At 32.9% G+C, this 230686-nt stretch carries 223 protein-coding genes, 4 pseudogenes, 3 riboswitches and 1 other annotated feature (1 of these 231 running past the window's edge); of the genes and pseudogenes, 168 read left to right on the forward strand and 59 right to left on the reverse strand.

Annotation, left to right across the window (positions count from 1 at the left end; genetic code table 11):
* Positions 1 to 158: 158 nt before the first annotated feature.
* Positions 159 to 1238 (reverse strand): site-2 protease family protein, encoded by a 1080-nt coding sequence (locus AB1282_RS17125; RefSeq protein WP_056477237.1) that lies wholly within the window; start codon positions 1236 to 1238, stop codon positions 159 to 161.
* Positions 1239 to 1484: 246 nt separating this feature from the next.
* Here AB1282_RS17125 and AB1282_RS17130 point away from each other — a divergent pair, with 246 nt between their 5' ends.
* From AB1282_RS17130 to AB1282_RS17165, 8 genes are all read left to right on the forward strand, one after another.
* Positions 1485 to 2954 (forward strand): long-chain-fatty-acid--CoA ligase, encoded by a 1470-nt coding sequence (locus tag AB1282_RS17130; protein WP_429899625.1) that lies wholly within the window; start codon positions 1485 to 1487, stop codon positions 2952 to 2954.
* Between the two features lie 477 nt (positions 2955 to 3431).
* A complete protein-coding gene (locus AB1282_RS17135; protein ID WP_056477243.1) occupies positions 3432 to 4016 on the forward strand; it encodes a reprolysin-like metallopeptidase in 585 nt (194 codons plus the stop codon).
* A gap of 16 nt (positions 4017 to 4032) precedes the next feature.
* Positions 4033 to 4554 carry a hypothetical protein gene (locus AB1282_RS17140; RefSeq protein ID WP_429899626.1) on the forward strand — a complete coding sequence of 174 codons (522 nt, stop codon included), beginning with the start codon at positions 4033 to 4035 and terminating at the stop codon, positions 4552 to 4554.
* Positions 4532 to 4828: a hypothetical protein gene (locus tag AB1282_RS17145; protein WP_056477249.1), complete on the forward strand. Its 297-nt coding sequence runs from the start codon at positions 4532 to 4534 to the stop codon at positions 4826 to 4828. Before AB1282_RS17140 ends, AB1282_RS17145 begins: the two co-directional genes overlap by 23 nt.
* Positions 4829 to 4909: 81 nt before the next feature.
* On the forward strand, positions 4910 to 5662 hold the full coding sequence (locus tag AB1282_RS17150) for a hypothetical protein (RefSeq protein WP_429899627.1): 753 nt from the start codon (positions 4910 to 4912) through the stop codon (positions 5660 to 5662).
* A 450-nt stretch (positions 5663 to 6112) separates the two neighbouring features.
* Positions 6113 to 6412 (forward strand): dockerin type I domain-containing protein, encoded by a 300-nt coding sequence (locus AB1282_RS17155; RefSeq protein WP_429899628.1) that lies wholly within the window; start codon positions 6113 to 6115, stop codon positions 6410 to 6412.
* Positions 6413 to 6705: 293 nt separating this feature from the next.
* Complete coding sequence (locus tag AB1282_RS17160; RefSeq protein ID WP_429899629.1) at positions 6706 to 8172, forward strand: sensor histidine kinase; 1467 nt, start codon at positions 6706 to 6708, stop codon at positions 8170 to 8172.
* On the forward strand, positions 8150 to 8836 hold the full coding sequence (locus AB1282_RS17165) for a response regulator transcription factor (protein WP_056477256.1): 687 nt from the start codon (positions 8150 to 8152) through the stop codon (positions 8834 to 8836). Before AB1282_RS17160 ends, AB1282_RS17165 begins: the two co-directional genes overlap by 23 nt.
* Before the next feature lie 230 nt (positions 8837 to 9066).
* Here AB1282_RS17165 and AB1282_RS17170 read toward each other — a convergent pair whose 3' ends face one another.
* Positions 9067 to 9483, reverse strand: a complete 417-nt coding sequence (locus AB1282_RS17170) for an SRPBCC family protein (protein WP_056477260.1) — start codon at positions 9481 to 9483, stop codon at positions 9067 to 9069.
* A 491-nt stretch (positions 9484 to 9974) separates the two neighbouring features.
* On the opposite strand from AB1282_RS17170, the gene AB1282_RS17175 reads away from it, so the two are divergent.
* From AB1282_RS17175 to AB1282_RS17205, 7 genes are all read left to right on the forward strand, one after another.
* Positions 9975 to 10649: an ankyrin repeat domain-containing protein gene (locus AB1282_RS17175; RefSeq protein ID WP_082459663.1), complete on the forward strand. Its 675-nt coding sequence runs from the start codon at positions 9975 to 9977 to the stop codon at positions 10647 to 10649.
* A 77-nt stretch (positions 10650 to 10726) separates the two neighbouring features.
* Positions 10727 to 11698 (forward strand): DUF4822 domain-containing protein, encoded by a 972-nt coding sequence (locus tag AB1282_RS17180; protein ID WP_429899630.1) that lies wholly within the window; start codon positions 10727 to 10729, stop codon positions 11696 to 11698.
* A gap of 352 nt (positions 11699 to 12050) precedes the next feature.
* Positions 12051 to 12218 carry a hypothetical protein gene (locus AB1282_RS17185; protein ID WP_429899631.1) on the forward strand — a complete coding sequence of 56 codons (168 nt, stop codon included), beginning with the start codon at positions 12051 to 12053 and terminating at the stop codon, positions 12216 to 12218.
* Between the two features lie 218 nt (positions 12219 to 12436).
* A complete protein-coding gene (locus AB1282_RS17190; RefSeq protein ID WP_056477267.1) occupies positions 12437 to 13129 on the forward strand; it encodes an SIMPL domain-containing protein in 693 nt (230 codons plus the stop codon).
* Between the two features lie 592 nt (positions 13130 to 13721).
* On the forward strand, positions 13722 to 15641 hold the full coding sequence (gene abc-f, locus AB1282_RS17195; protein ID WP_429899632.1) for a ribosomal protection-like ABC-F family protein: 1920 nt from the start codon (positions 13722 to 13724) through the stop codon (positions 15639 to 15641).
* A gap of 393 nt (positions 15642 to 16034) precedes the next feature.
* A complete protein-coding gene (locus AB1282_RS17200) occupies positions 16035 to 16379 on the forward strand; it encodes a DUF2294 domain-containing protein (protein WP_056477273.1) in 345 nt (114 codons plus the stop codon).
* Between the two features lie 86 nt (positions 16380 to 16465).
* Positions 16466 to 16873, forward strand: coding sequence for a phosphate-starvation-inducible protein PsiE (locus tag AB1282_RS17205; RefSeq protein ID WP_429899633.1), 408 nt, complete (start codon positions 16466 to 16468; stop codon positions 16871 to 16873).
* 106 nt (positions 16874 to 16979) lie between these two features.
* Here AB1282_RS17205 and AB1282_RS17210 read toward each other — a convergent pair whose 3' ends face one another.
* Positions 16980 to 17930 (reverse strand): hypothetical protein, encoded by a 951-nt coding sequence (locus tag AB1282_RS17210; RefSeq protein ID WP_429899634.1) that lies wholly within the window; start codon positions 17928 to 17930, stop codon positions 16980 to 16982.
* 315 nt (positions 17931 to 18245) lie between these two features.
* Here AB1282_RS17210 and AB1282_RS17215 point away from each other — a divergent pair, with 315 nt between their 5' ends.
* The 13 genes from AB1282_RS17215 to AB1282_RS17275 all read left to right on the forward strand — a co-directional run bounded on the left by AB1282_RS17215 (position 18246) and on the right by AB1282_RS17275 (position 30101).
* Positions 18246 to 18680 (forward strand): VOC family protein, encoded by a 435-nt coding sequence (locus AB1282_RS17215; RefSeq protein WP_056477281.1) that lies wholly within the window; start codon positions 18246 to 18248, stop codon positions 18678 to 18680.
* Between the two features lie 235 nt (positions 18681 to 18915).
* Positions 18916 to 19347, forward strand: a complete 432-nt coding sequence (hutP, locus tag AB1282_RS17220; RefSeq protein ID WP_025671549.1) for a hut operon transcriptional regulator HutP — start codon at positions 18916 to 18918, stop codon at positions 19345 to 19347.
* A 107-nt stretch (positions 19348 to 19454) separates the two neighbouring features.
* On the forward strand, positions 19455 to 20963 hold the full coding sequence (gene hutH / locus AB1282_RS17225; protein ID WP_056477284.1) for a histidine ammonia-lyase: 1509 nt from the start codon (positions 19455 to 19457) through the stop codon (positions 20961 to 20963).
* A gap of 17 nt (positions 20964 to 20980) precedes the next feature.
* The gene (hutU, locus tag AB1282_RS17230; RefSeq protein ID WP_056477287.1) at positions 20981 to 22639 is read left to right on the forward strand and encodes a urocanate hydratase; all 1659 of its coding nucleotides are present in this window, start codon (positions 20981 to 20983) and stop codon (positions 22637 to 22639) included.
* Between the two features lie 54 nt (positions 22640 to 22693).
* Positions 22694 to 23917: an imidazolonepropionase gene (gene hutI / locus AB1282_RS17235; RefSeq protein WP_429901166.1), complete on the forward strand. Its 1224-nt coding sequence runs from the start codon at positions 22694 to 22696 to the stop codon at positions 23915 to 23917.
* Complete coding sequence (gene hutG, locus AB1282_RS17240; protein ID WP_056477290.1) at positions 23898 to 24857, forward strand: formimidoylglutamase; 960 nt, start codon at positions 23898 to 23900, stop codon at positions 24855 to 24857. Before hutI ends, hutG begins: the two co-directional genes overlap by 20 nt.
* Positions 24858 to 25051: 194 nt before the next feature.
* Positions 25052 to 25372 (forward strand): hypothetical protein, encoded by a 321-nt coding sequence (locus AB1282_RS17245; RefSeq protein ID WP_429899635.1) that lies wholly within the window; start codon positions 25052 to 25054, stop codon positions 25370 to 25372.
* A gap of 102 nt (positions 25373 to 25474) precedes the next feature.
* A complete protein-coding gene (locus AB1282_RS17250) occupies positions 25475 to 26044 on the forward strand; it encodes a dihydrofolate reductase family protein (protein ID WP_429899636.1) in 570 nt (189 codons plus the stop codon).
* Positions 26045 to 26121: 77 nt separating this feature from the next.
* Complete coding sequence (locus tag AB1282_RS17255) at positions 26122 to 26565, forward strand: hypothetical protein (protein WP_429899637.1); 444 nt, start codon at positions 26122 to 26124, stop codon at positions 26563 to 26565.
* 69 nt (positions 26566 to 26634) lie between these two features.
* Positions 26635 to 27222, forward strand: coding sequence for an SMI1/KNR4 family protein (locus AB1282_RS17260; RefSeq protein WP_429899638.1), 588 nt, complete (start codon positions 26635 to 26637; stop codon positions 27220 to 27222).
* 350 nt (positions 27223 to 27572) lie between these two features.
* Positions 27573 to 28277, forward strand: a complete 705-nt coding sequence (locus tag AB1282_RS17265; RefSeq protein WP_429899639.1) for an HAD family hydrolase — start codon at positions 27573 to 27575, stop codon at positions 28275 to 28277.
* A 260-nt stretch (positions 28278 to 28537) separates the two neighbouring features.
* Positions 28538 to 29440 carry a LysR family transcriptional regulator gene (locus AB1282_RS17270; protein WP_429899640.1) on the forward strand — a complete coding sequence of 301 codons (903 nt, stop codon included), beginning with the start codon at positions 28538 to 28540 and terminating at the stop codon, positions 29438 to 29440.
* 316 nt (positions 29441 to 29756) lie between these two features.
* Positions 29757 to 30101: a DUF3892 domain-containing protein gene (locus AB1282_RS17275; RefSeq protein WP_429899641.1), complete on the forward strand. Its 345-nt coding sequence runs from the start codon at positions 29757 to 29759 to the stop codon at positions 30099 to 30101.
* A gap of 243 nt (positions 30102 to 30344) precedes the next feature.
* On the opposite strand, the gene AB1282_RS17280 is transcribed toward AB1282_RS17275, so the two are convergent.
* Positions 30345 to 30797, reverse strand: a complete 453-nt coding sequence (locus tag AB1282_RS17280) for a hypothetical protein (RefSeq protein ID WP_286131790.1) — start codon at positions 30795 to 30797, stop codon at positions 30345 to 30347.
* Positions 30798 to 31051: 254 nt separating this feature from the next.
* Between AB1282_RS17280 and AB1282_RS17285 the strand changes: the two genes are divergently transcribed.
* The 9 genes from AB1282_RS17285 to AB1282_RS17325 all read left to right on the forward strand — a co-directional run bounded on the left by AB1282_RS17285 (position 31052) and on the right by AB1282_RS17325 (position 44575).
* Positions 31052 to 31339 carry a hypothetical protein gene (locus tag AB1282_RS17285; RefSeq protein ID WP_056477310.1) on the forward strand — a complete coding sequence of 96 codons (288 nt, stop codon included), beginning with the start codon at positions 31052 to 31054 and terminating at the stop codon, positions 31337 to 31339.
* Between the two features lie 24 nt (positions 31340 to 31363).
* Positions 31364 to 33229 carry a terpene cyclase/mutase family protein gene (locus tag AB1282_RS17290; protein ID WP_429899642.1) on the forward strand — a complete coding sequence of 622 codons (1866 nt, stop codon included), beginning with the start codon at positions 31364 to 31366 and terminating at the stop codon, positions 33227 to 33229.
* Between the two features lie 112 nt (positions 33230 to 33341).
* Positions 33342 to 33445: riboswitch (SAM riboswitch) on the forward strand.
* Between the two features lie 81 nt (positions 33446 to 33526).
* Positions 33527 to 35353: a bifunctional homocysteine S-methyltransferase/methylenetetrahydrofolate reductase gene (locus AB1282_RS17295; protein WP_056477316.1), complete on the forward strand. Its 1827-nt coding sequence runs from the start codon at positions 33527 to 33529 to the stop codon at positions 35351 to 35353.
* The gene (gene metH / locus AB1282_RS17300) at positions 35350 to 38727 is read left to right on the forward strand and encodes a methionine synthase (RefSeq protein WP_429899643.1); all 3378 of its coding nucleotides are present in this window, start codon (positions 35350 to 35352) and stop codon (positions 38725 to 38727) included. The genes AB1282_RS17295 and metH overlap by 4 nt, the downstream gene beginning before the upstream one ends.
* A 128-nt stretch (positions 38728 to 38855) precedes the next feature.
* On the forward strand, positions 38856 to 39761 hold the full coding sequence (gene metA, locus AB1282_RS17305) for a homoserine O-acetyltransferase MetA (protein ID WP_335415050.1): 906 nt from the start codon (positions 38856 to 38858) through the stop codon (positions 39759 to 39761).
* 132 nt (positions 39762 to 39893) lie between these two features.
* Complete coding sequence (locus tag AB1282_RS17310; RefSeq protein WP_429899644.1) at positions 39894 to 41198, forward strand: homoserine dehydrogenase; 1305 nt, start codon at positions 39894 to 39896, stop codon at positions 41196 to 41198.
* Positions 41191 to 42249, forward strand: a complete 1059-nt coding sequence (gene thrC / locus AB1282_RS17315; protein ID WP_429899645.1) for a threonine synthase — start codon at positions 41191 to 41193, stop codon at positions 42247 to 42249. The genes AB1282_RS17310 and thrC overlap by 8 nt, the downstream gene beginning before the upstream one ends.
* On the forward strand, positions 42246 to 43154 hold the full coding sequence (thrB, locus tag AB1282_RS17320; protein WP_429899646.1) for a homoserine kinase: 909 nt from the start codon (positions 42246 to 42248) through the stop codon (positions 43152 to 43154). The genes thrC and thrB overlap by 4 nt, the downstream gene beginning before the upstream one ends.
* Positions 43155 to 43223: 69 nt before the next feature.
* A protein-coding gene (locus tag AB1282_RS17325) for an IS3 family transposase (RefSeq protein ID WP_429898279.1) occupies positions 43224 to 44575 on the forward strand; the annotation gives its coding sequence in 2 pieces (ribosomal slippage) (positions 43224 to 43671 and positions 43671 to 44575; 1353 coding nt in all).
* A 317-nt stretch (positions 44576 to 44892) separates the two neighbouring features.
* On the opposite strand, the gene AB1282_RS17330 is transcribed toward AB1282_RS17325, so the two are convergent.
* Complete coding sequence (locus AB1282_RS17330; RefSeq protein WP_056473244.1) at positions 44893 to 45027, reverse strand: hypothetical protein; 135 nt, start codon at positions 45025 to 45027, stop codon at positions 44893 to 44895.
* 152 nt (positions 45028 to 45179) lie between these two features.
* Between AB1282_RS17330 and AB1282_RS17335 the strand changes: the two genes are divergently transcribed.
* A complete protein-coding gene (locus tag AB1282_RS17335) occupies positions 45180 to 45554 on the forward strand; it encodes a hypothetical protein (protein ID WP_056473243.1) in 375 nt (124 codons plus the stop codon).
* Between the two features lie 11 nt (positions 45555 to 45565).
* Here AB1282_RS17335 and AB1282_RS17340 read toward each other — a convergent pair whose 3' ends face one another.
* Complete coding sequence (locus tag AB1282_RS17340; RefSeq protein WP_056473241.1) at positions 45566 to 46120, reverse strand: 3D domain-containing protein; 555 nt, start codon at positions 46118 to 46120, stop codon at positions 45566 to 45568.
* A 627-nt stretch (positions 46121 to 46747) separates the two neighbouring features.
* On the opposite strand from AB1282_RS17340, the gene AB1282_RS17345 reads away from it, so the two are divergent.
* From AB1282_RS17345 to AB1282_RS17365, 5 genes are all read left to right on the forward strand, one after another.
* The gene (locus AB1282_RS17345; RefSeq protein ID WP_429899647.1) at positions 46748 to 48529 is read left to right on the forward strand and encodes a M3 family oligoendopeptidase; all 1782 of its coding nucleotides are present in this window, start codon (positions 46748 to 46750) and stop codon (positions 48527 to 48529) included.
* 148 nt (positions 48530 to 48677) lie between these two features.
* On the forward strand, positions 48678 to 50417 hold the full coding sequence (locus AB1282_RS17350) for an ABC transporter ATP-binding protein (RefSeq protein ID WP_056473236.1): 1740 nt from the start codon (positions 48678 to 48680) through the stop codon (positions 50415 to 50417).
* Complete coding sequence (locus AB1282_RS17355; protein ID WP_429899648.1) at positions 50398 to 52233, forward strand: ABC transporter ATP-binding protein; 1836 nt, start codon at positions 50398 to 50400, stop codon at positions 52231 to 52233. Before AB1282_RS17350 ends, AB1282_RS17355 begins: the two co-directional genes overlap by 20 nt.
* A gap of 11 nt (positions 52234 to 52244) precedes the next feature.
* Positions 52245 to 52892, forward strand: coding sequence for a nitroreductase family protein (locus AB1282_RS17360; protein ID WP_056473231.1), 648 nt, complete (start codon positions 52245 to 52247; stop codon positions 52890 to 52892).
* A gap of 266 nt (positions 52893 to 53158) precedes the next feature.
* Entirely contained in the window at positions 53159 to 54547 is a 1389-nt protein-coding gene (locus AB1282_RS17365; RefSeq protein ID WP_056473228.1) for an APC family permease, read from the forward strand.
* Between the two features lie 53 nt (positions 54548 to 54600).
* On the opposite strand, the gene pepF is transcribed toward AB1282_RS17365, so the two are convergent.
* Complete coding sequence (gene pepF / locus AB1282_RS17370) at positions 54601 to 56412, reverse strand: oligoendopeptidase F (RefSeq protein ID WP_429899649.1); 1812 nt, start codon at positions 56410 to 56412, stop codon at positions 54601 to 54603.
* 219 nt (positions 56413 to 56631) lie between these two features.
* Between pepF and AB1282_RS17375 the strand changes: the two genes are divergently transcribed.
* The 4 genes from AB1282_RS17375 (at position 56632) to AB1282_RS17390 (ending at position 59884) form a co-directional block, all read left to right on the forward strand.
* A complete protein-coding gene (locus AB1282_RS17375) occupies positions 56632 to 57153 on the forward strand; it encodes a hypothetical protein (protein WP_056473223.1) in 522 nt (173 codons plus the stop codon).
* A gap of 34 nt (positions 57154 to 57187) precedes the next feature.
* Positions 57188 to 58066 (forward strand): ABC transporter permease subunit, encoded by an 879-nt coding sequence (locus tag AB1282_RS17380; RefSeq protein ID WP_056473220.1) that lies wholly within the window; start codon positions 57188 to 57190, stop codon positions 58064 to 58066.
* A complete protein-coding gene (locus AB1282_RS17385) occupies positions 58063 to 59118 on the forward strand; it encodes a hypothetical protein (protein WP_056473217.1) in 1056 nt (351 codons plus the stop codon). Before AB1282_RS17380 ends, AB1282_RS17385 begins: the two co-directional genes overlap by 4 nt.
* A 247-nt stretch (positions 59119 to 59365) precedes the next feature.
* Positions 59366 to 59884: a hypothetical protein gene (locus tag AB1282_RS17390; protein WP_056473216.1), complete on the forward strand. Its 519-nt coding sequence runs from the start codon at positions 59366 to 59368 to the stop codon at positions 59882 to 59884.
* A 175-nt stretch (positions 59885 to 60059) separates the two neighbouring features.
* Here AB1282_RS17390 and AB1282_RS17395 read toward each other — a convergent pair whose 3' ends face one another.
* Entirely contained in the window at positions 60060 to 60524 is a 465-nt protein-coding gene (locus AB1282_RS17395; RefSeq protein WP_429899650.1) for an NUDIX hydrolase, read from the reverse strand.
* 226 nt (positions 60525 to 60750) lie between these two features.
* Here AB1282_RS17395 and AB1282_RS17400 point away from each other — a divergent pair, with 226 nt between their 5' ends.
* Both AB1282_RS17400 and AB1282_RS17405 read left to right on the forward strand, forming a co-directional pair.
* Complete coding sequence (locus tag AB1282_RS17400; protein WP_056473210.1) at positions 60751 to 61191, forward strand: NUDIX hydrolase; 441 nt, start codon at positions 60751 to 60753, stop codon at positions 61189 to 61191.
* Positions 61192 to 61394: 203 nt separating this feature from the next.
* Positions 61395 to 61898, forward strand: coding sequence for a CcdC protein domain-containing protein (locus AB1282_RS17405; RefSeq protein ID WP_429899651.1), 504 nt, complete (start codon positions 61395 to 61397; stop codon positions 61896 to 61898).
* A 65-nt stretch (positions 61899 to 61963) separates the two neighbouring features.
* Here AB1282_RS17405 and AB1282_RS17410 read toward each other — a convergent pair whose 3' ends face one another.
* Positions 61964 to 62731: a HipA family kinase gene (locus AB1282_RS17410; protein ID WP_056473204.1), complete on the reverse strand. Its 768-nt coding sequence runs from the start codon at positions 62729 to 62731 to the stop codon at positions 61964 to 61966.
* A gap of 220 nt (positions 62732 to 62951) precedes the next feature.
* Between AB1282_RS17410 and AB1282_RS17415 the strand changes: the two genes are divergently transcribed.
* The 9 genes from AB1282_RS17415 to AB1282_RS17455 all read left to right on the forward strand — a co-directional run bounded on the left by AB1282_RS17415 (position 62952) and on the right by AB1282_RS17455 (position 70923).
* Positions 62952 to 63437 carry an AraC family transcriptional regulator gene (locus AB1282_RS17415; protein WP_056473202.1) on the forward strand — a complete coding sequence of 162 codons (486 nt, stop codon included), beginning with the start codon at positions 62952 to 62954 and terminating at the stop codon, positions 63435 to 63437.
* A 424-nt stretch (positions 63438 to 63861) separates the two neighbouring features.
* Positions 63862 to 64545, forward strand: coding sequence for a hypothetical protein (locus AB1282_RS17420; RefSeq protein ID WP_056473200.1), 684 nt, complete (start codon positions 63862 to 63864; stop codon positions 64543 to 64545).
* Positions 64546 to 64775: 230 nt separating this feature from the next.
* A complete protein-coding gene (locus AB1282_RS17425; RefSeq protein WP_056473198.1) occupies positions 64776 to 65150 on the forward strand; it encodes a DnaJ family domain-containing protein in 375 nt (124 codons plus the stop codon).
* 170 nt (positions 65151 to 65320) lie between these two features.
* Positions 65321 to 66172, forward strand: a complete 852-nt coding sequence (locus AB1282_RS17430; protein WP_056473196.1) for an AraC family transcriptional regulator — start codon at positions 65321 to 65323, stop codon at positions 66170 to 66172.
* A gap of 86 nt (positions 66173 to 66258) precedes the next feature.
* Complete coding sequence (locus AB1282_RS17435) at positions 66259 to 67335, forward strand: Gfo/Idh/MocA family protein (protein WP_429899652.1); 1077 nt, start codon at positions 66259 to 66261, stop codon at positions 67333 to 67335.
* 21 nt (positions 67336 to 67356) lie between these two features.
* The gene (locus AB1282_RS17440; protein WP_056473192.1) at positions 67357 to 68103 is read left to right on the forward strand and encodes a sugar phosphate isomerase/epimerase family protein; all 747 of its coding nucleotides are present in this window, start codon (positions 67357 to 67359) and stop codon (positions 68101 to 68103) included.
* A 42-nt stretch (positions 68104 to 68145) separates the two neighbouring features.
* A complete protein-coding gene (locus AB1282_RS17445) occupies positions 68146 to 68862 on the forward strand; it encodes a ThuA domain-containing protein (protein ID WP_056473191.1) in 717 nt (238 codons plus the stop codon).
* A 24-nt stretch (positions 68863 to 68886) separates the two neighbouring features.
* Complete coding sequence (locus AB1282_RS17450) at positions 68887 to 69855, forward strand: sugar phosphate isomerase/epimerase family protein (protein ID WP_056473246.1); 969 nt, start codon at positions 68887 to 68889, stop codon at positions 69853 to 69855.
* Positions 69856 to 69894: 39 nt separating this feature from the next.
* Positions 69895 to 70923, forward strand: coding sequence for a Gfo/Idh/MocA family protein (locus AB1282_RS17455; protein WP_056473188.1), 1029 nt, complete (start codon positions 69895 to 69897; stop codon positions 70921 to 70923).
* Positions 70924 to 71420: 497 nt separating this feature from the next.
* Here AB1282_RS17455 and AB1282_RS17460 read toward each other — a convergent pair whose 3' ends face one another.
* Positions 71421 to 72266: an MBL fold metallo-hydrolase gene (locus AB1282_RS17460; protein ID WP_056473185.1), complete on the reverse strand. Its 846-nt coding sequence runs from the start codon at positions 72264 to 72266 to the stop codon at positions 71421 to 71423.
* Positions 72267 to 72735: 469 nt separating this feature from the next.
* On the opposite strand from AB1282_RS17460, the gene AB1282_RS17465 reads away from it, so the two are divergent.
* The 11 genes from AB1282_RS17465 to recQ all read left to right on the forward strand — a co-directional run bounded on the left by AB1282_RS17465 (position 72736) and on the right by recQ (position 86456).
* Complete coding sequence (locus tag AB1282_RS17465; RefSeq protein WP_056473182.1) at positions 72736 to 73569, forward strand: protein-glutamine gamma-glutamyltransferase; 834 nt, start codon at positions 72736 to 72738, stop codon at positions 73567 to 73569.
* Between the two features lie 205 nt (positions 73570 to 73774).
* Complete coding sequence (locus AB1282_RS17470) at positions 73775 to 74626, forward strand: hypothetical protein (RefSeq protein WP_429899653.1); 852 nt, start codon at positions 73775 to 73777, stop codon at positions 74624 to 74626.
* Positions 74627 to 75634: 1008 nt separating this feature from the next.
* Positions 75635 to 79006, forward strand: coding sequence for a carbohydrate-binding protein (locus AB1282_RS17475; protein ID WP_056473178.1), 3372 nt, complete (start codon positions 75635 to 75637; stop codon positions 79004 to 79006).
* Positions 79007 to 79531: 525 nt separating this feature from the next.
* Positions 79532 to 80143, forward strand: coding sequence for a pyroglutamyl-peptidase I (locus AB1282_RS17480; RefSeq protein WP_056473175.1), 612 nt, complete (start codon positions 79532 to 79534; stop codon positions 80141 to 80143).
* Positions 80136 to 80879, forward strand: coding sequence for a 5-oxoprolinase subunit PxpB (gene pxpB, locus AB1282_RS17485; protein WP_056473172.1), 744 nt, complete (start codon positions 80136 to 80138; stop codon positions 80877 to 80879). Before AB1282_RS17480 ends, pxpB begins: the two co-directional genes overlap by 8 nt.
* Positions 80866 to 81624 (forward strand): 5-oxoprolinase subunit PxpA, encoded by a 759-nt coding sequence (locus AB1282_RS17490; protein WP_056473169.1) that lies wholly within the window; start codon positions 80866 to 80868, stop codon positions 81622 to 81624. The genes pxpB and AB1282_RS17490 overlap by 14 nt, the downstream gene beginning before the upstream one ends.
* Before the next feature lie 4 nt (positions 81625 to 81628).
* A complete protein-coding gene (locus AB1282_RS17495; RefSeq protein ID WP_056473168.1) occupies positions 81629 to 82573 on the forward strand; it encodes a biotin-dependent carboxyltransferase family protein in 945 nt (314 codons plus the stop codon).
* A gap of 2 nt (positions 82574 to 82575) precedes the next feature.
* A complete protein-coding gene (locus AB1282_RS17500; protein ID WP_056473165.1) occupies positions 82576 to 83079 on the forward strand; it encodes an ankyrin repeat domain-containing protein in 504 nt (167 codons plus the stop codon).
* Between the two features lie 83 nt (positions 83080 to 83162).
* Entirely contained in the window at positions 83163 to 83879 is a 717-nt protein-coding gene (locus AB1282_RS17505) for a pseudouridine synthase (RefSeq protein WP_056473162.1), read from the forward strand.
* A complete protein-coding gene (locus AB1282_RS17510) occupies positions 83863 to 84303 on the forward strand; it encodes a YaiI/YqxD family protein (RefSeq protein ID WP_056473159.1) in 441 nt (146 codons plus the stop codon). Before AB1282_RS17505 ends, AB1282_RS17510 begins: the two co-directional genes overlap by 17 nt.
* Positions 84304 to 84344: 41 nt before the next feature.
* Positions 84345 to 86456: a DNA helicase RecQ gene (recQ, locus tag AB1282_RS17515; RefSeq protein ID WP_056473157.1), complete on the forward strand. Its 2112-nt coding sequence runs from the start codon at positions 84345 to 84347 to the stop codon at positions 86454 to 86456.
* A gap of 52 nt (positions 86457 to 86508) precedes the next feature.
* Here the strand turns inward: recQ and AB1282_RS17520 are convergent, their stop codons facing one another.
* Complete coding sequence (locus tag AB1282_RS17520; protein WP_429899654.1) at positions 86509 to 88110, reverse strand: glycoside hydrolase family 10 protein; 1602 nt, start codon at positions 88108 to 88110, stop codon at positions 86509 to 86511.
* Between the two features lie 317 nt (positions 88111 to 88427).
* Between AB1282_RS17520 and AB1282_RS17525 the strand changes: the two genes are divergently transcribed.
* Both AB1282_RS17525 and AB1282_RS17530 read left to right on the forward strand, forming a co-directional pair.
* Positions 88428 to 91598 (forward strand): ATP-binding cassette domain-containing protein, encoded by a 3171-nt coding sequence (locus AB1282_RS17525; RefSeq protein ID WP_429899655.1) that lies wholly within the window; start codon positions 88428 to 88430, stop codon positions 91596 to 91598.
* A 723-nt stretch (positions 91599 to 92321) separates the two neighbouring features.
* Entirely contained in the window at positions 92322 to 92903 is a 582-nt protein-coding gene (locus AB1282_RS17530; protein WP_429901168.1) for a MerR family transcriptional regulator, read from the forward strand.
* Between the two features lie 700 nt (positions 92904 to 93603).
* On the opposite strand, the gene AB1282_RS17535 is transcribed toward AB1282_RS17530, so the two are convergent.
* Entirely contained in the window at positions 93604 to 94518 is a 915-nt protein-coding gene (locus AB1282_RS17535; protein WP_429899656.1) for a DMT family transporter, read from the reverse strand.
* Between the two features lie 385 nt (positions 94519 to 94903).
* Here AB1282_RS17535 and AB1282_RS17540 point away from each other — a divergent pair, with 385 nt between their 5' ends.
* Positions 94904 to 95455, forward strand: coding sequence for an NADPH-dependent FMN reductase (locus AB1282_RS17540; protein ID WP_429899657.1), 552 nt, complete (start codon positions 94904 to 94906; stop codon positions 95453 to 95455).
* A 64-nt stretch (positions 95456 to 95519) separates the two neighbouring features.
* Here AB1282_RS17540 and AB1282_RS17545 read toward each other — a convergent pair whose 3' ends face one another.
* The gene (locus AB1282_RS17545) at positions 95520 to 96146 is read right to left on the reverse strand and encodes a trimeric intracellular cation channel family protein (RefSeq protein WP_056473142.1); all 627 of its coding nucleotides are present in this window, start codon (positions 96144 to 96146) and stop codon (positions 95520 to 95522) included.
* Between the two features lie 172 nt (positions 96147 to 96318).
* Between AB1282_RS17545 and AB1282_RS17550 the strand changes: the two genes are divergently transcribed.
* The 7 genes from AB1282_RS17550 to AB1282_RS17580 all read left to right on the forward strand — a co-directional run bounded on the left by AB1282_RS17550 (position 96319) and on the right by AB1282_RS17580 (position 102884).
* Entirely contained in the window at positions 96319 to 97530 is a 1212-nt protein-coding gene (locus AB1282_RS17550) for a serine hydrolase domain-containing protein (RefSeq protein ID WP_429899658.1), read from the forward strand.
* Between the two features lie 213 nt (positions 97531 to 97743).
* The gene (locus AB1282_RS17555; RefSeq protein ID WP_429899659.1) at positions 97744 to 98328 is read left to right on the forward strand and encodes a phosphatase PAP2 family protein; all 585 of its coding nucleotides are present in this window, start codon (positions 97744 to 97746) and stop codon (positions 98326 to 98328) included.
* A 27-nt stretch (positions 98329 to 98355) separates the two neighbouring features.
* The gene (locus tag AB1282_RS17560) at positions 98356 to 99030 is read left to right on the forward strand and encodes a response regulator transcription factor (RefSeq protein ID WP_429899660.1); all 675 of its coding nucleotides are present in this window, start codon (positions 98356 to 98358) and stop codon (positions 99028 to 99030) included.
* Entirely contained in the window at positions 99005 to 100360 is a 1356-nt protein-coding gene (locus AB1282_RS17565) for a sensor histidine kinase (RefSeq protein ID WP_156339574.1), read from the forward strand. The genes AB1282_RS17560 and AB1282_RS17565 overlap by 26 nt, the downstream gene beginning before the upstream one ends.
* Positions 100361 to 100386: 26 nt before the next feature.
* Positions 100387 to 101034, forward strand: coding sequence for a VTT domain-containing protein (locus tag AB1282_RS17570; RefSeq protein WP_056465391.1), 648 nt, complete (start codon positions 100387 to 100389; stop codon positions 101032 to 101034).
* 141 nt (positions 101035 to 101175) lie between these two features.
* Positions 101176 to 101748: a hypothetical protein gene (locus tag AB1282_RS17575; RefSeq protein WP_390312931.1), complete on the forward strand. Its 573-nt coding sequence runs from the start codon at positions 101176 to 101178 to the stop codon at positions 101746 to 101748.
* A gap of 32 nt (positions 101749 to 101780) precedes the next feature.
* A complete protein-coding gene (locus tag AB1282_RS17580) occupies positions 101781 to 102884 on the forward strand; it encodes an MGDG synthase family glycosyltransferase (protein WP_390312930.1) in 1104 nt (367 codons plus the stop codon).
* An 89-nt stretch (positions 102885 to 102973) separates the two neighbouring features.
* Here the strand turns inward: AB1282_RS17580 and AB1282_RS17585 are convergent, their stop codons facing one another.
* A complete protein-coding gene (locus AB1282_RS17585; RefSeq protein WP_429899661.1) occupies positions 102974 to 103675 on the reverse strand; it encodes a polysaccharide deacetylase family protein in 702 nt (233 codons plus the stop codon).
* Positions 103676 to 103812: 137 nt separating this feature from the next.
* On the opposite strand from AB1282_RS17585, the pseudogene AB1282_RS17590 reads away from it, so the two are divergent.
* From AB1282_RS17590 to AB1282_RS17600, 3 genes and pseudogenes are all read left to right on the forward strand, one after another.
* Positions 103813 to 104004 (forward strand): annotated as a pseudogene (locus AB1282_RS17590) (ATP-binding protein); the annotation flags it as partial.
* Positions 104005 to 104249: 245 nt separating this feature from the next.
* On the forward strand, positions 104250 to 104570 hold the full coding sequence (locus AB1282_RS17595; RefSeq protein WP_088011817.1) for a YbjQ family protein: 321 nt from the start codon (positions 104250 to 104252) through the stop codon (positions 104568 to 104570).
* 463 nt (positions 104571 to 105033) lie between these two features.
* Positions 105034 to 105327, forward strand: coding sequence for a hypothetical protein (locus AB1282_RS17600; RefSeq protein ID WP_429899662.1), 294 nt, complete (start codon positions 105034 to 105036; stop codon positions 105325 to 105327).
* Positions 105328 to 105660: 333 nt separating this feature from the next.
* On the opposite strand, the gene AB1282_RS17605 is transcribed toward AB1282_RS17600, so the two are convergent.
* Positions 105661 to 105798: a hypothetical protein gene (locus tag AB1282_RS17605; protein WP_390312926.1), complete on the reverse strand. Its 138-nt coding sequence runs from the start codon at positions 105796 to 105798 to the stop codon at positions 105661 to 105663.
* Between the two features lie 932 nt (positions 105799 to 106730).
* On the opposite strand from AB1282_RS17605, the gene AB1282_RS17610 reads away from it, so the two are divergent.
* The 27 genes from AB1282_RS17610 (at position 106731) to AB1282_RS17740 (ending at position 133399) form a co-directional block, all read left to right on the forward strand.
* Positions 106731 to 107381 (forward strand): hypothetical protein, encoded by a 651-nt coding sequence (locus AB1282_RS17610; protein ID WP_429899663.1) that lies wholly within the window; start codon positions 106731 to 106733, stop codon positions 107379 to 107381.
* 752 nt (positions 107382 to 108133) lie between these two features.
* Positions 108134 to 108457: a sugar-binding domain-containing protein gene (locus AB1282_RS17615; RefSeq protein WP_429901170.1), complete on the forward strand. Its 324-nt coding sequence runs from the start codon at positions 108134 to 108136 to the stop codon at positions 108455 to 108457.
* 4 nt (positions 108458 to 108461) lie between these two features.
* A complete protein-coding gene (gene lsrK / locus AB1282_RS17620) occupies positions 108462 to 110024 on the forward strand; it encodes an autoinducer-2 kinase (protein ID WP_390312924.1) in 1563 nt (520 codons plus the stop codon).
* Between the two features lie 19 nt (positions 110025 to 110043).
* Positions 110044 to 110412, forward strand: coding sequence for a cupin domain-containing protein (locus tag AB1282_RS17625; RefSeq protein ID WP_056465448.1), 369 nt, complete (start codon positions 110044 to 110046; stop codon positions 110410 to 110412).
* Positions 110413 to 110415: 3 nt separating this feature from the next.
* Positions 110416 to 111207, forward strand: coding sequence for a 3-hydroxy-5-phosphonooxypentane-2,4-dione thiolase (lsrF, locus tag AB1282_RS17630; protein ID WP_429899664.1), 792 nt, complete (start codon positions 110416 to 110418; stop codon positions 111205 to 111207).
* Positions 111208 to 112034: 827 nt separating this feature from the next.
* Positions 112035 to 112229, forward strand: a complete 195-nt coding sequence (locus AB1282_RS17635; RefSeq protein ID WP_429899665.1) for a DUF2187 family protein — start codon at positions 112035 to 112037, stop codon at positions 112227 to 112229.
* Positions 112230 to 112816: 587 nt separating this feature from the next.
* Positions 112817 to 113003, forward strand: a riboswitch (cobalamin riboswitch).
* Between the two features lie 167 nt (positions 113004 to 113170).
* Positions 113171 to 113352: riboswitch (cobalamin riboswitch) on the forward strand.
* Positions 113353 to 113477: 125 nt separating this feature from the next.
* Complete coding sequence (locus AB1282_RS17640) at positions 113478 to 113861, forward strand: (2Fe-2S) ferredoxin domain-containing protein (protein ID WP_056466994.1); 384 nt, start codon at positions 113478 to 113480, stop codon at positions 113859 to 113861.
* A gap of 53 nt (positions 113862 to 113914) precedes the next feature.
* Positions 113915 to 115540, forward strand: a complete 1626-nt coding sequence (gene cobJ, locus AB1282_RS17645) for a precorrin-3B C(17)-methyltransferase (RefSeq protein ID WP_429899666.1) — start codon at positions 113915 to 113917, stop codon at positions 115538 to 115540.
* Between the two features lie 63 nt (positions 115541 to 115603).
* Positions 115604 to 116527, forward strand: coding sequence for a sirohydrochlorin chelatase (locus tag AB1282_RS17650; RefSeq protein ID WP_429899667.1), 924 nt, complete (start codon positions 115604 to 115606; stop codon positions 116525 to 116527).
* A complete protein-coding gene (gene cobK / locus AB1282_RS17655) occupies positions 116524 to 117336 on the forward strand; it encodes a precorrin-6A reductase (protein WP_429899668.1) in 813 nt (270 codons plus the stop codon). The genes AB1282_RS17650 and cobK overlap by 4 nt, the downstream gene beginning before the upstream one ends.
* Positions 117337 to 117984 (forward strand): precorrin-8X methylmutase, encoded by a 648-nt coding sequence (locus AB1282_RS17660; RefSeq protein WP_429899669.1) that lies wholly within the window; start codon positions 117337 to 117339, stop codon positions 117982 to 117984. It abuts the gene before it with no gap.
* A 3-nt stretch (positions 117985 to 117987) separates the two neighbouring features.
* The gene (locus AB1282_RS17665; RefSeq protein ID WP_056465459.1) at positions 117988 to 119091 is read left to right on the forward strand and encodes a cobalt-precorrin-5B (C(1))-methyltransferase; all 1104 of its coding nucleotides are present in this window, start codon (positions 117988 to 117990) and stop codon (positions 119089 to 119091) included.
* Position 119092: 1 nt separating this feature from the next.
* Positions 119093 to 120283: a precorrin-6y C5,15-methyltransferase (decarboxylating) subunit CbiE gene (gene cbiE, locus AB1282_RS17670; protein WP_429901172.1), complete on the forward strand. Its 1191-nt coding sequence runs from the start codon at positions 119093 to 119095 to the stop codon at positions 120281 to 120283.
* Between the two features lie 2 nt (positions 120284 to 120285).
* The gene (gene cobI / locus AB1282_RS17675; RefSeq protein WP_056465461.1) at positions 120286 to 120987 is read left to right on the forward strand and encodes a precorrin-2 C(20)-methyltransferase; all 702 of its coding nucleotides are present in this window, start codon (positions 120286 to 120288) and stop codon (positions 120985 to 120987) included.
* The gene (cobM, locus tag AB1282_RS17680) at positions 120984 to 121757 is read left to right on the forward strand and encodes a precorrin-4 C(11)-methyltransferase (RefSeq protein WP_056465463.1); all 774 of its coding nucleotides are present in this window, start codon (positions 120984 to 120986) and stop codon (positions 121755 to 121757) included. Before cobI ends, cobM begins: the two co-directional genes overlap by 4 nt.
* Positions 121757 to 122878: a cobalt-precorrin 5A hydrolase gene (locus tag AB1282_RS17685; RefSeq protein WP_056465465.1), complete on the forward strand. Its 1122-nt coding sequence runs from the start codon at positions 121757 to 121759 to the stop codon at positions 122876 to 122878. Before cobM ends, AB1282_RS17685 begins: the two co-directional genes overlap by 1 nt.
* Before the next feature lie 17 nt (positions 122879 to 122895).
* Entirely contained in the window at positions 122896 to 124266 is a 1371-nt protein-coding gene (locus AB1282_RS17690; RefSeq protein WP_056465468.1) for a cobyrinate a,c-diamide synthase, read from the forward strand.
* Positions 124259 to 125779 carry a cobyric acid synthase gene (locus tag AB1282_RS17695; RefSeq protein ID WP_429899670.1) on the forward strand — a complete coding sequence of 507 codons (1521 nt, stop codon included), beginning with the start codon at positions 124259 to 124261 and terminating at the stop codon, positions 125777 to 125779. The genes AB1282_RS17690 and AB1282_RS17695 overlap by 8 nt, the downstream gene beginning before the upstream one ends.
* Positions 125772 to 126812, forward strand: coding sequence for a nicotinate-nucleotide--dimethylbenzimidazole phosphoribosyltransferase (gene cobT / locus AB1282_RS17700; RefSeq protein WP_429899671.1), 1041 nt, complete (start codon positions 125772 to 125774; stop codon positions 126810 to 126812). Before AB1282_RS17695 ends, cobT begins: the two co-directional genes overlap by 8 nt.
* 19 nt (positions 126813 to 126831) lie before the next feature.
* Positions 126832 to 127617, forward strand: coding sequence for a uroporphyrinogen-III C-methyltransferase (cobA, locus tag AB1282_RS17705; protein WP_056465472.1), 786 nt, complete (start codon positions 126832 to 126834; stop codon positions 127615 to 127617).
* Between the two features lies 1 nt (position 127618).
* Positions 127619 to 128188 carry a nitroreductase family protein gene (locus AB1282_RS17710; RefSeq protein WP_056465474.1) on the forward strand — a complete coding sequence of 190 codons (570 nt, stop codon included), beginning with the start codon at positions 127619 to 127621 and terminating at the stop codon, positions 128186 to 128188.
* A gap of 15 nt (positions 128189 to 128203) precedes the next feature.
* Positions 128204 to 128761 (forward strand): cob(I)yrinic acid a,c-diamide adenosyltransferase, encoded by a 558-nt coding sequence (gene cobO / locus AB1282_RS17715; protein ID WP_056465476.1) that lies wholly within the window; start codon positions 128204 to 128206, stop codon positions 128759 to 128761.
* Positions 128761 to 129864 carry a threonine-phosphate decarboxylase CobD gene (cobD, locus tag AB1282_RS17720; protein ID WP_056465478.1) on the forward strand — a complete coding sequence of 368 codons (1104 nt, stop codon included), beginning with the start codon at positions 128761 to 128763 and terminating at the stop codon, positions 129862 to 129864. Before cobO ends, cobD begins: the two co-directional genes overlap by 1 nt.
* On the forward strand, positions 129861 to 130397 hold the full coding sequence (gene cobU / locus AB1282_RS17725) for a bifunctional adenosylcobinamide kinase/adenosylcobinamide-phosphate guanylyltransferase (RefSeq protein ID WP_429899672.1): 537 nt from the start codon (positions 129861 to 129863) through the stop codon (positions 130395 to 130397). The genes cobD and cobU overlap by 4 nt, the downstream gene beginning before the upstream one ends.
* 141 nt (positions 130398 to 130538) lie before the next feature.
* Positions 130539 to 131507, forward strand: a complete 969-nt coding sequence (gene cbiB / locus AB1282_RS17730; RefSeq protein ID WP_429899673.1) for an adenosylcobinamide-phosphate synthase CbiB — start codon at positions 130539 to 130541, stop codon at positions 131505 to 131507.
* A 19-nt stretch (positions 131508 to 131526) separates the two neighbouring features.
* Entirely contained in the window at positions 131527 to 132390 is an 864-nt protein-coding gene (locus AB1282_RS17735) for a kinase (protein WP_429899674.1), read from the forward strand.
* 208 nt (positions 132391 to 132598) lie between these two features.
* Positions 132599 to 133399, forward strand: coding sequence for a sodium:proton antiporter (locus AB1282_RS17740; protein WP_056465486.1), 801 nt, complete (start codon positions 132599 to 132601; stop codon positions 133397 to 133399).
* A gap of 583 nt (positions 133400 to 133982) precedes the next feature.
* Here the strand turns inward: AB1282_RS17740 and cyoE are convergent.
* Positions 133983 to 134870, reverse strand: coding sequence for a heme o synthase (cyoE, locus tag AB1282_RS17745; protein WP_056465488.1), 888 nt, complete (start codon positions 134868 to 134870; stop codon positions 133983 to 133985).
* A 749-nt stretch (positions 134871 to 135619) separates the two neighbouring features.
* On the opposite strand from cyoE, the gene AB1282_RS17750 reads away from it, so the two are divergent.
* The gene (locus tag AB1282_RS17750; protein WP_056465490.1) at positions 135620 to 135850 is read left to right on the forward strand and encodes a hypothetical protein; all 231 of its coding nucleotides are present in this window, start codon (positions 135620 to 135622) and stop codon (positions 135848 to 135850) included.
* 226 nt (positions 135851 to 136076) lie between these two features.
* On the opposite strand, the gene AB1282_RS17755 is transcribed toward AB1282_RS17750, so the two are convergent.
* A complete protein-coding gene (locus AB1282_RS17755) occupies positions 136077 to 137144 on the reverse strand; it encodes a pyruvate kinase (RefSeq protein ID WP_429899675.1) in 1068 nt (355 codons plus the stop codon).
* A 359-nt stretch (positions 137145 to 137503) separates the two neighbouring features.
* Between AB1282_RS17755 and AB1282_RS17760 the strand changes: the two genes are divergently transcribed.
* The gene (locus AB1282_RS17760) at positions 137504 to 138064 is read left to right on the forward strand and encodes a class I SAM-dependent methyltransferase (protein WP_056467007.1); all 561 of its coding nucleotides are present in this window, start codon (positions 137504 to 137506) and stop codon (positions 138062 to 138064) included.
* A gap of 70 nt (positions 138065 to 138134) precedes the next feature.
* Here AB1282_RS17760 and AB1282_RS17765 read toward each other — a convergent pair whose 3' ends face one another.
* Entirely contained in the window at positions 138135 to 138551 is a 417-nt protein-coding gene (locus AB1282_RS17765) for a hypothetical protein (protein ID WP_056465494.1), read from the reverse strand.
* A 190-nt stretch (positions 138552 to 138741) separates the two neighbouring features.
* Here AB1282_RS17765 and AB1282_RS17770 point away from each other — a divergent pair, with 190 nt between their 5' ends.
* Together AB1282_RS17770 and AB1282_RS17775 are read left to right on the forward strand one after the other, a co-directional pair.
* Positions 138742 to 139287 carry an N-acetyltransferase family protein gene (locus tag AB1282_RS17770; RefSeq protein WP_429899676.1) on the forward strand — a complete coding sequence of 182 codons (546 nt, stop codon included), beginning with the start codon at positions 138742 to 138744 and terminating at the stop codon, positions 139285 to 139287.
* Positions 139288 to 139670: 383 nt separating this feature from the next.
* Positions 139671 to 140096 (forward strand): annotated as a pseudogene (locus AB1282_RS17775) (VOC family protein).
* A 200-nt stretch (positions 140097 to 140296) separates the two neighbouring features.
* Here AB1282_RS17775 and AB1282_RS17780 read toward each other — a convergent pair.
* Both AB1282_RS17780 and AB1282_RS17785 read right to left on the reverse strand, forming a co-directional pair.
* Positions 140297 to 140473: a hypothetical protein gene (locus tag AB1282_RS17780; RefSeq protein ID WP_156339578.1), complete on the reverse strand. Its 177-nt coding sequence runs from the start codon at positions 140471 to 140473 to the stop codon at positions 140297 to 140299.
* Positions 140474 to 140577: 104 nt separating this feature from the next.
* A complete protein-coding gene (locus tag AB1282_RS17785; RefSeq protein ID WP_429899677.1) occupies positions 140578 to 141204 on the reverse strand; it encodes a hypothetical protein in 627 nt (208 codons plus the stop codon).
* A 279-nt stretch (positions 141205 to 141483) separates the two neighbouring features.
* On the opposite strand from AB1282_RS17785, the gene AB1282_RS17790 reads away from it, so the two are divergent.
* Positions 141484 to 142929: a DEAD/DEAH box helicase gene (locus AB1282_RS17790; RefSeq protein WP_056465500.1), complete on the forward strand. Its 1446-nt coding sequence runs from the start codon at positions 141484 to 141486 to the stop codon at positions 142927 to 142929.
* A gap of 154 nt (positions 142930 to 143083) precedes the next feature.
* Here the strand turns inward: AB1282_RS17790 and deoD are convergent, their stop codons facing one another.
* Positions 143084 to 143797 (reverse strand): purine-nucleoside phosphorylase, encoded by a 714-nt coding sequence (gene deoD, locus AB1282_RS17795; RefSeq protein ID WP_056465502.1) that lies wholly within the window; start codon positions 143795 to 143797, stop codon positions 143084 to 143086.
* 386 nt (positions 143798 to 144183) lie between these two features.
* On the opposite strand from deoD, the gene AB1282_RS17800 reads away from it, so the two are divergent.
* The gene (locus AB1282_RS17800) at positions 144184 to 144918 is read left to right on the forward strand and encodes a GntR family transcriptional regulator (RefSeq protein ID WP_056465503.1); all 735 of its coding nucleotides are present in this window, start codon (positions 144184 to 144186) and stop codon (positions 144916 to 144918) included.
* Positions 144919 to 145088: 170 nt separating this feature from the next.
* Positions 145089 to 145880, forward strand: a complete 792-nt coding sequence (gene gpmA / locus AB1282_RS17805; protein ID WP_056465505.1) for a 2,3-diphosphoglycerate-dependent phosphoglycerate mutase — start codon at positions 145089 to 145091, stop codon at positions 145878 to 145880.
* A 46-nt stretch (positions 145881 to 145926) separates the two neighbouring features.
* Here the strand turns inward: gpmA and AB1282_RS17810 are convergent, their stop codons facing one another.
* Positions 145927 to 147276, reverse strand: a complete 1350-nt coding sequence (locus AB1282_RS17810; RefSeq protein WP_429899678.1) for an MATE family efflux transporter — start codon at positions 147274 to 147276, stop codon at positions 145927 to 145929.
* Positions 147277 to 147383: 107 nt separating this feature from the next.
* Between AB1282_RS17810 and AB1282_RS17815 the strand changes: the two genes are divergently transcribed.
* From AB1282_RS17815 to AB1282_RS17845, 7 genes are all read left to right on the forward strand, one after another.
* The gene (locus AB1282_RS17815; RefSeq protein ID WP_056465509.1) at positions 147384 to 148076 is read left to right on the forward strand and encodes an SDR family oxidoreductase; all 693 of its coding nucleotides are present in this window, start codon (positions 147384 to 147386) and stop codon (positions 148074 to 148076) included.
* Positions 148077 to 148143: 67 nt separating this feature from the next.
* Positions 148144 to 148305 (forward strand): hypothetical protein, encoded by a 162-nt coding sequence (locus AB1282_RS17820; RefSeq protein WP_156339579.1) that lies wholly within the window; start codon positions 148144 to 148146, stop codon positions 148303 to 148305.
* 248 nt (positions 148306 to 148553) lie between these two features.
* The gene (locus AB1282_RS17825) at positions 148554 to 149486 is read left to right on the forward strand and encodes a manganese-dependent inorganic pyrophosphatase (RefSeq protein ID WP_429899679.1); all 933 of its coding nucleotides are present in this window, start codon (positions 148554 to 148556) and stop codon (positions 149484 to 149486) included.
* 75 nt (positions 149487 to 149561) lie between these two features.
* Positions 149562 to 150077: a YfiT family bacillithiol transferase gene (locus tag AB1282_RS17830; RefSeq protein ID WP_056465513.1), complete on the forward strand. Its 516-nt coding sequence runs from the start codon at positions 149562 to 149564 to the stop codon at positions 150075 to 150077.
* 19 nt (positions 150078 to 150096) lie between these two features.
* Positions 150097 to 150414, forward strand: a complete 318-nt coding sequence (locus tag AB1282_RS17835) for a low molecular weight protein tyrosine phosphatase family protein (RefSeq protein ID WP_056465515.1) — start codon at positions 150097 to 150099, stop codon at positions 150412 to 150414.
* Between the two features lie 220 nt (positions 150415 to 150634).
* Positions 150635 to 151330 (forward strand): helix-turn-helix transcriptional regulator, encoded by a 696-nt coding sequence (locus AB1282_RS17840; protein ID WP_056465517.1) that lies wholly within the window; start codon positions 150635 to 150637, stop codon positions 151328 to 151330.
* 272 nt (positions 151331 to 151602) lie between these two features.
* Positions 151603 to 151797 (forward strand): hypothetical protein, encoded by a 195-nt coding sequence (locus tag AB1282_RS17845; protein ID WP_025569137.1) that lies wholly within the window; start codon positions 151603 to 151605, stop codon positions 151795 to 151797.
* Between the two features lie 170 nt (positions 151798 to 151967).
* Here AB1282_RS17845 and AB1282_RS17850 read toward each other — a convergent pair whose 3' ends face one another.
* From AB1282_RS17850 to AB1282_RS17860, 3 genes are all read right to left on the reverse strand, one after another.
* Positions 151968 to 152492 (reverse strand): GNAT family N-acetyltransferase, encoded by a 525-nt coding sequence (locus tag AB1282_RS17850; RefSeq protein WP_429899680.1) that lies wholly within the window; start codon positions 152490 to 152492, stop codon positions 151968 to 151970.
* A 268-nt stretch (positions 152493 to 152760) separates the two neighbouring features.
* Entirely contained in the window at positions 152761 to 153270 is a 510-nt protein-coding gene (locus AB1282_RS17855; protein ID WP_429899681.1) for a GNAT family N-acetyltransferase, read from the reverse strand.
* Between the two features lie 22 nt (positions 153271 to 153292).
* The gene (locus AB1282_RS17860) at positions 153293 to 154276 is read right to left on the reverse strand and encodes a glutathione S-transferase family protein (RefSeq protein WP_429899682.1); all 984 of its coding nucleotides are present in this window, start codon (positions 154274 to 154276) and stop codon (positions 153293 to 153295) included.
* A gap of 293 nt (positions 154277 to 154569) precedes the next feature.
* Between AB1282_RS17860 and AB1282_RS17865 the strand changes: the two genes are divergently transcribed.
* From AB1282_RS17865 to AB1282_RS17900, 8 genes are all read left to right on the forward strand, one after another.
* Positions 154570 to 155619, forward strand: a complete 1050-nt coding sequence (locus AB1282_RS17865) for an LLM class flavin-dependent oxidoreductase (protein ID WP_429899683.1) — start codon at positions 154570 to 154572, stop codon at positions 155617 to 155619.
* A gap of 114 nt (positions 155620 to 155733) precedes the next feature.
* Entirely contained in the window at positions 155734 to 156126 is a 393-nt protein-coding gene (locus AB1282_RS17870; RefSeq protein WP_056465526.1) for a cupredoxin domain-containing protein, read from the forward strand.
* 136 nt (positions 156127 to 156262) lie between these two features.
* The gene (locus AB1282_RS17875; RefSeq protein WP_429899684.1) at positions 156263 to 156559 is read left to right on the forward strand and encodes a hypothetical protein; all 297 of its coding nucleotides are present in this window, start codon (positions 156263 to 156265) and stop codon (positions 156557 to 156559) included.
* 236 nt (positions 156560 to 156795) lie between these two features.
* Complete coding sequence (locus AB1282_RS17880) at positions 156796 to 157959, forward strand: MFS transporter (RefSeq protein ID WP_056467011.1); 1164 nt, start codon at positions 156796 to 156798, stop codon at positions 157957 to 157959.
* Positions 157960 to 158037: 78 nt separating this feature from the next.
* The gene (locus AB1282_RS17885) at positions 158038 to 158895 is read left to right on the forward strand and encodes a MerR family transcriptional regulator (protein ID WP_056465532.1); all 858 of its coding nucleotides are present in this window, start codon (positions 158038 to 158040) and stop codon (positions 158893 to 158895) included.
* A gap of 312 nt (positions 158896 to 159207) precedes the next feature.
* Positions 159208 to 159579, forward strand: coding sequence for a DUF2089 domain-containing protein (locus AB1282_RS17890; protein WP_390312062.1), 372 nt, complete (start codon positions 159208 to 159210; stop codon positions 159577 to 159579).
* The gene (locus tag AB1282_RS17895) at positions 159579 to 159965 is read left to right on the forward strand and encodes a hypothetical protein (protein ID WP_056465536.1); all 387 of its coding nucleotides are present in this window, start codon (positions 159579 to 159581) and stop codon (positions 159963 to 159965) included. Before AB1282_RS17890 ends, AB1282_RS17895 begins: the two co-directional genes overlap by 1 nt.
* Before the next feature lie 18 nt (positions 159966 to 159983).
* Positions 159984 to 160238: a hypothetical protein gene (locus tag AB1282_RS17900; protein ID WP_429899685.1), complete on the forward strand. Its 255-nt coding sequence runs from the start codon at positions 159984 to 159986 to the stop codon at positions 160236 to 160238.
* 122 nt (positions 160239 to 160360) lie between these two features.
* Here AB1282_RS17900 and AB1282_RS17905 read toward each other — a convergent pair whose 3' ends face one another.
* Positions 160361 to 161515 (reverse strand): tyrosine-type recombinase/integrase, encoded by a 1155-nt coding sequence (locus AB1282_RS17905; protein WP_429899686.1) that lies wholly within the window; start codon positions 161513 to 161515, stop codon positions 160361 to 160363.
* A 285-nt stretch (positions 161516 to 161800) separates the two neighbouring features.
* Here AB1282_RS17905 and AB1282_RS17910 point away from each other — a divergent pair, with 285 nt between their 5' ends.
* The 6 genes from AB1282_RS17910 (at position 161801) to AB1282_RS17935 (ending at position 166159) form a co-directional block, all read left to right on the forward strand.
* Positions 161801 to 162808, forward strand: a complete 1008-nt coding sequence (locus AB1282_RS17910) for a helix-turn-helix domain-containing protein (RefSeq protein ID WP_429899687.1) — start codon at positions 161801 to 161803, stop codon at positions 162806 to 162808.
* Positions 162809 to 162924: 116 nt separating this feature from the next.
* Entirely contained in the window at positions 162925 to 163947 is a 1023-nt protein-coding gene (ltaE, locus tag AB1282_RS17915; protein ID WP_429899688.1) for a low-specificity L-threonine aldolase, read from the forward strand.
* A 111-nt stretch (positions 163948 to 164058) separates the two neighbouring features.
* Positions 164059 to 164595 carry a DUF3916 domain-containing protein gene (locus AB1282_RS17920; protein ID WP_429899689.1) on the forward strand — a complete coding sequence of 179 codons (537 nt, stop codon included), beginning with the start codon at positions 164059 to 164061 and terminating at the stop codon, positions 164593 to 164595.
* Positions 164596 to 164670: 75 nt separating this feature from the next.
* Positions 164671 to 164895 (forward strand): hypothetical protein, encoded by a 225-nt coding sequence (locus tag AB1282_RS17925; RefSeq protein ID WP_429899690.1) that lies wholly within the window; start codon positions 164671 to 164673, stop codon positions 164893 to 164895.
* 131 nt (positions 164896 to 165026) lie between these two features.
* Positions 165027 to 165404 (forward strand): DMP19 family protein, encoded by a 378-nt coding sequence (locus AB1282_RS17930; RefSeq protein ID WP_429899691.1) that lies wholly within the window; start codon positions 165027 to 165029, stop codon positions 165402 to 165404.
* A gap of 275 nt (positions 165405 to 165679) precedes the next feature.
* On the forward strand, positions 165680 to 166159 hold the full coding sequence (locus AB1282_RS17935; protein ID WP_056465551.1) for a PaaI family thioesterase: 480 nt from the start codon (positions 165680 to 165682) through the stop codon (positions 166157 to 166159).
* A gap of 319 nt (positions 166160 to 166478) precedes the next feature.
* Here the strand turns inward: AB1282_RS17935 and AB1282_RS17940 are convergent, their stop codons facing one another.
* Positions 166479 to 167558: an AbrB family transcriptional regulator gene (locus tag AB1282_RS17940; RefSeq protein WP_429899692.1), complete on the reverse strand. Its 1080-nt coding sequence runs from the start codon at positions 167556 to 167558 to the stop codon at positions 166479 to 166481.
* Between the two features lie 315 nt (positions 167559 to 167873).
* On the opposite strand from AB1282_RS17940, the gene AB1282_RS17945 reads away from it, so the two are divergent.
* Together AB1282_RS17945 and dltC are read left to right on the forward strand one after the other, a co-directional pair.
* Positions 167874 to 168089, forward strand: a complete 216-nt coding sequence (locus AB1282_RS17945) for a hypothetical protein (RefSeq protein ID WP_429899693.1) — start codon at positions 167874 to 167876, stop codon at positions 168087 to 168089.
* Between the two features lie 47 nt (positions 168090 to 168136).
* Entirely contained in the window at positions 168137 to 168379 is a 243-nt protein-coding gene (gene dltC, locus AB1282_RS17950; RefSeq protein ID WP_390312054.1) for a D-alanine--poly(phosphoribitol) ligase subunit 2, read from the forward strand.
* Positions 168380 to 168484: 105 nt separating this feature from the next.
* On the opposite strand, the gene dltD is transcribed toward dltC, so the two are convergent.
* From dltD to dltX, 3 genes are read right to left on the reverse strand one after another with little or no spacing between them, the layout of a single operon-like run.
* Entirely contained in the window at positions 168485 to 169702 is a 1218-nt protein-coding gene (gene dltD / locus AB1282_RS17955) for a D-alanyl-lipoteichoic acid biosynthesis protein DltD (RefSeq protein ID WP_429899694.1), read from the reverse strand.
* Between the two features lie 34 nt (positions 169703 to 169736).
* The gene (dltB, locus tag AB1282_RS17960; protein ID WP_429899695.1) at positions 169737 to 170885 is read right to left on the reverse strand and encodes a D-alanyl-lipoteichoic acid biosynthesis protein DltB; all 1149 of its coding nucleotides are present in this window, start codon (positions 170883 to 170885) and stop codon (positions 169737 to 169739) included.
* A 32-nt stretch (positions 170886 to 170917) separates the two neighbouring features.
* Entirely contained in the window at positions 170918 to 171073 is a 156-nt protein-coding gene (dltX, locus tag AB1282_RS17965; RefSeq protein WP_082459304.1) for a teichoic acid D-Ala incorporation-associated protein DltX, read from the reverse strand.
* Between the two features lie 384 nt (positions 171074 to 171457).
* Here dltX and AB1282_RS17970 point away from each other — a divergent pair.
* A protein-coding gene (locus AB1282_RS17970) for an IS3 family transposase (protein WP_429898917.1) occupies positions 171458 to 172620 on the forward strand; the annotation gives its coding sequence in 2 pieces (ribosomal slippage) (positions 171458 to 171716 and positions 171716 to 172620; 1164 coding nt in all).
* Between the two features lie 139 nt (positions 172621 to 172759).
* Here the strand turns inward: AB1282_RS17970 and AB1282_RS17975 are convergent.
* Together AB1282_RS17975 and AB1282_RS17980 are read right to left on the reverse strand one after the other, a co-directional pair.
* Entirely contained in the window at positions 172760 to 173416 is a 657-nt protein-coding gene (locus tag AB1282_RS17975) for a phosphatase PAP2 family protein (RefSeq protein ID WP_056465560.1), read from the reverse strand.
* A 144-nt stretch (positions 173417 to 173560) separates the two neighbouring features.
* The gene (locus tag AB1282_RS17980) at positions 173561 to 174775 is read right to left on the reverse strand and encodes a VTT domain-containing protein (RefSeq protein ID WP_429899696.1); all 1215 of its coding nucleotides are present in this window, start codon (positions 174773 to 174775) and stop codon (positions 173561 to 173563) included.
* A 614-nt stretch (positions 174776 to 175389) separates the two neighbouring features.
* Between AB1282_RS17980 and AB1282_RS17985 the strand changes: the two genes are divergently transcribed.
* The 3 genes from AB1282_RS17985 (at position 175390) to AB1282_RS17995 (ending at position 178232) form a co-directional block, all read left to right on the forward strand.
* Positions 175390 to 176412 (forward strand): ROK family protein, encoded by a 1023-nt coding sequence (locus tag AB1282_RS17985; protein ID WP_429899697.1) that lies wholly within the window; start codon positions 175390 to 175392, stop codon positions 176410 to 176412.
* 83 nt (positions 176413 to 176495) lie between these two features.
* The gene (locus tag AB1282_RS17990) at positions 176496 to 176876 is read left to right on the forward strand and encodes a VOC family protein (protein ID WP_056465564.1); all 381 of its coding nucleotides are present in this window, start codon (positions 176496 to 176498) and stop codon (positions 176874 to 176876) included.
* Between the two features lie 114 nt (positions 176877 to 176990).
* On the forward strand, positions 176991 to 178232 hold the full coding sequence (locus tag AB1282_RS17995) for an MFS transporter (RefSeq protein ID WP_429899698.1): 1242 nt from the start codon (positions 176991 to 176993) through the stop codon (positions 178230 to 178232).
* Positions 178233 to 178377: 145 nt separating this feature from the next.
* Here AB1282_RS17995 and AB1282_RS18000 read toward each other — a convergent pair whose 3' ends face one another.
* Positions 178378 to 179208, reverse strand: a complete 831-nt coding sequence (locus AB1282_RS18000; protein ID WP_429899699.1) for an SDR family oxidoreductase — start codon at positions 179206 to 179208, stop codon at positions 178378 to 178380.
* A gap of 101 nt (positions 179209 to 179309) precedes the next feature.
* On the opposite strand from AB1282_RS18000, the gene AB1282_RS18005 reads away from it, so the two are divergent.
* The gene (locus AB1282_RS18005) at positions 179310 to 179531 is read left to right on the forward strand and encodes a MerR family transcriptional regulator (protein ID WP_429899700.1); all 222 of its coding nucleotides are present in this window, start codon (positions 179310 to 179312) and stop codon (positions 179529 to 179531) included.
* Positions 179532 to 179884: 353 nt separating this feature from the next.
* On the opposite strand, the gene AB1282_RS18010 is transcribed toward AB1282_RS18005, so the two are convergent.
* On the reverse strand, positions 179885 to 180085 hold the full coding sequence (locus AB1282_RS18010) for a cold-shock protein (RefSeq protein WP_056465570.1): 201 nt from the start codon (positions 180083 to 180085) through the stop codon (positions 179885 to 179887).
* Positions 180086 to 180365: 280 nt separating this feature from the next.
* Between AB1282_RS18010 and AB1282_RS18015 the strand changes: the two genes are divergently transcribed.
* Entirely contained in the window at positions 180366 to 180833 is a 468-nt protein-coding gene (locus tag AB1282_RS18015) for a CarD family transcriptional regulator (RefSeq protein ID WP_056465572.1), read from the forward strand.
* A gap of 239 nt (positions 180834 to 181072) precedes the next feature.
* Here AB1282_RS18015 and AB1282_RS18020 read toward each other — a convergent pair whose 3' ends face one another.
* Together AB1282_RS18020 and AB1282_RS18025 are read right to left on the reverse strand one after the other, a co-directional pair.
* Positions 181073 to 181285, reverse strand: a complete 213-nt coding sequence (locus AB1282_RS18020) for a hypothetical protein (protein WP_056465573.1) — start codon at positions 181283 to 181285, stop codon at positions 181073 to 181075.
* Positions 181286 to 181621: 336 nt separating this feature from the next.
* On the reverse strand, positions 181622 to 181822 hold the full coding sequence (locus AB1282_RS18025) for a cold-shock protein (protein ID WP_025568372.1): 201 nt from the start codon (positions 181820 to 181822) through the stop codon (positions 181622 to 181624).
* Between the two features lie 301 nt (positions 181823 to 182123).
* Here AB1282_RS18025 and AB1282_RS18030 point away from each other — a divergent pair, with 301 nt between their 5' ends.
* The 5 genes from AB1282_RS18030 (at position 182124) to AB1282_RS18050 (ending at position 188621) form a co-directional block, all read left to right on the forward strand.
* Entirely contained in the window at positions 182124 to 182474 is a 351-nt protein-coding gene (locus AB1282_RS18030) for a DUF1259 domain-containing protein (RefSeq protein ID WP_429899701.1), read from the forward strand.
* A gap of 259 nt (positions 182475 to 182733) precedes the next feature.
* Positions 182734 to 183210 (forward strand): MarR family transcriptional regulator, encoded by a 477-nt coding sequence (locus AB1282_RS18035; RefSeq protein ID WP_082459305.1) that lies wholly within the window; start codon positions 182734 to 182736, stop codon positions 183208 to 183210.
* Between the two features lie 15 nt (positions 183211 to 183225).
* The gene (locus AB1282_RS18040; RefSeq protein WP_286131533.1) at positions 183226 to 185064 is read left to right on the forward strand and encodes an ABC transporter ATP-binding protein; all 1839 of its coding nucleotides are present in this window, start codon (positions 183226 to 183228) and stop codon (positions 185062 to 185064) included.
* Between the two features lie 186 nt (positions 185065 to 185250).
* Complete coding sequence (ppsA, locus tag AB1282_RS18045; RefSeq protein ID WP_429899702.1) at positions 185251 to 187863, forward strand: phosphoenolpyruvate synthase; 2613 nt, start codon at positions 185251 to 185253, stop codon at positions 187861 to 187863.
* Positions 187864 to 188003: 140 nt separating this feature from the next.
* Positions 188004 to 188621, forward strand: coding sequence for a LysE family translocator (locus AB1282_RS18050; protein ID WP_056465581.1), 618 nt, complete (start codon positions 188004 to 188006; stop codon positions 188619 to 188621).
* A 243-nt stretch (positions 188622 to 188864) separates the two neighbouring features.
* On the opposite strand, the gene AB1282_RS18055 is transcribed toward AB1282_RS18050, so the two are convergent.
* The 4 genes from AB1282_RS18055 to AB1282_RS18070 are packed head-to-tail and all read right to left on the reverse strand — an operon-like array spanning position 188865 to position 192406.
* Positions 188865 to 189173: a CHY zinc finger protein gene (locus AB1282_RS18055; protein WP_429899703.1), complete on the reverse strand. Its 309-nt coding sequence runs from the start codon at positions 189171 to 189173 to the stop codon at positions 188865 to 188867.
* Positions 189174 to 189214: 41 nt separating this feature from the next.
* Complete coding sequence (locus AB1282_RS18060) at positions 189215 to 190321, reverse strand: acetyl-CoA C-acyltransferase (protein WP_429901175.1); 1107 nt, start codon at positions 190319 to 190321, stop codon at positions 189215 to 189217.
* Positions 190317 to 191777: an AMP-binding protein gene (locus AB1282_RS18065; RefSeq protein WP_429899704.1), complete on the reverse strand. Its 1461-nt coding sequence runs from the start codon at positions 191775 to 191777 to the stop codon at positions 190317 to 190319. Before AB1282_RS18065 ends, AB1282_RS18060 begins: the two co-directional genes overlap by 5 nt.
* Positions 191778 to 191827: 50 nt before the next feature.
* The gene (locus AB1282_RS18070; protein ID WP_056465588.1) at positions 191828 to 192406 is read right to left on the reverse strand and encodes a biotin transporter BioY; all 579 of its coding nucleotides are present in this window, start codon (positions 192404 to 192406) and stop codon (positions 191828 to 191830) included.
* Between the two features lie 643 nt (positions 192407 to 193049).
* On the opposite strand from AB1282_RS18070, the gene AB1282_RS18075 reads away from it, so the two are divergent.
* Positions 193050 to 193625 carry a VanZ family protein gene (locus AB1282_RS18075; protein WP_286131535.1) on the forward strand — a complete coding sequence of 192 codons (576 nt, stop codon included), beginning with the start codon at positions 193050 to 193052 and terminating at the stop codon, positions 193623 to 193625.
* 180 nt (positions 193626 to 193805) lie between these two features.
* Here AB1282_RS18075 and AB1282_RS18080 read toward each other — a convergent pair whose 3' ends face one another.
* On the reverse strand, positions 193806 to 194882 hold the full coding sequence (locus AB1282_RS18080; RefSeq protein ID WP_056465590.1) for a DUF3900 domain-containing protein: 1077 nt from the start codon (positions 194880 to 194882) through the stop codon (positions 193806 to 193808).
* Between the two features lie 352 nt (positions 194883 to 195234).
* Between AB1282_RS18080 and AB1282_RS18085 the strand changes: the two genes are divergently transcribed.
* The 7 genes and pseudogenes from AB1282_RS18085 to AB1282_RS18115 form a co-directional block, all read left to right on the forward strand.
* On the forward strand, positions 195235 to 196155 hold the full coding sequence (locus AB1282_RS18085) for a DMT family transporter (RefSeq protein WP_056465592.1): 921 nt from the start codon (positions 195235 to 195237) through the stop codon (positions 196153 to 196155).
* Positions 196156 to 196239: 84 nt separating this feature from the next.
* Positions 196240 to 196451, forward strand: a binding site (T-box leader).
* 143 nt (positions 196452 to 196594) lie between these two features.
* Positions 196595 to 198028, forward strand: a complete 1434-nt coding sequence (gene proS / locus AB1282_RS18090) for a proline--tRNA ligase (RefSeq protein ID WP_056465594.1) — start codon at positions 196595 to 196597, stop codon at positions 198026 to 198028.
* Between the two features lie 41 nt (positions 198029 to 198069).
* Positions 198070 to 198426, forward strand: a complete 357-nt coding sequence (locus AB1282_RS18095) for a DUF4440 domain-containing protein (protein ID WP_056465596.1) — start codon at positions 198070 to 198072, stop codon at positions 198424 to 198426.
* 156 nt (positions 198427 to 198582) lie between these two features.
* Entirely contained in the window at positions 198583 to 198813 is a 231-nt protein-coding gene (locus tag AB1282_RS18100) for an excisionase family DNA-binding protein (RefSeq protein ID WP_056465597.1), read from the forward strand.
* Positions 198814 to 199041: 228 nt separating this feature from the next.
* Entirely contained in the window at positions 199042 to 199191 is a 150-nt protein-coding gene (locus tag AB1282_RS18105; protein WP_156339580.1) for a hypothetical protein, read from the forward strand.
* 456 nt (positions 199192 to 199647) lie between these two features.
* Positions 199648 to 199953, forward strand: coding sequence for a hypothetical protein (locus tag AB1282_RS18110; protein ID WP_429899705.1), 306 nt, complete (start codon positions 199648 to 199650; stop codon positions 199951 to 199953).
* Between the two features lie 348 nt (positions 199954 to 200301).
* Positions 200302 to 200544: pseudogene (locus AB1282_RS18115) on the forward strand (IS3 family transposase); the annotation flags it as partial.
* An 87-nt stretch (positions 200545 to 200631) separates the two neighbouring features.
* Here AB1282_RS18115 and AB1282_RS18120 read toward each other — a convergent pair.
* Positions 200632 to 200883: an alpha/beta-type small acid-soluble spore protein gene (locus tag AB1282_RS18120; RefSeq protein ID WP_056465603.1), complete on the reverse strand. Its 252-nt coding sequence runs from the start codon at positions 200881 to 200883 to the stop codon at positions 200632 to 200634.
* Between the two features lie 131 nt (positions 200884 to 201014).
* Here AB1282_RS18120 and AB1282_RS18125 point away from each other — a divergent pair, with 131 nt between their 5' ends.
* From AB1282_RS18125 to AB1282_RS18145, 5 genes are all read left to right on the forward strand, one after another.
* The gene (locus AB1282_RS18125; protein ID WP_069033110.1) at positions 201015 to 201422 is read left to right on the forward strand and encodes a cytosolic protein; all 408 of its coding nucleotides are present in this window, start codon (positions 201015 to 201017) and stop codon (positions 201420 to 201422) included.
* A gap of 280 nt (positions 201423 to 201702) precedes the next feature.
* Complete coding sequence (locus tag AB1282_RS18130; protein ID WP_429899706.1) at positions 201703 to 202608, forward strand: hypothetical protein; 906 nt, start codon at positions 201703 to 201705, stop codon at positions 202606 to 202608.
* 89 nt (positions 202609 to 202697) lie between these two features.
* Positions 202698 to 203477, forward strand: a complete 780-nt coding sequence (locus tag AB1282_RS18135) for an undecaprenyl-diphosphate phosphatase (protein WP_056465609.1) — start codon at positions 202698 to 202700, stop codon at positions 203475 to 203477.
* Between the two features lie 165 nt (positions 203478 to 203642).
* A complete protein-coding gene (locus AB1282_RS18140; protein WP_429899707.1) occupies positions 203643 to 204062 on the forward strand; it encodes a hypothetical protein in 420 nt (139 codons plus the stop codon).
* A gap of 13 nt (positions 204063 to 204075) precedes the next feature.
* On the forward strand, positions 204076 to 208998 hold the full coding sequence (locus AB1282_RS18145; protein ID WP_429899708.1) for a DUF4132 domain-containing protein: 4923 nt from the start codon (positions 204076 to 204078) through the stop codon (positions 208996 to 208998).
* Between the two features lie 59 nt (positions 208999 to 209057).
* Here the strand turns inward: AB1282_RS18145 and ypeB are convergent, their stop codons facing one another.
* On the reverse strand, positions 209058 to 210383 hold the full coding sequence (ypeB, locus tag AB1282_RS18150) for a germination protein YpeB (protein WP_056465615.1): 1326 nt from the start codon (positions 210381 to 210383) through the stop codon (positions 209058 to 209060).
* A gap of 15 nt (positions 210384 to 210398) precedes the next feature.
* Positions 210399 to 211202: a spore cortex-lytic enzyme gene (sleB, locus tag AB1282_RS18155; RefSeq protein ID WP_056465617.1), complete on the reverse strand. Its 804-nt coding sequence runs from the start codon at positions 211200 to 211202 to the stop codon at positions 210399 to 210401.
* A 163-nt stretch (positions 211203 to 211365) separates the two neighbouring features.
* Between sleB and AB1282_RS18160 the strand changes: the two genes are divergently transcribed.
* Positions 211366 to 211704, forward strand: coding sequence for a DUF3889 domain-containing protein (locus AB1282_RS18160; protein WP_429899709.1), 339 nt, complete (start codon positions 211366 to 211368; stop codon positions 211702 to 211704).
* 827 nt (positions 211705 to 212531) lie between these two features.
* Here AB1282_RS18160 and AB1282_RS18165 read toward each other — a convergent pair.
* The 5 genes from AB1282_RS18165 to AB1282_RS18185 form a co-directional block, all read right to left on the reverse strand.
* Positions 212532 to 213392 carry a PIG-L deacetylase family protein gene (locus AB1282_RS18165; RefSeq protein ID WP_172795380.1) on the reverse strand — a complete coding sequence of 287 codons (861 nt, stop codon included), beginning with the start codon at positions 213390 to 213392 and terminating at the stop codon, positions 212532 to 212534.
* Between the two features lie 126 nt (positions 213393 to 213518).
* On the reverse strand, positions 213519 to 214598 hold the full coding sequence (locus AB1282_RS18170; RefSeq protein ID WP_056465623.1) for a bifunctional glycosyltransferase family 2/GtrA family protein: 1080 nt from the start codon (positions 214596 to 214598) through the stop codon (positions 213519 to 213521).
* A gap of 560 nt (positions 214599 to 215158) precedes the next feature.
* Complete coding sequence (locus AB1282_RS18175) at positions 215159 to 216319, reverse strand: murein hydrolase activator EnvC family protein (RefSeq protein WP_429899710.1); 1161 nt, start codon at positions 216317 to 216319, stop codon at positions 215159 to 215161.
* Positions 216320 to 216543: 224 nt separating this feature from the next.
* Positions 216544 to 217503, reverse strand: coding sequence for an LLM class oxidoreductase (locus AB1282_RS18180; protein WP_429899711.1), 960 nt, complete (start codon positions 217501 to 217503; stop codon positions 216544 to 216546).
* A 33-nt stretch (positions 217504 to 217536) separates the two neighbouring features.
* Positions 217537 to 217665, reverse strand: a complete 129-nt coding sequence (locus AB1282_RS18185) for a BA3454 family stress response protein (protein ID WP_429899712.1) — start codon at positions 217663 to 217665, stop codon at positions 217537 to 217539.
* A gap of 553 nt (positions 217666 to 218218) precedes the next feature.
* Here AB1282_RS18185 and AB1282_RS18190 point away from each other — a divergent pair.
* Complete coding sequence (locus AB1282_RS18190) at positions 218219 to 219847, forward strand: peptide ABC transporter substrate-binding protein (RefSeq protein WP_429899713.1); 1629 nt, start codon at positions 218219 to 218221, stop codon at positions 219845 to 219847.
* Positions 219848 to 220461: 614 nt separating this feature from the next.
* Positions 220462 to 221868 carry a catalase gene (locus AB1282_RS18195; protein WP_429899714.1) on the forward strand — a complete coding sequence of 469 codons (1407 nt, stop codon included), beginning with the start codon at positions 220462 to 220464 and terminating at the stop codon, positions 221866 to 221868.
* 140 nt (positions 221869 to 222008) lie between these two features.
* Here AB1282_RS18195 and AB1282_RS18200 read toward each other — a convergent pair whose 3' ends face one another.
* From AB1282_RS18200 to AB1282_RS18235, 8 genes and pseudogenes are all read right to left on the reverse strand, one after another.
* Positions 222009 to 223097: a DUF871 domain-containing protein gene (locus AB1282_RS18200; RefSeq protein WP_429899715.1), complete on the reverse strand. Its 1089-nt coding sequence runs from the start codon at positions 223095 to 223097 to the stop codon at positions 222009 to 222011.
* The gene (locus tag AB1282_RS18205; RefSeq protein ID WP_390312008.1) at positions 223097 to 223558 is read right to left on the reverse strand and encodes a DUF3284 domain-containing protein; all 462 of its coding nucleotides are present in this window, start codon (positions 223556 to 223558) and stop codon (positions 223097 to 223099) included. The genes AB1282_RS18200 and AB1282_RS18205 overlap by 1 nt, the downstream gene beginning before the upstream one ends.
* Complete coding sequence (locus AB1282_RS18210; protein WP_056465636.1) at positions 223558 to 223884, reverse strand: PTS lactose/cellobiose transporter subunit IIA; 327 nt, start codon at positions 223882 to 223884, stop codon at positions 223558 to 223560. Before AB1282_RS18210 ends, AB1282_RS18205 begins: the two co-directional genes overlap by 1 nt.
* A gap of 81 nt (positions 223885 to 223965) precedes the next feature.
* Complete coding sequence (locus AB1282_RS18215) at positions 223966 to 225294, reverse strand: PTS sugar transporter subunit IIC (RefSeq protein WP_429899716.1); 1329 nt, start codon at positions 225292 to 225294, stop codon at positions 223966 to 223968.
* 45 nt (positions 225295 to 225339) lie between these two features.
* Entirely contained in the window at positions 225340 to 225642 is a 303-nt protein-coding gene (locus AB1282_RS18220) for a PTS sugar transporter subunit IIB (protein ID WP_390312005.1), read from the reverse strand.
* 583 nt (positions 225643 to 226225) lie between these two features.
* A complete protein-coding gene (locus AB1282_RS18225; protein WP_429899717.1) occupies positions 226226 to 227038 on the reverse strand; it encodes a VOC family protein in 813 nt (270 codons plus the stop codon).
* Between the two features lie 134 nt (positions 227039 to 227172).
* The gene (locus AB1282_RS18230) at positions 227173 to 228378 is read right to left on the reverse strand and encodes a PLP-dependent aminotransferase family protein (protein ID WP_429901177.1); all 1206 of its coding nucleotides are present in this window, start codon (positions 228376 to 228378) and stop codon (positions 227173 to 227175) included.
* Between the two features lie 125 nt (positions 228379 to 228503).
* Positions 228504 to 228635 (reverse strand): annotated as a pseudogene (locus AB1282_RS18235) (hypothetical protein); the annotation flags it as partial.
* A 254-nt stretch (positions 228636 to 228889) separates the two neighbouring features.
* Between AB1282_RS18235 and AB1282_RS18240 the strand changes: the two are divergent.
* On the forward strand, positions 228890 to 229447 hold the full coding sequence (locus AB1282_RS18240) for an NUDIX hydrolase (protein ID WP_429899718.1): 558 nt from the start codon (positions 228890 to 228892) through the stop codon (positions 229445 to 229447).
* Between the two features lie 108 nt (positions 229448 to 229555).
* On the opposite strand, the gene AB1282_RS18245 is transcribed toward AB1282_RS18240, so the two are convergent.
* On the reverse strand, positions 229556 to 229990 hold the full coding sequence (locus AB1282_RS18245) for a hypothetical protein (protein WP_429899719.1): 435 nt from the start codon (positions 229988 to 229990) through the stop codon (positions 229556 to 229558).
* Positions 229991 to 230306: 316 nt separating this feature from the next.
* On the opposite strand from AB1282_RS18245, the gene AB1282_RS18250 reads away from it, so the two are divergent.
* Positions 230307 to 230480 carry a hypothetical protein gene (locus tag AB1282_RS18250; RefSeq protein ID WP_172795381.1) on the forward strand — a complete coding sequence of 58 codons (174 nt, stop codon included), beginning with the start codon at positions 230307 to 230309 and terminating at the stop codon, positions 230478 to 230480.
* A 102-nt stretch (positions 230481 to 230582) separates the two neighbouring features.
* Here the strand turns inward: AB1282_RS18250 and nagZ are convergent, their stop codons facing one another.
* A protein-coding gene (nagZ, locus tag AB1282_RS18255) for a beta-N-acetylhexosaminidase (RefSeq protein WP_082459309.1) crosses the window boundary here: on the reverse strand, positions 230583 to 230686 show its final stretch. It continues 1540 nt past the right edge of the window; only the last 104 of its 1644 coding nucleotides appear in the window; the start codon falls outside the window, past its right edge — the gene reads right to left on this strand; it ends in the stop codon at positions 230583 to 230585.

The following is a 230686-nucleotide window of genomic DNA, read 5'->3' on the forward strand; positions in this document are numbered from 1 at the left end:
TTAATGGTTTCCTTAGCCCTATACTTTTCTTCAACACCCCCGTAGTAAATAAAAACAGTAAGAATATCAAGGGGCATACATAAAAGGGACATAATATTAAACGATTAAAAGAAAAGAACCTATTTTGAATAGTATTTTCAAAATAGGTTCTTTTTCACTTATCTACCTAAAACATGTTCAATTAAACCAAAACTCCAAAATCCAAGTAAAGCTAAACTACTCGCTAAAATGATATAAGCAATAAAAATTTGCCATTTTTTACGATTACTAGAAACATAGTAAGTTTCTAATGTTTCCTGTTGTTTCAGTAAAGGTGCCACCTTTTTATGCTTAATTTCTTGAATCTTTTCATCAATATAAGTTCGCCAATCTAATTCTGGTTCATGGAGGCGTGCTCGAACAGTTCGAATTAGATAGTTTATTTCAAGACGTTCCTTATGAATTTCGAATTCTAGTTTCTTATTATCTTCAAAAAATGGGATAAAGAAACGTTTTACAATCGTACGATCAGAATAGTCATTAAAAATCCCAAATTGAAATTGTTTAATTGTATGTTCATATAGTTTTATTTTTTCTTTAATTACCTTTAACTGGTAAGCTTCTCGAATTCGTTTAATGAATGTAGTAATACCTAAAATAATAATATAAAATGCGATAAAGTTAGGTTGATAAAATAAATATACTAGCATCATCATAATACCGATAAACCAAAAAATTGGAGGTAAAACACTTAAAATTCTCCCTCCATCTAAAGGAGAAATCGGAATTAAGTTAAACAAATTAAGGATACAGCCTAAAGCAATTACTAATCCGAAAAATTCATTATGCGTGTAATGATAGAGAGGAATTGCTGGTAAAACTGAAATTAAGCCTAAAAACGGACCACCAAACGCTACATAAGATTCCGTTACAGCATCTTTTGGCATTTCTTTAAGTGAAATAACTGCCCCGACAAAAGGAATAAAAAATGCTGGTGAAGTTGGTAGACCCTTTTGTTTCGCAGCAATTAAATGCCCGCCTTCATGACAAATTAATAAGTAAACGAGTGCGAAAGCAAAATACCATCCAAATGTAAATCCGTATACAAATAAATACAAGATCATGCTTAAGAAAGATAAAAATTTTGCAGCTTTTAATAACGGTAATATTAGCTTTAATTTAGTACCTATTATTGCGATTACTACACCAATTCTTGTTAACGATTTTTTTGTTTTACTGTTGATTATTGGTTGTGCCATTCATTTCACCTGCTCGCTAATTATGATATGATTATGTAGTATTAAAATTATACCATTATAGACTAATAGAAAATAAGGACTAAAGTCGGTACTTTTATTGAATTTGAAATAAAAATTAAGATTAAAGTGTGAATATAGAATAGTCAAATTGATTGTTAGAAAGGTCTCTTTCTAACTTTTGTGTTTTCAAGAATAATTAATTGTATGAAATACTAACAACGAAATTAACTAAGGATTGATAAAGTAATGAACATATATGGAATCATCAAAGAAGTAGCGGAAAATAAAAGGAAAAACATAGCATATAAATACAATGGAAATAAAACAAATTATGAAGAACTCATTTCATCTTGTGAATACCTGGCTCAAATTTTAGTCGAAAATAAGATTGAAAAAGGAGATAAAATTGCGATTTTATTAGGAAATTCTCCTGAGTTTATTCAAACTTATTTAGCAATATTAAGACTTGGTGCAATTGTAATTCCTTTAAATCCGGCTTTTACGGAGAGTGAACTTAGCTATATTTTAAATGACTCTTCTACAAAACTTGTTATTTCAACTAGTGAACAGGAAAAAAAACTTAAAAGTGTTAAAAAACAGTGTCCTACATTATTAAATATTATTTTAATAGATGAAATACAACCGATAGTGAAAATAAAAAATCAATTAGAAGAAATTGAAACCCGACAGGATGATACGGCTGTCATTCTGTATACATCGGGAACAACTGGTAATCCTAAAGGTGCAATGTTGTCCCATTTTAATTTAATTGAAAATGCAAATGATTTTTCTAAGTTAATCGAATTAAGCGAAAATGATCAAATGATTGCCGTCCTTCCTATGTTTCATTCATTTTGCTTAACATTATGTGTAAATATGATTTTGTTAAATGGAGCATCAACGATCATCATTCCTAAATTTAATCCAGCTGAATTAGTTGACGTAATAAAAAAAGAAAAAGCTACTTTAATTGCAGCAGTCCCGACGATTTATAATTATTTATATCAATTAAAAAGCGCGACAGCAAACGATTTTAGTAGTTTGAGAGCATGTATTTCTGGTGGGGCATCTATACCAATCGAATTATTACAGTCGATTCAAGAAAAATACAGTGTGTCAATTGTGGAAGGCTATGGATTATCTGAAACAACTCCAGTACTTACTTTTAATCCATATCGTGGTATTTGTAAACCGGGATCGGTTGGTCTAGATCTACCTAGTGTTGAGACAAAAATAGTAAATGAATATGGTGAAGAAGTTCCAGTTGGTGAAGTAGGAGAAGTTGTTGCGATTGGTCCAAATGTAATGAGTGGTTATTTAAATAATATAGAAGAAACTGAAAAAGCATTTTTAAACGGTTGGTTTAAAACAGGTGATCTCGGTAAAAAGGATGAAGATGGGTATTTATTTTTATTAGATCGAAAAAAAGATGTTATTATAACGAACGGATATAATGTTTACCCTAGAGAAATAGAAGAGCGCCTTTATCAGCATCCTAATATTATTGAAGCAGCAGTTGTCGGAAAATCGAATCAATTAATAGGTGAGAGTGTATGTGCTTATTTAGTCGTTTCAAATGACTCACTTTTAGAAAGTGAAATCATTGATTTTTGCAAAAAAGCACTTGTTTATTATAAAGTTCCAAAGGAAATTTATTTTGTAAAAGAACTACCTAAAAATAGTACTGGGAAAATTTTAAAAAGAAATCTTAAATAATTTTAGAGACCAATCATTTGAATGGTCTTTTTTTTTTGCTATTTTGTAGATTTTTATTATAAAACAATGCTAATAAATCTTTTACTAACCTTTGTTTAAATTTTTGTTCGATAGTAAAAATAGATAAATTCTCCTTTTCTTATTATAGGTATTAATTCTTAAATCACACTAAAGTATCTCTATGAAAAATTATTCCTTTAGTAAACTGGTTTTCGAAGTTGTTGAATCCGTTAAATTTAGATTGTTTTTATAGGTATATTCTAATTGAGTGGAATAATTATCACATAATTAATCTGGTAAATAGTCCTGCTAAATTAAGAGGTTGGTATAGTCTGAAATTCTTATTATAGACACATTACTACAAACAAATAAATGCTAAATTTTGGTAAGATTTAATAGAATTCATTTTGTTGTTTACCATCTCAATTGATCTCAACAGCAAAAATGAGTTTAAAAAAATTATTTGTGGAGGGTTTTATGAAAAGATTTATAAAAAAAGCCTTATTGTTAGGAATAATGTTTGTTTTTATGATTCCAATTAACGCAAAAACTTATACCACTTATAAAGGCCATAAGATGTCTTCTGGAATTGGAAACTACGGAAAAAGTACAAAATTTTATTGGGTAGACTCATCGGCAAGTACGTTTTCTACTAAAATAGCAAATGCATTTGACCGGTGGACTTATTCAACAAAATACACTGGTATTACGACACCAATTTCATATAGAAAAACAACAAATAAAAGTGCTAGTACAGTTGATATTTACAAGGTCCAATCAATTGGAATAGGTATTGTAGGACAAACTATGTTTTTTGTAAATCAAACAAAAGTGGATCCGTCTGTACAAAATTGGTATTGGTCAAAAATTGAATTATCCGAAAGTTTATTGTCAAAATTTCCTCAATATCAACAAGTAACTATTAGTCATGAAATTGGACATGCATTTGGGCTAAATCATACTGCAAAGGAGTTAATGGATCCTGGAGCAGACATAGCTTATTCTATTGGAATCCAATTTCCTAGAAAAGATGAATTCAATGGGATAAATTATCTTTATTAATAAAGGTGGATTAAAAATGTATAAGAAGATGAGATCACTATTTTTTATTATATTATCGCTTTCCTTTTTAACTGCATGTAATGATCAAACTCAAAGTGATAAAGAAGAAGCTACTACTTCAATAGCAAAAGTCATTAAGACTGATAATTCTACTAAAAAAGAACTTATTAATGAGAACGGTCAAAACTTTACAGAAAATGCAAAAGTTGTAAATAAAGAACTTGCTTTTGCAGTTACGTACAATGATGTTAACCAACTAATGAAAGACTCTCAATTAGCTGTTGAGGGAGTAGTATTGTCTACTGAGAATTATGTAAACATGGATAAAGCAACTGGTATTGGTAATCCATTAACGAAATTATCCTTTAAAGTTAATAATGTATTAAAAGGAGATTCATCTTTAGAAGGAAAGATTATAACAATATTAGAGCAAGGTGGATATATTTCTGCAAAACAAATCGGAATGAAAGATAAATTTCCAAATTTAACAAAAAAAGGAGTTAGACGAAACATATTTGATCATACCAGACGGTCATAGACCATCTGTAAAAGGTGATGAATTTGTTGCCTTTTTATCTAGCGATTCTTATTTTAATACAGGATTTGATTTTTACGAATTTATAGCCGTTTATCAATCAAAATTTAAATATAATAAAATTAATAAAAAATTTATTAGACCCTCTGATAATTTTACTGAAATGTTAAAAGAAGCAGATACTCTTGATGAAAAAAAGATAATTAAAGAAGAGATAAAAATTGAAAAAGAAATTAATGATCATGTAACCGATTTGGTGGAAGAAACGGTGAGGTAAAAAAGATTATAATAATTATGCTTTCCAACTCTTTGTAATTATGTGACTATTAAGTTAGTCATTAAACAAAGGGGATCGAAAATGAGAATGAAAATGTTTATTGTGTGTGCAAGTTTAATGTTAGTATTAATGTCGAGTTGTACAATGAAATCATCTAATGGTAACTCGTTTGAATTGGATGATTATGATAAAATAACTTCGTTTAGTGCACATAAAGGGGACGTGTACTATCTTGATTATTCATTTGTTGTCAATAAAGGTTATGTAGATTTAATGATCTATAATAAAAAAACGAGAGATATTGTTTTCACAACATCGATTAAAAAGAAGGCAAAATATCAAGGTTCTTTTAATATACAAAGAGGTGGTATTTATGTTGTCGAAATGGATGGTTATAAAGCATCTGGTGAATATAAATTCAAACTTAATAATGAATCGGTTGCAAAAAAAGAATCAACTATTGAACACATGGATGAAATGTTGTTAACGAATACAAAAAATCACGATTTTGAAATAGAGAGATGGAAAGATAAAAAAAATACTTATTACAATGTTACTTTCAAAACAGATTATACTGGAGTTGAGCTGTGTACGTTTGACGGTATAAATAATGAAAACAGTGGAATAATAGCAGGAAATTACGATCGGCAGGATGATCTTGTTGCATTACCAACAACAATTGATGTGTGGAAAAGTGCAAAAACGATGATTCATTTTGATATTCCAAATGAAAAAACAATAGGTGGTATGGTAATTTGCTATATTCCTATTGAAAAAGATGGGGAAACACTTAGTAAGGAAATCAAATATGATCGAATTCTTTTTCATAAATAAATGATCATGCAATGCATCTCTTTAATAGAGGTGTATTTTTTTATTGGAAGCTCTACTTCAAAACGGAGTATAGCTTTTTTCTTTAGTAAAAACAATATTTCAACTATATAATTCTTGTAATTTAAAAATGAATTCCTACAAATCCCACAATTTTTAATGAAAAATATCTTACAAAAAACAACAAAAATCATCTTTTTTGATTATTTTTTAGTGTTTATTTCCATAAAAAATGTCAATTAGAATATAATTTAAGCATAGACAAGTATTAAGAACATGCTTAATAAATTAGTAAAAATAGTCAGTCATCGGTGGCAAAGATGGAAAACGTTATGATGCAACCATTAACAGTGCTGCTAGATTCTCAGTACCTAATCTCCCATACTAGATCAATCTTATGAAATCGTTATCAAAATAACTGGTCATTTCGAAAGACATGTAAAGGTTGATGAAATGGTAGATTCATGCGATAAAATGGTTGCTGGAAAATTAAAATATTTTTACTATGCTACAATGAAAGCTGGAGATGTTAACAATGATAACGTTGTAGATATACTTGATGCAATCTACATCACTAGCAAACTAAATACAAATGTTCGAAATGCAGATATCAATTTCGACGGAAAAGTTGAAGATCTTGATTATGTTAAGAGAAACTATCTAATGCAAAACCCTGACGTATCTGGAAAAATCAAACCAGTTACAAAATATAAAGGGAAAACGCTTGACGATTATATTAAACCATTGGGTTAAGTTAATTATGGCGACCAGCGCAATGCTGGTGGTATTTTTTTAGGATTTTTAGCGGATGAGAAATTTGTTAGATTTTTAGGAGATTATTAGTAAGTAAGAAGGCATGAAGAATATTGTTGTTTAGACTTATTTCACACAAATTTTATACTTTTTTAAGATTTATATGATATAGTTCACTTAATTTCAATAGAAAATGGTCATTTATTTTTGAATGTGTAGTTTACGAAAGGAGATTACATGCTAACAATAAAAAATGATTTGATTAAAATCTAAAAACTGAGTGAGTGAAAGAAATGTCAATTAAAATGAGGTTTCTGTTGTCATATATTGGGGTGATTCTTTTTTCAATCACATTACTATTGGCAGCGGGTTTTTTAATTATTTTTGCTATAACAGGAGATGTAAAGTCAGTTGAAAATCTTTACAAAAAAACTTATGTTCAAAAACCTTTGACTACCGTCGAAGAAAGTGTGTTTCTTGATCTGAAGCTACTTGCTAAACATAATCCAAATCTATTACTAAATAAGCAGGAGATTAAAAGGATTGAGCAAAAAAATATCGGTATTGTAGTTAGAAAAGGAAAAAATGTTGAGTACGCTTCACCGTCGCTTAATAAAAAAGCATTGATACATACTCTTCCTGGGTTTGAGGCGACGAATATTAATACTCGAGATACGATTAAAATAAATGATTTGTTTTTTACGTATGTGAAATTTGATTTTTATTTTCCAGATCAAAGCCAAGGTAGTATTTTTGTCTTAAAGAAAGCAAGCTCATATACTGAGGTTATTCGTAATCTGTTTCCAATCTTGCTGGGATTATTGCTTTTTTTATTTATCGTGATTATTGGTATGCTAAATTATTTAGTTTCACGTAGCATCAGTAAGCCAATTTCTAAACTTAAAAAAGGTGCGGAAAAAATAAAAATTGGTGATTTGAATTTCGAGATTGATACGAATTCAAAGGATGAAATTGGTGAATTAAATAAGGCATTTGAGGAAATGAGAATAAAATTAAAAGAATCGGTAAATCTCCAGATTCAATATGAAGAAAATCGTAAAGAGCTTTTGTCTAATATTTCACATGATCTAAAAACACCGATTACTTCAATCATTGGATATGTGGAAGGGATAAAAGATGGTGTAGCAAATACACCTGAAAAAATGGAAAAATATTTATCGACCGTTTATTCTAAAGCAAAGGACATGGATTTATTAATTGATGAACTCTTCTTATTCTCCAAGCTTGATTTAAAAAAAGAACCATTTCATTTTGAAACAGTCGATATTAATAAGTATATTGAGTCTTACGTCGAAGAAATTTATTTGGATTTACTTCAACAAGGCATAAATATAGAGGTAAATCTATTGAATCAATCAATCAATGTGAATGCTGATCGAGAAAAATTAAAAAGAGTTTTGTCAAACTTAGTCAGCAATTGTGTGAAATATATGAACAAAGAAGAAAAGAAAATTTCGTTTTCATTACATGAGCGATTAAATGAATTAATTGTACAAGTAACAGATAATGGGCAAGGTATCGATCCTGAAGCACTCCCTTTCATTTTTGAACGTTTTTACCGTGCAGAACAATCTAGAAATTCTCAAACTGGCGGTAGCGGGTTAGGACTTTCAATCGCAAAGCAAATTATTGAAGAACACGGTGGGAAAATCTGGGCATCTAGTGAGATTGGTAAAGGGACAAGTATATTCTTTTCCTTAAAGAAAGGTGAAAAAATTGAAAGAAATATTACTGATTGAAGATGATATAAGCATAGCAGAATTACAAAGAGATTATTTAGAAATAAATGATTTTCGTGTTGATATTCAACATAATGGCGATGAAGGACTTCAACATGCACTAAAAGGCAATTATGATTTAATCATTTTGGATATCATGCTGCCAGGAAAAAATGGTTTTGAAATTTGTAAAGAACTACGTGCAGTCAAAAACATTCCTATTTTATTTGTATCTGCTAAAAAAGAGGATATTGATAAAATTAGAGGCCTTGGTTTAGGTGCGGACGATTACATTACAAAACCATTTAGTCCAAGTGAACTAGTTGCAAGAGTAAAGGCACATTTATCTCGATATGAAAGACTAGCAGGGAACAATACCGTTTCAAAAATAATCTTCGTACATGGAATATCAATCGATCGTTCAGCTCGTAAAGTATTTATTAACGACAAAGAAGTACCATTTACCACAAAAGAATTTGATTTGATAGTGTTTTTTGTTATGAATCCAAACCAAGTATTAAGTAAAGAACAGATCTATGAAAAGGTTTGGGGTCTCGAATCAGCTGCAGACGTTTCAACTGTAACTGTCCATATTAGTAGATTACGTGAAAAAATAGAAAGAGACCCTACAAATCCTAAGTTCTTGGAAACAGTTTGGGGAGCGGGATATCGATTTAATGTATAAATAGCGTTTAAAACCGTCCAATTGTGACGGTTTTTTTGAATTATTGCATAGTTTAGCAACGAAAAAAAGAAAAGAGTTATAGTTTTCACACATAAACAAAACCTAAAAATTTAAAGCTGATATTCCTAAACATAAGGAAAATCAGCTTTTTTAAAAGATAAATATAAAATTTTATTCTACCAAAGTCCACTCACGCGAAAAAACAATTCAATGAATTAGGTTCGGTTGTGCTAATTCTCCTCAGCATATCGAGCTAAGTTTGATACTGTTTCGAATAGTTCCACTTGATTAAACGCCATCTCTTGAGCGAGTCGATCAGAATCTGGACCTTCGATTTCGATGGTGTGTGTGATCTGGGTGCCATTTGGAAGTGGGATTAACTCATGGCGACCGATAATTGCATGATTTGGTCCAATAGGTGTTCGATCAACAAAGCTATGTCCCTCCTTGACTAGAATGAGCATAAAAGGGAGTTCTGGCCCTCCCACAGGTTGCAATTTTCCGGAAGTGCCTGTAACGAAAGGGCCATCCGGCTGGTACTGAACGAGTCCATAATCCCAACGAGGCCAATTGGCGAAATCGCAATAGATTGACCAAACACTTGAGGCAGTGGCACTTGTGCGTGCAGATGCAGAAATAGTCCACATAAAAGTATGTTCCTCCTTTTAAAAACTAACTTCTCTCAAAAACTAACTTCTCTCAAAAACATTTCCACTAAGTTATGAAATTTTTTTACAGTCCTTATAGTCAAGGTAAGAAACTTCAATTAAAGAAACATTTAATGTTAGGTTCAGCTAGACTAAATATATGAATCATTTATGGTAAAATATTCCATTTTTGAACTCATTGATATATGAAAAAACAAACGATTATTTTGCTAATTTTTACGATTGTGACTGTCTTTTTGGCAGTCATTTTTTAGTTTAAAAATACTTTATAGGACGAATCTATAAAGAAATATTATTAAAAATTTTATACTTTTTTAATAATTTGTTTAGAAGGAGTTTTCATTTAAGGATTAACATAGATTTCAGACGAACTAGGGTCTAACTAATGAAAAAGATTGGAGGAAAATTTCCCAGGAATAAAATGATATTTTCATGTTGATTTGAAATGGAAAAGGAGGACGTTTTACTTTATGTGGAAGTTACTTGCAGTAATAATCAGCTGCATACTTTTGCTAAATGGATGTTCCTCATTTGCTAAGGGGGAAGAAAAAGTGAACGAACAGTTATTTCAAGCAGTTAAACAAGGAGACACTACTCTCGTAAAGAAGTTAATTGAGAATGGTGCGAATATTAATGCACAGAATTCTAATGGACAAACTGCCACGATGATTGCAACTTATCATAACGATGTCAAAACTGCAAAAGTACTGATTGAAGCTGGTGCGGATGTCAATATTCGAGATCATATGAAAAACAATCCCTTTTTATATGCTGGTGCTGAGGGCTTTATTGATATTCTAAAACTTACAATAAAAGCTGGTGCTGATCCAACAATTACGAACAGGTATGGAGGAACAGCATTGATTCCCGCTTCAGAACATGGATATGTAGATGTTGTGAATGAACTTCTTACTAATACAAAGATTGATGTTAATCATATTAATAATTTAGGATGGACGGCCCTTTTAGAAGCAATATTTTTAAACGATGGAAATGAAAAACAACAACAAACAGTCCAATTGCTTATTGATAATGGAGCAGATGTTAATTTGTCTGATCGTGAAAATGTTAGCCCTTTACAGCATGCACGTGAGCGAGGTTTTAAAGAGATTGAAGCGATTTTGCTAAAAGCAGGTGCTAGATAATTAAAGTTCATGACCAATTGTATGAATAATTGGAGATTATATAAATAACGAATAAAAAATTTGAGGAGACATTTAAAATGATTAAAAAAACAAAAACAATTTCATCAATTTTACTCGGAGTATCTCTAGTCGTAACAGGTTATAATACTGTTGCTAACGCACAAGTAGAGCATGGTAAACAAAAGCAAGAAAGAGTATACAAAGCTCCAAAAAAAGTTAAGAACAAGTTAACAAAAGGGCAGGAAATGGCTAAAATTTTAAGTAGTACTAATTGGCAAGGTACAAGAGTGTATGATAAAAATCATCATGACTTAACAAAAGAAAATGCTAATTTTATTGGTCTTGCTAAATATGATGAAAAATCGGGTAGATACGAATTTTTTGATGCAAAAACAGGTCAAAGTCGTGGGGATAAAGGAACATTTTTCATTACAAATGATGGTAAAAAACGAATTTTAATTTCTGAATCAATGAATTATCAAGCTGTAGTCGATATGACAAAAATAAATAAAAACGTATTTACTTATAAAAGAATGGGAAAAGATGCAAAAGGTAACGATGTAGAAGTGTTTGTAGAACATGTTCCTTATAAAGCAAAAGAGCTTTCTTTTACAGAACCTGATAAAAAATTAGATTCTAAAACAGGCGAAATTGTAAAAAACGTTGATGGTGATAAAATTTTAGGTAAAACACTTTGGAATGGTACAAAAGTACTGGATGAACAAGGGAATGACGTAACGAAATATAACACGAATTTTATTAGTCTTGCAAAATTTGATGGAATCACTAATAAATATGAGTTTTTCAATCTTCAAACAGGTCAAAGTCGTGGTGACTATGGATATTTCGATATTGCCCACGAAAATAAAATTAGAGCACATGTATCAATCGGAACAAATAAGTATGGTGCTGTCCTTGAACTGACTGAGCTTAATAATAATAAATTTACTTATAAAAGAACAGGTAAAGACAAAGATGGTAAGGATATAACTGTATTTGTTGAGCATGAACCTTATAAAGGTGATTTTAAACCAGTTTTTAGTTTCTAATAACGAATATTCAAAAGAAGAATGGAGGAATCCATTCTTTTTTTAAAGGGCATTATGAATAATCTTAGTAATATTTTAAAATGTTACTAAGATTAATTGTTATTTTAATAACACTTTTTTGTGTTTTTTATAAAATTCCCCCAATAAAGTTTTATTGAATTTATTGGACTTCCCACCTAAAATCAACCAAAATTTGGTTGTTTTAGAATTCTTTTCAAGATAAAAATAGTTAAATTCCCCCAATAGTAATTAAAGGTATTATCTTGTTTAATTAAAATGTGGATAGATTTAAGCAGAATACATAATTAAGTCTTACTAACTTCTAATCTATTATTTGAAAAGGGGAATTAACATGGAAAATAATTCTACATATTACGATGGTAGTGTACCGGTATATGAAGTACCATTAGAAACAGGAAAACCAAAAAATCAAACTAGTGATGATCTGGATGAAGAAAAACATAAAATAACTGATGTAATGAGAAAAAACATCAGTGGTAATCCATATATTTTCGACTGAAAAATAAATTGTTAAAGCTTGTAGACGAAAGGGAGTTTCCCTAAGTATACAGGCTTTTTTGTCCCATCGAAAAGAGTACATAAACTGAATATTTTCTTGATTCATTATTCACAGAAATAGGTCTTAAAACATACAATAAATGGGCACAAATACAATATTTTTGGTCTTAAAAGGATGTGAGGAAGATTTATCCATTAAATAATTATAACTTAACAAGTATGCGATATGATTATTCAAGCCCTCAATATCATAGTGCTTTCCAATCACGCAATGTGAATAGTAATTATACGATCAAAGCCACAGGAAAAGGAGAAGTATTTGTGAAGCCCGACCAGTCGTTTGTATTATTAGGATCAGTAGTAGAAGATATGAAAGTTCAAACAGCTCAGACAGAGAATGCAATCATTTCGAATAAAATTATTGAAGCATTAAAAGCTATAGGAATTAAACAAGACGAAATTGAAACGAATTCATATACAATCGATCGAATTGTTGATTACCAAGATTCACAGCAAATTTTTAAGGGATATCGTGTGAGTCATATTTTTAAAGTAATCGTAAAGGATCTTGCAAATGTAGGGAAAGTGATTGATGTTGCAGTTGAAAATGGGGCAAATGAAGTACGGAATCTTACTTTTGAAGTATCAAATCCCGATCCGTATTACGGAGAAGCACTACAAAAGGCTACTTTAAATGCAAAATTGAATGCAGAAAACATCGCAAAATCACTAGGTTTATCGATTAATAACATACCAATCTGGTTGGCTGAAGAAAGTATCCAAATTGTTCGTCCAATGTCTTCGTTAACAATGACTGCAGCAGCATTCAGCGGTCCAACAACACCAATTCAAGATGGACAAATAAAAATAACTGCTTCAGTACAGGCATTGTTTAATTATGTAAGCTATTAGATGTATAAAATATGGTTTGGAAGTAAAATTATAAATAGATGACAAGATTAAATAAATGTGTTGGATAAATAAAAATAAAGATTAATAAATTTAATGTAACCATTTACAAAAAATCGGAAAAATGGGATAATATAGAAAATTTCGAAGGAGGAAAGTAAGTTTATGATGCCAACTAATTGCTGATATTAATTTAATTTAAATTAATATGTTTTCCAAATGAGTTGAAAATTGCCTAATGTATAGGCCTATTTGTTATGCTCTTATGGAATTAAGGCAAATTAGAAGGTAACTTACTTTACTGATAACGAGATGATTATTTATTGAGTACGAGATATTTTTTTAGTATTCCATCAGATCTTTGTTTTAGCTGATGGGGCTTTGATTATATAGCTCTAGATAAATGATAAATCACCAAGTTTATTAGACTGTGAGAAGATACTTTCTTCTTATGGTCTTTTTTATTTGGTTCCATAAATCTTAACAAACTTAAAAATAATGAGTCTTAACTAAATAATTAAATCGTATCAAAGTTCACTTCTTTACCTTGTCCATATATGCATAACGAAATTTATGGATGAAAGAAGGAAATTTTATGTTCGAATTAAAAATAAATGGTCTTAAAAAATATATGGATGCAACTTTAGTGCTTAAAAATATAACATTTGAAGCTTATGAGGGGGATAAAATCGGTATTATTGGAATCAATGGGAGTGGTAAAAGTACCATTCTTAAAATAATAGCAGGAATTGTGCCGATGAATTATTACCCAGGTTATCCTCAAACCTCAAGTTATGGTTATGATGAAGGATTAATTAATTTCGTACCTAAAGGTCTCACTACTGCATATTTGGAACAAACGCCAGTTTATCCTAAAGGCTTAAAAGTAATTGATGTTTTAAATATGGCTTTTGATGAAATTGTTCAAATAGAAAATCAAATGCGTGAGTTAGAAGATCAAATGAAAGATATAGAAAATAATGCCCTAGAAAGAGCTATGAAAAGGTATAGTGATTTAGTCCAATTATTTGAAGTAAATGGCGGATATCAACGGGAAGAAAAGTTAGGTAAGGTATGTACCGGATTTAAATTTGAAGAAAGTTTTTTAAACAGAGATTTTGATTTATTAAGTGGTGGTGAAAAAACGACTGTATTACTTGGTAAACTTTTAATCAATAGCCCCGATATTCTATTGCTTGATGAACCTACAAATCATTTAGATATGGATTCAGTAGAATGGTTAGAAGAATTTCTTGAAAATTATAAAGGAATTGTATTGATTGTTTCGCATGATCGATACTTTTTAGATAATGTCGTAACAAAAATTGTAGAAGTTGAAGAATTAGAATCAATTACGTATAAGGGCAACTATTCATTTTTTGTTGAGCAAAAAGAAAAAAACATACAGATCCAATTTGAGCATTTTAAAGAACAACAAAAAAAGATAAAAGCGATGGAAAATACCGTAACCAATTTAAGAGACTGGGCGATGCGTGCTGATAATAACAAATTTTTTAAAAGGGCTGCAAGTATACAGAAAAAACTTGATAAATTGAATAGAATTGAAAAACCAGTTTTTGAAAAAGAAAATATGAAATTAGATTTAAAAGGATCCAAACGATCAGGAAATGACACAATTAAAGCAATTGAGCTTTCGAAATCTTATGAAGAAAAAGTACTATTCAAAGATACGAGTTTATTGATTAATTACGGGGAAAGAGTTGGGCTTGTCGGTCCTAATGGAAGCGGAAAAACTACTTTCTTAAAGATGCTTTTAGGTGAAGAAAAATCAGATAATGGCGTGGTACAACTAGGAGCAAATGTGCTGACCGCATATTTACCTCAGAAAATAAGTTTTAATAACGAAGAAATAACAGTGCTTGAATGTTTTAGAGAGGATATCTCAATACCTGAAGGGAAAGCAAGGGAATATCTTTCAAAATTTATGTTTTATAAACAAAGTGTCTTTAAAAAAGTTAAATTTTTGTCAGGTGGAGAGAGAATAAGGCTGAAATTAGCTATGTTATTATTCAAAGATATCAATTTGTTAATCCTTGATGAACCTACAAATCATCTTGATATAGATTCAATCGAAACGCTTGAAGAAGCACTTGATGAATTTAAAGGGACAATTTTCTTTATTTCACATGACAGATATTTTATTAATAAAATGAGTCAACGAGTGATCGCAATTGAGGATTATGAATTAAAAAGCTATCTTGGCAATTATGATGATTATAAAAGCATAAAAGAAAAGATTAGTTTTAAAGAAACGAAAGATCCGGTTGAAAAAAAAGGCATTCGAAAAAAAGTTAATAAAAAAGATGATAATAACCAAGAAAAAATGAAAGCTGAAGCCCTAGTAAAAATTGAACGATTTGAAAAAGAAATAAATGAGATTGATCTTGCGATGAATAGTGAGGAAGATTATCATAAGCTCAATGATTTATATTGTAGGAAAATTGAATTAAGTAAAGACTTAGAATCGGTAATGGAATTGTGGTTAGCGTTGTAAGATCTAAGGAAAATCATCAATATGTAGAAATAGATAAAATTAACTTTTTGATTGTTTATTTAAACATATAGGGATATAATAAATCCGGATGATATGGAAGCATGATAATGTATTTGTTGTGGATCTATTACATTCATTTAACTTAAATTGGATTGGTATTTTAGTAAATTTTTTGCTAATTAACTATTCCACCAAGATGACAGAAAGCCTCTGAATGGGCTAATTGTCTTCCTGGTGGAATTTTTTTTTTCTAAAAGGTAGGAAGTGAAGTGAATTTGTGGGAAATGTGATCGAAACTTAGACAATATTTCTCAGTCTGTGTAAATAGGTTAAAGGGTACAGTGCAAAGATATGTAATAACATTTAAAAAATTGAAATTGAGGCGAATAAGTAATGTCAAAAAAAATACATGAATTTAATGATATGATGAGAAAACTTCGGAAAGATTTGTTTGGAAAGGGTCCGGAGCGGATTCATACAGTGTTTGTTGAAAACATGGCCGTTTCAACATTATATGGTAATTTGACACCAACTGAAAAATTTATTTCCGGAACAATGAATGGGGCAGAAATGGTTCATACTGCACGAACAAAAATGATTCAAGAATTGTACTTAAATAACCCTCCAGAAGGTTTAGAAGAACTTGTTGGCGCAAAATTAGTCCATCTATTTTCAGATATGAAAGTTGAAGAAAATATAGGCATTTCAGTTTTTGTATTCGATCGAAACATTGTATAGAGAAGCGAAAATGCTTAATGTTAAACTTTTATGTCAACAAAATCAAATAAAGAATCTTTTTATAGGGGAAAAAATGGAGGAGACAAATGTTTGGAACGAGTTGGTTTAAAAACCGAAAAATGCTGATCAAGCTTTATCAAACTTTATTAAATATATCTTTATTTTTACTGAGTTTGATTCTTGCGTATTTCCTTTTTAGAGAACTTTATAATATTTTTAACGATATTTTATTAGGAAATAAAAATGTTCATCAGATTTTTAGCAAAGTTTTAATATTTTTCTTATATTTTGGATTTATATCAATTATTGTTCAATATTTCAAAGAAAATTATCATTTTCCAATACGCTATCTTCTATATATCGGGATTACAGCGACTATTCGTTTTATTATTGTAAATGGAGAATCGGCCCATAATCTTTGGTTAGCAATTATTATTTTAGTACTAACAATTAGTTATATTATTTTACCTTTTGGGGAATCGAGAAATGGTTAAATTGTCCCTATAAAGTAGCAGAAAAATTTTTACTAAAAATAAAGCAGTTTAACCCAACCTTAAGGTTGAGTTAATTTAATTATACTTTGACGACAATATCCATAGATTAACTTGAACAACCAGAACTTGAACAACTCGAACTAGAACACGAAGAGTGAGAACCACTAGAACATGAAGAATGTGATGAACTAGAGCATGAAGAGTGCAAGTTATGATGATGACTATCATTCTTGCTTGAACAATCATTTGAACTTTCATTTAATGCAAAAAAAGAATTCGTAGCTAAAAATGTTGAGTTAATATGGCCATCATCTGATTTTTTGCTAGAAGATGGACGTTTAGATAAATTTGGGTAAGATTTTTGTGATTGGTCTTTTGTTCTTGCTTCTTCATTTTCTTTTTCTACTAAATTTTTTTGAATTCTAGCAAACTCGTTTAAAAAATTATTTTTAGTATGTGAGTTTAAATGTGAAACGAAACTTTTTGTTTGAATTGTTTTGCTCGATAAATATTCTTGAACTTTAGTATTTTTATAATTAACAACTAAACTTCCTAAGACATTGGTATTTACAGATGTCGTTTCAAACAAAGTATTATATAACAAATTGTAAACAGCCCTAGCATCGCTTCGATCGGTTATAGTTACATCATCTTTATGAATATTTGGTTCATGGTGTATCATTTCACCACAAAAAGCCTTGCAGAAGTTATGATAACTTTTCGTAAATAAAATCATTTCGTGCCAGATTTTATCAACTTCTTGACTATACATTGGTACGTTTTCAAAGATTGCAGCCATTAAGAAAAAGCGCTTTAATTCACTTTCAATAAAGGAATATTTTTCTTTGCTCCAACCTTCTTTTTCAATAATTCTTTCTTTAACATTAGCTAGGAAATCCATTTTCCATGCGTTTTCTAGTCTAGAAACGAACGATAAATTAACGAAGTTAGAATTTACTTTTAAGTCGTTTGTATTAAACTGATTGTAAAGATTGTTATAAAATGCATTATCATTTTTTATTTTCTTTTTTAAAAATCTTCCGAAAAATTTTTTCATATAAACCTCCTTTTATTTATTGTATTACAATTATATAATTAAAAAATAAACAAAAGAAGAAAATTGTTAAGATAAGGAAATACTTAGAGATCGAATAGGCAATTGGATAAACCAATAATAATATGCACATCCACATTATTTACTTCGTATTTATTCAATTAACTGCGAAGTTTTTTGCTGTGTAAAAATATGGTACAATCTATCTGATATTTACATTTTTAAAGGGGAAATATCAAGTAGAATTAATGAACTAGAATTGGTTTGTTTTTTAAGTTCTAAAACGAGGTAATTACAATTTGTTGGAGGGTTTCAAAGATGACACAAGAACAAGTAATACCGGTTGTATCAGGGCAAAGGATTACTCCATTTCTTACGTTTAGTGGGAATGCGGAGGAAGCAATGAATTATTATGTTCGTACTTTTCCGAATTCAAAACTCGTTTCTCTTCGAAGATATACGAAAGATGACCGAGGTGTTGAAGGGAAAATTCTAAATGGCATTATTGAAATTTTAGGACAGTCTTTTATGGTATTGGATATGGAAAAAGAACATTGTCCTGAATTTACTTGGGCTGTTTCATTTTACTTAGAATGCAATGACGATGCGGAGTTTGATTTAATTTTTGGCGGATTAAAGGTTGATGGGAAAGTACTTATGGGGCCAGTAGAAATGAATGATTTTAGTAAGGTTACATGGGTTACTGATTGTTTTGGCGTTACTTGGCAGCTAGTGTTAAGAAAAAGATCTTAACAATCGGCGAATTATTCCTTTTTCTGTTATTCAACAAGTTATTAAAAGATGACAAATGGACAAGTTTTCTTAAATAATAATTTATTGATAAATATTTTGAATATTCCTACAAGTTTTAATAAAAAAATATTTTTTAAAAATAATAATCTGAAAATATTGAAGTTTACTAATTGTTGGCATATAATGTAATCAGATACTAGTTTATTAGAGAAAGTAAGTAAGAGGTATTAGCGATATGGCAGAGCAAAGTCAACGAATAGGTCGAACAGCTATGATGCTTGCTTTGACTGATCAAGAAGAAGAATTAATGAAAAATGAAAACGTTGTATGGTGTGTAGGTAAGGTCGGCACAATGGATGCTCAAAAGGTCGTTGCTGCGATTGAAACCGCTGCCAAACAAAATGGTGTAATCAATGGAGCTCTATATAGAGAAGTTCATTCATTATATCATGCAACACTTGAAGCGATTCAAGGCGTAACAAGAGGTCATGTTCAATTAGGTGATGTTCTTAGAACAGTAGGACTTAGATTTGCTGTTGTTAGAGGTAAACCTTATAAAAACGTAAACGAGGGTGACTGGATTGCAGTTGCACTATACGGAACGATTGGTGCTCCAATTAAAGGATCGGAGCATGAATCAGCAGGACTCGGCATTAATCACATATAATCGCCCATAGTTTATTAGATGATAGGGGGCTATGATTCGTAAGTTACTATTTACGTCTCATAGCCTCTTTCTGTGTTTTTTTTGACAAAATTCGGAGGTGTTTTTTAATGGTAACTTTAACTGGTAATAGCTTAACAATGGAACAAATGAAAAGTATTTTATTCGAAATGGCGTATGTAAAAGCGAGTGAAGATAGCTTAGTAGCGGTAAAAGCATGTAGAGAAAAGGTTGAAGAAATCGTAAATAATGGCAAAGTCGTTTATGGTATCACAACAGGTTTCGGAAAATTTAGTGATGTATTAATTGAAAAAGAAAATGTTTCAACACTTCAATATAACTTAATAGCTTCTCATGCATGTGGAGTTGGTGAACCGTTCCCTGAATTAGTTTCAAGAGCGATGTTAGTACTTCGTGCAAATACAATGTTAAAAGGTCACTCTGGTGTACGTTTAGTAGTAGTTGAAAAATTACTTTCATTAATTAATGCTCAAATTCACCCAGTTATCCCATCTCAAGGATCATTAGGTGCAAGCGGAGATTTAGCTCCTTTATCTCACTTAGCTTTAGTTTTACTTGGTGAAGGTGAAGTTTTCTATAAAGGAAAACGTATGGAAACAGCAGAAGCTTTAGCTAAAGAAGGAATTTTACCAATTACTCTAGAAGCTAAAGAAGGTTTAGCTTTAATTAATGGTACACAAGCAATGACAGCAATGGGTATTCTTACTTATCTTGAAGGTGAAGAATTAGCTTATCAAAGTGAATTAATTTCTTCTATTACATTTGAAGCATTAAATGGTATTACAGATGTTTTTGATGAAAGAATTCATATTGCTCGTGGATATAAAGAACAAATTGAAGTAGCAGAACGTTACCGCAATATTTTAGCAACAAGCCAATTAACGACTAGACAAGGTGAAATCCGAGTTCAAGATGCTTATACATTAAGATGTATTCCTCAAGTTCATGGAGCAAGCTGGCAAGTACTGAACTATGCAAAAGAGAAGTTAGAAATCGAAATGAATGCAGCTACTGATAATCCATTATTATTCGGAGATGATGTATTCTCTGGTGGAAATTTCCATGGTCAACCAATCGCATTTGCAATGGACTTCTTTAAATTAGGCGTTGCTGAGTTAGCAAATATTTCTGAAAGACGTATTGAACGTTTAGTTAACCCACAATTAAATGATTTACCACCATTTTTAAGTCCAGAACCAGGATTACAATCTGGTGCAATGATTATGCAATACGTTGCGGCTGCTTTAGTTTCTGAAAATAAAACATTAGCACATCCAGCAAGTGTTGACTCAATTCCTTCTTCAGCTAACCAAGAAGATCATGTAAGTATGGGGACAATCGGTGCACGTCATGCTTACCAAATTTTACAAAACGCTAGAAGAGTTTTAGCAATCGAATGTATTTGTGCAATGCAAGGTGTTGAATATAAAGGGATTGAAAAAATGTCTGAGACAACTAGAAAGTTTATGGAAGATGCTCGTAAAACAGTTCCATCAATTACTAGAGATCGCGTATTCTCAAAAGACATTGAAAAATTAACAACTTATTTAAAAGAAAATTTCATAGCAAAAAACTATACAAAACAAACACAAATATAAGAAGAGGTGGAATTAAAATGGAAATCACAAAAGGATCTTTAAAAGCGCCAAGAGGTACTGAATTAAACACTAAAGGTTGGGTTCAAGAAGCAGCACTTCGTATGCTATTAAACAACTTAGACGAAGAAGTAGCAGAAAGACCAGAAGATTTAGTTGTATACGGTGGAATCGGTAAAGCTGCAAGAAACTGGGAGAGTTTTGATGCAATTATTGAATCATTAAAGAAATTAGAGAGCGATGAAACATTATTAGTTCAATCAGGTAAACCAGTTGCAGTATTCAAATCTCATGAAGATGCACCACGAGTTTTACTAGCTAACTCAAACTTAGTTCCAAAATGGGCAACTTGGGAACACTTCCGTGAATTAGATGAAAAAGGATTAATGATGTATGGTCAAATGACTGCTGGTAGCTGGATTTACATCGGTACTCAAGGTATTTTACAAGGTACTTATGAAACATTTGGAGAAGCTGCTAAACAACATTTCGGTGGTAGCTTAAAAGGTACAATTACAATTACAGCAGGACTTGGCGGTATGGGTGGAGCTCAACCTCTAGCTGTAACAATGAATGGTGGAGTTGTAATCGGTATTGATGTTGACGAAACTAGAATTCAACGTCGTATTGACACTAGATATTGTGACGTGTTAACACACGATTTAGAGGAAGCATTACAACTTGCTACTGAAGCTAAAAACGAAGGAAGAGCTTTAGCAATCGGATTAGTAGGTAATGCTGCTGAAATTTTACCTCAATTAGTTGAACGTAATTTTGTACCAGATTTAATTACTGACCAAACTTCTGCACATGATCCATTAAATGGTTATTTACCGATCGGAATGTCTATGGAAGAAGGAAAGAAACTTCGTGCCCAAAATCCAGATGAAGTAATTAAACGTGCAAAACATAGTATGGCAGTTCATGTTGAAGCAATTTTAGCGATGCAACAACGTGGCGCTCTTGCATTTGATTACGGTAACAACATTCGTCAAGTTGCTTTAGATGAAGGCGTTAAAAATGCATTTGATTTCCCTGGTTTCGTACCTGCATTTATTCGTCCATTATTCTGTGAAGGTAAAGGTCCTTTCCGTTGGGTAGCACTTTCTGGTGATCCAGAAGATATTTACAAAACAGACGAAGTTATTTTACGTGAATTTGCTGATAACGAGCATTTATGTAACTGGATCCGTATGGCTCGTGAAAAGGTTGCATTCCAAGGTTTACCATCACGTATTTGTTGGTTAGGCTACGGTGAGCGTGCTAAATTCGGTAAAATCATTAACGAAATGGTTAAAAATGGCGAATTAAAAGCGCCAATCGTAATCGGTCGTGACCATTTAGATTGTGGTTCAGTAGCATCTCCAAATCGTGAAACAGAAAGCATGAAAGATGGTAGTGACGCAGTAGCTGACTGGCCAATCCTAAATGCACTTATTAATGGTGTAAATGGCGCAAGCTGGGTAAGTGTACACCACGGTGGTGGAGTAGGTATGGGTTATTCTTTACATGCTGGTATGGTAATCGTTGCTGACGGTACGGATGCAGCTGCAAAACGTATCGAAAGAGTATTAACTTCAGATCCAGGAATGGGTGTAGTTCGTCACGTTGATGCAGGTTATGATTTAGCTGTTGAAACTGCAAAAGCAAAAGGCGTAAACATCCCAATGATGAAGTAGGTGTTAGAATTGAAAGCAGATATTCTATTAACAAATATTGGTCAATTATTAACGATGGATCATGGTAATGGTCCAATTCATGGAAAAGACATGAGTAACCTACCTGTACTAGAAAATGCAGAAATTGCATGGAAAGATGGGGAAATTATTTATATCGGTCAAATGAACGAACAGAAAATTGATGCAAAAGAAGTAATTGATTGCCAGGGAAAACTAGTCACTCCAGGATTAGTTGACCCTCATACTCACGTGGTCTTTGGAGGATCACGTGAGCATGAAGTTAGTTTGAAATTACAAGGTGCTTCTTATTTAGAAATATTAGAAATGGGTGGCGGGATCCATTCTACTGTAGGTCAAACTAAATTAGCTTCACATGAGGATTTAAAAAAGAAAACAATTCATCACCTAAACAGAATGCTTTCATTCGGTGTAACAACAGTTGAAGCAAAAAGTGGTTATGGACTTGATGAAGAAACTGAATTAAAACAACTTCGAGTTGCTAAAGAATTACAAACTGAGCATGATATTGATTTAGTTTCAACTTTCTTAGGTGCGCATGCAATACCTAAGGAGTATAAGGGAAATGAAGAAGCTTTCTTAGAAAAAATGCTATCTTTATTAGATGTTATTAAAGAGGAAGAACTTGCTGAATTTGTAGATGTATTCGCTGAAACTGGTGTATTTTCAGTAGAACAATCAAGAGGATTTTTACTAAAAGCAAAAGAACAAGGCTTTAATGTTAAAATTCATGCCGATGAAATCGATCCTCTAGGTGGTACTGAAATGGCAGCTGAAATTGGCGCTATTTCCGCTGATCATCTATGTGGAGCATCTGAAAAAGGTGTTGAAATGCTTGGTAAGAGCAATACAATCGGTGTCATTTTACCGGGAACTACTTTCTATTTGAATAAACCAGAATTTGCACCTGCAAGAGCGATGATTGAAAATAACGTAGCAGTTTCATTAGCAACTGATTTCAACCCAGGAAGCTGCCCGACTGAAAATTTACAATTAATCATGACAATTGCAATGCTTAAACTAAAAATGACGCCTGAAGAAATTTGGAATGCAGTTACGATTAACTCATCACACGCGATTAATCGTGGAGACCAAGCTGGTAAGCTAAAAATTGGACGTAAGGCAGATGTCGTTATTTGGAATGTACCAAACTATACTTATGTACCTTACCATTTTGGTGTAAATCATGTAGAATCAGTATTTAAGAATGGTAAATTAGTAGTAAGTAGGGGTGAACACGATGTCGCTATCACATCTTAAAAAAGCAGGAGATGCAAATTTCATTGATTCAAAAGTAACAAAAGCAAATGAAATCATCTCTGCATGGAATGGAACAGAAGCATCCAATTTCTCAATTATAGGTGTACCATTGTCTAAAACATCAATTAGTCATTCAGGCGCAAGCTTTGCACCTGCTTCAATTCGAAAAATGCTAAGTAGCTACAGTACTTATCATATCGAAGACCAAATTGATTTAAAGGATTTCAATGTAACTGATTTTGGTGATATTACGATGCATGTGACTGATTTTGAAGAGTCAAGAAATCGTATTAGATCTACAATCTCTGAATTGCTAGGTCAATATAAAGAAACGATGCCAATCATTTTAGGTGGGGATCACGGAATTAGTTTTCCAAGCATTTCAGCTTTTGCAAAAGAACGAGGAACAGTAGGAGTTATCCAATTTGATGCTCATCATGACTTAAGAAATACTGAAGATGGTGGACGTTCAAACGGTACACCTTTCCGTAGCTTGATTGACGAAGGCATTCTAAAAGGTGAACATTTAGTTCAAATTGGAATCCGAAATTTTTCAAATAGTGCTCCATACACTGAATTCGGTGTAAATAATGGTGTAACAATCTACTCAATGCGTGATGTTCGCGAATTAGGTATCTCAAAAATTATTAAAGAGAGCATCAACCATTTAGTAGACAAAGTAGATGCAATTTACATTAGCCTAGATATGGACGTACTAGACCAAGCATTTGCTCCTGGTTGCCCAGCAATTGGACCTGGAGGAATGGACAGTCAAACTCTATTAGATGGTATCTGTTATCTAGCATCACATCCAAAAGTTACTGGAATGGATATTGTTGAGCTTGACCCAACAATCGATTTCCGTGACATGACAAGCAGAATCGCAGCACATGTTATCTTAAACTTTCTTGTTGAGAAGGTTAAACTGTTAAATAAGTAAAATGAGAAACTCGTAAACTTCTTTGTTTACGGGTTTTTTTTTGTTTTGTTTTGGGTGGGGGTGTTAAAAAAATTTGTAGAAGTGCAAATAAGAGATGTGAGACTGCAATTAAATTTGGTAATAGTGCAAATAAGAGCTACTGAGGTGCAAATAGGGGTCGAGGTGCAAATAAGAGATGTGAAGCTGCAATTAATATGTATAACAGTGCAAATAAGAGATGTGAGACTGCAATTAAAATTTGTTACAGTGCAAACAAGAGCTTGCGAGCTGCAAATAAAGGTCGAAGTGCAAATAAAAATATAGAAACGGCAATTAAAATTGGCAAAAGTGCAATTAAAATTGGCAAAAGTGCAATTAAAAATAATAAAACTACAATTAAAATTAGGATAAGTGCAAATAAAAATTTCAAAACTGCAAATAAAATTAACAATAGTGCAAATAATCATGGATTACATGTTCTAAAAAAGCAAATCATGTGGTTTTTAGTACTTTTAAACCGAAATAGCGATATTTGATAGCACCAAGCATGCTTGTTATAATCAAAATAAGAACAAATATTCGTTATTAGTGAGAAGTACCAGTTTGAAAAATGTCTAAACGAATTAGGAGGAAGAGTTTTGGAAAATAGCATAAAACAAAGAAAAATAATTTTAGATCTAGCGGTAACATTAGATGGTTTTATAGAAGGGAAAAACGGAGAAGTTGATTGGTGCATATTGGATCCTGAAATGGAATTCACAAATTTCCTCAATCAAATAGATACTATTTTATATGGTCGAAAAAGTTATGATTTGTGGGGGAATTATATTCCATGTATAGATGACTCTGAATCTGATATAGAAATGTGGAATTTAGTTCATAGCAAGGAAAAATATGTGTTTTCCAGAACTCAAACAAAAGATGAAAATAATGCAACATTTATAAATGAAAATATAATTGAAGAAGTAAATAAATTAAAGGAAAGGCCCGGCAAAGACATCTGGTTGTATGGCGGATCAAGCCTTATTACATCATTTATAAATTTAGGGCTAGTAGATGAATTTAGACTATCAATTCATCCTGTTATATTGGGTGAAGGAAAACCTTTGTTTGTTGACATAAAACAGAGAAAGAATTTAATTATGATGAATACAAGAACGTTTTCATCTGGAGTTGTGCAGGTAACTTATCATTTGAAAGAAGAATAAGTTTTTTAAGAGCATTAAATTTGGGGATATAAAGTAATTATTTTAATTATATCCAGTGGAAAATTATGGTGGTAACTATGAAACTTCTTAATGGTATAACTGGCTTCTATGAAAAACAAAATGTACCTCCCAAAACTGATGGTAAGCAGTTTGAAAAATTGTGTTTCAGTATTATAAACCAATATAAAGGAACAATTTTGAACTTTCAAGAACCACAAGTTGCAACAAATTTTTTTGCAATGGAAGTGAATGTTTCCAATAAACATTCTTACATTCTTTTGAATGCTCATTATCCATTTTCAGCTTTTGCTTCAGCAGTTAATTTTGGTGAAATAAATTTTATAGATGTTCCTCAAATAAAAGAAGAGTTAAGCCCATATTATAAAGTTTTGTGTACAAAGGAACTGAATGAACCACTCTTATTTAACAGTTCGAATGAATTAAATAGGGCAGAATTAAATCAAATAGCTTACTGGAAACCAGAAAGAATAGGTGAAGTATTATTTAATCATTGGGATTAATCTTGATGATAATGAAAAGGGAGTAGTATTTTATAATTTATTAGATTTGTGAAGGCGGTTGGTAATTAAATGTTACAAGAGCAAATAGAAGTATTAGAAAAATTACTTGAAGAAAAAATTGTTGAAGATAAAAAAGAAGATATGGAAAATTTTAAGTTGATTAAAGGTGTATCTAATGAAGAATTAGACAAATTTGAAGCGAAATACGGGATAACCTTACCAAAAGATTTTAGGGAATTCTATCAATACAAAAACGGAAGTGGTTACCATTTTCATATTTTATATCCTAAGTGTGAAAATGATAATATTGAACCTTTTTACTTGTTTTCATTAGATGAAATTATAGATGAAAAAGAAGCTTACTTTAGTGAAAATGAATTAATGAGTGACTATTACGAAGAAGATGAAATTAATAATTTAGATAAGAGAATTAAACCTTATTTAAAGAATAAAAAATGGATACCTTTCGCAACCTTAGCTGGCGGAGATTTATATTTAATTCTTGACTTTAACCCTACAAACAATGGAACTGAAGGGCAAATAATCTCGTATATACATGACCCTGATTTTGTTTATTTTGTTGCAGACAATTTTACGAATTTACTTAAAAAATCAAATGAAAATTTGAAAAATATTTGGGGAGAAATTGATTATTAAAATTAACTCATTATAAAACGACAGTACTATACTGGCGTTTTTATTTTTTAGTATTTTAATTAGCAATGGAGATAACCAGATCATAATTTTTATTTGGTTCACTGAAGCAGGATGAGATTTACACTGTTATTTACTGCTCTTTTACTTAGAAAACCGTATTATAACAATAAAAATACAGAGGGAATTTTAGAACGAATTGCTCTGCTATTATAATTGTTTTTAATTTTAAGAGTAAAATAGGGACACTTTGCAAAATAGCATATATAATTAGAAAAGCCGAATCAAAAGGCATACAATTGATGTGAAAATTAATTACAATACGGTTCAGTTGGAAAGTGAGATAAATTATTATGAAATATGATTTAATTTTTGATTTAGATGATACATTAATTCAAACCCAAGCCGCATTTCGGCATAATGTAGATTTATGTGCAAATTTAGTGCAGCAAGCGCTAGATGAAAAAGTATTTATAAATGACATTAAAGAGGTTTTCAATAAAATCGATCTGGAACTAATAAAAGATATGGGTTTCAGTAAAGAGCGATATCCTTATGCATGGGATTCAACTTTAGATTTATTGGCAACACGAAATAATTTAGAGATATCAAGTATTGTTATTGATCAATTACAATCTTTAGCAAAAACGATATTTAAAGTAAATATTCCACTGCAAAATGACACATTTATAATAGAAGAATTATCAAATCATAAAGATGTAGCAAGTATGACTATATTGACTTTAGGTGAAAAAGACGTACAATCAAAGCGCGTGATAGATACTGGCTTAGTGCAACATTTTGATAACGTATTTATTACTAGTAAAAAAGATATAAATACCTATCTTGAGTTAAATGAAAAATTAAGTAATCCAGTAATGATCGGGAACTCTCTTAGAAGTGACATTGTACCTGCTTTAGAAGCAGGGATGAAAGCAATTCATATTATTAGAGATTCATGGTTTTATGACGAAATTGAGCATAAACATACAATAGAAAGTATTAAGTCATTAGTCGAAATAAAATTACTTTTATTTGGTAATTTGGTAAATCTTTAAGGGCTGTTTTTTATTCTACTTTATTTATCGATAGTTCAATTACACCTCTTTGGTATACTCAATCATGTTGTTGGACTACGCAAGTATTAGTTCAACAACAAATGGAGGATGATCATTAATAGATCATCCTTTATTTTACTTATAGGTGATAACTAAACTAGGGAGAAATTAAATCTATTTTAAATAGTATTAAAATAGCGAGAATAAAGAAGGAGTTTTTTTGAGCTTTTTTTTAAAAAAATTAATTGCGGAGGATAAATATGAATTTTGAACAAATGGAACATATTGTCACTGTCGAAATTGAAAAGTCGATTACAAAAGCAGCAGAAAAACTATTTATATCTACTCCAGGTTTGAGTCAATCTATTACCCAACTTGAAAACGAGCTTGGAATAAAAATTTTTAATCGATCCAAAAAAAGTATTACGCCAACTTTTGAAGGTGAAATAGTGATTTCAACAGCAAATTCAGTTCTAAAAACTATAAATGAAATGAATAAAAAACTGAGCGTATATAAGAATAATTATCAAAGGCATTTAAAAGTAAAAATTGCACCTGCTTTTTTTTATATACTTCAAGAATTTTTGGTAAAGCTTAATCTAGAAAATGAAAATTTAACCTTTGAATTAATCGAACAAAATCCTACAAAGATTATTGAGAATTTTAATCAGGAAGATTATGATTTTGCGCTTATTTCTGCATCCGTTGATGAGTTGAAAAAAGCTAAAAATATTTCTTATAAGCACATATACAAAGGACATATATGTATAGCAGTTGGAAGAAACTCGCCCTTTTATACATTTGACTTTGTAACTCCAAATGATCTAAAAAATACTAAATTAGTAACTTATGAAACTTCTGATTATAACCAGATTTTAAAATTTACGAAAATAAATCCAGAGCAAGTAATAATAAATTCAAATAGGACTAGCATGCTTTTTAAGCTAGTAAAAGAAAGTAATGCAATTATATATCTTCACGATTTTACACTAAAGAATTCTCCAATGGTAGTAAATGGAGAATTGAAAATAATCCCACTGAAGGATAAACAGATGCAATTATTTGAACTTGATTTTTGGCTAATCTATTTAGAAACAAGAGGTTTATCGAATTTGTATAATGAGTTTCTTGAAGATTTTATAGAACATTTTAAAGAAGTATAAATAATAAAAGAAAGTAATCGCCGGTTGCACTTCAAGAACGGCTCATTAAAGCTAGTAACCCATTAAATGTATATGCGCCTGCTGTTGATTATTTTTTAACTAATGGGAATTTCTACGTAAAGGATATGAAAAGTTCTTTTTTTACTTTTCGTTGGTTTATCAAAGCATTCAAAAAATTGGTAATCAGGTAATTTCATACATATAGAAGGTTATACAATACTGAATTATAAAAATAACAATAACAATATGAAACAGTACATAGATACAACTAAATATATTACTTTTGAAGGACTAATTTGTTATACATCCTCCATCAATGGCAAAACTAATAATAAAAGGAGGAGATATAAAAGTGACCCAAGATCGATTTGAAGAAGCATATGAAATGTATAGAAATCAAAGTGATGAAGAACAAATGATAGAGGAATCAGTAAATCAAGACAAGGAACATATTGTTGCTGTTCGTAAAAATGAAGATGGTGATTTAATTGGTTTCAGAACGAGTTTAAATCGTGAACTAGATTATCTTCAAGCTTTACAAGAAGCAAAAAGTGGAAATTTAGCTCATGTGGATGTAATCCATAAGTATGGTCGTGACATCCTTAGAAGTGAACCGGATGGTATTGCAGAAAATAATTTAAGTAATTTACCGGAATTTTAAGACAGAAAAGCTTATAAAAATGAAGTAAACCCACTAGGAATATTCCTCGTGGGTTATTTATTAGATATACACATTTGTCTTCAATTGATGTCAAATGTAAGAGAGTGAACATAAATTGCATCAGATTTCAATCTCAACATTCACAATCAAGATGTGACATGTTCTATTTAAATTTTAGAAGAGCTTGTCCATGCTTTAAGATTTGAAAATAATGTGATGAGTCATCTAGCAACCGGAATTCGGTTATTCAGTTGTTCTGTTAAGTCTATTTAAACTTGGTAATTGGAATTGTTCAACGTCTTGGTCTTCAGTTACTGCTCCTTCGTTGTGAGAGGAATCTGTTCTGATTTTGCTTCTTTTGATTTTGCTGTCTCTGATTTTAATTCCTTGCTGTCCGCCTAATTCATCATTATCTCTTCCAGCAATACCACTTCTACCATTTCCATCTGCAAATTGTGAACGATCATTTGCTGTTTGGCTATTGTCTCTAGCATTTTGTCCGCCTTGATTTGCGTTCATACCAACATTTCGATTAATTTGTCCTCCGCCTTCAGCTCTTTGTTCGACTTGGATGCGATTTTCTTTAATTTCAATGTTAATAAAATTAAAATTGATTGCACCATCTGCATTAGCTGCTGCAAGTACCTCTTGAATTTCTTCTTTTATATCTTTGAATTCTTCAAACTCTGCTGCCATAGTAAAAAACACTCCTTTTCTATTATCCTTTCACTATATTCATTTTTAATAGATTCTGATTAGACAATTAATAGATTATTTAACTTTTTAAATAATTTAAAGAAAAAAGTACTCTATTTTTAAAAAGTAAATTTTTTATTTTCTTGAAATGCCCACCATAAATTGTTGTTTTTTCCAAGTATCTGGTACTAATTGCTCGGAATAATTCATTATTTCACATTTAAATCATAGATTAATAATGGAGTGTGATCTAATTGAATCCTTTATTAATAAAAATAGTAAAATCATTTTGCGGTGTAATTGTGATCGACCTGCTATTACTTACTTTTTGCTTGTTACTAGGTAGCTATTTTCATATTTTACATTCGTTTACTTGGTTCGGATTTAAAATAATGGTTTTACCTTTTAGCCTTTTAGCATTTATTATTTCAATTGTTTATTTTAGTAAAAAAATAGAAATCGAAGTATCAGAGGAAATTGATGATCTTGAAGAAATTGAAATTGAGCATTCAACAAGAATGGAAAAATACCATCAGCCTTAAAAAAAATTGAACTGAGGTGGTAAAATGGACCTCGAAAATATTGTTTTACGAAATATTGAAGAGCGGATTAAACGTCTAAGGACGAAACAAGATGAAGAAGGTTCTTGGGAATATTGTTTTGAAGGTTCATTAATAACGGATAGTTTTATGATTTTATTAATGAATGATCTTGAATACAAAAATCAAAAAATATTTGATGGGATTATTGATCGTATCATCAATCTTCAACATCCGAATGGAGCTTGGAAATTATACGAGGATGAGAAAGAGGGAAACTTAAATGCAACAGTACAAGCTTACATAGCTTTATTAATCTCAAAAAAGTATACAAAAGAACATTCAAGTATGAAAAAAGCTGAAAAATTTATTCGTGAAAACGGTGGGATTAAAAAAACACATTTTATGTTAAAGATGATTCTAGCTACTCATGGTTTAATTGATTATCCTAAATTATTTTACTTTCCTATGAGCTATTTTTTACTACCAGATAAAATGCCGTTAAGTTTATTTGATTTAAGTAATTATGCTAGAGTTCATTTAGTTCCTATGATTCTTTGTATTAATAAGCGATTTAAAGTGAAATTGGATGATGATTTAACGATTGATTATCTTTTTGAAACTAGTGAGGTAGAATGGTTTTACGAAGAGCGAGGGAGTTTTTATCAATTTTTACTTGAAGAAGGTAAAAAGCTAGCTTCATATCCTCTCTATTTTCACCAGAAAGGATATGAAAAGGCTGAAAGATTTATATTAGATCGTATTGAAACAAATGGAACCTTTTATAGTTATGGCAGTTCTACATTTTATATGATTTATGCTTTAATGGCTTTAGGTTATGAAGCTACTTCATCCGTCATTCAAAATGCGCTACAAGGACTTCTTTCATATGCAGCCGATACAGAAGCGGGCCTTCATATTCAAAATTCGCCATCAAAAGTTTGGGATACTGCATTATTGTCATATGCAATTCAAGAAGTTGGTTATCAAGTAAATGAACCGATTGTTTCGAAATCGATTAACTACTTAATCAAAAAACAACAAAATATGAATGGTGACTGGAAGGTTCATGCTAAAAATTTAAGTCCTGGCGGTTGGGGCTTTTCTGACGTTAATTCTTTTATTCCAGATAATGATGATACTGGAGCAGTCTTAAGGGCGCTTGCAAGAAGTTCTTTGGAACAACCAACTATAAGTGAAAGTTGGTTGAGGGGAGTTCATTTTTTACTTGGACTTCAAAATGACGATGGTGGTTGGGGAGCATTCGAAAAAAATGTTTCGAATAAATGGTTAACATTTTTACCAATTGAAAATGCAAAAGATGCTATCATCGATCCTTCTACTGCAGATTTAACTGGACGTATATTGGAATTTATTGGACATTATACGACGATTTCAAACGATGATCCAATTGTGAAAAAGGCAGTTGATTGGCTTTTAAAGAACCAAAAATCAAATGGTAGTTGGTATGGTAGATGGGGAATTTGTTATATTTATGGAACTTGGGCAGCGATTACTGGCTTAAGAGCCGTGGGAATTCCTAAAAATCATGAGGCAATTAAAAAAGCTGAGAAATGGTTAGTTAGTATTCAAAATAAAGACGGAGGTTGGGGAGAATCAGGTCTTTCGCCTGTTAAATATAAATATGTTCCTTTAAAATATAGTACGCCTAGTCAAACAGCGTGGGCAGTCGATACTTTGCTTTCGATTCGGAATAAAGAGGATGAAGTAATTAGAAAAGGGATTAAATTTTTAACTACTCAAAGTGAATTGCCTAATAAAGCATTAACTTATCCAACAGGATTAGGATTACCTGGTCAGTTTTACATTCATTACCATAGCTATAATGAAATTTATCCGCTATTAGCACTAGCACACTATAAAAATAGTTAAATAATACTATTATGTAAACAAAATAAATTTATTTTTGGAAATCTTTCCATAAATGTCTTTTCTTTATCATATAAATATAGTAAACTGTTTTATATTGAATATAACTAAATAATCCTTATCGAGAGTGGTGGAGGGACTGGCCCTTTGAAACCCGGCAACTTTAGCGAAAGCTAAAAAGTGCTAAATCCAGCATGTTTAAAACATGAGAGATAAGGCGTGATCTGTACTTAAACGTCATTCTCTCATTTTTTTGAGGGAATGGCGTTTTTTTATTTTATATAAATGGGAAGTGATTGTATGGGCTTATTGGAAAAGTTAAAAGATGGAATTGTTTTAGGTGACGGTGCAATGGGAACGCTTTTGTATTCTGGCGGACTTCACAGCTGTTTTGAAGAACTTAATATTACTGAGCGTGATCGAATCATTCATATACATGAACAATATATAGATGCTGGCGCAGAAGTGATCCAAACAAATTCGTACGGTGCCAATGCTGGAAAACTGAGACAATATGGTTTGGAAAAGCTGGTTAAGCAAATTAATCAAATGGCTGTTAGAAATGCTAGAGAGGCTTCAAAAGGAAGAGCTTTAGTAATTGGTGGTATAGGTGGAATGAAATATGTAGGTTCTACTTTTACTACAGCTTTGGAACGAGAGATGATGCTACTTGAGCAGGCTTCGGCGTTACTAGAAGAAGGCGTAGATGGAATCATGCTTGAAACATTTTATGATGAAAATGAATTATATGATGCTGTAAATCTATTAAGAGGAAGAACGGATTTACCGATCATTGCACAAGTGACACTACAAGAAATTGGCGTCATGCAAAGTGGTCAATATATTGAAAAGATTCTTCCTAATTTAATTGATTTAGGTGCAGATGTAGTCGGAATCAATTGTCATCTTGGACCACTTCATATGCTGGAATCATTAAATACTGTTTCATTACCAACGAATGGTTATTTATCGGCATTTCCAAATTCAGGATTACCTTTATACAATGAGGGAAAATACGTATACAAATCGAATCCAGAATATTTTGAAGATATGGCAAAACCATTTATTGAGCAAGGTGTAAGACTAATCGGTGGATGCTGTGGTACAACACCAGCACATATCGCTGCTTTACGAAGTAAGATTGATACTTTACAACCTGTTACAAAAAAAGAAGTGAAAAACAGAACAATTAAAATTACAATCCCTAAACAAGAAGAGCAAAAGAATGAAACTTTAGCAGAAAAGGCAAAAAAGAGAACGACGATCATTGCAGAGCTAGATCCGCCAAAAACTTTACAAACGAGAAAGTTTTTTGAAGGAGCGAAAGCATTACATAGCGCAGGGGCTGATGCAATTACGTTAGCAGATAATCCATTAGCTTCACCTAGAATTTCGAATGTGGCGATGGCATCACTGCTTCAGAGATTGGATGTACCAGTCTTGACGCATTTAACTTGTAGAGATCGTAATATGATCGGACTTCAATCGCATTTAATGGGGCTATCAACATTAGGATTAAATGAAGTTCTTGCTATAACTGGTGATCCAGCAAGGGTAGGAGATTTTCCAGGTGCAACTTCAGTTTACGATGTAGCATCACTTGAACTTATTCGAATGATTAAGGAAATGAACGATGGTAGGCTTTATTCCGGTAAAAGCTTAGGAAATGGAACGAGGTTTTCTGTTGCTGCTGCTTTTAACCCGAATGTTCGAAAGTTTGATGCCGCAATTAAAAGGCTTGAGAAAAAGGTTGAGGCGGGAGCAGATTATTTTTTAACGCAGCCAATATATGATTTTGAAACGATTGATAAGTTATATGAGTCAACACGTCATATTAAACAGCCAATTTTTATTGGAATTATGCCGCTAGTTAGTAAGAAAAATGCTGATTTTATCCATTATGAAGTTCCAGGAATTACTTTATCTGAAGAGGTAAGAAATAGAATTTCATCAGTTGAACCCGAGAGAGCAGTTGATGAAGGTAAAAAAATTGCAAAAGAGCTTATTGATTATGTTAAGGATAAATTTAACGGGATTTATTTTATCACTCCATTTTTGAAGTATGAAATTACAGAGGACTTAATTCAATTTACTAAAAGCAGCAATAAAGAGGAGATTCAACTATGAAAACTTTAGACGTAGCATTAAAAGAAAAAATATTACTTCTTGATGGAGCAATGGGAACGATGATCCAGCAAAGAGATTTAACAGTAGAAGACTTTGGTGGAGAAGAATATGAAGGTTGTAATGAATATTTAGTTGTTACAAGACCAGATGTTATTCAAGAAATTCATGAGGAGTATATAGATGCAGGGTCTGACATTATCGAAACGAACACATTTGGAGCTACAAATATTGTTTTATCCGATTACAATTTACAGCATTTAGATATTGAACTAAATGAAATTGCAGCAAGGATTGCAAAGCAAGCAGTTGTGGCATCGGGTAAAGAGGTATATGTAGCGGGTGCAATGGGGCCAACAACAAAAGCAATCAGTGTTACAGGTGGTGTGACTTTTGATGAATTAATTACTGCATATAATCGACAAGCAACTGGATTAATAAATGGTGGAGTAGATGTTTTATTAGTTGAAACTTGTCAAGATATGAGAAATGTTAAAGCTGCCTGTATTGGGATTAGTAATGCATTTAATGAGCTAAATATAAAATTACCAGTTATGATTTCTGGAACGATTGAACCAATGGGGACAACATTAGCAGGTCAAACAATTGATGCTTTTTATTTAGCCATTGAACATATTTCGCCTATATCAGTTGGATTAAACTGTGCAACTGGACCTGAGTTTATGAGAGATCATGTTCGTTCATTGTCAGAGCTATCTGAGACATATGTATCTTGTTATCCAAATGCTGGCTTACCTGATGAAGATGGCCATTATCATGAATCACCAGAATCATTAGCGCACAAAGTACGTGATTTTGCTGAACAAGGTTGGATTAATATTATAGGTGGTTGTTGCGGAACAACGCCTGAACATATTCGAGCAATGAAAGAAGCGATAAATGGAATTACACCTCGTCAACCTAAAAAAAGGGAGGATCATGCTGTTAGTGGTTTAGAATCACTTCGCTATGATGATAGTATGAGACCACTTTTCGTCGGTGAAAGAACAAACGTTATTGGATCTCGTAAATTTAAAAATTTAATAGCTGACGGAAAATTTGAAGAAGCTTCAGAGATTGCTAGAGCTCAAGTGAAAAAAGGTGCCCATGTCATCGACGTATGTATGGCAGATCCAGATCGTGATGAAGTTGAAGATATGGAAAATTTCATAAAGCAATTAGTTAATAAAGTAAAAGTTCCAATCATGATTGATTCAACTGATGAAAATGTAATTGAATTAGCACTTACTTATATTCAAGGTAAAGCGATTATTAATTCGATTAATCTTGAAGATGGGGAAGAGCGATTTGAGAAGATTTTACCTTTCATTCATAAATATGGTGCTGCAGTAGTTGTTGGTACGATTGATGAAGATGGTATGGCTGTATCAGCAGAAAGAAAATTGGAAATTGCAAAAAGAAGTTATCAACTATTAACTGAAAAATATAAAATTCGTGCGACAGATATCATCTTTGATCCACTTGTTTTCCCTGTTGGAACAGGTGATACGCAATATATCGGTTCTGCAAAAGCGACAATTGATGGAATTAAATTAATTAAAGATGAATTTCCAGAGTGTTTAACAATTTTAGGTTTAAGTAATATTTCATTCGGATTACCAAATGCTGGTCGTGAAGTGTTAAATGCGGTTTTCTTATATCATTCTACAAAAGCTGGTCTTGATTATGCGATTGTAAATACTGAGAAACTAGAACGATTCGCTTCAATTCCTGCAGAAGAACGTGAGCTTGCTGAGAATTTATTATTCCATACGTCCCAAGAAACATTAGATAAATTTGTTGAGCATTTTAGAAATTCAGTAAAGAAAGAAGAAAAACCAAAAGAACAGCTTCCTATTGAAGAAAGATTAGCGGCGTGTGTCATTGAAGGATCAAAGCAAGGATTAATAGAAGATCTGCAAGCCTGTCTTGACCGTGGTGACATACCGTTAAATATTATTAATGGTCCACTAATGACTGGTATGGATGAAGTAGGAAGACTTTTCAATAATAATGAATTAATCGTAGCTGAAGTATTACAAAGTGCCGAAGTAATGAAGGCATCTGTAAACTTTTTAGAGCAATTTATGGAGAAAACTGAAAGCTCTAGAAAAGGGAAAGTTATTTTAGCGACAGTTAAAGGTGATGTTCATGATATCGGAAAGAACCTAGTTGATATTATTTTGACGAATAACGGATTTGATGTTGTCAATTTAGGCATTAATATTCGTCCAGATGATTTAATTACAAAGATTCGTGAAAACAAACCAGACATTATTGGATTATCAGGCTTATTAGTAAAATCTGCTCAACAAATGGTTATTACTGCTGGTGACTTAAAAAGTGCAGGGATTGACACCCCAATATTAGTTGGTGGTGCTGCATTAACTAGAAAATTTACCGAAAACCGTATTCAACCCATTTACGATGGATTAGTAGTTTACTCAAATGACGCGATGACTGGTTTAGACTTAGCAAATAAAATTGTTAATCCAGATGAATTAAAAGCATTAGAAGAAAAGAAAAAAGCAATTAAAAAAATAGACAATATTATTGAATTGCCAGTTCCTGAAGTTAGTACAAAGAGATCAGCAATACAAAAGTCAGATTGCTTAGTTCCTTCATCATTAAGCAAAACGGTCATAAAAAATATTCCAGTAGCTCAAGTGGCACCTTTTATTAATTACCAAATGTTAATAGGACATCATTTAGGGGTTAAAGGTAAATGGGAAAATCAAGAACGTGGTCAAGAATTATACGATTTAGTTCAAGAATTCTTAAAAGATGGAAATGAATATTTTGATTGCCAAGTAATCTATCAATTTTTCCCTGCTCAAAGTGAGGGAAATGATGTCATTATCTATGACTCTGAAACGAAAAAACCAATTGAACGTTTCCAATTTCCGAGACAAAGAAAAGAACCAAATCTTTGTATCAGCGACTTTTTAAATCCTGTTGGTGAAGAGATGGATTATGTTGGATTCTTTTCTGTAACATCGGGACCACGAGTAAGAAATATTGCCGAAAGATTGAAACAAGAAGGAGAGTATTTAAAGAGTCATGTTTTATTCTCATTAGCTTTAGAATTAGCAGAAGGTTTAGCTGAAAAAACTCATATGCTAATGAGAGAAAAATGGGGATTCCCAGATCGTCCAGATTTCACAATGTCTGAGCGTTTTAAAGCAAGATATCAAGGAATCAGGGTTTCATTTGGTTACCCTGCGTGTCCAAATCTTGAGGATCAAGAAAAGCTATTTAAGTTAATTAATCCAAATGAAATTGGGATTAATCTGACAGAAGGATTTATGATGCTACCAGAAGCATCTGTAACTGCAATGGTATTCTCGCATAAAGATGGAAGATATTTTTCAGTTTAAAAAGAGAGAATAATTATTCATTTAATTCAATAAAACCAAAATTTAGTATAAATAGTTAAATAGGTAGTAGAAATAGTTCATGCATCATTCTACTGCCTTTTTCCTAAGAAAAAAGAGGAGTGGAAAAAATGCCTGTAATTATCAACAAAGATCTACCTGCAACGGAAATACTAACGAAAGAAAATGTTTTCTATATGACCAAAGAGCGAGCGGAGTCGCAAGATATAAGACCGCTTCAAATAGGCATTTTAAATTTAATGCCAACTAAAATTGAAACCGAAACACAATTATTACGTTTAATTGCAAATTCACCTATACAAGTAGATATCGATTTAATCGGTACTGAATCATATAAGCCAAAAAACGTTTCAGAAGAGCATGTTTCAAGCTTTTATAAAACAATTTCACAAATTCAAAATACAAAATATGATGGCTTTATTATTACTGGTGCTCCAGTTGAGACACTTGAGTTTGAGGAAGTCGAATATTGGTCGGAGCTTAAAGAAATCATGGATTTCACAAAAGAAAATGTAACTTCTACATTGCATATATGTTGGGGTGCACAAGCGGGTCTTTATCATCACTACGGTGTTCCTAAATATACATTAGATAAAAAAATGTTTGGTGTTTTCCCACATACAGTAGAGGATCGCTTTGTGAAACTAGTACGTGGCTTTGATGACGAGTATTATGTACCGCATTCAAGACACACTGAAGTTAAGAAGGAAGACATCGATAAAATAGGAGAATTGAAGATTTTAAGTCTATCAGAAGATGCAGGTGTCCATCTTGTTACTAGTGAGGACGGAAAGCAAATTTTCGCAACTGGACATCATGAATATTGTATAAATACTTTAAAATCAGAATATGAAAGAGATGTACAAAGAGGAGCGGAAATTACTATTCCAAAAAACTATTTTCAAAATGATAATCCGGAAAAACCACCGATTGTACGTTGGAGAAGCCATGCTAATCTACTTTTCTCAAATTGGTTAAATTATTACGTTTATCAAGAAACCCCTTACAATTTATGATTTTAAAATTTAGGTTTCATAATTTCGTCAAATGTTAAATAAAAATAATTGGAAAATTTAAAAAAGTGTTTGCTATTTTCATAAAACATTCCCATAATGTAAATAATATCAAATTTTAACGGAGGAGATCATATGAAGGACTGTATATCTATTGGACTATTAGGACTTGGAACTGTTGGAAGTGGTGTTGTAAAAATTGTTGAAAATCATCAGGACAGATTAGCTCATCAAATCGGTTGTTCTGTACAAGTAAAAAAGGTTCTTGTTAAGGACCCTGATAAAGAACGATCAATTTCAATTCAGAAGGAATTATTAACGACAAATGCTTATGAAATTTTAGATGATGCTGATATAGATGTTGTTGTAGAGGTAATGGGTGGAATTGAAGATGCTAGACAATACATACTTCATGCTCTTAGAAATAAAAAACATGTAGTTACAGCTAATAAAGATTTAATGGCTTTATATGGTACTGAATTACTCCGTGTAGCAAATGAAAATAAATGCGATTTATTCTATGAAGCTAGCGTTGCTGGTGGTATTCCTATTATTCGTAGTTTAGTAGATGGTCTTGCTTCAGACCGTGTAACTAAGCTAATGGGAATTGTAAATGGAACGACAAATTTTATTCTTACAAAGATGAGCAACGAAGGTAAGGCCTATGACGATGTATTAAAAGAAGCTCAGGAACTCGGCTTTGCAGAAGCAGATCCAACATCTGATGTTGAAGGTTTAGATGCTGCGAGAAAAATGACGATTTTAGCTAAATTAGGTTTTTCAATGGATGTTGAACTAGAAGATGTGCAAGTACGTGGAATTAGTTCAGTATCTTCAGAAGACATTGATTTTGCTAGATACTTTGGTTATACAATGAAATTAATCGGTTATGCGAAAAGAAACGATAATCGAATTGAAGTTAGTGTTGGACCAACTTTAATTACACATAATCATCCATTGGCATCTGTTAGCAATGAATTTAATGCAGTTTATGTATATGGTGAAGCTGTAGGAGAAACGATGTTCTATGGACCTGGTGCAGGTAGTTTACCAACAGCAACTGCAATCGTATCAGACTTAGTTGCAGTAATGAAAAATATGAGATTAGGTGTTAACGGTACAAGTGCTGTTTTACCACAATATCCAAAAGAATTAAAAGAAGATCATGAGATTTGTTTTAAATCTTTCTTCCGCTTTACAGTAAAAGATCAATTAGGTTCGTTCGCAAAAATTACTTCAATTTTTACAGAATCTGATATAAGCTTTGAGAAAATCATTCAAGTTCCATTAAAGCATAAAGGTCTTGCTGAAATTATTTTAGTAACACACCATGCTTCATATTCAGCATACAAAAAGGTAATTGAAAATTTAGAGACATCTGATGTAGTCGATGAAGTACGTAGCTATTATCGAATTGCAGGTGAAGATCGTGATGTATAAAGGATTAATTGAAAAATATTCAAGTTTCTTACCTATAAATGAAGAAACACCAAAATTAACTTTAAATGAAGGAAATACGCCATTACTATTTTTACCTCGCTTATCAGAAGAGTGGGGAATTGAATTATTTGTTAAATTAGAAGGGCTAAACCCAACTGGTTCATTTAAAGATCGTGGGATGGTAATGGCAGTTGCTAAGGCAAAGGAAGCAGGAAGTTCAGCAATTATTTGTGCATCGACTGGTAACACATCTGCCGCCGCTGCAGCGTATGCGGCAAGAGCTGGTATGAAATGTTTTGTTATTATTCCTAATGGCAAAATTGCATATGGTAAACTTGCGCAGGCTGTCATGTATGGAGCACATATAATTAGTATTGATGGAAATTTCGATCACGCATTACAAATGGTAAGAAAAATTAGTGAGACTGAACCAATCACACTAGTAAATTCCGTAAATCCATATCGAATAGAAGGGCAGAAAACAGCTGCTTTCGAAATTTGTGAGCAATTGGAAGCAACTCCAGATATTTTAGCCATTCCAGTCGGAAATGCAGGGAATATTACAGCTTACTGGAAAGGATTTAACGAATACAACCGTTCAAAAGGTTATCAATTACCTAAAATGCATGGTTTTCAAGCAGAAGGTGCAGCACCAATTGTTAATAATAAAAAGGTTGAAAATCCCGAAACAATTGCAACAGCTATTCGAATTGGCAACCCGGCAAGCTGGGAGCACGCAGTAAATGCAATTGGGCAATCAAACGGTGCAATTGATAGTGTTTCAGATGAGGAAATCTTACAAGCGTATAAATGGATTGCATCAAAAGAAGGCGTATTTGCAGAACCAGGTTCATGTGCAAGTATTGCTGGTGTATTTAAACAAGTACAGTCTGGTGTAATCAAAAAAGGCTCAAAAGTAGTAGCCATTTTAACAGGTAATGGATTAAAGGATCCAGATATCGCAATTCAAACAAGTAAAATTGAACCAATTTTGTTACCGAATGAAGAAAAAATTGTATTAGAACATTTACAAGGTGTGGTTTCGATATGAAAAAACTTTTCCAAATAACAGTTCCTGCAAGCACTGCAAATGTAGGACCTGGTTTTGATTCGATTGGTATCGCTTTAGATCGATACTTAACAATTGATGTATATGATCACGATCAATATAGTTGTGAAGGATTTAGTGAATATTTGAAAGATATTCCACTTGATCAGACTAATTTAATCTTAAAAACTGCAATTGATGTTGCAAAAGCAAATCATAAATCTTTGCCAACATGTCATTTAAAGCTTGAAAGTAATATTCCGTTAACAAGAGGTTTAGGAAGTAGTGCCTCAGCAATAGTAGGTGGCATTATTTTAGCGAATGAACTTTGTAATCTTCAATTATCTATAGAAGAACAGCTTAGAATTGCAACTTCAATTGAAGGTCATATGGATAATGTCGGTGCTTCACTTTATGGCGGCTTAGTTATTGGGACTTTTATAGATGGAAAAGCTTATATCCAACACTCGAAATTAAATAGAGTAGCAGTAGTAGCAATTATTCCAAAATACGAATTAGAAACTGTCCATGCAAGAAATATATTACCTTCAACGATTCCTTATAAGGATGCTATCCAATCTAGCAGCTATAGTAATATATTAGTTTTAGCACTATTAACGGAAAATTGGCCATTAGCAGGCGATATGATGAAACGAGATCTATTTCACGAACCATATCGATGCAAAATTGTAAAAGAGCTAGACACTCTAAAACAAATCGAATTACCTGAATATGTGCATGGATTTGTATTAAGTGGTGCCGGTCCGACAGTACTAGCATTTGTTTCAATCGAAGGCTGTACTGAAGCAATCAACTATTTTACACGTTTATTTCCAAATTGTGATGTAAGTGAAATAAAAGTAGAAAACAATGGTGCAACAGTTAAACATTCAATCCACTCGAATTAAAAGAAACCACTCAACTATGAAGTGCACCCCAAATGTTAGACACGACTAACATTTGGAGGTGCATTTTTTATGACTAAATTTACTACTGAACATAAATTAGCGGTAGTTATGCGTTATTTAGAAGGTAAGGAAAGTTTTCGTTCTATTGGTAAGTTATTTGGAACGTCCCATGCTGAAGTGAGAAACTGGGTAGCTCAATATAAGGAAAATGGGATTAATGGCTTGCTTAAAAAGTCATATACAAGTTATTCGGTACAGTTTAAACTAAACGTATTAAAGTATATGAATGACCACGGGACGTCACCGAATGAAGCAGCTGCAATTTTCAATATTCCTTCCCCTAGAACGATTCGAAAATGGAGGACTCAATTTGAAACACAAGGACAAGACGCCCTAGAATCAAAGAAAAAGGGGCGATCTTCCATGAAAAAAGAAACAAAGAAAACAACTCCACTTAAAGGATCAGTAGAAGAGCTTCAAGCTGAAATAGAACGTTTGCGCATGGAAAATGCGTATCTAAAAAAGTTGAATGCCTTAGTTCAAAACAAGGAAAAATCACGAAACAAGACAAAGTAAAAGTTGTCTGTGAATTAAGGCATGAGTTTTCGTTAAAAGAACTTCTACTGCTCGCCAGTATTCCGCGTAGTACGTACTATTATTGGATGAAAAATCTAGAACGTCCTGATCCAGACACTGAGATAAAAGTAATGATAAAAGAAATTTATGAGGAACATGAAGGTCGTTATGGCTATCGTAAAATTCGAGACGAGCTTACGAATCGTGGTTATAAAATAAATCATAAAAAAGTTCAACGACTCATGAAAGTACTAGGGATAAAATCACTTGTAAAGGTAAAGAAATATCGCTCTTACAAAGGTGAAGTGGGTAAGGTTGCGCCTAATATTTTAGATAGAAATTTCCAAGCAGATAAACCAAATGAGAAATGGGTTACAGATATTACTGAATTTAAATTATTTGGAGAAAAGCTATATTTTTCACCTATGTTGGACTTATATAACGGTGAAATAATTGCTTATACAATTGGTTCACGTCCAACTTATTCACTTGTATCAACTATGTTAGAACAGTCTCTTGAACGTTTAACAGATTCCGATATACTACTAATTCATTCAGACCAAGGCTGGCACTATCAAATGGAAAAATATCGTACTACCTTAATTAAACGTGGTATCACGCAGAGTATGTCACGAAAAGGAAACTGTTACGATAACGCAGTAATAGAAAGTTTCTTTAGTATCATGAAATCTGAACTACTTTATCTAAAAGAATTTAACAGTGTTGAACACTTTAAACAAGAACTAGCTAAATATATAGATTACTACAATAACAAACGAATTAAGGCAAAATTAAAAGGCATGAGCCCAGTAAAATACCGAGTTCATGCCCAACAAGCTGCCTAATTGAAGTAACCAGTCTAACTTTATGGGGTCACTACAATGGATAGTTGGGTGGTTTCTTTTTGAGATCTATTTGAGGTGCAATTAAAAATTGTGAAACTGCAAATAAAAAGATGGAACTGCAATTGAAATCTGTGAAAGTTCAAATAAAAAGGTGGAACTGCAATAAAAAGTTGGGAACTGCAATTAAATCTAAAGTGCAAATAAAAAAGGTAAATCGCAAATAAAATCACTAAAACAGCAAATAAGAAATGATCTGTAAATAAATTACGTGAAAATCAAGAGATAACAATAAATAAGAATAAGGTATGACTAATTCTTTATTTTTCCCGTTCTTTCATATATTTTTCTGCAAGTAATTGTTTAACCTGATTATAAGTCAAACCAGACTTTGCATTTTTTCTTTTCACTTCGTTAATGTCGGTCCCAGTTATCGTAAAGCGTTTATCTTCCATTAGGTTTCATCTCCAAAACAAAATATTTAATTTTATTATTTATATCTAAAACGGAAAATATGCTTTTAAAAATTATGTAATTAAATCGTTATTTTTAATGTACTAAAGAAATGATAAAATTATTGGTAATATAAGGAATAGGGGATAAAACGATGCACGAGGTTGTATTGAAAATTTTGTTTTTTATTTTTCGAATATTATTTCAATTAATCTTTCAAATAGTTGTTGAGTGGATCTTTGATTATTTGCCAAAAAAGTTTTTTGGTTATCCTTTTCATGAGAAAGATGATGAATTAATACAAGGGAAAATTTACTTATTAGAAAAGGAACTTTGGTTTGAGCCATACAAAATCTATACATTGGAAATGTTTCAAAGAAAAAGTATTCGAAAATTAATCGTAAAATTAAAGATGTTAGAGATTCAATCGAATGAGGAAAAGAGAAATGAATTCTTATCTGAATTAGATCGGCGATTATTTGACTTAAATCCAATTGGAATTAGAAATAGAAAAACGAGCCCGAATTAACGGCTCGTTTTTTATTTTTTATAAACTTTTACTGTAACTGTTTTAACTCCCCATTTTTGGGCATTTTTCTGACTTGGGATAAATACATCAATTTTATTTCCTTTTAGTGAACCGCCAGTATCACCAGCAATTGCATAGCCATAACCTTCGACATATACTTTAGAACCTAGTGGAATTACTTTTGGATCCACAGAAATAACTTTTGCTTTTGGATTCTTTTTTAAATCTATTCCAGTAGCAGTTTTACCACTGCATCCTTTACAGCTACCAGTGTAAGCTGTAGCTTTCATTTTAATTACTTTATAAGGTGTAGCAGCTTTAGCTGTTGTTTTTTTAGTCGTTGTTTTCTTAGTTGCAGGTTTAATTTGCAATACTTGATTTACTTTAATAAGGTCTGATTTTAAATGGTTCCAAGATTTAATCTGAGAAACTGTTACCTTTTGTTTTTTAGCGATAGCAGATAAAGTATCACCAGATTTAACTTTGTAAGTTGCTGCGTATGTATTTGTCGTAAATCCCATTGTTAGAAAAACAGTAGTAACAAAACATGTCATCAATTTTTTCATATTTCCCGCTCCTGTCGTCTTCTATGTATAATACTTTACCATGGAAATGTGACAGTAAGATTTCAGTAGTTTTATTTTATATTACAAATATATTACCTTTTTTTATAATATTCTATAAATTCTGCATAATAGTTACAGCTTATTTCGACACAATTCCAATTTAAGATTGTTTATCGCTAATTTTTGAGCTTAGATGCTTGATTTTAAAGGACTTTTGAGCCGAAATTAAATGGTAATAGGGAGAAGGTTAAACAGTAAAAACTCTTCAAAAAGGTATGAAATTGACTAGAAAAATAAACTTTTTTATCACAAATAAGATCGGTTTTATTAATTTAGAATTAAAAACTATGTAACAAATCGAGAGGTTTTGTAACATTTGCGTATAATTTAATGTGTTACAAATCCTGAATTTAAGTACAAAAACCTACTAAAATTTACTAAAAACTACCTTCAAATGGAAACATTTTAACATTTCATATTTTCATAAATAGACAAAATGTATGAGTAAACCAAAATTCAACAAACTTGTGTAGGATTTAAAATTGGTAAAAAGTAGTATGATTAGACTAAATATTTTGAATAATGTATAATAACAAATGTACTTATAAAACCAAAAGGTGGGGTCGTATGTCAACCAATACATATTCACTTACATGGGATTTAGATGTTTTCTTTAAAGGAGGCAGTGAATCTCCTGCATTTGCAACATACATAAAAGAAATTACTAATTTAGTAGAAGGAATAGAGAGACAGGTTTCTTTGTTTTCTGCTCCTAAAAGTAGTGATGAGGTCGAGGAATTAGCTGATATCATAGGTAATATTGAAGTAATAGGAAAGAAATTATCGCAAGCTGGTGGATTTGTTGGCTGTTTACAAGCTCAAAATATGGGAGATCAAAAAGCTAATTTATTAGAAGGAACATTAACACAGCTTTATGCAACATTCTCTACTTGTTTAACAAAATTCCATAGTCAATTAACAAAAATTGAAGATTCTGTTTGGAAAAATATTTTAGAAACTGATGAGTTTAAGGAAATTTCTTTCGCATTAAATGAGCGTCGTCAACATGCTAGTGAATTATTATCAGTTGAACAAGAGGCATTAATTACTGCCCTTTCAGTTGACGGATATCACGGATGGGGCCAAATGTACGACACTGTTGTTGGAAAAATGCAGATCGAACATGATGATAAACTTTTATCTATTGGTCAAGCATCAAATCTATTTTCTTCTAAGGAACGCGATGTTCGTAAAGAGATTTTCGAAAAATGGGAAGAAACATGGAGTGATGAGTCAGATTACTTCGCTAAAATATTAAACCATCTTGCAGGTTTCCGTTTAAGTGTATATGGACAACGTGGATGGAATAATGTATTAAAAGAACCATTATCGATCAATCGTATGAGTCAAGAAACACTTGATTCAATGTGGGGCGCGATAATCGACAATAAAGCTCCATTTGTTGAATATTTAGAAAGAAAAGCTAAATTACTAGGCGTTGAGAAATTAAGTTGGTATGATTTAGATGCGCCTGTTGCTGATATTGATTCTTCCGTTTCATATTCTGAAGGTGCAGAATTTATATTAGATCAATTTGGTAAATTTGGTGATGAATTAACTAGTTTTACAAAGATGGCGTACGAAGACTCTTGGATTGAAGCAGAAGATCGCGCAGGTAAACGTCCTGGAGGTTTCTGTACAGGATTCCCTGAGAGCAGTCAATCTCGTATTTTTATGACATATTCAGGAACACCTTCAAATGTTTCAACATTAGCACATGAATTAGGTCATGCTTTCCATTCATTTGCGATGAAAGACGTCCATACGCTTAATAAATATTATGCAATGAATGTTGCTGAAACAGCTTCTACATTTGCAGAAATGATCGTAGCTGATGCAGCTGTTAAAAATGCGAGTTCAGATCAAGAACGTTTAGCTCTATTAGAAGATAAAATCCAACGTAGTGTTGCATTTTATATGAATATTCATGCTCGCTTCTTGTTTGAAACGCGTTTTTACGAAGAGCGTAAAAATGGTGTTGTAAGTAAACATAAAATAAATGAACTGATGGAAGAAGCTCAAAAAGAAGCGTATTGTGGGGCTTTAGAAGAGTATCATCCACATTTCTGGGCATCAAAACTACACTTTTATATTACAGATGTGCCGTTCTACAACTTCCCTTACACTTTTGGATACTTATTCTCATTAGGAATCTATGCAAAAGCATTGGAAGAAGGCAAGAGCTATGAACAGAAATATATTGCCCTTCTAAAAGATACAGCTTCTATGACAGTTGAAGAATTAGCTCAAAAACATTTAGGTGTAGATTTAACAAAACGTGATTTTTGGGAGAAGGCAGTAAAACTATCTCTTAAAGACGTTGAAGAATTTTTATCGATCACTGAATGATAACTTTTTATGAGGAGGACTCGTTTAATTACGAGTTCTTTTCCTGTTTTAAATACTTTTATTAAGTTTTTTGTAGTTTTATTAAAAAAAGATAAGAAAATACGGAGGGGTTTTTAATCATTACCTCTTTAGTAGGGGAGTGACTAGAGTGAATAGTTTTAAATTTCTAAAACCATATAAAATAACAATTGTCGCAGCAATCGTCTTTTTACTTTTGGAATTAGTCGTTGAATTATTTCAACCATATATTTTATCTAATATCATTAACAATGGAATAGTTCACAAGGACATGGCTTATGTTACAAAATGGGGAATCGTCATGATCGTGTTATCGATCGTTGCATTTATTGGAGGAGTATTAAATACTTTTTATGCTACTCATATTGCTCAAAGCTATTCATTTACGTTAAGGAAAACACTATTTGAGAAAGTACAAACTTTTTCATTTACGACGTTTAGTTATTTACCAACTTCATCAATCATTACAAGATTGACAAATGACGTTTCACAATTACAAAGTGCAGTATTTATGAGTTTAAGAATTATTTTGAGAGCGCCATTGATTGTAACTGGTAGTGTCGTAATGGCATTAATTTTGAATTGGAAGCTTTCATTTATTTTATTTTTAATTTTGCCTTTCTTATTTATGTTCCTAAATTGGATGGTTAAAAAAGGTAGAAGACTATTTAAGAATGTTCAAGATAATGTGGATATTGTAAATAGTGTTCTTAGGGAAAATTTAGTTGGAATGAAATTAATTAAAGCCTTTGTACGTAATGACCATGAAAATAATCGATTTCAACATATAAATCAAAATTTAAAACAAAAAACTTCTGTTGCATTACGAACAATGGAAATTACGATGCCAGTTATGCTTCTATTTATGAATGCTTCTATTTTGATTGTATTGTGGTTTGGAAATAGTAAAGTTCATTCACACGAAACAAATATTGGAGATATTGTTGCAATCGTAAATTATATTTCTCGTATTACTTCATCATTTACTGTTTTTTCATTTATCATTAGTGCGTTTTCAAGAATGAGAGCTTCTGCTGAACGAATCGATGAAATATTAACGATTGAAGAAGACTTTGTAGAAAAGAATGAAGGAAACCAACTAGCCAATCGATTGGAAGGAAAAATTCAATTCCATCAAGTTTCTTTCAGTTATCCTAATTCTGAAAAAGAAGTGCTAAAAAATATATCATTTGTTGCATACCCAGAACAAACTATTGCAATATTGGGTTCAACAGGTTCAGGAAAAACTTCTTTATTCCAATTAATCCCTCGCTTATACGATGTTAATTCTGGAACAATTTTAATTGATGATCAAGATATACGTAAAATAAACAGTAAACAACTAAGAGGACAAATTGGATATGTACCACAAGAAGCTCTACTATTTACCGGAACAATAAAAGAAAATTTACTAATGGGTAGAGAAAGTGCATCAGATGAAGAAGTTTATTTAGCTGCTAAACATGCGCAAATTCACGATTCAATTTTAACTTTCCCAAATGGATATGAAAGTTTAATTGGTCAAAAAGGTGTTAACCTTTCAGGTGGGCAAAAACAAAGACTTTCTATTGCAAGAGCAATCCTTAGAAAACCTAGTATCTTATTACTTGATGATAGTACAAGTGCATTAGATTTAAAAACCGAAGCTAGTTTAATAGAAGCTTTAAAAAATTACGAATGTACTACATTAATCATCACTCAAAAAATCAGCACTGCTAAAAATGCAGATAAAATATTAATTATTGATGAAGGTGAACTTGTAGAAGAGGGTACACACGAATCTTTATTAAAGAGTTCAAAACTATATAAAGCAATCTACTATTCACAATATGGAAAGGAGGAAATTCATAATGTTAAAGGAGCTAACTAAACCTTTCCAATATAAACAATTACAATTATCGAAGGATAAGAAGAAAAAGGAAGCTTCTCGAGCAGATAACGTTTCCTCAACATTGAAAAGGATATGGTCTTACCTAGCACTAATGAAAGGTAAACTAGCTGTCGTACTGATCATGGTTTTAGCAAGTTCGGTACTTGGTTTACTTGGGCCTGTATTAGTTGGATATTCAATCGACCATTATATTCTAAAATATAATTTAAGTGGTTTAAGTTGGTTAATCCTTGCTTTAGTGTTTATTTACTTAGGTTATTCAGCATCCTTGTTTTTGCAAAATTTTTGGATGATCGATATTGCTCAAAACACTGTAACAAAAATGAGAACAGAATTATTTAATATGTTTCATAAATTGCCAATGTCATTTTTTGAAAAAAGACAACACGGTGAGTTAATGAGTCGTGTAACAAATGACTTGGAAAATGTAAGTTCGACTTTAAATACTTCAGTAATCCAAGTATTTTCAAGTGTTATAACTTTAGTTGGTACTGTTTCAGTTATGCTTTGGTATAGTCCAATCTTAACTTTATTGACTTTATCAATTGTTCCTGTGTTAATAATTGGTATAAAATGGATTACGCATCGTACTGGCCAACTTTATAAAATCCAGCAACGGAACTTAGGTGAGTTAAATGGATTTATAGAAGAAACAGTGTCCGGACAAAGAATCATCAAGACTTTTTCTCAAGAAGATAAAATGATTCGAGACTTTTTAAATAAAAATGAAAAATTGAAAAACTCGGGATTTTGGGCATTTATCTTTGCCGGATTTATTCCTAAATTCATGAATGTATTAAACAATGTAAGCTTTGCGATCATTGCAGGTATTGGTGGTTACTTTGCCTATAAAGGACATATCTCAATTGGGACAATTGTTGTATTTACTGAGTATTCAAGGCAATTTACTCGTCCTCTAAACGATTTATCAAATCAGTTTAATACATTACTTTCTGCGATTGCTGGAGCTGAAAGGGTATTCTCAATCATTGATGAAGATATTGAAGCGATTGATGAATCTCACATTATTAATGACCAAAAAGTTATTCAAGGTGAAGTTGAATATAAAAATGTTAATTTTTCTTATGGGAAGGATTCAAATACATTAACAAATGTTTCATTCAAAGTAACAAAAGGGGAGACAATCGCATTAATCGGACCAACTGGTGCGGGTAAAACGACTGTAGTAAATTTACTTTCACGCTTTTATCAAATCAATAGTGGTGATATACTCATAGATGGTGTAAGTATTGGTCAATATTCTAGGAAAAACTTGAGACAACAAATGGCATTTGTTTTACAAGATTCATTTTTATTTAAAGGAACAATTCGAGAAAATATTCGATATGGTCGTTTAGATGCAACGGATGAAGAAGTAGAAGAGGCAGCAAAGCTTGCGAATGCACATAGTTTTATTATGAAATCTTCAAAAGGATATGATACAATTTTACAACAAGATGATCAGCAAATTAGTCAAGGTCAAAAGCAACTTCTCTCAATTGCTCGAGCTATTCTAGCAAATCCTGCAATTTTAATTTTAGATGAAGCAACAAGTAGTATTGATACAATTACTGAAATTAAAATTCAAGAAGCTTTACAAAGACTAATGCAAGGCCGAACAAGCTTTGTCATTGCTCATCGACTAAATACAATTAAAAATGCTAATCAAATACTTGTTTTGAAAAATGGAATGTGTATAGAGAGAGGTTCACATGAAGAATTAATTGATAAACAAGGCTTTTACTATGAATTAGTAAAACATCAAGGGATGAATGAAGATCAGCATATACAATAAAGGGTGGAAGCATGGATTACAATTCGTTTAAAGAAATTATTCACGGAAGAAGAAGTATTCGAAAATTTACTGATCAAGCTGTTTCAAATGAAATAATTGAAGAAATTATTGACTGCGCACGTTATGCTCCAAGTGATACAAACTCACAAACTTGGGAGTTTATCATTATTAAAAACACTGACAAAATTAAAAAAATTGAAGAGATGACATGGGATTCTCTACATGAAGTTGCTGAAAAAGCAAAAGAAAAAGGATTAGAAAAAGAAGGTAAACTTTTAGTTCGATCTTTTGGTCCTTATGCAACAGCATTTAGAGAAGCTCCGGTTTTAATAATTTGTTTAGCAACACCTTATGAATCAAAATTCAGAACAAAAATATTTGATCCAATTGGCTTTGTTGAAAATGAAGTTTGGAAAGAAGAAGGAATTAAAAGTAGCTGCTTAGCATCTCAAAACTTAATGTTAGCTGCACATGCATTAGGCTTAGGAACATGTCCAATGACAGGTCCGGTCCTATTAGCTCAAGATAAACTTAGAACGTATTTAGAGATCGAGGATAACCGTGAAATTAACATGGTTATTTCACTTGGATATCCATCTGAACCTGCGAAAAAACTTGCACGTAAAGAAGTTGCAGAGATTATTCGTTACGTTGATTAATCAAATAAGTAGCCCGCGAGGAAATCACTCGTGGGTTTTTTATGTTTTTACAAAAGATTCAACTAAGATTTTGACAAGAAGTTCTATTCGATTAACGAAGTTCAAAACTTTATCAATAACTCATGATTTAAAGATGAAATTTTACATCAATTCAAAATATTATTCTAGTATAAAATAACGTTTGAATTTATATTAATATATCTGTATAATTACTCAAGTGATTAATAAGTAGAAGATTTTTTTATATTGAAAGGTGTAGTATCATCATGGATTCGACTAAAAAATTAGGTGTAATGGGTTTATCATTTTTAAGTATAAATGCAATATTAGGATTACGTAATATTGCTTTTGCTTCAACAATTGGTCCTTCAGCTTTATTTTATTGGATTATTGCAGCATTAATCTATTTTATTCCAATTGGATTAATTGTAGCTGAGTTATCTACAACCTATCCAAATCAAGGCGGTATGGGTGTCTGGGTTCGAAAGGCTTTTGGAGAAAAAGCTTCATTTTTATGTTCGTGGTTTTTTTGGATTGCTAATTTTACATATTATCCGTCGCTATTATTAACAACTACAATTGCGATCGCATATGGAATTAACCAGCCACAAATGGCAAGTCATCCTATGAAAACAGCTATTATATCCAGTATTATCTTTTGGGTCGTTACATTACTTACATTAAAAGGTACTAAAATGAGCGGAAGGCTTGCGTCGATTGGGGCGCCACTTGGGGTGTTAGTTCCTGCAATTTTAATTTTTGGTTTCGGATTTTATAGTATGTTTAGCGGTCAACCAAGCGCTACTCATTTTACTCAAAGTACAATCATGCCAAATAATTTATCCTTTGGCACGATTATGTTTTTATCAACATTAATGTTTGGTTTTTCAGGTGCAGAAATGTTAGGAACGATTGCGGGGAATGTAAGAAACCCACAAAAAACATTTCCGAGGGCAATCTTTATCACATCAATCATAATTGCATTAGTCTATATACTTGCAACAGTTGCATTTCAGTTTGTGATTACAATTTCATCTGACCAAACTGCGACAGCACTATACTTATTTGCAGATAAAATAACTACTCAATTTGGACTGAATTTCTCACTCTCTCAAATTTTAGGTATCTGCTTTGTATTAGCATTTGTAGGATCTCTTTCATTTTTAATTTTGAATCCTAGTGTGATGATTGCTGAAAGTGCAAAAGAGGTTCTTCCTAAAAATTTATTAAAAGAAAATAAAGATGGTATGCCATCGATTTTAGTATTAGGTCAAGCAGTTGCAGTTACTTTCATTTTAATTCTTTCTGCTTTTGTACCAAGTGTTTCAAAGGCATTAAATATGTTAATTTTAATGTCAACATTGGCATTTTTTATCCCTTATGTATTTTTAATTAGTGCTTATATTAAACTTCGTATGACTGATAAAAAGATAAACAGACCGTTTAAAATTAAAAACAATTCACTAGCTATATTCGTTGCACTAATTGGAATGGTTTCAGTAGTTGGAACAATCGGACTAACACTTATTCCAGCTCCAGATACTACAGTATTAGAATATTTACCAATCGTACTTGGACCGATTTTATTCGGATGTATTGGTTTTATTCTTTATAGTAATGGAACAAAAGGGAAGAAGAAACAAATGAAAAACTAATAAAAACACCTAAATTATTTATATTAAAATAATTTAGGTGTTTTTTGATTTTTTTAGAAAAGTGACTCTAATTCTGTCACTAATGAACCAACATACTCAACAGCTTCTTTAATCGGTGCACTTGTTGTTAGATCAACACCAGCCATTTTTAAAAGTTCAACAGGTTTTTTCGATCCACCTGTTTTTAATACTTCAATCCAAGCATCAATAACAGGTTTGCCTTCTGATTCAATTCTTCTTGAAATAGCAGTTGATGCAGTCAATCCAGCAGAATAAGTATATGGATATAGTCCCATATAATAATGAGGCTGGCGCATCCATGTTAAACTTGCACCTTCATCGATTTCAACAGAATCGCCCCAAAATTCTTTCAGAACATTACCTTTAACTTCACAGAATGTTGACGCAGTAAGTGGTGTACCTTTTTCAGCTAGTTCATAAACTCTTCTTTGGAACTCACCTTCAAGTAAATGAGTTACAAAGTTATGATAATAAGTACCTAGTAATTGAAGGATGACCCAACGCTTCATCTGAGGATCATTCGTTTGTTTTAATAAATATTGGCCTAATAACATCTCGTTAAATGTCGAAGGTGCTTCAACGAAATACATAGAAGGACGAGTATTTACAACACGTTGATATTTGTTTGCATAATAGAAATGACCAGCATGTCCAAGCTCATGAGTAAGTACAAATGCATTTCTCATCGTATCCTGCCAGCTAATTAAAATGTATGGATGCACTCCATATGGACTAGAACAAAATGCACCTGTTGATTTTCCAACATTATCGGAATAATCAATCCAGCGCTCATCAAACGCTTTTTCCATAATCGAAATATAGTCAGGTCCCATAATCTCAAGTGATTTTAAGATTGTTTCTTTTGCTTCTTCATAAGTAGTACTTGGGTTGAAATCAGGATCTAGTGGTGCTTTTAAATCATAGAAATGAATCGTTTCAAGTCCAAGTTGTTTTTTCTTTAAGTTAGCTAGTCTACGCATATGTGGAGCTAGTTCCTTAAAGATGATATTTAATTGATTATGATACATTTCTAAAGATACTTTGTGGTCTTCAAGTAACATTTGCGTAACTGAATCATAATTTCGTAATTTACTTAAAGCGACTTCCTTTTTTACTTGAGTAGCATAGATTGAAGCATATGTATTTTTGTATTGGGTAAGAGTTTTAGTAAAAGATTCATATGCTTGTTTACGAACTGTATGATTCGGAGAGAATTCATATAAGTTTTCAAACATGGCAAACGAGTTTTCTAATTCTTTTCCATTTTCATCTTCAAAGGAATCGAATTCTAGATCAGCGGCCTTACTAGTTTGGTAAATTCGATATGGGGCAGAGGTAACTTCACCAAGTGCAGCTAAAGCCTCTTCAGTTTCAGGGAGTAATCTATGTTTTTTAGATGCAATAATTTCTTCTAATAATAATTTAAAAACCTCAATTTCATTTTCTTCCTTAATAAAGGCCTCTAACATTTCATTATTTAAATGTAAAAGCTCTGACTGAATAAACGTTAAAGTAGTATTTGCTTTTGTACTTAAGCTTGAAAATTGTAAACTATCAGATTGATTTTGAGAATCTGAACCATCTCCAGACTGAAGTAAGCTTACATATGTACCACAACGAATTAATTGAAGCATAATAGATTCATAAGTTAATAATGCCTTTTTTAAAGATTCAGCAGATTTTAGGACAGAACCTTTCAACGATTTTGCCTTTATTAAATCATTTTCAATTAGTTCTAAAGCAACTAGCCACTCTGCACGAGTTGGATATAAGTCCTCTAATTTCCATGTCATTTCTGTTGGAACCTCAGCACGAGTTAAACGTTTTACTAACATTTTTTCCATCAAATTGCCTCCTTTAGTAGTAGTTGGTACGAGTCTATTATACTGTATAAAAACATTTTAATGGTGGAATTATTCGATAAAATTGAAAATTATAACAATTTTACTGCACAAGCCGTCATTATTTTGATAAAATTAATTGAATTTGGTTAAAAATTTTAACTTTTAGAAATAATTTTGGAAATAAATTTTATTACCTAGAAAGGAGTTTTTTAAGAACGAATGAAAAAACTTAAAATGATCTGTTTACTAACTTTGGCAACTGTTGCACTATCAGCATGTACAATTAAAAAACCTCCACAAAATTTAGCTATTAAACCACAAGGTACTTATGATTTAAAAAATGTTGGGATTAAAGTGGAATCATCACTTCCTAAAAATGCTAAATTTAATCTTCTGTTTAAAGATGATGATACAAAAAAAGTAATCTACGAAACTACTATTAAAACAGATGAAAATGGTACTGCAAATAAGAAAATTTTATTAGATACAAAAAATAAAAACTTAACCGGTTTATTATTTTTTAGGCCTGAAGAGCAACCAAAAAACATTCAAGACAAATTTGGCAAATATGGTGAAAACATTCGCTCCACTACAGAAGGTTATAGAGTTGGGAAAAAGAATAACCAAAAATATATGTATATTAAACAGTTTGGGACATTTTGGAAAATCGGTAAATTAAGTGATGGCGGTTTTCTAGTATTTGGTAAAGATAAGATAAAGCAAGAAAAGGAGGGGGAATAATACACAATTAGATGAACAAGATTGTGTATAAAACATGATACAAACAAGTAGAACTATATCAAAATATCTTCTTCAGTTTTGTTTAACTATATTTGGAATTGGTTTAATTACGGCTACTTCTTTTACGTTATTTTTACCAAAAGGAGAGCGACTAGCAGAGTTTTGGAATCAGATACAAATCTTTTTTTGGAGTTTTTTTTACTTCGATAATTTAGAAGTTTACTTAAAAGAATATCAATATGTTCCTTTTTCTTCTGTATTTTTAGAGCCATATGTTTATTCTTTTACGATCCTTTTTTCAGCGTTTTTGCTTTCAATTTTCGTCGCATTATTTATTGCTTATATAGTAAATTTAGGTCCAAAATCATTTAGAAAAATAATGAATAGCATCCTATTTTTCCTACAATCTATACCAGACGTCGTAATGATTTGCGCATTTCAAATTTTCTTTTTTTGGATTTTTAATAAAACAGGCGTTAAAATTGTGGATCCAATAAGTGGCTTTGAATCGAAAGCTTACGCATTACCGATTATCCTTGTTTCGATTATTCCTACGATTCAACTTTTCCAGATGTTATTTCTAGCAATACAGGAAGAAAGAATTAGAGACTATGTAGAATACGCAAAAGCAAAGGGACTTTCTAATTCTTGGATTATTATCCGTCATATATTTCGTAATGTAACGATTACTTTATTAAGTAATAGTAAGCTAATATTTTGGATGATGATTTCAAATCTATTAATAGTAGAAAAGTTCTTTAATATGAAGGGCTATTTTTCATTTCTATTTAATAACAGCAGATCACCTGAAATCTTTTTTATGGCGCTAGTTTTACTATTTATCCCATTCTTTTTGCTAGAAATTATATTTAAACAAATTGTTATTAGAATGAAAGGGGGACAAGCTGTATGATAAAAGCTAAAAAGTATTCACCAATCATAATAGGTAGCTTTATCATACTTGGCTTAATCACCTTTAGTTTTATTTATACTTACTTTATAAAGGATTCGATAAAACCAGCCCCTGCTTTGTTATACAATGCAGAAGGTAAATTAGTAGACACATATGGTTATCCTCCAAGTTGGAAATATCTTTTTGGTGTCGACCGATTTGGAAGAGATGTATTTTGGATGGTAATTGATGGTGCTAAATACACTTTATCCATTGCCATCGTTGTAGGACTAATGAGAGTCATATTTGGCGGTTTATTAGGCACATTTTTTGGATTCATGAATCAAAAATTATTAAAAATGATTGAACCAATTTTGAATGCATTTCGATTTGTGCCAGCTGTTATCATTATATTTCCATTTTTTGAGAGATTAAATGACGTTCCAGAAGCAGCTAAAGAAAAAACGATTGCAATTCAAATATCATTACTAATCATTATTTCGATACCTGTATTGATGAATTCAATCGGTGAAGAGGTTAGAGATTTTTTGAAAAATGATTTCATTACTAGCTCTAAAGTCATAGGTGCACGAAATGGCTGGATCCGTCGAAAACATGTAATACCATATTTACGAAGCCGTATTCTTTTATTATTTGTACAACAAACTATTCAAACTTTATTTTTACTAACCCAATTAGGCGTTTTTAAACTTTTTATTGGTGGTGTAAAAGTACTTTACTTAGATCTTGGGGTCGATCGACCGATGTCACAAGCTAATGAATGGTCTGCAATGATTGGTGCAAATTATATCGAGTTATCTATTGATTCATGGGTAATCATTGGACCAAGTATAGCTTTTATTGTTTCGATATTTGCTTTTAATCTAATTAAATTGGGCATTGAGCGTTTAATGGAAAACCAAACTGGTCTTCAAAAGAAACAACCTATGAAAAATGAAGGTTTATACCATGGATTAAATGATTTTGATTTTGTGAATAAGGAAAAGTTATATGAAGTTAGCAGGATCGTAGAAGACGAACCTAAAACGAGTGGACAGCTAGTAACTAGATAATAATGTAATAGAAAACCTTTGTTCTAAATAGTGAATAAAGGTTTTTGTTTTTGAATATAGAGGTAACCTCAAAATTCGCATAGAAGTATAATAAAAATTATACAAAAAGATGGAGCAGAGACATTGAACATTAATTTAGTGGAAAAAGACGAAATTCCCCCAAATTACAGGAGGGGATCTTGAATGTATAATTACTTTTGTGGAGTTACTAACAAATCAACTATTTACATAACAGGAGTCTAATTTTATGAAAAAAATAATTCCAGTTTTACTACTAATATTAGTCATATTTACTGGTTGTAATTCTGATACGATTTATACACCTCTTTATAATGGGAAAAAATTAATTGTTGGTGTGATCGGTAATTTTCCGAAAGTAAGAGAAGAGAATTTGAAATTCAAACATATTAATTTGGATAAAATTGAAGAAAGTAAAAATCTTTCGTCGGAATTTGATGCCGTATTGATAAAGAAGGAGCATCTTTCTGAAGCTGCCAATCATAAATATCTGGCTATATATCAACATTCTGGTCTTCCATTTTTCTTTATAGATTCAAAAAAATCATTTGTATTAATTATTAATGGTCAAATATCCTACAAAGATGCACCTGATATGGTTGAACAATCCTATGCTGAGGGTATTTTAGATGAAAATCATTTCTGTGGATATGGACTATACAATGACAAAGTAAACGATGGTAACATTAAGGATGTATACACACAAATTTTTAAGACAATTGAGTCTGGCAAATGCTTCAACGATTAATAAATATAATTTTTGAGTTTGTAGGAGTTTTACTGAAATAGCTGCAGTGAAAGATAATGTTAAGTGAATTATGCATTTAGCAGTATATGAAAAGAGTGAAAAAACCAAATCCTAATTGTTCTGATTCTTTCACTTTTTTTGAATTTCTTATTCCATATAATGGCTGTTAAGTTAATTATTTAATGATTGGATGTCTTTTATCTTCTGCCCAATCATTTATAAATGGTTTTTGGCGTGGATTTAAGTTAGCAGGAAGGTCTGTCTTACTAAAAAAACGATGTTCTCTGCTTTCAATATCCTTTTGTTTTAATTCTCCTGTATATTGTTTAGATCTAAAAATTATTTGAACACTGAATGCTTTATCTCCATTAGGGTACTGAACAAAACATTTTTCACCTGAGTAAATACCAAACAACTCTAATCTCGTTACAGTAAGTCCCGTTTCTTCAAGGGATTCCCTTTTTGCTGCCTCTTCAAAAGTTTCTCCAATTTCCATAATGCCACCTGGAATGCACCAATTGTCTTCATCTGTTCTGTGTTGCAATAATATTTGTTCATTATCCTCAATAATGATCCCACAACCTACAGTGAAAAGGGTTTCGTTACCAATATATTTCCTCATATTTTTAATATAATCCATTTGAAAATCTCCTTCATCGTACTAATCCTTCAAAATTCGACAGAAGGGATAAATTATCCTTCTTTTTTAACTGACTGTCTATTGAACGGAATAATTGATATTTTCATCCATAGAGATCTTTTACTTTAAAAAGTTGTGTTTAGTTTAGCAAGAAAGGACTCTCTAAGTATTAATAGAATATATAAAAAGTATTATTTAAGTGTTTAAAGTAGAAAGGGGTATTCTTATGTTATCTAAGGACAAAAATACAGAAAATATTTTTTTGCCACCTAAACATATTATTTCAGCTGCGACAATTGTAATTAATGAGCAAAATGAGATTTTATTAATTAAAGGTCCGCTTAGAGGTTGGGAAATGCCAGGTGGGCAAGTTGAAGAGGGCGAATCATTAAAAGAAGCTGCAATTAGGGAAACAAAAGAGGAAAGTGGGATTAATATTGAAGTTTTGAAATTTTGTGGAGTATTTCAAAATGTTAGTGCTTCGATTTGTAACACTTTGTTTTTAGCTAAACCAATTGGGGGAAAGTTGACAACTTCATCAGAAAGTTTAGAAGTGGGATATTTTCCAATTGAGAAAGCTTTAACGATGGTAACTTGGAAAAACTTCAAGCAGAGAATTGAATATTGTTTGAATGAAAACATGCATCCCTTTTATATAGAGTTTTAATATTCAACTAACAAATTTTCGATATTTTAGCATACATAAAATATGACAATATCATTTTCAAAAATAAATCTTTCTCCTAATATTTGAATTTCCAAAAGCATTTCTCAATTTCGTTTTCACTTCTTATCTCTTTATCTGGGGAATATACATTAAGATGTTTAATGTTTTTCAACTCTTAAAATATTATAATTTCGGGGGAATATATGAACGCTTCTTCTTTTTACATGATTGTTATTGTGGTTGCTGCTTTGGTATTATGGCTAAGAACGAGAGCTATGTATCACCCTATTAAAGGAAGAGGAGTTCGCCTTCTTCTCCCAATGCTATATTTGCTGATCCCTAGTATTCCTATTGTTTTGAATCCGAAGGCTCAAGCAACTAGCTGGGAATGGATTTGTGCACTTCTCTTTGGATTTATTTTATCTATTCCACTTATTTGGACGACTAACTATGAACTTCGATCCGATCAACAAATCTACGCTACAAAGAACAGAAGTTTCATCATCGTCTTTGTTATAATTTTTATTATCCGATTCCTACTTCGCGATTATTTAAAGTGGCTCGGCAATGAGACTGAGGCAGCACTTTTTATGACTGTCGCAATCGGATATATTTGCCCTTGGAGAATTGTTTCATTTCTCAAGTTTCGGCGAATATATAATAAAAGAAACTATAATAATAAAGAATCCCTTCAGAAAAATATCTGAAGGGTATTTTCGTTTCTAAAATAGATTCACACCATTACGAAAAATACATCTGACTCCGACGTACCTTAGTTTAAATATTTTTTTACAAATGTATAAACTGAATCAGCAAATGTTTTTTTGCGCTCTTTCAAATAGTTAAAAAGTGCTACTTTGTCTTCGTATGAAACATTCCAGTCTTCTGGGATATCCTGAATTACTTCATCAATTGAGGCTTCTGATAATGCTAGGATTTTTTCAATATAAGACGTTATGATGTTTAAGTCATTTAACATGTCTACCGTCCAAATATGAACGATTGAATCCTTTTTAAACTTTTTGGATTTTTGAAGAGTTTCTGCATTCCATTTGTAACCTCCTGGAAAACATTTTCCATGATCAATCATATGAATGTCATACCGTTCATCTGGGACTCGTTTTAAAAGTATATTGCTTTTAGTGCGATCTGCATCATGCACCCAATAATCGAAAACGAGAATTCCAGCTAAAACATGGGGATTATTAACTTCATGTATTGCAGGGCGCGGAGGTTTTTTCGCAAGGCCAGTACAGTTATCAATAAAAAGGCTAGCAAACTGTTTGCCTGGTTGGTATTGAGAAGAAAATTTTTTGGGTATTTGCTGAATTTGCTTTTCAGACATATTTACAATTTCAAATGGTACAACAGGCAAATTCAACAGTTGACCCAATCTAGCGACAACGTATTCGTTTACAAGTTCCCTTGTTCCATGGAAATTATTTTTACATTTAACTGCATAATGATTACCATCACTAAACAAAAATAAATGTGCAGCATTTCCTGGCAGCGTTTCTATATAACTTATCGGTACAATCATTGTTATAACTCATCCTCCTTATTAGGTAGAACATATTACTCTATTCTATATAAGTAGAAGGTTATTGGACAAAAGAATTAATGAACTAGAAGAATTTGTTGCTTTTCACTAATATCATATTCGGTCGATTTATATGCTCTGAATTTAATTTTTGTAAGAAAAGGACTTTGAATAAAGGATAGAGAATAAAGGACTTGATTACTACTTAGGAGTTGAGAAAATGAAAATTTTAATTAAAGAACTACCTGAATATGAGGTTGCGTTTTTCAGGCGCGTTGGTTCATACATTGAAGAAAATGAGGAACATTGGGATAAGCTATTAAATTGGGCAATAAATAATGGACTTTTTCCACCTCAGCAATCTTTCATAGGAATTTCTTTAGATAATCCAAATCTAGTAGAAAGTCATAATTGTCGTCATGATGCATGTGTAACCATACCTGATAATTTTAATAAAGAGAAACATGAAAATATGCAATTTAGAAAATTAGATGGTGGGCAGTACGCTTTGTATCAATATTACGATTCTCCTAATATGTTAAATAGTGGTTATAAATTTATGTATGAAGAATGGTTACCAAATAGTGAGTTTGAACCTGATTACGACCGCTTTAACTTAGAATTTAGTATGAATAATCCTGCAGAAGACCCAGAGGGAAAAGCTAAAGTTCATTTATTTGTGCCGGTTAAAAATCGTACACTTTAACTTACTTGTTACTTTAATAAATGTTATAAAGTATAGTAAATAATTAAAATGATTATCTACTAACCTAAACATCTTCTTTCAAAATGATGTAAGTATTGTTATTTCTTGGTAATAATAATATAATTAAACAGAATTTAAATTAAAATTATATCCTTTGTGAAAGGGTGTTAGACTATGAATTTCACTATTTATTTTGGAAATCATGAAGATAAAGAAGTACATACAATGGATTGTTATGTAGACATTGAGGAAGAAACTGTTTCTTAAGCTACCGATCTTAATAAGAATTATTTCAAGGATGCGAAAAATTTTCGTATCCTTTTTTCATTTTTGAGATTTACATTTTAAAATATATTGTGTATGATTAAAATATAAAAAGCGAACTAATGTTCTATATATAGATTTTAGAAGGAAAGGAACTTGCATGATGAAAAGAAATGGAGCCACTAAAAGGAATTCAAAAACACCTATTATATCCAATACAGGTTTTATCGGAGCAAGTTTCATTGATATGGAAGAATTGCAAGAAAATCAATATTATTTCACAAGGAAGCAACCTTTAATTATACATGAAGTATTAAATGGTCTATTACAAGCTGCATCTGCATTATTTCAGAAACAAAATATTCCAGCATATATCGCATGTGAATATTTACGTGAAGAAAAGAAAATAGGCTTAATTTTATCAAAAAAGCCATTCGAAAAAGAAGAAGGAATTCGTTATTTTATAGAATATCTTCGTGAGATTGGTCACTTAAATAATGAAAAAACAATAAGGGCTGAAATTTCAAATACAGGATTTATTGGCGTCATTTTTGTGGATTTATCCTATATTACAAGGTTTACATTCGAAACTGAAATGAAGTTACTTTCTGCTTTCGCTATTAATTTCATGGAACCCTTAAAAGAAATTTATCATCAAAATAAAATTCATTTATATATGTCAGGTGTTGAACTTCAAAAAGAAGATAAGTTAGGGTTTGTACTTTCTAAGAATCCTTATGATGAGCGAAAAGAAGCGAACTTGTATTTTAAGGAATATTTGAGAGAAAGAGGCTTGTTAAAAAATTATAAAGAGAATGTGTTTATTCAAAGACATCGAGCATAGATTTTTTCATTAAATCTAATATAACGATGAATTTTGGTTTAAAAAATACATATTAAATCCAAGAGGAACTAGATTAATCAGTTTCTCTTTTTGTTTATTCAAAAAAAGTTCATTATTTGTACAAAGTTAGAAACTAACTTAAAGCATTCGTTTGCATAATTTATAGAAAGGAAATAGTTAAAAAGTAACGAATACTAAATATAAGACTTACCAAAAAGGTGGCTAAAACGATGACGAATAATGGAAAATATGTAGATTGGTTAAGTGAAATTGTAAAGCGTCATGAAAAAGAAGGTGGATTTGAAGATTTACCTGGATTAGGTAAACCATTACCTAAGGAGCTCTTAAAAGATGATCTATTAACAACTGTTGTTAAGAAGTCGGGTTATAAACCAGATTGGGTTATACAACAAAAGAAAATATTTAAGAAACTTGAAACGATTTTGATGAAAATCAATTCTGATGAAAATAGTAAAGAAATAGCTAAAATGATCACGGAAGTAAATGATGAAATTAAGAAATATAACTTAGGCTGTCCTTTTCCAATGCAAAGAAATTATGTTAATAAGGAAAACCTTGAGAATCAAATGATTTATTGGAAATAAGTTTGTGAAAAAATGAACGTTTTCATTATATTGATGTTTATACTTTTTTAGACGGTATAAGCATCTTTTTATTTTCCAGCTTAAAAATAGTAAATCTATGAAAAAATCTATAATTAATGTTAATGTAAAATAAATACATAGTAAGTATAGTTGTACAGGGGGAATTAGAAATGAGCGCCACTCTTGAAGTAAGGAGATTAGATCGAAATTTTCCATTTTGTTTATTTTCAAATGATGGATTGACGTTAGTTGGTCATCATTGGCATAAACTCGTAGAAATCATTTATGTACAAAAAGGCACTTTAAAGATTGGTGTAAATGATGAATTACTTCATTTAGAAGAAGGAGAATTTTATATCATTAATAGTGGTGACATACATTATTTTTTATCTTCACCAAATAGTATGAGATTGGTCGTGCAATTTGATTTTACTATTTTCGAAGATGTACAGTTTTTGAAAAAAAATAATATGGAACTAATCGAATTGTTTAATTGTATTCAAAAATCTAGTGTTTATTGGATTAAAGAAGTTAAACAGAAGATGATTAGCTATTTAAAAGAACTTGAAAGTGAATTTATCGATAAAAAAGAAGGATACGAATTGGCAATTAGAGCTAGACTATATGATATGTTACTACTAATCTATCGAGATCTACCTCATACAGAAAATAATAAGCTTAACTATCCGAATAGGAAGGCTAGTCTTTTAAAATTAGAAAAAATATTTCATTATATAGAAGAGAATTATATGAATGATATTACATTAAATGATGTTGCGAATTATATCGGCTTTACGAATTCATATTTTGCAAAGTTTTTTAAAAAATACACTGGTTCAACATTTTGTCATTTTGTAAATCAATATAGAATAACGAAGGCTCAATGGTATCTATTTAATGAAGATTTACCAATTACAGAAATTGCTTATAATGTTGGTTTCATCAATGTGAAAACGTTTAATCGATTATTTAAAAACGAGGTTGGTTTATCCCCCACCCAATATAAAAAAGACAATATTTGAGAAGTTTTAGGCAAGGTGTAAGGAAGACTGAATTGGAATTTTTCTATAAACTGGGAATGTAAATAACATTTCCGGAGGTTATCATAATGAAATTAAAAGTAGGAATAATCGGTTGTGGCGGAATAGCTAATGGTAAACATATGCCAAGTTTAGCAGCATTAGATCATGTAGAAATGGTAGCTTTTTGTGACATTATTGAAGAACGCGCTTTTAAAGCTAAGGCACAATTTGGTGTTGAGGAAGCAAAGACATATACAGATTATAAGGAATTATTAGCTGATGAATCAATTGATGTAATTCACGTTTGTACACCAAATAAATCTCATTCATTTATTACGATTGATTCTTTGGAAGCAGGTAAACACGTTATGTGTGAGAAGCCTATGGCAAAAACTTCAGCTGAAGCAAAAGCAATGGTAGAAGCTTCTAAACGTACAGGAAAAAAATTAACGATCGGATATCAAAATCGTTTTCGAAACGATTCACAATATTTAAGCGAAGTTTGTAAAAATAATGAACTTGGTGAAATTTATTTTGCAAAAGCTCATGCGATTAGAAGAAGAGCGGTACCTACTTGGGGCGTATTTTTAAATGAAGAAGAGCAATGTGGCGGACCATTAATTGATATTGGTACTCATGCTTTGGATTTAACATTATGGCTAATGGATAATTATAAACCTAAATTTGTAGTTGGAAACGTTTACCACGAATTATCACATAAAGAAAAGGCTGCAAATGCTTTTGGACCATGGGATCCAAATGAATTTAAAGTGGAAGACTCTGCATTTGGTTTTATTACAATGGAAAATGGTGCAACCGTTATCCTAGAATCGAGCTGGGCTTTAAATACTCTTGAAATAGGAGAAGCTCAAACTACACTTTGTGGTACTGAAGGTGGAGCTGATATGAGAGATGGCCTCCGAATTAATGGGGAAGCATATGGGCGACTTTACGATAAAACAATTGATATTCAAACTGGTGGCGTAGCTTTTTATGAAAGTGCAACCGATTCCGCTGAAGTGTTAGAAGCGAGACAATGGATTGACAGTATTATTAATGATACAGAACCAACCGTTAAACCTGAGCAAGCATTAGTTGTAACTCAAATTTTAGAGGCAATCTATGAATCTTCAAAATCAAAGAAACCGGTATATTTTAACTAAAAAATATAGGGAATGAACTAAATGACACTACCAATCGCCTTACAATTATGGAGTGTAAAAGAGGACGCAGCAATCGACTTTTTCGGTACTTTAGAAAAAGTAGCACAAATGGGTTATGACGGTGTCGAGTTCGCTGGATACTATGGTAAAAATGCTTCGGAAATAAAAGTTGTTTTAAACAAACTAGGATTAAAGATAGCTGGAGCCCATGTAAGTGCAGATCAAATTATTCATCATATTGATGACGTAATAGCTTTCGAAAAAGAATTAGGAAACAAATATGTTGTATGTCCTTGGGCAAATTTTACTAGTATAGAAGAATGGAAAGAATTCGCGGAACATTTACAACAATCTGCAAACAAGTTAGCTGAAGCGGGAATTTCTTTAGTTTATCATAATCATGCTCATGAATTAGTCAGATTAGAAAGCGAATATATACTAGATATTTTATTAAACTCAGTTCCAACTAATCTCTTAAAAGCAGAGTTGGATACTTATTGGTTAGAATTTGCTGGTGTAGATGCTGTTGAATTCATGAATAAGTATAAAGGAAGAACTCCATTAATTCATGTGAAGGATATGGCTCCATCCAAAGATGAAAGTACCGAAGTAGGAAATGGAATTATGAATATTAAAGGAATTGTACAACAAGCAAAACTAAATTCAGCCGAATGGTTAATTGTCGAGCAAGAGGCTTTTACTAAACCACAATTAGAAAGTGTTGAAATTGGATTGAATAACTTAAGATTGATTTTAGCTGAAGCTTAAGACGCAAAAATTTAAGTAAAAAAATAGAGATGGGTGAGTTATATGGTAAAAGTAACGATTTGGAATGAAAATCGACATGAACAAATTAATCCAGCTGTAAAAAGCATCTATCCAAGCGGAATACATACAACCATTGCTACTTTCTTAAATGAAGCAGGTTACGATACTACGACGGCTACATTAGAGCAGGCCGAACATGGATTGACGAATGAAGTACTAGAAAATACTGATGTATTAATTTGGTGGGGACATATTGCTCATAATGACGTGGAAGATCAAATTGTTCAAAAAGTTTATGAAAAAGTATTGCAAGGAATGGGGTTAATTGTCCTACATTCTGGACATTTTTCTAAGATTTTTAAAAAATTAATGGGGACTAGCTGCGATTTAAAATGGCGTGAAGCAGCGGAAACGGAAAGACTTTGGGTTGTTGATCCGTCTCACCCAATAGTAGATGGTATTGGCGAATATATTGAGATTGATCAAGAGGAAATGTATGGTGAACATTTTGATATTCCTACTCCAGATGAGCTAGTTTTAGTTAGTTGGTTTAAAGGTGGAGAGGTATTTAGAAGTGGTTGTACATTTAAAAGAGGGAATGGGAAAATCTTTTATTTCAGACCAGGTCATGAAACTTATCCAACTTATCATCATAAAGAAGTTCAAAAAATCATCATTAATGCAGTAAATTGGGCGAATAAATCAAAAAGAAAATATCCTTCATATGGACATAAAGAGGCCATAGAGGCACTAACGTAAATAATAGATTGGAGCGAGAAAATGATGAAATTAGGAGTATTTACGGTATTATTTGCGGATCAATCATTTGAAGAAATGCTTGATAAAGTTGCAGACTCCGGACTAAAGGCTGTTGAAATAGGAACTGGTTGTTACCCTGGTAATGCTCATTGTCCGTTAGATCGTTTATTAGAAAGTGAGCAACTCAGAAGAGAGTATATTGAAAAAGTTGAGAAACGTGGATTAACGATTAGCGCTTTTAGTTGTCATGGTAATCCAATATCTCCTGATAAAGAGTTTGCGAAGGAATCTCATGATGTACTTGCAAAAACGATTAAACTGGCTTCGTTATTAAGGGTACCAGTTGTAAATTGTTTTTCTGGAACAAGTGGTGACCATGAAGAAGCAAAATACCCAAGTTGGCCTGTAACCGCTTGGCCAAATGAGTATAGAGATATACTAAATTGGCAATGGGAAGAAAAGCTAATTCCTTATTGGAAAGAAATGGGCAAATTTGCGGAAGATCATCAAGTGAAAATTGGGTTAGAACTACATGGTGGCTTTTTAATTCATACTCCATATACATTATTAAAGTTACGCAAAGAAACTAGTGAGGCAATTGGTGCTAACTTGGATCCAAGTCATCTATGGTGGCAAGGGATTGATCCTGTAGCAGCAATTAAAATACTTGGAAAAGAAAATGCGATTCATCATTTCCATGCAAAAGATACTTATATCGATCAAGATAATGTAAATATGTATGGTTTAACTGATATGCAACCATATGGTGAAGTTCAAACAAGAGCTTGGACATTCCGATCAGTAGGCTGTGGACATAGTTTAAAAGATTGGTCAGATATGATGAGTGCACTACGTACGTTTGGATATGACTATGTAGTTAGTATTGAACATGAAGACCCAATCATGTCGATAGAAGAAGGTTTTTCACGTGCCGTTAAAAATTTACAGTCTGTATTAATAAATGAAGAGCCATCACAAATGTGGTGGACTTGATCTAAATAGGAAACTAATCCAATAAAAGATGGTGAAATAATGGAAAAATTAAGAGTTGCGATTATTGGTTGTGGAAATATTTTTCTAATGCATGCGCAACCTGCTTTTATTAGAGATAATGTAGAATTAGTAGCGGTTTGTGATAATAAAGAAGAGCGAGCAAAAGAGAAAGCTGAACAATTCAATTGTAATTATTATACAAATTATCTAGAGCTTTTTGAGAAAGAGAGTTTAGATGTTATCCATATTTGCTTACCGCATTATTTACATGCGCCGGTTGCAATTGAAGCCGCGAAGCGAAAAATACATGTTCTTACTGAAAAGCCAATGTCTATCCATTATTCTGATGCACAAGAAATGGTAGAAACAGCAAAAAATAATGGAGTAACATTAGGTGTCATTTTTCAAAATAGATATAATCCAGGATCAGTTCTCATTAAAGAAATGTTACAAAATGGTACTTTAGGAAAAATAAAATCTGGAAAACTATCAGTAACATGGGACCGTTCTGACCAGTACTATTTGAATAGTGATTGGAAAGGGACTTGGGAAAAAGAAGGTGGAGGGGTAGTCATTGACCAAGCTATTCATACGATGGATTTAATGCGATGGTTTGTTGATGATGAGATTGAATATATCGACGCAACAATTAGTAATAGGGCACATGAAATTATTGAAGTTGAGGACTGTGCAGAAGGAGTTATCAAGTATAGAAACGGAGTAGTTACGGCATTTCATACGATAAACTATTATTCATATGATGCACCAGTTACGATTGAACTGCATTGTGAAAATGGAATTGCGAAAATAGTTGCTGACCGTGGAGTTGTCTCTTTAAAAGATGGAAGAGAATTCGCCTCTGATAACAATCCAAATGAAACATTTGACTACGGCAATGGTGCGAAAGGATACTGGGGCGTTAGTCATGTAAAACAGATTAATAATTTTTATGAATCATTGGAACATCATTCTCAGTTACATATTACTGGTGAAGAAGCAATGAAAACTCAAAAAATGATTTGTGCAATCTATGAATCAGGTAAGAAAAAAGAGAGGATCTATTTATAAACAATTAAATACCCCAAAAATTAATTGTTAGACCGAGAAAAAGCAAATGATGTGGACTGTTTCGTTCATGTTAATTGTTTAGCCATTAAAAGGATTTAGTGATTACCTTTTAATAACAAAGGATTTTAATATTTTAAATGAAGAAATTTCATTTACCGAAAGTAGTTCATTTAATTTAACTAAAACAAAAAATGCTTACTAGAACATACAAAGAACGCAAAAGAGGATATATGTAGTAGAAAAATAGGATAGAAATAGTAGATATCATATCTGCTTTTCTATCCTTCATTTTTATGTGTGACACTAAATATAAACAATTAAATATTAGTACATTTACACAATTGTTTGAAATCAATTAAAACCAATAGGCATTAACCTATTCAATCATAAAGTCTCTACCAAAGATAGTGATTTCAATATGGACTGAATATGAACCGCCATAAAAATAACGGTACGGAAGTGTAATAGGACTTGAGTAAAATATCATATATGATATTTTACTTACGAGATAATTCTATTTGATTCTTAATACTCTCAGTTAAAAGGAACTCGGTGTTTTGCCAGTCCGGATACAGTTGCATCATTTTCTGTTTTGCCTCTTCCTCCGAGTCAGATGTTTGGACTGCATTCAATAAATCATCCATGTACTTCTTATCGATTTCAAAAATTGAAACATCCGTCGGGTCACCATGTCCAGGATAGATCGTCGGTTCGAGTGGTCCGTATTTCTCTTTAAGTAGTACTAACTGTTCCTGCCAGTTTTTGATATGCTCACGCTCAACCCCAACACCTAGCCAAATATGAACTTTATTGTAAGAAAGATCTGAACTGATTAGCGCATTTAGGTCACGAGAGTAAAGAGTTGTCACATGGGCACTCTCTGTTGGTGGATAATCTGCTTTGACTTCGAGTACGCTTCCTCCAGGAAGAACTATTTCATTTGTTTGTAATACTTCCAATCGCATATTATAATCAAATCCATCTGGAGATTGTTCGGATTTTGGTTTCATTTGCGGTTCACCCTCAAGCCAATTAACAGAATCCATCCATTCTGTAAAATTGATGATATCATCTTTTACTTCTTGGGAAGCAACGACAATTTTAAGATCAGGAAATTCCTGTAACATAGCCCCCATACCGAGATAATGATCCGGATGTCCGTGTGTAATTAGCATTGTCTTTGGTATTGAACCTTTTGACAGTGCAAGTGCCGCAACTTTTCGTGCCTCCTCGCTGTTTCGTGTGCAGTCTACAATAAAGGTACCTTTATTATCTGAAAAAATATAAGCATTTACATTAGCTTCTTCTGCATGGTAAACATCAATAGTAAGTTTTTCTTTCATTTTTCAATTCCTCACCTTTATCAAAAATAGTATTTATAGATATCATTATCCTAATTTAATTTTCCTTCGAACATTATTGCCTTTTTCTAATTGGTTTAATAATACATACGTAATTTCATAAACTTACTTTTACAGCAAACTAATTAAAAAAAGCAATATAAAGGTAAGTCAGATTTATTATACATTTACCAATATTATAGGTATATATGGTACTTTTTTGTGCTTATGGTACTTCAAAGTTCCTATTCATTTCTGATTAACAATGTGAATTTAAAAATATCTAACTATTGGAGATGCAGTATCTTAATGGCTAAGTTTCCTTTACCATCTTCAGTACACTTTTAAAGATGTATAAAACAAAAAAAGAACCACTTAGAAAGGTTCTGCGTCGAATATACACTTCAAAGCGATCTTTGAATATGATGGGTATATATGGAAAATAATGCTTGATGCAGAAATGAGGTATATTATGAATCATTTATCGAGGATGCCAGTTCAACAAAATGACACAGGGGCGTCTGATCGTGTTATAAGTATGGAAATTCAACAGATGAATGAAAATCCGACGGTTCATGAATTTCGATCCCTTGATGAGTTTGAAAGTATGTTGCGAAATAATATCACTTTAAGTGCGAGAGCTATGTTTCAAAGTAGATTGAGCTTTGCCGTATTTGAAAGATCGCGATGTAATCCAATGTACTGGCAATTAATGAGATCAGGAGCATTCCAATTAAGGCCAGGTGTAAAACCTTCTGACGCGATTAATGATATTTACTTTAATAGTTCACTCTACGCGTTTGAATGTGCAACGGCAATGGTCATTATTTATTACCATGCGGTTTTAAATCTGATTGGTGAAAACTTATTTAATCAAATTTTTCAAAATATCTATTTATACGGCTGGCATGCTAATCCTGACTTAGGAATAGGTGCCCAGTATTCTGATCGAATTTTACCTGGTGATATCGTTTATTTTAATAATCCAGAATTTAGTCCACTAACCCCTGAGTGGAGAGGAGAAAATGCCGTTGTTCTAGGAGATGGTACGTATTTTGGACATGGATTAGGAATAATGACGGCTGAACAAATGATTTTTAACCTAAATAGAATGAGATGGCCAGGAGCATATCGTTCTGCCTACCTCACTAATTCAGTTACAAGGCCGAATTTTAAACAATTGGCGGGATTATCGAATTGGCAACGAGACTATTCAATTAATAATAATAGGAATATTGTCTTACATCATAACCAAAGTTCGATTTCATTTGATTTTTATATGTATTTGTTAAATTTCTTTTCGTGATATTCAATAGTTATAAATATTACTTAACTGTTGGTGGTTCTTCTTAAGGTAAGAGGTTAAATTTGAGTCTTAGGTTTCTCTTTAAATAAAGAGAAATTTAAGCTCTTTTTTTAACAGTAAAAAAGGGATTTCTAAATAATGTCCAAAATATACAAATCGATAATAGGGAATTATAAACCTATACTAGTATAAGGGGACATATTTAATGAAGAAAATAATACAATTTACCTTACTATTCGTGGCACTTAATCTATCACCGATATTTGTTCTTGCTGACGAACAACCAAATAAAGAGCTAATGAAGATTGTTAAAGAGTTTACTCCGTCGAACGCTTTACTTGTAACTCCTAAAAAACCTTTGTACGCATCATCAATTCAACCCTATGACTTTAACCAGGATGGGCAGAAAGAATTAATCGTAACATTTAAAATTAAAGCAAAAGTACAACCTTCTCCTTCCCTATATGGAGTAATGGTATTTAAGAAGATTAATAATGAGTGGGAAAAGGTTTGGGAGACAAAAATTCAAGGAGTAGATTTAGATTTTTCGGGATTAGCTGATATTACTGGTGATGGTGTAAAAGAATATTTATTTGGTGTTACAATTGGGGCAGCAGCAGGAAGCAACCTTGAAATTTTTCAGTGGATTGATAACTCATTTAAAAATATCGCAGAAGTTCCTTATCATGAAGTCGACCTTTTGAATGGAAATCAAAAAGAAGGTTTGGCAGTTTGGCGATCGTATATTGCTGATAGTTATTTAGTAGATGTATTAAAATGGAATAGTGAAAAATTAGTTTATGATAAAGAATTATATTCTAAATACTATCCTTTCATTGAAAAGTTTTATCGTGATAAAATTTCAAAAATGAATGCGTGGTTTTACTGGTATTGTCTTGCAGATGCTCAAATTAAATCAAATTTATTCGAAGAAGCATCTAAATCAATTGAAAAAGGGAGTTTGTTAGCAAAAAAATTATCAATGCCTGAGGTAGTTCAGAACTTTAACAAATTAAGTGACAGATTGGAAGAAAAGAAAAATAGCTTGTTGAATTAACCCATTGCTTTAGTTTAACAAGACAGTCGGCTGAAAAGTCGATTTTTTTTATGGAGCAAAATAGCAGTTTAGTTGAAAAAGAAAATATATAAATAATGTTTATAGTTCGCTCAAATTATAAAAATCAATAAACTTTTTGAAGCAAATTCAAAATGGGATTACACCTGGATTGAATCTTTTTCATAAGATTTTATAGAAAGTAGATAGAAATTGTGTAACAGACTATGCTGTGTTTCTCCAAATTAGAGGGTAGTTCAATTTGTAGATGATGTAGAAATTAATAAAATCATCATTAAGAATATCTTAATAGTATTTATTGGTTAACATAAAAAGTATGTTTCCTTTATATATGTTTAACAATTAAACTGTATAATTAATGGTTAATTTTAAGTAATTTAGTTAACAGTTCTTTAAATCTTGAAGGATCCGTAATATATAATAAACCTGAAAAAAAGCTAGCAGACACGACTGAAAATTCATCTATATAAGTTCAATTACGTAAATGTTTTTGAACTTTTTTTGTGTTTATTCGAAAATTGAATAACCATTCTGGCTTAAGGATATGGAAATGGGAGGAATAGATACTTGATGTTAAGTTAGTTTTGTACTTCATATTTATATTACCTCCTGCAGGAAATCACTTAAAAGGAAAAATTGTAAATTTAAATATTATCTAAGTGTGTGTTCCAAATATCATTACGGATTACTTAACACAATGATTTCAAGAATAATTGTTTAATATAAAATTAATGTTTAATTTACATAGTGAAAATATAATTGTCCGTGTAATACTCTGCACCTTCTCACTGAAAAAAGTGAAATTAAGATTTTAAAGGGTAGTTGAATTCACTAGGTGAAGAAGTCGTAAGGAAAGTTAGGGATCATTTTGAAAAAGGAGGAACGATATTTAACTGATATTTAATTAATCTTCACAGTGTATTAATTGTTGTAGTCTGATTTATTACATTAAATTTACTTAGTATTCTGCTTGAGAAAGGGATTTTTTTTATGGTTAATTTAACGAGGTTTAACAAATCATTACTTTCTTTAATATTGATCGTTTCATACATACTCGGAAATTTTGTTGGCTATATTCCGGTGAATGCAGCTACTGATGGGTATAGTCAGATTGAAGCAGAAAATTTTAGTTCCAAGTCAGGTTCATATCTTAAAGTTGAATCTTGTCCAGATGGTGGACAAAGCATTGGAGGAACTAATGATAACCAGTATTTAGAATACACCAATATTGATTTTGGCAGCGGGATCAATGGTGCTACAAATTTCAGTGCAAGAGTCTCAGTTAAGGGTTCGAATGCCGGTGGGGATATTGAAATATGGATTGATGGTCCTAATAGTACAAATGGAAACAAAGTAGGTACACTTTCAACTACTGCTACTGCAACAGACAACTGGAATGTTTATAAAACAATGTCAACTGAAATTACTCAGGTTACTGGAGTTCATAAAGTATACCTTGTATTAAAAGTTAATCCTGGAAAAACATATGTAGCCAACATTAACTGGTTTCAGTTTTCGAAAACGTTGAACAGCATCTCTCTTACGAAACTACCAACGAAAACTACATACCGAATTGGTGAAAGCCTTGATCTCACAGGCATAGTAGTCACTGGTACATATATTGATGGTACTACACGTGTAGAAGAAATTAGAGCATCTGATCTAAGTGGTTTTAACAGTTCTTCGCCAACACAAAGCCAGCCTTTAACTGTAACAGTACTTGGTAAGAAAGTTACTTTCATAGTAGAAATAAAGCCCAAAATTCTAGAAAGCATTATAGCACCTAAATCGATTACAGGTGTGGAAAACGGTACAGCACCAACTAATGTTGCCTTAGGCTTACCTAGTAATTTAGTTCTAGTTACGGATGGTGGAAATGTTAATGCTCCTGTGAAATGGAATATTGACTCTTCAGGTTATGATCCATCCAATAGAAATGAACAGATTTTTACAGTAACGGGAACAGCTATTCCTCCTGTAGAGGTTACAAATCCGAATAATGTAGCCTTATCAAAACAAATCAACGTAACAGTACTTGCTTCAAATACACCAGAGAAGGATACTAGCTATAAATTCAGTTTTATGGCAATATCTGATACACATGCTAATGCAAAAGGAGATACCAATGATATTATCCTAAATGAGGCGATGCAAGATGCGGTAAGTAATAATGTGAAATCAGTTAGTGTTGGTGGGGATCTTACTGATTATGGAACAGATACACAATATGACACTTTTATGACAACTATGAATAAATATCCCCAATTAGACCGCAACTATGTATTTGGGAACCACGATGTAAGATGGATGACTGGATTTGATACTGCAAAAGATAGATTTCTATCCCATACAGGCATGCCAGCGGTGTACTTTGATAAATGGATTAGTGGATATCATTTTATCTATTTAGCAACTGAGACGGATGATAAGGACAGTGCTTATCTTTCGGATCTTCAACTTAACTGGTTGAAAGTAAAATTGGCCGAGGGTGCAAATAAACCAAAACCAATCTTTTTATTCATTCACCAACCATTAGGGAATACAGTGTCAATGACAAAGTCTGAGGACGGCTATCAAAGCGATGAGGTACAGGATCAAAAATTTAAGGATATTGTAGGTGAATATCCTCAAAGCGTATTAGTAACAGGACATGTGCATGATGATATAAGATTGCCAGGGACTTTATTTAACAAACAGTATTTTTCAATGATAAGAGATGGTGCAATAAAGTATTTTCCTTCTTATACTAAAGAGCCAGGTGCTCAAGGGTTGATTTTTGATATTTATGCCGATCGGATTGTAATAAACGGAAGAGACTTCGCTACAAAGAGTACGATCGCAACTTGGACTATAAATAATTATACACCGGATGCACTTCTTGCAGATAAACAAGCACCTACTGTACCGGTCAATGTTAACACAAATTTAGTAACAGACAAGATGGCAATGCTATCATGGGATGGATCATCAGATAATTTTAAAGGTAATGTAGGCGTTACAGGCTATGAAATATATAACGGTGATACATTAATTGGCTCGACAACAGGACGAACTAACTTTAAAGTAACGGGATTAAAACCTAAGACCACATACCAGTTTAGGGTTAAAGCACAGGATGCAGCAGGTAATGTATCAGAGGAAAGTAGTGCTCTTAAAGTTACAACCTTAGCATTTGATCCAGCTCCGATCAATTTGACTTTGAACAAAACAGCTACAGCTAATGGAAGTTTAGTAGGATATGAACCTTCAAAGGCAGTAGATGGTTCTACTGAGATTAGTAGAAAGTGGTCCTCAGATACGACTGGGGAGAAATGGTTGATGGTTGATCTTGGACAAAACTATGATATTAGCAGATGGATTGTGAAGCACTCTGGAGAAGGTGGAGAGAGTTTATCTCTTAATACAAAAAATTATAAGCTTCAGGGCAGTCTCGATGGGACGACTTGGAGGGATTTGGACTCGGTTGCAGGAAACGTATCGAATAGCACAGACAGGTATTTTAACAAAACCAATGTAAGGTATGTAAGGCTTTATATTACGACGCCTCAAAATTATGCTGAAACAGGAACTGCAAATATTTATGAATTTGAAGTATATGGACGAAGCATTGATGTTGAGCCTCCTTTGACTACGGCAATAACAGATGGGGTTATCGGTGATGAGGTGTGGAATACAAGGAATGTGAATGTGAAGTTCAATGCTGTGGACAATTCAACTGGTACTGGTGTCGATCGTATCGAGACTAGAATAGACGATGGCGAATGGGTAAACCAAAGCGAATTAACTTTGACAACTGAAGGTATACATACAATTGAGTATCGTGCTATCGATAATGTAGGTAATGAGGAGGTTTCAAAGCAACTTTCTATTAGAATTGATAAGACAGGACCAACAATTGCAGAATCTGTCCCATTGAATGGAAGTGTTTATGAAAATGATGGCGAAATAACTCCTGAGTTTACACTAACAGACAACTTTTCAGGTGTTGATAACAATAAAACGATGGTAACACTTGAGGATTATCCATACAAAACTGGAGCATCAATTCCATTTTATACGTTACCACTTGGTAATCATCTCCTAGTCATAAACGCGGTTGATAAAGCGGGGAATCTTGAGACCAAAACAATCCAGTTTACAACAATTGCAAGTAACGATTCTTTAAAAGGATTAGTAAGACGCTTTGCTAATACTGAATGGATTGATAATGCTGGAATAGCAAATAGCCTTCAAGTAAAATTAGCACAAAATAATTTGAAAAGCTTTATGAATGAAGTTAAGGCACAAAGCGGTAAACACATAACAAATAAGGCCACAGAGTATTTACTTCGAGATGCTCAATATTTGTTATCGCAACAATAATTTGTTTAAAAAGAAAGAATGATTGAAATGTTAAGTTATAACAATTCAATCACTCCCATTCTCAAAAATTTTAATGTAACACGTTTTCAAGATCCTCAACAATTCTTTTGGTTGAGGATTTTTTTGCTCTAAATTCTATCATTCTTCGACTATCGGTATTAGATAGCGAATAAGTTACCCGTTTTCTTTGTTTATTATTGTTATTTAATTAGAGAATTCCATTAATATTAGTGACAAAAAACGCCAAGTGAGAAATATAACAAAAAATATAACAAAATTTCACATACCGTAATATATTAGAAAAAACGAAAATATTAAGTTATTAAGAGTCAAAGAGTTGCCAAAAAACATATTTTAGTAGAAAAACCAACCCTAAATACAGTCTATATTAAATTAAGAAAGTAGTTCCATTTTTGAAAGAGAACAAGTCATACATAGGACCTAAACTTTTTATATTAAAAGGATATCAACTTGATTTTGTAGAAGTATTCTACTATATAAATTTTACTAAAGGACTGAGAGCACTTGAATACATTATTGTTAACAGGTTTTGAACCTTTTTTGAACTTTTCAATTAATCCTACAGAAGAAATAGTAAAAGAATTAAACGATCAGGTCGTCGGTTCTTATCAAATTATCGGCAAAGTTTTACCTGTTGATTTTAATACAGCGGGTAATGAATTACTAAATTTATTCCATACTTATAATCCTTCCGCAGTGATTTCACTAGGATTAGCTGGTGGAAGATATAAAATAACGCCAGAACGGATTGCCATAAATTGCAATGATGGAGCTGCGGATAATAAAGGGAATAAATTTGATGGAGCTAAAATTGATGCTGAAGGCCCTGATGGACTATTTTCAACACTGCCAATTCAGAAAGTTGTTAATGAATTAAACAATCATAAATTTCCAGCTGAAATATCCGATTCTGCAGGTACTTATTTGTGTAATAACGTTATGTATCAAATGCTTAATGAATTAAAAAAAATAAACAAGCAAATTCCAAGTGGCTTTATTCATATTCCAGCTTCACATGAAATGGCCGTAATAGATCGGAAGTTGCCAAGTTGGTCGCAATCAGATTTGATGAATGCTATAAAACTTGTAATTGAAGTGATTAGTCTAAATGACTAGCACCAAATTGGATATTTTTCCATTAGGTTGCTCAGGCTTAGTATGTTATTTAGGTGATTCGATCTCAATGGAAACAAATAATCTAGTACATGCTTTCTCAGACTATCTCAAAATTAAATTAATGACTAAAATAACAGCAGTCGTACCGTCTTATCATTCCATTACGATTTTTTATGATTCTTTTAACTTTTCATATGCAGAAATAATCCAAGAAATAAAGTGTCATTTTAATCATTATAATGGTTCAAAAATAAAGCGAGTGCATGCAATTTATGAAATTCCTATTTGTTTTAGTTCCACTTTCGGGACAGAACTTCAAAAAGTAGCAGAACATAATAAACTAAAAACTGATGACGTAATTCGTCTTTATTTAGAAAAAACATATCCTATTTATATGATTGGTTTTATACCTGGATTTCCATATCTGGGCGGGTTAACCCCTAAACTATCAACTCCGAGACTAACAAAGCCAAAAACAGTCTTAAAAGGTTCAGTTGGAATTGCGGGAAATCAAACAGGGATTTATCCTTTTGAATCTCCTGGTGGGTGGAATATTATTGGACGTACTCCAATTTCCATATTTTCAACGAAAAATAATGGCACAGAAAACTTTAAACCTGGAGATCTAGTCAAATTTTTGGAGATTAATATCGAAGAATTTAATCAGATTGAACAGTTAGTGAAAGAGGACAACTATTCAATTAAAAAGGAAGTGCGTTTTATTGATTCAAATTGATTTAAATTGTGATTTAGGTGAAAGTTTTGGGAATTACAAAATAAATGATGAACAGATTATGCCACATATTACTTCAGCCAATATCGCTTGCGGATATCATGCAGGAGATCCGTTTGTCATTTATGAAACAGTAAAATTAGCAAAACAGTATAATTTATCAATTGGAGCACATCCAAGTTTTCCTGATTTACTTGGTTTTGGTAGAAGAGAAATGAATTTCAGTGATGAAGAAATATATAAATTAGTTCTCTATCAGATTGGAGCACTTTATTCGATATGCAAAGTAAACCGAGTTGAACTTCGTCATTTAAAACCTCATGGTGCACTTTATAATATGGCAGCTACAAATTTGAAACTCGCTTTAGCGATTACAAAAGCAATGAAAGACTTCGATTCTTCACTAACCTTATATGGACTTGCAAATAGCAAATTAATAGAAGCAGCGATCGAAATGAATATTCCTTTTTCTTCGGAAGTATTTGCAGATCGAGCATATGGTGAAGATGGTTTATTAGTACCTCGTAATCAATTAAACTCGGTTCATCACAATACGAAAGATGCCATTAATCAGGCACTTCAAATTGTAACAACCAAAACCGTATCTACAATTTCTGGTAAAGATATTCCAATTCAAGCTGATACCATTTGTATACATAGTGATTCAGACATTTCAATTAAATTAGCGATGGAATTACGTAACGTATTTAGTGAAAATAATATACTTGTTAAGTCTATAGGAGCGTAATACTTTGAAAGAGTTTTTTGAAGTATTACAAAAAGGTGTTTCTATTTCCATTCAAGATAATGGTAGGAATGGATTTAGACATTTAGGTATACCTGTTTCTGGTGCTATGGACAAATTAGCTTATCAAATTGGAAATCTAATAATAGGAAATAAATTAAACGCCGCTAGTATCGAAATTGCGATTGGTGGTACTGTCCTAAAAGCATTAAATCAATTCTCAATCATCATTACAGGTGGAAATTTGAAACCTGCAATTAACGGTAAATTAGTTGAGATGAATAAAATAATTGACATAGCAAAGGGAGAGATTTTAACTTTTAACGGGGGAAATACTGGTGTTTATTCATATATATCAGTACCAGACGGAATTACTAGTGAATGTCATTTCGAAAGTCAGTCATCGTATGAGTCTGCTTCTCTTGGATTAATTGTTAAAAAAGGTACAATAATTTATGGTTCAAGCCCATCTTATAAACTGGTGAAAAATGGACTAAAACATGAGTATATTCCAGTTTATCCAACGCATAATTTGGTTCATTTTATAAAAAGTAGTCATTTTGAGAAAATACCAAACCATATAAAATCACAAATATTATCTGAACCACTTACAATTGGTACGTTTAATAGAATGGGGATGTATTTGAGTTCAAAAAATGCTAATTTAGAACCGTTTGATTCAAATATTCTATCAGAAGGCACTACTTTTGGAACGATTCAAGTACTACCAACTGGTCAACCAATTATCTTACTAGCAGACTCTCAAACTACAGGGGGATATGCATCAATTGGTACAGTAATTTATTCTGACCTTTGGAAACTTGTACAAATGCAACGAGGAACTACAATTCAATTAATACCTGTAGAGATAAATGAGGCGAGTCATTTAAATAAAAAGCTTCATTTATTTTTAAAGCATTTACAAATTGAATGTAGAAATAAGGAGAGATAACGATGGAGAATTTACTTGCAAAATTATTTGATTCGACGGAAAAAGGTGAAAATGAAATTGTAATTGAAATAATAAGTGAACAGCCAGATTTGATACATGAAGAAAATGAGCATGGGTTAACATTACTTGGTATCGCAGCACATTACGGTCAATATGAGGTTGTAAAAACTTTAGTAAAAAATGGTGCCCAGGTCAATGCACTTTCTCACTCAAAGCTGTCATTCATTCCACAAAACACAGCTCTACATGCAGCAATTGCAGGTGCTAAGTCTTTAGAAGTGATCGATTTTCTTTTAACAAATGGAGCAGATCCTAATATTAGCGACAGTGAAGGTCACACTTCATTACATATCGCAGCATTTGAAGGAAATATGACGATAGCTGAACGTTTGTTTAAAAACGGTGCTGAAATTAAAACGAATAATTCTGGTAAAACGCCAATTGAAATTGCTGAAGAACGTGGAAATTCAGAGTTTATCAAATTTATAAAAGAAGTGACTCTATAATTAACCCGAAGTGTTGTGATGACTGTTATGTCACAGCACTTTTTGTTATGATAAAAGAAAGACTAGTAAAAGAGGAATAAGTTTTGAGAATTAATGTTTATATTAGCGCATCAGGGTATTGTTCTAGAAGGGCGGCGGAACGACTAGTTGCTTCGGGACAAGTTAAAATTAACGGACTTACTGCTGAAAAAAACAGCATAGTAGAAGTAGATGATCTTGTACAAGTAAATGATGAAGTTATTTACTTAACGAGTGAAAAGGACTATATCATCCTTAATAAACCAGTAGGAATTACTTGTACAGGATTACAAACTGTCGAAGGAAATATAATTGATTTTGTCAATTATCCAAGGAGAGTTTTTCCTATAGGTAGATTAGATAAAGATTCTGAAGGATTAATCATTCTTACAAATGATGGGCCAATTGCACATAAAATTTTACATAGTGAACATGGACATGAAAAGGAGTATATTGTCACAGTCGATCAGCCAATAGATGTTGATTTTATTAATGGCATGTCAAATGGTGTTCTTATTGGAAATGTTTTAACTAAAAAATGTAAAGTAGAAAAAATAGATGAATATACATTTCGAATTATTTTAACGCAGGGCTTAAATCGTCAAATTCGGAAAATGGCAAAAAGTTTTGGATTTAAAGTGATTAAATTAAAGAGAATTCGAATTATGAATATCCATATGGAAAATCTAGAAATAGGTAAATGGAGAAAATTAACAGATAACGAATTATTTAATTTAAAAGAACAATTGAAAGAGGAAGAATCAAATGAAAATTTTAATTGATGCAGATGGCTGTCCAGTAGTTTCAGAAACAATTAAAATTGCAGCAGAATTTAAGATCAACGTTCTTTTATTATGTGATACTGCCCATATAATGCAAAGAGAGGGCGCTGAAACGATCGTTGTTTCACAAGGTGCAGATGCAGTTGATTTTGCTTTAGTAAATCGAGTTGTAAACGGAGATCTCGTCATTACTCAAGATTATGGTCTTGCTGCAATGGTTTTATCAAAGCAAGCTTATGTATTAAATCAAAACGGTTTTCAATATACAAATGAAAATATTGACTCACTTTTACATACTCGATATGTTTCAAAGAAAATTCGAAATGCAGGTGGACGAGTGAAGGGACCAAAAAAACGTCAGAAGCTTGATAATGCAAATTTCGAAAACGGCTTAAGAAAATTACTTTCTTCAATTTCTTTATAGTAAAATAGAATTGTACAAATAAAATAAAAAAGGAGGCAAGCATGTTAACACTTGCAAGAGAAAACTTAAAAAAATATTTTGGATATGAAAATTTTAGACCTGGACAAGAACAAATTATTGAACGAGTTTTATCAGGAAAGCATACAGCTGGTATCATGCCTACAGGTGGTGGAAAGTCGATCTGTTATCAAATTCCAGCGACAATTCTCCAAGGAGTTACCCTCGTCATTTCTCCTTTAATCTCTTTAATGAAAGACCAGGTAGATGCATTGCATCAAGTAGGTATCCCTTCCACATTTATTAATAGTTCACTTTCTTATAATGAAGTAAATGAAAGAATGATGGATTTAAGCTATGGTGAATACAAAATTCTATATGTTGCACCTGAACGATTAGAATCAGAAAGCTTTATTAATGAATTAAAAAGATTGCCGATCTTACTAGTAGCAGTAGATGAAGCACACTGTATATCCTCATGGGGACATGATTTTAGACCAAGTTACTTACGTATAAAAAACTTAATACAAGAATTGCCTACTAACCCAACAATATTGGCACTTACTGCAACAGCAACTCCACAAGTTAAATCTGATATATGTCATCAACTAGGAATAGTTGAGGAAACGACAATCATTACAGGCTTTGAAAGAGAGAATTTATCTTTTAAAGTCATTAGAGGTCAAAACCGATTTGATTATATTTGTAATTACATAAATCAAAATAAAAACGAATCAGGTATTATATACGCCGCAACTAGAAAAGAAGTAGATAATGTTACGAATAAATTAAAAAAGCTTGGCATTTCTGTCGGTAAATATCATGCAGGCTTAAGCGATGCAGAACGTTCAAAACAACAGGATGCATTTTTACAAGATAATATTAACGTTATGGTCGCTACAAATGCATTTGGTATGGGAATTGACAAGAGTAATGTTAGATATGTAATCCATTACCAAATGCCTAAAAATATGGAAAGCTATTATCAAGAGGCTGGGAGAGCAGGTCGAGATGGATTAGAAAGTGAATGTATTTTACTTTTTACTGCACAAGATGTTCAAATACAAAGATTTTTAATTGAGCAATCTACATTCGAACCTAATCGACTAAAACAAGAAATCTCAAAACTACAATCTATGAAAGATTACAGTTATTGCGAAACATGTTTACAAGCATTTATTTTAAAATACTTCGGTGATGAAAGTGACCATGCTTGTGGTAAGTGTAGTAATTGTATTGACAAGCGGACTGCAATAGACATTACAATTGATGCTCAAATCGTTTTATCTTGCATTATCCGAATGGGCGAAAGATTTGGTAAAACGATGGTTGCATCCGTACTAACAGGATCAATGAATAAAAAATTAATAGACTTAAATTTTCATACTTTAACGACATACGGTTTATTTAAAAATCGTACATTAAAAAGTGTCGGTGATTTAATTGATTATTTAACATCGGAACAATTTATTGGCGTTACAAGCGGTAAATTCCCACTGTTAACTGTTACAAATAGGGGAAGAGAAGTATTATTAAATAAAATAAACGTAATGAAAAAAGAAGAAATCCAAGTTACTGAAATGACAAACGTAGATAATAATTTATTTGATCAACTACGAAGTTTACGTAAAGAAATTGCTACAGAACTTGGAGTTCCGCCATTTGTCGTATTTGCAGATAGTACTTTAAGAGATTTAAGTAAATTACTCCCTACAACTGATGAAGAGTTTCTACAAGCAAAAGGTGTCGGATTACAAAAACAACAAAAATTTGGTACGCAATTTATAGAGGTGATCAAGAAATATAAAGAAGAGAACGAAATTGAAGTAGAAACTACGAGACCAAAAGCGACTACAATTAATAAAGTACCTTCACACAAAATATCATATGAATCTTATCAAAACGGACTTACTATTTCTGAAATTGCAAATGAGAGAGGATTAAATACGACTACCGTTGAAAACCATATTCTGCAAAGTGCAATGGAAGATGATCATTTTGATTGGGATGAAATAGTGCCTTTTGATATTGAAAAACAAATTAAAGAAGTGATTAATACAGTTGGAAGTGAAAAACTTCGACCTATTAAAGATGAATTACCAACTGAAATTAGTTATTTTATGATAAAAGCAGTGATTATGAAATCTGCAACATAGCACTAAAAGTATAAAGAGCTTCCTATATTGAATTGGAAGCTCTTTATTATACCTATTTCTTACTAGCTTTAACCTTTATTTGACTACTTTCTTTACTTTCATTATGAAGTCGATCGACAGCAGTTATTTCATATGTGTAGTCTTTATCTATATTTGCTGTTGAATCGAGATATGTTGTTTTGCCATTATCTGATTTACGAACGGTAGTTAAGATGTTTCTTGGATCATCTATGCTATCTTTTTGTAATCCATCAAAACGGTATACAACATAATAGGAAACATCTTGATCATTAGGGTGAGTATTCAAAGTGAGTTGGATTCCATCTTTTGTACGAAGAGCGTTTTCGAATTTTGGTTTCTTTGGAGCCTGGTCATCTAACCATGGCATTGAAGGAATTAATGCTTTTGTTTTATATAAGTCCTGGCTTAAACGTTCCTTAATACCAAGTGGATTACGATTTAAGTCTTTAATTGAAAAATGCATACTACCTTTGATTTCAGGAATTGTACGATTTAAGGCAATTTGTTTTGGTAATTCATCAGGTAAAGCCCAAGCTGCATTGTTATCGTTAATTTTGTAATCAGCTTGTCCAATATATAAATCAATATTCTTACCTTTTACTTCCTTCGTCCACCAATTCGCAAGTATATCATACGCAGCTGGTTCAAATCCTATATTCCAATAGATTTGCGGAGTAATATAATCTAGATAATCTTTATTAATCCATTCCCTTGTGTCTGCAAATAAATCATCATAATTTGTTTGTCCAGCAGTAGTATTTGAACCAGTAGGGTCTTTTGCGATGTTTCTCCAGACTCCAAAAGGACTAATCCCAAACTTCACATAAGATTTTTCATCTTTTATTGAATTGTGAAGAATTTTGACGAACTCATTTACATTGTCTCGTCGCCAATCATCAATATTAGCAAACTTTTGTTTACCATATTTTTCGTACGAGGATTGATCTGGAAATTCTTGACCTGCGATGCGATATGGATAAAAATAATCATCCAAATGGACTGCATCAATATCATATTTTTTTACAACTTCCATAATCCCATCAATAATAAATTGACGTGCATCAGGATTACCCGGATCAAAATATAATTGCTTTCCATATGGGATTACCCACTCAGGATGTTTTCTTGCAGGATGGTTTTCTGCTAAAGTATTTAAATCCTCTAAAGTCGCATCTCCTGGTGTAGTTCGTGGCATTGTAATACGATACGGATTAAACCAGGCATGAAATTCAATATTACGTTTATGTGCTTCTTCAACCATAAATGCAAGTGGATCGTAGCCTGGATCCTTACCTTGTGTACCTGTTAAGTATTTTGACCATGGACCATAATTAGATGGATAAAAAGCATCTGCAGTCGGCTTAATTTGGACGACAACTGAATTCATTCCCATCTTTTCCACATCATCTAGTAGTTTAATAAACTCCGATTTTTGTTGCATTTCAGATAAGCCTGTAGCTGATGGCCAATCTATGTTTACTACTGAAGCAATCCAAGCTGCTCGCAGCTCATGCTTAGGCGGGATTGGGGACTGTGAAGTAGTTTCAGCATGAACATTTTGAATTTGTTGAAATAATAGAGATGCGCCTACTGTAGCAGCAATCGCATATTTACCTAGTTTTCTTTTCTTCATAAGTGTTCCACCTTACTTTCTATTAAATTAGTAGCGCTTACATAATATAAAACTACCAAAAATGGAAAGTATTGTCTATGGTTTTTGAAATAAAATTTCAAAAAAATCTAAAAAATTAAGAAATTAAATTTCGGTTTGTTTGATATTTTTGTGAAATCCCTCAAATATAAATCATATTATCATTCACGATCTATAGCTTGGATTGTCTTAAATTGATAAAATATTGATTGTAAGTATAATTGCAGAAATTAAAGGTCATATAAGGAAAGAGCATACATAATTTATTCAAATTTTACGAGATAAGAGAGGATAAGAATTTGAAGATAAGTCAATTAATTGCAAATAATATTAATAAATTAGATGCAATTTTACCTGAGAACCAATCATTGGGAATTGCAGGATTATCTGGTTCTGGTAAAACAACTTTTTGTCAAACAATTGGTGAGGAGTCAAAGAAACGACTAGTGTCTTTACTTCCAAAGGCTGAATATCAATATTTATTTCCAAACATAATGGAAACAAATTTTAGTGCGATTAAAATGGAAGAAATGCCATTAGTACTATTCCTTGGCAAATCATCCATTTCTACGAATCCACGTTCAACACTTGGAACACATACTGGTGTTTTTAAGGACATTCGTGATTGTCTTGCAGAAAAGTTTAATCTTTCTCCAGAAGTTTTTTCATTTAATAATGAATTAGGCTGGTGCCCGGATTGTAAAGGCCGCGGAATTACAAAAAATATTGAATGTAATAAGTGTAAAGGAAACCGATATAATCAAAAAATTGAAGAATATACAATTGAGTTATTTGATCGTCCACATACTATTTCAGATATTAATAACTTAAGTGTAGAAACAATCTTATCATTAGCTGAAGAATTACAAATTAGTGAAGCTAAACAGCATTTACTCAACAATATAATCAAAATGAATATTGGCTATTTATCCTTAAATCGAATAACAGGTACATTATCCGGTGGAGAAATAACTCGACTTTATTTAGCCGAATTTATGGCAACTAGTGAAAATACTGTTATTATCATCGATGAAATTTCGGTTGGTCTTGACCATGATACTTTAAATAAAATATTAGACGAGATAAAAGAATTAGGATTTAAAAATCAAATATGGTTAATTGACCATTCCGACAATGTGTTAGATGCAACAGATGATCAAGTATTTTTCGGACCTGGAAGTGGTAAATACGGTGGGAAAATTGTAGAAGAATCACCACGACCTAAACCGATTCTTTGGGAAAGAAACGAGATTTTGCCAAATGAGTTCTATGAGTTTAAAGATCTTCATTGTCGTAATATCCAAATTCAAGAAATACAAATCCCTCAAAATAGACTAGTAACATTTACTGGCGAATCTGGATGTGGTAAATCTACTTTAGTAAATGAATGTATGGCAAAAGACTTTTTAAAACGATATCCAAAAGATAAATTAGTGATGGTAGGTCAAGATCGAAACCAATCGATTACGAGTCGATCAACAGTTGCTACATTCCTAGATATAAAAAGAAAGTTAACAAAATATAGTGAAGAAATAGATGATATTTTCCTGCGTTCAATCGAGGATATCATTGATGAACTACCGAACGAAGACATTGCTCATAAACGATTAAGCTTATTAATTAAACTTGGTCTTGGCTATCTTACTCTTGAAAGAAAAACACAAACACTATCAACCGGTGAATTTCAATGTGTACATTTAGTTTCTGAACTATTTACTAATTCAAGAAATCCTCATACACTATTCATTTTTGATGAACCTTCAAAAGGATTATCACAAAATATATTAAATCAATTTATAGATAGTGTTCGAGAAATTCTAAAAGATGAATCAATTTCTATTATGATGATTGAACATAATGCATACATGTTAGACAGTTCGGATTATATTGTTGATTTTGGGAAAAGAAAGATTACCCCTGTTGAACATCTTGAAGTTGTAAGTCATGATGATTATTTTAATCACATAAAACAGGATTCTGAAAAGCCTCATGCGCAAATCTCTTCAGCACTAAAAGTACAAAAGGGAGTTCAATATTTACAAGAAAATAATATAAATTATTTCAAAAATGCAGAAAACATTTATAAAGGTGGTATATTAAAAAGTTTATCATCGATGGCACGACTTATTTATGGAGAATATGAATCTGATGCTATTCTTCCTGTAATTGCAATTGATTTAGAAAGACATTTATATAGTCAATATACATTTTTATTTGAAATCGGCGGACTTATTAATCAGGTCGTTGCTTCACATCCGACTAATAAAGACACAAGAAGTTTTGACTTTTATAACCAAGAAAATCATTGTCCATCCTGCTCTGGCCGTAGAGTAATTGAAAAGTTTGATATTGATGTAGTCATACAAGATAAAATAGTACCTTTTTGGGAAGGTTTATTACATTCAGATGTAATGGAAGTTTTAAAATATTACCAATATCCTAAATTACAATTCCTATTTGATGAAATAAAAAATGAACTTGGACAAGACATTAGTAAAAGTTTTAATGAAATGTCAGAAGCAGAAAAGCATACTTTTTTATATGGATACTATGAAAAAACTTTTTACGATAAAGCTGGAAAGACGCAAAGATTATGGGAAGGTTTTAATACGATTATTGGACGGTATATGTCAATTTCAAAATCTCCTATTAAAGAACAAATGAAGGTTTCCAAAGAGCAAATTATATGCCCTATTTGCGAAGGTACAGTATTAAACCACCACAAAAAATTAATGTTTGGCAAATTTGATATTCGTGAAATCATCAATCAACCTGTAGATCAAGTAATTAAAACAGTTGGCCAGCTACCAGTCCTAGAGGAAATAAAATCAATTGTTGGTGGAGAAACAACATTAACAGTAGAAGTTTCTTTACTATCCCGAGAGCAACAAGTTGCTTTAAAAATGCTAGAAATAAAACAAGCAAGCTTCGTTGGATATGAAGTAGTATTACAAAATGCATTACCGTTTTGGGATCGTGTTGAGTCAAATATAGAAGACGTAAGTAATAAAAACTTAGTAACGATAACTGATTTTAAAAATATATTTGAGACTAGAGAAGACATTATTGACAAATATTTTACAAATGGTAAATTCAAAAAACTAACATATGTTTATGAAGCATTTGGCTATAAAAAAATCGTTACACTAATTAATAAAGTAAAAGCGAGTAACCCTTGTCCGTTCTGTAAGGGAAAGAAAGTAATTTCTGAAGATAATCTACATGACGGAGTATATAAATTAACAATACCTTGTGTTAGCTGTTTAGCTAGTGGAATCAATGAGAGTGGACGTCAACAGCTTGTTGAGGGCATTGCGGTTCAAACATGGCTCACTGGTAAAGTAAGTGAAATAGTTCCTGAAAACCTACTAACCGAGGAAGTTAAAGATATACCGATATTTAATCGCATAAGAGAACTCAATAAACGTGATATGATGGCAGTTTATCAATGTTTGATTCAAAATAATTAACAATAAAAAAACTCATTTTCGAAGATTGTTTTGAAATGAGTTTTTTATTTTGGAGCATTTATATACGTGTCAATATAGCAGCTAAAATTGTTAAAAAATTTTCATAGAATAATGTTCACACTTTATACATGGTAATAAAACAGTATACTTAGTATGATTATTCTGTAGGGAAAAACGAATTTTCTAAAAATATATTATTAATAGATAATATTTCAACCAATATTTTAATTGAAAGTAGGAGATATGATGAATCATTTAAACTTAGGTAGAAACTTAAAAATATCAGCGGGTTTAACAGTATTTGTAATATTCTTGATGACATATCTTTTAAACTAAAATATTGTATTTTGCATAATAATTTGATTTGAAAACTCATTTGTAAAAATACAAATGAGTTTTTTATTATATTTCTTTTAAAAATAAAGAAACTATTAGATCATTTCATTCGTATAAAAATAGAACTGTAAATTAGAACAATGTATCAAGATTATATAAAGATAACATACATACAAATGTACGTTACTTTTAATAAATTATCCTAGTAGAAATTAAATAGAGAATCACAATTAAGTTGTGGTCCTCTTCTCTAAAAGTTCATTTATTTGCTTATCAAAACTTCCTCTTTCAATAAACTCTGGTGCTAAATTCGGTAAACCTTTTGCAATGCAAAAAGGAGATAGCATGCCAGTATAGAATATAAGCATTGTAAGGAGTGTGAGGGGTATGATAGACGGAGATGTAATATTAACTAGTACTCAAATAAGAGAGCAGTTGGAGTTGAAACCAAGCACCTTCAGAAAATATCAGGACATCTTAGAGAATGTTGGTTATACAATCAAGAAGAATAGTAGAGGACATCGACAATATTCAAATTATGATGTCTTGATCTTCGAAAAACTAATTGAATTAAGTAAGCATGATGGTATGACGTTAGAGAAGTCTGCGAGAATGATAAAAGAGCAAACCAATAGATTAATACCTCATACTGACATGATAGTCGAAGAAAAGTCTTTAAACTTAACAGAGCACCTAATACAGATAAACAATGAACACCAGTTGCAAACAATTGAAAAACTAATGAATGAAATGGAAGAAAGACTTTCTAAAAAGATGGAACGACAACATAAAGAAGTATTAAAGCAACGAGAAAAGCAGACTAGCTTACTGTTAGAAGAATGGAGAGAACAAAGAAAACAAGATCAACAACTGTTATTAGAAACGGCAGCCACCCAAGAAAAGAATTCATTACGAAAGAAAGTAAGTGAAAAAATAGAAGAATTTAAAAAATGGTATTTCGAAATTTGAGCTAATATTACATTTTAGCGATTTCGCATTGCTTTTGTCGTTGGAATGATAATAGCCAACTTATATGGAATTTTACACTTAATAATAATTAATAGCAGAAATTAGGGAGCACTTAAAACAAGTGTTCTTTTTATTAAACTGAAATTATTATGTAAAATTGTTTCTTATTGATCGTTCTTCAGGAATGAAGGTTTTTCATTAATCCATTATTCTAGTATCCTTATTATGTTCAAAAAATGCTGTTGAGGTATGGTTAATCTTCATAAATTGACGAAATGGGTTGTAATCAAATATCACAAAAACAGAACATACATTCTGGTATTTTGAATATACTTATGGTAAAATTAGGTAGAGTAGAGTTGTGGTAGGTGCCTTTCTTCGTAAAGAAGGGAGGTGAGAATGTGACTGGTTATGAGATTGCAAATTTAATTATTCAAAGTGTTGGGATAACTGCAACTGTAATCTTAAGCATAATCGGTATAATCATTTCTATTAGCAAAAAAAAATAACCACCCTACCCCTCGAAAAGGTTGTGGTGATTATTTCTTCACTGGATCCGAGGAAAGCAACTTTACCAATTACTACTCGGAAGGGGTGTGTTCGCAGCACATCCCTTTTTAGTATATTCTTTATGACTTTATTATAGTCCTTTTAGTATAGTTTGACAATGAAGTTAAAGTTCTTTTTAACTGAATAAACGTTAATTTGCAATTTTTTCATTTGAATTTTGCGATACCTTTTTTGGTGAATTCAGGAGCAAAATTAAAGCGATACCTAAAAATGTCATAAAAATTCCAATAACTTGGGTTGGTGTTGGTTTAAAACCTGTTATGACTGTATCTAACACAATTGCAACTGCAGGATCTAAAAATGTTAATACAGCAATCATATTAGAAGGTAAAAATCGAATATTACCAAAGAATAATGCATAAATAACGCCTGTATGAACAAATCCAATAATCAAAATAAAAGACCAGTTTTCTAAATGCAAGTTTTGAAAAGAATCAAATTTAACAAAAGGAATTAAAAGCAGAAACCCTAATGTTGTCTGAAGTAAAGTCGTAAAATATGAACTTGTTTGTGTAATCCCTTTATTCACAATCATTAATAATCCATAAAAGATTGCAGCAAGAAATGCCCAAATGACCCCAGACGAAAGGAATTTATCAAGTGTAAAATCAGAATTAATCCCAGATAAAAGGATCGATCCGATAAAACTACTTAAAACACCAAGTAATGGAACTAGCGTAATTTTTTCTTTATAAATTAAACTACCTAATAAGAATAAAATAACGGGAGCTAAGTAATAAATTGAAACTGAAATTGTAACTGATAAATTTTCAAATGATTTAAATAAAAATACCCAATTTAAAACTAATAAAATTCCACTAAATAATGAAAGAGATATATCTTTTTTATTAAATATTTCTTTTTTAGCTAACCCTGAAAAATACCAAACAGACAATAAAAATATACTCGCAAAAACACATCTAATAAAAACTAAATCAATGGCTTTTAAGCCCGTTTTAGGAGCGACGAAACCTACTGTTCCAAAAGTAGCCATTGCAATAATGATACTAATTGTCGCCTTTTTATTTACTGCCAAATTCCCCAATATGTATCACATCCATTCCAAGTGTAATTTCAATATTCTGTCAAATAAGTATATACTAAACTTTAGTGTTATATCAATCGAATAGTTTATGTATAAGGAATAACCTTACTCATTGATGTTTCTTGGGTTGAGATTAACTTCCTCATAAGGTGTTCATAAGGAGCAAAAAAATCAAGAAGATGAGAATCTCTTACTCATAAGTTCAAAATAAATATATTTTCCACGACTTTTAAGATTAATACAATCGAAGTTTTCATTAAATTCAGTTTAAATTAATAGGCAAATAAATAGTTTTCATTTATACTATATTTTGTAGTTTTAAAGTATTTTTAGTTAAAATTTGTCAATTAGTTGGCAACTATTTTAAATTGTGAGGGGAATTTTAATGAATATCGTCGTAGTAAATGGTTCACCTAGAGCAAATGGTCGAACTAGATTCTTAGCAAAACAAATCGCGGAATCTAATAATTATACAAATTTAGATTTAGCATTTGAACAAATTCCTCTTTATAATGGGGAAGCTGAACAAAAAGAAATAGAAGCAGTTAAAGCAGTTAGAGAATTACTAATTAAAGCAGATGGAATCGTTATTTGTACGCCGGAGTACAATAATGCGATGAGTGGAGCTTTAAAAAACCTAGTTGAACTATTAGGTTCTGAGCCATTCAAGAAAAAGCCAATTTCTTTATTAGCAGTAGCTGGTGGAGGAAAAGGTGGTATTAATGCTTTAAATAGTTTGAGAACAGTAATTCGTGGTGTTTATGGAAATGCATTACCAAAACAACTAGTTTTAGACCCTGTTGATTTTGAAAATGATACAATTGTGAAGCCTGAAGCTTTTGCAAAAGTAACTGAAGTAATTGATGAATTAAAAGAATATGTAAAAAAAGAAATTTTATATAAAGAATACATAGAATCAAATAGTGTTTCTAAGTAATAAAAATGGTCCTAATCAATTATTGGTTAGGACCATTAAAAATAGCTTAACATATTTGTTAAGCTTAAAGTAAAAACGATTTATCATTAACATTTCTAATAGGAAAGTTTACTTTATATCGTACAGCAATAATTCTAATTGCTGTTGTAATTAGAAAACAAATATACAAAGATTGCAGTTTAGTAAATTCGCCATGTGTAAACAAAATTGTTACAGAGCCAATAATTGCTGCAATTGCATAAATTTCTTTTCGGAATACAAATGGAATTTCTCTTGCGAATACATCTCGCATAATTCCACCACCAATTCCAGTGATTAAACCCATCGAAATAATTAAAAAAGAACCTTTTAAACCGTGATCAATTGCCGAATATGAACCAACTGCAGTAAAAACACCAAGACCAATTGCATCAGTAATGATTAAAGTTGATTGGAACTGCATTGTTCGTTGATAAAATAACCATGTTACAATTGAAACGACTGTACTTACGATAAAGTATTGAGGTTTTGCAAAAGCATTCGGTACCGTTTGACCTAAAATAATATCACGAATTAACCCTCCGCCAAGCGCAGTACAAGCTGCTAAAAAAACAACACCAAATAAGTCCAATTTCTTTTGAATACCAACCAAAGTACCAGAAATGCTAGCAGCTATAATTCCTGCATAAACAAAAACCTCGATCAAAATCATCCATTCTATCCCCTTAATTCCATTTTCTATGATTCATTTTAGCAACAGGTAGTGAGTATTACAATATTAAAATAACTTTGAAAACGCTTCATTTAAAAAAATTTTTTTACATAAAAAATTTACAGTATTTTACATAAATTTCACTTGAAATTTATAGATTGGAGAGGTTAAAATGCTAAACAATATGAAACAACAAAAAAATGAAGTGGTATCGGGAGAAATTCAATTAATAATGGACAAATTTAATATTGTCGGGTGTCAAGCAGCAGTCGTTATAAAAGATAAACTGATTTGGTCTGATGCGTATGGTTTTCGTAATTTAGAAACAAGAGACTTAGTTACGGAAAATACAATGTTTCGAATTGCTTCTATTTCAAAACTTTTTACTGCTACAGCAATCATGCAATTAGTTGAAAGAAAAATAATAGATTTAGATCAAGATATTAGTCATTATTTAGGATTTAAAATAAGAAATCCTAAATTCCCAAAATCTCATATTACGTTGAGACAAATTTTAACTCATACATCTTCACTTAACTCAGACGATGCATCAAATAGTGTGTATGCAAAATTTATTAGAGATGGACATTCTAATTTTTCTTTACAACTTACAGAATTATTTGATGAAAATGGAAAGTATTTTACGAAAGAAATATGGGGGGATTGGAAACCAGGAGATCATTGGATGTATTCAAATATAGGTGCGATCATATGCGGTGCAATTATTGAAAAAGTCACTAATTTACGCTTTGACGAGTATATCAATCAAAATATATTTGAACCTCTAGAAATGAAGAATGTAGCTTTTTCCTATTCAAATATTAATAAAAGCCATGAATTAGCAAACTTATATGAAAAAAATAAAGATACGAACGAATATAAAGTAACAATTGAGGATGTTAGGCAAAGTGAATATTCGGAAACTCATTGGGATCAATACATCATCGGAAACCATGGAGGATTATTTGAACCTCAAGGTGGACTAAGGACAACTGCCGTTGAATTAAGTAAGTTTTTACGAGCACATATGTTAAACGGGAGTCTAAATGGGCACCAAATTCTTGAACAAAAAACGTCAAAATTAATGAAATCAATTCAATGGTCTAGAGAAGAAAATAATCATTTCTTTAGTAAAATGGCTCTTGGTTTTCATATTAGCCACGACTTTTTACCTGGCTACAAAGAAATGATTGGACATGCTGGTGAAGCATACGGATTAATCAGTAATTTATATTGGCATGAAGAAAAACAATTTGGCATGATCTTTATCTTGAACGGAAGTCAGTTTGATTTATTAAAAAATTCTAGATTCGAAGTAGAAAAAGAATTAGCAGACGTAATTTTTAAACATGTACTTGGTGAACGTGTATTAAAACTTATTTAAGGTAAATAATGAAAAAACAGTGAATCTAAACTATACACTTTTTAATCACCCACATACTTAAATTGTTTGAATATCTGTAGTCTAAGAAAAAAGGATCTATTTTATAATAGGTCTTTTTTTATTAGAAAAACATATTTCCAATCAAAATTTTCATCAAATTTTCATAAAACTTTTATATAATAATTTCCGATCAAAAAAATGGAGGAAATTTTAATGAACTACTCAATATTTAAATTAATAAATAATTTTGCTGGAAAATGGCCGACATTAGATAATGTAATGATTTATTTATCTAAAACTGCCATTTTAATCGTAATAGCACTTTTATGTTTTTTATGGATTCAAAAAGGTACCGAGCGTAAGTATACAGCTTTTTATATCGCTTTAACACTTATTTTAGCACTAGGCGGTAACTTTATAATCCATCAATTTTATTATCACGCACGACCATTTGTGAATCACCATGTGACGAAACTGATTTCACATTCATCGGATTCATCTTTTGTAAGTGATCATGGAACATTAGTATTTTCTACAGCTCTTATTTTATTGCTTAGAAAAGATCGTTTAGGTATGGTTTCACTTGTGTGGGCGATTTTAGTTGGTATTTCGCGTATCTTTGTTGGGGTACATTATCCATTTGATATAATTGGTGCATTTATTTTGGCTAGTATAGTAGCGATTATTGTTTTAAAAACATCATCATTAACGGAACCATTAATGAAAATATTATTGAAAATATACGAAAGAATAATAAACAAGTTACCATCTAATATGAAAAAGAAATTAAGTGCCTGATTAAGAACTTAATAGAGGAGACTTCTTTTGAAAATTTTATTTGCTGAAGACGATCAAAAACTTGGAAAAATGACAACCCATTTGTTAAAAACACAAACTCCATTTCAAATCGAATGGACTACTAATGGAAAACAGGCATTGGATTTAGCTACTCACTATGATTTTGATTTACTTATTTTGGACTGGATGTTACCTGAAATAAGTGGTTTAGAAATATGCAAAAAGCTAAGAAGAGGTGGATTTAAAGGACCTATCTTAATGTTAACAGCGAGAGACAGTATTAATAATCGTGTTGAAGGGTTAGAAGCTGGAGCGGATGACTATTTAATTAAACCATTCGATTTTAGTGAACTTGCCGCAAGAATTAAAGTACTCAATCGAAGAAATTTTGCGCCACTTCAAGATGAATTAATCACGATTGAAGACTTAACATATAATCGGACAAATTTTAGTTTAAGTAGAGGTAATGAACAAATAATTTTGACTCAAAGAGAATTGCAATTATTTGATTTATTAGTAAAAAATAGAGGGATTGTGCTTACTAGGGAAGTTATTTTTGAAAGAGTTTGGGGAATTGAATCTGAGGTAACAAGTAATGCTGTTGAAGCGTATGTAAAAAATCTAAGAAAAAAAATTGATCTACCATATCAAAAAACCTATATAAAGAGTGTTAGAGGTGTTGGATATACAATCGAAAAATGAAATCTCATTATTTCATCAAATTAGCAAGCGATTAACATTTTTCAATCTTAGAATTTTAATGATTTTCATTATTTTATTTAATATTTCAGTAGGAAGTGTATTGTCGTTTTATATTTATTTAGATCAAAAGAGTGATCTAATTACAGTATTAAAGGAAGAAATAAAAGAAGTAAAAATGAATGCTGCATCTCTAGGTCCAAATGATGATATTACTCAAAGAAAACATAAACGCAAAAATGTTTATTTTAATTATTTTTTAAATAAAAAGAACGGATTTGAAATCTATGATGAAACATCACCAGGGTATACAAAAGATATAGAAAAAGTTTTAAAACAGATTAATCCTAATCATAATAAAGTATTTATTAAACGAATTAGTCCTCATGATAAAGAAGAACTAAATTTAATGATTGCTGCAGAAAAGGTATATGATTCATCCAATCATTACCTCGGTACAATTTATAGTGGTAAAGATTTATCGTCAGTTATTTATTTAATAAAGCAGTTTATCAGTATCTCATTTCTACTCTCAATTATCTTTTGTTTTATGGCGTACTACTTCGGCAAGAAAATTACAAATCAGGCAATGGAACCAATTATTTCATCTTATAAAGAACAACAAGAATTTGTGGAAAATGCTTCACACGAACTTAGAACACCGTTATCTGTATTACAAGCTGGTATAGATGTATTAAGCGTTGAGCAAGATCGCTTATCTGATTTCGGTAAGGAAACCTTAACCGATTTAAAAAAGGAATTAAGTGATACGCGTAATCTTGTCCATCAATTACTGTTTCTTGCAAGACTTGACCAGAAACAAATCGCCAAAGTTAATATTGAAGAATTTAGAATTGATGTCTTTTCGGAACAAATTCAAAAAGCATGGCAATATAAAGCATCAGAAAAAAATCAAATAATACAGCTATTAAATGAACAAAAATTTATTGTTAAAACAAATCAAGAAAGTCTAAAACAATTGATTAATATCTTTGTTGATAATGCGATTAAATACTCACATGAGGACCGTACAATTTCGTTAAATTACTACGTGAGATCAGAAAAAAAAACAAACTATTTCTATTATGAAATAAAAGATAATGGTATTGGAATTGCAAAAGAACTACAAGACAAAATATTTAATCGGTTTTATCGAATAGAAGAGCATAGATCAAGAGATGAAGGTAATACAGGACTCGGGTTATCGATCGCAAAAACGATTATTGAGTCTTTAAATGGAGAAATTATTGTTAATAGCGAATTCGGAAAGGGTAGCAGTTTTAAAATTAAAATTCCGATTTCAAATTTGTTTCAAATTAAGAAAAACATATAGAGAAAATTTTAAGGGAGTTAGAGTATATGGAGATAATAAAAAATTTTATTGATCTCATATTGCACTTAGATCAACATTTATTAACTTTTGTGCACAACTATGGGGCATTAACATATATCATCTTATTTTTCATTATTTTATTGGAAACGGGACTTGTTGTGACACCATTTTTACCAGGAGATTCATTAATTTTTACAGCAGGTGCACTTGCATCCTTACATTTATTAAACTTTTTTGGATTATTAATCCTTTTCATAATCGCAGCTAGTTTAGGTGATTCTTTAAATTATTTTATAGGTAATAAATTCGGAAGTAAATTAAGTAAGAGTAATAAAATAAATACAAAATACATTCATGAAACTGAAAACTTTTACAAACAAAAAGGGCCTAAATTTATTGTACTAGCAAGGTTTATTCCGATTGTTAGGACATTTGCTCCATTTGTAGCAGGAATCGGTGAAATGAACTATACAAAATTTATTTCATATAACATTTTCGGAGCAACACTATGGGTTGGACTGATGGTTTCGATTGGTTTCTTTTTTGGTAATATTCCAATTGTTAAAAATCATTTTGGGATCTTAACGATTGGAATCATTCTTGTTTCAATTATACCAATCATTATCGATGTTCTTAAAAAATTAAGTAAGAAAAGTAAATTGTCACAAAATTAATCAATTTTACCAAAACATAATGCAATTTTCATTAAATTTTCACTTTTATTTTGTACATTAGTTATATAAAAAAGGGGAAATTCAAAAAATAGATAGTGCTATCTTCAATTTTCCTTTAATACTTGAAAGGAACGAATCAAAATGATTAGTAATTGGATAAAAAATAAATATGAGAGAAAATTAATTTATATAGCATTAGTAATTTCGATTATTCTTTTTATCATTGCAGGGTCGAAAGTCTCGCATCGAACTGAATTATTAACGAATTTGGGACCTCATATACAAAATGGCATACAACATGGTTTTCATAAAATTAATCCTTTAAAAATGTATGCGAAAGATAAGGGATCCCTTGGTAGAATAGGTGTATTTGCGGGATTTATTCTCTTTCCACTTTATTTTTTAATTAGATTTAAAAAATTAAATGACAAAAAGCAATTTAAGAAATACTTAGGTAAATTATTGAAATGGTGCAAGTTAATACATGTCCCAATCTCGTTAATTACTTTTGCTTTAATTACGGTACACTCTGTGATTATGACTTTTTTTGAATGGAAAACAGATGCTGTTTATATTTCAGGCGTAATAACTTATTTGCTCTTAGTCCCACTGGGGATATTTGGTTTTTTAAGATATAAACGTAAAGATAAAAACTGGCATTACTATCTTTCATTTGCAGTAGTAATCTCAATGTTAATTCATACATTCGTTTAATTAATTTGTCTATTCAAAAGAGGTTGATTAGTATGGTATTGCAGCCTAAAATACTTGTCGTTACATCGAGTTTTGGAAATGGGCATAAAGAAGTATCAAAAGCGTTAAAAAGTGAGTTTGAACATATTAACCTTAACGATGTAACAATTATTGATATATATGAAGAAGCATATCCAACAATAAATGTATTTGCAAAAAGTATTCATTTGCAATTATTCCAACATGCCCAAACAATTTATAAATGGTTCTTCTATGGAACTGAGAAATTATTCAGTACAGTCATTTTTGACAGGCTTTTAGAATTATGCGGTAAGAATATAAAAAGTATTCTTCAAAAAGAGAAGCCTGATATTATCATTACTACATTTCCAGTTGGATCAGTAGCAAAATGGAAAAAATATTCATCACATCCTTGTAAATTATATACAGTTGTTACCGACTATTATATTCACCGTTCATGGATTCATAATGAAATCGATCGCTATTATATAGCAACGGAAGGATTAATCCATCAAATGGTGAATTTAGGCGTTTCATTATCGAAAATATTTGTAAGTGGTATACCTCTTCGCCAAGAATTTAAAGAAATAGATTTCTTGAATGAAGGTACAAGTAAATCGAAATCAAACGATCAAATCTTGATAGTTGCTGGGGCAGTTGGATTATTAAAGGACGTAGAAAAAATGGCCAAGCAGTTACTTACTGAAACAAAGCTTAATGTAGCTGTGGTATGTGGCTATAATCGCATACTTTATAATAAATTAAGTAAATTAAATGAAGAATACGAAGACCGACTACAAGTATTTGGATACGTAAATAATATACGAAATTTGTATAAAAAATCTGATCTCTTAATTACGAAGCCGGGTGGTATTACATTATCAGAATGTATTGCATGTAATTTACCGACAATTCTATATAAACCGACACCAGGCCAAGAAAAAGAGAATTCCCGAATATTTGAAAATGCTGGTGCTTCAGTTACAGTAAAGTCGTTAAATGAATTAACTTTTTATATAAATCGAATTCTTTTCAAATCAAATCATTTAGAACAAATGAAATCATCTTTAACTGCATTAAATAAAGGATTTAGTTCACAATTAATTGTCAATGATATTTTTAGTTCAATTTCTTAGAAGATTTATGACTAAAAACTTTATAAATACTTAAAAACACCACAAGGTAATGAGTTCCTTGTGGTGTTTGGTTTTGAATGAATAAATAACTAATGATCAATCCTAACAAATTGATATTGGTTTTGTAAACAATGTTCAATAAATTTTTCTAATGCTTTTATTGTATGAATAGGCGCATCTTCATCTGCACCTAATGTATCCCCATTATCATGTAATAAAATAATTGATCCTGGTTTCGTTTGATTTAACAAACGAGTATAAATGCCATCACTACCTTCTTTACTACTCCAATCATTTGCCATTACCGACCATAAAATAATTTTAAGCTTTTTTTGAAATAGGAGAGGTAGTGAAACTAACCCCCAAGGCGGTCGATAATAAAGTGGATCACTGTTCGTTATTTTCTTAATAATACTTGCAGTCTTTTCGATTTGATTTTTTATGTATTTTGGACTTAGAAACCAATTACATTTATGTTTATAATTGTGTATTCCGATTAAGTGACCATCTTCATGTATTCTTTTAATGATCGTAGGATACTTTTCTGCCGCTGAACCTAATACAAAAAAAGTTGCTTTAATTGAATGACTTTGGAGTAAGTCTAAAAGTAAATTCGTATAAACTGGATGTGGACCATCATCAAAAGTTAAAGCAATCCGTTTCTGACTTATAGAAGAAACTTGATGGATAGAAAAGAATTTAAATAAACGTGTTAGTAAACTCGGGATTGGTCCATATAGAATAAATACTAATAATAGTAACCCCCCGATTATGATGAAAATTCTAAGCATATATTCTCCTTAACTAACTATAAATAAAATGATAATATAATTTTATTATAGTCCAATTTACTAATTGTTGGTAATTAAAAGAAGAAAATATTATGATGAAATAAGAATATACTAGCGAAAAGTGAGTACGGGATAATATGAGAAAGATTATATCGATCCAAGGCCCAATGGCTGGCGGAAAAACAACACTTGCGAAAAGATTAGAAAATATATTAAAAAGTTTTCGTGTAATCTATGAAAATCCTTATCCAATTGTTCAAAGTAGGAATGATTTAAAACTTGATTTACATACATTAGAGGGGTTTATTAAAAATCAGCATTTATTATTGATGTAAATGAAAAGCCATCATTTGAAGTAGAAAAATCGGTCTTCAAGTAATAACTTATAATAATTTTTTAAGTAATTGAATTTCACTTTAGTAAAAAGGGTTTAAACCTATTACATAGAATTAATACAATATAAGTTTCAAATTTTCCATTTTTAACTAATGATGTTTAAAAATGGTATTGAAATAAAGACACAAAATTAAATCAATCTATTTGTGTAAAGAATAAAAATTTTGAGGTGAACAATATGATCGTAGTTACAACTGAAAATATTGAAGGGTATAAACTAGTTGAAGTAAAAGGACCTGTATTTGGAGTAATTGTACGTAGTAGAGGACTAGGTGGCGATATTTTAGCTGGTCTAAAAAGTCTTGTTGGTGGAGAAATCAAACAATACACTGCAATGCTTGAGGATGCGAGAAAAGAAGCGATGGATCGAATGACTAAAAATGCTAGTGAAATGGATGCAAATGCAATTATCATGATGCGCTTTGATTCAGGTGAAATTGGGCAAAACATGAGTGAAATTGTAGCTTATGGAACGGCTGTTGTAGTCGAGAAAATATAATTAAAAAACCTTGTCTTTTCAAGGTTTTTTTTATTTCAATTTTTATAGAATTAAATATAAATAAAAAAAGTGCGGACATGTTTACAAGTAAACCGTACGAAAAATCCCCATTAAGAAACGCTTTTCGTATCTAGTAAAAAAAACTGGCATCTTTTAGGATGCCGGACATTTTACTTTGTAAAAAAATACTTGTGCATCTAGAGGACACTAATTTCTCGTTGGATAAGGTATCTCAGGAAAAGAAAGTCGTATTAAATGTAGACGATAGAGCAAAGGATCTTGCTTAACGAGTGTTTTCCTTCAATCAAAAAATTAGCAATGATTTACAACTAACGCATTGCTTTAGTTGAAGATGATTAAGAACTGTTTTACATTCTTTCGTTGTGTTGACATTAGGTATTGTTGGAAGAAGGTCTATTTAATATTTATTATCAAACTTTTCTTTTTAATATGAGGTGGAGTAATGAGGATAAGAAATGTGACTTTTGTAGATGATGCAAGTGGAACTTCGGAAATACCTGCTCCAATTGTTATCGATTGGATAAGTCTCATTTTTTGGGTATTAATGTTTTCTGGATTAGTTCTATGTGCATGGGGTCTTTGGAAAAAATTTTGGAAATCATTACTAATAAGTGGAATTGTATTATTACTTCCAACTCTGTATTTTTTTATTGCATCAGAGAATTGGTTTAGATTAATTGTGCTAGTACCTCTGATTCCTTTCGTACTTACTTATTTCACAAAAAAAGAAAAATAAGTGCAAACCCAGAACTGTGTATGGCTCATCGGGTGAAATTTAGCTTTAATTTTAATTGTAATTGTTAGAACCCCCTCCAATCACGGTTAATTAAATTGCACAGAAATATTAGAAATAATAGATTCTTTGTGAAATAAATAAGACTAATCCCTAGAATTATCAGACAAAATGGACATAAAATCAGATGTCTAATTCAAAACTGTTTTTGCTATTTAAAATAAACATTTTCTAGTCCGACCTTGATTTCGTAAAAAATATTTTTGCGATTTAGGGGTCTTTTTTATGTTAAACCGTTGTCAATCTAGTGATTTCTATTCAGTCTTTTGAGCCAAATTATATTGACTCAATCTTAGTACTACAATTATAAAGAAATGCCCTAACTTGTTCAGCGCTTATTCCTATTTCGATGCATTCTAATAACAAATCTATCCAGTTTAAATCCGTTGAAATTTTTTCTTGTTCTGATTGCATAGTAAAGCCCCCCTTAAATAATGAATGTATTAATGGTGTATTAAATCTTTAATATGAATGTTTCCTCCGTCTATCTTCTTTAACTAGTAGGTTCTTTATTTTTGATAGCATCTTGATCCTTCGACTTTACCGTCATTTTACTTTTGTTCTTTTTTGTCGAAAATTTTCTTTCTAATATTACGATTTTTTGTAATAATCGTAATATTAATTCCTTCTTTTTATAATACTGTCACGGAAATACTTTGTATATTGGGGGAATATTGATAAAATTAGTTTTTTTTGCATTCGATATAAATCGATAAATTTGATTATCGAAGACGTTATATATACAAAAAATAGAGGAGATTTTAGATTTTTCACTAAAAAAGTACTAATTTTTAACCATATATTATTTTTTTTGATTAAAAACATTCTAATAATATTGGGCAATTTAGTAAGAATTTCTAATAATTTTTTAATTTTTTTCAAAAAAATGCAATTTCCAAAATTTACATATTATTCAAAGACGATTCAGTGAAATTTATTTATTTAGAAATGATCGCCACAAAAGTATTTGACGGCTATGCTCCTGGTGATAATTTGAAAATAAGTGAACACGGGTACATAAATGATTGGATTGATCAATAATGAAACACAGGGTAGAAATGTATTAGTTGGAAAAGGTTGAAGCAATTGTCTTATACAGTCGAAAGTTATAAAATCTTATTTTCAATTAAGAGTGCTACAGAAACAAATGAGAGGGCCGTTTTCAAAACACTCCAATATAAATACATAGTTGGAAGTTAAGGTGTTCACTTCGTTGTAGATTTTTTGCTTCATGCAATTGATTCAATCATCAAGAAATTAGTCTATTTGGTATACCTTGAATGTATTCTTTTTAAAGAAGGAATATAATTACGAAGTTCATATCACGAAAAAAGGAGTGTGTTAGAATGCCTAAACCTTACTTGCGTTTTTTAGCTATTTGTAGCGTAATAGGAAGTGTTCTTCAAATTCTGTCGCTTATGGTCTCTAATATATCTATAAAAAACAACATGATGTTTGAAGTGGGAGTCGGAACCACATTGGCGGAATTGGCTGGGGATATACTGATTTTACTGAGTTTCTTTAGTGTTCTTCTTTACGCATACAGTAAGAAACCAAGTAGGAACATGGCCATTTCTCATTTGTTCTTTTTTATCGGACTATTACTTAACCTGTGTTATTCCGGAAATTCTTTCTTCAACGAAATGGATTTTTGGAACGCTATTCATAATTCCTCACAAAGTGAGATAATGAGTTTTATATCAGTCCCTTTGGTGGTATCTTACTTTCATCATTCATCTTTATCAGCGGGTAGCATCATGTTTATCATAATGAACTTCTTTTTCCTCTATTATGGAATCAGTAACCTTATCGAACGTGTATTGCCTCTTTTTAGCATGATCCTCTTGATAGCCGTGGCTCTTGCGCCTTTCTTCACTATAAGAGCAGATTTCCTCCAGTTCATTTGGGACCTTGCTTTTATTTGGATTGGAAGAGAGATTTATTCTGACAATTCTTCAAAAAAAATTAGAAAAAGTAATAGTTTAGAAACAATTTGATTTAATTAAAAAAGAAGATGTAGGATTTAAATCAAGATTAGAATATAAGGGAATGGATAGTTGTTAAGTAATAATATCTACTGACATCTATCCTTTTTTGTACTTTATATTACCTCATTAACAACACTTTTGTTCTTGAATGAAAGATTTACTTTTGAACTATCTTAATATATTTTTCGTTTTCTTTCTTTTACTGATAATGAAATAATCAATAAAATTAAGTCGATATTTGTTCAAATTACAAAAATATTATCAGTCTGAAATAAAATTTGAATATTCAGAAACTTATTTTGTAAGGTCTTATTATTAAGATTACGGATATATTTCTAATAAGCAGGTGAACAATTTTTTTAATGAGAAACTTTCGTTATGGTGTGTAGTAGTAGATGAGCCAAGTAGGTTATATGGAAAATATGCTGATGAAAGTAGCCTGGTACTACTATAAAGAGAGCTTAACTCAAAATAAATATTTATGGTTGGCCTAGTTTGGAGAAGAGCTGTTTCCAGAACGATTGAATACTTGAAAATGGAACCCTTTAGTCATATTTCAGTTGTAATCTTAAATGGGGTAGTTCTTACTATCTCCATAATCGCCGTCAAAAAAAGGGCGGTTTGGAAAAATTTCAGGATATACATATAATTCCTGCTCCATTTTTGGCTTCAACCGAAGAAATGACAGGAAAATTTTTATCTAAACTTTCAATAAAAGACATTCCGAGGTGGCTAAATCCACAATATAAATCATTGTTGGTATTGTCGGTATTTATCCTGATGCCACGATTATTCAGGAAGAAAAAATGACCATGAACGAACTGACATTTATTAAACAACCGAATGAAGCCAGCGATATTTTAGGTCAATTTTACGATCAAAATGGTAAAATTATTGATTTGACACACCCAAAAAGGCTAATCGGAACGGACTTGAAGAGTCTAAGAGTTTTAAATGTTATAGCCGTGGCTGACGGAGAGAAAAAAATTGAGGCCATATACAGAGCTATAAAAGGAAAGTATATTACGTTGTTGATTACAGATGAAGCTACAGCTATTTCATTACTCAATATGGAGGTGAAATAAATTAATGGCGTACATTCTGGCATTTGATGCTGGTACTGGTAGTATTCGCGCTGTTTTGTTTGATCAATTAGGAAATCAAGTTGGGTTTTCACAAATAGAATGGAACCATTTATCAAATGATAAGTATCCAGGATCTATGGATTTTGATTGGGAAACAAACTGGAAGTTAGTCGTTCAGTGTGTAAAGTCTGTTATTGAAGAAACAGGAGTAGACGGTAAAAAAATAAAAGCGATAAGTGCAACGAGTATGAGGGAAGGAATTGTCCTTTATGATGAAACGGGTAAGGAGATTTGGGCTTGTGCAAATGTAGATGCTCGAGCTTCGGATGAAGTCAAAGCATTAAAGGAATTAGATCCTGAATTAGAATACAAGATTTATAGGTTAACAGGTCAAATGTTTGCATTAGGGGCACTGCCAAGGCTTTTGTGGATAAAAAATCATTTACCAGGCATTTATGAAAAAGCCACTGACATGACAATGATTAATGATTGGATTCTTTATAAATTGTCAGGGAAACTTCAAGTGGATCCTTCAAATGGGTGTACTACAGGGATATTTGATATTGAGAAAAGGAATTGGGAAAGTGATGTAGTAAAAATGTGCGGACTAAAAAATAATTTATTTCCTCCGGTAAATGAAGCTGGTACCGTTATCGGTTACGTGACGGATGTAGTAGCAGCGTACACAGGTTTGAATTCAGGAACTCCGGTTATTTGTGGAGGCGGAGATGCTCAAATGGCTTCTGTTGGTGTTGGTGCGGTAAAAGCGGGGCAAGCTGTTGTATCAGGTGGATCATTTTGGCAACAGGAAGTCAATGTGAAACAGCCTTTAGTTGACAAAAGTGGCCGTATACGGGTTAACTGCCATGCAGTGCCTGAATTATGGCAGCTAGAAACCATTGCTTTTTTCCCCGGGCTTGTAATGAGATGGTTTCGTGATGCATTTTGTGATTTGGAAAAAACAGAAGCAAAAATGACCGGTCGAGACCCGTATGAAATTTTAGAAGAAAAGTCAAAAAATGTTCCAATTGGGGCAAATGGGATTATTCCTATATTTTCAGATACGATGAATTATAGCGCTTGGCGTCATGCATCTCCATCATTTATTAATCTCACTCTAGATCCTCTAAAGACTGGTAAAAAAGAAATGTTTAAATCGATTCAAGAAAATGCTGCGCTTATCACACTAGGAAACTTAAAGATTATAGAAGAAGAAACTGATTATTATCCAAGTGAAGTTATTTTTACTGGTGGTGCTTCGAAAGGAAAACTTTGGAGCCAAACCCTAGCAGATGTCCTTGGAGTACCAGTGAAAGTACCTGTAGTTAAAGAAACAGCAGCACTTGGCACCGCATTATTTGCGGGGATTGGCATAGGAATTTATGAGAATATCCATCAAGCAGTTAAACAAGTTGTAAAGTGGGAGAGGACGCATATACCTAACAATGAAAATCATAAACAATACCTAAAAATCTATGAAAAGTGGAGAAGTGTATATTTAGAACAGCTTCAACTTGCTGATCGTGGTTTAACCACGCATATGTGGAAGGCACCTGGTCTGGAATAATGTGAAAGGGTGTGAAGGGATGAAGAAAGTTCACGAAAATGACTTCGATTATCGGTTTGGCGACAACGGGCCGAAATATTTAACAAAAGGTCCAAATATAGATATTGGTGTGGTTGTATTGAAACCAGGTCAAGACTTCCAAAACCATTATCATACAGTTTGCGAAGAAATTTTCTATATCCTAGAAGGGCAGATAGATTTCTATATTAATGGTAATAAAGTTCCTACAATACCAGGTGATATGATTCAATGCCGACCAGGAGATGCACATTACCTTATCAATCAAACTGACAAAATCTTTAAAGCCCTCTTCATTAAATCTCCGCATATTTTGGAAAGAGATGTTGTGAATATAAAGAATCCAGAAATCAAGTTAAGGAGTGAATAGATAGTGAGCTGGGGATTTCAAAATCGATTAAACAAAATCTTACCAAATAAGAGGGCTGTAATGCTTGCGATAGATCATGGCTATTTCTTAGGGCCAATAAGAGGTTTAGAAAAGCCTGAAGAAACTGTCAGAGACTTACTTCCATACACGGATTCACTATATTTAACAAGAGGTACACTTGCAGCATGTATTCCGAAAAATACGGAAAAACCAATGGTTCTTCGTGTTTCGGGCGGTCCTACAACGTTAGGGAAGGATCTAGCGAATGAAACGATTGTTACTTCAATAAAAGAAGCAATTCGCCATAATGTTGTTGGTGTAGGGGTTTCGGTTTTTATTGGATCTGACTATGAAACTCAAACAGTAACAAATCTAGCTCAAGTTGTAACTGATGCTCATGATTACGGAATACCTGTACTTGGAATTACTGCAGTTGGAAAAGAGCTTGAAAAACGGGATGCCAGGTTCTTAGCATTAGCTTCAAGAGTTCTTGCTGAAATGGGAACCGATATTGTTAAGACTTATTACTGCGACGACTTTGAACAGGTAACAAGTAAGTGCCCGGTTCCAATAGTTATTGCAGGTGGCCCCAAATTTGATACAATTCGTGAAGCACTAGAAATTACGTATAATGCTATGGAGCAAGGTGCAGCTGGTGTGGATATGGGAAGAAATATTTGGCAATCTCAACATCCACTTGCAATGATCCAAGCGATACATTCCATCGTTCATAAAGGATTCACAGTAAATGAAGCGGTAGATTTATATGAATCTTCTTCAAAAGTAAAAGCTTAATATGTGTAAAAAAAGGAAACCTTTTACAATACCACCATAATGCTACGAACACAGTATCAACAGAAGTGATTAGTAAACAAGGCTTAAAGTTACGACAAGTCCAAAAACAATAACTGTGTCACAAAAATAATTAATCAATTAAGAAAAGTGTAGGGATGTAAAAATTTCTTACACTTTTTTAATGGTTTAAAAAATGTTACTAACGGACTATTTTTATTAGTTGTATAAGGTGATGATTCTAAACTAGTTGATACTTTGGTGATACGGTCAAACAAATGAACTAACTGACGTTTAGCAAAAATGGTGGAGCTAAAATTCCATCTTTTATATGCCCATTCTAACGAATTAATATTTAATTTTAGATACAGGTATTAGTTGATCAATGTTTTAAATGGTAATTAGCTTAAAATATCGTAGAATATTTTGTTTAATCTCCTTTACCTTTCGCTTGAAGTCAATTTTATAATAACCATATCGATGTCTTTAAACGCTCCTAAAATTTCAGTATTCAAAAAAAATACTATATTTATATCTAAAGTTTTGGTAATATAATAAAAAAGTAGTTTGAAAAAAAAAGTAATTAAAATCATTCTTCTTAATTTTTCATCATTGTATGAAACGAATAAAAAAATGTCCACTAGGTTATTTGTATAAGTTAGAATTACAAAAAGGATTTAGTCGTATTATCATTTAAGCTAGCTAACTTGGTACGAACTAATGTTCATCTACATATTGATGAAGGCGTTTTCAATTGTGAATAAGAAAAATCAAAATATAGCAATGAAGTGAAACTAAGAAAAATAATGATGATGATTGGGGAGAAGAAGATGAAATTCAAGGCAAAAAATATAGCTGAATTAGGGGAACATGTCTTTTTTAAGAATGGAATTAAAGGGATTGTTGAAAAGGTCAATGAAAATACAGTTATTGTAAATATAATCGATAATAAAACGGAATTGCTGTTTGAAGGAAACAGAACAGTTGTATCACACAAAAATTATCAAGTATTTGATGATGTATGAAGGAAAAAGGAAAGTCAGTTATACATGAGTTATAAAATATTTTAAACGAAAATTCTAAATATTGAAAATGTAAGCGTTTTCTGATATACTGAATAGTAGGTTGGATGGCATGTGTGGCCATCATCGTATTTGGCGTAGGTGGGGCCAGTACTCGGGACGGATTAGATAGGTTTTGTGATGTGAAAATGTAACGGGTTGATAAGATGTAATAGAGTAACAATGAAATTGTTGCTTATGGAACGGCTGTAGTAGTCGAGAAAATATAATTAAAAAACCTTGTAATTACAAGGTTTTTTTATTTTAATTTTTATAGAATTAAATAAAAAATAAAAAAAGTGCGGACAATTTCACGCACAAATTTACAAGAAAACCACACGAAGAGTTCTCTTTTTACTTGTCCTTAAATAACAATAAGTTTTAAAAAAAGAAATGTCGATATTTAATTTCTGCTATTTCTATATTAATTCAATTACTTAAACAGGATGAAGTTATTGGCGGTTAGCGTTTTCTTAAAAGAAGTCTAAAAACTCTTGAAATATTAAATCTGATAGACTAGTATATTAATATATAATAAATTAAATATTAATTTGTTAACAATTAGTTAAGATGCCTTAGGGCTTAATAGGGAATCTGGAGCATTACCAGAACTGTCCCCGCAACTGTAAGTGTGGACGAAATAGACAAACCACTGAAACGTTTATATGGACGTTACGGGAAGGGTCTAAAGTAGGAAGATACACAAGTCAGGAGACCTGTCTTAGCTTTTAAAGTTTCGAGTTCTTCGGGGGTTGAGAAGATGAAACGTTTGGACAAAAAGGATTATTTATTAACTTTCTTTGTGCTGGCGTTTTATCCGTTCAACTTATGTTGAACGGATTTTTTCGTTTTAATGATTCTAAATCATTTTTTTATGCCTCTAGAAGAAACAAGTCTTTTTAAAAATTGAATAGATTAGGATTGGTGCACAATGAAAATTGTGCTTAATAGGGAAGTACGGTTTAAATCCGTCACGGTACCCGCCACTGTAAGGGGAGTTCATTGCAGATGTCACTGAAGGAATTTGGGAAGACGCAATAGAATGATGAACCTAAGTCAGGAGACCTGCCTTTACCTAATAGCTTCAATCAACCTACGGGAACATAGGTAGAAGTGCTGAACTTACATCGCTATTTTTTGTGTGTATATATTCTGCACCCCTATGTTCATAGGGGTGCTTTTTTTATGAAAAAACGAAAGGGAGTGTGTGACATGACTACTTGGAATTTACAAGGAACGAAACACCATGTTTTCATTTGTAACGGCAGCAGCTGTATGAGAAAGGGTGGGGAGGAAGCGACACAAGCAATACGGAATGAAATCACCAATTTAAGCTTAGATTCAATCATACATACTACAAGAACGAGATGCAATGGGAGATGTAAGGATGCACCCGTTGCCATCGTCTATCCTTCAGGGACTTGGTATAAAAACGTAACCCCAGAAGTGGGAACTACGATTGTAAAGCGTCATCTGGCGGAAGGTCATTGCCTTCAGGAGCATTCGATCTATCAATATTCCGAAGCTGGATTCATACATCCAGAAGGGTCGGAATGCATCGAAGGAATACAAAAAGCGGTTAAAGAAAAGATTTAACAGCGGATAGTAGCTGGATTCTAGTTTGAAATTGTGAAAGGTGGCGTAATAGTGTGAAAGGCAAATTATTGGTAATTGGTTTTGGCCCTGGTGATGAAAAACATATTACCGGACGGGCAAAGGAAGCCATCCAAGAAAGTGATATCATCATCGGATACAAAACCTACGTTGATTTAATCAAGGGATTAATAGCTGGAAAGCAAATCATCAGCACAGGAATGACAGAAGAAGTGAGCCGTGCCCAAGAGGCTGTGAAACAAGCTGAGCTCGGTTACACGGTAGCTGTCATTTCGAGCGGTGATGCCGGTGTATATGGAATGGCAGGACTTGTTTACGAAGTGCTAATTGAAAAAGGCTGGAAAAAAGACTCAGGGGTAAAAGTAGAGGTGGTTCCTGGCATTTCTGCCATCAACTCCTGTGCTGCTTTATTAGGCGCGCCGGTCATGCATGATGCCTGTACGATTAGCTTAAGTGACCATTTAACACCTTGGAGTTTGATCGAGAAACGAATCGAAGCGGCAGCTCAAGCTGATTTTGTCATTGCCCTATACAATCCAAAAAGCGGGAGAAGAACACGGCAGATCATGGAAGCACAAAAAATTCTATTAAAATATCGCTCGCCAGACACCCCTGTAGGATTGGTAAAGAGCGCCTTCCGTGATAGTCAAAAGATCGTCTTAACCAATTTACAAGAGATGTTAGATCATGAAATTGGCATGTTAACCACCGTTTTAATAGGCAACTCTTCAACATTTTTCTACGATGAATTAATGATCACTCCGCGTGGTTATCAGCGGAAGTATACATTAAATCAGGCAATTCAGCCTTTGAAACCGCATCAGCGACTGCAAAAGGAAGCCGAACCATGGGCACTGGAGCAAATGGAAGATGTAATGCCGATAAACAAGAAATCAGTCACCCCAACCTCAGTGAAAGAGTCGCCAAGAGAGTTGGCTGAGGAAGCCTTGCAAATGAACCTTGGTGAGACCTATGGACGAAACCAAGATTTAATTGTGAAGCAAGACTTTCAATCTATTTTTGAGGTAGCGGTCAGCCCTGGTGTCGTCAATAAAAAATTTACCGCGCATCAGATGGTTATTCTTTCCGAAATTGTCGGAGAAGAAGGAGTCATGGAATACACACAAGACCATTTTATGAAGCTGCAAATTTTAACCTCTAAGCCTGATGAGATTATTAAAAAACTAACTACAGCCAACTTTTTAATTGCTCCTGTTGGCGACGTATTAACCGTAAAAGCATGTGATTTTTGTGACGGAGAAAAGAAGGATTCCATTCCTTATGCCGATGAGCTACAAGAAAGGCTTGGTGGCATAGAACTCCCAAAAGAACTGAAGCTTGGTGTGAATGGCTGCGGCATGGCCTGTTATGGAGCCGTAAAAGAAGATATTGGCATTGTCTACCGTAAAGGAGCGTTTGATTTGTTTTTAGGAGCCAAGACAGCAGGAAGAACCGCTCATACTGGCCAAATCGTAGCTGAAGGAATTGCACCGGACAAAATTGTGGGAATCATAGAGGGGATTGTTCAAGAGTACCAACAAAAGGCCTATCCAAATGAACGTTTCTATAAATTTTTTAAACGGGTCAAAGAGGTTCAAGGTTTTGTGTATCAGGATATCACACCAAACCTTAAAATCGAAGCGGCTGTTTGCGGGGAATAAAGGAGAGAAGACTAGCGGTAATTGGAAGGTAAGGCATTTAAAAAACAAAGGGGAGGAAATATTTTGAGAGCAATTTTATTTGTGGGGCATGGAAGTAAAGATCAAGAGGGAAATCAGCAGGTTCGTGAGTTCATCCGTGAGATGAGTAAGACTTGGGAAGGTTCTTTTCTGGTCGAGACGTGTTTTTTAGAATTTGAACGACCAACAGTGAATCAGGGCATCGATCTATGTGTAGAGAAAGGGGCCGACCATATTGTCGTGATTCCGATCATGCTCTTACAGGCAGGACACTCCAAAATTCATATTCCAGCAGCTATTGATGAGGCAAAGAATAAATATCCGCTTGTTCAATTTACTTATGGTCGGCCAATTGGTGTTCATGAGGAAACATTTGAAATTCTAAAAACTAGATTAATGGAAATTGGCGAGAATGTAGAAACCATCGAAGACGATACGGCTGTCCTTTTGTTAGGACGTGGCGGAAGTGATCCCGATGCGAATAGTGATTTATATAAAATTGCTAGATTACTATGGGAAAAAACAAACTATAAAATCGTCGAACCTGCTTTTATGGGGGTGACCAATCCCTTAGTGAACGAAGGGATTGAGCGCTGTATTAAACTTGGAGCAAAAAAAGTAGTAATCCTGCCTTACTTTCTATTCACTGGCATCCTGATTAAACGCTTAGAAGATATGATGGTACCTATTCAAAATCAATATCCCGCTGTCGAAATTCGGTTGGCTGACTATTTTGGTTATCATCCAAAATTACAGAGGATTTTAATAGATCGGGTGGAAGAAGCTCTCCGTGATGAGGTGAAGATGAACTGCGATACTTGCCAATATCGTCTTAATGTGATGGAACATATCGATCATCACCACCACCATGATCATGACCACGATCATCATCACGGCCATGACCATCACCATCATGACCATCACCATGATCACGAACATGCGGTGCAAAAGGCTGGAGATAGAGGATGATCTTCGTGTTAGCCGGAACAAGTGATGCAAGAGCCCTTGCTTTAGAAATAAAAAAGGAAGGCTTCGATTTCCTTGCCTCAGTAGTCACAGAAAATGCAGCAGTTGAATTAAGGGAGTCAGGGATACGTGTTCAAGTAGGAAGATTAACGGATACAGACATGGTGAGGTTGATTGACACAAAAGGGATTCTAGCGGTTGTCGATGCCAGTCATCCGTTTGCTGAAGAAGCTTCCAAAAACGCAATCAAGGCGGCCGAAACGGCGGGAATCCCCTATGTTCGGTATGAACGGGAGTCACAAAAATTCCAATATGACAAAATGAAAGTCGTCGAAAGCTACGAGGAAGCTGCCGAGCTTGCATTGGCCAATAAAGGCGTGGTAATGCTGACGACAGGCAGCAAGACGCTTCAAATTTTCACAGAAAAACTATTAGGTAACCCGGACATTCGCTTGATCGCCAGGATGCTGCCTCGTATGGATAATATGGAAAAATGTGAGCAACTAGGACTGCCGCAGAAAAATATTATTGCGATCCAGGGCCCATTTTCAAAAGAGTTCGACAAAGCCCTATATAAGCAATATGGCGTGAACTTAATGGTCACTAAAGAGAGTGGGAAAGTCGGATCGGTCGATGAAAAGGTGGAAGCAGCCAAGGAACTGGGGATTGAGGTTATCCTTATTGGCCGCCCGAAACTGAATTATGGCACCGTCTATACTAATTTTATCGATGTCATCGCAGAATTACATAAAAAGATTGGTTCCACACCAAGGTTACAACAGAACAATCATTTTAATACAGGAGTGAGATAAATGGATTTTCGTACCGAATTTAAACCCTTAACCGTCCAGCCGGAACAGATTGAAGGTAGAAGTTTTGAAATGATTAATGAAGAAATTGGTGAGCATCCTTTTACCGAGGAACAGTATCCAATTGTCCAGCGTATCATCCATGCATCCGCTGATTTTGAACTCGGGCAAAGCGTCCTCTTCCATCCTGACGCTATTCAGTCCGGTATTCGGGCTATTCGGAGCGGAAAAATGGTAGTTGCAGATGTTCAAATGATTCAAAGTGGGGCAAATAAAGCGCGAATTCAAAAATTCGGTGGAGAAATCAAAGTCTATATTTCCGACCCAGATGTCATCCAGGAAGCCAAACGGCTGAATACAACAAGGGCGATTATTTCGATGCGAAAGGCGATCAAAGAAGCAGATGGCGGTATTTTTGCCATTGGGAATGCCCCAACCGCCTTACTCGAACTTATCCGCCTAATTAAAGAAGGAGAAGCAAAACCTGGTCTTGTCATTGGATTGCCTGTTGGGTTTGTTTCTGCGGCTGAGTCAAAGGAAGAACTAGCTAAGCTCGATATCCCATTCATCACCAATATTGGCCGTAAAGGTGGCAGTACCGTGACCGTTGCCGCATTAAATGCCATTTCCATTATGGCTGAACTCGGATAACCCATGCAGGAAGTACCAAAAGGTAAGCTGCGGGAAGGATATACGACTGGGGCCTGCGCAACAGCAACCACCAAAGCAGCGCTGACGGCATTAATTACCGGTGAACAGCAAACAGAATCAACGATATACTTGCCCGTTAAGCGGTTTGCAACCTTTCAGGTAGAAAACTGTGAAGTAACGGAACAAACGGCTACAGCCAGTACGATAAAAGACGCGGGGGATGACCCAGATGCCACCCATGGGGCCTTGATTGTTTCTACTGTGTCATGGCTCGATGAACCAGGCATTGTGCTTGATGGGGGAATTGGTGTTGGCCGCGTTACAAAGGACGGCTTGCCCGTTCCTGTCGGCGAGGCCGCGATTAACCCCGTTCCCCGCAGGATGATCTGCGAGACAGCAGAAGGGGTATTAAAAGAATTCGGGATTACAAGAGGCATTAAAATCGTCATTTCCGTACCAGCCGGTGAAGAGATCGCCAAAAAAACACTCAATGGACGCTTAGGGATCATTGGCGGGATTTCTATTCTCGGAACCCGCGGGATTGTCGTTCCTTTTTCCACAGCCGCTTATAAAGCTAGTATCATCCAGGCAATTAGTGTTGCCCGAGCAAGTGGCTGCGAGCACGTTGTCATTACAACAGGCGGGCGGAGCGAGAAAAATGCCATGAAGCAATTTCCTGAGCTGTCTGAAGAAGCTTTTATCGAAATGGGTGACTTTGTCGGGTTTACTCTTAAACAATGCAAGAAGCAAGAGGTAAAGAGAGTTTCGATGGTCGGCATGATGGGGAAATTCTCAAAAGTGGCAATGGGGATCATGATGGTTCACTCAAAAAGTGCCCCTATAGATTTTGATTTTTTAGCTGAGGTGGCAAGCCGTACCGGTGCTGATGCTACACTGGTCGAGGAAATTCGAACTGCCAATACGGCATCACAGGTTGGTGATTTGATGACAGCACAGGGCCACCTATCCTTTTTCGAAATGCTTAGCGACTATTGCTGCGTCGCTGCGTTAAAAGAAGTCGATGGTGGGATCGACATAGATACGACCCTATATACCATGAAGGGGCAATTGTTAGGAAAGGCGGTGCGAAAGAGTGCCATCAATTAAAATGATCGGCATTGGGGACGAAGGGAAAGTCAGCCTACTCCCAATGTACGAAAAGTGGATTAATGAAAGTGAACTCTTAATAGGAGGAAAAAGACAGCTTGCTTTTTTTTCTGAATTCGCCGGCGAAAAAATGGCGATTGAAGGCGGGCTTTATTCTCTAGTGGAACGGTTGCAGTCGGAGACTAGAAAGGTAGTCATTCTAGCTTCAGGAGACCCGTTATTCTATGGAATTGGAAGCTATTTATCTTCTAAAATCGATTTGGATATTTATCCATATATAAGTTCAATCCAGCTTGCTTTTGCCAGAATGAAAGAAAGATGGCAGGATGCTTATTTTACTAGTGTTCACGGCAGGAGTATAAAAGGGTTGGCACAGCGGGTGGATGGAAAAAAAACAGTCGCAATCTTAACCGACACAGAAAATTCCCCAAATAAAATCGCTCAATATTTACTTTCCTTTGGCATGACTGAATATGAGGCGTTTGTGGGCGAGAACCTAGGCAGTGACAAGGAACGATGCCGCTGGTTTACCCTTTCTGAAATGAAGGATGAAGAGTTTTCACCGCTCAATGTAGTAATTCTTAAGAAAAAAGGGGAAAGCCCACATTGGCCGATAGGCATTGACGATTCGGAATTTTTACAGCGTAAACCAGATAAGGGCTTAATTACAAAAAAGGAAATTCGCACACTAAGCATTAGTGGCCTAAGGTTAAAAGAAGATAGCACGGTTTGGGATATTGGGACATGCACAGGTTCTGTTGCGATTGAGGCTGCGAAAATCGCCAGGGAAGGACAATTGTTTGCCATCGAAAAGAACGAGGGCGACTTAGAAAACTGTAAGCAAAATTTAGTAAAGTTTCGTGTGGATGCAACACTCGTCCATGGGAAAGCACCAGAGGGACTAGAAACCTTCGCGGATCCGGATGCGGTATTTATTGGCGGGACGGCAGGTGGGATGGAGGACATTTTGGATATTTGCTGTAGCCGCTTGAAAGCGTGTGGACGCATTGTCTTAAATGCCGTCACAATTGAAAATCTATCAGAAGCGATGCTTGTGTTTAAAGAGCGAGGATATGAGACGAACATTACTCTTGCTCAAATATCCAGAAGTAAGCCCATTTTAAATTTAACAAGATTTGATGCATTAAATCCGATTTACATAATCGAAGCTTGGCGCAAGGAAGGGGAGTAAACATGTTAGGTACATTATACGGCCTTGGGGTTGGCCCAGGAGATCCAGAGCTTATTACCGTTAAGGCGTTTCGTAAATTAAAGGAATCACCAGTGATTGCCTATCCGAAAAAACAAAAGGGCAGCAAAAGTTATGCCCATCGAATCATTGATGTCTATTTTCAGTCGAACGAAAAAGAAATGCTGGGCCTTGTCTTTCCAATGACAAAGGATCCAGCCACATTAGAAAGAAAATGGACGGAAACCGTGGAAAATGTATGGGCCAAGCTGCAGGAGGGAAAGGATGTTGCTTTTGTAACTGAAGGGGACCCTCTTTTATACAGCACGTTTATTCATATGATGCGTTTGATGCAGCAGAAGTATCCGCAAGTTCCGATTGAAGTTGTTCCGGGGATTTCGTCCATCAATGGGGCGGCTTCTAGGCTGGGAATTCCATTGGCAGATGGGGATGAGCATGTTGCGATTGTTCCAGCACGGGATGACTATGAAACCATGAAAAAAGTCATTCAAGACAATGATTGTGTCATTTTTATAAAAGTAGCGAAAGTGATTGATTTAATGCTAGAAGTATTACGAGATTTAGATTTGCTTGACAAGGCTTCAGTCGTTACAAAGGTAACATCGGATGAAGAAATTATTTGGAGGGCAGATGAGCTCGAAGGAGCTGAGCTTGAATATTTAACATTAATGGTGGTGAGAAAATGAAGCTTTATATCATTGGTGCCGGACCGGGCGATCCTGATTTAATCACGGTAAAAGGCCTTCAGTATCTTCAGGAGGCAGATGTTATTCTATATGCGGATTCTCTTGTAAACGAAGACTTAATTGCAAAAGCAAAACCTTCCGCCGAAATATTGAAAACTGCTGGGATGCACTTAGAAGAAATGGTTGACGTCATGGCTGACCGAATTCTGCAAGGGAAAAAGGTTGTTCGTGTACACACGGGCGATCCGGCTGTCTATGGGGCGATTATGGAACAAATCGTCTTGTTAAAGAAGAGAGGAATCGAAATAGAAATTGTTCCAGGTGTGAGTTCTGTGTTTGCGGCCGCCGCGGCCGCTCAAGCTGAGCTGACGATTCCTGATTTAACCCAAACCGTGATCCTTACAAGAGCCGAGGGTAGGACACCTGTGCCAGAATTTGAAAAGCTGGCGGATTTAGCAAAACATAATTGCACGATTGCGCTTTTCTTAAGTGCGACGTTAACGAAGAAACTTGTCAAGGAATTGACCGGGGCAGGATGGAGCAAGGATACTCCTGTTGCGGTTGTTTATAAAGCGTCGTGGCCAGATCAAAAAATTGTCCGGACCACACTGGAACGCTTAGACGAGGATATGCGGATTAATGGGATTCGTAAACAGGCGATGATTTTAGCAGGATGGGCACTGGATGAAAACATCCACGAACAAGATTATCGTTCCAAGCTGTATGACAAACAGTTTACACACGGATTCCGTAGGGGGGTGGAATCGTAATGATCGAGCTCCAAGAAGCGCAAAGGGCGGTCATCCAGCAGAAGGGGGACTATGCGGTTGTCGCCATTACAAAGCATGGGGTCGAACTGGCCCGCAAGCTGGGACATTCGTTTCAAAATGCCGATGTGTACTATATGGCGAAGTTTGAAAAAGGAGATGAGAGGAACAAGGACATCCAGTTATTTACCGGGAGCGTTCGACTTCTTCTGCCCGCTCTTTTCGAGGCCTACAATGGGCTTATTATCATCATTTCCCTTGGAGCCGTGGTACGAATGATTGCACCTATTTTAAAGGATAAAAAAACAGATCCTGCGGTTGTCGTTATCGATGATAAGGGTGAACATGTGATCAGCGTGCTGTCAGGCCATATCGGCGGTGCAAATGAACTAACGAAAGAAGTGGCGGCCACTCTACAGGCCCGTCCAATTATTACCACAGCTTCAGACGTACAGGAAACGATTGCGGTTGATTTGTTCGGGAAACGATTTGGCTGGATTTGGGACTCGGCTGATAAGCTGACGCCCGTTAGCGCTTCGGTTGTAAACGAAGAAAAAATCGCCGTGGTTCAGGAGTCAGGTGAAAAAGACTGGTGGTCATATGACCGGCCGCTACCAGGAAATATTCAGCCGTATTCATCGATTCAAGAAGCGCTGGCCGCAAAGCCAGATGCTGCCTTAGTAGTAACCCATCGGAATTTATCCGAAGATGAAACGGAGATTTTACATAATGGAGTTTTATATCGACCAAAGGTGATCGCCCTTGGATTGGGTTGCAACCGTGGGACAACTGCAGCGGAAATCGAAGCAGTAATCGACGAAACACTTAAGGAATTAAAGTTTTCAAAAAAAAGTGTCAAAGCGGTTTGCACGATAGATCTAAAAAAGGATGAAGCAGGACTGCTTGAAGTGGCGAAAAAAAACGGCTGGGAGTTTATTTATTACACCCCAGTTGAATTGAATTCGATTAAACTTCAGAACCCTTCTGAAACAGTCTTTAAATTTACCGGTGCATACGGTGTCAGTGAGCCGGCTGCTTTATTGTACAGCGCAGCGGAACATCTAACGTTGATAAAGAAGAAATCAGGTAATGTCACCATATCAGTAGCGGTGATTCCCTATTGAGAGAGGAGGGAAATAGAATGTCTACTCGTAGACTTGTGATTGCAGGGACAGGCAGCGGTGTCGGAAAAACGACGCTGACAATCGGGCTGATGTCTGCTTTAAGGAAAAAGGGCTATACCGTCCAGGGCTTTAAATGCGGTCCAGATTATATCGATCCGACCTATCATACGGCGGTCACGGGGAGAACGTCAAGAAACATTGACAGCTGGATGCTCAACCACGAGATGGTCAAAGAAATTGTTAACCTCGCAAGTAATGGGGCGGATATTTCCGTCATCGAGGGGGTCATGGGATTCTTTGATGGGAAAAATCCTCTAAATAATACGGGATCAACTGCCGAAATCAGTCTCGTCACCGAAAGTCCGGTCATTTTGGTCGTGAATTGTGCCAGTATGGCCCGTAGTGCGGCAGCCATTGTAAAGGGATTTCAAACGTTTTTGAAGGAAGCCAATATAGTCGGGGTGATCGCCAATCGGGTGGGTAGCGAAGGGCATTTTAAAATCGTTCAAACCGCGATTGAGCAAGAATGCGGTATTCCCGTCCTTGGCTATTTGAAAAGAAACGAGGAACTCTCGATACCGGAACGGCATTTAGGGTTGATACCCTCCGTTGAACGGGGAGAATTGGATCCATTTTTTGAGCAACTAGGTAAATTGGTCCTTGAAACAGTTGATGTAGATTCTATATATGACTTGGCACAAGCCCCTCTATTAAAGATAAAAGAATCCCAGTTTAAAAGAGCGGAGCAGGCAACTGTAAAAATTGCAGTCGCACGAGATGCCGCTTTCAATTTTTACTATCAGGAAAATCTCGACATGTTAGCAGCCGCAGGAGCCGAGCTAATCGAGTTCTCTCCATTAAAAGGTGAATGCCTGCCGGAACATGTCCATGGCTTATATATCGGTGGCGGTTTCCCAGAGGAATTTGCGGAGGAGCTGACCAAACAGACAGAGGTAAAAAACTCGATTCGAACGGCCATTGAAAAAGGAATGCCAACCTTGGCAGAATGCGGCGGGTTTATGTACTTAACTGAATCGTTGGAAACAACGGATGAAACGAGTTACAACATGGTAGGGATCATTCCTGGAAAGGTGAAAATGCAGACAAAACTAGCTGCTTTGGGATACCGAGAAATCACTGCAGAAGAAGAAAATTTCTTGTTAGCGGGAAATCTGAGTGCAAGAGGCCATGAATTTCACTACTCCACCTTTCATCCGAGAACGGTTTTTGAACCGGCCTACCAAACGAAAGGGATGCGTGGGTTTAAGCAGGAGGGCTATAGGAAAGGGAATTTAATTGCAGGTTATACCCATTTTCATTTTGGCTCATGCCCTGAGCTTGTCGAAAATTGGGTGAAGAAATGTAAGGAGTTCAAACAAAATGACTAAAGCTCTCCCACTTATGTTTCAAGGTACCAATTCGGATGTTGGCAAAAGTGTTGTCGTGACCGCCTTTTGCCGGATATTCGCCCAGGACGGATATAAAACGGTTCCATTTAAATCACAAAATATGGCGTTAAATTCCTATATCACAGTGGATGGAAAAGAAATCGGCAGAGCACAAGGTGTTCAGGCCGAAGCCGCATGTATTCAGGCAACCACCGATATGAACCCGATTCTACTAAAGCCGAACCGGGATAACCAATCCCAAATTGTCGTCCATGGTAAACCATATAAAAATATGGAAGCAGGAAGGTACCGCCGGGAATTCTTTCAAACGGGATTGGAACTTATTCAACAATCACTGTCCACTCTGTCCCAAAATTATGAACGAATTGTCATTGAAGGGGCTGGTAGTCCGGCCGAGATTAATCTGAATGACCGGGAACTAGTTAATATGCGGGTCGCCAAAATGGCGGATGCCCCTGTGATTTTAATTGGGGATATCGAAAAAGGCGGAGTGTTTGCTAGTTTAGTAGGAACCCTTCAGCTAATGGAACCAGAGGACCGCGATCGAGTAATTGGTGTAATCATCAATAAATTCCGCGGTGATCTCAGCCTGCTAGAATCTGGATTAACGTGGTTTGAGGAGTATACAGGAAAACCCATTCTCGGCGTGATTCCTTACTTGCAGAATCTAAATATTGATGCCGAGGATTCCGTGATTTTAAATCAATATACATCTACTCAAAATACTGAAAAAGAATTGGATATCGCGGTGATTCAGTATCCGAAAATCTCAAATTTCACCGATGTCGACCCGTTTTTTGCTGAGCCGGATTGTCATGTTCGTTTTATAACGAGAGCGGATCAATTACTAAATCCAGATTTAGTCATTCTCCCGGGCAGCAAGAATACGATTGAAGATTTACTTTTTTTACGAAAGAGCGGCATCGCTCAAAAAATAGCAGAACTACATAAAAAGAAACACTCCGTACTTTTCGGGATCTGTGGTGGCTATCAATTGCTCGGTGATAAAATTGAGGATCCGTTGGCGATCGAGTCTCTTCATAAAGAAATCGAAGGCCTTCAGTTACTGCCAATTGAAACTACCATTACGAAAGATAAGACGACGATCCTATCAAATGGGGAGTTGCATCTTTTCGGAAAAAAATTTCATGTGACAGGTTACGAGATTCATATGGGTGAAACCGTGGCGACAGGATCGTCCCAAGGGCTTATTTTTACAAATGAAAAATGGGATGGTTGTCATTCCCTAGACGAAACCGTCATAGGCACTTATTTTCATGGGATATTCCATAATGATGAATTTCGTGAGGAATTACTTAATCAGCTCCGCCGTAAAAAGGGATTGGAGCCCATCCACATGCGCCAATCTTTTAACGAATTGCGGGAAGAAGCGTTTGACCGGCTGGCAGAACATGTAAGGGCACACGTTAAACTGAATGTCATTGAACATTTAATGAAGGATTATCAAAAAAGGAGATCACCCAATGAATAGCGTAATAACAGGAATCCAGCCACTTGATAGAGAAATGGGACAGCAAGTTCGTGAGTATATCGATACGTTAACCAAACCTCCGGGCAGTTTGGGGAAATTAGAGGAATTAGCCATTCATCTGTCGGAAATGACATCTGTATCATTCCCAGTCGTATCACCGCCCGGTGTTATAGTTTTTGCCGCTGATCATGGTGTAGTCGAAGAAGGGGTGTCCGCTTTCCCTCAGGAAGTTACCGTGCAAATGGTCAAAAACTTTTTAAACAGCGGTGCGGCCATCAATGTTTTTAGCCGGCAAATCGGAGCCATGTTTGAAGTCGTCGATATCGGTGTGGCAGCAGATATTGATGCTAACGGGTTTGTGAATCGAAAAATTCGCTATGGAACCAACAATTTTTGCCAACAAGATGCAATAACAAGAGCAGAGGCCGAACAAGCCATTACAGTTGGCTATGAACGGGCGGAACAGATGATTAAACAGGGAATCAAATGCCTAATTGTTGGTGAAATGGGGATTGGTAATACGACGTCAAGCAGTGCGATTGCAGCGGTTTTAAGCGGACAGGACATCGATGTACTCGTCGGCCGAGGAACAGGGATTGCACGAGAAAAAATTCGTCATAAAAAAGAGGTCATCACAAGGGCGATAAAGGAAAGGAACCCTGACCGGAAGGATCCCATCGATATCTTAGCAAAAATTGGCGGTTTGGAAATTGCCGGAATGACAGGTGCAATGCTCTCCGCCGCTCAAAACCGAATTCCGATATTAATAGATGGGTTTATTTGCACGATTGCAGCTCTTTTGGCAAGGGAAATCTGTCAGACAGCAGCGGAGTATATGATTGTCGGCCATCGTTCCGTCGAGCCTGGACATGAAATTGCGCTGCAGTTATTAGGCAAAAAGCCACTTCTTGATTTAGATTTGCGGCTAGGAGAAGGAAGTGGGGCAGCAGTGGCCTTTCCAATCTTACAATCAGCAACCTTAATGTTAAAAGAAATGGCCACTTTTGCATCGGCTGGAATTTCAAATGAGTAATTTAGGAAGGAGCTAGAAGATGATAAATGGAAAAGTGTATCTTGTTGGTGCTGGACCGGGAGACCCTAAACTAATCACGGTTTACGGGATGGAGTGTATCCAACAGGCGGATGTGATTTTATATGACCGTTTAGTAAATGAGGAACTGCTCAAGTATGCAAAGACGGAGGCAGAGTTGATATTTTGTGGAAAACTACCAGGGAAACATCATCTCATTCAAGATCAAATCCATCAGTTGTTAATTGAAAAAGCCAGTCAAGGCAAAACTGTCACCAGATTAAAAGGAGGCGATCCTTGCATTTTCGGCCGTGTCGGTGAAGAAGCGGAAATTCTTGCAGAACATGGTGTTCATTATGAAATAGTACCGGGGATTACAGCTGGTATTGCAGCGCCTGCTTATGCTGGAATTCCGGTTACTCACCGCGATTATGCTTCCACCTTCGCGATCGTCACAGGCCACGGCCGTGCGGAAAAAAGTGCGGATCAATTAAATTGGTCAGCTCTCGCTCAAGGAATCGATACAATTGCCTTTTATATGGGAATTGGGAATTTACCTTATATTGTTTCGAAATTAATAGAGAACGGAAAAAGCCCTGATACGAAAGCAGCCATTATCCAATGGGGGACCACGACCAAGCAGAAAACGGTGACAGGGAGTTTAAAGGATATCGAAGTCCGGGTTCTAGAAGTCGGGATTACTCATCCTGCGATTGTTCTCGTGGGTGATGTGGTCGGTCTTCGCGAGAAATTACGCTGGTTTCAAGAAGCAGATGAAAAACAATTAGTTGGAATTGGGAGGGGCTAAGATGTCGATTTTAGCTGAAATCAAAACCCGAAGAGCAATCCGTGATTATGCGGCTCAAGAGGTAGAGGAAGAAAAGATTCACACCTTATTAGAAGCAGCGACATGGGCACCGAATGACCGGATGCGTGAACCATGGAGCTTTTATGTGATTAAAGGCGAAGCAAAAAAACGCTATGAAGCGTTGGCCTATGAATATCTACAGGAACGCTTTCCAACCAAGCCAAATTTAATCGAAAGCTCCTTAAAGGTACTAAAAACAACACCGGTCCATATTGTCGTTACCGCTGACATCGTTGCAGACGATGAAGAGGCATCTGCCGATAATGAATATGCCGTATGCTGTGCGATCCATTCGATGTGGCTTTCCGCCAAAGAATTAGGATTAGGTCTGGTTTGGCGGACAAGGGGAGTCGGACTTGTTCGTGACCATCGAATGTATGAGTTTATTGGCTCACCCGAAAACAAGAAAATCATCGGAAATTTGTTTATCGGTTATCCCGATTCAGAAGTATTAAAAAAGGCGAAAGTTCCGGCTAGGACATCCTTTGAAGAAAAGACAGTCTGGTTGTAATGAGGAGGGAAGCGTATGGAAGAGGTAACTGAAAACAAAGCAAAGCGCGGTCTTACACTAGTTTACACCGGTGATGGAAAAGGGAAGACGACAGCAGCCCTTGGGCTCGCAGTTCGTGCCGCGGGTCGGGGAAAACGAGTGCTTATGATTCAATTTATTAAATCGCCTGATCGAACGTACGGGGAAAAAATTACGTTCGAAAAATTAGGGATTGAAATCGTGCAGACAGGAATCGGCTTTACGTGGACGAAAACACCAGAGGAACATCGGGTAGCCCTAAAAACCGCTTGGTCTTTTACAAAAGAAAAGGTCCAGTTTGGCAGCTATGATGTTGTCATTTTAGATGAACTAAATAATGCGCTCGCAATTGATAAATTTCCGATTGACGATGTCCTTCCGTTAACAGAAGTTATTGAGTTGATTCAGAAGCGCCCTAAGGGGATGCATTTGGTGATTACCGGACGGTCAGCCAAAGAGGAAATCATCGCTTGTGCGGATTTAGTAACCGAAATGAAGCCAGTTAAGCATTATTATAACGAAGGAATTCCTGCCGTGAAGGGAATTGAGTTTTAATGGTCTATATTGAAAAATTTGGTCATGGTGGCGATTTACTGACGGCCCAACAATTGTTTGGTAAAGATTCATCGCAGCTGTTAGATTTTAGTGCGAATATCAATCCACTTGGTCCACCTGCTAGTGTAATTGAGTTGATAAAGGAGCAACTGGAGTCGATCGTCCATTATCCCGATCCCGCCCATCGTGTTCTTAAACAAAAGCTGGCGGAAAAACACTCCGTTTCACCAGAACAGATTTTGATAGGAAATGGAGCAGCAGAGTGTATCGCCCTTACGATTTTAGGATTGCAACCTGAAACAGTGGGGGTTGTATATCCTTGCTTCTCGGAATACGAAGAGCTTGCTAGAGCTTATGGTGCTACCATCAATTCATTGGTCGGCAGGGTAGAAAATGATTTTAAGCCTGATCAATCGGAATTCCTTCAATTAATAGCGAAAACCGATCTTGTATTTGTAGGACATCCCAACAATCCCACTGGTGTAACATATTCGAAGGAAGAACTTGTCGAGATGGCAGAACAGGCAAAGAAGACAAATACATATTTGATAATAGACGAGGCATTTATTGATTTTCTTCCAATCGAAACACGAGTCACGCTGCTTGAGGAATTGCAACGTTGGAAACAAGTAATCCTAGTTCGCTCGATGACAAAGTTCTATGCGATTCCTGGTCTCCGGCTGGGGTATATGGTGGCCGATCCAAGCCTGATATTAAAGTTTCAGGCGAAACAAGTAACTTGGAGTGTCAACCAAATGGCACTATTGGTTGGTGAAGCGGTCCTAAACGAAAAGGTATACGAGGGAGAAACGATTACCCTAATTCAGGAGCAAAGAAGCCTTGTCAAACTAGCCATTGAAGAAAAACTTGGGTGGAAGGTTTTTCCCGGTCAAGCCAATTTTCTGTTAGTTAGGATAACAGCTGGCATCACGGCGGTTGAATTACAGTGGCGCATGGGTCATAAAGGAATCTTAATACGCTCCTGTACCATGTATCCGGGGCTAACGGATCAGGATTTTCGGATTGCGATTCGAACCGAAGAAGAAAATCAATGCTTAATCCAAGCCTTAATTGAAGTAAGTAAAGAGGTGAATCCATCATGACCTTAACCTATGTAACTGGAGGAATTCGCTCCGGGAAGAGTGAATTTGCGGAACGCTTGGCTTTCAGTCATACAGGTAGAGTCCTTTATGTTGCATTCGGAGTCCAAGCCGATCAAGAAATGGTGAAAAGAATTGATAGCCATAAGAAGCGGCGCCCAAGTGAATGGGACTTATTAGAAGAACCGAACGAACTAACTTCTGTTCAAACCGTCTATCAAAGCTACGATGTTATTTTAGTTGATTGTATTTCTTCGTGGCTGTCCAATCATTGTATGTGGTTAACAGATCAGGAACTCAAGGAAGAAAACAAGATAACCAGTTTAATAGAGGAAGTGGATCGTTGGATTAAGGTGATACAAGAAAATCATCAGCATGTGATTGTTGTTTCTAATGAGGTAGGTCTAGGTGGTGTCGCGTTATCGTCGTTGGGGCGTTTTTTTCAGGATGTTCTAGGAAAAATCAATCAATTATTGGCAGCCGAAGCAGATGAAGCATACACCGTTTTTTCCGGTCTGCAACTAAGGCTAAAATAATGAACCTGGCTACCAGTCAAGTAAACTATCTTCCAACCCCTTTTTTTGCAGGCACCGCCACCTCCATTGGGAATACAATTGGCTGCCTTGTTTATGAGGCCACATGTGAAGTAGTAATGAGTCAGGAGGGCTGAGAATTCGATGTTAGTTCATGCCATTAATATTGTTATTGCTTATTTTATTGATCGAATCATTGGTGACCCCCAAAAGCTGCTACATCCGGTGGTCATCATTGGGAAGTCTATTAGTCGTTTGGAAAAAGCGATTCGTTTTTTCATCGTAAAGGAAAGGTATTTGAAACTGGCAGGACTCTTATTTCCTATTTTGATTGCTGGCGGCAGCTATTTAATCGTTGCTTTGCTGCTTTGCGGCCTCAATCAGGTGAATCACGTTCTTGCTGTCATTGCGGAAATCTGGTTAATTTCAACGACCATCGCGACAAAAGGATTGGCTGATGCAGGGTTGGAAGTATTCCAACACTTGAAAAATCAGGATTTAAGGGCTGCACGTAAAAGTCTGGGAATGATTGTCGGAAGAGATACAGAAAACCTCGAGGAAAGTGAAATTTCGCGGGGGGCAGTGGAAACCGTAGCCGAAAACATTGTCGATGCCATTATATCACCGTTATGCTTTGCCCTTATCGGGGGTGCCCCGCTTGCAATGTTGTACCGAGCGGTTAATACGTTAGATTCGATGGTAGGATATAAGAATGAAAAATATCAAAACCTAGGCTGGGCCTCGGCCCGACTAGATGATCTATTAAACTATTTGCCTGCCCGGTTAACGTTTGGAATGATGCTGCTTGCTTGTTCGATTAAACGTCTCAATATACTAGGCGCTTGGAAAATGATGAAACGGGATGCTAAACTTCATCCGAGTCCAAATAGCGGTATTCCAGAAGCGACAATCGCAGGAGCGCTTCAGATACAACTTGGAGGAACGAATTATTATTTCGGTAAAGTCTCTGAACGGGCAAAGATGGGCGAACCATTACGGAAGATCAAAGCAGATGATATTTTACTTACAGTAACAGTTATGAAAACTACCTCCATTATCTGTGTCGTATTATTTATGGTACTTGCGATATTAGTGGAGCTGGGCATGAAGTAAGGGGATAGGAGCCTGAACAATGAAACTAGGAAGAGGAAGCTGCAATGGCACATTTGGGGAATTGGTCCAAGGTATCATGAAAGAGCGTCCGTTTTTAATCACTTTGCCTATCCGGAGTTTACGAAGTGAGGCTAGATTTGTTCCAGACACAAACGTTTCCCGGATAAGGGTTGTAAATTCCAAAATGAAAGCGAAGAAAGCGGGTGAATCATTACTCCAACTTTTTGGGATAAGAGGAGGTGGGTATCTTGAAATCCATTCCAATATCCCAACCGGCAAGGGGATGGCTAGTAGTTCAGCGGATATTGTTGCTTCATTAAGAGCAATTGCTGACAGCTATAGTATTCCGCTCACAAATGAAATGATCTCGATGATTGCCGCAAAAGTGGAACCTACCGATGGGGTAATGTATGAGGAAGTCGTGGTATATGAATATATTCACGGGCAACTGATTGCAAGCTTTGGGACCTTACCCCCATTCATTCTCGTTGGTATCGATCTTGGGGGGATGATCAAAACAATAGAATTTAATGAAGTGCCGAAAGTATACAGCCAGGACGATCAACAGCAATTAATTAAAGCTTTTGATCTAGTTTCAAAAGGGTTTAAGGAAAAAAATATAACTTATATTGGGGAGGCGGCAACCCTCAGTGCAAGGGTGAATCAAAAAATATTGCCAAAGCCTGTTTTTCCTCTATTAGTTCAGTTGGCCGATCGCTACCAGGGCGGAATCGTTGTCGCCCACAGTGGAACGGTCGCGGGTATTTTACTAGATGGAAATCTTACAAACAGTGAATTGGTGGTTTCACATTTAATTAGGGAAATGTCACTCGCTTACAAGGGTGTACCTTTAAATTTATTTCATTATGAAAGTAAGGAATAGATAATGATTTGAATGATTCACAAAGTTTGATTACAAAAGGGTGGTAACATGTTTAGTCAAGAGGAACGAGAAGTGATTTACGTTTTCATTAATAAAAGGAGGTTTGGCCGCACTTTTCTCCCGGATGTCCTCTAAAATCCTCAATCTGTCAAAGGTTTAGGATTGATTTTTTATGTTGCAACTGTTTAAAAAAGGGAGGAATTTTTTAATGGAAACAGTATCAATGTTTTTCCTTGTTTTTGTATTGGGGCTTCGGCATGGGTTGGATGCTGATCATCTTGCTTTTATTGATGGACAAACCCGTTTTAATTGGAAAATGGGCAGTTCGTTCGCACGTTGGGTGGGGACATTATTTTCATTGGGTCACGGAGGAATGGTAGCATTAACAGCAGGTATTTTAGGAATGGTGATAAAGAATTTTTCATTCCCAGCTTATTTTGATAATATTGCATCATGGGTGTCGATTTTTTCTTTATTCCTTATTGGAACGTTAAATACGTATAATCTATTACGCACTAGAAACAATCACGAAGAGTTTCAACTTAGCGGACTAAAGGGAAAGTTTATCCCAAAAATTGCGAAGGGGACTACAAATCCTTTTCTTATTATTTTAGTAGGGGCTTTGTTTGCCTTGGCTGCTGAGACAGTAAGTCAAACCGCCGTCTGGTCTTTGGCGGCTGGAAGTGTAAGTAAATATACCCCTTTATTTTTAGGGCTAGTTTTTATGTTTGGGATGATGATTACGGATACAATTGATTCGATGATTGTCTATAAAATGGTGAACCAGTCCAGCAAAATCGGTCAAGCTGCGTCAAGACTAATGGGTTGGGTGATTGTCGTCTTGGCATACGGAGTTTCCTTCTATCTGGCATTTACTTTTTTTAACCCTTGGGCAGAACTAGATTTCGAAATTGTGGGAGTCATTCTTTTCATTTTCTTAGTCGCATCATTTATCTTTATAAGCGTTTACTCCAAAAAACAGAATCACGAAATAAATACTACGAATTAATTAGATAAGCTCTGACAATTTTATAGTGTCAGAGCTCTTTTAATCTCTATAGTAATCGTCCATAAAATTGCGTAAAATATGAATCTATTGGGATAAGATTAAGGAGATGTACCGTGAAATTGTTGCTTATGGAACGGCTGTAGTAGTCGAGAAAATATAAAAAAAAAACCTTGTCATTTCAAGGTTTTTTTATTTCACTTTTTATAGAATTAAATATAAATAAAAAAAGTGCGGACAAATTTTCGGACACAAACCAGACTGTTCCAATAATGGAACCAGATAGCTTATACAATTTAACTAATGTAGATTCACAATATATCGAAGGAATGAGCAAAGGGATTGTAGCATTCAGAATAAACATCTCAAAAATTGAAGCGAAAGCTAAATTAAGCCAAAATCATCCCGTGGAACGACAAGAGTTAATCATTAGGCAACTAGAAACCAGTTCCCAACTAGATAATATTCAGGTAGCATCACTAATGAAGAAAAATCTACAGAGATAGCGGCAGCATTAAAAGATGTTATTAATCTAGATAGGATGTAGAGTGAAGAAATAAAAAGAACCCTTGAGCCAGGGTTCTTTTTAGATTGACATCACGATAATAGATATAAGAAATAACATCATATGAATAACGGAGTATCTAAACATCCATTTCGCCCAATGTGCTTCGTTTTGTGTAGCAAATCCGCTGATCGATAAAATTATCCATCCAATATTTAAAATTGTCATAAATCCGATGAAAAACAAACCAAGGGATTTCATGAAGAATGGCATTGGAATTAAACAGATAAGATAAAATAGTAGATGGATTTTTGTTTTCTTGACGCCTGATACAACAGGTAACATGGCGAATCCTGCCCGTTTGTAATCATCAAATCTTCGTATAGCGATGGAATAAGTATGAGGCATTTGCCAAATGAATACGATGAGTGCCATCATCATAGGAATAAGTTGAAAGCTACTAGATAACACTGACCAACCGATTAACGGTGTTACACATCCTGATACGGCACCAATAATCGTGTTCCATGAGTATTTTTGTTTACTCCAAAAAGTGTACAAGACCACATAAAAAAACCAACCAACGAATGAAAATAGTAACACTTCGGCATTAGTAAAAAACAATATAAAAAATCCCATTATGCTTGTTGTAACTCCTAATGTTAAAACAAACTTCTTGCTGAACTCTCCAGTAGCACTCGGTCTATTTTTAGTTCGCTCCATTTGTTTATCTAAATCGGCTTCGTACCAATTATTCAACATTAAAGCACCAGCAATGACAAAGGCACTTCCTATTAATGTAACAAAGAAAGAGGCAATATGTGCAGCAAGTGGAATATGATTGATATGCGAAGATAAAAAATATCCTGCCAACACAGGAAGCACATTGATAACAAAGACTTTCCCTTTAATGAGGCTGATTAGGTTTTTAAAGAAATTTTTAGATGATTTTGTTTGAATTTGATTCATATATATTCCTCTCTTTTTTTATCCAAAAGACTATTCATTCTAGCACAAATATTCTCCAAAAGCTCATGGTTTATTTTTGAATTTCTAATACCACCGCCTGAAACATGTTTATACAAGTAGGGGGGTGAACAGTTTAGTTGACTGAATCGAGTTCCACGGATGTGACATTCTACCCCGACTAATGTAAATAATAAGACCTTAAAGCATTCATGTCACAATATTTGCCTATTCAACCACTTTGACTACCATTTTGGGATCTTATTTGGATTATTAATTATCTCGATTGCACATAGGAGAAGTGTAGGGGATTAAAGATGTGGTCTACATAATTATTTAAGATTTTGTCTTATTCAGTCGCTCCAAGGAATAAGCAAAAGATGTAATGATGCATAAAGCAATTTCAAATTATTTTTAATTCCAATACATGAGTGCATAGACCTCTCAAAAAAAAATTGTTATAATCAAATTCATAAGGGAACTGGTAATTAATTCTGTAGTAAGCTAATCAAACTAATATTTTATTTTTTTGGTTTGTTATTAAAATTATGAATATGAACATCTAAATGCTTCTTTCCTGTTTTTTTAGTTAATAGTTATTTAGCTATCTAACGGACAAAATGACGGACATAATTTTGTGAGTAGCTTGTTTAGTATTGTAATACCAATACTTTTAGGGGGTCTGTCTACATGAAGTACAATATGAGTGGAATTGTAGCATATGGAACGGCTGTAGTAGTCGAGAAAATATAATGGAAAAATTTATTTTCGGTTTTTATGGTCTCCAAATTTTATTTCTCATTATTTGTTTATTGCTAGGTTACTTTATTTACGATAAACGATTTAATCGAAATCATGGAAATCAGATACCAGAAGGATTTCAACGAACTAGCGAAGTGAATATTGATCCTGTAACAGGGGAGAAAACAAGAGTTTACTATAATCCAGATACAGGTGAACGATTTTATAAAAAAGAAAAGTGATATTTAAAAACGCCCTTTTGGGGCGTTTTAGTGTGTAGACATAGTACAAAAAACTTGGGTTTCAGACTGATTGCAAGCGCTTGTCTTTCGAGGCGTGAAGTCTGGTGAGGAGCGGAGTTACCTTAGACGGTAATGAGCACCGCAGACAGGCGAAGCAACGAAGAAAGCGAGCGTTTGTCAACAGTCTGAAACGCCCTTTTGGGGCGTTTTTGTTTTGAAGATCAAGTTATTTGATAGTCGAGTTAATCAATTCAAACATATCATCAAAATCAAATGGAGATTTTGATTTTACGGTCTCAGCAAATTGAGATACAAGTTTTAATGTTTCAATGCTTTCGATTGGATGGTGGCCAGCAGCACTTTCAGCGGATAGCATGACTGCATTCGTCCCATCCATCACAGCTTGAAATACATCAGTTACTTCAGCTCGTGTTGGAATTGAATTTTCTACCATTGATTGAAGCATCTGAGTTGCTGTGATCACATATGTACCATTTGAATTACACTCATGAATCATTGCTCTTTGTAAGAGAGGAATCCATTGATAAGGTAATTCAACACCTAAATCACCACGAGCAATCATAATTGCATCAGTTTCTTTATTAATTTCTTGGAAATTTTTTATTGCTTCGATCGTTTCAATTTTTGCGATTAACTGAGGTGTTTTACCACTTTTTGAATTCATAAAACTTCTAATTTCTTGTAAATGTGATGCACGACGAATAAATGAGCATGCAATATAGTCTAAACCTTCTTGCAAAATGAATTCGATGTCTTTTCGGTCTTTTTCAGTAATAGCAGGTAAACTTGTAACGACTCCTGGTAAATTAACCCCTTTATGCGAAGAAATTTCGCCACCAGTTTTTACAGAAGTGACAATCTTATTTTGTTCTATCTTATCAACTAATAACTCCACTGCACCATCATTAATTAATATACGATCTCCTTGTTTAACATCATTTATTAAACCTTTATAATCTACACTTGCTTGATTACGATCACCTGTAATTTCATCAATTAAGAGTGTAAAAGCTTGATTAGGTTCAAGATTGATTTTTTCCCCTTCAATTTTTCCTAAACGAATTTTTGGACCTTGGAGGTCTCCTAAAATCTTGATATCTTTTCCTGTCTCTTTTCTGATTGATTTTAATAGTTCGATGACATTGTGATGACTTTCATGTGTTCCGTGTGAAAAATTGAGTCTTGCGATCGTCATGCCATGCTCAATCAATTCAGACAATATTTTTTTATCAAAACTAGCTGGTCCAATCGTACAAATTCGATCAATGATCATTTGATATCGCCTCCATATACTGGAATTATTATACCCAAGATTAAGTAGAAGAAATCTAACTGATTTTTAAAGTGATAGATAAAAGACTATGAGTTATATGAAAGGATGTCAGAATGATTAACAATTCTGCTACTCAAAAATTTGAAACAAACCGATTAATTCTTAGAAATGAGTCATAGTAACAGTAATTAAAGGTGTGCATAAATCAGTTGAAGAAACGATTGAACAGTTTCAAAAAAGAATATCTTAAATAATCTACATTTCTAAATTTTGACATTTTTCTACGTTATGTAGAAGGAATTCATGTAACTTTTGTAGAACACTACTATTCGATCAAAATTTAAGATGAGGTGAATCTACTGATGATTAAACAAGATGAAATAAAAATTGTAATTGGAGCAGGTGAATATAACAATAATCCAACATGGATTCAAACTCAGGAAGAAGAACTTAATTTATTAGTTAGGTCGACTTGGGAAAATAAATTTGAGAAAAATTCGGTTTCAGCTATTTTAGCTGAACATGTTTGGGAACACCTTACATATGATGAAGGTTTAGAAGCTGCTAAAATTTGTTATGAATATTTAAAACAATCAGGCTATATTCGTTGTGCTGTACCAGATGGATTTTTTCAAGACGAAACATATCAAAGTATTGTTAAAGTGGGAGGACCTGGACCAAAAGATCATCCTGCTGCAAGTCATAAAATAGTATATAACTATAAAACACTAATTAACATGTTTGAAACAGCGGGTTTTGAAGTTAAACTACTAGAATATTGTGATGAAGAAGGAAATTTTCAGTTTAATGAATGGAATGGTAAGGAAGGTGTTATTTTCCGTTCAAAAAAATATGATCCTAGAAACCACGGGGAAAAAATCCTGTTTCCTTCAATCATTGTAGATGCAGTAAAACGATAATTTAACAAAAAATCATATTATTAAATACAAAGAACTGAAGGATTACTTCAGTTCTTTAAAATAGACTATATTAGTAGATCATTATATCTCTGATTTCTTTCGTTATTCTTTCGATTTGACCTTGAAACATCATAGAAGGGATGAAAATCGAATCTTCAGGATGGTTTATTACTAGATAAGCACTATGTGATGGTGTTTCTTTATAGCGGTATTGTAAATTAACACGTGTAATATGATGAGCAGGAATCGTTCGCTTAAATCCCCAATGTTCGTATGTAACTCCGTGATCATTTATTCTAATAACCATACTACGAATATAACCGATATAAGCTAGAAAGATTAAACTTACCATCGTCATGATCATATATGACTTAATAGTATTAGGAAATCCATGCCTTTGTACATAAAAGATGAAAGTGACCATACAAATCGCAAACAATATCGAAACTAAAAAATTAGAAAGCCTTCCACTACTTCTAAATTCCACTTTTGATACACCTCTTTCATATTAATATAGTTTGGTCTAAAAACTTTTAATATTAACAATTAGGATGATCTCTTTTAGTATGAATCAATAATCATTTTTATTAATGAGTCTTATCCACTCTAATAGAAGTAGTAATCAAACAATCTTTCTTTTCTATTAAAATAAAGAATACAAGTGTAAGGAGTATAGGATGAAAATACAACCTCAGAAATTTACGGAAAATGGCCTTCAATATATTATTAGACATGCAGTACTTACAGATGCTAAACAATTATCTAGTTTGAGAGTACAGATTGATGGAGAGACAGAAAATTTAGATAGAGAAGCAGGAGAAGCATTTATTGATCCAAAAGGCTTTGAACAATTAATTATCTCAGATACAGAATCTATTAAAAATTTATTTTTAGTAGCTGAAGTTCAAGATAAAATAATAGGTTTTTCTAGATGTGAAGGTAATCAATTAAAAAGACTTTCCCATAAAGTAGAGTTCGGAGTTTGCGTTTTAAAAGAATTTTGGGGACACAGGATCGGTAAAAATCTTTTAAAACAATCAATTTCTTGGGCAGATACTAATAATCTTCATAAAATAAATCTAAGTGTATTAGAAACGAATGCAAAAGCAATTAATCTATATGAAAAGTTAGGCTTTGAAGTTGAAGGAGTATTAAAAAATGATAAGGTACTATCTGATGGTAAATTTTATAATACGATCTTAATGGGTAGAATTAAGGAATGAATGCTAAAAAGAGTCGATTAATGGGCTCTATTTTGCAACAACCTGATTAATTAAATTAATTTATAAGTATTATAAGAGAGGTAATTTAAAAAATACATTTTTAATATTATAAAATGAATTTTCTGAAAAATCTAGAGTTTGTTGCGTTTACTAGGATTTATGTTTGAAATAAATTAAAAAGATTAAATAAAAGTGCTCTATTAAAATGAGATTTGTGATTTTTCTAAATTAAGCTACATTTAAATTTGAAGGAATGAAAGACTTGAAGTAGAAAATATTAAAAGGGAACTTAATCGTGACCATCTTGTGAAGCTAAATCAGATTGACATCAAGAGGTAAAAAGAAGAAGAGATTAGATCAAAATATAAGAAGAGGTGTTTCTATTGATTTTAGGTATCAACCCTTTTTTAATATAAAATGGAAATGGACAAGAAGCTGTTACATTTTACAAAGATGCTTTCAATACAAAGACCCTTACTCTTCAAAGATTTGGCGACATGCCAGGGGAAGAAAATACAAATCTAACTGATGAAGAAAAAAATCGTATCTTACATGCACATCTCAAAGTAGGTTCAACAGATATAATGATTTCAGATACTTTTACAGGTCTACCTTATCAAATTGGCGACCAAACCACCTTAGCTATTTTAATTAATGATGTTGAAACAACAAAAGAAGTATTTGGTAAATTACAAGATAGAGGAAAAGTAATCATATCGTTACACGAAACATTTTGGAGTCCTTTATACGGACAAGTAACCGATAAATTCGGTGTTACATGGCAAGTTTCAACACAGTCAGCTCAATAGTTGAATGATACTTTCTGTAAAACTACAGCGTTCGATACTGTTCCAAACTGACGCGCTACGATACATAGAGAGAAGCGTTAGAGTTGGAAAAGATAGATCCTTATTTGGAAGATAAAAACGGGGGATATGAATTAGCATTGTAAAGGAACTGAAGAGCATTCAGCTCCTTTTTCACTATCATGCGTTAGTTGAATAGTAAGTTACTTTTTTTCATTTGAAGTGGCTTTGGCTGAACCTGTGAATGGATTAATTTCATAAGAAAGATCTCTACCAGCCTCTTTTTCTTCTTGGTGAATTCTCTTTCCTAAAGATGCATAATACCAAATCCATGCACCCAACGCTAAAATACCACCAATTGTTGTAATCCAAAAAGCCATTTAATTTCCCTCCAAAAAGTTCCAAATGAGAAACACGTATGTGTTTATTCTCTAAAAAGAATATTATTTTTATGCTTAAAAAATCCGAGAATAAAAGATGAACATTACATTTCAGGTGGGATTTTATATGTAACTTTTCCTTCTCCGTCTAAAAATTCCATACGAGGAATATCATTTTCGTCTACTACCATTCTAATTCGAGGTTTTCCTTTGCTATCTGATAGTTGAACTGTTACTTCTCCTTTGGAATTCTTCCCCATAAAGGCTCGAGGCGTATTTCCTTCCCAAATATTTTCTAACTCTTTATCAATTTCCTTTTCCGTAAGTGCAGAGTTTTGTATACTATGCGTTCTTTCTAAAAGATCTGGTAAAGGTGTATTAGGTCTATCATAAATTGAAAGTCCATAATTTCTTTGATCATTCACATCAATATAATGCATTTGTACAACTTGATCTTGTTTATATTGATCAAAAGTTAATGATGCGTATGATTCATAGTTTCCTATTTCATCTTTTTTACTTCCAAATATAAGTCCTCCACACTCATCACCTTCTCCGTTATAAAACATTAATCCAGCAATAGGATCTTTTTGCCTGTGACCTGGAAGAATATCTTTTCCATCCATAATTGCAGTTGGGATGTTATCATTATTAAAAATTCTCATTCTTACAGTTCCATCTTTATCGACAATATTTATATTTTCAACATTAATGCTTTTGAAATCAGACATAAAAATTCCTCCTATCTATCCGTATATAGGAGTTTCTATATATACCCATTATTTTCCTTTTTTTCGAACTTCATAATAAAATCCTTATATACCACTAAAATGCCAATTAATAGAATAAGAAAATCAACAATCGCCTTTAACAAAGCCTAATATTTTAAAAAAAGCCGTTTTGTCTTGCGTTTTTCAAGTATAATGAATCATACTCAATAAATGAATATGATTTTTCTAAGAGAGAATTCTATACATATATCGAAAAAAACATAAAAACGAGGTTAAGAAATGACTAAAAGAAGTTATGCGGATTATCATCTAAGTGAGGAAATTAAAAGAGCACTTGCTGTTTTAAAATACGAAACTCCAACTGAAGTTCAGAGTGAAGTGATTCCATTAGCAATGGAAAATCAAGATTTAATCGTAAAATCTCAAACAGGAAGCGGCAAGACTGCCTCTTATAGTATTCCTGTTTGCGAAATGATTGAATGGGAGGAAAAAAAACCACAAGTTTTAATTCTAACTCCAACTAGGGAACTTGCAGCTCAAGTCCGCGAAGATGTTACGAATATTGGCAGATTTAAACGGATAAAAGCGGTGGCCGTCTATGGTAAAGAACCGTTTAGTAAACAAAAGGTAGAATTGGAACAAAAAACACATGTAGTAGTTGGTACGCCTGGAAGGGTCATGGACCATCTTGAAAGAGGAACCCTTGATATAGATCAAATAAAATATTTAATCATCGATGAAGCTGACGAGATGCTTAATCGAGGCTTTATAGATGAAGTAGAAGCAATCATTGATCAGTTACCTTTAAACCGTGTTACGATGGTTTTTTCTGCTACCTTACCTAAAGATGTTGAAAATCTCTGCCATAAATATATGAAAGAACCTACTCATATAGAAATTGAATCAACTGGTGTAACTGCAAATACAATTGAACATTTTTTAATTGAAGTGAAAGAAGAAGAAAAGATTTCACTTCTTAAAGACGTCACTGTTGTAGAAAACCCAGACAGCTGCCTAATTTTCTGCCGGACTAAAGAAAACGTTGATGCAGTATATAGTGAATTGGAAAAAGCTAATTATTCATGTGAAAGACTACATGGAGGACTGGAACAAGAAGACAGGTTTGCTGTAATGGATGGATTTAAAATAGGGAACTTCCGCTATCTAGTAGCAACCGATGTAGCTGCTAGAGGTATTGATATTGATAATGTAACGTTAGTCATCAACTATGACGTTCCTATGGAAAAAGAGAGCTATGTACACCGTACTGGTAGAACTGGTCGTGCCGGAAATAAAGGAAAAGCAATTACGTTTTCGACAAAGTTTGAAGGAAAGTTCGTTAAAGCAATTGAAAATTACATCGGTTTTGAGATACCTACTATAGAAGCTCCTAGTCATCAAGAGGTGATTAGTCGAAAAGCAATCTTTGAAGAAAAACTTAACAGCAGGCGAGTGGTAAGAAATAATAAAACAGCTCGAATTAACCAAGATATTATGAAACTCCATTTCAGCGGCGGAAAAAAGAAGAAAATTCGTGCTGTTGATTTTGTTGGAACAATTGCAAAAATCCCTGGAGTTACAGTAGAGGATATCGGTATTATTTCTATTCATGATCAAATGTCATATGTTGATATTCTGAATGGAAAAGGGTCATTAGTTTTACAAGCCATGGAGAATGCGACGATTAAAGGAAAAAAATTAAAAGTGAGTAAAGCTATTAAATAAAGAAGTAAAGTTTATGGACTTAATCATTCAAACATAAAAATTATTCAATTCTTGAATTAAATTACAAAAAAAGTCGATTTTCCCAATTTGAATTGTTAACGGAAATCGACTTTTTGTTTTTCATTAATATGCGCTATTTTAAATCAATTTTATTTTACAAACAAGCTTCTAATGCAAGTTTCATCATTTTATCGAATGAAGTTTGTCTAGCCTCAGCACTAATCTCTTCATGAGTAACTAAAGAATCTGAAATAGTAAGTAAACAAGCTGCTTTCTTTCCTAAAACTTTCGCATTATGGAAAAGTGCAAAACTTTCCATTTCTGTACAAATACAATTATGCTCTTTATAAAAATTAACAAAATTTGGAACTGAACTTTCATAATAAAAGACATCGCTAGAATGTATTCTTCCTTTAACGATCGGAGTATTGATTTGTTTTGCTGTATCTTCAATTTTGTTTGTTAGTGTTTCACATGGATACTGAATGTCACTTTCAACACCTGCTTGAGTCTTTGCAAATGTAGATTGACTCCAAGCACTATCTACAAGCACAATATCGTGAATGTTTAGTTTATCTGTATAAGCTCCTGCACTACCAACTCGGATAATATTTTCTACATCATAAAATTTATATAATTCGTATGAGTAAATTCCTATACTTGGCATGCCCATACCAGATCCCATTACTGATACTTGTTTTCCTTTATATGTTCCTGTATAGCCAAACATATTACGTACAGTATTAAATTGCACTGGGTTTTCTAGATATGTTTCTGCAATATATTTTGCACGTAGTGGATCCCCAGGCATTAAAACTGTTTTTGCAATTTCTCCTGATTTTTTGGCTGTATTATGTGGCGTTGTCATATTATTTTCTCTCCATTTCTATTCTTTTAATTTTCTTAACTAAATCCAATACAACTACTATTCTTACTCATTTCACCCATGTTAATTTATCTTTAGGTTAACATTCTTTCCTAAAATGTTTCCGTTTACAAAATAAAGCAAAACAAATGTTCAAAAAATGAATATTAATACTACGAAGTATAGTTGTATATATAGTTGTCTATTTAGTTTCAACTAAATTATATTTCAATAAAATATAGAAAGCAATAGCAACTTAAACTCACTCAATCATTTATCCTAATAAATCAACGTTATTTTAAAGAATAATGATCTTGTTTACCTTTACGATCAAACACAAATTTGCGAATAATTCATAACTCGATATAATATTTATAAGGAGTGTTGTTATGTCCGTTGAAAATAAAAAAAAATTACCTCTATATGTAGGGGTTTATGAAAAATTATTTAAATTAATTAATGAGGGAGTCTATCCGATTGGAAGTAAGCTTCCTTCTGAACCAGAACTTTCTAAGATGATGAATGTTAGCAGAATGACATTAAGACAAGGGTTGAGTTTACTAAAAGAGGACGGTTATCTTGAAACAATCCATGGACAAGGTAATTTTATAAAACAAAATGTAAATTTAAGAAGTGTTGGCTTAGAAAAAATTGATAACTCAGTTTTTCAATGCTGTACAGAAACAATTGATGATGTAGATGCTTATTTAGAAGTTAGTCTTTCGGATGACTATGAATACGTTAAAAAGATTTTTAATAAAGATTCTGCAGTGATGGTCAGGTTTAATAGATGGTACAAATCTAAAAATAAAATTGTCGCCCATGCTTATACTATGTTCCCAAGTGAGACAGCTTCCCAATATCAAATAAACCTAGGCGATCAGCAGAGTTTACTAAAAATACTTGAAGAAGATATTTATAAGTTAATCCATTCATCAACAATCGAAATAAAATATACAGAATCAGTCCTTCCTTCATCAAACTATGAATTACGTTCAACTAATAATTTATTCGTTTTACTTGTTGAAAATCTATATGACTCAATGGGGAATATTGTACTTAAAAATAAGATTTATATCCCAATCGAACTTAGCTCAATTAAAATAAATCGAATAAATAAATAGTTGAAAATGTAGCGTATCTAAAAATGAAATATGCAAACTAGATGAAGTATGACAGTTTTTAGTTGAGAAATTTAATTACATAACATTTTGCACATCCAATCAGTTGTGAATCAAATTAAGAACATTTCAGCAAACTAAATCATATTTAATTGATTTTAAAGGAGAGCAATATGATTAAACTTGTATTAATCAGACATGGGCAAAGTTTATGGAATGTTGAAAATCGGTTCACAGGCTGGACAGATGTTGATTTAACGAAGAGCGGTCTTTCCGAGGCAAGAGAAGCTGGTATCATTTTAAGGAAAAACGGATTTACATTTGATGTTGCCTATACATCAGTACTTAAACGAGCAATCCGAACATTATGGATTATTTTAAATGAAATAGATATGATGTGGATTCCTGTTTATAAGACATGGAGATTGAATGAACGTCATTACGGTTCACTTCAGGGGTTGAATAAATCCGAAACAGCCCAAAAATATGGGGAAGAACAGGTTAATATTTGGAGAAGATCTATGAATGTTAGACCACCAGCTCTAAAACCGGATGATCCAAGATATGAAATAAATGAACCTCGTTATAAAACCTTGTTAAAAGATGAATTCCCGCTTACTGAAAATTTGGAGGATACAGAAAAAAGAGTCTTAAAATATTGGGATGAAGATATTGCTCCAGCTTTGAAAACAGGCAAAAAGGTTATTATATCTGCACATGGAAATACGTTGAGGGGAATCGTTCAATATTTAGATCAAGTCTCAGCTGACGGGATTGCTTCACTTAATATTCCAACAAGTATTCCTTTAGTTTATGAATTAACTGACGAACTAAAGCCAATTCGACATTACTATTTAGGTATGGAAGGTGAACTTCCATCTGATGTAATCCCAAAACATATCCCTAGCGAATTACTTGACCAATTTGATGATGATCATCCAAATATAACAATACAAGATGATTAAAATACAAAAAAGGATGGGTGAGCAATTGTGCTTCCCATCCTTTTCATTATGCTTCAGATAACTTTAGTTTTTTTATTTGTAGTTGTACTAATCGGAAAGATAATGTTAGTGCTGACACACCTAAACCGACGATTAATCCAACCCAATATCCTTTTGCACCAAGATTTGTATTAGATAGTGCGTACCCTACTGGTAATGCTATTACCCAATAAGCTAAAATCATCATAATTAACGTTGCATTTACATCTTTATAACCTCTTAATGCACCTTGGATTGGCGCTGCAATTGCATCAAATAGTTGGAACATGACTGCAAAGATTAAGAATCCGCCTGCCAAAATTTGTACAGATGGATCATTTGTATACCATCCGGCTACATCATAACGGAATAAATAGATGATGATCCCGAAAAATGAAGCAATTGAAACTGCCATTACTAAACCAATTTTGCTATATTCTTTTGCATTTTGAAATTCTTTCGCACCAACTTCATAGCCGACAGCAATTGTTAAAGCCATCGAAATACTTAATGGAACCATATAAAGAAGACTCGCAAAATTCATTGCCACTGTATGTGCAGCAATCGTTTCGGTATCAAACTCACTTAATAATAATGTTACGACTGAGAATACACTTACTTCAAAAAAGATACTAAGACCAATTGGAACTCCTAATTTTAAAATACTTTTCCAAGTTTCAAATGAAATTGGAGGAATTTTTTTAAATAGATTGAATGTGCTAAATGGCTTTTTAGTTTTAATAATGTAAAAAGCAATTCCAAAAATAATCCAATACGTTATTGCAGACGCTACTCCAGAACCTACGCCACCTAAGCGTGGGAGACCAGCTTTACCGAATATAAGGAAATAGTTCAAAATTACGTTAACTGGTACTGAAATAACTGTAATAACCATAGTAGTTCTTGTTTTACCTAAACCATCAATAAACTGACGAATGACTGTATATAGAAATAAAGGTAAAATTCCAAATGATAATGCGAATAAGAAATGAAGAGCAACACGATGAACTTTCGGATCAAGATTCATATGATTCAAGATTGGATGAATTGAAAATATACCAATAATAATAATGACAATTGCAATTATCCCAGCCAAATAAATTGCCTGCATAACAAGTGGCGTTATTTTTTCATCCTGTTTTGCACCATTTAAATTGGCAACCATTGTCGTAAGTGCGACTAAAATGCCAGTTAACCCCGTACTGATTGGAGTCCAAATACTAACACCTATCGCAACCCCTGCTAAGTCCCCTGGACTACTATTACCAGACATGATTGTATCAAAAAATGACATCGAAAATAATGTCACTTGAGTGATTAAAATCGGAAGTAGTAATTTAAAAAAGCGTGATATTTTATCCGTTTTAGTAGTATTCAATTTATCGACCTCCTAAACAAACACTTTTACAATTGTATCATGTTTTGGTTTAATAGCTATAATGAAATTATTCGGATAAATATTTTATAAAGAAAGTTGGTCTTAGATTGGGAAATCAAGTTGTTATTATCACAGGCGCAGGAAGTGGATTAGGAGCGTCATTAGCTAAAAAATATTCTGAAAATGGAGCTCACATTTGTTTGTTAGGAAGAACTGAAAATAAACTTAGAGAAATTGGAAAACAATTACCTAACAATTATTCAATACATACTGTTGATGTTTCAGAATATGAAGATGTAAAAAGAGTCTTCGATACAATTATTCAAACATATGGAAAAGTTGATTTATTATTTAATAATGCAGGTGTTGGAATATTTGAGCTTGCAGAAGAATTAAATGAAGAAGCAGTACATAATATGATTGATATTAACTTAAAGGGAACCATTTTCTGCTCACAAGAAGTTTTAAAACAAATGAAAAAACAAAATAGTGGAACGATCGTCAATATTGTTTCTACCGCAGGTCTAATTGGAAAAGCAACAGAATCAGTTTATTGCGCAAGTAAGTTTGGAGTTAAAGGCTTTACCGAAAGTTTGGTTGTTGAATTAACAGGAACGCCAATTTCGGTGTTTGCAGCATATATGGGCGGAATGAATACAGACTTTTGGTCAGGTATTTTTGATGAAGATAAAACTTCAAAAATGATGAATCCAGAGGATATCGCTGAAATTATTATTGAAAATATAAAACCACGTAAAAATATATCGATACCCGAAATTATTATAAAAAACATAAAATAAGTATTATCCAAGCTAACTTTTACACAAACTATATCCAAATCATGAAGGATTAAGTGAGGTAAAAAAGATGAGCAAATCGAAAAAGAACAAATCAATTGATTCAAATCAAAATAATTTTGACGAATTATTACTTGAAGATCTTAATACTGCAGATGATATTCCTATCGATTGGTTACCTAAAAGTGAACCGATTACGGAAACAATGTCATATAAACAGGCTGAAGATTAATTAGACTATAGATTGGTTTTTGTTTCTATAGGATGAGTAGGCTTAGTGACCTGGAAATTAAGCGTTTTCAATTAGTCTGATTGGCATGTTTTTTTGACTTTGTCTTCAAACTGTAAAGAATAGCCATTTTGGCTATTTTTTTTTATATTGATATGGTATTATTATTGAAGCGTTTTATATTAAAGCCAATTCTTGGCATTAAAATACATAAAAAAATGAAAAACAAGATATAGTTAGGAGAATTTTTGATGGAAAAAGTACTAGTTTTTGGACATAAGAACCCAGATACAGATACAATTTGCTCTGCAATTGCATATGCAGAATTAAAAAAGGCATTAGGTGAAAATGCTGAAGCAATTCGTTTAGGTGAAGTAAGTGCAGAAACGCAATTTGCACTTGATACGTTTAAATCTGAAGCACCACGTTTAGTAGAAAAAGTTGCTTCTGAAACAAATAATGTCATTTTAGTTGACCATAATGAGCGTCAACAAAGTGCTGATGATATCGAACAAGTTCGCGTACTTGAAGTTATTGATCATCACCGTATTGCTAATTTTGAAACTAGCGATCCTTTATACTATCGTTGTGAGCCAGTTGGATGCACAGCTACAATTTTAAACAAATTGTATAAAGAAAATAATATCGAAATTAAGAAGGAAGTTGCTGGTCTAATGCTTTCAGCAATTATTTCTGATACATTATTATTTAAATCTCCAACATGTACTGATCAAGATGTTGCTGCTGCAAAAGAACTTGCAGAAATCTCAGGTGTAAATGCAGAAGAATATGGTCTAGAAATGTTAAAAGCGGGTGCAAATCTAGCTGATAAATCGATTGAGTCTTTAGTTTCACTTGATGCGAAAGAATTCCAAATGGGTAACTATAAAGTAGAAATCGCACAAGTAAACGCAGTTGATACAAATGACGTACTTTCTCGTCAAGCTGAATTAGAAAATGTACTTGAAGGTATTGTTGCTAATAAAGGATTAGACTTATTCTTATTCGTTGTAACAGATATTTTAACGAATGATTCGATCGCTGTTGCAAAAGGAAATTCGACTAATGCAGTTGAAAAAGCATACAATGTAACTTTAGAAAACAACACTGCTTTATTAAAAGGTGTTGTATCTCGTAAAAAACAAATCGTTCCAGTATTAACTGAAACATTTAATACACTTTAATTCGTAATTTAACAACAAAGTCTTTTGAAAGGCTTTGTTGTTTTTTTATAATAGCTAATAAATGGGGGATTTGAAATGGAAAATTTAAAGTATCCGATTGGCAGATTTAATGTACCATCTAGCTTCACTCATCAACAACGGAAAGAATTTATAAAAGTACTAAAAGATGCTCCAATTAAATATAAAGAGGCAATCACGTCACTTACTAACGAACAATTAAACACACCTTATCGTGAAGGTGGTTGGACACCAAAACAAGTTATTCATCATGTTGCTGATAGCCATTTGAATAGCCTTATTAGAGTTAAATTAGCTTTAACTGAAGAAAATCCTACTATCAAAGCCTATGATGAAAATGCATGGATTTCATTAAGTGATTCGAATTTTGATTTTCATAGTTCTTTAAAAATAATCGAAGGTATTCACGAACGTTACGTAGTTTTACTTGAATCACTAACAGAGGAAGAGTTTAATCGAACTTGTTATCACCCTGAGCTTAAAATTAATATAAGTATAGATTTCATCTTAGCTTTATACGCTTGGCATAGTGAACATCACTTGGCTCATATTTATTTAGTGAAAAACAATTAATAGTAAGGTGTGAAGAAAAATTAAATTATTATTCATTTGTAGCAAAAATCAATGGAGAAGTCCTACAGCGGAAAAAATTTTCCACTTATCTAATGGCTACGAAGCGAGATCAGCAGGAACAGAAGCTGGTGCCAGGATTAAAGTGACAGAGGGACATATTGGTTGGGCAGATATTATTTTTGTAATGGAGAAAAAACATTTAAGAAGAATTCGCGATAAATTCGGTGATTTACTTAATGAAAAAAAGATTGTCAATCTAGATATAGCTGATGACTATCAGTTTATGGACGAAGAATTAATTGAAATTCTCCAAAATAGAGTATCTGAAATAATTTAAGGTTAATAGGTAGGAAGCGTAAAAAATTTAATAATTTATTAAATGAACCCACTCAGCTATAAGAGTGGGTTTAGTTCTTTTTACCTTTATGAAAAGTTAGATTCTAAGTACTTCCTCACGAATATAAAAATTTCCAAAAAAACCCAATTACGATCAGTGTCAAAGTCCATGTTGAACACATAAAAATAAAAATAGAAGAAAATAAGAAAAAGGTGTGAGCATGTACTACAAATTATTAAAGCAATATATTAAAAACTCAAATTTAAGTTTGACTGATATAGCCAAAGAATTAAATAAGTTGGGCTTTTCAAAAGACAAGAGCTATTTAAGCAAATTACAAAATGCGAAATTAACTCCACCTGAAGAAAAATTAACTAGAGCGATTGCAAAAGTGACAGGTGGAAATGCTGAAGAATTAATTTGGTGTGCTTATATTATTAATGCCCCTGAAAGATTGAAAACTCCTTTACGAAACATTTCAGAAGAAGTTTTCAATCTCACAAAGAATGAAATCAATGGCAATCTAAAATTTGATGTCGTCTATAAGGAACAAAATGTTGAGGATCGTTCAAAAAAATTTGCTGAATTTATTAGACAGACACGATTACAAAATAACCTATCAATAAAGTGCCTTGCAACAAAAGCAAATGTATCCCATTCATATATTTCACAAATTGAAAATGGCAAAAGAGGTATTCCATCAACAGAAATTTTACGAAAGTTGGCAGAACCACTCGGCGTTCCTGTTATTCAGTTATATCAATTAGCTGGGTATGTACCAATTGAAGAAAACGATTGGATAGAAGGTATGAACCTCATACGTAAAGCGAATTTAATGCTAAATAATGAAGAAAAAGAGAAATTATTGAGGTTAATTGAAGCTTTTCTAAAATTGTCTTCTTTACACTTTTTCTAATAATGTAGAAAAAAATAAAAATGCAGGATTCAGGTTTTCACCTTTAAACTGCATTTTTCTGTCCAGCTATTATGCCTTTAATTAGAGACATTCTGTACCCTTAAAGGAAGAATTAATCCAAAAGATAATAAAGTAGCGTGTAATATAGTTTGAAACATAGAACCACCTAACTAATCAATATTATTTACAATTCAATTCTTTTTTACGAATCTTGACTAAATTTGTAAATTTTAGGAAAGGATAATAAGAAACTGTAAAAGGAAGTGAAGAGTATGTCACAACAATTTGACAATTTACCTGATTATGAATTATTAGCGAATAATCCAGCATTATCTTTACATGAACTGTCATATCACTATGATATGAGTTTTAATGATATTGCTGAAATTAGAGGAATCTCTGTAGAAGATTTAGTAAATTACTATCAAACAAATACTTCTCACGATTCATTATTTTATTTTGAATAAAATATACATAAAGCTGAGCCAATATATATTGGAATCGGCTTTTTTTCGTAAACAATTCATTTACTAATTGTATTTAAAAATTTGTAGCAATACTAGAATTTTAGACAGATTTAACATGCCGGATTGAGAATTAAGAAAAAAAGAAAGCTAAGCCACTTTAAGACTTAACTTCATTTTTTCTTTATTGTCCTTAGTCGCCAATTATTACACACCATAAAATTACCAATTGGATATTCAAAATTACATTTTTTAATAAACTTGAAATTTAATTTTTCACATATTTTATTAGACGGAATGTTATTAGTGGCAGGAAAAGCGTGAATGTACTTATGCTTTGATTCTTTTTGAGCCTTCTTAATAGCTTTTTTCACTGCGATTGTTGCAATCCCTTTTCGTTGAAATTGTGGTAAAATGCTCCAACCAATTTCATAAACAAGTTTACCATCCCATATCCGATCCCAATAACCAACAGTCCCTATTTTTGTACTGTACGGAAGCAAAATGATTACAAACATTTGTCCTGTACCGATTCTACTCATTTCAAGATAATGCTTGTGCCGACTCATAATTTGATTCAAACTTTCTAATCCTCCAAGATATTTCATCATACTATTCGTATTTGATGTCAGAAGTAAATTAAGATCTGCTTCGTTCCAAGGCTCGATAAGAATGGTTGATTCATCTATTTTTGACAATTAATTCACTCCAAATTTATTTTAAAAAGAATCATAATAAAATAGTATTCTGAAGTGAAGATGATATTTCTAATTAATAAACACAAATTAAATAGGTGAGATTCTTATCGCGAAATTGTTAATAAAGAGAAAAATTTAAACGATAAAAGTAGTAACGATTCATTATGATAAAAAAATAAAGTAAATAAGGGCTGTTTGAAGTTAGAAAAACTTCGGACAGTCCTTTTACTGACCAAGATTAAATTTAATAATGAGTAATAAATAAGGTTTATATTTTCATCTGATAAGCTTTGACGATAATCCCATCATTTGCTGGTTCAAAGTCAAACTTTGGTAAACGTTTAAATCCGATTCTTTCATATAAACTTATGGCATTTTTCATAAATTCACCAGTATGTAATCCGATTGCATCGAATCCTTTTTCCTTCGTACGATTAATGCATTCTGAAATTAGCGCAGAAGCAATTCCTTGTCCGCGATAGTCTGACTCGACAGCAAGCATTCGAATCTCTGGGTAATCAAGCTCGTCGATTAAATCTCCATAGGCATTTATTTTAGCTGGAAATAAAGCGACGCTTCCGACAATTTTTCCTAAAACCGTCGCAACAATGATTTCCACACCTTCTTGCTCATCAACATTCGATGAGAGGGACTTCTTTAAAGCATTCCAATGTTTTTCTGGTAACAAGTTGCCGTATTCATAATAAGCGTTAATTCTTTGTTCTCGAATTGACTGAAACATCTCTTTTTCAGCATTACAAAGTTCTATTTTTACCATATATATTGCATCTCCTTTTGCCTTAATGAATGAGGAACTTTTCTTTTTGTCTACTTAAATCTTCACGATTGTGCTTCGAATTCCAAATCGTAAGTTCAGGACCTTTTGGTAGGACTTTTGGTTCTTTCTTATCGGGCGAAATAGTAATCGATAAATGGTAATGTCGCTTAATCGCATCAAAATCAGTCGTATCGCCAAACCCTGGTGTTTGATATAAATCCCGTGCATAGCCCCATAAGTTTTTATACTCGCGTATTAAATTTCGATTCGTATTAAAGGCTGTAAAGTAAGCAGCATCGAACCGTACAAGTGTTGTAAATAACCTAACATCAGTATCAGTAATTTTATCACCAAATAAAAAACGTTGTTTAGATAAGCGATGCTCTAGCTCATCTAATCTATTAAATAATGTTTCATAAGCATCTTCATAAGCCTTCTGAGATTGTGCAAAACCACATTTGTATACGCCATTGTTTACATCAGTGAAAATGATTTCATTTAAGGCATCAATTTCTTGGCGGATGGATTCTGGGTATAAATCTGGTGCATTCTTTTTGTGATAAGGCTTCCAAACAGTTTCGAAATAATTTGTTAGTCTAAAATAATCATTATTAACTACCTTACCAGAACTAATATCGATCATTGCAGGCACTGTCGGACGTCCGGTGTAGTTTTGATCAGATTTATGATAAATTTCACTCATGTATCGAACGCCTAATATTGGATCGAGTCGTCCTGTATCCAAAGAAAATTCCCAATCCACGTGAGGTAATCTTGGACGCATTGGACTGACGGTTCCTAAGCTTATCGAATTTTCTAAACCTAAAACTTTTCGTACAATAACAGAGCGATGGGCCCATGGACATGCAGCTGACCAAATAAGTCGATATCGACCTGCTTCAACAGTGAGTTCTTCTGGCTTATTTCCAAATGGTGTAGAAAAACGATTTAACTGACGTTTAAAGAAACCATCAACTGATATTTCAGTTGGTTTAGTTTGATTCATACTTAAACTTCCTCTCTCACTAATTTGGATAATATTTCTTTTGCTCAGAATTTTTGAAGGGGTACATAGAAGTGATTCTAATATTCTATTATACTCTAAATATTCAGAAAATGTATTTTTCTGGAAATAGAAATGATGATAATACTATATCTTTAACTGCTGTTATACTACTTTGTTAGAATTTATCTCGAATTTGAGGTATATTTAAATTGATTAATAAATATAGGAATAGAACTTTGTAAGTCTATTCAAAATTCACTTCAAAAATGACAGAAATTCGGAGGAGTAGCTTAATGGAAATAGGAATCAGTACTTTTGTTGAAACAACACCTGATGCAAAGACAGGTGAAGTAATAAGTCATGCGGAACGATTACGTGATGTTGTGGAGGAAATTGTTCTTGCAGATCAAGTTGGATTGGATGTATTTGGAGTAGGGGAACATCATCGTAATGATTTTGCAGCATCATCGCCAGCAGTCGTACTTGCAGCGGCTGCATCACAAACAAATCGAATTCGGTTAACAAGTGCCGTAACTGTACTTTCATCGGCAGATCCAGTACGAGTATTTCAAGATTTTGCTACGCTTGATGGTATTTCAAATGGACGAGCTGAAATCATGGCGGGACGTGGTTCTTTCATCGAATCATTTCCTTTATTCGGCTATAATTTAAACGACTATGATGAACTGTTTGAAGAAAAACTGGATTTACTGTTAACCTTGCAAAAATCCGAATTTGTAACATGGAGTGGAAAACATCGACCAGCCATTAATAATATAGGAATCTATCCACGTCCAGTTCAGGAGCCCCTGCCAATTTGGATTGGAAGTGGTGGAAACAGTGAGTCAGTCGTTCGAGCTGGACTTTTAGGACTTCCACTAGTACTTGCTATTATAGGTGGACGCCCAATTCAGTTCGCACCACTTGTTGAGCTTTATAAAAAAGCTGCTGCTCATGCTGGTCATGATGTAAACAAACTACAAATTGCATCCCATTCACATGGCTTCATTGCAGAGGATACAATGACAGCAGCTGATAAATTTTTCCCATCAACACAGCAAGTCATGAATAAACTTGGAAAAGAACGAGGTTGGGGAAATTATGACCGAGCTGCATTCGATGCGGCAAGAAGCGTTGAAGGTGCACTTTATGTTGGGGATTCTGAAACTGTAGCACAAAAAATTATCCATCTTCGAAAAAATGTAGGTATTACAAGATTTATGCTTCATGTACCAGTTGGTTCAATGCCACATGCAGACGTAATGAAAGCAATTGAACTATTAGGTAAAGAAGTTGCACCAATCGTTCGTGAAGAAATCTCTAAGTGGGAAGCAAATCAATAAGTTGAAATAAATGAAAAACTGTTTTCTATAAAAGAAGACAGTTTTTTTATACTTAAAAAAAATCGTGATAATATTCCATCAAATGGAAAAGAATAGAGCGTAGGAAAGGAGGGTATGCGAGTGTTAAGAAGAAATTGGTTATCAGGACTAATTGTTATTTTGGCAACGATTGTATTAATAGCAACACCAGGTAATTTTAAAGCTTTTGCTGAATCTGAGGTATCAGATGCAAATGATCGCGCACAAACAATCGTAGTAGAATTGAATGATGATTACTTTAATCCGAAAAACATCACGATTCCAAATGGGACAAAAACAACTTTATTATTGAAAAATAAAGGGAGTAAATCACATACTTTTACTGTGAAAATGCTCAATATTGATGTAGAACTTCAACCTGGAAAAGAAACATCCATTGCCGTTCAACCAAAACAAGCAAATACATATGATCTTACTTGTAAATACCATTTCAATGTTGGAATGGTAGGAAAAGTAATCGTTAAATAAAAGCAAGGCCACAGGGCCTTGCTTTTATTTATGTATTGATAATTTACCACAATATAGAAATGTCATTTGAATTTCTAACTGGAACATTACTTTTTAACAAAATCTCCTCATACAATTAAAATGAGGAGGGATATGGATGGAGAATATCGATTTTCATATACTTCAATGGTTTTTCGGTAGTACACCGATTCTTGGTTTAACATTAATGATGTTTATTGCTTCATCGCTTGGGAAACGCCCTACTATACCAATTATTACACTTATTGTAACTTCATGCTTGTGGTTTATTTGGAAAACGCTCCCAAACGTTATATGGCATCATATGGGTGCAGGTGATAATGTAGGTCTGTACCAACATATAACATTTGCGCTAATCCTTGGTTTTGCCACATCGAGCATTCTTGGATTGTTTCAAAAAACTCGTCAAGCTTAATAAGATTACCATTAGATATATGAACATTTAAAAGGCTTTTAATGTTTTTATATAGATTAGAATACTATGTACTAAAAAATATGAGCTTCTCTAAATAGAGGCTCTTTTTTTATTTTATAGACTTGGAAGCGAATTCATAAAAAAGAATCAAAAATAATAAAAAAACCGATTGACTCTCCCCTCGGAGGAGGCTTTACATTATGTTTTGTAGAGTTTTAAAAGGAGTTGAGGTAAAAATGAAAAAACAAAACATAATGTTATCTTTAGTATTAATGAATTTATTCATTATTTTTTTAGGAATTGGATTAGTAATTCCAGTAACACCATCAATTATGAATGAGTTAAATATATCGGGTACTATTGTGGGTTATATGGTAGCTGCATTTGCTATTACACAATTATTTTTTTCACCAATTGCAGGTCGCTGGGTAGACCAGTTCGGACGAAAAAAAATGATTATAATTGGTTTATTAATCTTTAGTATCTCAGAGTTTTTATTCGGAATGGGTAAAACGATTGAGGTTCTTTTTATTTCACGTATGTTAGGCGGAATAAGTGCGGCATTTATTATGCCAGCTGTAACAGCATTTATAGCAGATGTTACAACGGTCGACACAAGAGCAAAGGCACTTGGCTATATGTCGGCTGCAATTTCAACAGGTTTTATTGTTGGACCAGGTGTTGGAGGATTTTTAGCAGAATATGGTCCACGCATACCATTTTTCTTTGCAGCAGGATTGGCAATTTTTGCAGGGATATTATCTATTACAGTCCTACCAGAGCCTGAACGAAATCAAGAAAGTATTGAAGAAAAACGACAAAAGCCAGGATTTAAACGTGTTTTTGCACCGATGTACTTTATTTCGTTTATGGTCATATTAATCTCACAATTTGGTTTGTCAGCTTTTGAATCATTATTTTCATTGTTCACTAATCATAAATTTGGATTTACACCCAAAGACATAGCAATCATGATTACTGGTGGTGGGATTGTTGGTGCGATTGCTCAAATTGCATTATTTGATCGATTAACAAAATGGATGGGAGAAATTCGATTAATTCGATATAGTTTAATCCTTTCTACAATACTAGTGTTTATGATGACAATTGTTAACTCATATTTTATGATTTTACTAGTGACGATTACAGTATTTTTAGGCTTTGATTTAATGCGTCCGGCTGTAACTACTTATTTATCTAAGATTGCTGGAAATGAACAAGGCTTTGTAGGTGGAATGAATTCAATGTTTACTAGTTTTGGGAATGTAATAGGACCTATCATCGGTGGAATCCTATTTGATATAGACTTAAACTATCCATTTTATTTTGCAACAGTCTTATTAGCGAGTGGCGTTGGTTTAACAATTGCTTGGAAAATGCCAGTGTATCGAACAGCATAATTAAATGAAAAGCGTATTCTATATTTACGAATAAAGAATACGCTACTTTTGCTAAAATAAGATTAGGAGGTGATAGAAGTGAAGGAAAAACTATATACAATAGGTGAGGTCTCCAAATTAGTTAATATTTCGATTAAAGCACTCCGATATTATGATAAAATCAATTTATTTAAACCAGCGTATGTCGATCCAGATACGAATTATCGATATTACAAAGACTCACAAATTCATCTTCTCGATTTAATCAAATCACTCAAATATATTGGTACTCCATTAGAAGAGATGAAAGAAGTACAGGGGCTACAGAGAGATGAATTTTTCTCCTTTTTAACAGAACAAGAAAAAATTGTAAGAGAAAAAATAGATTCATTAATGGAAATTGAAAAAATCATCGCAAATGCAAAAAAGGGATTACAAAAACAAAAGGATTATCCACAATTTGGTGAAGTGTTTTTTTCTTATGAAGAAGAAATGCAAATCATTCAGACGAAAGCTAAAGGGATTGACCCGAAAAATATTTTAAATGCTTCATACAGTAAATTGAAGAAATTTGCCGCATCTACAGAAGGTTTTAGGAACAATGGTTATGGAGCCATTGTGCCATATAAGTCTTATACACATGTTAGTGAAGTAACATATCAATATTTATTTACACCAGTTTTAACAAAAAAACAAACTACACTACTATTACCGGGTACCGAGCTTTCAACCATCCCCGAAGGAAATTACATATGCATTACTTATAATAGCGTATCATCTGATGATTATTTTACAAACTTACAAAGACTTATTAACTATATAGACAAACATCAAATAACGATTAAAAGTGATATATATGAGTCATTAATACATAATAATTATTCACCGAATCAAAGAGAAGAATTTTTGGTTGAAATGAGAGTATTGGTCGAAGATGAAAATGAATTGATAGAATAAAAAATGATTCCTAAAAGCTTTTAGATTAATACGAGACCTTATTAAAGTTTTTTAGACAGACTCCTTAAAGAGTCTTTTTTTTTAGTTCTATGATCCAAGAATAAATTTATTTAATATACAAATTAAATTATTGAATAAAAAGGTATAGATTTATAGATAAATTGAATTTACACGTACGACGAATCAAATTATTTAATGTGAAACTTTAATTATTTAATTTATGTATAAGTTTTTATAAATATTTTTAAATTTTTGTTTGAAAAATTAAATATATAGTGTATGATATGATTAAATAAAAGAAAGGAGAACAGTATGTCGTATCCTTTACTCACAAATTGTCCTGTTTGCAGCAAGTCACTTAAAATTACTAAACTACATTGTAACCATTGTCAGACAACAATTGAAAATGAATTTGAAGTATCTAGATTAGCGGCTCTTGGTCAAGAACAACTTCAATTTATTGAGATTTTTCTTAAATGTCGTGGAAATATCAAAGAGGTCGAAAAAGAACTAGGAATTTCTTATCCGACCGTCAGAGGAAAATTAGATGAAATTATCTCTACCCTTGGATATTCCACTCAAAAGAAACCAGAAATAGATAAATCAAAAATTGTAACATTATTGGAAAAAGGCGAAATTACTGCTGAAAAAGCCATTCAATTATTAAAAGAGGGGGACTTATAATGAAAGACGAGATTTCAAGAATCTTAACGTTGATGGAAGAAGGAAAGATTGATAAAGATAAGGCAAGTGAATTAATTAATATTTTACAAGATAAAGATACGCCGGAACGCGTATCTTTGAAAAAAGAATCATATGGAAATAAAATCTTAAAGATTCGGGTGAACTCTGAAGTAGGAGATAATGTTAATGTTAATGTACCGATAAATCTTGTAAAAGCAGTTTTAAAAGTAGGGACAAATATTGCTGAAAAAATTCCTGAGGCAGAAAAATATGTAAAAGATATTAATGTCGATCTGCTAATCGAAGCAATCGAAAACGAAATGGTCGGACAAATCGTTGACATCACTTCATCAAACGGTGATAAAGTTTTTGTTGTGATTGAGTAGATTATGATAGGGGTCAAGTTGAAAATAGAAGGAAAGCGATTCTCCATTCCCGTTCCTTATGCAATTTTAGATTTAGCTAGTTTGATCATCACATCAAAATTACTTAATCGTATAATAAATAAAGCAATTAAAAAAAATGGCAGTAAATTTAATTTGCCTGAAATTGATAGAAAGGATTTGAAGCCGTTAATAAAGGGACTTTCAAAAAACAGTGGACTAATCCTTGTTGATACGAAATTAAAAGATGGAACTGAGGTAGTAGTAAAGCTTTAAGGTTCAGTCTTTTGATCACTAAAATAAATTTTCTTATTTATTCAATTGATTTTCTAATAATATTATTATGTAAACTAAGAGTATTAAAAAGAAACCCCTTTTTTGAAAAAAGGGGTTTCTTTTTAATACTCTTCATCATCCCAAACATTACTTGCATTTTGAGTTCGATTCATCATTTTTGCTAAATAAATTTCCGTCGTTTGAATACTTTCATGACCTAAACTTCGACTAACTTGATAGATGCTCGCACCTTTTTCAATTGAACGACAAGCGTAATGATGTCGAAAGAAGTGAGGACTAATATTGTTCGTTCGATTATGATCTTTTACAAACGTTAACTCAGAATCTTTTATCATTTCAATTACATATTTTGATAAATATTTAAACGAATAATGTTGTTTCAGTTTATTTGGAAAGAATGGACTTGAATCAGTTTTTGCAATTTGATTTGATAGACCACGTCGACTCCTTAGTTTACATAAATCTATAAATACATGATTTAATAATTTAACTTCACGTTTTTTATTTCCTTTTCCAACAATTTCAAGCCAATAAGCGTTTGAATCCTTTGTAACTTTACCCCAATTTGCCTCAGCTAGTTCTCGAATTCGCATACCAGTTGTAGCTAATAGTTTGATTATAGTCGTTTTTAAAATATTACCATTATAAAAATTCAATAATGCTTTAACTTCACTTTCTTCCAAATCACGATTTGGTAAGTCATCCTTTGTTATTTTTGCATTCAATATTCGAGTATATAAAGGCACTTGAACGTAATGACTATCAAATAAAAACTTAAAAAAACTCTTTAAAATCACAAGTTTTCTTGAAAGAGTTGTAACACGATATAGTTGTTTGTTCGGACCGTATTGATAAGTAGACAGCCATTGTTGATATGAATCGATATGTCTTTGTTTTAAATTTTTGAAAAGGGAAGTTTCTATATAAGATGCTACATCCTGACGCAAAAATTCTTCACTCTTTAATAAGTATCGATAAAACTGCAGTAATTCTCGTATGTACTCCATCTTTGTACTTTCTTTTCGCTGTTTTGATTTTTGAATATCTTTTCTTTGATGAACAAAATAGTAAATCATATCTAAATCTGTAAAACCTTCATAAATCATACGATGATTTTTTTCATTTTCAAACTTTGTTTGTAAAAGAGTAGGGAAGTATGTTTCATTTATTAAATATTCAATTATGTTGGATTCATTAAGATTCGTTGCTGGTAAATGTATTGAATTTGTAATAAGTAGATTGGATTTTACTAGCATATTACTCACCTCATAATCTATTATACATAAATCATTGTATTTATAGTATTAATTTGAATAGTTTTTTCAGTTAAATAGTTTACTTCTATATTTTATAAATATTGAAATGCGATAAATGATTAAGGTAGAAAAATACACTATTATTCAACCTTTAACAAATCTTGTATAATTTATTATTTATAAATAAATTGATTTACTTGTATCTGTTTAATTACTTTTTAACAATTTGTTGGAAATAATTATGATATAATTAGTCTATAAAACAATGAAAAAGGAAGAATTCAAATGTTAGAACATGATCAAAAAATGAAAGAGGTTGTTACAACAAATGAGGCTGTAGAACTGTTAGGTGTATCGAAACAAACGATTTACAATTATGTAAAGGCAGGGAAACTTAACCTTGTTTATGAAGATTGGCAAATCGATGGGACAATGAGGTTTTACCTAGAGGATCTTAATCAGTTAAAATCTCAAACTGTAAAACCAGTAGGACTTACTGTTCTTGAAACAGCTAATTTATTAGGAGTATCAAAAGCAACTATCCATCAATATATAAAAGCTGGGAAAATAAACGCAACTAAAGTAAATTTTAAAGGTAGACAAACTATTTTTATTCCAGAAGAAGAAATTGAAAATCTAAAATTCTCACAAAAAAACGCAACAAGAAAAAAGTCTTTTTTTACAAAAGACTTAGAATTTTACTTATTCGGATTGTATGAAATTCCAAACTCGAACGAAAAAGCTCGAATCATAGAGCTTACTGAGACTGCTGAAATTGTAGCAAAAACGAATATGGGTGAACTTTTAAATAAAGAAGAACTCACTAGCCGTGGTTTTAGAAAAGCCTATGAAATGAAGAAGGCTAATCATAGTACTAAAAGAGGCATGATCTCGTTTCAATTTCCAATACCTCAGTCAATTAGTGCTCCGATTTTTGGCATTATCGATTCATTTTATAAACAGATTGGACATCAAAATTTGAATCTATATATATTGAACAACTCAATTAAGGTTGAAATAAAACCAATTAAATTACCATATCTTGATGCCCAAATTGAACAAGATTTTGAAATTTTACAAAACTGTTTAATTGATGGTAAGCTTTCTACTAGACCAGGTTTTATTGTATTTACGAGTAATCAAGAACAGCTAACTATTTTTGTGAAAGATTCAATAAAAGAAAAGATTAAACAAATTGCACTAGATCATCACACTGGAATTGAGGATATTACTGAGAAGCTTTTGCTTTTGGGTTTAAAGGAATTTGAAAAAAACAACTCATTTAATGTCTAAATTCACCCTCCAATTTCCGACAATGAGATGGGTACTTGTATTGGAAGTCAAATCTCGATGCTTCTACCAAACCAGTTTAGATAATTCTGAAAATAGAAAAAAAGGGGAATGTGAAAATGAAGTTTATCGATTTAAGAAGTGACACTGTAACAAATCCTACAGATGAAATGAGACAAGCAATGTTTTTAGCCGAAGTTGGCGATGATGTATATGGAGATGATCCAACTGTACATAAATTAGAAAATCTAGCTGCTTCTTTGATTGGGAAAGAAGCTGCTTTATTTGTACCAAGTGGAACATTTGGTAATCAGCTAGCATTGTTTACACATTGCAATCGTGGTACTGAAGTAATTCTTGGGGAGGATTGTCATATATTCGAACATGAAGTAGGCGCAGCCTCAATCATTGCCGGGGTTCACTTAAGAACATTACAAACAACTCATGGCATGATGGATACTAAACGAATTAAACAATCGATCCGACCTGATGATATCCATTATCCAGAAACTTCATTAATTTGTTTAGAAAATGCCTATTCAAATGGATCTGTAGTTGATATCGATTATATGAAGCAAGTTTATAGCATTGCGAAAGATGCAAAAATCCCTGTTCATTTAGATGGTGCAAGAATTTTTAACGCTGCTACTTATTTAAAAACGGATGTCAAAGAACTATCTCGATATAGTGATTCGGTAATGTTTTGTTTATCAAAAGGACTTTGTGCTCCAGTAGGTTCAATACTTGCTGGTAGCAAAGAATTTATTGAAAAAGCGAAAAAGAAACGTAAATTGTTAGGCGGGGGCTGGAGACAATCTGGATTTTTAGCAGCTGCTGGTATAATCGCATTAGAAAAAATGACGAAACGTTTGCATGAAGATCATGAAAATGCGCTATATTTAGCTAATAAACTAAGTGATATCCCAGGAATTAATGTTGACACATCTCAACTTCATATCAATTTAGTATTCTTCCAAATGACTGATATGAGAAGAAGTCCTGAGGAAATTGAACAAATTTTTAAAGAGAACGGAATGATCATTTTTGCGCCGGATGAAGATGGCATGATGCGTTTTGCTACACATTACTGGATTACGAAAAATGATATTGATAAAGTAATTGATGTGATGAAGACAATATAAATTTTTGCTGTGAAATTACAAAAGAGGAAAATTCCTCTTTTTTGTTTTTGAGGACTTTTAGAGTAGAATGATATAATTTATTAAATAAATGTAATAACTGGATGTGTCAAAATGAATAAATGGAAATTTGATAATGGATCTAAAAAGAAAATTAGGGGTATTAGACGAAGATATAAATCGTTAGAAAAAGAATTAATAACGTTAACAGATAACATGCCAAATCCTTATGAAAGTTCTCTTGGATATTGGCATCTACACTTGCCATTTTCACAGGAATATATAGATTCAAAAAAAACACCGAATTGCATAAGACGTAAGTTGATCCAACTTTTAATTAACAGAGTTGAACATTTAAAGAATATAAAAACGAAGGAAAACTCACGATTTCGTATATATTCAATCATTTCTTTACCCCATTTATTCGACTCTCAAATTGTTGTTATACCTGATAGTTATTTATTTGAAGGATTTTTTGACAGAAATACTGATGAACAAAAATGGATTCAACTTGATACTCAAAAAAACATTATTGATGAATGGGATCTTGAATTACCAGAAGGATTAACGTTTAAAGGATTTAAAGAGTTTATTAATGAAGAAGATTACAGTTATCAAGGTGAGATTTGGTTTATTGGTGAGTTGGAATAAATAATAAAGATATATTTACCAATGTAATCAATGCTGGATTTAGTTTTTTAAGATGAAGTAGAACGGGGCTTATAAATGAAAATCGAAGAAAAAGATGACTTTGTCATAATAAATGGATTTGAAATAGATGGTTTTATAGATAAGATTCAACTTTGCTCCAAATGTAGAAATAACTTAATTTATTATGAAGATTTTGATGCATATTTCTGTCCAAATTGTAATACCTGGACCGAGGATAAATGTAAAGATTCTAGTTGTTTTTACTGTCCAAATCGTCCAGAAAGGCCACTACCATTTTAAATAGTTTTGTTCAACTAACGCATTTTGATCGGCAGTATAGTCGGTTTTTTTTTATATATTAGGATAGTAAAATAAGGAGTATTAGTTTTAAAATTTATAAACAAATATAAATGTCAGAGGAGTTTCGACAAATGAAAAATACAGAAGATTTATATTTAGAGATATCCGATAAAATTATAGAAAAAGAAAGTAAAAATGGAGTTGAGGCTCTAAGTGAAAATGAAAGAAATTTTTATTTAATCGATAGTCTCTTAATGGAATTGAATAATGGTGGTTTTGATCAATATTTCTTAAATTGGACTGGTGAACATTGGCAAGAAACTGTTTCGATCTTAGATAATTTAGGGATCAGTTTCTTATCTAATTTAGTTAAAAAGGCTAGTGAAATCTATCGAAGTGATAAAGCAGAAGATGATATTCTTGATGAACTTAATGAATTGGATAATGTGTTTTATAATCATTTGAACTATGAAGATACATATGAAAAAGTAATGAAATCGTTCATTTAACTTATGTAATTATTTGAGCAAACTATTCTATTTTTAACGTTAAGATGTTTTTACACTAGTAGTACTACTTCTGAACTATTTTTTATTATTTTAGTAAATTACTTGTATACTTAGAAAATATTACCCTACTATAAAAGCATAGTTAATATTAACGGAATTGTCAGGAAACTATTGTGCATTAAGATGACCTTGTATATATTTATAGTACAATATGACCGAACGATTGCTCATATTACGTTGAATTTTACTTAATAAGGTATTAAGGAGGATGAATGATGGAAGAAATAATTGAAAAAGCAATACAAGATATTTACCCTGATGATTTCGCTTGGTGTTATGGATGTGGTCGATTAAATAAAGATGGTCATCATCTTCGAACTAGTTGGCAAGGTGATAAAACTGTTACGATTTTTACACCTGAATCAAAGTACATGGGAATTCCAGGTTTTATTTATGGTGGACTAATTGCTTCCTTAATTGATTGTCACGGGACAGGTTCTGCCTCACTTGCTTTACACCGTAAGAATGGGAACGAAATTGGAGATGGGTCAGTGCCACCTAGGTTTGTAACCGCTGCTCTTAATGTGGAATATCTTAAACCAACCCCACAAGATGTGCCATTAAAAGCAGTTGGAACTGTAGAAGAAATCCATCCTAAAAAATGGAAAGTTCATACAGAATTATTCGCTAATGATATTCTTTGTGCCCGAGGAGAGGTAGTTCTAGTTGTAATGCCTAGCACATTTTTAAAATAAAAACTTTAAATAAATATCTACTTCGTTTCAGATCTAAGAGAAAATTTCTTAGCCATTTAGAGTAGGTGATTAAATGTGTAAAGAAATAATGAAGGATATTGAAATAACTGCCGAATTGATTTTACTCAAAGTACAGATTAAGATCGCAAAATGAAGGGAACTCGCCGAAATTGTAGCGAGTTTCCTTCATTTTTATATGCCAATTGCTATGTCAAAACGGGCTTTAAATATCTGAAGCGAACTTCAAAAAAGAAACCTTATGTCTCGACATATTTTATCAACAGACTCTTTTATTTAGGCTCTTTAAGTATTTTGCTAATTACGCTTTTTGTAGGTTTATCAACCAGCGTACTAAAGGAACTGCAACCAGCAACATGATAAAAAGACGGAATGATTGCATCTCGAATATTAAAGTTGTATCGGCTCCTGTACCAAAGGCGATGGCCATCACAGCATTAATGCCACCTGGTGTTGTAGCTAAATATCCAGAAAGTAAGTTAAGATGAACAAACTTCGCTAGAACCAAACCGAAAGCTCCACAGCCGATTATAAGTATGAGAACAAAACCGGTAATTGCTGGTAACAATCGTCGAGCTAGTCGTAAGGCTTCTCTATCAAAACGTAATCCAATTTGCAGACCAATTAAAGTAAATGCTGGCTCACGTATCAATTCGGGTGGGGTAAGCCCTTGAAATGGTTTCAATGTACTCAAAACTGCCCCAAGTATCAATGGTACGATCAAAGCCCCTGCAGGAATATGAAAGCGCTTCCCTAACCATGCTCCCACTATAGCAATACATAATGTGAAGATACACCCCGCGAAAATTGGACCTGTGGCCTCAATTTCTGCTGGCCTAGCATATTCATAGTTACCAGTAGGTAACAAGACTAGTCTGACAAGAAGGGGAGTGATAAATACTACTAAGAAGAGGCGAACAAATTGCATGAAGGCTACAAGTCGACCGTCAGCGTTAAGATCATCACTCGTAGCGATGACTCCTGCCGAACCACCTGCAATCATCCCCAAGGTGGAAGTTGCTAAATCCGTCTTGGTCACTCGAGCAAAAACAAGTCCAGTAAGGACACTTAGCACTAAAGTGGCTCCTGTAACAAGAAGCACGATCGGCCAATCATTTCCTAGAGAGGCAATCGATGATGGGTTAAAGTAAGTACCTAAAAGTACACCTGTAATCGCCTGAGCTACTGTAAATATACCAGATGGAATTATTTTACTATAATGATTAAATGACGTGAACGCCACTATTATTCCAACAAGAAGTGCAGCAAATAAATGGGGGGAAGGAAACCCCTGGTCTTCTAGCAAAGTGCCGATAAGTAATGTACCTGCAATAATGCCAAACCAAATTATCAATATTCCTATCCAACGACGATCTTTCATAACGATCTTTCATTCCTTTCATCCTTTAGTTTTTTTCTCAAGGTAATTAGGCTTGTACACCGGTATTTCTGCTCTTGCAAATTCATTTGAATAATTACCCGAAGTTGTCCAACCGCCGTAAAAATCTTAACAAAGAAGAACTCTATCATAAACAACGTTATCCAATATTAATCATGCTTATTCAGATTAAGAAAATATAAATAAGAATCAAATTATTTACATATAAGTTTAATTTTATTTTCATTTTACTTTAAGCCATCTAAGCTATAATTCTCTTTTATAGGGCAAAGAAAAAAGGGGAAGAGGATTTAATCATTGAATTCCGATTTAATTTGTCCAATAAAAATAGGGTGTGATTGTATTAAAAAAATAATAGACGCGATTAATTATTGGGCAGGTAAATCACCTAATACAGTCGATGAATCAACGCCAATTGATCGTCTAAAGCAAAAAGTTGATTACTCTTATGCTCAAAAGGTAGTGATTCTTAATCCCGAAATAAACTTGAATACGGTGATGCCCAGGTTATAAATATTGATCAACTCCAGTAGAAAATATAAAAAAATAAGGGGAATATAATGAAAAATATTCGAGCACAAGTATTAGCTATTTTGACTGATTTATGTAATACAGAAGAAATAGTAGAAAATCCGGAAGTACTTTTATTTGAAGAAGGTTTGTTAGATTCATTTGGAACTGTTAGCTTACTTGTTGAGATAGAAGAAAAATTAGGAATCGATGTAACAATTTCTGATTTCGATCGAGATGAGTGGTCTACACCAAATAAAATTATAACAATTTTAGAAAATATGGCTGCTTAAAATAAAGAATTTTAGAAAAAGCTTCCGAACACTCAAATTTTGTGTTCGAAAGCTTTTTTCTTTGGCCTATATTCAATTTCATATGCATATTTTGTTCAGTTTCAATCAGTTAATCACTAAGTTTTGAGATTTATTCTTAACTTTTTCTTTATTGTGCAAGAAAGATTCCATTGCTTGATCCACATAAACCCATCCCTTTAAACTTAAATGAAGCGAATCTCTGAAAAAATATTTATCATATTCATGGTTTGATAAGTCTTCAACTTCGAATCCAGCATCACGAATTTCTTTAGATACTTTTTTATAATACAAAGTACGCTCTTCTTTTTTAAAACCAATGTAATCATAAAAGTACCCATTTACTGGAACAGATATGAAAAGTGGTTTTGCGCCAGCACTTTTTAATAAATCTAATTCCAGTTGTAGGTCCTTATATTCAGGTGATTCTTTATAGGAAAGTGTAGACTTAGAGTTTTTTAATTGATTAATTTTATTTGCAAAATGCAATGTATAAATACTGTTTCTAATATAAAATGGATTATTAGTTGCTGTTTTCTTTCCTTCTTTCTCTGCAATTGCTATCAGTTCTTTATATGATTTATTTTTTGAAGTTGAGTAATAATTACTTTCAAAATTACTGATAAAATTAAATTTTGATGTAAGAACATCTTGTTTATTAATAATTGATAAATAAGGATTGACTAAATTCTGAGTAATTAATTTATTAGATAGTTTTTCTGGTTTCATTCCAAGTGCCTGCCTCATCAAAGTCGCAAGCATTTTATCATTTCTTACTATTGAATAATCAAGTAATCGATTAATTGCTCTTTCTTTTATATCCATAGGGATATTATTATTTTTTGCAAATTCAATTGCTTGTAACTTTGAAAAATTTGGGTCAAAACGTTGTTCATCTAATCCTCTTTTATTAAACCATTGAGGTGAAATTATAAAAATTATTTGTTTCCCTTTTAAACTTGAATAGTTAGCAGATAAACTAAGGAAATGTATTAATGATTGAGTTCCACCTCTTCCAATTAGGAAAGGTGTATATTTTGGATCATATACCTTAAAAAAATTTGAAGGATGAAACTCATCAAATCTTGAAAGTTCAGACGAACCATAGATTGGTATAATGGTAGGATCTTTCATAACTTGTCTTTGTACTGTAATACCTTGGAAGATAGCAGGACTAAGTGAGCTAGATTGATGCCTAGCTGTTCGATTTGTAACTAGTGGAGTTAACCATTGATTTGGAATGGTAATTATTAATATAGCAACTATAACAGCCAAAAACATTGGACCGAAAGTAGTTTTTTTCATATCTAATCCCTCATTTGATGTCTAATTATTTGTTTTAGAATAATGTTCCTGAAAAAATTAAAAAACCAAAACAAATAAAGTGAAATGTTATAATGATTGAAAGTATATCAGTGAATTTTGTTCGCGGAATTAATTTCTTTTCTTTGTTTTTCCTTTCAAATAGATCGTAGCAAATAATTAAAAGAGCATGGTAAATACCATAAACAATGAAATGCAACGCTAGTCCATGCCAAAGACCCATTAAAAAAAATAAGGTAAAGTAAGAAATATACGAGATAACATATCGGTTTTTTATTATTTTCTTTTTTTGTAAGTAAAAAACTAGCCTCATATAAACATAATCTCTAAACCAAAACGACAACGTCATATGCCAACGATTCCAAAAATCTTTAATATTTCTACTTAAAAATGGTTTATTAAAGTTCTGTGGTGTTTGAACACCTAATAAATAGCTAACTCCGACTGCAAAAGCACTATAACCTGCAAAATCAAAGAACAAATAAAAGCTGTATGCATACATGTATAGCAGTTTTAAGACAAATAGGTCTTCATGTAAATAGACATTTGAAATAATATACAAATTGATAGCATGGGCAATAATATACTTATAAAGAAACCCTCGAAAAATTAAGTTTATACCATTAAATAAAAGAACTTTATATTCCCCAGGTTCAAAGCTATTCTTGAAATCCTTCTCAAACCTTCGAAATCGATCAATCGGACCAGACGTAAAAGTTGGGAAGAATAAAAAGAACTGTAGAAACTCAAATACTGTTAACGATTTGATTAATCCATCCCTTATTTCGATTAGTAATTGGATTGATTTGAAAGTTACATAGGAAATACCCAAAAATCCAATTATTGAATTTGGAATAAAAAGTGGCTGAACCTTAGTTAAAATTAACGGAAATATCGTTAATACTATTAAAAAATAAAAAACTCGAGGATTATTGTATTTCTCACGATATTTTCTATAGTTAATGACCAATACTGTTTGGAAAATAGTAAAACATATAAAAAATAACAACTGTTTTATATCGTCTTTAAAAATAAGTAAAATAAGTGTCCAGCCAACAAGCGTATTGTAAAATGTTATCTTTTTTCCTCTTAACCCATATATAACAATTGGTAAGAATAATAACATCAATAATAAAAAATATAGTAAATTTGCGTATGGTGTCATTTGAATACCTCTATAAATATTAGTTAATAAGATTAAAATTCATTATAAATAAATGTTGATGAGCCAGAGGAATTACAAATGTAAAAATATATTAGCAATATGATGATCATTAAATAATAACTAGTTTTTAAAAACCATTGAAAAATCATTGCATTTTTATAAACTAGATTTGTTTTCTTTTCTTTCATAGTTAATTCTCCCTTTAATTTCTAAGTTTAAAATTGAATGTTTAAATTGTTTATAAGTACTGAAATGTATAGCATTGCTATATAATAGCACAGTAAAAAAGCAAAAAAGATTATATTTTTTTAATCAATTTCACTATAATTTAATGATTGGCTATAAAATTCATTATTGTTTTTTTTTAGGCATTTTTTTATATGTATAAGTGTTTAATAATTAAATTATTCTAATGAAATTTATAGTGAATATTCATAATAGAATCTGCGAAATTTAATTTATGAAATAGAAAAAAGAGAGAGTAACGGTGATATTATCCCCTTCAGGTAGACAGTAAAAAAAGAGAACATGATATGATGTTCTTAACTGTTTAACTGAGAGGGGATTTTTTTATGGCTAAAAAAGGACAAACATTTTCAACTTATTCTGAAGAAGTAAAGCGAGAAGTCGTTCGTTTGAAAGTGGATGAAGGATGGTCATATCGTATGCTTCGTGAAAAGTTTGGAATTAAAAGTGATTCCCAAATAGCTCAGTGGGTACGTAAGGTTAAAAATGGGGAAACCTTTGATGATCAGCGTGGAATATGGAGTAAAAAAAACTTTACTAGTATTGAAGAAGAAGTTAATTACCTGAAAGCGCAGGTAGAATACTTAAAAAAGCGCAATCCAAATCTTCACGGAAAGGAATGGTCTTAAAGGCGGCACGTTTTGAGATAATTAATCAACTTCGAAATTTTCATCCTTTAAAGTGGTTACTAAAAATAGGTGAAGTATCAAAAGCTGGCTTCTATAAGTGGCGAAAAAGTCTTTCTAAACGCTCGGTTAAAGTGGATGAAGAATTATTATTAAAAGAGCATATCTTAGCTATTTATAAAATACACCCTTATTTTGGGTATAAACGAATGACAAAAGCCTTAAAACGAGAAGGCATTCTAGTCAATCATAAACGAGTACGACGCATGATGAGAAATTTAGGAATTCGTTCAGTTATTCGAAAAAAGCGTCCTTTCTATGGTAAACGTGGTTCGGTCGTTTTTCCAAATATCCTTAACCGCAAATTTTCTGCAGAAAAGCCATACCAAAAGCTAGTAACAGATATTACTTATGTGCGAACTGGGGATACATTTGTCTATTTATCAACAGTTTTAGACCTTTATAATAATGAAATTGTAGCCTGGAAACTTTCAGAAAGAAATGACCTAGAATTAGTGTTGAACACTCTCGATCAATTGGAAAACAAGCCCTTCACAAAAGATGCATTAATCCATTCAGATCAAGGTTTTCAGTACACATCACCAGCTTATAAGAAGCAAGTTACAGAGAAAATAAAGATTCAAGGAAGTCATTCTAGGAAAGGTAACTGTTACGATAATGCCTGTATCGAAAGCTTCTTTTCTCATTTAAAAACGGAAAAGTTGTATTTAGTGAACCCGAAAAGCAAGCCAGAAGCAGCAAAGGCAATTCACGAATATATTTATTTTTACAACAATGATCGATTCCAAGAAAAATTAAACGACCTTTCCCCGATAGAATATCGTGAAAAGGTCGCAGCTTAATATACTCTTTTTTTCATTGTCTACTTGACAGGGTTATGTGCACGGGACTCTCTCTTTTTCGTTTGGATAATGAAAGGATTCCATCATCAATCCGAACAAATTTAAAATTCTTTTTTTTACAAAATAAGTAATAAAACCTTCAAGCGCATTGTTTTCGTTCATACTGCTTTTCTTTATAACGCTGATAATACCAGATAGCAGTACTAATCCAAAATCCTCCAATAAAGTAACCAGCAATTACATCGCTTGGAAAATGAACACCTAAATAAATTCTGCTTATGCCAATTAAAAGAACCATTATTAAACTTATCATTATTAATAGAGAACGCCCAAATTTTGTCCGAATATTTCTCCACAATATAAATGCTAAGATTCCATAAACTGTCATAGCGTTAGTTGCATGCCCACTCGGAAAACTATATCCACTTATTTCAATTAAACGGTGTAAATCAGGTCTCGCCCTATGAAAGAAGAGTTTTAATAAAAAACAAAGAATATTTGAGCCAATAAGAGCAGCAATAAATAATATTAATTCAGAACGGTGATCTAAAACTTTATAAAGAAAATATAGAATACTAATAGAAAGTACAATAATAAATACGCTTGAACCTAAAAAAGTTATCAATTTCATAAAAGATGTCATGAAGGGTGATTCAAGTCCTTGTATAAAGTTAATAACCGTGCTATCAAAATGATATATACTATGATTGCTCACTAGTAATGCCATGAGTCCGAAACCAAAAAGAGACAAAAGACTAATTAAAAAAGCAATCCACAAAAAATACTTTAAATTCATTTAAAAATACCTCAAATTTACAAAGTTGTTTTTGGACCTTGCTAACTAACATTTAAATCATATTCTTTAAGAGTTAAGATACTACCTTTTCCATTCCGTTTCACTTATATGTCATAATTTTACTTTTTCATTGATTTTAAATAGCTACATGGTAGGTTTGTTTGGAAATGTCTTATATTGTTGTATGAGACGAAGTATTTCAAGTAGTAATAAGTTTAAAAATAACCATGCTGCTCCATATGTGTATCCTGCTATAATGTCACTTGGAATTTGAATTGAGAAATATATATTTGCTACTCCAATTAATAATAAAAGAAATAAAACTAGAATTGGAGTGATCAATTTGATTCGAGTAAAGAGATCGTTTTTTAAATGGCGTATCAATACAAAAACAAAATAACCATAGACGACAATTGACATAAAAGATTGTTCATTTGGAAACTCAAAATGTAATAAAGAGCCTGCATTAGGTTTTAAATAATGAAATACATCCGTAATTATTTCTTTGAATATCACACCACCAACAATCGATGTTATAAAAAATAAGAATTCCAAAATTAAATTTCTCTTATTAACAAATAGTAAAATTAAAGAAACCATTGAAATAATAAGCAAAATTAAAGGTATTTGAAGAACAAGTAATCTCTTCATTATGAAACTCCAGTTGTCTCCAAAGAGTTCGTTTATGATATATATACTAACTTCATTTAACTCTTTAAACTCATTGTGTAAATATTGTTCACTCAATCCTAAAGTAAAAATAAGCATACTTAAAAACAAAACAGCAAGGCAAATAATAAAAATTTTAATTCTATTTAATGATAAAAAAAAACGAGTTGAAAATGAAGTTATATTATTATTTAAAAAGTATTTTAAAGATGTTTTGTATCTCCTTAACAAGAATAAAATTACAATAAAACTTAAAAGACCAACTATTCCTATTCCAAGGTATTTACTTGCAGAATGATGAAATTTCTGCCACTGAGGACCAAGAACCTTACCAAGAGTGACAAAGGTAATAGACCAAAGAAACGCACCAATATATGCATTTCGTGCAAATATTTTATAAGGTAAGCGGGAAATCCCACTAAAATACCCAGTAAAATGGCGAATTCCAGGTATAAAAAAAGCAAATACCAAGAGTTTATTACCATACTGATCAAACCATTTTGCCGTTTTATTATATCGATCGGGACCAAAGTGTATATATTTTCCGTACTTTAGAATAAGATTATAACCGAATCGATTACCAATTAAATAAGATACAGTAATTCCAATAATAGCCCCTAATGTTGCCAAGAAAATAGTAATTATATAACTCATTTTACCTTGGTATATTAGATACCCCGAATAACTCATAGTGATTTCTCCTGAAATAGGTAAAGCAATAAGTTCAAGGAGATTCACTGAAAATAACAAAAGATAACGATGGTGTTTTATTAATGTAAGGAGTATGGACAAAGTATTTTTCCTTTCTAATTACTTTAGTATTTATTTAAATTCGTTGCTATATAGAAGTTCTTGATTATTAGAAACTATACAAATATTAGAAATGAAAACTATAATAAAAATCAATTCAGTGATAAAAAATCTATTTTGACCTTATATTGTAAGAAAAATAATACCAAATCGAATTAAATTTAACATTTGTTTCGTTTTGATATTGGCTGATACAATTATTTTGTATTATTCCCTGATAGAAGGAATCTAATTTAGAGTAAGACATTTAGTACAAAAAACATTCTGAAATTAAAATATAAATGTTATTTATGTACCAATTCTTTTATTTTCATAGGTTTTATGGATAATACTTTGGATTATTGATTTATATGGGGATAAATATTTATTAAGTTGGAAATGAAGGGGCGAATGATTACAAATCATTTTCAATTGTTTTAATCAAGTGTATATGGTAAATTAAGGTCATCAACTTATTAAAGCTGTTTAATAAGTTTTTTAAGGCGGTGAATTTAGTGAATGAATTTTTAGCAACTCCAAGCAATATGAAGAAAATGGTTCTTCGTGGTATTCGTACAACGCTCTTAAAATTAGGTAGTGCAACTAAAGTTGAATTAAGTCAAAGACTAGAAATTAGTTTTCCGACAATTAGTAAGTTTCTAACAGAAATGGAAAAAGAAGGAGAAGTTCTTTTAGTCGGATTAGATCATTCTAGTGGTGGTAGAAGGGCAAAAAGATACTCTTACAATCCTGAACATATGCTAGGTTTAGTAATATTTTTAGAGGGAACTGAAACGAACTATATCATTTTTAATTGTGTTGGTGAAGTAAAGGAACAAGGCAAAGCACCAAGTGCATTAATAGATAATAGTTTGCATTTTTTAACGATGACCATTGAAAAGATCATAACTAAAAATCCAAAAATCAGTTCAATGTCGATTGGAGTACCAGCGGCGGTTGATAATGGAAAAATCTTTTATATCCCAGGATACGAACAGTTTCAAAACATTAATTTAAAAGAATATTATGAAGAACAGTTTTCGATTCCTGTCATAGTAGAGAACGATATGAATGCAGCTGTTTTAGGTTTTCACAATAATAGAGGAATAAAAGATAAACAATCCCTTGTTTATTTGTATTCAGGTCAAAATGGTCCGGGTGCGGGAATTATGGTAAACGGTGATGTTGTAAGAGGAAGTACATTTTTCTCAGGTGAGGTTTCATTCGTACCTCAATATGATGAAAGAAATTTTGGGCAGGCATTAGAAAATAGAAGAGGACTTAAAAACCTAATAATAAGTGGGGACTATGAAATTGATGCAATCAGCAGATTAGTCGCCTCATTTATAGCGATCATTAATCCTCATATCATCATTTTTTGTAAAGATGAAGTTGAAAACGAAATATTAGATAAAATTAGAATTGCTAGCTCAAATTATATTCCGTCCGAACATCTTCCTTTGCTTACGACGAGTGATTGGAAACAAGATTATTTATTTGGATTACAAAGTCTTTGTCTTAAACTTATGATTGATTGAATATTTAAAAGGTAGTCATATAAGGTGGTGAGTCTCGTTTAAGACTAATATTTAAAAAAAATAATATTGGGGAGTTAAAATAAATGAAAATTGAACATGTCGCTATATGGGTTAAGGATTTGGAAGGGATGAGAGAGTTTTATGAAACTTTTTTTAATTGTAAGTCTAACAATAAATATCAAAATAGCGAAAAGAAATTTGAATCTTATTTTCTTACCTTTGAATCTGGCGCACGATTAGAAATTATGCGTAAAGAGGGAATTGTTAAGACTAATCCCGGTGATCAAATTGGTTGGGCTCATATTGCAATCTCCTTAGGAAGTGAAGACGCTGTCAAACAGATGAGTACCAAAATTAAAAATAGTGGTTATTCCCTCGTTAATGGTCCTCGTTTGACTGGTGATGGGTACTATGAGAGTGTTATAAAAGACCCTGAAGGAAACTTGATTGAGTTGACTGTATAATTAATACTAATAGGTAAGTGATTCGATACTTATTAAACAGGTTTAATAAGTTTGTCTTACTATACTTTTTAAACACATTTAAAAAGTTTTGAAACTAAAAATAGGAGGTCAAGTATGCACTATTCATTAACTAGCCGTCAAATTCAACTATGGCGGGTCGCCATTTATTTCATTTTTGCACTGACCGGATTTGCATTCGCATCATGGGTATCTCGTACACCTGCAATTAGGGATGCACTAGGATCTACAACAGCAGAGATGGGTGTAATCATATTTGGGCTTTCCGTAGGATCAATAATCGGACTGATAAGTGCTAGTATGCTTATTGCTCAAAGGGGCGGACGTTTTGTGATGGTTTTTGGGCTATCTGTGGTTTCTATTGGACTTCTAATTGTTGGAATCAGTGGTTCATGGCTCACAAATAGCACTGTGGTATTTTTAGGGCTTGTCATTTTTGGTTTTGGGCAAGGAATATGTGATGTAGCGATGAATGTAGAGGGAACCGCAGTTGAGAGAGCAGCAAAAAAGTCACTCTTAACCGGTTTTCATGCAGCGTTCAGTTTGGGTACGCTTCTTGGAGCATTGGTTGGTTCGACAATGACTAAGTTGGGAATCTCTGTACCTATTCACTTGTCACTTACAGCCTTGGTTATCGTTGTGACTGTTTTGTCTTTTTACCGTTTCATACCTGCTGACACAGGTAAAGAAGTTGCTAGTGACGCTGTTAAAGTAAATAGAATGAGGGAATATATGGCTGTATGGAAAGAGCGACGCACAATCATGATTGGTATCATTGTTCTTGGAATGGCTTTCGTTGAAGGATCAGCAAATGACTGGTTACCACTTATTATGGTTGATGGCTATCATGTTGCACCAGCTATGGGTTCCATTGCATATGGGATATTTGTCGGTTCAATGACTATTGGACGTGCAATAGGAGATAAAATATTAGACCGTTTCGGTAGAGTGATTATTTTGCGTTCATCCGCACTTTTGGCTTTTGTAGGACTGATTATTGTTATATTGAGCCAAAGTTTTGAGATAGCAACTATTGGTATTGTATTTTGGGGACTTGGAGCAGCATTTGGTTTTCCAGTCGGACTTTCCGCTGCAGGAGACGATCCAAACAGAGTAGCTGCAAGAGTAAGTGCAGTATCCACGGCCGGTTATCTAGCATTCCTAGTAGGACCACCATTTTTAGGAATTATCGGTGAACATATAGGGTTACTTCGTGCTCTAATTTTCGTACTTATTGCTGTATCAATCTCTGGACTGCTTTCAAAAGCTGCGAAACCTATAGGAAAACAAAATAATTTGGAAATGGAATCGAACATATCTAATTCCGTAAAACTGTAGTTTGAAAATATTGATCCGGCAGTCTGAACATAATTAATATAACAACGAATAGAGGATAATCATTTATCGATATCCTCTATTTCATTTATTGGATTAAGAAATATTTTTTTCAACTTAATCTCTAAGAACCCAAAATTTCACCCAATCATTTTTTGAAATAGTGACCCATTTCAAGATCCGAAATCAAACTTGCCTGTGCTGGGTGCCATCCTAATAGTTCTTGAGTCTGTACGCTTGACCTTGGGATGTCTTGCGAAGCGATGTTACCTAGAAAACCAAAGTGCTCGAATGCTTTTTCTTGAGAAATGCTAACAATAGGCAGATTAAGTTGCTTACCGATGACACTTGCTATGTCACGAAATGGCACTGCTTCATCTGCAACTCCATTTAGATATGAACCAGCGGGAGCTTTTTCCAAAGCAAGGCGATATAGTTTTGCGGCGTCGAGTCGGTGTATAGCCGTCCAGCAGTTAGTACCTTCATCGATATAAGCAGAAAAACCTTTATCACGTGCAATTTTTATAAGTCCTGGAACAAAGCCCTTATCACCAGGTCCGTGCACTGATGGAGCAAGCGACACAACTGAACTTCGAACCCCATGGTTCCCCAGTGCAATCACTGCGTTATCAGATGCTGTTCCGTTGTAGTGAGCCGTGGTCACAAATGGCTTACCAGTTCCTTCCAAAGCTCTACCAATCGTCTCTATGACGTTTAAATCGGTTTTTAATGAGTTCGCAAAATCAGAGAAATCATTATTAAACGCTAGATGGATTACACCGTCAGCAGCCTTGGCACCATTATAAATGCTCTCAAGGTCGTTAAGATCTCCTGGATGTACTAAAGCCCCGGCTTCTCTTAGTTTGGCAGCACCACTGTCTGAACGAGTAAGCCCGACGACATTATGACCTATATTAATGAGTTCTTGTACCACTGCAGTACCGATGTATCCTGTTGCTCCTGTCACAAATACTCGCATAATTATATCCTCCTAAAACTGTTTTGTTGTATAGTTGCTTGAACAAATGTAGTATAAACTATAGAGTTGACTCTAAGGCAAGGCGTTTTAGGAGGAATTTTTTGAAGATAAATGAGTTAGCGAAAAAAATGGGTTTATCAGTTCACACTATTCGGTTTTATGAAAAAGAAGGCTTGTTGGACAGTCGTCATGTTCAAAGAGAGGAAAATAACTATCGTAACTATTCAGACGAAGCGGTTAAACGCCTGAAACTCATCAAAAAATTTCAGGGTATAGGATGTTCATTAATTGAACTAAAAGAAATCTTAGAGGACAAAGATTAAAATACACGATCTAATCAACAGGTAATTGAATGGATTTCTCAAAAAATTATTGAAATCGAACGAATGAGAAATGAATATGATCAAATGCTTGTTACGCTTAATATCATGTTAGAATACAGGAAGACATTAGATAATGATTTAAAAAATGAATAAACTTATTAGTTTACGAACGATTTTCTTTTAGTAGAAATTTGTATATCCATTTTTTATAGGCTATAATACTTTAAACCATTTCTTTACCTGAGTTCCACGTTTAAATTTCCCCCTATTCTTAAATGAATAGGGGGTTTTTATTTTTATTAGATAAAAAAAGTCAGATTCTATTATTAGAATCCGACTTTTTAATTTTTTAATTATGCTTTTTTAACGTTAGTTGCTTGTGGTCCGCGTTGTCCTTGTTCTACATCAAATGTAACTGCTTGACCTTCATCTAATGATTTAAATCCGTCAGTTTGAATTGCTGAGAAGTGAACGAATACATCATCACCATTTTCACGCTCGATGAATCCAAAACCTTTTTCTGCATTAAACCATTTTACTTTACCATGTTCCATTTTTGTTTCCTCCTAGTGCGCTTTACACACGTTGTAATAATTCAATCTTAACATTAAATGTAAAGATAATCAAATTCAACTATATATTGGTGAAATTACATATTTTTTATGATCAATTATTACTTAATTCTTAGTTTTTAATTTAAAAATAAAAACACTAACTAAAAAAACAATTACTTATTGACATGTCTTATTTATTACTGGTAAAATATTTATTTTGACAAAAAAACAATAAATGTTATGCTTATATAGGTTCATAATTTAAATGGGGGTGTAGATAATGTTTGAGGTTGGTGATAACATCTTTTATCCAATGCAAGGAGCAGGTATAATTGAATCTATTCAAGAAAAAGAAGTACAAGGTGAAATACAGCAGTATTTTATTATAAGATTACTAATTAAAAAGATGGAAGTAATGATTCCAATTTCTAAAATGAGTAATTCAAGAATTCGAATGGTCGTTGATTCAAATACACTCGACAATATATTAATTAATTTTCATAATGGAGAATCTGATCGTTCTCTATCATACAAACAAAGATTTAAGCTAAATACTGAGAAAATGAAAACAGGTAATATTGAAGATGGCGCAGAAGTAGTACGTGATTTAATGCGTATAGATAAAGAAAAATCTCTTAATTCAAGTGAAAAACAAATGTTAGGTAACGCAAGTAAAATTTTTATAAGCGAACTTGAATTAGTTAAAGGGATATCAGAAAGTCAAGCCAAAGAACTAATATTCGGGTAATAAATCTTTAACTCAACTTACAAAGGAAATTACAGTATTTCAAATTTTCAAATCGTGTATGAAACGAAACCCCTTATACAAAACATTAGCCCCGTTCAATTTATGCTAGTGTTCCTACTTTTAAATTCCATTTAGAATATAATGTTGCTAATTTAAAAATTAATCCATTATATATTGAATAACTTATTTCGAGTATCTATTTCATATTTAACTTGGTCAACGTAAAAAAAACATCCAATTTATTTGGATGCATATTTAAGAATTCCGCTTAAAAAGAGTGAATCTTCTAACTGTGTGCACTCTTTTAGTTTGATTAATCCATCTAGTTCTAGATCCTTAGCTAGTTTTTCAATCATATTTGTATCATTTTCCAATGAATTTTTAATGTCGATTATAAAGAAATTTCCTCTTGTTGCAAGTCGAAGGTTCTTTAATAGATTTTCCTTACTCATTTTCACATCTCCCTTCTAAAATTATATAATTCGACAGAGAAGAGGTCTTATCCTGTAAATTCAATTAAGTAACAAATTTATCTTCAGAGTATAACATTAATAATTCATATACTCGTTCAATAGACAAAAACGCATAGTATTGTGAATAATATTAACTTAATAAAGGGTATAAAATGAATGTTGTGTATTCATTTTTTATAGGCTATAATACTTTAAACCATTTCTTTACCCGAGCTCCACGTTTAAAATACCCCCTATTCTTTAATGAATAGGGGGTATTTATTTTTAACAGATAAAAAAAAGCCAGATTCTACAAATAGAATCCGACTTTTTTAATTATGCTTTTTTAACGTTAGTTGCTTGTGGTCCGCGTTGTCCTTGTTCTACATCAAATGTAACAGCTTGACCTTCGTCTAATGATTTGAATCCTTCAGATTGAATTGCTGAGAAATGAACGAATACATCATCACCATTTTCACGCTCGATGAATCCAAAACCTTTTTCTGCATTAAACCATTTTACTTTACCATGTTCCATTCTTGTTTCCTCCTTATGTGCTTGAACACATTTAATGTTTATATAATAACAATTTAAAGTTAGATAATCAAATTGTCTTGCAAAAAAAACAGGACTTTTCACTTATTTAATTGGAAATTAAAGGATTTTCTTTAATTTTTTATTAGAAAACGTTGGACATTAATAGCTATTAACGATGATTAATTAAGGTTGAAAATAGGCACTCGCCCTTCATTTTCTTCATATGATACTCAGTAAAAAATAATAAGTATGAAGAGAGTGATGGATGATGAATATGTCAACATGCCAATGACTTGCGTAAATGATTGGTGGAGAAGTTGTTCAAGCAACACCTGTATGCGTTATTATGCGTCTTCGCGATATTAATGCAACTATTTTAGGGCGTTGGACTCGTTCTCCTTTAGCACTTCCATTCATGTTATCTTTTGAAGATAATGGTTTAAACCTTGGCGAATCTGTAATCCGTCAAAAAGAAATTAATCCATTAATGACAGCTTTACGAAAAAGAGGAATAATCGTGACAGCAGTTCATAACCATTGGTTGCTTGATAAACCACGTTTAATGTATATGCATTGGGAGAATGTTAATTTGGATCCGGTTGAATTTACAAGAGTTAGTTTTGAGGCAGCAAAGGAAGCAGGTCTTTTTTAAACATACTTACTTGAAATTGAGTGACTAAAATTGCATAGTTTAAAAAACAATAAATCAAATAAAAAAGCAAATGGACATCTCACTTCTGATCCGTTTGCTTTTTTTATTTCTTATTAAGTTAAATCAAAGTAACTGAATAATTTAGGAAATGCAGTAGAAAGTATCCTATTGTATTTTTTATTAATAATTTTTAATTGTACAAATGAACAATAAAGTTTTATGATTAGTTTACAATGTAAACAGTTTACAAAGTAAACTAATGGATCGAGGTGATATGGTGTCAGATTTACAACAAGCAATTGATTTAACAAATTCGTTTGTTTCAATTGCGCGCCAGCTGAAAAAAATAAGCTTACAAACCGCAACTAAACTTGGTCTCACATTCCAACAATTAATTATCCTAAATTCAATTCGAAATAACGAAGGACTAACACAAAAAGAACTAACTGAACGCTTAAGAACTGCTAAAAGCAGAGTTAGCCTTAGTATTGATGAGTTAGAGAAAAAACATTATGTAAAAAGAGAGACGTCAGCTAATGATCGTCGCGAAACTCAATTGTTTTTAACACTCGATGGTGAACGATTATGTCAACGCTATCGTGAAGAATCAGAAGCTTATAAGAGTTTAGCAAATTCACTGGAACAATTTTCACAGGATGAGCTTAATATACTTATAGACATGCAAAAAAAAATTTTAACTGATTTATCAAATGAACAAACTAATTGTTCGAAATAAGGAGGACGTTTAATTATGTCAGGATGGGGTGGTGGACCTCCAATGGGTCCCCATGGTTTTGGGCGAATGAAATACGATAAAAACGCACAAAAACCAAATATATCAAAGGCAATACTACTTAGAATTGCAAAATATTTTATACCGTATTGGAAGCAAACAACACTTGTCGTGCTTATTTTATTAGTTACTTCAGTATTAGGCATTTTACCGCCTATTATCATTCAACATATTGTTGATACAGCCTTACCAAATAAAGATTTAAGTCTCCTAATCTATCTCGTACTTGCCTCACTTAGTACTACGATTATTTCAGAGTTATTGGGTGTTTGGCAAAATTATTTAAATGCATATGTTGCCCAAAAAATTATTTACGATATGAGAAACCAAATGTATCTTCATTTACAACAAATGCCATACCAATTTTATTCGAACGTTAAGCAAGGTGAAGTGATCACCCGAATGACGGCTGATATTTCTGGTGTTAAAGCTGTTTTTGATAGTACGATTGTGAGTTTTGCTAATAATCTATTCATTCTTATTTCTACCGCTACTACATTGTTAATAGTGAACTGGAGGCTTGGATTACTAGGATTAATCATTGTACCATTATTTATTCTACCGACTCGTAAAATGGGGAGTGTTCGTTGGAGTATTGCAAAACAGACACAGGAAAAAACAAGTGAGCAAAATCATATTATACAAGAAACATTAAATATTAGTGGTTATTTATTAATGAAGCTTTTTACAAAGGAACAAAAGGAATTTAAAAATTTTGATGAGATTAATGTACAGGCTACTAATCTTAAAATAAAGGAATCTATGGCAGGCCGCTGGTTTATGATGATTTTATCAACCTTTACTAGCATCGGCCCAATGCTCATCTATTTATATGGTGGATATTTATTTATTCACGGTCAGATTACGATTGGAGCTATTATCAGCTTTGTTGCTTTACTTGGTCGTTTATACGGGCCAGTTGGACAATTAACAAATCTATATGTAAATATTACAAGTTCGATCGCTTTATTCGAACGTATTTTTGAATATTTTGATATGAAATTAACGATTAAAGATCGTGATGATGCGACTGAAATGAAAGTTACTCATTTAGATATCGAATTTAAAGATGTATCATTTTCTTATCAGCAAGATAAAACGGCTTTGAAAAATATTTCCTTTATAGCTCCTTCTGGTACAATGACTGCTTTAGTTGGACCGAGTGGTGCTGGTAAAACAACCATTACTAATTTAATTCCTCGTTTGTATGACTTCACATCAGGTTCAATCAAAATTGGCGGTCGTGATATTAGAGAATTCACGCTAGAATCATTACGCTCTCATATTGGACTTGTTACACAAGATAGTTATTTATTTAATGGAACGATTAAAGAAAATTTATTATATGCAAGCCCTGATTCATCAGATGAAGAAATTACGAATGCTTGTAAGGCTGCATATATTCATGATTTCATAATGGATTTACCAAATGGTTATGAGACAGTTGTTGGAAATCGAGGAATCAAACTTTCAGGTGGAGAAAAACAAAGAATTTCAATTGCTCGTGTATTATTAAAAGATCCTGAAATCATTATTCTTGATGAAGCAACTTCTTCATTAGATACTTTATCTGAATTTTATATTCAAAGTGCAATCCAAGGATTATTAAAAAATAAAACATCTATTGTAATTGCACACCGACTTTCAACCATTATGGCCGCGGATCACATTATTGTTTTACAAGATGGTCAAATTGTTGAAGAAGGCAAAAATGAAGAATTGTTAATGCAAAATGGATTATATAAAGAATTATATAATAAGCAATTTGGTAGAAAAGCAATTGCATCTATTGAATAGATAGTTAAAAAGCACAGATTAATTTCTGTGCTTTTTTCATTATGTATGGTAGAAAATTGATTTACTAATTTTTTACGAACTCTTCCTACTTTAATTATACCATAAAAGAAATGGCCAAAATAGACTTTATATTCCTATTTTCAACTGATAAAATCAATAGACATTACAGGTTAGGAGAGATGTTGAATGAATTCTTTAGTTCTCGATTTCCATGAGATTGATAAAAACCAACTTTTACTTGTTGGCGGAAAAGGGTTAAATTTAGGTGAATTATCAAAAATTCCCGATATAAAAGTACCTGAAGGATTTTGTATTACAACTGTGGGCTTTCAAAATGCTATCGAACAAAACGAATCCTATCATGCTTTGTTGGATCAACTAAAAACGCTAAATGTAAAAGATCGTGATCAAATTAGTGAGATTAGCAAAAAGATTCGAGACATTATTTTGGAAGTAGCAATCCCTTCTGAGGTTGTAAATGCAGTTTCTAACTATCTCTCCAAATTCGGCGAGGAACTTGCATACGCGGTGCGTTCTAGTGCGACTGCTGAAGATTTGCCACATGCCTCTTTTGCTGGCCAACAAGACACTTATTTAAATATTATTGGTAAAGAAAATATCTTGCAACATATTAGTAAATGTTGGGCTTCTTTATTTACAGATCGCGCAGTTATTTACCGTATGCAAAATGATTTTGACCACACTCAAGTATATTTATCCGTTGTTATTCAGAAAATGGTTTTCACACAAGCTTCAGGTATATTATTTACGGCTGATCCTGTTACTTCCAATCGAAAGGTCCTATCAATCGATGCAAGTTTTGGACTTGGAGAAGCGCTAGTTTCTGGTTTAGTATCGGCCGATTGTTATAAGGTACAAAATGATGAAATCATCGATAAGAGAATCGCAACAAAAAAAATGGCGATCTATGGGCGAAAAGAAGGCGGAACAGAGTCACAGCAACTTGATCCCAAAAAACAAATCACTCAAACACTTAACGAACAACAAATTTTACAGCTAGCACAAATTGGTAGACAAATAGAAGCTTATTTCGCTTGTCCACAAGATATCGAATGGTGTTTAGTAGAAGATACATTTTATATTGTCCAAAGTCGTCCAATCACAACTTTATTTCCGATTCCTGAAGTAGATGATCAAGAAAAACACGTCTATCTATCTGTTGGTCATCAACAAATGATGACCGATCCAATAAAACCATTGGGATTGTCCTTTTGGATGTTAACCTCTAGGGCACCTATGCGTAAAGCTGGAGGTAGATTATTTGTTGATATCTCACAACATCTTGCTTCACCTGACAGAAGAACAGTGTTTATAGAGGCCATAGGAAAATCCGATCCGCTTTTAAAAGATGCTCTTTTAAAGGTTGTAGAAGGAGAAGATTATATAGAATCATCAACTGAGAATAAAGCACCAACCCCCACTAAAAATGTTCAAGAACAATCGTCGTCGAGTTTTAAAGCACTAATCGAAAACGATCCAACAATAGTAACTGAATTGATTAAGAAAAGCCAAAAATCAATCGAAGAGTTAAAACAAAACATACAAATGAAATCAGGATCAGAATTAATGGATTTTATTTTAGAAGATCTTCAGAAATTACGCGAGTTATTATTTGATCCACGAAGTTCGGCAGTGTTTATGTCTGCTATGAATGCTACAGAATGGATCAATGAAAAAATATACGAGTGGTTAGGTGAAAAGAATGTAGGAGATATACTTTCGCAATCTGTACCAAATAATATTACTTCTGAAATGGGTCTAGAACTAATGGATGTCGCTGATGTAATTCGTCCTTATCCAGAAGTAATTGAATATTTAAAGCAAGTAGAAGATGATAACTTTTTGGATGAATTGATTAAATTTGAGGGTGGACAGGAAACGAAAGATGCAATCGATGATTATCTAAGAAAATATGGAATGCGATGTACTGGTGAAATTGATCTAACTAGAACTCGTTGGAGCGAAAAACCATCTACACTCTTACCAATGATCCTTAGTAACATCAAAAACTTTCAGCCGCATGAAAGTAGACGGAAATTTGAGCAAGGGCTAGAAAAAGCATTGCAAAAAGAACAAGAGCTTGTAGAACGATTATTGGAATTACCAGATGGTAAACAAAAAGCGGAAGAGATAAAGGAAGTAATTAGTCTAATCAGGAATTTCATTGGATATCGTGAATATCCAAAGTATGGAATGATTAGTCGCTATTATGTGTATAAGCTAGCTTTATTGAAAGAAGGCGAACAACTCGTTGAAACGAATGTTATTTCTGAAGTGGAAGATCTATTCTATCTCACATTTGAAGAACTTCAAGAAGTCGTTCGCACAAAAAAACTAGATTTCCAAATCATCAACAAACGAAAAGATGCGTACAAATTATATAATAAACTAACTCCTCCTCGAGTTATCACATCTGATGGTGAAATTATTGTAGGTGAATACAAACGGGAAAATCTACCACCTGAAGCGATTGTAGGTTTAGCTGTTTCTTCAGGTGTAATCGAAGGAAGAGCACGTGTTATATTAAATATGGAAGATGCAAATCTAGAAGAAGGAGACATATTAGTTACTTCATTTACTGACCCAAGCTGGACACCATTATTTGTTGCAATAAAAGGACTAGTTACTGAAGTTGGTGGATTGATGACACACGGAGCGGTCATCGCGCGAGAATATGGTTTACCAGCAGTTGTCGGAGTAGAGAATGCTACCAAATTGATAAAAGACGGACAAAGAATTCGTGTACACGGTACCGATGGGTATATTGAAATATTATAATTGATGAGTGCATAGGCCGTTTTTCCAAATGTGGAAAACGGCTTATTTTTTATTGAAATATATAACTGTTTAGGCAATTACTGCAAAATAATGTTGTATAATAGTCTAAATATAAAGTAACGAGAGAGGAGATAAACATCATGCTTTCATTTATTTTAGTTGTATTAACACTTTTTCTAATTCCAGGACCCGCTGTGCTTTTAACATTATCCCAAACAATGAAAGGCGGGAAATGGAATGGCATCTTAACAGGCGTTGGTATTGCTGTCGGTGATTTAATTCACACATGTGCATCTGTATTTGGACTATCTGCAATTTTAATGACTTCAGCATTTGCTTTTGAAATCGTTAAATATTTAGGTGCAGCTTATTTATTTTATTTAGGAATCATGGCAATCATTAAAAAATCAAAAAACAGTAAAAAATCAAATGAACAAAAGGAAGTAAATACAAAACTTTCTTTTCGTCAAGCAGTTCTTATTGAAGTATTAAACCCTAAAACGGCACTCTTTTTCTTAGCCCTTTTACCTCAATTTGTTCAACATAATGGACATCCGGTATTCTACCAACTTTTAACGCTTGGGTTGACTTTTGTATTACTTAGTATTTTGTACACAACTTTACTTGTGCTTTTATCAAGTGTAATCGGCAAAAAAATCTTTAGCAAGAAAACCAAAGGACCAAAATGGATGGGGAAAGCGATCGGTTTAGTTTATATTGGGTTAGGTTTAAGAGTCGCTCTTCAAACACAATCATAACAGTTTAATACTATGCAATTTAAAAAAGGAGGCCGACTGGCTTCCTTTTTTGCATAGAAATTTAATCAATTCGTTAAAAATATCATTTTAAAATACCGTACTAAAAAAGAATGGAAAGAAAGAAGAAAAGTCCGATAAGATAACAGAAGAAGAAGCAACAATGGTTAAAGAAATAAACTAAAATAGCTAGAATTTACATTAAACTTAAAAAAAGGAGCTGTACACTCAGCTCCTATTACATATTTACTTAAAATACAAATGGTAATGGTTTTTACACCCTGGATTAAAATCGGATTCACATTTCGGACATTTGTAGTGACAATCTTGATATTCTTGAATTGTTAATTCCTCATGACAGTTACCACAAAGAATTGCTTTTGTTTGCCATTCATCTTTGCCCCAGACTTTTGGTTCATGGTTTGTACTTTCCTCATGGCAAAAATAACATCCAAAGTATGTATCACAGCACTTGAATTTGATGGCAATGATATCTCTTGCTGTATGGTAATGTATACAGCGTGTATGCAGGTCGATTGAACCGATTACTTTCATATTTTTACCTCTCTTTATACTTCTTACTACAATATGATTTGTTAATTTTGTTTTACGATTTCGAATAAGACAGCTAATCCAATTCCACCACCACTTCCTATTGCAGCCAATACATAATTTGATTCTAAGTTTTTTCTTCTTTGAACTTCATAAAAAAGTCTAGTGACCATGATGCTTCCAGATACTCCATACGGATGGCCGATCGTTAATGCTCCACCACAATTATTTAACTTGGAAGTAGGAATGGAAAGCTCCTTAGAACAGGCTAGTACTTTTGAAGAAAAAGCCTCATTTATTTCAAAAAGTTCAATATCTGCAACTGCTAGATTGTTTCTAATTAGTAATTCTTGTATAGCAGGGATAGGTGCTGCACCTGGAAAATTAGGATGAACACCAGAAACTTGACTATCCACAAATCGTAAAACTGGTTTAAAACCGTTTTTTATCGCTTCATTTTCTTCCATGATGAGAACAGCGGAGGCTCCATCATGAATTCCACAACTATTTGCAGCTGTGACTGTACCGTTCTTTTTAAATACAGGTTTTGCTCTTTTTAAAAGTTCTTCCATTTTTCTTTTTTTGAAAAATACTTCATCTTGGTCGAAATTTCCAACTGGAATAATCTCTTCATTGAAGTATCCATTATGATAAGATTCCCAGCTTCGTGTATAACTTAATAATGCATATTGATCTTGAGCTTCTTTTGAGATACCGTATTTTTCAGCTACATTTTCCGCTGCAACCCCCATATCTGGATCACCAATTTTGTCAGGAGCAAATCTCGCTCTTGCAGGAAATGGGGAGGTACTAGTACTCTCAACGCCTCCAGCGAGATAGCAATTCCCAGCACCACCCTGGACTAGGTAACAAGCCATTCGAATCGCTTCTAATCCAGCGCTACATTGTCGATCAATTGTGATACCTGGGACTGTGAGAGGAAGATCCGCTTCTAATGCAGAAACTCGAGCGACATTTCCACCTGGTCCTACAACATTTCCTAAAATGATGTCCTTAATTTTGTCTTCTAACCCAATTGCCAAATGCTTGAGCAATGGGGCAGCAAGCTCATTTGGTTGAATGTCTCGTAATATTCCACCTTTTTTTCCGATAGGTGTTCGCTTTGCTTTGACAATGACAGCTCGTTTAATTGTTAGTCACCTGCATTTCGATTTGTTTAATTAACTCTGCGCGTGCGATCTTTCCGCTCGTCGTATACGGCATTTCATTTTGAAAAAACCATTTACGAGGTATTTTAAAAGCTGATAAGTGTGTCTTACAAAATCTTTTTAGCTCAAAAGAATTACTATTTCCTTTGATAACTGCAGCAACAATCTGACCCCAATACGGATTTGAAAGACCAACTACTGCAACTTCCTCGACATCCGGATGAAGAGATATAACCTTTTCGATTTCTTCAGGAAATATATTAATCCCTCCGTATAGAATCATATTTTTTTCACGACCGTTTATTGTTAAAAACCCGTCTTCATCAATATAGCCCATATCATGTACAGTAGCCCAACCGTCATTATCTTGAATTGAATGAATAGTTCTTTGATTTTCTTCAAAATATCCATCTATTAAATACTTACTTTTCACATATATTTTTCCAGTTTCATTCGGTTTAGCTAACTCTTGGTCTGGTCTGCGAATTTGTAACTCGACACCATAACAAGGTTTCCCAACAGTTTTTGCCTTATGGTCACCGTCTCGATCAGACAAAACGGTAATAAAGCTTAATTCACTAGCGCCAAAAAATTCGTAAATCGTCATAGCAGGAAACAAATGTCGAAATTCGATTTTGGATTTTTCGGTCCACTTAGCACCGGACGAAAGGATTTTCATCGATTGATCGACTTGAATACCTTCTTTTATTAATGCTTCAATCATTGTCGGAACAACATAAATTGTAGTAATCGGAAAAGAATTGATTCGTGATATTACGTTTAAAGGAGAAAATTTTTCTAAAAGAATAACTGTTCCTCCTAAATATAAGGTACTAATCGCACCATATAGAAAATGTGAATGGATTAAAGCTCCAGGTATAAGAGTTTGATCCGATTCATCTAATCCAAAGTCAAAGCGATTGCAATCAAAACTAGAAACCCATGAATCTTGTGAACGAATAAATGCTTTCGGGCTACCGGTTGTACCTGAAGTAAATCCCACATAGAAAGGTAGGTTCTCATTTATTTCGATTGAAGATAAGGAATCAAATTTAGCAATTTCTAGTAAGATATCATCTAAAACCTTAACATTTGGAATGATCGGATTTATCTTATTGTACATTTCTTTTGTTGTAACAATGATAGAAGGATTCGAAAGCTTTACCCTTTTTTCTAAATCCGCTAGATTCCATTTCATATCATACGGAACAGCGATCCAACCCGCTTTAGAAGCTCCTGCAAACATCTGCAAAAACGGGATACCATTTGGTAAAAGGATACCTATTGTTTTAGATTGGTGAGAGTGAAGCCAATTAGCTGTTTGATTAATTAATTGATTCCATTCCTTATAACTGATTTGTTGATTACTCGTATGTATCGCAATTTTGTCAGGCGACAATATAGCGTTTTTTTGATATGATTCTGTAATATTTGCCATTTAAAATCACCCCTATAAAAAAGAGACACAACAAGAGTGTCCCAAAAGATTTACATATTTTTAGCTGATTGATTTGAATAGTTTTTTGTCAATGAGCTTGAAAAAACTGGTTGCTGTCTTAGTTTGAATACTAAAATTGAAGCAAGAATAGCTTTTAAAATATCTCCTGGAATATAAACTAAACTTAATTTAACCGCTGTCATAACTGGAATTCCCATAATAACCGCTTGAATTGGGATACCGATTAAATAGATTAATAGAATTCCAACAGTCAAGTTAATCAATAAGACATGCTTTAATTTTAACGTTTTAAATCGAGATAATAAATACCCAATTACAAAAGCCGTAATTGGCCATGAAATTAAATAACCAACACTTGGTCCCGCAAATACACTAAAACCACCACGACCACCGGATAGAAGCGGCATTCCTACTGCAACTAGTAATAAAAAGATGGTTTGGCTTAGTGCACCTAATCTAGCACCTAAAACACCACCAGTTAAAATAACGCCAAGTGTTTGTAATGTAATAGGAACTGGTGTAAAGGATAACATAATCGGAGGAACTTGTCCAAGGACACCCATAACTGCTGCAAACATTGCTACAAATGTAATTTCTTTGATTTTCATTTTAATTCTCCTACTGTCAATTTTCTGATAACTATTATCATATTAATGAAACTTAAATTATATGTCAACTAAATATTTATTTTAGTTAACATATATTATATTAAGATAAAAAACTAAAAAAATCTAATAAGAGGAAAGATTTAAAGACAATAGTAGGAATAGTAAGATTTTATAAATTGGTGGCCTAGGTTTAATTTTAAAAAATTAAAAGTTAATGATAGAGGGAAATCATGAGGATAATCGTAGTATAGGTACAGGTGGAGCATCATGTTTTTAAACGATGTATTCAATATAGGAACCATGACAGACCGGATATGAGAGAAGGATGCGAAAATAGATTTGAATTAAACGATTTTTAGAGGAAAGTAGATAATTAACGTAATGATGATTATGGGGCGCATTTGTGGCTCACTATTTATTTTAGTAAGGACATGCATAATAGTTTATCAACAAATCACAATATAACTTTTACAAATTTTCTACAATTCATATAAAAATATTCCAAATTTGTAATAAAATGTTAAAATTTGAAGTGTTAAGTTATATAAACAAAATGATAGGTTATTTGGCATTCTAAAAAATAATTATATATATTTATAAACGTTCAAAAAAATACCGTTTGATTTGAAGGAGATACACTTATATGGAAAAGGCATTTTTTTTTAATGGTTGGATTATGTATGGATTCATAATTATATTTTTAATGATATTATTTGTTTTAAAGATAAAATTCAAAAAGGATATTGTATATTTACTTTTTTTCTCTATTATGTATATTTATTTATGTACTGTTTTAAACTATACTCAATTTCCAATCTATGTATCTCAAACTTATAAAGATATCATCGGATTACATTTATCGATTAATCTAGTTCCTCTTATAAATCTTACAATGGAGGATTTTGAGACTTCTTTACTAAATGTTTTGATGACAATACCATTTGGTTTTGGACTTCCTTTTATTACAAAAAGTACATTTAAAAAAATAGTCCTATCTGGATTATTAATAGGAGTCACAATTGAGTCTTTACAAGGAATTATTGGACTACTTAATGGTTTCACTTTTAGAGTTGTTGATATTAATGACGTCCTATTTAATTTTACAGGAACGTTAATTGGATATAGTATATTTAAATTGTTTTCTTATTTATTTAAGTTATCAATTAAAAAAGCTAATGTAAAAGTAAACTCACTATTAAAACATATATATGATGCTTAAGAAATGATTTAATTTGAAGACCGCCAAGAATGTTTTTACTAAGATTCTAAGTCGTTTATTTTAAATGTCGACTCTCTAAAGAAATTTAGATGAAATCAAAAAGACAGTTAGCTAGTAATAGCCAACTGTCTTTTAATTTTTTATTACATTCATTATTTTTTAATTGAGTTATTCGATCGGTCAATATCCTGGAATATTTACTTTCTGACCAATTCGCTCAATTACATCATCCAATTCGTCCGGCTTCAGAAACTCAATCGGAGAAAATCCCTTCTCAAATTGCAATGTATCTGCTTCTAAAATAACGACATATCGACCGTTTACTTTCGCTATATGGAGGTTATCACCAAAATCAGCTAGTAATCCTTTAACAGAAAAGTGATCCGCTTTAAATGATAATTCAATTTCTGGTGTATGTTCCACGATTTGTGCCGCTGCTTCGATTACTTCATTGGGTGTAAAATGCTCTTGAATTTCACGTTTAGGACTTGCTGCCCAAACTTCCATTGCTGCATCGAATTGTTGTCTTTCAACACTTTCCTCTTCAAAAACGTCCTCAATTTTGTCGTAAACCATTTCCATTACTTGAGATTTTACAATTGTAGGCATTGATTCGGAATAGGAAACAAATTTTAAAAAGTCTTCAAAATATCTTGCGTGAGATGCTTGGTGTATTTTCAATTCACTCTCTGAGATCATCCCTAATTCTTCCATATAAGGGTATTGAATCGATTTCATATTTTTCGTTGTAATCGCCATTTCAACTGTTTTAATGAGAGTAGATTCATCTGCAATGGATGCAACTTTCGGTTCAAAATCACATTTTAGTACAAATAAGAATGGATCATCAAAATATTTTCTTAGCTTTGCCTGAATCACTAAAAATGCTCCTCCGCGAACTGCACTTGTATCAATGTAATTTATGACTAAAGTCTCATTTTCTGCTTTAAAATCTTCAATCGATTTAGCATCACGTATTCGCTGGAATAAATTATAATTTGGATTTGAATCTAAAGAGTGGCCTTCTTCGACGATAAAATGACCTAACTTTGTTGGTACAGAATCAGATTTTGGATGTCTTTCAACTTTTCGATTTACAATTCGTTCAAGTTCCCCTTCTAAAAAGCCTTTCAATGCGCTTTCTTCAAACATTGATTCATCTAATGTTTGGAAATGTTTATATCGTTTATCGGATTGTTCACCTTTACCTTCAACAGTAACAACATAAAACGATAAATATGTAATTTCAAAATCCATCCAATCACCTTTTCCTATTTTTCTGTATTTAAGTATATGGATGAGGATTCGTTGAGTCAATCATAAACAAATCAAGTTTTGGACAAAATTTCCATTAAAACTATCATAAGATAGAGAAATTTTACAGTTATAAGACAAATTCATTACACACTATGATAAAATAAAAATATAATTTAATGTGGAACCTATAAAATTTAAAGTACTTGGATGTGTGAATATCACATCTTTTTTTAGGTTAAGTGGGAATAAATTGGCAACAATGAAGTGATTTCAAAGTAGTTGTCAATTAAACTCGTCAATCAACGAGTTTTCTTTACTTCCAATTTTATGGTACCAACTATATGGAGAGGGGATGAGAGACCTGAGAATAGATAGAATAGCTACCATCTCATTAATTATCGTAACATTACTTTGGGGCACAACATTTGTAGTAGTCCAAAATGCGATTGCATACGTTGAACCGTTTGCATTTAACGCATTTCGATTTATCCTCGCAACTTTAGTCCTTTTACCATTTCTAGTAAAAAGAAAACAAAAAACTAAAGTAACGGTAAAGCAAATCGTTATTACTAGTGGTATTGGATTCATGTTGTTTTTAGGATATTTACTTCAAACATTTGGATTGAAGTATACAACTTCATCAAAATCAGGTTTTATTACTGGTCTATGTGTTGTATTAGTACCTGTTCTTTTATATTTAGTCTATAAAGAACGGTCAAACTGGTCTACTGTCATTGCATGTTTAATTGCATTACTAGGACTAAGTTTCTTAACTTTAGGTGATTCATTCTCTATTAATCTTGGAGATGTACTAACACTAATTGGGTCGATTGCGTTTGCATTCCATATTATTTTATCAGGTAAATATACGAAGCAAATGGATCCGCTCACCTTTACAACGATTCAACTAGCAACAGTTGGCATTAGTAGTACGATTTTCTCTCTAATTTTTGAAGATACTTCCGTTTCTTTTTCAAAAGAACTTTGGGTCAATCCGACATTCATCTTTGCAGTGGTTGTCACTGCAATCTTCTGTACGAGTATCGCGTTTTGGGTTCAAATGTTTGCTCAGCAACATATTTCTTCTACGAAAGCAGCACTAATTTTTATTTTCGAACCTGTTTTTGCAGCATTTACAGCAGTACTTTTTGCCAATGAAACATTATCGATCCAAACAATTATCGGTGGGACTTTTATTGTAGGCGGGATGCTGTTATCTGAAGTTCCCTTACCCAAGAAACGAACAAAAGAAGTAAAAAATGAGGCAATATAGTAAGAAATGTAAGAAATTTTAAAAAAATGGGCATAATACACATTGACAGATATAATTTGTTCACGTATTATAACTTTAAATTAATAAACGACTTAGAAAAGGAATAGTAAGTTTATAAGCTTTTTAGAGAGGGAATGGTCGCTGCAAATTCCTAAAGCAAGTATTCTGAACCAGCCTTGGAGTCTCTGTACCGAAATAAAAGTAGGCTACAGCGGTTTTCCCGTTAAAGATGTTAAGAGATTATGTAGAGCTTTTACATAATAAGTAGGGTGGTAACGCCATGAATGGTCCCTTTTGATCATTCATGGCGTTTTTTGTTTATCATTCGCTTATTTCGTATTTTCTATATAGTAATTAGGGTGGTAACGCCGAGAATGGTCCCTTCTAGATTATTCTCGCGCGTTTTTTATTTTCTAAAAAATGATTAGGAGTAGAGAAAATGACTACAAAAAAATTTGTTGAAGCAATTACAGATATGGATGTTGATTTTGCACAATGGTACACAGATATCGTAAAAAAAGCAGAATTAGTCGATTACTCAAGTGTTAAAGGCTGTATGATTATAAGACCTTATGGTTATGCATTATGGGAAAATATCCAAAAAGAATTAGATTTTCAATTTAAACAAACAGATCATGAAAATGTATATATGCCATTATTTATCCCTAAATCTTTATTACAAAAAGAAGCTGATCATGTAGAAGGATTTGCACCTGAAGTGGCTTGGGTAACGCACGGTGGTCACGATGAATTAGCTGAACCATTAGCAGTTCGTCCTACATCAGAAACACTATTTTGTGAGCATTTTTCAAAAACAGTTGAAAGCTATAATGACTTACCAAAATTATATAATCAATGGTGCTCAGTTGTACGTTGGGAAAAAACAACAAGACCATTTTTAAGAACGACTGAATTCTTATGGCAAGAAGGTCATACAGCACATGCAACCGCTGAAGAAGCACAAGCAGAAACAATCCAAATGCTAAATGTTTATGCTAATTTCTTAGAAGACTTCTTAGCAATTCCTGTTATTAAAGGTCAAAAAACAGAAAAAGAAAAATTCGCTGGTGCAAAAGCTACTTATACAATTGAAAGCTTAATGCACGATGGGAAAGCATTACAAAGTGGTACATCTCATAACTTTGGAGATGGATTTGCAAAAGCATTTGATATTCAATACACAGATAAAAACTCTAAAAGACAATATGTACACCAAACTTCTTGGGGTATGACAACAAGAGTAATCGGCGCATTAATTATGGTTCACGGTGATAACAGCGGATTAGTATTACCTCCAAAAGTTGCTCCAACTCAAGTAATGGTCATTCCAATTGCTCAACATAAAGAAGGCGTTATTGAAAAAGCAACTGAATTAAAAAACCGTATTTCAAAAATTGCTCGAGTAAAAATTGATACTTCTGATAAGATGCCAGGCTGGAAATTTAACGAATATGAAATGAAAGGAATTCCAGTTCGTGTTGAAATTGGCCCAAAAGATATCGAAAAGAATCAAGCAGTTTTAGTAAGACGTGACACGCGAGAAAAAACGATCGTTTCATTAGACGCTTTAGAAGAAAATATTACAAAATTACTTGAAGAAATCCAAATAGCTCTATACGAAAAAGCATTAAACAACCGTACAGAAAAAACATTTGAAGCTACATCTATGGATGAGTTAAAACAAATCAGTGAAGAAAAACAAGGCTTTATTAAGGCAATGTGGTGCGGGGATCTTGCATGTGAAGAACAAATTAAAGAAGAAGCTGGGTTAACATCTAGATGTATACCATTTGAACAAGAACAAATTTCTGATACATGTGTATGCTGTGCAAAGAAAACGGATGTAATGGTTTATTGGGGTAAAGCTTACTAATTAAAAATCAATCTATATAAAACGAAGAAGGTGAATGAATGATGGAAGGTTTACATTTTTTAAAAGAGCATCTATGTATGTTAGAAGAAAAATTGCTTAAACCAGAGATTCGCACTTCACAAACTGAATTAAAAAATTTACTAGCTGATGAATTTTTTGAATTCGGGAGTTCAGGAAGAGTTTTATATAAAGATGATCAATTAGAAAATGGCATTGGAATCGTAAAAATGACATTAAGTGATTTTGAAATTCATCCATTATCAGAAGAAATTACCTTAGTGACTTATCGAATATTTAATGAAGTAAAAAAACAACATTCCTTACGTAATTCAATTTGGAAGTTTAAAGATGGTCAATGGAAGATGTATTTCCATCAGGGTACACCAACAGAGTTTTAGGTAAATTTATAAGTAAAATAATCAAAAGAGCACGAATCCTTCGATTTGTGTTCTTTTTGTTAGATAGATCATTTAATTTTCTCTAATTTCTCAATATCAAATTATTTCCAAGTTTGTGGTAAGATAATGTAAGAATGATTAGGTAAGGAGAACAAAATGTATTTAACAATTAAAGAAACAGCGGAATACTTAGATCTTGAAGAATCCTATATAAACCAATTAATTCAAGAACGAAAAATAAGAGCAGTCCATGATGGTGAGCAATATTTAATCTACAAAGAGCAATTTAATAATCATTTAGAACAAATGGAAAAAGCAAAAAAAATGATTGCTGATTACTATAACGAACCAATTCCTGAAGACCCAGACGTAAAAGACGAAGACTAACATAAATTCAGATTGTAAGAGGGTTGCTATTACAAGTTACTTTTTTCGATCTGATTTTTTGTCGTTTTTATGTTTTAATTGAAATTCAACAAAAAATTAATAACTGGAAATAGTTCACAATTGATTAATTCATACAAATTGTATACATTATTATCATAAGTATTTTTTAAAACTTTCTGACTTATATTTAATGAAAAATTCAAAAGTTACTTTAAGGAGTGTTATACAGTGAAAAAGGGAGTAATGATGATTGTCCCCATCCTTATAACAATATCGATCGGTTTAAGTATGAATAATGCTTATCACGAAATGATCTATTCAGGAGTAGGAGAAGGTTTTACTGATTTTGTTAAATATTTAGTACATGGACTTTTCTAGTAGTTATTCTATATTGATTTTAGTAAATAAATTCCCTGTCTCCATAATGGATACAGGGATATTTTTTTGTATTTAGTTGTTCTAAATTTGTAACATTTATAGACGTCCAAAAAAATAAATCAATGTTATTATACAAATGAAAGGACCTCGTTCAAGTCTTTTCCCTTTTGTTTAGCCCTATTGTACTTGCTCGTATCTATTAGTGCGCTTTTTTCTCATTATTTTATTTTTCCTTAATAAAAAAAATTTTATTAAAAAAGTGTTGTAAAATTAAATGTATCATGAAGCGAGTTTTAATAATTAAGTATAGAACTTTTTATTTGTTGGACAAAATTCAACCTAAGATTTTAAAAAGTTGTCACAAATTACTTTTTAACATTGTGTACAATAAATACACGATACCCTTATGCACTACATAGCTGAACTCTTTATTCAGAAATAAAAGGAGTGTTTAATATGTCCAATCTGTTTGACGATTTTTTTAGAGGTGGTTTTAAAGAGAGTGATTTTGGCAATATATTTTCAAAAGTTATGATACTTGAAGATGTTCATCAAAATTCAGAAGATGAGGATCTCTTCAAATTAAATAACTACGTAGATAAATCTCTTTTTACTCAAGAAGTCTATGACAAGTTGAATCATAACGAAGTAGAATGTAAACCTATAGACCTTTCTCCAAGATTTGGAAAAGATCTTATTTGGGCAAAATGGCTATTGAGAAAGTTAAGGGAAATAAATCAAAAAGAGTATAAGAATATTTAATACTAATGCCCCTGAATTCATAATTGGATCAGGGGCATTTTCATTTAAGCGATTAAACAACAATAAGCTTACTAGTTTTGACCAAATTACATGTGAGAAAGTAATTAAAGTGTATTTACAAACTTAAAAATTTGTTATTCAACTGTCGCATGCATTATTTCAACAAGAAATAGCTTAGAGTGATGAATTTCGAGATACTTAAAAAGCAGTGTGAATTCGTATTTGAATTCCACTGCTTATTTTATAGGTAGAAAACAGCTACATCAAGCTTTAGAATTATTTGCTTCTATGTACAGAAAATGATTTACCAACTGCTTCAAGAAGTTAGTATAAGAATGTCTTCAGGAAGTGAAAAAACTGGGTTTAATTCAATCAATGTCTAGACGTGGAAACTGTTGGGATAACGCACCACAAGAATCATTCTTTGGCCATTTTAAAGATGAAGCCCCTATTAAGTCATGTCAAAATTTTGACGAGCTCAATAAAGAAATAAAACATTATATGAAGTATTACAATCACTATAGATATCAGTGGAAATTAAAGAAGATCACCCCTGTACAATACAGAAATCATCTCCTAAAAACAGCATAGACTTTTTTTCAATGTCCTTTACAAAGGGTACATTTTAAAATTTAGATATCCTTTATTTATAGTGATGAATTATTTTTGGACTTTACATCAACGTTTATTCAAATTCTCCTGAGCCATCCTAACTAATTCCTTCACCATACTCCCACCAATACGCCCGCCAACTTTACCATTTTCATGAGACGTTAAATTACCATTATATCCTTTCGTTAAAGGAACCCCTACTTCTTCAGCAGCTTCGAACTTAGCATCTTCAGGATTAGATGTATGCATCACTTTAGCTTTTAAAGCATCTAATGCTTTTCTAGATTCAGGAACTAAAATTTTATTTTTTCTACTCATCAAACCCACTCCTTTTAGTTGTAGATTTCCCGTTTATTGATTTTTTTAATTATGGAAATAATTGCTATAAAATAGGGAATGTTACATAATGAAGACATGCGTTGATTAATCGATCTAAAAGGAGAATGATGATGAAATCTTTTAATGTAACTTTTCACAAAGAAGATAATGTAGATAATATGTTAATCCAAAAATTGAATGACGAGGAATACCATAAGTCTACTGAAGGTGGAACTAGACATTTATTCGAAATCGATACGAATATAGGCTTTTTTGTGTTTCTAGATTCAGAGGATAATGAAGGAAATGTATCTCATTTAGTCCTTCAATATAATGAAGAAGATGAAGAACCAGTTGCTTGCTATTCTTTTGCGATGAAAGATTTTTATGAATTCATGGCTTTATATTTAAATGATTTAGAATTCGTTGATGAAACTTCTGAAGAAGAAGAAGTTGAACTGGATGCTTCTAGTTCAATTCATCATTTAGTTCATCTTTTATTCCATGTAATTGAAGAAGGCGAAGATTTAGAAGTATAAACTTCCAAATAAATGTATATTCTTCCAAAAAATACCGTGTTTGTATATTTGTAATTGAGTATTTATGCAAAAGATGGAAGTTTCACGATTTTCAATTGGTTATTAATTTAAGACAATCGTTTTAACAAAAAGCTCTTGATATTTTTATCAAGAGCTTTTTTTATTTTAAAGATTCTACTCAATCTATCATAAATAACTTTCGACTCAAGTAGAATTTATACAAGGATATTTACAGAGGAACTTGTTTAAAAAATAAAAAGTAGAATAGGAGTCGATCATATTGAACCTACCACAGTCTGTATTTATAAAAGAAATTGGACCTCGTATTAATTTTCAATATGGATCACGATTATCTATTGACCAAAAATTACAATGGATTAATTATCTTATTGATAGTGGATTAAATCACATCGAAGTATCCACTCTAATGAATTTTCCGAATAAACAACAGTTTAGTGAAGCTACCGAATTAGTATTGAAGCTAAAAAGAGATCATCATATTACATATGGAGTATTAGTACCAAATAAAAGAAGTTTAATGAGAGCATTTGTAGTAGATGCAGATGAAATAAACTTTTTTATATCAACAAGTGAAACATATAATGTTAAAATTAAAAACTGCTCGATCAATCAATCACTGAAAGATATAAAAGAGATGACTAAAGTAACAAAAGATTATGAAAAGCTTACTCGAGCTTATATTACAACGGTATTTGGCTATCACGATGAAAAAGTAAGTCATCAAAAAGCAATCGACTTGGCATTGCAATTATTAGATGATGGAGTGGAAATGATATCGTTTGTTGATACTGCAGGCAAAGCAACACCTCTTCAAGTTAAGTTGTTTTTGGAGGATTTATTAATAAAAATACCGAAAGATCGTTGTTCGATGCAATTTTATAATACTTTTGGGAATGGCATTTCTAACATCTATACTTCTCTTTCATATGGGATTCAGCGGTTTGAATCAGCAAATGGAGGGTTCGGAGGGTGTTTTCCATCTAATGAACAAAATAGAATGATTGAAACGGAAGATTTAATATCATTTTTACATCGAGTTGAGATAACGACTGATGTTGACGAAGTAAAACTATTAGACGCTACAAACTATATTTCAAACGAATTAAAAGAAGAGCCTACTAGTAAGTTATTTTCAAGATTACCATCCAAAAAGCATCTAACATGATGCTTTTTTATTTTGTTTTTAATAATTAGGACAAGAATTGAAATTTTTTCGCATATAATTTACTAATTTGAATGAAAGGAGAATTGATTATGTCTAACATTGAAGCAATTATATTAGGCATCATTCAAGGGCTAACTGAATTTCTCCCGATCAGTAGTACAGGTCATTTATATATTGGTAGACATTTATTCGGGTTAGATGAGGCGGGCTTATTATTAGATACGCTAATGCATATTGGTACTTTATTAGCGGTGTTTGTTTTTTACAGTAAAGAATGGAAAGGTTTGATAAAAAAACCTTTTTCAAAATTAACTTTATTACTTTTTGTAGGAACATTACCCGCTGTAATTGTAGGCTTATTATTTAAAGATTTTTTTGATGAAATATCTGTTTCAGGTAAAACGATCGGGTGGGAGTTCATTTTTACTGGTATTATCTTGTTTATTGCTGATAAAAGGAGAAAAGGGAAGAAAACAATGGAGGAGTTAACATGGGTTGATGCCTTATTCATCGGTTCATTTCAAGCACTTGCTATTTTCCCAGCGGTTTCTCGTTCAGGATTAACAATTGCTGCTGCATTATTTAAAGGAATGGAACGTAAAAGCGCTGCTTATTTTTCGTTCTTACTATCTACCCCTGCAATCTTAGGTGGAATCATCTTCCAAGGAAAAGATCTACTTGGCGGAAACGCGGAGCAAATTCCGTTTTTCCCTCTATTTCTTGGAACATTGGCTGCCGCTATATTCGGTTATTTAGCAATCAGTTGGATGATCAATTTATTAAAAAAACAATCACTGAATATTTTTGGCTATTATGTTATTTTTTTAGGGGTTAGTATTGTAGTGCTTCAGTATTTGAAGATATTTTAATACAAGTTATTGATACATAAAAGAGCAGAATCTTCTGCTTTTTTTTATTAAATTTGTGCCTTATTTATTCTGTTTATATTATTGGATACTTTTAATAATTATTAGATTTCAAGTTACCAACTATTCGACTAAAATTAAAGTATCACCTTATAGGAGAAAAGACATATGCAGATTTTTATTACTTTAAAAAGTTTATCTAGACGAAAAGGATTTTTAGAAAAAACACCATTTGAAATTGAAAATAAACCAATAAACCTAGAAAAATTACTTGAGGAACTAATCTCAATTAATGTAAATTCATTTAATCAAAAAGAAATTGGAATTCCTTTTCTTCCTTATCTAACTGAGGACGAAATTAATTTGAAATCAATAGTAGGTAAGATTGGATTTAATACGATCAATAATGATACGAATGCGAATGTCATTGAAGCAATTTCTACTGCATTACTAGCATTCCAAGACGGCCTATTTAAAGTATTCTTAAATGATAAAGAAATAGAAAGTCTTCAAGAAAACATTGACTTACATGAAAATGACGAGTTTACATTTATAAAACTAACGATGCTGTCAGGCCGTATGTGGTAGAAAGGAATTTAACATGAATCAATATAAAGAATATTATCAAAGATTAGAAGAAAAATTACATTTACTTGATGAAGATCATTTGAAAATTGCTAGATTAATGGTTAATGGTGCAAAAAATAGTTCTTATTACAATCGTGATTATGTTAGACCAATCGAAAAACTGATTTCCGCAAATCCAAACTTAACTAATAATCAATGCTTTGAACCGATTCGATTCATTATAAAATCCTTATTAGGTGAACAAGAATTAAACAAATTTGATTATATTCTAGCTCATGTAATTGATTATCCATATTCAGAAAGTTACTATAGAAGACCTTTTCGAACGAAGGATCTGACAGTACATACGAAAAGAGTGATCGAAAAATCATTTGAATTAGTACGATGGAATGAGCACGATGTGACTTTAAAAACGCTTCTAACCTCATCATCTGAACTTAAAGAAGACTATGATTACCATTCTATATTAAGTGATTTGATTGCTTATGAACTTGACCATGAAAATGAAGAAATAAAAAATACACTAAAAGAAATTATATACGGTGAAAATAATACAGCTTTGCTAAGTAGATGGATGATTAAAGGGATGTTTAAATCTCATAAACAGGAAAGCTATGAAGATTTGGGTAAACTGCTTTTAGCTGCGGGTCTGCAAGAAGGCTTAAGACAAAATATAGTTGAAACAATGGATGAAGGTACCATCGATGGAATGAAGTTTTTGCTTCAAATAATCATAGAGAATAATTTAACACGTTTTAGTTCGATTGTAAGAGCACTAGGTGTTTGGACCGGTGTTGAATTGGAGTCGAATAATAAAAGAATCGTGAATCAAATTATTACCTACACCTCTTTAGCATTAAATAACGAAGATTTACGAAATGATTGGACTTCTCAAAATAATGTAGATAAGCTGTATATTTCTTTATGGGCTAAAGGTGTATATGAGGAAGCTGATTTAATCAATGAAATTAGTCTTATTTTAACGAATGGCTTACATTATCAAAAAGTAGTTGTACATTATTTAATTGGCCAATTAGAAAATAAACCACTTATTTATTCTCTACTATCTAATCATTTCGAACAGACAGATATAGAATTGCAAGCCTGGACGATTAAAAATTATCCCTATCATTGTTCAACAAGTTATAACATTTTAAGTGAGAAAGAAAATAAATTTTCATATTATAAAGAACCGCTTTTACAAGATAAAGATGTCCGAAAAAAGCAATTCATTTATTTTAGTAATATGCTAGAACATGGTCCTAAGACAAATAAAGTGATAAATTCCAACGTTTTTAAACAAATGGAAATAACTTATTCACCTGATACGATTATTCAAATTTTAATCTATTTAACAGCGTATGATTTAGATCATAATTGGATTGCTCAACTAATGGAGTACAAAAAATATATGACCGCTGAAACTAGGTCTCAGTTTTTAGAATATTTTATCGTAAATATTGATGAACCAACTCAGAAGGAATATCTTTTTAATGCGTTGGCAGATAGAAGTGTATTAATTAGAGAAGAAGCTATAGCTAAAATAAAAAAAATAACTTCTTTAAACGACTCTGATATTCCACGAATTGAGGCATTGCTTACGCTTAAAACACCATTAATTAGACAAGAAGCAATCCATTTACTTTTAAAGCTTAAGCACGAACAGTTAACGGAATCGCTAAAACGATTATTGAGTAGTAAGAAAGCTCAACAACGACTTGGGGCATTGGATATTGTAAACCAAACGAAAGAACATAAAGTACATAAATCCAACTTTGATCAATATATGGAATTACTCCATTTAATCTCTAATCCTACGGAAAATGAGCGGTTGCAGATTGATAAATTAACAAAGCAAGAGTGGAATGAAAAAAATGGATTTGGTTTATATGACCCTAGTAAAATTAGGCCAGTTCGTAAACTTGAAATTGAAAAATCTTACCAACAAAAAGAATGGTTTACACTTAACAAGGCTAAAATTTCAGCTTTTTTAAATGGTTTATCTGAACTAGTACATGAAAATAAAGATTATGAATTTGAAATAGAATACTGGAATGGAGAGAAAGAATCTGTTTTATTAGGTAGTCAGATAGAAATGATAAGGCATTATAAATCAGATGACTTAAAGATGGTTGACCAATTACCTTTACCAGATGTTTGGAAAAACTATTTAATTTCTAGTGGGCTTCAGACGAACCAAATAATTGAATTATGGTTTTATTTGAATAGCTACTACTTAGTAAATTACTACGAAAATACAATTAGTCCTTGGGATTATAAGTATCGAAATTATGATTTAACTGATGAAGAAAGTCTTACTTCATTAAATGACTGTCAGAAAGACTTACTCATTTCATTTTTCGCAATCTCAAGCCTAAAAGAAGTAAGCAAAATGATAGTTGACCAGAAGTATAAACAGCAAATTAGAAGTATCATCGAAGCATATTTTGATGATCTTCCAAAAGAAGATAAATTCCATTATCTATTAAATCAATTAAAGTCGTTTTCAATACTCATTGCGGATGGATCAAATTGGCTTAAGATTTATGTTTATTTGTCGGAGACTTTAATTGAATGGTTAGAACAATCAATCTATGACGATGAATCATTTATCGAGTACTTTGAATATAAAAATTATCTTTATCATTACTGTACAAAGCGCTTGTTTAAACACTCACCAGAGGAATTAATACGTGCTTACACGTTAAATGTAATAGATGAAAATGAGCTTCTTAAAGAAACTCTGAGTGATTCAAAACGAAATAAATTCTTTAGAGAACTCTATATTGAAAACAGTGAATTAGTAAAGGAATACCCTGAAATTACTCAAATAGCACAAAAAATACTAGACAGGGTTTTAGAAATTGAATTAAAGCGTGGAGATTTACCTACAAATGTATCTAATTTTGCTAGTGGGATTAATTATTTTGAAGGTACTTCTTACTTTGTTCAAATTCTTGAGAGAATTGGCGATGAAGGGTTTATTCGTGGATATTTTTACGCAAGTGGAGAAGATATTTCAAAGAAAGAATCGTTTAGTTCATTGTTAAAAGCCTGTTATCCGAATGAAAATGATCATGTTAAAATCTTATCTAACTTATTAAATGAAAAAGAGATATCAGAAAAGCGTTTACTTGAAGCTGCAATGTATGCTCCGCAATGGCTTGATCTTGTTTCTGATTATTTAAATTGGAGCGGGTTAAAAAGTGCTGCATGGTATTTCCATGCACATATTAACGAGGATTTTGAGGATAAAAAGGCTGCGATCGTCGCACATTACTCTCCAATTGAGCCGAATCAATTTAATGATGGTGCATTTGATATTAATTGGTTTACAGAGGCGTATAAAGAGCTAGGATCAGAACGGTTTGAGATCCTTTACGAATGTGCCAAATATATTTCAGGTGGAGCAAACCACCGTAGATCACAATTATTTGCTGATGCTGTATTAGGCAAGTTGAAAATAGATAATCTGAAGAGCTCTGTAGTCGATAAGCGAAATAAAGAGCATTTATTATGCTATAGTTTAGTTCCTTTAGATCATTCAACTAAGAAAGACTTAGTAACTCGCTATGAATTTATTCAGCAATTTTTAAAGGAAAGCACACAGTATGGAGCCCAAAGAAGAGCAAGTGAAGCGAAAGTAGTCGAAATTGCATTAGGAAATCTAGCTAGAAATGCAGGCTATTCAGATACGATTCGAATGACATGGGATTTGGAATCTAAAAAGGCAGAGGAATTTAACACTTATTTTGAGCTCAAAATGATTGATGATCTAATGATTAGACTTGAATTAAATGAAAAAGGAACAGTTCATTTCCTCATTCATAAAAATGACAAAGTTTTAAAATCCGTTCCAACTAGGTATAAAAAGAATGAGTATATTTTGAAATTGACTGAAGTAAAAAAAGAAATTAAAAATCAATTAAGAAGAGCAAGAATAGAGTTAGAAAAATCGATGGTTTCAGAAACGGTATTTACAGTTAAAGAGATAGACAATTTGACTAAAAATATGATCGTAAATCAACTACTCAGTAAGCTTTTATTTGTTTCTGAAAATAAAGTTGGATTTTTTGAAGATAACAAGCTGATTAGTCCGAATGGTCAAGAATATCAACTAAATGATTCAGACCTCTTAAAAATTGCACATCCTACACACTTATATGAGAGTGGTACGTGGAGTGAATGTCAAAGATTTATTTTTGAAAATAAAATCATTCAACCTTTTAAACAAGTTTTTCGAGAATTATATTTACCAAATATTGATGAATTAGCAAATGGAAAAATTTCTAGAAGATATGAAGGGCATCAGGTACAACCAAGAAAAACCGTGTCGTTATTAAAGAGCCGTTTATGGACAGCAAGTTACGAAGAGGGATTACAGAAGGTTTATTATAATGAGAATATTATTGTTAAGATTTATGCTGCAGCGGATTGGTTTTCGCCATCTGATGTTGAAGCACCTACTTTAGAGACTATTGAATTTATTAATCGTAAAACATATGAAAACATTTCAATTGAGCAAATACCACCTATTATTTACTCTGAGGTCATGAGGGATGTTGATTTGGTTGTAAGTATAGCGCATGTTGGAGGAGTCGATCCTGAGGCAAGTTTATCAACTATTGAGATGCGAAAAGCAATCATTCACGAGTCAATTAGATTAATGAAAATCTCTAATGTTGATTTCTCTCAAAATCATGCAAAAATTTATGGGAAACTCGGTGAATATAACGTACATCTTGGAAGTGGAAACACTTATAAGAATGCGAAGGGAGCATTACATATTATCCCAGTTCATTCACAGCATAGAGGGAAAATCTTTTTACCGTTTATTGATGAAGATCCAAAAACAGCAGAAATTTTATCAAAAATTGTTTTATTAGCTCAAGATCAAAAAATTAAAGATCCGAACATATTAATGCAATTACATTAAATCGTTTTTAACACAAAAAAGCACAGGAAGTAATAAACCTGTGCTTTTTATGCTATTACTTAAAGTTTTTTAACTTTTTCTTCATCACCAGTCGTTGCATTTATAAAGATATCATATGTATCGTGATTATATGTACCTAAAAATTCATAAGTGAGAACTTCTTTATTAAAATCATTTAAGATGACAGCTAATCGTTCTTCTTCTACTTTAACATTTTTATTAAGCTTTGCTTTTGCTTGCTCAAGTGTCAGCTTTGGAGTAGGGACTTTACGTACATGGTTAGATGTAATATAGTTTTTAGCATTAAATCCGATTATTTGACCGTTATCTAATGCAACCTTTAACTGAATTGCTTCTGGATAGATGCGCACGTCATCAATTGCTTTTACCATTTGAAGTACACCAATCGTATCGTATTGTGAACTATCATATAATTCCATGTTCTTATAGTTTTTTGAATTTAAATAACTTAACCCTTTTTTCACTGCATCGTCTAAACTGATTTGCTGTTTAGCTATGGGTCTATTTGTAATAAAGAAGATCGGCAAACCTGCAGTTTCTGTTACTTCCATATACGTATCAGCTGTTGGGTTAGTGTGTGCCATTGTAACTGAGTAAAAAGGTTCAAATCGATCATTATCGCTTTTACTTCTAGTAACTGTTATTTTAGTAACATTTTTGAGCGGTACAGCGTCTTCAGCTATTTTTTTTGCTTCATTTTGATCAATTTTTTTACCAGTTAGCTTCTTTAAGCCTTTAGATTCTTCTTGGCCATTCGAAAACGTAGGACCAAAATCATTGTCTGTAGTTGCTTTTACTTGTTCAATATGTTTAAAACCATCCACGATACTATTGTCTCGTGGTGCTTTTTTTTCTTCGGACATTTGGCCAACATCCATCCAAGTTAAGTTTTTATTCATGATGTTTGTTTGTACATTCCGTAGTCCATCTTGAATTTTTTCAGCAGTTGAATACATATTGCGTAAATTACTATATTCCTTTGCAGTTAGTGGTTCTTTATTTAAATCCCGAACCGCTGTTTTATAGCTAAAGTTTCCAACTCCAGTTAAAAAGGCCTGCGTTTTATCAAATGGCACAAATTTTAATGGAAGCTGTGCAATATCCGATTTAGATTGAATCGAAAGACGCCATACATCTGCTAAAGCAGGGGAGAGAGACGTTCTTGAATTCATTGCTAAAGTCGTACCGATTTTATCGTGTAATAAATCCATATCAAATGTTAGTTCATTAAAAGCTCTTTGATAATTATTTTCGGCTTTTAAATTCATTTCTTTCAGATCGCGATTTTGCGTATATCCCCAATAACCAGTACCGATTAGAGCGGCTGTTAAAGCACCTACAACAATCCAACTACCTTTCATCATTACACCTCACTACAATTATTTACAAAAAATATGTTGTCCTATTGTAAGAATAATAGGGCGGCCACGAATCCATTGGTTTGTTGCTGTTTTAGGATTGTAGTAATAAATACATCCTGTGGTTGGATCCCAGCCGTTTATTGCATCAATTACTGCTTTTTTAGCCTGAGCATTTGGTGTTAAATTAATTTGACCGTCAGCTACTGCCGTAAAAGCACCTGGTTGATATATGACACCAGCTATTGAATTTGGAAAAGATGCATTTGTTAAACGGTTTAAAATAACGGCAGCAACTGCAACTTGCCCAATATATGGCTCACCACGTGATTCTCCATATACTGCATTTGCCATTAATTTAATGTCATTATCTGTATAACCATTTGGTGCGTTTGCAATTGGTTTATTATTTGGTTTTGAATTCGAATTATTAGGTTTATTTGTATCCGGTTTAGCCGGCGTATTGTTTGAAGTATTATTATTTGCTGTACTACCTTTATAATTCTTAGTTGCTTTTGTCAACTTTTCCTTTAATTTTGTTCCTGCGATACCATCAACCTTCATACCAAATTCCTTTTGAAAATTACGAAGAGCCCAGTATGTATTCCAGCCAAAGACTCCATCAGCTTTGTCGTCAAGAAACCCTATAAATATAAGGCGCTCTTGAAGCTCCTTAACATCATCGCCCGTTGAACCACGGCTGAGTACTTGACTACTAAAGGCATCAACTTCTTTTTTAGGTAAGTTGATATTTAAAGTAATTAGTGAAATACATATTATGCATAAGATAATAAATGCAGTTTTAAAATGAAAATTTTTTTGCAAAATAAATCCTCCTTAATCAAATACATATAGGATTACTATTTGTAAAAAATTTCTTTTTATTAGTAAAAAGCGTAAAAACTGATATAAATTGCACAAACAAGTAACGGATAGATAGAGTAGAGGGGTCGAATAGTAAGGATAGAAGCAAAAAGGAGGAGGTATTATGAAAAGAACATTCAGAGCAATTTTCATTTTCTCATTCTTATTTTGTATTTTTTGCAAAGTAAACCCAACTGCTGCAAAACCAGTTTATGAGCCTCCATATGCTAAATGGGGGAAAATTGCAGTTGAAAAAACAATCCAAAGATACCCACAATCGGATGTTATAGATTACTTACACATTGGGAGAGAACAAAAAACACCAACAGTCTCAGTAGAAAAATTCAAGTTATGGTTAAGATTAAAAGATGGAAGTAAGGAATTCGGGGTATTTGTAAATGTAGAATTTGATCCAAGAACAGAAAGATACTTAGGAATGACCTTTACTGAGACGGATCGATAATAAATAACTTTAAAAAACATCGCTTAAATTGTGATGTTTTTTATTGAAACACATATTGTGAGGGAAATCACATGAAAAAATTTTAAAAGAAAGTATTAGTTTAAATAAGGGATTTATGATTTTTAAAATAGAGAAAATTGATTATTTCAAAATTGATTTTTAATGTTGGAATGGTAATTGAACTCAAATAAAAAACTAAACACAATCAATGAGTGCAAATAAACAATAAACAGATTGAATTGTTGTATAAATTAAAATTACTAACAATTTAAGATTTTATTTTTTATTGAAGAATTTTTTATTAATTTTTTTACTCAAGTTTTAAATGATTAAATTACTATGTAAATTTGAGTTTTAATAAATTAGTTGGTTTTACATGAATTGGTTTATTTGATCTGATTAACTAAATTGATGATTTTTTCTGTTTCATCTCAAAACACTAAGAATACTTTTCAATTGAGATGGATTATAGTGTTTTTACCTCAACTTCCTATAATATATATTATGTAAACTAGCAGAAAAATCAATAACAAGGATGACAATTTTTTCTAACCTACTTTTTAAAGAAAACACTTTGTTTACTTCTATAACTTCAATTGATTACCTGAAAATATTAAACCTCAAAAATAAGATTACTTTAAAGATAACTTCGACACGCATATATATCCTCTCTAGGTTTTTACGACACGAATTTAATTACTTCACTAGTTTAGTACTTCAATTGATGATATAATTCTCAAATCATGAAAAAAGCTCCCAAAATTGGGAGCTTTACTAAACAACAAAAATCTTTCACGTCAACTTTACAAACAACACAAGCCAAAGCATTAATTCTCTTCAGCCAAATAAAAATACTCCCGATCTAGCACTTTAAAATAAATCCAATAAGGAATCTGCCGATGCCCTGGAAGCAATGCATCTACCGCCTGCTGCTGTGTTTTGTATCCCTTTGCTAACTTATCTATCTGCTTACCATATGCTTTAACAATCACAGCATTAGTTGGTTCCGGTGGACTTTGATTCTCCCTAAGCGGATATTTTTCCTGAAGTTTCTTTCCAAACTTCAAAATACCATCCCAGACTTTCGGGGGCAGTGTCACCATGTATAATCTTTTAGCAGAAAAAGACGAATCGTCCTTATGCTCACGAAACACTTCTCGAACTATTTTTGCAGCAAAAATATGATCTGGGTGCCCATAATATCCCACAACATCATCGTAAGTGAGAATCGTCGTCGGTTTATATTTTTTTATTTGTTGATAAATGTAGTTTTTCAACTCAATTGGATTGACTTCAGAAAGCTTGGAATCTGGGAAAGTTGCTTGAACAGGTGTTACGCCTAGCGTTTTTGCTGCAAACTCCCCTTCTTTCTCGCGTGCTTTTCCGAGCTCATCTTTCGAGACTACACCACCTGTTTTTCCCGCTTCTCCTTCCGTCAAAACAACCATCGTTACCTTGGCGTTTTCTTCGTGAATCTCACGAAAAACTTCTCCAGAAACGGTAATCTCGTCATCTGGATGCGGAAAGATCAGCATCATTCGTTTTGGTGAATCTTTCGGAAGCAGAGAATTTGTCACAACTGAATTTTTATCTAAAATTAGGTTATGTACGAACCCGAGTCCGACAGTCAGTATTATTAAAATAGTGAACAACACAATCAAAATACGTCCAATGAATTTTTTTAGCATATAACTGTTACCTTTCTTTCGACTTTGAAACATTAATTCAGCGCACTTTTCCATAGAAATAAGCGAATCGTCTAGCTTGATTCGCCTAATTCATAAAAATTTTTAATCATAGTATTCTGAATGATTTTACGTTTTGCTAACTTTTTGACGTTTCTTTGTTTTTTCAAATACCCACTCGTTTTGAATTTTGAAACTACTGAAAGAAAGCAATAAGTCCACAACTATTTTTAATATACTCGCTCCCCCGTGGAAGGCATTTTGTAGGAAAGTAACTCCATACGCTGAAACGATCATTTGAATCCCTGATAAAATATAATAGCGTACGACAGACCTTGCAGAAGAATGTTTAAAAACTGTTTTTGCATTTAATATGTAATTAACGATTGATGAAATGACACGTGAGATAATGCCAGCCCATAACACAGCTGCATTTGTGCCAATCCTATGTTCTAATAAAAAAATAAATAGCACAAATAACCCATAGTCAACGACAAAAGAAATAAGAGATGATGATAAAAACTTAAAGAACACAAAATAAATTTTAATAGAATCCACTAGAGGATTAAAGTGTGAACTGCTGTTTTTATCTAAATAGATTGTTTCAATCATTGTCTCCTTGATGTCAATCCCCTGCTGTTTACAGGCCAGGAGCATATTCAACTCATATTCAAACCGCGCACCAGACAAATTAAGTAAAAATTTCATATATGAAACGGGAATTCCACGTAAGCCCGTTTGTGTATCCGTAATAGACAAACCTGTTAGATATTTAAAAATTGAGCGGGTTAATGTGTTTCCAAATCGACTACGGAATGGTATGTTTTCTTCAGAAAAATTTCGCACCCCTAAGATTAAATTATCTGGCGATGCCATCAAAGCTCTTGCCACTTGATCAATATCCTTCGGTGTATGCTGTCCGTCACAGTCTGCTGTCACAAGACCAGCCGAATTCGAGAAATTTTTTAAAAAATATGAAATCCCTGTCTTGAGCGCCATCCCTTTTCCTAAATTGTGAGGGTGGTCAAGAACGGTACATTGGTCTATTTGACGTAAATTCTGAAAAATTCCATTGTACTGTGGATCGCTACCATCGTTAACGACTATAATATGTGGATTAAATTTAGACTTCAATTCCTTAACCAAATGGATCAATCGTTCATCTGGACTAAGTGCTGGTATTAAAATAACAGGAAAGTGATACTGCATTGATTCGCGTCCTCTCAATCATTTCCATTAGTAATTCTAGTATCTCACACATTTATACTGAATTGAACATTAATTTTATATTGTAAATAAGTTTAACCAATCGCAAAACATATAATTAAAAATTTAATGGGTATAAATAGCAAATTTGTGTCTCACTTTTATCGATTAAACACATTTTTGTCACAAATCAATGACAAAAATATGTTACCATCCCTTGTCATATCAACGTTATTAGATAATTAAGAGTAAATAGAAATATGAGGATGGACATTTATGCGATAAACATCACACACATATCTTTCCAAAATCAATGGCAAAAATATGTTACCACCCCTTGATATATCAACGTTATTAGATAATTAAGATAAATAGAAATGTGTGGATGGACATTTATGCGATAAACATCACACACATATCTTTCCAAAATCAAAAACAGCCTATCTTAAAATAGGCTGTTAATAGATTGTTGAAATATTGATGAATCACTACATAAAAATAAGGTTGGTTTGTGACCTTGGCTTTATAAGAGATAAATGTGGTTCGATTTGTGTTATAAAAGCTTAAAAGTTGATATACTTTGCTGGATTAACTGCGTTTGATTTTGCTTGATTCCATTGTCCATCATGCAATTCAAAGTGAAGATGCTTACCAAAAGAATGCCCCGTATTTCCCATCATTCCAATTTTTTGTCCTTTTGAAACAGTTTGCCCTGCTGAGACTTGATAATTTTGCATATGAGCATAAACTGATGTAAATACTTTTCCATTAATATTATGTGTAATAAAGACAACATTACCATAACTAGATGAATGGTAAGCTCGTATTACAACGCCATTTGCTACTGAGACAATCGGTGTAGTTCCTTTTTTAGCAATATCTACGCCATAATGCGTTTCATGATCAAATGATCGATAGCCAAAACCTGAAGATACATACCCTTCCGCTGGTCGAGTAAATTTACCACCTGAAATACTTGAAGCGACTTTTATAGCTTTTTCCTGTTCTTTTAATAGTTCTTCCTGTTCTTTTAAACTCAAAATATCCTGTTCCTTATCAGAAACATCATCCTTAAGTTTGCTTAGAATAGCATTCATTTGAGTTTCTTGATTAACAAGTGAACCTTCTAAATTTTGAAGTTCTTTTTTATCATTTTCCAACTTATATTGAGTTGTCATTATGTCTTTCTTTTTAAATTCAACTTTTACAATATCGTTCTGTTGTTCCTTAACTATGTCTTGATCAGTATTCATAAATTTACCAATAGCGTTTATTCGTTGTACTAAATCACCAATACCTTTTGCATCAAAAATAACGTCTAAATATGAATTATTTCCACCCGATTTTTGTATTGTAATTAAACGATTATTTATGATTACTTGACGTTGATCTAAACGTTTTTGAAATTCTTCTATTTCAGCTTGTAAATTTTCTATTTCTTTTTGGCCATTTATTAATTCTGCCTCTTTTTGGCTCTTCTTTATTTTTGTATTCTCAATTGATGTGTTAATTGTATCTAAAGAATTTAATAACAATTTTTTCTGATCTTTTAATTGATCCATCTCATTTTTTGCTTTTTGTGTTTCTTCTTGAACTTTTACTCGTTTATCTTGTATACTCTTAATCTTTGAATTTCCTATATTCTCTGCAAATACACCATTTGGAAGTATAGTAAATGATAAACCTGCAGCTACTAATATTAATTTATGAATAATTCGTTTCATCGTTATCTCCCTAAGTTTGACATATACTTATATATGTTAACTTAGAAATGTAACAATTTTATGCAAATTAGACTACACTCTTTTTACAAGTTTTTTACAAGATCTTTGCAACACTATAAAAAATAAGCAGTAAACTAATACTTATTTAACTTTTGATTTGATTGTGTTTTATGAATATGCTTTTGCTTTCATGTAGGTTTACTTCTTATAATTTATAAAAAATTTCACAATTTATTTGCTGGAAAATGAGGTATTACCTCTTCTCCCAATTCTTGAATGACTTCATCAGCAGGTCTTATACTATCAAATAAAGCAAAAAACAAATGATTGACACCTGCTTCTTTATAAATATTTAGTAATTGAATTAGATAGTTTCTTCCTAGTCTAAACCCTAATCGAATAGGTTTTGGCATTTCATTTGGATCATCGGATAAATCTAAATGCATTGGTTGACTAAATGGTTTAAAAACACCAGGATGATGAATAGCGACCATTTCTCTCCATCTTTTTATCGTTTCTTCTTGATCATGTGGATGACGTGGATAATACATCCATCCATCACCATTCTTAGCAAACCATTCCATATCTTGCTGTGCATACCCGGTAATGAAGGTTGGAATATGTTTAGTTGGTTTTGGAACTAAATTTGCACCAGATATAATACCGTTTGAAGATTTAATTATAGGAAAATCTTCATATAAAACTTTATTTAAAAATTCGAATGCTTCAACAAATGCTTTCCCTCTATTTGGATGAGAAATATTTAATCCATCAAAATCAGCTAGACGATCCCCTGAAGAAACCCCTAATAAAAGACGCTCAGGAAACAATTGATCAATAGTTGCTATTTCTTTGGCTAATTGTAATGGATGTCTTAAAGGTAAAACTGCTGCAGCTGTACCCAAACCAATTTCTTTGGTTTGGCTCGCTAAATATGTTAAGTAAATCATCATGTCATATATTTGCCCTACCGCTGGATCACCAAAATTTGGATCCTCTAAAATTACATCTCTTAACCAAAGTGCTGTAAATCCATAGTTTTCAGCCATTTGCGATAGTTCAACTTGTTTTTTCATTGTCGGTGAATCGAATTGAAAATTCTCAAGAGGAATATGAAGACCTAATGTCATCTCGCCATCTTTGTAAACACGATTGTATGTTTTATGATTATTAAAATTGTTCATATGATTTAATTCCCTCCCTTAGACAAACTAAAATTACCATTGATTTTTTACTTGTTCTTGCGCTAACTTTAAAATTTGAATTTTTGGTGTGCCCTTTTGAACAATAACATTTGTTAAATAGTGTTTACCTTTATAATTAATGTTCACTGTGACCTCAAGCATGTTTTGCTCTCCCTCTTTTGCAAATAATTAAATGCTAGTAATTTTATACTAAAATATTTCTAATTCAAGATATTTTACAGATAACATAGTGACTATCATCAGTTCTCATAACTAAATTATTGTCCTCTTCAGATAGAAGAAAAGTTAACGAATAAATAGTGTTGTCCCCAAATTTTATATAGTCCTTTTTTTGGAAATGAAATCATAAACTTCGCATCAGGACCTGTAATATTTTCTTCCATAGGATGAACATGTAAATAGACGTAAATGTCATAGTGGTCTCATTATTTTCAATTAACAATTTCGCAAATTCTGAGTTTAGTATTGCGGTGGAATTTAAGAATTTATGAATGTATACGTACTATCCTTGGCTACCATTTTTAATATTATTTGGTGAATCGCTAACTTAGCTGATAAATTATCCCTTGATTTCCCATCGGAATAGTATGATAATTAATTTGTCATACTAGTTTCATAATTTTTCTTTGTTTTCTTTAAAGCTAATGCAAAGAAAGATTTCATCTAGTCAATATACACAAAGGGGAATGTGAAGATGAATCAAAAAGTAGGATATACGGCCTTATCTGTACTACTAACTACCAGCTTATTTACTACAGCATGCAGCAACAAAACGGAAGAAACGCAAACAGCTGCTTTATCAAAAGCATCGAAACAGATTGTAAATGTAACTCAAACAGCGGAAATTTCCACTTTAGACTCTACGTTAGCAACAGATTCTGTATCGATTTCTGCAATGAATAACGTATTCGAGGGCTTGTATCGCGTGGACAAGAATAATCGACCGGAACCAGCCTTAGCAAAGTCCTATACTCTTGCCCCAGATAAAAAGACCTATACTTTTAAACTTCAGGATGCAAAGTGGTCCAATGGCGATCCGATTACTGCCGAAGATTTTGTTTACGCTTGGAAGCGTGCTGTAAATCCAGAAACAGGTGCAGAATACGCATATTTACTAGATGATGTGAAAAATGCGAAAAAAATTAACGAAAATCAGCTGTCTGTTGATGAACTAGGTGTCAAAGCAATTGATGATCATACATTTCAAGTTGAGTTGGAGAATCCTGTTCCATATTTTATTGATTTAGTTTCTTCTTCAACTTTCTTTCCATTGAACCAAAAGTTCGTTGAAGGACAAGGGAAAAAATATGGTTTAGAAGCAAATGCTGTATTATATGATGGACCATTTATCATCAAAAAATGGACTCATGAACAGAAGCTTCAACTTGTAAAAAATCCTAATTATTGGGATAAAGATAAAGTGAAACTGCAGGAAGTTAATATTAATGTCGTAAAAGATGCTTCCACCGCTCTAAACTTATACACAACAAAGCAAATTGACCGTGTGGACTTAACTGGTGAATTTGTGAATAAATATAAAAATGATGCAACCCTGAAAACTTATTTGAATGGCAGAACAAACTTCTTACGTTTGAATGAAAAAAATAAATTGTTAGCAAATCCTAATGCCAGAAAAGCAATTAGCTTAAGCATCGACAAAAAAGGAATTGCAGATGAAATTCTTAACAACGGCTCTGTACCTGCTGATTACTTAGTCCCTAAGGAGTTAGCTTTCGGTCCAAACGGAAAAGATTTCCAAGAATCAACTTCTACATATGAACATCTTGATCTAAAAAAAGCAAAAGATTATTGGGAAAAAGCAAAAAAGGAACTTGGTGTCACAAATGTACCGTTAGAGATGTTAAATTACGATGATGACAGCTCTAAACTGATTGCAGAATATTTAAAAGAGCAACTCGAGAAAAACTTAAGTGGATTAACGATTAATATTAAACAACAACCTAATGCTCAAAAATTGAAGCTAGAATCGGCTATGGATTATGATATCTCTCTTTCCAGTTGGGGAGCGGATTACCCAGATCCTATGACTTACTTGGATATGTTCCTTACAAACGGTGCATTTAATCAAACTGGATTCTCCAATCCAAAATATGATGATTTAATTAAACACGCTAAAACAGATTTGCTATATAATTTACCAAAACGTTGGGAAGCGTTGAAAGAAGCCGAGAGAATCTTGTTGAATGATGCTGCAGTTGTACCTCTATATCAAAAAGGGACTTCTTATCTTCAACGTCCATATTTAAAAGACTTCTATGTCTACGGTCCTAACACTTTTAAATATGCCTATATTAAAAAATAATTTCATCTGATGCCAGAAAGAAAATCGAAACAGTAAATAATGACCACCCCTCGTTTAAAAAAAGAAACTTACTCGCGTAAGCTTCTTTTTATTATGAGGTCACTAATTAATTGTGATAACTTCGATCCTCTTTTGACATCCCTATTTTTTTGGCGCATCTCCCACAAATTTTTTCCATTGAGACACCACCTACTCTATTAATAACGAAAATATCCTTTAATTTCATGCTATTCTATTTTGCGCCTTAATTCTAAGGTTACATTTTATAGTTCGGAATCTCGACAAAAGTTTTTTCTTTTTCGTAGACTTTCTTCTTATATAGTCTCTCCCTAATATTCTTTTAGCACTTTTCACTACAATACTTTTTGTGGAACTTATGTATAACTTCTTCCCTTCTTCCCGCACTCCATACAAGTTAATTTTATACGAATTAGAAGTCATATGTTAATAGTTACATTTATCTCTGTCAGAGTTTCATTTATAACAGGAAAATTCCGAAAGTAGTTAATGTGAATATGATGTAACGTTGAAAATAATAGTTAAAAATTCATATTCATCGTTTAAAAATCATATTTAGTAATGATTGATGGAAAAAAATTTTGGAGGCCATGATAATGAATGAAAAAGATTCAAAACATAGGCGAACTTTATCAGATAGAGACTATTATGAAAGAAAAAATTTAGATAGAGCCCTCTCCAAATGGACTAATGTTGAATCAGCTAAACTTCATTCACAAACAGTAGGCCCTAGTGGACCTGTACTGGAACAAGATAGTGTACTTCATGAGTCCTTACAAGAGTTTATTCATGAGAAAATATTAGAAAGACCGGTTCATGTGAAAGGATATGGTGCATTTGGTTATTTCCAAACGATCCATTCCATGACAGAATTCACAATACTGAACTTTTTACAAAATCCTGGTCATAAGATACCTGTTATGGTTCGCTTTTCATTGGCTGTCGGTACGAAAGGAACACCTGATACTTCCAGAAACGTACGTGGTTTCGCTACAAAATTTTATACAGAAGAAGGTGTTTTTGATCTTTTATGTAATCACATCCCTATCTTTTCTGTTCGTGATGCGATGCGTTTCCCAGAATTTATTAAAGCATTATCACCTTCACCAAAAAATAACTTAATTGACCCTGATCTATTTTGGAGCTTCGTAGCAAGAGCACCTGAATCTATTCATTTTGTTGTACGTCTATACTCAGACGAAGGTACAGTAAAAAGTCTTCGTCACATTCTAGGTCATAGTGTTAGTACATATGTTTGGAGAAATGCTCAAGGTATTAGAAAGTATGTTAAGTACCTTTGGTATCCATTAGAGGGTGTACAATACATTGGTAGCGAGGAAGCAAATAGACTTGCAGCTGAAAACCCTGATTATGCTGGTAAAGATCTATTCGATGCTATTGAGGGTGGTAAACCAGTAGAATATGGCTTATATGTTCAGCTCATGGATCCTGCAGACGGAGTACATCTTCCTTATGATCCATTAGACGATACAAAAGTATGGGATGAGAAAGAATATCCTTTTATACCAGTAGGTAAGATGGTATTAAATACGAATCCTGATAATTATATGGAACAAGTAGAAAAAGTCGCCTTCTCTCCTTCAAATTTACTTGATGGTGCAGAATTATCGAATGATAAAATACTGCAGGGCCGAGCCAATATTTATTACGATTCTCAAAGAAGAAGACTTGGGCCAGGATTTCGTAAAGTTCCTATCAATCAACAGCAAAACTGGACTCCAGCTAACCAAATTACAAGTGGTGATGGAAGTTATGCTGAAGGACAACTCGAAAGAACTTCAATAACAAAACATGATGATTTTGTGCAGGCTAGTGAATTCTATATGAACTTAACTCCTTTAGAAAAAGAACATCTAGTAGAAAATTTAAGTAGCGACTTGATCGTCATATCCCAAGATATAAGAATGAAAGTTATGGAGTATTTAAATAAGGTATCATCTGACTTGGCAAAAAGAATAGAGATCCAACTAAAAAAACAATAAAGATATAATAATCAAAAGCATAAAAAGGTCTAAAGTATAATCTATAAATTGTAAAAAGGGTGAAATCTTTTCTACTTGCTAAAGAACATGTAGAAGATTTTTCACCCATTATCAGTATCCTATTTAATTTGAGACATTCCTTAGGGAAATATTTCAAATACTCTCCAAGGATCAATGTAATCTAATAGTTTCAACTCATTTTCCGGTATCCTGCCAACTATATTTTTACGACCATCATTTGGCATGTCCTTTAAAATAATATGGAGTTCACCTTTATAACGACCATATTCATTATTAATAATAACGATGTCGCCACGTTTTAACTCATGAGTATGATGAGGTTCTATGTTTGCATCTTTATATGAAATACGTGGCATCGTTGATCTTGCCATGTATTCACTCATGTCTCCACGAACAAAATGAGGGAAATTAAAAATAATTTCTTTTTCCACATCGGTCACTTTTTCCGTTAAATCGATCTTGAAAGATAACTTCGCTGGATTGATCTTACTAAGTGATTTTAGTTCTTCTTCGCTTGCATAGGCATTTGCTACGATCACATCATCTACCAAACCAGTTGCGAATAGGTGACGTGTAGCTACATTAATTGGAAGAAAACGATGCTCCTCTAACGTACAAAGTCCCTCATTCACTGGCCAAGGTCCAAATGTTGAATCACTCTGACTAGAAACAAACACAGCAACCTTTAAACCGAGCTCTTTTACATCCTTACTACATTTTTCAAAATGCTTGAAGCTTAATCCTGAATACATTTGGGGGTAAAAATTATGACAAGTAATAATATTATCTTTATTTGCATTAAAACTTAAAATATTATCGATATATTTCGTACCAAGACTGGCATTAATTTCAATTTTAAGATTATATGGGTTAAACGTCATGAATGCTTCTTTTGCACCGTCAAAACCTTCATCCAATCGAATACCTGCAGCACCTAGTTCAGCAAAGAAACTTAAGTCTTCGTAAGTGATTCCAAGGTTCGAAAAAATACTCGGTGCGACATCTAAAATAACTTCCATGCCTAATGAATTCGCATGACTAATGATTTCTTTGAATTCTTCTTTAATTTCGTCTACATTTTTCCCTTCAACACTTAACAAACAAGTAAACACTCGTTTAAACCCATATTTTGCAGCAAGCGATAAATACGCCAGATCTTTTTCTTTTGTGGAGTGTTCTGGATAAATTGAGACACCTAATCTTGGCATCATATCACCTCTCTTTGACTGGATAGGTTTTCGTTTTTGATTACTTCTTCGAGATAAACGAATTGCTTTCGCATATTCTTTTTGCTTTTTCGAGCAAAAAAAATGGAGGCTAAAATGTAATTCCAATTTTGTAGTGCTGTTGCAGCCTGGTAGCCTTCTTTATAATGGATTTCAACGCCATTTTCATTATCGGTTAAAGTATATGCCATTGTATTGATTCCTTTTAAATGTTCAATCGTAGCTCGATATTCTTTCGATGGAATCAGCTCATCGATGTGAACTTTCACTGGTGTATCATAACCCATGCGGTTTTTGATATTCTTTTGATAGGAAAAATCTTTCGCTAATTGTTCTTTTGAAATCGTCTGGCCTGTACTCTGTTTGAAATCTTGTATAATGGAACGAAGCAATTGCTCGAAAACCTCTTCTGCGCGAACTTGCAACTGTACGTTTAATTCCATTAGTTTGCACACTCAAAAGCAGCTAGTTTCTTATATAAACCAATAAACTCTTCTGCCATAATTTTGATCGTCTCTGCGCTCATCATTTGATCTTCAGCGTGAACCAACAGTAAGTTAATGTCTGTTTTTTCACCACTTGCTTCTTGTTGGATTAATTTTGCGTGATAGTGATGTCCATTTTTAAACAGATCGAGTCCTTCTTCTATTAAGGAAGCAGCTTTTTCAAAATCGCCATTTTTTGCTTCGACCATCGCTTCTAAATACATGGATTTAGCAGAACCAACTGCTGAAATGATTTGAAAACAAATTAATTCGTTATTTTCCATTTTCAATTCCCCCTACTTGTTTTTTAACAAATAGAGAAAAGAAGGCTTTCTTCTTTTCTCTATTATAGTTTGTTATGAAACTTATTTTGCTTCGTGACGGTTTGCTAATTTAATGAATGGGTAATAAATGACAACCGCAATCGCTAAGTTGACAATCGCCACTAAAGCGGCTTTGATGTCTCCGGATGTTGATAAGAATGCACTTAGACCAACTGGTGTTACCCAAGGTACAACAACGTTCGTATACCCAATGAAACCTGATACAGTCGCTACATAAGCTGTAAGGGTTAGGACAACTGGCACGATCATGAATGGAATGATTAGAATCGGACTTAAAACGACTGGTAATCCAAACATGATTGGTTCGTTAATTTGGAAAAGTGAGGCCGCTCCACCAATTTTCGAAATTTCTCGATAATCTTTACGCTTAGAAGCGATAAAAATTGCGATAACAAGCGATAATGTCGCACCTGCACCGCCTAAGTGAACAAATGAATCAAAGAAAACAGATGTGAAGACGTTGTGTCCCCCGCTTGCATTGGCTGCAACTTGTGGCAGATAAATCGCGTTTGTAATCGCGCCCATCATGTTACCGCCATGTAAACCGAAGAACCATAGTACTTGAATCATTAAGACGTAGATAATAGCTGAGAATGGATTTTGTGATAAATGCATGAATGGATCAGTGATGAATTTTGTGATTAAGTCAAATAGATTTGTTTCAACTAAGATTTTTGCTTCATTTAAGATTGAGAATAAAACTGGTACAAGCGCACCAACGAGAATCGCTACTAAACCAGGGATGATTGCCGCGAATGCACGTCCAACTGCTGGTGGTACATTATCTGGTAATTTAATTGTTAGATTTTTCTTCATTAAAAAGATAAATATTTGTGTGATGACTAATGTGACGATGATCGCTGTTAATAAAGCTCCGAAGTTAAAGTATTGCCAACCAAAGTTCCCCCATGTTCCTTGTGTCGTTTTGCCATCTGCTAAAGTAACCGTTACTCCTTGGGGAGTTAATGCCAGAAAACCTGCTACAGCAACGACGGCAGCTGATAAAGGGTTCACTTCGTACGATTTTGCTAAACTATAAGCGACTGTAAATACTAATACTAGTGCTAGTACGGCGAATGTTCCCCACCAAATATTTCCCATCAGAGGCTGAAGGTATTTTGTTGTAAATTGCAGATATCCACTTGTTTCTGGTTTTAAGTTAAACCAGTCTGCCATCAATGAAGCTGGTGTAAAGAAAACGTTGTTTAATAAGACTGCTAATGATCCTGCCATGACTAGTGGCATTAATGCAACGAATCCATCGCGGATTGCGACTAAATGACGCTGTCCACCAATTTTAGCGGCAATTGGTACAAAGTGCTCTTCCATCCATTTAATGAAACGATTCATTTATTGAATCCTCCCTCATTTGTTTTTTCTTTTTACACGAAACTATTAGCCTAATCGAGCAAGTGCATCCTCTAAAACTTTTTTTCCATTCATAGTGCCATAAGACATCATATCGATTACTGATACGGGAATTTTGTGTTGAACCATTTCGTTGATTTTTCCTTCAAGGTATTTCACTTGTGGTCCAAGAAGAATAATATCTGCTTTCTCCCAAACGGATTTTGCTTCAGCTTCCGCATTTGCCCAGATATTTACTTCGATTCCTTCCTTAGCTGCATGATCCTTCATTTTGTTTACCAGTAAACTCGTTGACATACCTGCTGAACAAACTAACATGATATTCACCATTCTTTATCTCCTCCTAATGATTTTATAAATTAACACTCGAATTTGGGCTCAAACTGACCGAAAACAGTATTAGCTTTTCCCCTCCTTTTTGTGAAGCGCTTTCTTATAGGACAAATATACTATATTAACTAGCAGGTAGGCCTAAAGAAATATGTACACTTTGTGTACAATTTCACAAAAGAATCCAAATCATGTTTTTTGAACTTCTCGATCACTTGCTAAATGTCAAAAAACACCCTGCTCCACTCGAACAAGGTGTTTTTCATTTTACTAAACTGTCAGTCGAATTCTATTTTTAAGTACCGAAAATTTCATACACGTACTGTTATCGTTCCATGTCCACCATCTCCAAAGAGCAGGAAATACGTCATAGAAAGAAATAAATTACAGAGACGACGAGGTTTGGCAATGCGAGAATCGCAAACATTTTCGTCACGATTTTGTTTCAATTATGTCCAAAAATTCGTTTTCATTTGGACTCCATTGACGGTGGATGCGTGGAAGATCATTGATAAAATTTAGCACCACCATATTTGACGCTTTATTCAAAAATAAATATGCAATGGGCTAACCTTTGATTATATTATTGGAACTTCCAATAGCCATCAAACATTTCAAAAAATTGACTCTGATTCGTGTCAGTAAGGTTAACTAAAAAAGGAGTCTCACCTTTTTCTTTTAATATGGTAGCAGCGGGACCATCTCCCATTGGTGTACAAAATAATAAATTAGTTCCGTTTAATTTTAATATTTCACACCGAGCATTGATTTGCGTATCAATATACTGCTCGCTTTGTTTAAGTCCAAATAAATTCTTCCAAATTTCTAATGTCTCAACCAAATTATTTACCACAATCCCTACACTTTCCAATTTTGGTACACCTATTATATGTGATCCTATAAGTCCTTGGTCTTCCAGTTGCGAATACCTTTCTTCATCTGATTTTTCCCATTCAATAAAAAATGGTAAAATAACCTTTTTTTCCGGGTATTTAGGGAATAGCAATGACCACCTGATTAATTGACCATCAGCACGAACTCTCTCCCCACTAAGAGGTCCATATACTGTCAGCCCTTCTGCTTTAAGTTTTACTGCTAGTTCTTTAATTTGATTAGTTCGAATCGCTACTGTCGCAGGACCTTCCCGACTTTCTTTTGCTAGTTGTTCAACGATTTGCGTAATCAATCGATTTTCATCATGTTTTTCAGCTATTAATAAATTTTCAATTCCTAAAAATTCAATATAACTTAAGCCGAAATAGGATAGGGTATTATATGTTCCCCAAGACTCATGTCGGCCTCCATTAACAACATGAATTCCTCTTTGTTTTAAGGGTAAAATTGCTTCCTCTGGTTTCTTAAAGAACCATACAAGATGATCAAAGAATAAATCCATTATCGTACTCCTTTCACTCGATATTATGTATTTCTTGAAGAGATTATTAAGCCACTTAAACCCGCACCTACAATGCTTACAGGATTGTTCATATTTTGTTCTCCATCTGAACGTATCTATGTTGTATACCTGAATCATAAAAGAGTAAATGCTTTTTCTAATTCACTATGCAATACTTCCCCCATAATCTTCATACCTTTATGAATTTGTTCTTTAGACATATTTGAGTAATTTAAACGTAAAGTATTTTTCTTTGTTCCATTTGGAAAAAATGGGGCACCAGGAACAAAAGCAACATTATTTTCCAAACATTTAGAGAATAATTCCCCGGACTCAACAAACTCAGGTAGCTCAATCCAAATAAATAATCCACCTTCTGGCAAACTATAGTTTATATTTTTTGGGAAAAATTCTTTGATACAAGATAACATAGTTGTGCATCTTTCTTTATATACAGCTTTTATTTTATTAATGTGTTCATCGATATTGTAAAGTTCCAAATACTTAGCAGTAATTCTTTGAGCAAAGCTATCAGTATGTAAATCGGCAGTTTGCTTAAAAGCAACGTACTTTTCAATGAAAGATTCGTCTGCACAAATCCAGCCAAGACGCAGACCTGGAGTAAAAATCTTAGAAAAGGTACTTATATAAATAACTCTACCTTCTGTGTCAAAATGTTTCACAGGAGGTAGTGCGTCTCCAGCAAATCTTATAGCTCCATATGGATTATCCTCTACAATTAATACATCGTATTGAGTAGCAAGCTCAATCATTCTCTTTCGTCTTTCGAGCTTTAATGTACGCCCTGTAGGATTTTGGAAATCTGGAATAGTATAGATAAATTTCGTGTTTGGATTCTCTTGCAGTTTTTTCTCTAGCTGCTCCATAACCATTCCTTCATCATCCATAGCTACTTCAACAAATTTGGGATTGTATGACATAAATGCATTAATTGCCGCAAGATAGGTTGGGCTTTCGCAAATAATAGTGTCTCCCTCATTGATGAATAATCTTCCAGTGAGGTCGATTGCTTGTTGGGATCCTGATGTGATAAGAACATTTTCAATATTAGAGTTTATTCCTATTAATTCCATCCTTTGACAAATAGCATGTCTTAAAGGAATGTATCCTTCGGTCGTACTATATTGAAGAGAAGCTGCACCTTGTTCATTCAATACTGTATTGCATGCATCCTTAAGAGCTTCCACAGGAAATAACTCTGGCGCTGGTAGGCCTCCCGCAAAAGAGATGATTTCTGGTCTTTCTGTTACTTTCAATATTTCACGTGTCTCAGAAGATTTCACTAAATGAGTTCTATCAGAAAATCTATTTTTCAAAATAAAACCCTCCCTTTTTTTATAGTAATTGATTCATAGTTTTCAAACATCTTAACACGCACAAAAAAACCATACAACGTTATAATTGTGTGGCAAACAATTTTATAAGTGTATGGTAAATAATATTATTAAAGATTTTTTAGTAAACTTTTTAGGATCATCAATCCCTGCTCGAGCTCTTCAATCGTTTCTGGAGCACAGACAGAAACCCTAACAGCTCGCTCTGGAGCACTTTTTCCAACCACAAAACGTTCCGCTGCCTTTTTTCACACAATTATATAATTGTGTGGTTTATTAAACAAATATATATTCGATCGACTAAAGTAACAAATTTTTAAGTCGTCTTAAAAAAGGTTCTATTCGTAAAGTTTGTGGCTTTAAAAAATTGAATAATAGCAAAGGAAAATTATTACTTTTTGTAGTACATTAATAACAAAGATTGTTTAACTAATGGTACATGCCTATTGAACAAGAATAGAGAACTTTAGATATAGAAAAATTTTGGAGGTTTATGATGTATAGATGGAAAACTCTAAGTTCAGAGTATTTACATAAAAGTCCATTCGGAAATATCAGAAAAGATAGCTGTGAACTGCCTAATGGAATAGTAATTGATGATTATTATTTCAATGAATATTCTGATTGGGTAAATGCTGTTGTAATAACAAAAGAAAACAAGATTGTATTAGTTGAACAATATCGTTATGCAGGTGAAGATTTTTTCTTGGAAGTGCCTGCTGGCAAAAAGGAAAGTAATGAAACACATGAGGAAGGATTAATTAGAGAAGTTATGGAAGAGACAGGTTACACTTCTTTAAGAAAGCCCTTTTTTTTAGGTGAATTTATGGTCAATCCTGCAACACAAAATAACAAAGTAAAAACCTTTCTGATATTGGAAGCATTTAAAGCAAATGAACAAGACTTAGATGAAACGGAAGATATTAAAATTAAATTGTTTGATTTTGATAGTTTTGCTGATCAATTAACCACAACTAAAATAAAAACTCAGATATTTACTGTAAGTGCTTACTTTATGGCGAAAAATTTTATCGCAGAAAACCTGAATAATTAACACTTTATTCTGCTAAATGTAAGCTTTAGTGGAAGAAATAAACTAGTATAATCAGACATATGAATTGACCATCATAAAAACTCCTCAATAAGGCAAGGAGTTTTTTCTTCATTTATTTCGTTCCAGAAAATCCTTAACACCTTCGAAATGATTCTTCATTTTTCCATCGATTTTTTCAAAGATATAATGACCGTCTTTTGCAAACGAACTATTTGGTGTTGGGTGTGGATCAATCGAAGCAATATAGTGTCCCGAACTGAAATTCGTTGATGATACGTAGTGAATATGTTGCGTAATAAAATGATGCACCCAATCAATTGCATGATAATAAGCTTTCCCGATTATCATGTGTTCTGGATACAGGAAAAGTTTACTCGTTGGAATCATTAATCCGACTACACCTACTCCTAATCCGACAAGTACCATTTTCTTTCCTATTTCTTTGGAACGTAGATTTTTCGTTTCCTCCTGAATGTGTTTGAAATCACCTTCGATTAATAATTTTTTTTCAGATGGATAATACGTTGCAAATCGTTTCATCATCCTGCATCCTCTCTCCCATATGACACTATTATTCATCACGTGTCCGTCTATTAAACGATATGAGACAACTGGTAAAGTATTCTAACAAATAGATGTACAATCATTATTAAAAAACATGATCCTCAACAATCACCACATGATTCCGCTGATTCTACTAATTGAGACGCTCCTCACTCGTTTAAATTCAACTACGAGAAAGGATGTTCCGCTGCTGCTTCAAAACCCGAATTTCCTCTAGCAAACTCATTACTTTATATGTTTTTAAATAAATAAATAAATGAACAAATTCTAATACTAACCTCAAGAGGTGATATTAATGACTAAATGGAATGAACAAGCCGCAGCAAATAATAATTTGCCATCTAGCACAATTCGTACATCTGAGCTTATGTTAGGTAAAAAAGCCGACCATGAATTTTCAGAAGATCTTTCTGATGGCGGAGAAAGAAATAAAAATATTGAGACGCTAAATAAAAATAGTAAGCAGTAATTGTTAGTATCCCTTAATTAACAAAAAAGAGCTAATCGAATACTTGTCGATTAGCTCTTTACATTTTAGAAGTAATATTTAGTTGATAAATTGTCGCTTTAATTAGTTTTTAATATTGTTTGGATTATAAATTGAATAATGGTCTAAAATTAAATTTTTATTCTTTAAAGGAAAAACAAGTTTAAGCTTATTTGATCCAATTGAAT

Origin of the sequence: Gottfriedia sp. S16(2024) (assembly GCF_050473765.1) — a bacterium.
Lineage (GTDB): Bacteria > Bacillota > Bacilli > Bacillales > Bacillaceae_G > Gottfriedia.

Coding starts and splice junctions, on each gene's coding strand:
- AB1282_RS17125 (WP_056477237.1), bottom strand. CDS start 1,238: ATGGCACAACCAATAATCAACAGTAAAACAAAAAAATCGTTAACAAGA.
- AB1282_RS17130 (WP_429899625.1), top strand. CDS start 1,485: ATGAACATATATGGAATCATCAAAGAAGTAGCGGAAAATAAAAGGAAA.
- AB1282_RS17135 (WP_056477243.1), top strand. CDS start 3,432: ATGAAAAGATTTATAAAAAAAGCCTTATTGTTAGGAATAATGTTTGTT.
- AB1282_RS17140 (WP_429899626.1), top strand. CDS start 4,033: ATGTATAAGAAGATGAGATCACTATTTTTTATTATATTATCGCTTTCC.
- AB1282_RS17150 (WP_429899627.1), top strand. CDS start 4,910: ATGAGAATGAAAATGTTTATTGTGTGTGCAAGTTTAATGTTAGTATTA.
- AB1282_RS17155 (WP_429899628.1), top strand. CDS start 6,113: ATGGTAGATTCATGCGATAAAATGGTTGCTGGAAAATTAAAATATTTT.
- AB1282_RS17160 (WP_429899629.1), top strand. CDS start 6,706: ATGTCAATTAAAATGAGGTTTCTGTTGTCATATATTGGGGTGATTCTT.
- AB1282_RS17170 (WP_056477260.1), bottom strand. CDS start 9,483: ATGTGGACTATTTCTGCATCTGCACGCACAAGTGCCACTGCCTCAAGT.
- AB1282_RS17175 (WP_082459663.1), top strand. CDS start 9,975: ATGTGGAAGTTACTTGCAGTAATAATCAGCTGCATACTTTTGCTAAAT.
- AB1282_RS17180 (WP_429899630.1), top strand. CDS start 10,727: ATGATTAAAAAAACAAAAACAATTTCATCAATTTTACTCGGAGTATCT.
- AB1282_RS17185 (WP_429899631.1), top strand. CDS start 12,051: ATGGAAAATAATTCTACATATTACGATGGTAGTGTACCGGTATATGAA.
- AB1282_RS17190 (WP_056477267.1), top strand. CDS start 12,437: ATGCGATATGATTATTCAAGCCCTCAATATCATAGTGCTTTCCAATCA.
- abc-f (WP_429899632.1), top strand. CDS start 13,722: ATGTTCGAATTAAAAATAAATGGTCTTAAAAAATATATGGATGCAACT.
- AB1282_RS17200 (WP_056477273.1), top strand. CDS start 16,035: ATGTCAAAAAAAATACATGAATTTAATGATATGATGAGAAAACTTCGG.
- AB1282_RS17205 (WP_429899633.1), top strand. CDS start 16,466: ATGTTTGGAACGAGTTGGTTTAAAAACCGAAAAATGCTGATCAAGCTT.
- AB1282_RS17210 (WP_429899634.1), bottom strand. CDS start 17,930: ATGAAAAAATTTTTCGGAAGATTTTTAAAAAAGAAAATAAAAAATGAT.
- AB1282_RS17215 (WP_056477281.1), top strand. CDS start 18,246: ATGACACAAGAACAAGTAATACCGGTTGTATCAGGGCAAAGGATTACT.
- hutP (WP_025671549.1), top strand. CDS start 18,916: ATGGCAGAGCAAAGTCAACGAATAGGTCGAACAGCTATGATGCTTGCT.
- hutH (WP_056477284.1), top strand. CDS start 19,455: ATGGTAACTTTAACTGGTAATAGCTTAACAATGGAACAAATGAAAAGT.
- hutU (WP_056477287.1), top strand. CDS start 20,981: ATGGAAATCACAAAAGGATCTTTAAAAGCGCCAAGAGGTACTGAATTA.
- hutI (WP_429901166.1), top strand. CDS start 22,694: ATGGATCATGGTAATGGTCCAATTCATGGAAAAGACATGAGTAACCTA.
- hutG (WP_056477290.1), top strand. CDS start 23,898: ATGTCGCTATCACATCTTAAAAAAGCAGGAGATGCAAATTTCATTGAT.
- AB1282_RS17245 (WP_429899635.1), top strand. CDS start 25,052: ATGTATAACAGTGCAAATAAGAGATGTGAGACTGCAATTAAAATTTGT.
- AB1282_RS17255 (WP_429899637.1), top strand. CDS start 26,122: ATGAAACTTCTTAATGGTATAACTGGCTTCTATGAAAAACAAAATGTA.
- AB1282_RS17260 (WP_429899638.1), top strand. CDS start 26,635: ATGTTACAAGAGCAAATAGAAGTATTAGAAAAATTACTTGAAGAAAAA.
- AB1282_RS17265 (WP_429899639.1), top strand. CDS start 27,573: ATGAAATATGATTTAATTTTTGATTTAGATGATACATTAATTCAAACC.
- AB1282_RS17270 (WP_429899640.1), top strand. CDS start 28,538: ATGAATTTTGAACAAATGGAACATATTGTCACTGTCGAAATTGAAAAG.
- AB1282_RS17275 (WP_429899641.1), top strand. CDS start 29,757: ATGGCAAAACTAATAATAAAAGGAGGAGATATAAAAGTGACCCAAGAT.
- AB1282_RS17280 (WP_286131790.1), bottom strand. CDS start 30,797: ATGGCAGCAGAGTTTGAAGAATTCAAAGATATAAAAGAAGAAATTCAA.
- AB1282_RS17290 (WP_429899642.1), top strand. CDS start 31,364: ATGGACCTCGAAAATATTGTTTTACGAAATATTGAAGAGCGGATTAAA.
- AB1282_RS17295 (WP_056477316.1), top strand. CDS start 33,527: ATGGGCTTATTGGAAAAGTTAAAAGATGGAATTGTTTTAGGTGACGGT.
- metH (WP_429899643.1), top strand. CDS start 35,350: ATGAAAACTTTAGACGTAGCATTAAAAGAAAAAATATTACTTCTTGAT.
- metA (WP_335415050.1), top strand. CDS start 38,856: ATGCCTGTAATTATCAACAAAGATCTACCTGCAACGGAAATACTAACG.
- AB1282_RS17310 (WP_429899644.1), top strand. CDS start 39,894: ATGAAGGACTGTATATCTATTGGACTATTAGGACTTGGAACTGTTGGA.
- thrC (WP_429899645.1), top strand. CDS start 41,191: ATGTATAAAGGATTAATTGAAAAATATTCAAGTTTCTTACCTATAAAT.
- thrB (WP_429899646.1), top strand. CDS start 42,246: ATGAAAAAACTTTTCCAAATAACAGTTCCTGCAAGCACTGCAAATGTA.
- AB1282_RS17330 (WP_056473244.1), bottom strand. CDS start 45,027: ATGGAAGATAAACGCTTTACGATAACTGGGACCGACATTAACGAAGTG.
- AB1282_RS17335 (WP_056473243.1), top strand. CDS start 45,180: ATGCACGAGGTTGTATTGAAAATTTTGTTTTTTATTTTTCGAATATTA.
- AB1282_RS17340 (WP_056473241.1), bottom strand. CDS start 46,120: ATGAAAAAATTGATGACATGTTTTGTTACTACTGTTTTTCTAACAATG.
- AB1282_RS17345 (WP_429899647.1), top strand. CDS start 46,748: ATGTCAACCAATACATATTCACTTACATGGGATTTAGATGTTTTCTTT.
- AB1282_RS17355 (WP_429899648.1), top strand. CDS start 50,398: ATGTTAAAGGAGCTAACTAAACCTTTCCAATATAAACAATTACAATTA.
- AB1282_RS17360 (WP_056473231.1), top strand. CDS start 52,245: ATGGATTACAATTCGTTTAAAGAAATTATTCACGGAAGAAGAAGTATT.
- AB1282_RS17365 (WP_056473228.1), top strand. CDS start 53,159: ATGGATTCGACTAAAAAATTAGGTGTAATGGGTTTATCATTTTTAAGT.
- pepF (WP_429899649.1), bottom strand. CDS start 56,412: ATGGAAAAAATGTTAGTAAAACGTTTAACTCGTGCTGAGGTTCCAACA.
- AB1282_RS17375 (WP_056473223.1), top strand. CDS start 56,632: ATGAAAAAACTTAAAATGATCTGTTTACTAACTTTGGCAACTGTTGCA.
- AB1282_RS17380 (WP_056473220.1), top strand. CDS start 57,188: ATGATACAAACAAGTAGAACTATATCAAAATATCTTCTTCAGTTTTGT.
- AB1282_RS17385 (WP_056473217.1), top strand. CDS start 58,063: ATGATAAAAGCTAAAAAGTATTCACCAATCATAATAGGTAGCTTTATC.
- AB1282_RS17390 (WP_056473216.1), top strand. CDS start 59,366: ATGAAAAAAATAATTCCAGTTTTACTACTAATATTAGTCATATTTACT.
- AB1282_RS17395 (WP_429899650.1), bottom strand. CDS start 60,524: ATGGATTATATTAAAAATATGAGGAAATATATTGGTAACGAAACCCTT.
- AB1282_RS17400 (WP_056473210.1), top strand. CDS start 60,751: ATGTTATCTAAGGACAAAAATACAGAAAATATTTTTTTGCCACCTAAA.
- AB1282_RS17405 (WP_429899651.1), top strand. CDS start 61,395: ATGAACGCTTCTTCTTTTTACATGATTGTTATTGTGGTTGCTGCTTTG.
- AB1282_RS17410 (WP_056473204.1), bottom strand. CDS start 62,731: ATGATTGTACCGATAAGTTATATAGAAACGCTGCCAGGAAATGCTGCA.
- AB1282_RS17415 (WP_056473202.1), top strand. CDS start 62,952: ATGAAAATTTTAATTAAAGAACTACCTGAATATGAGGTTGCGTTTTTC.
- AB1282_RS17420 (WP_056473200.1), top strand. CDS start 63,862: ATGATGAAAAGAAATGGAGCCACTAAAAGGAATTCAAAAACACCTATT.
- AB1282_RS17425 (WP_056473198.1), top strand. CDS start 64,776: ATGACGAATAATGGAAAATATGTAGATTGGTTAAGTGAAATTGTAAAG.
- AB1282_RS17430 (WP_056473196.1), top strand. CDS start 65,321: ATGAGCGCCACTCTTGAAGTAAGGAGATTAGATCGAAATTTTCCATTT.
- AB1282_RS17435 (WP_429899652.1), top strand. CDS start 66,259: ATGAAATTAAAAGTAGGAATAATCGGTTGTGGCGGAATAGCTAATGGT.
- AB1282_RS17440 (WP_056473192.1), top strand. CDS start 67,357: ATGACACTACCAATCGCCTTACAATTATGGAGTGTAAAAGAGGACGCA.
- AB1282_RS17445 (WP_056473191.1), top strand. CDS start 68,146: ATGGTAAAAGTAACGATTTGGAATGAAAATCGACATGAACAAATTAAT.
- AB1282_RS17450 (WP_056473246.1), top strand. CDS start 68,887: ATGAAATTAGGAGTATTTACGGTATTATTTGCGGATCAATCATTTGAA.
- AB1282_RS17455 (WP_056473188.1), top strand. CDS start 69,895: ATGGAAAAATTAAGAGTTGCGATTATTGGTTGTGGAAATATTTTTCTA.
- AB1282_RS17460 (WP_056473185.1), bottom strand. CDS start 72,266: ATGAAAGAAAAACTTACTATTGATGTTTACCATGCAGAAGAAGCTAAT.
- AB1282_RS17465 (WP_056473182.1), top strand. CDS start 72,736: ATGAATCATTTATCGAGGATGCCAGTTCAACAAAATGACACAGGGGCG.
- AB1282_RS17470 (WP_429899653.1), top strand. CDS start 73,775: ATGAAGAAAATAATACAATTTACCTTACTATTCGTGGCACTTAATCTA.
- AB1282_RS17475 (WP_056473178.1), top strand. CDS start 75,635: ATGGTTAATTTAACGAGGTTTAACAAATCATTACTTTCTTTAATATTG.
- pxpB (WP_056473172.1), top strand. CDS start 80,136: ATGACTAGCACCAAATTGGATATTTTTCCATTAGGTTGCTCAGGCTTA.
- AB1282_RS17500 (WP_056473165.1), top strand. CDS start 82,576: ATGGAGAATTTACTTGCAAAATTATTTGATTCGACGGAAAAAGGTGAA.
- AB1282_RS17510 (WP_056473159.1), top strand. CDS start 83,863: ATGAAAATTTTAATTGATGCAGATGGCTGTCCAGTAGTTTCAGAAACA.
- recQ (WP_056473157.1), top strand. CDS start 84,345: ATGTTAACACTTGCAAGAGAAAACTTAAAAAAATATTTTGGATATGAA.
- AB1282_RS17520 (WP_429899654.1), bottom strand. CDS start 88,110: ATGAAGAAAAGAAAACTAGGTAAATATGCGATTGCTGCTACAGTAGGC.
- AB1282_RS17530 (WP_429901168.1), top strand. CDS start 92,322: ATGATAGACGGAGATGTAATATTAACTAGTACTCAAATAAGAGAGCAG.
- AB1282_RS17540 (WP_429899657.1), top strand. CDS start 94,904: ATGAATATCGTCGTAGTAAATGGTTCACCTAGAGCAAATGGTCGAACT.
- AB1282_RS17545 (WP_056473142.1), bottom strand. CDS start 96,146: ATGATTTTGATCGAGGTTTTTGTTTATGCAGGAATTATAGCTGCTAGC.
- AB1282_RS17550 (WP_429899658.1), top strand. CDS start 96,319: ATGCTAAACAATATGAAACAACAAAAAAATGAAGTGGTATCGGGAGAA.
- AB1282_RS17555 (WP_429899659.1), top strand. CDS start 97,744: ATGAACTACTCAATATTTAAATTAATAAATAATTTTGCTGGAAAATGG.
- AB1282_RS17570 (WP_056465391.1), top strand. CDS start 100,387: ATGGAGATAATAAAAAATTTTATTGATCTCATATTGCACTTAGATCAA.
- AB1282_RS17575 (WP_390312931.1), top strand. CDS start 101,176: ATGATTAGTAATTGGATAAAAAATAAATATGAGAGAAAATTAATTTAT.
- AB1282_RS17580 (WP_390312930.1), top strand. CDS start 101,781: ATGGTATTGCAGCCTAAAATACTTGTCGTTACATCGAGTTTTGGAAAT.
- AB1282_RS17585 (WP_429899661.1), bottom strand. CDS start 103,675: ATGCTTAGAATTTTCATCATAATCGGGGGGTTACTATTATTAGTATTT.
- AB1282_RS17595 (WP_088011817.1), top strand. CDS start 104,250: ATGATCGTAGTTACAACTGAAAATATTGAAGGGTATAAACTAGTTGAA.
- AB1282_RS17600 (WP_429899662.1), top strand. CDS start 105,034: ATGAGGATAAGAAATGTGACTTTTGTAGATGATGCAAGTGGAACTTCG.
- AB1282_RS17605 (WP_390312926.1), bottom strand. CDS start 105,798: ATGCAATCAGAACAAGAAAAAATTTCAACGGATTTAAACTGGATAGAT.
- AB1282_RS17610 (WP_429899663.1), top strand. CDS start 106,731: ATGCCTAAACCTTACTTGCGTTTTTTAGCTATTTGTAGCGTAATAGGA.
- lsrK (WP_390312924.1), top strand. CDS start 108,462: ATGGCGTACATTCTGGCATTTGATGCTGGTACTGGTAGTATTCGCGCT.
- AB1282_RS17625 (WP_056465448.1), top strand. CDS start 110,044: ATGAAGAAAGTTCACGAAAATGACTTCGATTATCGGTTTGGCGACAAC.
- AB1282_RS17635 (WP_429899665.1), top strand. CDS start 112,035: ATGAAATTCAAGGCAAAAAATATAGCTGAATTAGGGGAACATGTCTTT.
- AB1282_RS17640 (WP_056466994.1), top strand. CDS start 113,478: ATGACTACTTGGAATTTACAAGGAACGAAACACCATGTTTTCATTTGT.
- cobK (WP_429899668.1), top strand. CDS start 116,524: ATGATCTTCGTGTTAGCCGGAACAAGTGATGCAAGAGCCCTTGCTTTA.
- AB1282_RS17660 (WP_429899669.1), top strand. CDS start 117,337: ATGGATTTTCGTACCGAATTTAAACCCTTAACCGTCCAGCCGGAACAG.
- AB1282_RS17665 (WP_056465459.1), top strand. CDS start 117,988: ATGCAGGAAGTACCAAAAGGTAAGCTGCGGGAAGGATATACGACTGGG.
- cbiE (WP_429901172.1), top strand. CDS start 119,093: ATGATCGGCATTGGGGACGAAGGGAAAGTCAGCCTACTCCCAATGTAC.
- cobI (WP_056465461.1), top strand. CDS start 120,286: ATGTTAGGTACATTATACGGCCTTGGGGTTGGCCCAGGAGATCCAGAG.
- cobM (WP_056465463.1), top strand. CDS start 120,984: ATGAAGCTTTATATCATTGGTGCCGGACCGGGCGATCCTGATTTAATC.
- AB1282_RS17685 (WP_056465465.1), top strand. CDS start 121,757: ATGATCGAGCTCCAAGAAGCGCAAAGGGCGGTCATCCAGCAGAAGGGG.
- AB1282_RS17690 (WP_056465468.1), top strand. CDS start 122,896: ATGTCTACTCGTAGACTTGTGATTGCAGGGACAGGCAGCGGTGTCGGA.
- AB1282_RS17695 (WP_429899670.1), top strand. CDS start 124,259: ATGACTAAAGCTCTCCCACTTATGTTTCAAGGTACCAATTCGGATGTT.
- cobT (WP_429899671.1), top strand. CDS start 125,772: ATGAATAGCGTAATAACAGGAATCCAGCCACTTGATAGAGAAATGGGA.
- cobA (WP_056465472.1), top strand. CDS start 126,832: ATGATAAATGGAAAAGTGTATCTTGTTGGTGCTGGACCGGGAGACCCT.
- AB1282_RS17710 (WP_056465474.1), top strand. CDS start 127,619: ATGTCGATTTTAGCTGAAATCAAAACCCGAAGAGCAATCCGTGATTAT.
- cobO (WP_056465476.1), top strand. CDS start 128,204: ATGGAAGAGGTAACTGAAAACAAAGCAAAGCGCGGTCTTACACTAGTT.
- cobD (WP_056465478.1), top strand. CDS start 128,761: ATGGTCTATATTGAAAAATTTGGTCATGGTGGCGATTTACTGACGGCC.
- cobU (WP_429899672.1), top strand. CDS start 129,861: ATGACCTTAACCTATGTAACTGGAGGAATTCGCTCCGGGAAGAGTGAA.
- cbiB (WP_429899673.1), top strand. CDS start 130,539: ATGTTAGTTCATGCCATTAATATTGTTATTGCTTATTTTATTGATCGA.
- AB1282_RS17735 (WP_429899674.1), top strand. CDS start 131,527: ATGAAACTAGGAAGAGGAAGCTGCAATGGCACATTTGGGGAATTGGTC.
- AB1282_RS17740 (WP_056465486.1), top strand. CDS start 132,599: ATGGAAACAGTATCAATGTTTTTCCTTGTTTTTGTATTGGGGCTTCGG.
- cyoE (WP_056465488.1), bottom strand. CDS start 134,870: ATGAATCAAATTCAAACAAAATCATCTAAAAATTTCTTTAAAAACCTA.
- AB1282_RS17750 (WP_056465490.1), top strand. CDS start 135,620: ATGGAAAAATTTATTTTCGGTTTTTATGGTCTCCAAATTTTATTTCTC.
- AB1282_RS17755 (WP_429899675.1), bottom strand. CDS start 137,144: ATGATCATTGATCGAATTTGTACGATTGGACCAGCTAGTTTTGATAAA.
- AB1282_RS17770 (WP_429899676.1), top strand. CDS start 138,742: ATGAAAATACAACCTCAGAAATTTACGGAAAATGGCCTTCAATATATT.
- AB1282_RS17780 (WP_156339578.1), bottom strand. CDS start 140,473: ATGGCTTTTTGGATTACAACAATTGGTGGTATTTTAGCGTTGGGTGCA.
- AB1282_RS17785 (WP_429899677.1), bottom strand. CDS start 141,204: ATGTCTGATTTCAAAAGCATTAATGTTGAAAATATAAATATTGTCGAT.
- AB1282_RS17790 (WP_056465500.1), top strand. CDS start 141,484: ATGACTAAAAGAAGTTATGCGGATTATCATCTAAGTGAGGAAATTAAA.
- deoD (WP_056465502.1), bottom strand. CDS start 143,797: ATGACAACGCCACATAATACAGCCAAAAAATCAGGAGAAATTGCAAAA.
- AB1282_RS17800 (WP_056465503.1), top strand. CDS start 144,184: ATGTCCGTTGAAAATAAAAAAAAATTACCTCTATATGTAGGGGTTTAT.
- gpmA (WP_056465505.1), top strand. CDS start 145,089: ATGATTAAACTTGTATTAATCAGACATGGGCAAAGTTTATGGAATGTT.
- AB1282_RS17820 (WP_156339579.1), top strand. CDS start 148,144: ATGAGCAAATCGAAAAAGAACAAATCAATTGATTCAAATCAAAATAAT.
- AB1282_RS17825 (WP_429899679.1), top strand. CDS start 148,554: ATGGAAAAAGTACTAGTTTTTGGACATAAGAACCCAGATACAGATACA.
- AB1282_RS17830 (WP_056465513.1), top strand. CDS start 149,562: ATGGAAAATTTAAAGTATCCGATTGGCAGATTTAATGTACCATCTAGC.
- AB1282_RS17840 (WP_056465517.1), top strand. CDS start 150,635: ATGTACTACAAATTATTAAAGCAATATATTAAAAACTCAAATTTAAGT.
- AB1282_RS17845 (WP_025569137.1), top strand. CDS start 151,603: ATGTCACAACAATTTGACAATTTACCTGATTATGAATTATTAGCGAAT.
- AB1282_RS17855 (WP_429899681.1), bottom strand. CDS start 153,270: ATGGTAAAAATAGAACTTTGTAATGCTGAAAAAGAGATGTTTCAGTCA.
- AB1282_RS17860 (WP_429899682.1), bottom strand. CDS start 154,276: ATGAATCAAACTAAACCAACTGAAATATCAGTTGATGGTTTCTTTAAA.
- AB1282_RS17865 (WP_429899683.1), top strand. CDS start 154,570: ATGGAAATAGGAATCAGTACTTTTGTTGAAACAACACCTGATGCAAAG.
- AB1282_RS17870 (WP_056465526.1), top strand. CDS start 155,734: ATGCGAGTGTTAAGAAGAAATTGGTTATCAGGACTAATTGTTATTTTG.
- AB1282_RS17875 (WP_429899684.1), top strand. CDS start 156,263: ATGGAGAATATCGATTTTCATATACTTCAATGGTTTTTCGGTAGTACA.
- AB1282_RS17880 (WP_056467011.1), top strand. CDS start 156,796: ATGAAAAAACAAAACATAATGTTATCTTTAGTATTAATGAATTTATTC.
- AB1282_RS17890 (WP_390312062.1), top strand. CDS start 159,208: ATGTCGTATCCTTTACTCACAAATTGTCCTGTTTGCAGCAAGTCACTT.
- AB1282_RS17895 (WP_056465536.1), top strand. CDS start 159,579: ATGAAAGACGAGATTTCAAGAATCTTAACGTTGATGGAAGAAGGAAAG.
- AB1282_RS17905 (WP_429899686.1), bottom strand. CDS start 161,515: ATGCTAGTAAAATCCAATCTACTTATTACAAATTCAATACATTTACCA.
- AB1282_RS17910 (WP_429899687.1), top strand. CDS start 161,801: ATGTTAGAACATGATCAAAAAATGAAAGAGGTTGTTACAACAAATGAG.
- ltaE (WP_429899688.1), top strand. CDS start 162,925: ATGAAGTTTATCGATTTAAGAAGTGACACTGTAACAAATCCTACAGAT.
- AB1282_RS17920 (WP_429899689.1), top strand. CDS start 164,059: ATGAATAAATGGAAATTTGATAATGGATCTAAAAAGAAAATTAGGGGT.
- AB1282_RS17925 (WP_429899690.1), top strand. CDS start 164,671: ATGAAAATCGAAGAAAAAGATGACTTTGTCATAATAAATGGATTTGAA.
- AB1282_RS17930 (WP_429899691.1), top strand. CDS start 165,027: ATGAAAAATACAGAAGATTTATATTTAGAGATATCCGATAAAATTATA.
- AB1282_RS17935 (WP_056465551.1), top strand. CDS start 165,680: ATGGAAGAAATAATTGAAAAAGCAATACAAGATATTTACCCTGATGAT.
- AB1282_RS17940 (WP_429899692.1), bottom strand. CDS start 167,558: ATGAAAGATCGTCGTTGGATAGGAATATTGATAATTTGGTTTGGCATT.
- dltC (WP_390312054.1), top strand. CDS start 168,137: ATGAAAAATATTCGAGCACAAGTATTAGCTATTTTGACTGATTTATGT.
- dltD (WP_429899694.1), bottom strand. CDS start 169,702: ATGAAAAAAACTACTTTCGGTCCAATGTTTTTGGCTGTTATAGTTGCT.
- dltB (WP_429899695.1), bottom strand. CDS start 170,885: ATGACACCATACGCAAATTTACTATATTTTTTATTATTGATGTTATTA.
- dltX (WP_082459304.1), bottom strand. CDS start 171,073: ATGAAAGAAAAGAAAACAAATCTAGTTTATAAAAATGCAATGATTTTT.
- AB1282_RS17975 (WP_056465560.1), bottom strand. CDS start 173,416: ATGAATTTAAAGTATTTTTTGTGGATTGCTTTTTTAATTAGTCTTTTG.
- AB1282_RS17980 (WP_429899696.1), bottom strand. CDS start 174,775: ATGAGTTATTCGGGGTATCTAATATACCAAGGTAAAATGAGTTATATA.
- AB1282_RS17990 (WP_056465564.1), top strand. CDS start 176,496: ATGAAAATTGAACATGTCGCTATATGGGTTAAGGATTTGGAAGGGATG.
- AB1282_RS17995 (WP_429899698.1), top strand. CDS start 176,991: ATGCACTATTCATTAACTAGCCGTCAAATTCAACTATGGCGGGTCGCC.
- AB1282_RS18000 (WP_429899699.1), bottom strand. CDS start 179,208: ATGCGAGTATTTGTGACAGGAGCAACAGGATACATCGGTACTGCAGTG.
- AB1282_RS18010 (WP_056465570.1), bottom strand. CDS start 180,085: ATGGAACATGGTAAAGTAAAATGGTTTAATGCAGAAAAAGGTTTTGGA.
- AB1282_RS18015 (WP_056465572.1), top strand. CDS start 180,366: ATGTTTGAGGTTGGTGATAACATCTTTTATCCAATGCAAGGAGCAGGT.
- AB1282_RS18020 (WP_056465573.1), bottom strand. CDS start 181,285: ATGAGTAAGGAAAATCTATTAAAGAACCTTCGACTTGCAACAAGAGGA.
- AB1282_RS18025 (WP_025568372.1), bottom strand. CDS start 181,822: ATGGAACATGGTAAAGTAAAATGGTTTAATGCAGAAAAAGGTTTTGGA.
- AB1282_RS18030 (WP_429899701.1), top strand. CDS start 182,124: ATGATTGGTGGAGAAGTTGTTCAAGCAACACCTGTATGCGTTATTATG.
- AB1282_RS18035 (WP_082459305.1), top strand. CDS start 182,734: ATGGATCGAGGTGATATGGTGTCAGATTTACAACAAGCAATTGATTTA.
- AB1282_RS18040 (WP_286131533.1), top strand. CDS start 183,226: ATGTCAGGATGGGGTGGTGGACCTCCAATGGGTCCCCATGGTTTTGGG.
- ppsA (WP_429899702.1), top strand. CDS start 185,251: ATGAATTCTTTAGTTCTCGATTTCCATGAGATTGATAAAAACCAACTT.
- AB1282_RS18050 (WP_056465581.1), top strand. CDS start 188,004: ATGCTTTCATTTATTTTAGTTGTATTAACACTTTTTCTAATTCCAGGA.
- AB1282_RS18055 (WP_429899703.1), bottom strand. CDS start 189,173: ATGAAAGTAATCGGTTCAATCGACCTGCATACACGCTGTATACATTAC.
- AB1282_RS18065 (WP_429899704.1), bottom strand. CDS start 191,777: ATGGCAAATATTACAGAATCATATCAAAAAAACGCTATATTGTCGCCT.
- AB1282_RS18070 (WP_056465588.1), bottom strand. CDS start 192,406: ATGAAAATCAAAGAAATTACATTTGTAGCAATGTTTGCAGCAGTTATG.
- AB1282_RS18075 (WP_286131535.1), top strand. CDS start 193,050: ATGGAAAAGGCATTTTTTTTTAATGGTTGGATTATGTATGGATTCATA.
- AB1282_RS18080 (WP_056465590.1), bottom strand. CDS start 194,882: ATGGATTTTGAAATTACATATTTATCGTTTTATGTTGTTACTGTTGAA.
- AB1282_RS18085 (WP_056465592.1), top strand. CDS start 195,235: ATGAGAGACCTGAGAATAGATAGAATAGCTACCATCTCATTAATTATC.
- proS (WP_056465594.1), top strand. CDS start 196,595: ATGACTACAAAAAAATTTGTTGAAGCAATTACAGATATGGATGTTGAT.
- AB1282_RS18095 (WP_056465596.1), top strand. CDS start 198,070: ATGGAAGGTTTACATTTTTTAAAAGAGCATCTATGTATGTTAGAAGAA.
- AB1282_RS18100 (WP_056465597.1), top strand. CDS start 198,583: ATGTATTTAACAATTAAAGAAACAGCGGAATACTTAGATCTTGAAGAA.
- AB1282_RS18110 (WP_429899705.1), top strand. CDS start 199,648: ATGTCCAATCTGTTTGACGATTTTTTTAGAGGTGGTTTTAAAGAGAGT.
- AB1282_RS18120 (WP_056465603.1), bottom strand. CDS start 200,883: ATGAGTAGAAAAAATAAAATTTTAGTTCCTGAATCTAGAAAAGCATTA.
- AB1282_RS18125 (WP_069033110.1), top strand. CDS start 201,015: ATGAAATCTTTTAATGTAACTTTTCACAAAGAAGATAATGTAGATAAT.
- AB1282_RS18135 (WP_056465609.1), top strand. CDS start 202,698: ATGTCTAACATTGAAGCAATTATATTAGGCATCATTCAAGGGCTAACT.
- AB1282_RS18140 (WP_429899707.1), top strand. CDS start 203,643: ATGCAGATTTTTATTACTTTAAAAAGTTTATCTAGACGAAAAGGATTT.
- AB1282_RS18145 (WP_429899708.1), top strand. CDS start 204,076: ATGAATCAATATAAAGAATATTATCAAAGATTAGAAGAAAAATTACAT.
- ypeB (WP_056465615.1), bottom strand. CDS start 210,383: ATGATGAAAGGTAGTTGGATTGTTGTAGGTGCTTTAACAGCCGCTCTA.
- AB1282_RS18160 (WP_429899709.1), top strand. CDS start 211,366: ATGAAAAGAACATTCAGAGCAATTTTCATTTTCTCATTCTTATTTTGT.
- AB1282_RS18165 (WP_172795380.1), bottom strand. CDS start 213,392: ATGCTAAAAAAATTCATTGGACGTATTTTGATTGTGTTGTTCACTATT.
- AB1282_RS18170 (WP_056465623.1), bottom strand. CDS start 214,598: ATGCAGTATCACTTTCCTGTTATTTTAATACCAGCACTTAGTCCAGAT.
- AB1282_RS18175 (WP_429899710.1), bottom strand. CDS start 216,319: ATGAAACGAATTATTCATAAATTAATATTAGTAGCTGCAGGTTTATCA.
- AB1282_RS18180 (WP_429899711.1), bottom strand. CDS start 217,503: ATGAACAATTTTAATAATCATAAAACATACAATCGTGTTTACAAAGAT.
- AB1282_RS18185 (WP_429899712.1), bottom strand. CDS start 217,665: ATGCTTGAGGTCACAGTGAACATTAATTATAAAGGTAAACACTATTTA.
- AB1282_RS18190 (WP_429899713.1), top strand. CDS start 218,219: ATGAATCAAAAAGTAGGATATACGGCCTTATCTGTACTACTAACTACC.
- AB1282_RS18195 (WP_429899714.1), top strand. CDS start 220,462: ATGAATGAAAAAGATTCAAAACATAGGCGAACTTTATCAGATAGAGAC.
- AB1282_RS18200 (WP_429899715.1), bottom strand. CDS start 223,097: ATGCCAAGATTAGGTGTCTCAATTTATCCAGAACACTCCACAAAAGAA.
- AB1282_RS18205 (WP_390312008.1), bottom strand. CDS start 223,558: ATGGAATTAAACGTACAGTTGCAAGTTCGCGCAGAAGAGGTTTTCGAG.
- AB1282_RS18210 (WP_056465636.1), bottom strand. CDS start 223,884: ATGGAAAATAACGAATTAATTTGTTTTCAAATCATTTCAGCAGTTGGT.
- AB1282_RS18215 (WP_429899716.1), bottom strand. CDS start 225,294: ATGAATCGTTTCATTAAATGGATGGAAGAGCACTTTGTACCAATTGCC.
- AB1282_RS18220 (WP_390312005.1), bottom strand. CDS start 225,642: ATGGTGAATATCATGTTAGTTTGTTCAGCAGGTATGTCAACGAGTTTA.
- AB1282_RS18225 (WP_429899717.1), bottom strand. CDS start 227,038: ATGGATTTATTCTTTGATCATCTTGTATGGTTCTTTAAGAAACCAGAG.
- AB1282_RS18240 (WP_429899718.1), top strand. CDS start 228,890: ATGTATAGATGGAAAACTCTAAGTTCAGAGTATTTACATAAAAGTCCA.
- AB1282_RS18245 (WP_429899719.1), bottom strand. CDS start 229,990: ATGATGAAACGATTTGCAACGTATTATCCATCTGAAAAAAAATTATTA.
- AB1282_RS18250 (WP_172795381.1), top strand. CDS start 230,307: ATGACTAAATGGAATGAACAAGCCGCAGCAAATAATAATTTGCCATCT.